Origin of the sequence: Paenibacillus sp. FSL R5-0928 (genome assembly GCF_037970385.1) — a bacterium.
Classification (GTDB): Bacteria; Bacillota; Bacilli; order Paenibacillales; family Paenibacillaceae; genus Paenibacillus_AQ; species Paenibacillus_AQ odorifer.
Window position 1 is genome coordinate 2133841 of the sequence record NZ_CP150225.1, and the last position, 230686, is coordinate 2364526.

General features: G+C 45.3%; 253 protein-coding genes, 2 pseudogenes and 1 riboswitch (1 of these 256 cut by a window edge). Of the genes and pseudogenes, 204 read left to right on the forward strand and 51 right to left on the reverse strand.

What is annotated here, in order from left to right:
• From MKZ16_RS09180 to MKZ16_RS09330, 31 genes are all read left to right on the forward strand, one after another.
• On the forward strand, positions 1 to 54 hold the 3' portion of the coding sequence (locus tag MKZ16_RS09180; RefSeq protein WP_076104527.1) for a hypothetical protein. 318 nt of this gene lie to the left of the window's left edge; 54 of the gene's 372 nt are visible here — the last part of the coding sequence; its start codon lies beyond the left edge, outside the window; it ends in the stop codon at positions 52 to 54.
• Between the two features lie 16 nt (positions 55 to 70).
• Positions 71 to 1114: a major capsid protein gene (locus MKZ16_RS09185; RefSeq protein ID WP_076104528.1), complete on the forward strand. Its 1044-nt coding sequence runs from the start codon at positions 71 to 73 to the stop codon at positions 1112 to 1114.
• Positions 1115 to 1161: 47 nt separating this feature from the next.
• On the forward strand, positions 1162 to 1527 hold the full coding sequence (locus tag MKZ16_RS09190) for a hypothetical protein (protein WP_076104529.1): 366 nt from the start codon (positions 1162 to 1164) through the stop codon (positions 1525 to 1527).
• Positions 1466 to 1837, forward strand: a complete 372-nt coding sequence (locus MKZ16_RS09195) for a phage head-tail connector protein (protein WP_076104530.1) — start codon at positions 1466 to 1468, stop codon at positions 1835 to 1837. The genes MKZ16_RS09190 and MKZ16_RS09195 overlap by 62 nt, the downstream gene beginning before the upstream one ends.
• A gap of 1 nt (position 1838) precedes the next feature.
• Positions 1839 to 2213, forward strand: a complete 375-nt coding sequence (locus MKZ16_RS09200; protein WP_076104531.1) for a hypothetical protein — start codon at positions 1839 to 1841, stop codon at positions 2211 to 2213.
• Positions 2210 to 2632, forward strand: a complete 423-nt coding sequence (locus MKZ16_RS09205; protein ID WP_076104532.1) for an HK97 gp10 family phage protein — start codon at positions 2210 to 2212, stop codon at positions 2630 to 2632. The genes MKZ16_RS09200 and MKZ16_RS09205 overlap by 4 nt, the downstream gene beginning before the upstream one ends.
• Positions 2633 to 2634: 2 nt before the next feature.
• Positions 2635 to 3057, forward strand: coding sequence for a DUF6838 family protein (locus MKZ16_RS09210; protein ID WP_076104533.1), 423 nt, complete (start codon positions 2635 to 2637; stop codon positions 3055 to 3057).
• The gene (locus tag MKZ16_RS09215) at positions 3054 to 3248 is read left to right on the forward strand and encodes a hypothetical protein (protein WP_036684228.1); all 195 of its coding nucleotides are present in this window, start codon (positions 3054 to 3056) and stop codon (positions 3246 to 3248) included. Before MKZ16_RS09210 ends, MKZ16_RS09215 begins: the two co-directional genes overlap by 4 nt.
• 3 nt (positions 3249 to 3251) lie before the next feature.
• Positions 3252 to 4568, forward strand: coding sequence for a phage tail sheath family protein (locus MKZ16_RS09220; protein WP_076104534.1), 1317 nt, complete (start codon positions 3252 to 3254; stop codon positions 4566 to 4568).
• 1 nt (position 4569) lies between these two features.
• The gene (locus MKZ16_RS09225; protein WP_076104535.1) at positions 4570 to 5031 is read left to right on the forward strand and encodes a phage tail tube protein; all 462 of its coding nucleotides are present in this window, start codon (positions 4570 to 4572) and stop codon (positions 5029 to 5031) included.
• A 26-nt stretch (positions 5032 to 5057) separates the two neighbouring features.
• On the forward strand, positions 5058 to 5480 hold the full coding sequence (locus MKZ16_RS09230; protein ID WP_076104536.1) for a phage portal protein: 423 nt from the start codon (positions 5058 to 5060) through the stop codon (positions 5478 to 5480).
• Between the two features lie 239 nt (positions 5481 to 5719).
• The gene (locus MKZ16_RS09235; protein WP_076104537.1) at positions 5720 to 6115 is read left to right on the forward strand and encodes a hypothetical protein; all 396 of its coding nucleotides are present in this window, start codon (positions 5720 to 5722) and stop codon (positions 6113 to 6115) included.
• Between the two features lie 66 nt (positions 6116 to 6181).
• Complete coding sequence (locus MKZ16_RS09240) at positions 6182 to 8647, forward strand: hypothetical protein (protein WP_076104538.1); 2466 nt, start codon at positions 6182 to 6184, stop codon at positions 8645 to 8647.
• A gap of 15 nt (positions 8648 to 8662) precedes the next feature.
• Positions 8663 to 8875, forward strand: a complete 213-nt coding sequence (locus MKZ16_RS09245; protein WP_076104539.1) for a hypothetical protein — start codon at positions 8663 to 8665, stop codon at positions 8873 to 8875.
• A 232-nt stretch (positions 8876 to 9107) separates the two neighbouring features.
• On the forward strand, positions 9108 to 9806 hold the full coding sequence (locus MKZ16_RS09250) for a LysM peptidoglycan-binding domain-containing protein (RefSeq protein ID WP_076104540.1): 699 nt from the start codon (positions 9108 to 9110) through the stop codon (positions 9804 to 9806).
• A 6-nt stretch (positions 9807 to 9812) separates the two neighbouring features.
• On the forward strand, positions 9813 to 10778 hold the full coding sequence (locus MKZ16_RS09255) for a hypothetical protein (RefSeq protein ID WP_076104541.1): 966 nt from the start codon (positions 9813 to 9815) through the stop codon (positions 10776 to 10778).
• A gap of 2 nt (positions 10779 to 10780) precedes the next feature.
• Positions 10781 to 11074, forward strand: coding sequence for a DUF2577 domain-containing protein (locus MKZ16_RS09260; RefSeq protein WP_076104542.1), 294 nt, complete (start codon positions 10781 to 10783; stop codon positions 11072 to 11074).
• Positions 11071 to 11484 carry a DUF2634 domain-containing protein gene (locus MKZ16_RS09265; RefSeq protein WP_036684205.1) on the forward strand — a complete coding sequence of 138 codons (414 nt, stop codon included), beginning with the start codon at positions 11071 to 11073 and terminating at the stop codon, positions 11482 to 11484. The genes MKZ16_RS09260 and MKZ16_RS09265 overlap by 4 nt, the downstream gene beginning before the upstream one ends.
• Positions 11471 to 12535 carry a baseplate J/gp47 family protein gene (locus tag MKZ16_RS09270; protein ID WP_305953729.1) on the forward strand — a complete coding sequence of 355 codons (1065 nt, stop codon included), beginning with the start codon at positions 11471 to 11473 and terminating at the stop codon, positions 12533 to 12535. The genes MKZ16_RS09265 and MKZ16_RS09270 overlap by 14 nt, the downstream gene beginning before the upstream one ends.
• A gap of 1 nt (position 12536) precedes the next feature.
• Positions 12537 to 12950, forward strand: a complete 414-nt coding sequence (locus MKZ16_RS09275; RefSeq protein WP_076104544.1) for a phosphoglucomutase — start codon at positions 12537 to 12539, stop codon at positions 12948 to 12950.
• A gap of 1 nt (position 12951) precedes the next feature.
• Complete coding sequence (locus MKZ16_RS09280) at positions 12952 to 13974, forward strand: DUF2793 domain-containing protein (RefSeq protein ID WP_076104545.1); 1023 nt, start codon at positions 12952 to 12954, stop codon at positions 13972 to 13974.
• 11 nt (positions 13975 to 13985) lie between these two features.
• A complete protein-coding gene (locus MKZ16_RS09285) occupies positions 13986 to 14324 on the forward strand; it encodes a hypothetical protein (RefSeq protein ID WP_076104546.1) in 339 nt (112 codons plus the stop codon).
• A gap of 3 nt (positions 14325 to 14327) precedes the next feature.
• Entirely contained in the window at positions 14328 to 14936 is a 609-nt protein-coding gene (locus MKZ16_RS09290) for a putative phage tail protein (RefSeq protein WP_076104547.1), read from the forward strand.
• Positions 14937 to 14947: 11 nt separating this feature from the next.
• Complete coding sequence (locus MKZ16_RS09295; RefSeq protein WP_076104548.1) at positions 14948 to 16552, forward strand: hypothetical protein; 1605 nt, start codon at positions 14948 to 14950, stop codon at positions 16550 to 16552.
• A 16-nt stretch (positions 16553 to 16568) separates the two neighbouring features.
• Complete coding sequence (locus MKZ16_RS09300; RefSeq protein WP_076104549.1) at positions 16569 to 17054, forward strand: XkdW family protein; 486 nt, start codon at positions 16569 to 16571, stop codon at positions 17052 to 17054.
• Positions 17055 to 17186, forward strand: coding sequence for an XkdX family protein (locus MKZ16_RS09305; RefSeq protein ID WP_076104550.1), 132 nt, complete (start codon positions 17055 to 17057; stop codon positions 17184 to 17186). It begins immediately after the preceding gene.
• Between the two features lie 78 nt (positions 17187 to 17264).
• On the forward strand, positions 17265 to 17666 hold the full coding sequence (locus MKZ16_RS09310; RefSeq protein WP_076104551.1) for a hypothetical protein: 402 nt from the start codon (positions 17265 to 17267) through the stop codon (positions 17664 to 17666).
• Positions 17666 to 18571, forward strand: a complete 906-nt coding sequence (locus MKZ16_RS09315; protein WP_076104552.1) for a M15 family metallopeptidase — start codon at positions 17666 to 17668, stop codon at positions 18569 to 18571. Before MKZ16_RS09310 ends, MKZ16_RS09315 begins: the two co-directional genes overlap by 1 nt.
• 2 nt (positions 18572 to 18573) lie before the next feature.
• Positions 18574 to 18924, forward strand: a complete 351-nt coding sequence (locus tag MKZ16_RS09320) for a phage holin, LLH family (protein ID WP_076104553.1) — start codon at positions 18574 to 18576, stop codon at positions 18922 to 18924.
• A 125-nt stretch (positions 18925 to 19049) separates the two neighbouring features.
• Complete coding sequence (locus MKZ16_RS09325; protein ID WP_076104554.1) at positions 19050 to 20942, forward strand: hypothetical protein; 1893 nt, start codon at positions 19050 to 19052, stop codon at positions 20940 to 20942.
• 63 nt (positions 20943 to 21005) lie between these two features.
• On the forward strand, positions 21006 to 21452 hold the full coding sequence (locus MKZ16_RS09330) for a type II toxin-antitoxin system antitoxin SocA domain-containing protein (RefSeq protein ID WP_076104555.1): 447 nt from the start codon (positions 21006 to 21008) through the stop codon (positions 21450 to 21452).
• 593 nt (positions 21453 to 22045) lie between these two features.
• Here the strand turns inward: MKZ16_RS09330 and MKZ16_RS09335 are convergent.
• Positions 22046 to 22930, reverse strand: a complete 885-nt coding sequence (locus MKZ16_RS09335; RefSeq protein WP_076104556.1) for an alpha/beta hydrolase — start codon at positions 22928 to 22930, stop codon at positions 22046 to 22048.
• A 129-nt stretch (positions 22931 to 23059) separates the two neighbouring features.
• On the opposite strand from MKZ16_RS09335, the gene MKZ16_RS09340 reads away from it, so the two are divergent.
• From MKZ16_RS09340 to MKZ16_RS09350, 3 genes are all read left to right on the forward strand, one after another.
• On the forward strand, positions 23060 to 23986 hold the full coding sequence (locus tag MKZ16_RS09340; RefSeq protein WP_076104557.1) for a LysR family transcriptional regulator: 927 nt from the start codon (positions 23060 to 23062) through the stop codon (positions 23984 to 23986).
• Positions 23987 to 24376: 390 nt separating this feature from the next.
• A complete protein-coding gene (locus MKZ16_RS09345; RefSeq protein ID WP_076104558.1) occupies positions 24377 to 24847 on the forward strand; it encodes a MerR family transcriptional regulator in 471 nt (156 codons plus the stop codon).
• Between the two features lie 209 nt (positions 24848 to 25056).
• Complete coding sequence (locus tag MKZ16_RS09350) at positions 25057 to 25299, forward strand: hypothetical protein (protein ID WP_076104559.1); 243 nt, start codon at positions 25057 to 25059, stop codon at positions 25297 to 25299.
• Between the two features lie 89 nt (positions 25300 to 25388).
• Here the strand turns inward: MKZ16_RS09350 and MKZ16_RS09355 are convergent, their stop codons facing one another.
• The 3 genes from MKZ16_RS09355 to MKZ16_RS09365 form a co-directional block, all read right to left on the reverse strand.
• Positions 25389 to 25868 (reverse strand): hypothetical protein, encoded by a 480-nt coding sequence (locus MKZ16_RS09355; protein ID WP_076104560.1) that lies wholly within the window; start codon positions 25866 to 25868, stop codon positions 25389 to 25391.
• 121 nt (positions 25869 to 25989) lie between these two features.
• Positions 25990 to 26205 carry a hypothetical protein gene (locus MKZ16_RS09360; RefSeq protein ID WP_339815591.1) on the reverse strand — a complete coding sequence of 72 codons (216 nt, stop codon included), beginning with the start codon at positions 26203 to 26205 and terminating at the stop codon, positions 25990 to 25992.
• A gap of 199 nt (positions 26206 to 26404) precedes the next feature.
• The gene (locus MKZ16_RS09365) at positions 26405 to 26632 is read right to left on the reverse strand and encodes a helix-turn-helix transcriptional regulator (RefSeq protein WP_076104562.1); all 228 of its coding nucleotides are present in this window, start codon (positions 26630 to 26632) and stop codon (positions 26405 to 26407) included.
• 77 nt (positions 26633 to 26709) lie between these two features.
• Here MKZ16_RS09365 and MKZ16_RS09370 point away from each other — a divergent pair, with 77 nt between their 5' ends.
• Complete coding sequence (locus MKZ16_RS09370) at positions 26710 to 26946, forward strand: hypothetical protein (RefSeq protein ID WP_076104563.1); 237 nt, start codon at positions 26710 to 26712, stop codon at positions 26944 to 26946.
• Between the two features lie 264 nt (positions 26947 to 27210).
• Here the strand turns inward: MKZ16_RS09370 and MKZ16_RS09375 are convergent, their stop codons facing one another.
• Both MKZ16_RS09375 and MKZ16_RS09380 read right to left on the reverse strand, forming a co-directional pair.
• Complete coding sequence (locus tag MKZ16_RS09375; protein WP_076104564.1) at positions 27211 to 27651, reverse strand: hypothetical protein; 441 nt, start codon at positions 27649 to 27651, stop codon at positions 27211 to 27213.
• Between the two features lie 96 nt (positions 27652 to 27747).
• Positions 27748 to 28296 carry a hypothetical protein gene (locus MKZ16_RS09380; RefSeq protein WP_249267783.1) on the reverse strand — a complete coding sequence of 183 codons (549 nt, stop codon included), beginning with the start codon at positions 28294 to 28296 and terminating at the stop codon, positions 27748 to 27750.
• A 452-nt stretch (positions 28297 to 28748) separates the two neighbouring features.
• On the opposite strand from MKZ16_RS09380, the gene MKZ16_RS09385 reads away from it, so the two are divergent.
• The 3 genes from MKZ16_RS09385 (at position 28749) to MKZ16_RS09395 (ending at position 32834) form a co-directional block, all read left to right on the forward strand.
• Complete coding sequence (locus MKZ16_RS09385; protein ID WP_339815593.1) at positions 28749 to 30509, forward strand: ABC transporter ATP-binding protein; 1761 nt, start codon at positions 28749 to 28751, stop codon at positions 30507 to 30509.
• Positions 30510 to 30535: 26 nt separating this feature from the next.
• On the forward strand, positions 30536 to 32374 hold the full coding sequence (locus tag MKZ16_RS09390; protein WP_036684176.1) for an ABC transporter ATP-binding protein: 1839 nt from the start codon (positions 30536 to 30538) through the stop codon (positions 32372 to 32374).
• A 187-nt stretch (positions 32375 to 32561) separates the two neighbouring features.
• The gene (locus MKZ16_RS09395; RefSeq protein ID WP_076104565.1) at positions 32562 to 32834 is read left to right on the forward strand and encodes a hypothetical protein; all 273 of its coding nucleotides are present in this window, start codon (positions 32562 to 32564) and stop codon (positions 32832 to 32834) included.
• A 26-nt stretch (positions 32835 to 32860) separates the two neighbouring features.
• On the opposite strand, the gene MKZ16_RS09400 is transcribed toward MKZ16_RS09395, so the two are convergent.
• From MKZ16_RS09400 to MKZ16_RS09410, 3 genes are all read right to left on the reverse strand, one after another.
• Positions 32861 to 33109 carry a hypothetical protein gene (locus MKZ16_RS09400; RefSeq protein WP_052096900.1) on the reverse strand — a complete coding sequence of 83 codons (249 nt, stop codon included), beginning with the start codon at positions 33107 to 33109 and terminating at the stop codon, positions 32861 to 32863.
• A 776-nt stretch (positions 33110 to 33885) separates the two neighbouring features.
• A complete protein-coding gene (locus MKZ16_RS09405) occupies positions 33886 to 34926 on the reverse strand; it encodes an HD-GYP domain-containing protein (protein WP_036684091.1) in 1041 nt (346 codons plus the stop codon).
• 77 nt (positions 34927 to 35003) lie between these two features.
• The gene (locus MKZ16_RS09410) at positions 35004 to 35717 is read right to left on the reverse strand and encodes a molybdenum cofactor biosynthesis protein MoaE (protein ID WP_036684088.1); all 714 of its coding nucleotides are present in this window, start codon (positions 35715 to 35717) and stop codon (positions 35004 to 35006) included.
• A gap of 137 nt (positions 35718 to 35854) precedes the next feature.
• Here MKZ16_RS09410 and MKZ16_RS09415 point away from each other — a divergent pair, with 137 nt between their 5' ends.
• From MKZ16_RS09415 to MKZ16_RS09475, 13 genes are all read left to right on the forward strand, one after another.
• The gene (locus MKZ16_RS09415; RefSeq protein WP_076104566.1) at positions 35855 to 37294 is read left to right on the forward strand and encodes a bifunctional UDP-sugar hydrolase/5'-nucleotidase; all 1440 of its coding nucleotides are present in this window, start codon (positions 35855 to 35857) and stop codon (positions 37292 to 37294) included.
• Positions 37295 to 37368: 74 nt separating this feature from the next.
• Positions 37369 to 38196 (forward strand): undecaprenyl-diphosphate phosphatase, encoded by an 828-nt coding sequence (locus MKZ16_RS09420; RefSeq protein ID WP_036684081.1) that lies wholly within the window; start codon positions 37369 to 37371, stop codon positions 38194 to 38196.
• A gap of 144 nt (positions 38197 to 38340) precedes the next feature.
• Entirely contained in the window at positions 38341 to 39450 is a 1110-nt protein-coding gene (locus MKZ16_RS09425; RefSeq protein ID WP_076100022.1) for an HD-GYP domain-containing protein, read from the forward strand.
• 224 nt (positions 39451 to 39674) lie between these two features.
• Positions 39675 to 40811, forward strand: a complete 1137-nt coding sequence (gene yfkAB / locus MKZ16_RS09430; RefSeq protein WP_076104567.1) for a radical SAM/CxCxxxxC motif protein YfkAB — start codon at positions 39675 to 39677, stop codon at positions 40809 to 40811.
• 20 nt (positions 40812 to 40831) lie between these two features.
• Positions 40832 to 42190, forward strand: coding sequence for a hemolysin family protein (locus tag MKZ16_RS09435; RefSeq protein WP_036684171.1), 1359 nt, complete (start codon positions 40832 to 40834; stop codon positions 42188 to 42190).
• A 164-nt stretch (positions 42191 to 42354) separates the two neighbouring features.
• Positions 42355 to 43035, forward strand: coding sequence for a response regulator transcription factor (locus tag MKZ16_RS09440; RefSeq protein WP_076100020.1), 681 nt, complete (start codon positions 42355 to 42357; stop codon positions 43033 to 43035).
• Positions 43032 to 44786 (forward strand): HAMP domain-containing sensor histidine kinase, encoded by a 1755-nt coding sequence (locus tag MKZ16_RS09445; RefSeq protein WP_076104568.1) that lies wholly within the window; start codon positions 43032 to 43034, stop codon positions 44784 to 44786. Before MKZ16_RS09440 ends, MKZ16_RS09445 begins: the two co-directional genes overlap by 4 nt.
• A 42-nt stretch (positions 44787 to 44828) precedes the next feature.
• On the forward strand, positions 44829 to 45353 hold the full coding sequence (pssA, locus tag MKZ16_RS09450) for a CDP-diacylglycerol--serine O-phosphatidyltransferase (RefSeq protein ID WP_036684073.1): 525 nt from the start codon (positions 44829 to 44831) through the stop codon (positions 45351 to 45353).
• A 7-nt stretch (positions 45354 to 45360) separates the two neighbouring features.
• On the forward strand, positions 45361 to 45855 hold the full coding sequence (locus MKZ16_RS09455) for a DedA family protein (protein ID WP_076100017.1): 495 nt from the start codon (positions 45361 to 45363) through the stop codon (positions 45853 to 45855).
• Positions 45856 to 45902: 47 nt separating this feature from the next.
• The gene (locus tag MKZ16_RS09460) at positions 45903 to 46928 is read left to right on the forward strand and encodes an AI-2E family transporter (protein ID WP_076104569.1); all 1026 of its coding nucleotides are present in this window, start codon (positions 45903 to 45905) and stop codon (positions 46926 to 46928) included.
• Positions 46929 to 47135: 207 nt separating this feature from the next.
• Positions 47136 to 47354 carry a spore coat associated protein CotJA gene (locus MKZ16_RS09465; RefSeq protein WP_036684070.1) on the forward strand — a complete coding sequence of 73 codons (219 nt, stop codon included), beginning with the start codon at positions 47136 to 47138 and terminating at the stop codon, positions 47352 to 47354.
• A gap of 3 nt (positions 47355 to 47357) precedes the next feature.
• Positions 47358 to 47624: a spore coat protein CotJB gene (locus MKZ16_RS09470; protein ID WP_036684069.1), complete on the forward strand. Its 267-nt coding sequence runs from the start codon at positions 47358 to 47360 to the stop codon at positions 47622 to 47624.
• A gap of 50 nt (positions 47625 to 47674) precedes the next feature.
• Entirely contained in the window at positions 47675 to 48244 is a 570-nt protein-coding gene (locus MKZ16_RS09475) for a manganese catalase family protein (RefSeq protein ID WP_036684067.1), read from the forward strand.
• 327 nt (positions 48245 to 48571) lie between these two features.
• On the opposite strand, the gene MKZ16_RS09480 is transcribed toward MKZ16_RS09475, so the two are convergent.
• On the reverse strand, positions 48572 to 48907 hold the full coding sequence (locus MKZ16_RS09480) for a potassium channel family protein (RefSeq protein ID WP_076104570.1): 336 nt from the start codon (positions 48905 to 48907) through the stop codon (positions 48572 to 48574).
• A 582-nt stretch (positions 48908 to 49489) separates the two neighbouring features.
• On the opposite strand from MKZ16_RS09480, the gene essC reads away from it, so the two are divergent.
• The 26 genes and pseudogenes from essC (at position 49490) to MKZ16_RS09610 (ending at position 77179) form a co-directional block, all read left to right on the forward strand.
• The gene (gene essC / locus MKZ16_RS09485) at positions 49490 to 53476 is read left to right on the forward strand and encodes a type VII secretion protein EssC (protein ID WP_076104571.1); all 3987 of its coding nucleotides are present in this window, start codon (positions 49490 to 49492) and stop codon (positions 53474 to 53476) included.
• A 20-nt stretch (positions 53477 to 53496) separates the two neighbouring features.
• Positions 53497 to 54204 (forward strand): hypothetical protein, encoded by a 708-nt coding sequence (locus tag MKZ16_RS09490; RefSeq protein ID WP_076104572.1) that lies wholly within the window; start codon positions 53497 to 53499, stop codon positions 54202 to 54204.
• 20 nt (positions 54205 to 54224) lie between these two features.
• A complete protein-coding gene (locus MKZ16_RS09495) occupies positions 54225 to 54476 on the forward strand; it encodes a hypothetical protein (protein WP_076104573.1) in 252 nt (83 codons plus the stop codon).
• Positions 54477 to 54503: 27 nt separating this feature from the next.
• A complete protein-coding gene (locus MKZ16_RS09500) occupies positions 54504 to 55961 on the forward strand; it encodes a hypothetical protein (RefSeq protein ID WP_076104574.1) in 1458 nt (485 codons plus the stop codon).
• 21 nt (positions 55962 to 55982) lie between these two features.
• The gene (locus tag MKZ16_RS09505) at positions 55983 to 56336 is read left to right on the forward strand and encodes a hypothetical protein (RefSeq protein ID WP_076104575.1); all 354 of its coding nucleotides are present in this window, start codon (positions 55983 to 55985) and stop codon (positions 56334 to 56336) included.
• Between the two features lie 21 nt (positions 56337 to 56357).
• On the forward strand, positions 56358 to 57407 hold the full coding sequence (locus MKZ16_RS09510) for an SAF domain-containing protein (protein ID WP_076104576.1): 1050 nt from the start codon (positions 56358 to 56360) through the stop codon (positions 57405 to 57407).
• 5 nt (positions 57408 to 57412) lie between these two features.
• Positions 57413 to 57982: a hypothetical protein gene (locus MKZ16_RS09515; RefSeq protein ID WP_076104577.1), complete on the forward strand. Its 570-nt coding sequence runs from the start codon at positions 57413 to 57415 to the stop codon at positions 57980 to 57982.
• Positions 57983 to 57988: 6 nt separating this feature from the next.
• Entirely contained in the window at positions 57989 to 58822 is an 834-nt protein-coding gene (locus tag MKZ16_RS09520; protein ID WP_076104578.1) for a hypothetical protein, read from the forward strand.
• On the forward strand, positions 58806 to 60662 hold the full coding sequence (locus MKZ16_RS09525; RefSeq protein ID WP_339204800.1) for an ATPase, T2SS/T4P/T4SS family: 1857 nt from the start codon (positions 58806 to 58808) through the stop codon (positions 60660 to 60662). The genes MKZ16_RS09520 and MKZ16_RS09525 overlap by 17 nt, the downstream gene beginning before the upstream one ends.
• Positions 60659 to 62740 carry a hypothetical protein gene (locus MKZ16_RS09530; protein WP_076104579.1) on the forward strand — a complete coding sequence of 694 codons (2082 nt, stop codon included), beginning with the start codon at positions 60659 to 60661 and terminating at the stop codon, positions 62738 to 62740. Before MKZ16_RS09525 ends, MKZ16_RS09530 begins: the two co-directional genes overlap by 4 nt.
• 13 nt (positions 62741 to 62753) lie before the next feature.
• Positions 62754 to 63257: a hypothetical protein gene (locus MKZ16_RS09535; RefSeq protein WP_076104580.1), complete on the forward strand. Its 504-nt coding sequence runs from the start codon at positions 62754 to 62756 to the stop codon at positions 63255 to 63257.
• A 57-nt stretch (positions 63258 to 63314) separates the two neighbouring features.
• A complete protein-coding gene (locus MKZ16_RS09540) occupies positions 63315 to 63833 on the forward strand; it encodes a hypothetical protein (RefSeq protein WP_076104581.1) in 519 nt (172 codons plus the stop codon).
• A gap of 27 nt (positions 63834 to 63860) precedes the next feature.
• On the forward strand, positions 63861 to 64403 hold the full coding sequence (locus tag MKZ16_RS09545; RefSeq protein ID WP_076104582.1) for a hypothetical protein: 543 nt from the start codon (positions 63861 to 63863) through the stop codon (positions 64401 to 64403).
• Positions 64400 to 64762, forward strand: a complete 363-nt coding sequence (locus MKZ16_RS09550) for a hypothetical protein (protein ID WP_076104583.1) — start codon at positions 64400 to 64402, stop codon at positions 64760 to 64762. Before MKZ16_RS09545 ends, MKZ16_RS09550 begins: the two co-directional genes overlap by 4 nt.
• Positions 64763 to 64776: 14 nt before the next feature.
• The gene (locus MKZ16_RS09555) at positions 64777 to 65328 is read left to right on the forward strand and encodes a hypothetical protein (protein WP_076104584.1); all 552 of its coding nucleotides are present in this window, start codon (positions 64777 to 64779) and stop codon (positions 65326 to 65328) included.
• Positions 65315 to 66295, forward strand: coding sequence for a hypothetical protein (locus tag MKZ16_RS09560; protein ID WP_076104585.1), 981 nt, complete (start codon positions 65315 to 65317; stop codon positions 66293 to 66295). Before MKZ16_RS09555 ends, MKZ16_RS09560 begins: the two co-directional genes overlap by 14 nt.
• Before the next feature lie 88 nt (positions 66296 to 66383).
• On the forward strand, positions 66384 to 67559 hold the full coding sequence (locus tag MKZ16_RS09565; protein ID WP_081384059.1) for a copper amine oxidase N-terminal domain-containing protein: 1176 nt from the start codon (positions 66384 to 66386) through the stop codon (positions 67557 to 67559).
• A 96-nt stretch (positions 67560 to 67655) separates the two neighbouring features.
• The gene (locus MKZ16_RS09570) at positions 67656 to 70883 is read left to right on the forward strand and encodes a DUF5704 domain-containing protein (RefSeq protein ID WP_076104586.1); all 3228 of its coding nucleotides are present in this window, start codon (positions 67656 to 67658) and stop codon (positions 70881 to 70883) included.
• 196 nt (positions 70884 to 71079) lie between these two features.
• On the forward strand, positions 71080 to 71376 hold the full coding sequence (locus tag MKZ16_RS09575; RefSeq protein WP_076104587.1) for a WXG100 family type VII secretion target: 297 nt from the start codon (positions 71080 to 71082) through the stop codon (positions 71374 to 71376).
• Positions 71377 to 71484: 108 nt separating this feature from the next.
• Entirely contained in the window at positions 71485 to 73593 is a 2109-nt protein-coding gene (locus MKZ16_RS09580) for an HNH/ENDO VII family nuclease (protein WP_256715465.1), read from the forward strand.
• A gap of 14 nt (positions 73594 to 73607) precedes the next feature.
• A complete protein-coding gene (locus tag MKZ16_RS09585) occupies positions 73608 to 74033 on the forward strand; it encodes an SMI1/KNR4 family protein (RefSeq protein ID WP_076104588.1) in 426 nt (141 codons plus the stop codon).
• Between the two features lie 609 nt (positions 74034 to 74642).
• Positions 74643 to 75005, forward strand: a pseudogene (locus MKZ16_RS09590) (transposase); the annotation flags it as partial.
• A 309-nt stretch (positions 75006 to 75314) separates the two neighbouring features.
• Positions 75315 to 75608 carry an HNH endonuclease gene (locus tag MKZ16_RS09595; protein ID WP_076104589.1) on the forward strand — a complete coding sequence of 98 codons (294 nt, stop codon included), beginning with the start codon at positions 75315 to 75317 and terminating at the stop codon, positions 75606 to 75608.
• 20 nt (positions 75609 to 75628) lie between these two features.
• Positions 75629 to 76102, forward strand: coding sequence for an SMI1/KNR4 family protein (locus tag MKZ16_RS09600; protein WP_076104590.1), 474 nt, complete (start codon positions 75629 to 75631; stop codon positions 76100 to 76102).
• Between the two features lie 298 nt (positions 76103 to 76400).
• The gene (locus MKZ16_RS09605; protein WP_038569602.1) at positions 76401 to 76739 is read left to right on the forward strand and encodes a hypothetical protein; all 339 of its coding nucleotides are present in this window, start codon (positions 76401 to 76403) and stop codon (positions 76737 to 76739) included.
• A gap of 32 nt (positions 76740 to 76771) precedes the next feature.
• Positions 76772 to 77179 (forward strand): HAD hydrolase family protein, encoded by a 408-nt coding sequence (locus MKZ16_RS09610; protein ID WP_081384075.1) that lies wholly within the window; start codon positions 76772 to 76774, stop codon positions 77177 to 77179.
• Positions 77180 to 77490: 311 nt separating this feature from the next.
• Here MKZ16_RS09610 and MKZ16_RS09615 read toward each other — a convergent pair whose 3' ends face one another.
• From MKZ16_RS09615 to MKZ16_RS09630, 4 genes are all read right to left on the reverse strand, one after another.
• Positions 77491 to 78690: an MFS transporter gene (locus MKZ16_RS09615; protein ID WP_076104606.1), complete on the reverse strand. Its 1200-nt coding sequence runs from the start codon at positions 78688 to 78690 to the stop codon at positions 77491 to 77493.
• Positions 78691 to 78756: 66 nt separating this feature from the next.
• A complete protein-coding gene (locus tag MKZ16_RS09620) occupies positions 78757 to 79374 on the reverse strand; it encodes a sugar O-acetyltransferase (RefSeq protein WP_076104592.1) in 618 nt (205 codons plus the stop codon).
• A 38-nt stretch (positions 79375 to 79412) separates the two neighbouring features.
• Positions 79413 to 80321 carry an ROK family protein gene (locus MKZ16_RS09625; RefSeq protein WP_051491321.1) on the reverse strand — a complete coding sequence of 303 codons (909 nt, stop codon included), beginning with the start codon at positions 80319 to 80321 and terminating at the stop codon, positions 79413 to 79415.
• Positions 80322 to 80985: 664 nt separating this feature from the next.
• The gene (locus MKZ16_RS09630) at positions 80986 to 81501 is read right to left on the reverse strand and encodes a hypothetical protein (protein WP_076104593.1); all 516 of its coding nucleotides are present in this window, start codon (positions 81499 to 81501) and stop codon (positions 80986 to 80988) included.
• 318 nt (positions 81502 to 81819) lie between these two features.
• Between MKZ16_RS09630 and MKZ16_RS09635 the strand changes: the two genes are divergently transcribed.
• From MKZ16_RS09635 to MKZ16_RS09670, 8 genes are all read left to right on the forward strand, one after another.
• A complete protein-coding gene (locus MKZ16_RS09635; protein ID WP_051491311.1) occupies positions 81820 to 82350 on the forward strand; it encodes an RNA polymerase sigma factor in 531 nt (176 codons plus the stop codon).
• Entirely contained in the window at positions 82347 to 83171 is an 825-nt protein-coding gene (locus MKZ16_RS09640) for a hypothetical protein (RefSeq protein WP_038569608.1), read from the forward strand. Before MKZ16_RS09635 ends, MKZ16_RS09640 begins: the two co-directional genes overlap by 4 nt.
• Positions 83161 to 84024 carry an ABC transporter ATP-binding protein gene (locus MKZ16_RS09645; RefSeq protein ID WP_076104594.1) on the forward strand — a complete coding sequence of 288 codons (864 nt, stop codon included), beginning with the start codon at positions 83161 to 83163 and terminating at the stop codon, positions 84022 to 84024. The genes MKZ16_RS09640 and MKZ16_RS09645 overlap by 11 nt, the downstream gene beginning before the upstream one ends.
• Positions 84025 to 84029: 5 nt before the next feature.
• Complete coding sequence (locus tag MKZ16_RS09650) at positions 84030 to 85166, forward strand: ABC transporter permease subunit (RefSeq protein WP_076104595.1); 1137 nt, start codon at positions 84030 to 84032, stop codon at positions 85164 to 85166.
• 200 nt (positions 85167 to 85366) lie between these two features.
• On the forward strand, positions 85367 to 86581 hold the full coding sequence (locus MKZ16_RS09655; RefSeq protein ID WP_143759026.1) for an S-layer homology domain-containing protein: 1215 nt from the start codon (positions 85367 to 85369) through the stop codon (positions 86579 to 86581).
• A gap of 142 nt (positions 86582 to 86723) precedes the next feature.
• The gene (locus MKZ16_RS09660) at positions 86724 to 87215 is read left to right on the forward strand and encodes an RNA polymerase sigma factor (RefSeq protein ID WP_076104596.1); all 492 of its coding nucleotides are present in this window, start codon (positions 86724 to 86726) and stop codon (positions 87213 to 87215) included.
• Positions 87212 to 88213: an anti sigma factor C-terminal domain-containing protein gene (locus MKZ16_RS09665; RefSeq protein ID WP_036684054.1), complete on the forward strand. Its 1002-nt coding sequence runs from the start codon at positions 87212 to 87214 to the stop codon at positions 88211 to 88213. Before MKZ16_RS09660 ends, MKZ16_RS09665 begins: the two co-directional genes overlap by 4 nt.
• A 38-nt stretch (positions 88214 to 88251) precedes the next feature.
• Complete coding sequence (locus tag MKZ16_RS09670; protein ID WP_254924624.1) at positions 88252 to 88383, forward strand: hypothetical protein; 132 nt, start codon at positions 88252 to 88254, stop codon at positions 88381 to 88383.
• Between the two features lie 409 nt (positions 88384 to 88792).
• Here the strand turns inward: MKZ16_RS09670 and MKZ16_RS09675 are convergent, their stop codons facing one another.
• A complete protein-coding gene (locus tag MKZ16_RS09675) occupies positions 88793 to 89137 on the reverse strand; it encodes a helix-turn-helix domain-containing protein (RefSeq protein WP_036684053.1) in 345 nt (114 codons plus the stop codon).
• A 174-nt stretch (positions 89138 to 89311) separates the two neighbouring features.
• Here MKZ16_RS09675 and MKZ16_RS09680 point away from each other — a divergent pair, with 174 nt between their 5' ends.
• The 7 genes from MKZ16_RS09680 to MKZ16_RS09710 all read left to right on the forward strand — a co-directional run bounded on the left by MKZ16_RS09680 (position 89312) and on the right by MKZ16_RS09710 (position 95509).
• Entirely contained in the window at positions 89312 to 90244 is a 933-nt protein-coding gene (locus MKZ16_RS09680; protein ID WP_038569620.1) for an aldo/keto reductase family protein, read from the forward strand.
• A gap of 31 nt (positions 90245 to 90275) precedes the next feature.
• The gene (locus tag MKZ16_RS09685; protein WP_076104598.1) at positions 90276 to 91124 is read left to right on the forward strand and encodes an NAD(P)-dependent oxidoreductase; all 849 of its coding nucleotides are present in this window, start codon (positions 90276 to 90278) and stop codon (positions 91122 to 91124) included.
• Between the two features lie 35 nt (positions 91125 to 91159).
• Positions 91160 to 92182, forward strand: coding sequence for an SDR family oxidoreductase (locus MKZ16_RS09690; protein ID WP_076104599.1), 1023 nt, complete (start codon positions 91160 to 91162; stop codon positions 92180 to 92182).
• A gap of 157 nt (positions 92183 to 92339) precedes the next feature.
• The gene (locus MKZ16_RS09695; RefSeq protein WP_036684047.1) at positions 92340 to 92999 is read left to right on the forward strand and encodes a class I SAM-dependent methyltransferase; all 660 of its coding nucleotides are present in this window, start codon (positions 92340 to 92342) and stop codon (positions 92997 to 92999) included.
• 85 nt (positions 93000 to 93084) lie between these two features.
• The gene (locus tag MKZ16_RS09700; protein WP_256715466.1) at positions 93085 to 94137 is read left to right on the forward strand and encodes a CapA family protein; all 1053 of its coding nucleotides are present in this window, start codon (positions 93085 to 93087) and stop codon (positions 94135 to 94137) included.
• An 84-nt stretch (positions 94138 to 94221) separates the two neighbouring features.
• Positions 94222 to 94482, forward strand: coding sequence for a hypothetical protein (locus MKZ16_RS09705; protein WP_155288109.1), 261 nt, complete (start codon positions 94222 to 94224; stop codon positions 94480 to 94482).
• An 814-nt stretch (positions 94483 to 95296) separates the two neighbouring features.
• Positions 95297 to 95509: a hypothetical protein gene (locus tag MKZ16_RS09710; protein WP_143758999.1), complete on the forward strand. Its 213-nt coding sequence runs from the start codon at positions 95297 to 95299 to the stop codon at positions 95507 to 95509.
• Here the strand turns inward: MKZ16_RS09710 and MKZ16_RS09715 are convergent, their stop codons facing one another.
• Both MKZ16_RS09715 and MKZ16_RS09720 read right to left on the reverse strand, forming a co-directional pair.
• Positions 95510 to 96343 carry a carbohydrate ABC transporter permease gene (locus MKZ16_RS09715; protein WP_036684045.1) on the reverse strand — a complete coding sequence of 278 codons (834 nt, stop codon included), beginning with the start codon at positions 96341 to 96343 and terminating at the stop codon, positions 95510 to 95512.
• On the reverse strand, positions 96343 to 97233 hold the full coding sequence (locus MKZ16_RS09720; protein ID WP_036684044.1) for a sugar ABC transporter permease: 891 nt from the start codon (positions 97231 to 97233) through the stop codon (positions 96343 to 96345). Before MKZ16_RS09720 ends, MKZ16_RS09715 begins: the two co-directional genes overlap by 1 nt.
• 197 nt (positions 97234 to 97430) lie before the next feature.
• Between MKZ16_RS09720 and MKZ16_RS09725 the strand changes: the two genes are divergently transcribed.
• From MKZ16_RS09725 to MKZ16_RS09740, 4 genes are all read left to right on the forward strand, one after another.
• Positions 97431 to 99293, forward strand: a complete 1863-nt coding sequence (locus tag MKZ16_RS09725; RefSeq protein WP_052097448.1) for a histidine kinase — start codon at positions 97431 to 97433, stop codon at positions 99291 to 99293.
• A complete protein-coding gene (locus MKZ16_RS09730; RefSeq protein WP_076104097.1) occupies positions 99286 to 100929 on the forward strand; it encodes a response regulator in 1644 nt (547 codons plus the stop codon). Before MKZ16_RS09725 ends, MKZ16_RS09730 begins: the two co-directional genes overlap by 8 nt.
• A 123-nt stretch (positions 100930 to 101052) precedes the next feature.
• Positions 101053 to 102363: an extracellular solute-binding protein gene (locus tag MKZ16_RS09735; protein ID WP_036684033.1), complete on the forward strand. Its 1311-nt coding sequence runs from the start codon at positions 101053 to 101055 to the stop codon at positions 102361 to 102363.
• Positions 102364 to 102482: 119 nt separating this feature from the next.
• Complete coding sequence (locus MKZ16_RS09740) at positions 102483 to 104576, forward strand: glycoside hydrolase family 36 protein (protein WP_076104096.1); 2094 nt, start codon at positions 102483 to 102485, stop codon at positions 104574 to 104576.
• Between the two features lie 76 nt (positions 104577 to 104652).
• Here the strand turns inward: MKZ16_RS09740 and MKZ16_RS09745 are convergent, their stop codons facing one another.
• Positions 104653 to 105426: a GHKL domain-containing protein gene (locus tag MKZ16_RS09745; RefSeq protein WP_076104095.1), complete on the reverse strand. Its 774-nt coding sequence runs from the start codon at positions 105424 to 105426 to the stop codon at positions 104653 to 104655.
• A 14-nt stretch (positions 105427 to 105440) separates the two neighbouring features.
• Positions 105441 to 106196, reverse strand: a complete 756-nt coding sequence (locus MKZ16_RS09750; protein ID WP_179089046.1) for a LytTR family DNA-binding domain-containing protein — start codon at positions 106194 to 106196, stop codon at positions 105441 to 105443.
• A gap of 176 nt (positions 106197 to 106372) precedes the next feature.
• Between MKZ16_RS09750 and MKZ16_RS09755 the strand changes: the two genes are divergently transcribed.
• The 8 genes from MKZ16_RS09755 to MKZ16_RS09790 all read left to right on the forward strand — a co-directional run bounded on the left by MKZ16_RS09755 (position 106373) and on the right by MKZ16_RS09790 (position 114387).
• Positions 106373 to 108100: an ABC transporter ATP-binding protein gene (locus MKZ16_RS09755; RefSeq protein WP_036684028.1), complete on the forward strand. Its 1728-nt coding sequence runs from the start codon at positions 106373 to 106375 to the stop codon at positions 108098 to 108100.
• Between the two features lie 77 nt (positions 108101 to 108177).
• The gene (locus MKZ16_RS09760) at positions 108178 to 108357 is read left to right on the forward strand and encodes a CLI_3235 family bacteriocin precursor (protein ID WP_036684027.1); all 180 of its coding nucleotides are present in this window, start codon (positions 108178 to 108180) and stop codon (positions 108355 to 108357) included.
• A 40-nt stretch (positions 108358 to 108397) separates the two neighbouring features.
• On the forward strand, positions 108398 to 109855 hold the full coding sequence (gene ccpM / locus MKZ16_RS09765) for a Cys-rich peptide radical SAM maturase CcpM (protein WP_217904434.1): 1458 nt from the start codon (positions 108398 to 108400) through the stop codon (positions 109853 to 109855).
• Entirely contained in the window at positions 109855 to 110976 is a 1122-nt protein-coding gene (locus tag MKZ16_RS09770; protein WP_081383809.1) for a TIGR04066 family peptide maturation system protein, read from the forward strand. Before ccpM ends, MKZ16_RS09770 begins: the two co-directional genes overlap by 1 nt.
• Before the next feature lie 16 nt (positions 110977 to 110992).
• On the forward strand, positions 110993 to 111277 hold the full coding sequence (locus MKZ16_RS09775) for a hypothetical protein (RefSeq protein ID WP_036684022.1): 285 nt from the start codon (positions 110993 to 110995) through the stop codon (positions 111275 to 111277).
• Between the two features lies 1 nt (position 111278).
• A complete protein-coding gene (locus MKZ16_RS09780; protein WP_036684019.1) occupies positions 111279 to 111914 on the forward strand; it encodes a DUF6033 family protein in 636 nt (211 codons plus the stop codon).
• A gap of 93 nt (positions 111915 to 112007) precedes the next feature.
• Entirely contained in the window at positions 112008 to 113528 is a 1521-nt protein-coding gene (locus MKZ16_RS09785) for a S8 family serine peptidase (protein WP_080742448.1), read from the forward strand.
• A 601-nt stretch (positions 113529 to 114129) separates the two neighbouring features.
• Positions 114130 to 114387 carry an AbrB/MazE/SpoVT family DNA-binding domain-containing protein gene (locus MKZ16_RS09790; protein ID WP_036684015.1) on the forward strand — a complete coding sequence of 86 codons (258 nt, stop codon included), beginning with the start codon at positions 114130 to 114132 and terminating at the stop codon, positions 114385 to 114387.
• 105 nt (positions 114388 to 114492) lie between these two features.
• Here MKZ16_RS09790 and MKZ16_RS09795 read toward each other — a convergent pair whose 3' ends face one another.
• Both MKZ16_RS09795 and MKZ16_RS09800 read right to left on the reverse strand, forming a co-directional pair.
• Positions 114493 to 115002, reverse strand: coding sequence for a PadR family transcriptional regulator (locus MKZ16_RS09795; RefSeq protein ID WP_036684013.1), 510 nt, complete (start codon positions 115000 to 115002; stop codon positions 114493 to 114495).
• Positions 115003 to 115098: 96 nt separating this feature from the next.
• Entirely contained in the window at positions 115099 to 116262 is a 1164-nt protein-coding gene (locus tag MKZ16_RS09800; protein WP_076104093.1) for an ABC transporter permease, read from the reverse strand.
• A gap of 193 nt (positions 116263 to 116455) precedes the next feature.
• On the opposite strand from MKZ16_RS09800, the gene MKZ16_RS09805 reads away from it, so the two are divergent.
• Together MKZ16_RS09805 and MKZ16_RS09810 are read left to right on the forward strand one after the other, a co-directional pair.
• Entirely contained in the window at positions 116456 to 117181 is a 726-nt protein-coding gene (locus MKZ16_RS09805; RefSeq protein ID WP_051491308.1) for an HAD hydrolase-like protein, read from the forward strand.
• Positions 117174 to 117326 (forward strand): hypothetical protein, encoded by a 153-nt coding sequence (locus tag MKZ16_RS09810; protein ID WP_339815603.1) that lies wholly within the window; start codon positions 117174 to 117176, stop codon positions 117324 to 117326. Before MKZ16_RS09805 ends, MKZ16_RS09810 begins: the two co-directional genes overlap by 8 nt.
• A gap of 133 nt (positions 117327 to 117459) precedes the next feature.
• Here the strand turns inward: MKZ16_RS09810 and MKZ16_RS09815 are convergent, their stop codons facing one another.
• The 6 genes from MKZ16_RS09815 to MKZ16_RS09840 form a co-directional block, all read right to left on the reverse strand.
• Positions 117460 to 118011, reverse strand: a complete 552-nt coding sequence (locus tag MKZ16_RS09815; protein ID WP_076099986.1) for a glutathione peroxidase — start codon at positions 118009 to 118011, stop codon at positions 117460 to 117462.
• Between the two features lie 238 nt (positions 118012 to 118249).
• Positions 118250 to 118867 carry a hypothetical protein gene (locus MKZ16_RS09820; RefSeq protein WP_076296036.1) on the reverse strand — a complete coding sequence of 206 codons (618 nt, stop codon included), beginning with the start codon at positions 118865 to 118867 and terminating at the stop codon, positions 118250 to 118252.
• A gap of 163 nt (positions 118868 to 119030) precedes the next feature.
• On the reverse strand, positions 119031 to 120563 hold the full coding sequence (locus tag MKZ16_RS09825; RefSeq protein WP_076104091.1) for a DUF3502 domain-containing protein: 1533 nt from the start codon (positions 120561 to 120563) through the stop codon (positions 119031 to 119033).
• A 141-nt stretch (positions 120564 to 120704) separates the two neighbouring features.
• Positions 120705 to 121589, reverse strand: coding sequence for a carbohydrate ABC transporter permease (locus MKZ16_RS09830; RefSeq protein WP_036684008.1), 885 nt, complete (start codon positions 121587 to 121589; stop codon positions 120705 to 120707).
• 12 nt (positions 121590 to 121601) lie between these two features.
• Positions 121602 to 122582, reverse strand: a complete 981-nt coding sequence (locus tag MKZ16_RS09835) for an ABC transporter permease subunit (RefSeq protein WP_051491306.1) — start codon at positions 122580 to 122582, stop codon at positions 121602 to 121604.
• A 321-nt stretch (positions 122583 to 122903) separates the two neighbouring features.
• Entirely contained in the window at positions 122904 to 125147 is a 2244-nt protein-coding gene (locus tag MKZ16_RS09840) for a helix-turn-helix domain-containing protein (RefSeq protein ID WP_076104090.1), read from the reverse strand.
• A 202-nt stretch (positions 125148 to 125349) separates the two neighbouring features.
• Between MKZ16_RS09840 and MKZ16_RS09845 the strand changes: the two genes are divergently transcribed.
• Together MKZ16_RS09845 and MKZ16_RS09850 are read left to right on the forward strand one after the other, a co-directional pair.
• A complete protein-coding gene (locus tag MKZ16_RS09845) occupies positions 125350 to 126915 on the forward strand; it encodes a glycoside hydrolase family 43 protein (protein WP_076104089.1) in 1566 nt (521 codons plus the stop codon).
• Positions 126916 to 126934: 19 nt separating this feature from the next.
• The gene (locus tag MKZ16_RS09850) at positions 126935 to 128389 is read left to right on the forward strand and encodes a glycoside hydrolase family 28 protein (protein WP_038569644.1); all 1455 of its coding nucleotides are present in this window, start codon (positions 126935 to 126937) and stop codon (positions 128387 to 128389) included.
• 6 nt (positions 128390 to 128395) lie between these two features.
• Here MKZ16_RS09850 and MKZ16_RS09855 read toward each other — a convergent pair whose 3' ends face one another.
• On the reverse strand, positions 128396 to 129277 hold the full coding sequence (locus MKZ16_RS09855; protein WP_076104088.1) for an AraC family transcriptional regulator: 882 nt from the start codon (positions 129275 to 129277) through the stop codon (positions 128396 to 128398).
• A 73-nt stretch (positions 129278 to 129350) separates the two neighbouring features.
• Between MKZ16_RS09855 and MKZ16_RS09860 the strand changes: the two genes are divergently transcribed.
• The 3 genes from MKZ16_RS09860 to MKZ16_RS09870 are packed head-to-tail and all read left to right on the forward strand — an operon-like array spanning position 129351 to position 132456.
• Complete coding sequence (locus MKZ16_RS09860) at positions 129351 to 130241, forward strand: pectinesterase family protein (RefSeq protein WP_076104087.1); 891 nt, start codon at positions 129351 to 129353, stop codon at positions 130239 to 130241.
• A gap of 17 nt (positions 130242 to 130258) precedes the next feature.
• Positions 130259 to 131281 (forward strand): alpha/beta hydrolase family protein, encoded by a 1023-nt coding sequence (locus tag MKZ16_RS09865; RefSeq protein ID WP_038569648.1) that lies wholly within the window; start codon positions 130259 to 130261, stop codon positions 131279 to 131281.
• 47 nt (positions 131282 to 131328) lie between these two features.
• Positions 131329 to 132456, forward strand: coding sequence for a glycoside hydrolase family 88 protein (locus tag MKZ16_RS09870; protein WP_038569650.1), 1128 nt, complete (start codon positions 131329 to 131331; stop codon positions 132454 to 132456).
• A gap of 67 nt (positions 132457 to 132523) precedes the next feature.
• On the opposite strand, the gene MKZ16_RS09875 is transcribed toward MKZ16_RS09870, so the two are convergent.
• Both MKZ16_RS09875 and MKZ16_RS09880 read right to left on the reverse strand, forming a co-directional pair.
• Positions 132524 to 132844: a cupin domain-containing protein gene (locus MKZ16_RS09875; protein ID WP_036683993.1), complete on the reverse strand. Its 321-nt coding sequence runs from the start codon at positions 132842 to 132844 to the stop codon at positions 132524 to 132526.
• Positions 132845 to 132870: 26 nt separating this feature from the next.
• Entirely contained in the window at positions 132871 to 135411 is a 2541-nt protein-coding gene (locus tag MKZ16_RS09880) for a heparinase II/III family protein (RefSeq protein WP_076104086.1), read from the reverse strand.
• Between the two features lie 236 nt (positions 135412 to 135647).
• Between MKZ16_RS09880 and MKZ16_RS09885 the strand changes: the two genes are divergently transcribed.
• From MKZ16_RS09885 to MKZ16_RS09905, 5 genes are all read left to right on the forward strand, one after another.
• Positions 135648 to 136544 carry a sugar ABC transporter permease gene (locus MKZ16_RS09885; RefSeq protein ID WP_038569654.1) on the forward strand — a complete coding sequence of 299 codons (897 nt, stop codon included), beginning with the start codon at positions 135648 to 135650 and terminating at the stop codon, positions 136542 to 136544.
• Positions 136545 to 136631: 87 nt separating this feature from the next.
• Entirely contained in the window at positions 136632 to 137453 is an 822-nt protein-coding gene (locus tag MKZ16_RS09890; RefSeq protein ID WP_232061512.1) for a carbohydrate ABC transporter permease, read from the forward strand.
• A gap of 45 nt (positions 137454 to 137498) precedes the next feature.
• Entirely contained in the window at positions 137499 to 139268 is a 1770-nt protein-coding gene (locus tag MKZ16_RS09895; RefSeq protein WP_036683988.1) for a sensor histidine kinase, read from the forward strand.
• A 7-nt stretch (positions 139269 to 139275) separates the two neighbouring features.
• Entirely contained in the window at positions 139276 to 140892 is a 1617-nt protein-coding gene (locus MKZ16_RS09900) for a response regulator (protein WP_256715441.1), read from the forward strand.
• A gap of 93 nt (positions 140893 to 140985) precedes the next feature.
• Positions 140986 to 142371 (forward strand): sugar ABC transporter substrate-binding protein, encoded by a 1386-nt coding sequence (locus MKZ16_RS09905; protein ID WP_036683984.1) that lies wholly within the window; start codon positions 140986 to 140988, stop codon positions 142369 to 142371.
• A gap of 76 nt (positions 142372 to 142447) precedes the next feature.
• Here the strand turns inward: MKZ16_RS09905 and MKZ16_RS09910 are convergent, their stop codons facing one another.
• From MKZ16_RS09910 to MKZ16_RS09935, 6 genes are read right to left on the reverse strand one after another with little or no spacing between them, the layout of a single operon-like run.
• The gene (locus MKZ16_RS09910) at positions 142448 to 143578 is read right to left on the reverse strand and encodes a YheC/YheD family protein (RefSeq protein ID WP_036683982.1); all 1131 of its coding nucleotides are present in this window, start codon (positions 143576 to 143578) and stop codon (positions 142448 to 142450) included.
• Complete coding sequence (locus MKZ16_RS09915) at positions 143560 to 144078, reverse strand: GNAT family N-acetyltransferase (protein ID WP_036683981.1); 519 nt, start codon at positions 144076 to 144078, stop codon at positions 143560 to 143562. Before MKZ16_RS09915 ends, MKZ16_RS09910 begins: the two co-directional genes overlap by 19 nt.
• A 26-nt stretch (positions 144079 to 144104) precedes the next feature.
• The gene (locus MKZ16_RS09920; RefSeq protein WP_036683979.1) at positions 144105 to 145217 is read right to left on the reverse strand and encodes a YheC/YheD family protein; all 1113 of its coding nucleotides are present in this window, start codon (positions 145215 to 145217) and stop codon (positions 144105 to 144107) included.
• Entirely contained in the window at positions 145214 to 146587 is a 1374-nt protein-coding gene (locus MKZ16_RS09925) for a YheC/YheD family protein (protein WP_036683976.1), read from the reverse strand. Before MKZ16_RS09925 ends, MKZ16_RS09920 begins: the two co-directional genes overlap by 4 nt.
• A complete protein-coding gene (locus MKZ16_RS09930; RefSeq protein ID WP_076099995.1) occupies positions 146588 to 147754 on the reverse strand; it encodes a YheC/YheD family protein in 1167 nt (388 codons plus the stop codon).
• A 10-nt stretch (positions 147755 to 147764) separates the two neighbouring features.
• A complete protein-coding gene (locus MKZ16_RS09935) occupies positions 147765 to 149132 on the reverse strand; it encodes a YheC/YheD family protein (RefSeq protein WP_036683975.1) in 1368 nt (455 codons plus the stop codon).
• Between the two features lie 371 nt (positions 149133 to 149503).
• On the opposite strand from MKZ16_RS09935, the gene MKZ16_RS09940 reads away from it, so the two are divergent.
• Positions 149504 to 149842, forward strand: a complete 339-nt coding sequence (locus MKZ16_RS09940) for a YlbF family regulator (protein WP_036683973.1) — start codon at positions 149504 to 149506, stop codon at positions 149840 to 149842.
• A 107-nt stretch (positions 149843 to 149949) separates the two neighbouring features.
• Here MKZ16_RS09940 and MKZ16_RS09945 read toward each other — a convergent pair whose 3' ends face one another.
• Positions 149950 to 150525 (reverse strand): hypothetical protein, encoded by a 576-nt coding sequence (locus MKZ16_RS09945; RefSeq protein WP_036683971.1) that lies wholly within the window; start codon positions 150523 to 150525, stop codon positions 149950 to 149952.
• A gap of 194 nt (positions 150526 to 150719) precedes the next feature.
• Between MKZ16_RS09945 and MKZ16_RS09950 the strand changes: the two genes are divergently transcribed.
• Positions 150720 to 151001, forward strand: coding sequence for a hypothetical protein (locus tag MKZ16_RS09950; protein ID WP_036683968.1), 282 nt, complete (start codon positions 150720 to 150722; stop codon positions 150999 to 151001).
• Positions 151002 to 151424: 423 nt separating this feature from the next.
• On the opposite strand, the gene MKZ16_RS09955 is transcribed toward MKZ16_RS09950, so the two are convergent.
• From MKZ16_RS09955 to MKZ16_RS09965, 3 genes are all read right to left on the reverse strand, one after another.
• Positions 151425 to 151565: a hypothetical protein gene (locus MKZ16_RS09955; RefSeq protein WP_176462548.1), complete on the reverse strand. Its 141-nt coding sequence runs from the start codon at positions 151563 to 151565 to the stop codon at positions 151425 to 151427.
• Between the two features lie 154 nt (positions 151566 to 151719).
• Complete coding sequence (locus MKZ16_RS09960; protein ID WP_076104083.1) at positions 151720 to 152004, reverse strand: hypothetical protein; 285 nt, start codon at positions 152002 to 152004, stop codon at positions 151720 to 151722.
• A gap of 114 nt (positions 152005 to 152118) precedes the next feature.
• On the reverse strand, positions 152119 to 152553 hold the full coding sequence (locus tag MKZ16_RS09965) for a hypothetical protein (protein ID WP_076104082.1): 435 nt from the start codon (positions 152551 to 152553) through the stop codon (positions 152119 to 152121).
• Between the two features lie 301 nt (positions 152554 to 152854).
• On the opposite strand from MKZ16_RS09965, the gene MKZ16_RS09970 reads away from it, so the two are divergent.
• Positions 152855 to 154189 (forward strand): DRTGG domain-containing protein, encoded by a 1335-nt coding sequence (locus MKZ16_RS09970; protein ID WP_036678878.1) that lies wholly within the window; start codon positions 152855 to 152857, stop codon positions 154187 to 154189.
• Between the two features lie 122 nt (positions 154190 to 154311).
• On the opposite strand, the gene MKZ16_RS09975 is transcribed toward MKZ16_RS09970, so the two are convergent.
• The 3 genes from MKZ16_RS09975 to MKZ16_RS09985 all read right to left on the reverse strand — a co-directional run bounded on the left by MKZ16_RS09975 (position 154312) and on the right by MKZ16_RS09985 (position 155545).
• Positions 154312 to 154632, reverse strand: a complete 321-nt coding sequence (locus MKZ16_RS09975; RefSeq protein ID WP_076104081.1) for a YtpI family protein — start codon at positions 154630 to 154632, stop codon at positions 154312 to 154314.
• Between the two features lie 83 nt (positions 154633 to 154715).
• Positions 154716 to 155216, reverse strand: coding sequence for a DUF4044 domain-containing protein (locus tag MKZ16_RS09980; protein ID WP_038569663.1), 501 nt, complete (start codon positions 155214 to 155216; stop codon positions 154716 to 154718).
• A gap of 5 nt (positions 155217 to 155221) precedes the next feature.
• The gene (locus MKZ16_RS09985; RefSeq protein WP_036678886.1) at positions 155222 to 155545 is read right to left on the reverse strand and encodes a YtrH family sporulation protein; all 324 of its coding nucleotides are present in this window, start codon (positions 155543 to 155545) and stop codon (positions 155222 to 155224) included.
• Between the two features lie 141 nt (positions 155546 to 155686).
• Here MKZ16_RS09985 and MKZ16_RS09990 point away from each other — a divergent pair, with 141 nt between their 5' ends.
• The 6 genes from MKZ16_RS09990 (at position 155687) to pyk (ending at position 163956) form a co-directional block, all read left to right on the forward strand.
• A complete protein-coding gene (locus MKZ16_RS09990; RefSeq protein WP_076104080.1) occupies positions 155687 to 159328 on the forward strand; it encodes a DNA polymerase III subunit alpha in 3642 nt (1213 codons plus the stop codon).
• Between the two features lie 74 nt (positions 159329 to 159402).
• Positions 159403 to 159903: a phosphatidylglycerophosphatase A gene (locus MKZ16_RS09995; protein ID WP_036678892.1), complete on the forward strand. Its 501-nt coding sequence runs from the start codon at positions 159403 to 159405 to the stop codon at positions 159901 to 159903.
• Positions 159904 to 160049: 146 nt separating this feature from the next.
• Entirely contained in the window at positions 160050 to 160238 is a 189-nt protein-coding gene (locus MKZ16_RS10000; protein ID WP_036678895.1) for a hypothetical protein, read from the forward strand.
• A 72-nt stretch (positions 160239 to 160310) separates the two neighbouring features.
• Positions 160311 to 161204 carry an acetyl-CoA carboxylase, carboxyltransferase subunit beta gene (accD, locus tag MKZ16_RS10005; protein WP_036678897.1) on the forward strand — a complete coding sequence of 298 codons (894 nt, stop codon included), beginning with the start codon at positions 160311 to 160313 and terminating at the stop codon, positions 161202 to 161204.
• Position 161205: 1 nt separating this feature from the next.
• Positions 161206 to 162207, forward strand: coding sequence for an acetyl-CoA carboxylase carboxyltransferase subunit alpha (locus tag MKZ16_RS10010; RefSeq protein WP_036678900.1), 1002 nt, complete (start codon positions 161206 to 161208; stop codon positions 162205 to 162207).
• Between the two features lie 330 nt (positions 162208 to 162537).
• Positions 162538 to 163956 (forward strand): pyruvate kinase, encoded by a 1419-nt coding sequence (gene pyk / locus MKZ16_RS10015; RefSeq protein ID WP_038569666.1) that lies wholly within the window; start codon positions 162538 to 162540, stop codon positions 163954 to 163956.
• A gap of 185 nt (positions 163957 to 164141) precedes the next feature.
• Here pyk and MKZ16_RS10020 read toward each other — a convergent pair whose 3' ends face one another.
• Positions 164142 to 164843, reverse strand: coding sequence for a G1 family glutamic endopeptidase (locus MKZ16_RS10020; RefSeq protein ID WP_244886450.1), 702 nt, complete (start codon positions 164841 to 164843; stop codon positions 164142 to 164144).
• A gap of 127 nt (positions 164844 to 164970) precedes the next feature.
• Between MKZ16_RS10020 and MKZ16_RS10025 the strand changes: the two genes are divergently transcribed.
• Genes MKZ16_RS10025 through MKZ16_RS10035 form a run of 3 tightly spaced genes read left to right on the forward strand, consistent with a single transcriptional unit; the run spans position 164971 to position 167117 of the window.
• Positions 164971 to 166155, forward strand: coding sequence for an MFS transporter (locus tag MKZ16_RS10025; protein ID WP_076104078.1), 1185 nt, complete (start codon positions 164971 to 164973; stop codon positions 166153 to 166155).
• A gap of 39 nt (positions 166156 to 166194) precedes the next feature.
• Positions 166195 to 166722, forward strand: coding sequence for a thioesterase family protein (locus MKZ16_RS10030; RefSeq protein ID WP_038569667.1), 528 nt, complete (start codon positions 166195 to 166197; stop codon positions 166720 to 166722).
• Positions 166719 to 167117: an FxsA family protein gene (locus tag MKZ16_RS10035; RefSeq protein ID WP_036678910.1), complete on the forward strand. Its 399-nt coding sequence runs from the start codon at positions 166719 to 166721 to the stop codon at positions 167115 to 167117. Before MKZ16_RS10030 ends, MKZ16_RS10035 begins: the two co-directional genes overlap by 4 nt.
• An 89-nt stretch (positions 167118 to 167206) precedes the next feature.
• Here the strand turns inward: MKZ16_RS10035 and ytvI are convergent, their stop codons facing one another.
• A complete protein-coding gene (gene ytvI / locus MKZ16_RS10040; RefSeq protein WP_036678913.1) occupies positions 167207 to 168322 on the reverse strand; it encodes a sporulation integral membrane protein YtvI in 1116 nt (371 codons plus the stop codon).
• Positions 168323 to 168719: 397 nt separating this feature from the next.
• On the opposite strand from ytvI, the gene citZ reads away from it, so the two are divergent.
• The 4 genes from citZ (at position 168720) to MKZ16_RS10060 (ending at position 172851) form a co-directional block, all read left to right on the forward strand.
• On the forward strand, positions 168720 to 169832 hold the full coding sequence (citZ, locus tag MKZ16_RS10045; protein WP_038569670.1) for a citrate synthase: 1113 nt from the start codon (positions 168720 to 168722) through the stop codon (positions 169830 to 169832).
• A gap of 147 nt (positions 169833 to 169979) precedes the next feature.
• Positions 169980 to 171275 carry an NADP-dependent isocitrate dehydrogenase gene (icd, locus tag MKZ16_RS10050; RefSeq protein ID WP_076104077.1) on the forward strand — a complete coding sequence of 432 codons (1296 nt, stop codon included), beginning with the start codon at positions 169980 to 169982 and terminating at the stop codon, positions 171273 to 171275.
• A 78-nt stretch (positions 171276 to 171353) separates the two neighbouring features.
• Positions 171354 to 172295 carry a malate dehydrogenase gene (gene mdh, locus MKZ16_RS10055; RefSeq protein WP_038569673.1) on the forward strand — a complete coding sequence of 314 codons (942 nt, stop codon included), beginning with the start codon at positions 171354 to 171356 and terminating at the stop codon, positions 172293 to 172295.
• A gap of 127 nt (positions 172296 to 172422) precedes the next feature.
• Entirely contained in the window at positions 172423 to 172851 is a 429-nt protein-coding gene (locus tag MKZ16_RS10060; RefSeq protein ID WP_036678923.1) for a hypothetical protein, read from the forward strand.
• A gap of 76 nt (positions 172852 to 172927) precedes the next feature.
• On the opposite strand, the gene MKZ16_RS10065 is transcribed toward MKZ16_RS10060, so the two are convergent.
• Entirely contained in the window at positions 172928 to 173866 is a 939-nt protein-coding gene (locus tag MKZ16_RS10065) for an AraC family transcriptional regulator (protein WP_080742451.1), read from the reverse strand.
• A gap of 240 nt (positions 173867 to 174106) precedes the next feature.
• Between MKZ16_RS10065 and MKZ16_RS10070 the strand changes: the two genes are divergently transcribed.
• The 6 genes from MKZ16_RS10070 to thiH all read left to right on the forward strand — a co-directional run bounded on the left by MKZ16_RS10070 (position 174107) and on the right by thiH (position 180407).
• Positions 174107 to 176173, forward strand: coding sequence for a GDSL-type esterase/lipase family protein (locus MKZ16_RS10070; protein ID WP_339815609.1), 2067 nt, complete (start codon positions 174107 to 174109; stop codon positions 176171 to 176173).
• 236 nt (positions 176174 to 176409) lie between these two features.
• Entirely contained in the window at positions 176410 to 177282 is an 873-nt protein-coding gene (locus tag MKZ16_RS10075; protein ID WP_038569678.1) for an SDR family oxidoreductase, read from the forward strand.
• An 87-nt stretch (positions 177283 to 177369) separates the two neighbouring features.
• Positions 177370 to 177471, forward strand: a riboswitch (TPP riboswitch).
• Positions 177472 to 177586: 115 nt separating this feature from the next.
• Positions 177587 to 178192, forward strand: coding sequence for a thiamine phosphate synthase (locus MKZ16_RS10080; RefSeq protein WP_076104075.1), 606 nt, complete (start codon positions 177587 to 177589; stop codon positions 178190 to 178192).
• A 38-nt stretch (positions 178193 to 178230) separates the two neighbouring features.
• Positions 178231 to 178434 (forward strand): sulfur carrier protein ThiS, encoded by a 204-nt coding sequence (thiS, locus tag MKZ16_RS10085; protein ID WP_076100105.1) that lies wholly within the window; start codon positions 178231 to 178233, stop codon positions 178432 to 178434.
• A 55-nt stretch (positions 178435 to 178489) separates the two neighbouring features.
• Positions 178490 to 179257, forward strand: coding sequence for a thiazole synthase (locus tag MKZ16_RS10090; RefSeq protein ID WP_076104074.1), 768 nt, complete (start codon positions 178490 to 178492; stop codon positions 179255 to 179257).
• 34 nt (positions 179258 to 179291) lie between these two features.
• Positions 179292 to 180407 carry a 2-iminoacetate synthase ThiH gene (gene thiH, locus MKZ16_RS10095; RefSeq protein ID WP_076100108.1) on the forward strand — a complete coding sequence of 372 codons (1116 nt, stop codon included), beginning with the start codon at positions 179292 to 179294 and terminating at the stop codon, positions 180405 to 180407.
• Between the two features lie 83 nt (positions 180408 to 180490).
• Here thiH and yfbR read toward each other — a convergent pair whose 3' ends face one another.
• The gene (gene yfbR, locus MKZ16_RS10100) at positions 180491 to 181096 is read right to left on the reverse strand and encodes a 5'-deoxynucleotidase (RefSeq protein WP_094901415.1); all 606 of its coding nucleotides are present in this window, start codon (positions 181094 to 181096) and stop codon (positions 180491 to 180493) included.
• A gap of 102 nt (positions 181097 to 181198) precedes the next feature.
• Between yfbR and MKZ16_RS10105 the strand changes: the two genes are divergently transcribed.
• The 11 genes from MKZ16_RS10105 (at position 181199) to MKZ16_RS10155 (ending at position 193597) form a co-directional block, all read left to right on the forward strand.
• Positions 181199 to 182758 carry a fumarate hydratase gene (locus MKZ16_RS10105; RefSeq protein WP_076100116.1) on the forward strand — a complete coding sequence of 520 codons (1560 nt, stop codon included), beginning with the start codon at positions 181199 to 181201 and terminating at the stop codon, positions 182756 to 182758.
• Positions 182759 to 182917: 159 nt separating this feature from the next.
• Positions 182918 to 183304, forward strand: coding sequence for a VOC family protein (locus MKZ16_RS10110; protein ID WP_076104073.1), 387 nt, complete (start codon positions 182918 to 182920; stop codon positions 183302 to 183304).
• A gap of 179 nt (positions 183305 to 183483) precedes the next feature.
• On the forward strand, positions 183484 to 185280 hold the full coding sequence (locus MKZ16_RS10115) for an ATP-binding protein (RefSeq protein ID WP_036678948.1): 1797 nt from the start codon (positions 183484 to 183486) through the stop codon (positions 185278 to 185280).
• Positions 185281 to 185389: 109 nt separating this feature from the next.
• Complete coding sequence (locus tag MKZ16_RS10120; protein WP_036678951.1) at positions 185390 to 186118, forward strand: response regulator transcription factor; 729 nt, start codon at positions 185390 to 185392, stop codon at positions 186116 to 186118.
• Positions 186119 to 186316: 198 nt separating this feature from the next.
• Positions 186317 to 187072, forward strand: a complete 756-nt coding sequence (gene pstB / locus MKZ16_RS10125) for a phosphate ABC transporter ATP-binding protein PstB (protein ID WP_036678954.1) — start codon at positions 186317 to 186319, stop codon at positions 187070 to 187072.
• A gap of 73 nt (positions 187073 to 187145) precedes the next feature.
• On the forward strand, positions 187146 to 187805 hold the full coding sequence (gene phoU / locus MKZ16_RS10130; protein WP_036678957.1) for a phosphate signaling complex protein PhoU: 660 nt from the start codon (positions 187146 to 187148) through the stop codon (positions 187803 to 187805).
• Between the two features lie 188 nt (positions 187806 to 187993).
• On the forward strand, positions 187994 to 190663 hold the full coding sequence (gene polA / locus MKZ16_RS10135; RefSeq protein ID WP_076104072.1) for a DNA polymerase I: 2670 nt from the start codon (positions 187994 to 187996) through the stop codon (positions 190661 to 190663).
• Between the two features lie 52 nt (positions 190664 to 190715).
• On the forward strand, positions 190716 to 191552 hold the full coding sequence (gene mutM, locus MKZ16_RS10140; protein WP_036678963.1) for a DNA-formamidopyrimidine glycosylase: 837 nt from the start codon (positions 190716 to 190718) through the stop codon (positions 191550 to 191552).
• A gap of 132 nt (positions 191553 to 191684) precedes the next feature.
• A complete protein-coding gene (locus MKZ16_RS10145) occupies positions 191685 to 192431 on the forward strand; it encodes a manganese efflux pump (RefSeq protein ID WP_076104071.1) in 747 nt (248 codons plus the stop codon).
• Positions 192432 to 192440: 9 nt separating this feature from the next.
• On the forward strand, positions 192441 to 193037 hold the full coding sequence (gene coaE / locus MKZ16_RS10150) for a dephospho-CoA kinase (protein WP_076104070.1): 597 nt from the start codon (positions 192441 to 192443) through the stop codon (positions 193035 to 193037).
• Positions 193034 to 193597 (forward strand): lytic transglycosylase domain-containing protein, encoded by a 564-nt coding sequence (locus MKZ16_RS10155; protein WP_036678971.1) that lies wholly within the window; start codon positions 193034 to 193036, stop codon positions 193595 to 193597. The genes coaE and MKZ16_RS10155 overlap by 4 nt, the downstream gene beginning before the upstream one ends.
• An 84-nt stretch (positions 193598 to 193681) precedes the next feature.
• On the opposite strand, the gene MKZ16_RS10160 is transcribed toward MKZ16_RS10155, so the two are convergent.
• Positions 193682 to 193900 (reverse strand): alpha/beta-type small acid-soluble spore protein, encoded by a 219-nt coding sequence (locus tag MKZ16_RS10160; RefSeq protein ID WP_036678974.1) that lies wholly within the window; start codon positions 193898 to 193900, stop codon positions 193682 to 193684.
• A gap of 164 nt (positions 193901 to 194064) precedes the next feature.
• Here MKZ16_RS10160 and nrdR point away from each other — a divergent pair, with 164 nt between their 5' ends.
• From nrdR to MKZ16_RS10245, 17 genes are all read left to right on the forward strand, one after another.
• Positions 194065 to 194541, forward strand: a complete 477-nt coding sequence (gene nrdR / locus MKZ16_RS10165; protein ID WP_036678976.1) for a transcriptional regulator NrdR — start codon at positions 194065 to 194067, stop codon at positions 194539 to 194541.
• Positions 194542 to 194986: 445 nt separating this feature from the next.
• Positions 194987 to 196030: a tyrosine-type recombinase/integrase gene (locus MKZ16_RS10170; RefSeq protein WP_076104069.1), complete on the forward strand. Its 1044-nt coding sequence runs from the start codon at positions 194987 to 194989 to the stop codon at positions 196028 to 196030.
• 742 nt (positions 196031 to 196772) lie between these two features.
• A complete protein-coding gene (locus MKZ16_RS10175) occupies positions 196773 to 197438 on the forward strand; it encodes a sigma-70 family RNA polymerase sigma factor (RefSeq protein WP_076104068.1) in 666 nt (221 codons plus the stop codon).
• Between the two features lie 54 nt (positions 197439 to 197492).
• A complete protein-coding gene (locus tag MKZ16_RS10180; protein WP_339815612.1) occupies positions 197493 to 197957 on the forward strand; it encodes a hypothetical protein in 465 nt (154 codons plus the stop codon).
• Positions 197941 to 198303: a hypothetical protein gene (locus MKZ16_RS10185; protein ID WP_076104066.1), complete on the forward strand. Its 363-nt coding sequence runs from the start codon at positions 197941 to 197943 to the stop codon at positions 198301 to 198303. The genes MKZ16_RS10180 and MKZ16_RS10185 overlap by 17 nt, the downstream gene beginning before the upstream one ends.
• A complete protein-coding gene (locus MKZ16_RS10190) occupies positions 198303 to 198725 on the forward strand; it encodes a hypothetical protein (RefSeq protein ID WP_076104065.1) in 423 nt (140 codons plus the stop codon). The genes MKZ16_RS10185 and MKZ16_RS10190 overlap by 1 nt, the downstream gene beginning before the upstream one ends.
• Entirely contained in the window at positions 198725 to 199117 is a 393-nt protein-coding gene (locus MKZ16_RS10195; protein WP_076104064.1) for a hypothetical protein, read from the forward strand. Before MKZ16_RS10190 ends, MKZ16_RS10195 begins: the two co-directional genes overlap by 1 nt.
• Positions 199118 to 199229: 112 nt before the next feature.
• Positions 199230 to 199415: a hypothetical protein gene (locus MKZ16_RS10200; RefSeq protein ID WP_076104063.1), complete on the forward strand. Its 186-nt coding sequence runs from the start codon at positions 199230 to 199232 to the stop codon at positions 199413 to 199415.
• A 6-nt stretch (positions 199416 to 199421) separates the two neighbouring features.
• On the forward strand, positions 199422 to 199625 hold the full coding sequence (locus MKZ16_RS10205) for a hypothetical protein (RefSeq protein ID WP_076104062.1): 204 nt from the start codon (positions 199422 to 199424) through the stop codon (positions 199623 to 199625).
• The gene (locus MKZ16_RS10210) at positions 199625 to 199990 is read left to right on the forward strand and encodes a hypothetical protein (RefSeq protein ID WP_076104061.1); all 366 of its coding nucleotides are present in this window, start codon (positions 199625 to 199627) and stop codon (positions 199988 to 199990) included. The genes MKZ16_RS10205 and MKZ16_RS10210 overlap by 1 nt, the downstream gene beginning before the upstream one ends.
• Before the next feature lie 15 nt (positions 199991 to 200005).
• Complete coding sequence (locus MKZ16_RS10215) at positions 200006 to 200167, forward strand: hypothetical protein (RefSeq protein ID WP_179089983.1); 162 nt, start codon at positions 200006 to 200008, stop codon at positions 200165 to 200167.
• Positions 200168 to 200250: 83 nt separating this feature from the next.
• Positions 200251 to 200418: a hypothetical protein gene (locus tag MKZ16_RS10220; protein WP_179089982.1), complete on the forward strand. Its 168-nt coding sequence runs from the start codon at positions 200251 to 200253 to the stop codon at positions 200416 to 200418.
• Positions 200373 to 200627, forward strand: a complete 255-nt coding sequence (locus MKZ16_RS10225) for a hypothetical protein (RefSeq protein ID WP_339815617.1) — start codon at positions 200373 to 200375, stop codon at positions 200625 to 200627. Before MKZ16_RS10220 ends, MKZ16_RS10225 begins: the two co-directional genes overlap by 46 nt.
• 26 nt (positions 200628 to 200653) lie before the next feature.
• A complete protein-coding gene (locus tag MKZ16_RS10230; protein WP_076104059.1) occupies positions 200654 to 200974 on the forward strand; it encodes a hypothetical protein in 321 nt (106 codons plus the stop codon).
• A 177-nt stretch (positions 200975 to 201151) separates the two neighbouring features.
• Positions 201152 to 201592 (forward strand): hypothetical protein, encoded by a 441-nt coding sequence (locus MKZ16_RS10235; protein ID WP_076104057.1) that lies wholly within the window; start codon positions 201152 to 201154, stop codon positions 201590 to 201592.
• Positions 201593 to 201989: 397 nt separating this feature from the next.
• The gene (locus MKZ16_RS10240) at positions 201990 to 202580 is read left to right on the forward strand and encodes a DNA replication protein (RefSeq protein WP_339815620.1); all 591 of its coding nucleotides are present in this window, start codon (positions 201990 to 201992) and stop codon (positions 202578 to 202580) included.
• Positions 202581 to 202734: 154 nt separating this feature from the next.
• The gene (locus MKZ16_RS10245) at positions 202735 to 204162 is read left to right on the forward strand and encodes a DnaB-like helicase C-terminal domain-containing protein (protein ID WP_339815622.1); all 1428 of its coding nucleotides are present in this window, start codon (positions 202735 to 202737) and stop codon (positions 204160 to 204162) included.
• Here the strand turns inward: MKZ16_RS10245 and MKZ16_RS10250 are convergent.
• Positions 204152 to 204328 (reverse strand): helix-turn-helix transcriptional regulator, encoded by a 177-nt coding sequence (locus MKZ16_RS10250; protein ID WP_339815624.1) that lies wholly within the window; start codon positions 204326 to 204328, stop codon positions 204152 to 204154. The two genes, MKZ16_RS10245 and MKZ16_RS10250, sit on opposite strands and share 11 nt — an antisense overlap.
• Before the next feature lie 414 nt (positions 204329 to 204742).
• On the opposite strand from MKZ16_RS10250, the gene MKZ16_RS10255 reads away from it, so the two are divergent.
• The 3 genes from MKZ16_RS10255 (at position 204743) to MKZ16_RS10265 (ending at position 208009) form a co-directional block, all read left to right on the forward strand.
• On the forward strand, positions 204743 to 205756 hold the full coding sequence (locus MKZ16_RS10255) for a ParB/RepB/Spo0J family partition protein (protein ID WP_076104053.1): 1014 nt from the start codon (positions 204743 to 204745) through the stop codon (positions 205754 to 205756).
• Positions 205749 to 206942 (forward strand): hypothetical protein, encoded by a 1194-nt coding sequence (locus tag MKZ16_RS10260; protein WP_076104052.1) that lies wholly within the window; start codon positions 205749 to 205751, stop codon positions 206940 to 206942. Before MKZ16_RS10255 ends, MKZ16_RS10260 begins: the two co-directional genes overlap by 8 nt.
• 101 nt (positions 206943 to 207043) lie before the next feature.
• A complete protein-coding gene (locus MKZ16_RS10265; protein WP_076104051.1) occupies positions 207044 to 208009 on the forward strand; it encodes a toprim domain-containing protein in 966 nt (321 codons plus the stop codon).
• A 42-nt stretch (positions 208010 to 208051) separates the two neighbouring features.
• Here MKZ16_RS10265 and MKZ16_RS10270 read toward each other — a convergent pair whose 3' ends face one another.
• Positions 208052 to 208294, reverse strand: coding sequence for a helix-turn-helix transcriptional regulator (locus MKZ16_RS10270; RefSeq protein ID WP_076104050.1), 243 nt, complete (start codon positions 208292 to 208294; stop codon positions 208052 to 208054).
• 245 nt (positions 208295 to 208539) lie between these two features.
• Between MKZ16_RS10270 and MKZ16_RS10275 the strand changes: the two genes are divergently transcribed.
• The 35 genes and pseudogenes from MKZ16_RS10275 to MKZ16_RS10445 all read left to right on the forward strand — a co-directional run bounded on the left by MKZ16_RS10275 (position 208540) and on the right by MKZ16_RS10445 (position 230350).
• Positions 208540 to 209073, forward strand: a complete 534-nt coding sequence (locus tag MKZ16_RS10275; protein ID WP_143758996.1) for a hypothetical protein — start codon at positions 208540 to 208542, stop codon at positions 209071 to 209073.
• A 216-nt stretch (positions 209074 to 209289) separates the two neighbouring features.
• Positions 209290 to 209448: a hypothetical protein gene (locus MKZ16_RS10280; protein WP_155986541.1), complete on the forward strand. Its 159-nt coding sequence runs from the start codon at positions 209290 to 209292 to the stop codon at positions 209446 to 209448.
• Complete coding sequence (locus tag MKZ16_RS10285) at positions 209445 to 210026, forward strand: hypothetical protein (RefSeq protein ID WP_076104048.1); 582 nt, start codon at positions 209445 to 209447, stop codon at positions 210024 to 210026. Before MKZ16_RS10280 ends, MKZ16_RS10285 begins: the two co-directional genes overlap by 4 nt.
• A 133-nt stretch (positions 210027 to 210159) precedes the next feature.
• Entirely contained in the window at positions 210160 to 210963 is an 804-nt protein-coding gene (locus MKZ16_RS10290; protein ID WP_076104047.1) for a hypothetical protein, read from the forward strand.
• Positions 210964 to 210973: 10 nt separating this feature from the next.
• Entirely contained in the window at positions 210974 to 211168 is a 195-nt protein-coding gene (locus MKZ16_RS10295) for a hypothetical protein (RefSeq protein WP_339815628.1), read from the forward strand.
• The gene (locus MKZ16_RS10300; RefSeq protein WP_076104046.1) at positions 211143 to 211583 is read left to right on the forward strand and encodes a hypothetical protein; all 441 of its coding nucleotides are present in this window, start codon (positions 211143 to 211145) and stop codon (positions 211581 to 211583) included. The genes MKZ16_RS10295 and MKZ16_RS10300 overlap by 26 nt, the downstream gene beginning before the upstream one ends.
• Positions 211584 to 211675: 92 nt before the next feature.
• Positions 211676 to 213619 carry a hypothetical protein gene (locus MKZ16_RS10305; protein WP_076104045.1) on the forward strand — a complete coding sequence of 648 codons (1944 nt, stop codon included), beginning with the start codon at positions 211676 to 211678 and terminating at the stop codon, positions 213617 to 213619.
• A 337-nt stretch (positions 213620 to 213956) separates the two neighbouring features.
• A pseudogene (locus tag MKZ16_RS10310) lies at positions 213957 to 214469 on the forward strand (DNA polymerase I); the annotation flags it as partial.
• 84 nt (positions 214470 to 214553) lie between these two features.
• Positions 214554 to 215909 carry a DNA polymerase A family protein gene (locus MKZ16_RS10315; protein WP_256715439.1) on the forward strand — a complete coding sequence of 452 codons (1356 nt, stop codon included), beginning with the start codon at positions 214554 to 214556 and terminating at the stop codon, positions 215907 to 215909.
• A gap of 2 nt (positions 215910 to 215911) precedes the next feature.
• Complete coding sequence (locus MKZ16_RS10320; RefSeq protein ID WP_339815631.1) at positions 215912 to 216571, forward strand: hypothetical protein; 660 nt, start codon at positions 215912 to 215914, stop codon at positions 216569 to 216571.
• Positions 216571 to 216708: a hypothetical protein gene (locus tag MKZ16_RS10325; protein WP_179089981.1), complete on the forward strand. Its 138-nt coding sequence runs from the start codon at positions 216571 to 216573 to the stop codon at positions 216706 to 216708. Before MKZ16_RS10320 ends, MKZ16_RS10325 begins: the two co-directional genes overlap by 1 nt.
• A 65-nt stretch (positions 216709 to 216773) precedes the next feature.
• On the forward strand, positions 216774 to 216971 hold the full coding sequence (locus MKZ16_RS10330) for a hypothetical protein (protein WP_076104042.1): 198 nt from the start codon (positions 216774 to 216776) through the stop codon (positions 216969 to 216971).
• Positions 216968 to 217609 carry a 3'-5' exonuclease gene (locus MKZ16_RS10335; RefSeq protein WP_076104041.1) on the forward strand — a complete coding sequence of 214 codons (642 nt, stop codon included), beginning with the start codon at positions 216968 to 216970 and terminating at the stop codon, positions 217607 to 217609. Before MKZ16_RS10330 ends, MKZ16_RS10335 begins: the two co-directional genes overlap by 4 nt.
• 2 nt (positions 217610 to 217611) lie before the next feature.
• Positions 217612 to 218088: an HNH endonuclease gene (locus tag MKZ16_RS10340; protein WP_076104040.1), complete on the forward strand. Its 477-nt coding sequence runs from the start codon at positions 217612 to 217614 to the stop codon at positions 218086 to 218088.
• 406 nt (positions 218089 to 218494) lie between these two features.
• Positions 218495 to 219133, forward strand: coding sequence for a hypothetical protein (locus MKZ16_RS10345; protein WP_256715437.1), 639 nt, complete (start codon positions 218495 to 218497; stop codon positions 219131 to 219133).
• Between the two features lies 1 nt (position 219134).
• Entirely contained in the window at positions 219135 to 219398 is a 264-nt protein-coding gene (locus MKZ16_RS10350) for a hypothetical protein (RefSeq protein WP_076104038.1), read from the forward strand.
• Complete coding sequence (locus MKZ16_RS10355) at positions 219398 to 219682, forward strand: hypothetical protein (protein ID WP_076104037.1); 285 nt, start codon at positions 219398 to 219400, stop codon at positions 219680 to 219682. Before MKZ16_RS10350 ends, MKZ16_RS10355 begins: the two co-directional genes overlap by 1 nt.
• Entirely contained in the window at positions 219645 to 220205 is a 561-nt protein-coding gene (locus MKZ16_RS10360; protein WP_076104036.1) for a crossover junction endodeoxyribonuclease RuvC, read from the forward strand. The genes MKZ16_RS10355 and MKZ16_RS10360 overlap by 38 nt, the downstream gene beginning before the upstream one ends.
• Complete coding sequence (locus tag MKZ16_RS10365) at positions 220202 to 220402, forward strand: hypothetical protein (RefSeq protein ID WP_076104035.1); 201 nt, start codon at positions 220202 to 220204, stop codon at positions 220400 to 220402. The genes MKZ16_RS10360 and MKZ16_RS10365 overlap by 4 nt, the downstream gene beginning before the upstream one ends.
• Positions 220399 to 220551: a hypothetical protein gene (locus MKZ16_RS10370; protein WP_179089980.1), complete on the forward strand. Its 153-nt coding sequence runs from the start codon at positions 220399 to 220401 to the stop codon at positions 220549 to 220551. Before MKZ16_RS10365 ends, MKZ16_RS10370 begins: the two co-directional genes overlap by 4 nt.
• A gap of 196 nt (positions 220552 to 220747) precedes the next feature.
• Positions 220748 to 221671 carry a hypothetical protein gene (locus MKZ16_RS10375; protein ID WP_076104034.1) on the forward strand — a complete coding sequence of 308 codons (924 nt, stop codon included), beginning with the start codon at positions 220748 to 220750 and terminating at the stop codon, positions 221669 to 221671.
• Entirely contained in the window at positions 221672 to 222007 is a 336-nt protein-coding gene (locus MKZ16_RS10380) for a hypothetical protein (RefSeq protein WP_076104033.1), read from the forward strand. It begins immediately after the preceding gene.
• Complete coding sequence (locus tag MKZ16_RS10385) at positions 222004 to 222429, forward strand: hypothetical protein (RefSeq protein WP_076104032.1); 426 nt, start codon at positions 222004 to 222006, stop codon at positions 222427 to 222429. The genes MKZ16_RS10380 and MKZ16_RS10385 overlap by 4 nt, the downstream gene beginning before the upstream one ends.
• The gene (gene dut, locus MKZ16_RS10390) at positions 222426 to 223094 is read left to right on the forward strand and encodes a dUTP diphosphatase (protein WP_256715435.1); all 669 of its coding nucleotides are present in this window, start codon (positions 222426 to 222428) and stop codon (positions 223092 to 223094) included. Before MKZ16_RS10385 ends, dut begins: the two co-directional genes overlap by 4 nt.
• Positions 223091 to 223312: a hypothetical protein gene (locus MKZ16_RS10395; protein WP_076104031.1), complete on the forward strand. Its 222-nt coding sequence runs from the start codon at positions 223091 to 223093 to the stop codon at positions 223310 to 223312. The genes dut and MKZ16_RS10395 overlap by 4 nt, the downstream gene beginning before the upstream one ends.
• An 82-nt stretch (positions 223313 to 223394) precedes the next feature.
• Complete coding sequence (locus tag MKZ16_RS10400) at positions 223395 to 223634, forward strand: hypothetical protein (protein ID WP_076104030.1); 240 nt, start codon at positions 223395 to 223397, stop codon at positions 223632 to 223634.
• Positions 223635 to 223736: 102 nt separating this feature from the next.
• Positions 223737 to 225221, forward strand: coding sequence for a hypothetical protein (locus tag MKZ16_RS10405; protein WP_076104029.1), 1485 nt, complete (start codon positions 223737 to 223739; stop codon positions 225219 to 225221).
• Position 225222: 1 nt separating this feature from the next.
• Positions 225223 to 225609 carry a hypothetical protein gene (locus tag MKZ16_RS10410; RefSeq protein WP_076104028.1) on the forward strand — a complete coding sequence of 129 codons (387 nt, stop codon included), beginning with the start codon at positions 225223 to 225225 and terminating at the stop codon, positions 225607 to 225609.
• The gene (locus MKZ16_RS10415; RefSeq protein WP_076104027.1) at positions 225606 to 226199 is read left to right on the forward strand and encodes a hypothetical protein; all 594 of its coding nucleotides are present in this window, start codon (positions 225606 to 225608) and stop codon (positions 226197 to 226199) included. Before MKZ16_RS10410 ends, MKZ16_RS10415 begins: the two co-directional genes overlap by 4 nt.
• Positions 226199 to 226354, forward strand: coding sequence for a hypothetical protein (locus MKZ16_RS10420; protein ID WP_179089979.1), 156 nt, complete (start codon positions 226199 to 226201; stop codon positions 226352 to 226354). Before MKZ16_RS10415 ends, MKZ16_RS10420 begins: the two co-directional genes overlap by 1 nt.
• Before the next feature lie 119 nt (positions 226355 to 226473).
• Entirely contained in the window at positions 226474 to 227613 is a 1140-nt protein-coding gene (locus MKZ16_RS10425; protein ID WP_076104026.1) for a DNA cytosine methyltransferase, read from the forward strand.
• Positions 227613 to 227810, forward strand: coding sequence for a hypothetical protein (locus tag MKZ16_RS10430; RefSeq protein WP_076104025.1), 198 nt, complete (start codon positions 227613 to 227615; stop codon positions 227808 to 227810). The genes MKZ16_RS10425 and MKZ16_RS10430 overlap by 1 nt, the downstream gene beginning before the upstream one ends.
• 170 nt (positions 227811 to 227980) lie before the next feature.
• Complete coding sequence (locus MKZ16_RS10435) at positions 227981 to 228343, forward strand: sigma factor-like helix-turn-helix DNA-binding protein (protein ID WP_143758992.1); 363 nt, start codon at positions 227981 to 227983, stop codon at positions 228341 to 228343.
• Between the two features lies 1 nt (position 228344).
• Positions 228345 to 229079 (forward strand): hypothetical protein, encoded by a 735-nt coding sequence (locus MKZ16_RS10440; protein ID WP_076104023.1) that lies wholly within the window; start codon positions 228345 to 228347, stop codon positions 229077 to 229079.
• The gene (locus tag MKZ16_RS10445; RefSeq protein WP_076104022.1) at positions 229079 to 230350 is read left to right on the forward strand and encodes an N-6 DNA methylase; all 1272 of its coding nucleotides are present in this window, start codon (positions 229079 to 229081) and stop codon (positions 230348 to 230350) included. The genes MKZ16_RS10440 and MKZ16_RS10445 overlap by 1 nt, the downstream gene beginning before the upstream one ends.
• Positions 230351 to 230356: 6 nt before the next feature.
• Here MKZ16_RS10445 and MKZ16_RS10450 read toward each other — a convergent pair whose 3' ends face one another.
• Positions 230357 to 230539 carry a hypothetical protein gene (locus MKZ16_RS10450; RefSeq protein WP_076104100.1) on the reverse strand — a complete coding sequence of 61 codons (183 nt, stop codon included), beginning with the start codon at positions 230537 to 230539 and terminating at the stop codon, positions 230357 to 230359.
• Positions 230540 to 230686: the final 147 nt, after the last annotated feature.

Here is a 230686-nt window from a genome sequence, read left to right on the forward strand (position 1 = left end):
GCCCCAACGGCTGAAGAAATTGCAGCTTTGAAGCAGATTACATTTCTGAAATAAGAAAGGGGAAATTATCATGAAAACAATTTTTGATCTTGTTGATGCGGAAAGCATCGGCACGTATTATAACACTGTCACATCAGAGGAAATTCCTTACCTTGGGGAAACACTTTTCCCATCTAAGAAGCAAAAAGGCCTAACGCTGAAATGGATTAAAGGTTCAAAGGGGCTGCCAGTTGCGCTCATGCCGTCTGCATTTGATGCAAAAGCCACATTGAGGGACCGTATTGGGTTCAAGGATGTTAAAACAAAGATGCCGTTCTTCCGCGAAGCAATGAGCATCGGAGAGGAAGAGCGTCAGGAACTTCTTGAATTGATGGCATCTACAAACGAGCAATATTATATGCCGCTGATCAATAACATATATGACGATGCGACTACGCTTGTGAAAGGCGCACTAGTCAACCCGGAACGTATGCGGATGCAACTCTTGTCTACCGGCAAAATTTTGATTACTGCCAACCGCCAAAACTATGATTACGACTATCAAATGCCTGATAATCACAAAGTTACTTTAACTGGAGATGACAAATGGTCTAATCCTGATGCTGATATCGTTGGAGATATTCAGGAAATCCAACAAACCATGGATGATGACCGTGGCGTTCAATTAACTAAAGCAATCTGCACACGCAAGACATGGGGATATATCATGAAGAACAAAGCGATTCGTTTGGATATGAATCCGCTAGGCGGCCAGAACATCATCATGACTGATGCTCTCATGAGACAGTACCTACTGAATAAACTGGGAATTTCTATTTCGGTGTACAACAAGAAGTACGAACTACAGGATGGAAGTTCTCATTTATATTACCCTGATGACTACATTACGTTTATTCCCGATGGCACTTTAGGTAACACATACTTTGGTACAACGCCTGAGGAAGCTGATCTTATGAGTGGAGCAACTGTAGCCCAAGTTAACATTGTTGAAACTGGTGTGGCTATCACTACTATTAAGGAGCCTCACCCTGTCAACGTTCAAACTATCGTTTCTGAAATTACCCTGCCATCGTTTGAGTCTATCGATAACATTTACATCGTTAAAGTAGCATAAGGAGAGGCTAATGCCTCTCTTACCCCCATTTGAAAGGAAGATATAAAATGGCTGAAGAAAAACGTATTGATATCTCCCTAGCTATAACCGCTAAATATAACCGGAAGTTTTATCAAGCTGGTGAGACTATTGCCATCCTGCCGAGTGAAGTTGAATCACTCATTAAGGATGGAGTAATCCGTCGTGAAGATGTGCCTGAATTTGATGATGATGAAGATGAGCATGATGTGCCGCTGGAAGAAATGAAACTGCCAGCACTCAAGAAATATGCTAAGGAACATGGTATTGACTTGGGCGAAGCTTCGAAGATAAAGGAAGTGCTTGCAGTTATCCTGAAAGCAGGTGAAGCAGATGCCGGAGGAGATCCAAAAGTATCTAATTCGACTGAAACAATTACTACTGATACCGTTTGAAGATAGCAGTAAGGATAGTAGGCTGCTGTTTGTTTTGGAAACTATCGTCCAGGAGATTAAAACTTATTGCAACATACCATCTATTCCAGAAGCCTTGGATAATGTGGTTCTGCATATAGCTGAGGATTACTACCGGACGAAGTACCCAACAGAATTCGAACTGAACGCGCCAGCAGTTACTAGCATCAAGCGTGGGGATGTTACAACAGCGTTCGGATCCGCTAAGGCTACAGTCACGGTTGGATCTGGAGCTACTTTCGTGCGGAACTATGCGGCTCAGCTGCAGGCGTTCCGCAGATTGAGGTGGTAACATGGTCAGTTTCGGTAATATACCAGCAGAGCGGTTAGCTATAGAGAGCACCTATGAAGGCCTATGTACTGTTTCGGAAATGAAGGATGTAAAAGATCCAGTGAGCGGTAAAACACGACAGCAGCCTATTATTATCTTGGCTAATGAGCCGTGTGGACTCTCTCAGTCATCCTTACCTGCTGCCACGCAAACAGTGACAGCCGATCAGATCAATTATGATGCCAAGTTATTTATCTCCCCTGATATAACTATCAAGCCAGGGAGTCGAATCACGGTTCAGCAGAATGGCATGGAGTTCAAAGGAGAACAGGCGGGTAAGGCATTCAGGTATGCCACTCATCAGGAGATTAAGCTAAAAGAGGTCCTGAACGCATGAGTATGGGGAAGTTCGATTTCACTGATTTGAAGAAGCTGCATAAAAGTATGGTTCAGATGCAGAAAGAGTTCCCAGCCTTTATGGAGGAATGCATCCGGGAATTGGCTGGACGGCTGTTGGCAAAGACTATAGCTCGGACTCCTGTTGGAGTATACAAAGACAGGCTCGGTGGTGACCTGCGCCGAGGTTGGCAACTTGGTGATGTTGTCCGACTTCCGGGCGGTGGTGTCCATGTGGAGATAGTCAATAATGTAGAATATGCGTTATATGTGGAGTATGGACATGTCACCCGTCTCCGTACTGGTTGGGTTAACGGTAGGTTTATGTTAACGCTATCGGAGCAGGAGTTGGAGAGGGAAATGCCAGCTATCATAGAACGGAAGTTTCAGAAATTCCTTAATAAGCATATGGGGCGGTGAGTATGCAGGATATAAAAAACGCACTCATAAAAAAACTATCGTTATTTACTCCGGAGTATCCGGTTTATGACGAAGCAGTGGAGCAGGGCATGCAGCAGCCGTGCTTTTTTGTGCTGTTATTGGAAAGTAGTCAGGTCCGAGGGGTTAACCGGCGCTATCAGCGTTTCAATCCCTTTGACGTTCATTACTTCCCGCAACAGGAATCAGCGGCTCCCCGAGAAGAATGCGAGCTGATATCTGAACAATTATATTCCGAGTTGGAATATGTAACTGGGCATGATGGGCTTTACCGGGGAACAGGTATGAGGCATGAAATAGTGGATGGAGTATTGCATTTCTTCGTTGAGTACAATGTTCACCTGATCCGGGATAAAGCACCGGATATTAAAATGCAGACTATGAAGCAAGGAGGCGGTATTAAGTGAGTGAGAAAAGCATTAAGGCAGCTGAGACACCGATTGAGGGGTCCTTTACCAAGGAGCAGTTCTTAGCCTCTGCTAAGTATTCATATCAAGACAAAGACGTCCTATCGGCGCTGCTGGAGCCAGAAAAACTGTATACAGCTTTTGAGGCGCAACAAGTGATCGATGATTTTAAGAATAAGGAGGCTGAGTAGATTATGGCCGGTGGAACATGGACCACTCAAAATAAAGTAAGACCCGGTGTATATGTTAACGTGGAAACGTCTGGCGGGGCATTGGGTACGGTTGGCAGCAGGGGAATAACCTCTTTAGCGCTAACTCTCCCATGGGGAGCGGCTAAGGTCATCACACCGATTATAGCTGGTGAGGATACATTCAAAGCGCTTGGCTATGACATTACAGCCCCAGAGCTGTTGTTGGTGCGTGAGGCGCTTAAAAGAGCTCGGACAGTGTTGCTGTACAAACTCAATGACGGAACAAAGTCAACGGTCACAGTTGGGACCTTGGTAGCTACAGCAAGATATGGTGGCATTCGAGGTAATGCGCTGAAGGTTGTCGTACAAACCAACATTGATGATAGTAGCAAGTTTGATGTAAAAACACTGCTGGATAACGCAGTAGTGGACACGCAGGTAGTCGCTAATATTGCGGGGCTTATCCCGAATGACTGGATTATATGGAGTGGGACCGGCACACTAACAGCAAATGCAGGAGCTCCTTTGATTGGCGGAGCAAATGGCACTGTGACTAATGCGGATCATACTGCATATCTATCTGCACTAGAGCTGTACGATTTCCAGACAGTGGCGCTGACATCCACGGATAATGCGCTCAAAGCGGTCTATGCTGCCTTTGTACGGCGCTTGAGAGAGTCAGAGGGTAAAAAGGTACAGGCAGCACTTGAGAACTACCCTGTAGCCGATTTCGAAGGTGTAATTAGCGTCAAGAATGGCGTGGTTCTTTCAGATGGGACCATACTTACAGCAGCCCAGGCTACTGCTTGGGTAGCTGGTGCTTCGGCAGCAGCTGAGATGAATGAGTCTCTTACTTATTCGGCATACGACGATGCTGTAGATGTAGCGCCGAGGTATACGAGCACTCAAATTGAGGCAGCGTTAAAAGCTGGGGAATTTGTTTTTACCCCTTCCGTTAATCGAGCTGTGATAGAACAGGATATTAATACTTTCCTCTCTTACACTCCAAAGAAAGGGAAACAACTTCAAAAAAACCGTGTGCTCCGTGTGCTGGATGGTATTGCGAATGATTTGAAGCGTATCTTTGAATCATTTTACATCGGTAAGGTATCAAACAATGTTGATGGCCGAGCTCTGTTTCGCAAAGAGGCTGTGATCTATCTGGATAACCTACAGGGGATTGATGCCATTCAAAATTTTGATGCTCAGACGGATATCACGGTACTTCCTGGTGTTGATTCAGATGCCATCTACGTGGAAGCCAATATTCAACCAGTAGATAGTATCGAAAAAGTATATATGAAAGTGCAGGTGAGATAAAATGGGTTTCTTAAAGGCTAGCGAAACAATCAGTGGACAAGAGGGACGAGCCTACGCCACTATCAACGGTCAGGTGGAGGAAATGTTCTACATCAAGACTCTTGAAGCCTCTGTTGAAAAAGAAAAGGCTGAGGTGAAGACGTTGGGCCGCCGCGGAACGCAACATAAAACTACTGGATGGTCCGGTACCGGTAGTATGACGATCTACTATATGACAAGTCGGTTCCGCCAGTTGATGATTGATTATATCAAAACGGGTAGAGATACCAACTTTGATATTACGGTAACTAATGAAGATCCGGGGTCTACCATTGGGTCTCAAACAATTACTCTACTAGGTGTGAACCTTGATAGTGTAGTTATGGTATCACTGGATACAGAATCTGATGCACTAGAAGAGGATATTGATTTTACCTTTGAGGATATCGATATGGGTCAAGCATTTAACCCACCAGCCAATTAAAATAAAATTCAGGAGGAATTAATAATATGAGTGATTTTTCAGCATTCTACGCACAAAATGCAGCAGTGGAGACTACAGAAGATTTCGTGGTCTCTCCTAGATTTAAAGATAAAGATGGAAAGGCGATACCTTGGAAGCTACGTAGTATCACTGAGGCGGAGAATCAAGAGATCCGCAAGGCAGCAACTAAACGTACAAAGGCTAAGTATGGACAATATACTTCTGAGACTGATCCAAATGAGTATGTCGCTAAATTGGTTACAGCAACTGTTGTCTATCCTAATCTAAAAGACGCAGCATTACAGGAGACCTACGGGGTAAAAGGTGCTGAGGCTCTGGTGCGCAAAATGTTGCTACCAGGAGAGTTTACCAAGTTAACTGATCAGGTTCAAACCTTAAATGGCTTTGATCAGGATATTAATGAACTGGTTGAAGATGTAAAAAACTAATCGAGGAGGGCGATAGTGAGGCTAACTTGGCTTACTACGCCCTCCACGAACTTCATATCATGCCACATGAGTTAATGGCAATGAGCAAGCCAGATAGATCTGCAATTTATGCTATGATCTTGGTTCGAATCGATAAAGAGAAAAAGGATGCAGCTAAGTCCAAAGTTCGTAAAAAATGATCACAACCCTCCATCTGCTGTGGTAGAATATAGAAAAAATGTTTTAGGGGAAGTGATAGAATGGGTTTTTTCAAGAAAAGTGATTCTAAAAAGAATCAGTCTATAACTGTGAATTTATATCACGTAGATGGACTGCCTTTACCGGAAAGGAATCTTTGCAAAATTGAACTGGATTCCACCCAATTAAATATTGATGGCGGAGGAACAAGTTTTTCAATTGACGTTTCACAAATAAAAGATGCTCAATTTAAAGTTGAGAATGTCCCCGCACCAAATGGTGGTATTTGGATGACATGCTATCTTTTAATTAGTTATATAAATAAGTCTGGGCAGGTTAGTTCTGCTTCGTTTAAAACAGATAACGCTACGACCAAACCCAGAGATATCAAATACGCTCGAAAAATTGCAGATGAGTTAACTTTAAGAACAAAGAACTCCAATATAGTTGAATTATAAATTTGAATCAACGGAAGGCACTCCTGAAAGGGGTGCTTTTTTATTTTCTCAGAAAGGAGAGTTTGTATGAATAGTATTGCCGCCAGTTTAGCTCTGAACGATGCTTTCAGCCAACGGTTAGCGCAGGTGAATACTGTACTTGCATCAACGCTACAACTTATGGCTCGTTTGCAATCACAAGTACAAAATCCAATTACATTAAGAATTAGTGCTTTTGATGTTATTCATAACCTAGATATTATTAAACAGCAAATAGCTGCTTTGGGAACTGGCAGTCTAATAAGAATTAGTATTAATTCTAGTGAGATTCTTCAGAGACTCACAACTATTCGGCAGCAATTAGGTGGAGAAGAATCTATTCTCAAAATTCGCCTTAATACAGCAGATATTAATTCTGAGATCGCTGCCATCAGAAGACAGATTGATTCGGAGCTCGGTAATATTCAAGCACGCATCAGGATTGAACTTCCACGATCACTTGAAGCAATGTTTGTTAACTTACAACGGCTAGTTTTGCAACTTATCAGAGTTACACGCCAACTTCGCACACGTACTTCTGATGCTGATGGACTACGGCAAGCGCTTGAACGTATAGCTAGACTAGAACAGCAAATAGCGGACTTGCAATCTCGGGTTAATGGTAGGGTACGTGAAGCTGGTAAAAGCAGCTCAGCTTGGCTTAGTAATATTAAAGGCTTAGTTGCTGCTTACCTGTCACTGGCGAGCGCTAAGGCTCTTTTCGAAAAGACAGTTGGCGGGGCGATGGAGCAACAGAAGATGGAGGATATGTTTAAGGCACGTACCGGAGATGCTGAGATAGGGAAAGCGATGTTCGATAAATTCAAGGATGAAGCGCTGGCAGCTGGTCAGGATGTAACTAAATCGCTACAAAGCACGCTGTCCTTTTTCTCAACGACTCAAAATACAGACCAGTTATCTCAGCTGAACAATCTCGCCCAGCGGCTTAATGCCTTTGATAGTGCAGGGAATGGGATAGAGGGTGCTGCTTTTGCGCTCAAGGAGGCTATGAGTGGCGATATCGTTTCTCTAGCTGAACGATTTAACATGAGTAAATCCGATATACGGGCTTTTAACATTGATGACCTCGGTAAGGCGGGTAATATGGAGGGGTTCATCAAGGCGTTCGACCAGTTATTGGAGAAGCAGCAAATGGGTCAAAAAGCATTTGACACCATGATGGCGTCCCCTGCCAAACAGGTTGAAGTATTAGGTAATAACTTACGTTCAACTTTAGCGGATGCAGGCGGTGCTGCAGTTCAGAGTCTGATGCCGCTAATATCTATGATCAATACAGCCTTTCAAGACGGGACATTCCAGCCCTTTTTTGATGGCCTGAGCACAGCACTGGATTGGGTGGTTCAAAATGCCATTCGTGTCCTTGATATAGCTACAGAGATTTATAACTTTTTTTCCTCTAACTGGACGACCATTGCACCTATAATAACAGGGCTTGCAGGGGCGTTTGCTTTATGGAAAGGTGTAGTCATTGCCTCAAACGTTGTTATGGGCATACAAAATTTGTTAATGGGTATCGCTAAAGCGAGACAAGCGTACCTCGCAGGAGCAACACTAGCACAGGCGGCTGCGACAACGACTGCCACTGGTGCTCAGGTTGGTTTGAATGCTGCGATATTAGCGAATCCTCTCACATGGGTTATCGTTATTATTATCGCTGTGGTAGCAGCTATTTATTTCCTTGTTAAGTGGTTAATAAATTTGTGGAAAACTAACGACCAATTTGCCGCCGGTATGATGAGGGCGTGGAATGCAATTCTTAATTTTTTCGACCAGGTTCCCATCTTCTTCATGAAGGTTGGATACGGAATAGCTGATGCATTCGGATATGCGAAAGTTGAATCTCTTAAGTTAATGGAAGACTTAGCAAACGGAGCAATAGATAGGTTGAATAAACTTATCGAAAAACTGAACGGATTAAAGTTCGTCAGCATAAAAGCAATTGGGCATGTTGAATTTGCAACCGGAGCTGCCGCTGAAGAAGAAGCAGCTCGTCAACAAAGAGCGGCGAAAATAACCGCTGCTGAGAATGGCGCTGCCAAAACTGCTGCTGAGAGAGAAGCCAAAGTACAGAAGATGCTGGAAGATAGAGCGGATAAACGAGCCAAAGATCAAACAGCCAAGGAAGCAGAGGAATTAGCCAAGCAAAATAAAAATAAAGAAGCTGCAGAAGGGTATGATTTCTCTAAGTGGGATTCCACACATACCGGTGCGGGAAATGGTTCAGCGACTGATAATGACAAAAAGAATAAGCTTAAAAAAGTTGATAAAGTCGGCAAAGTAGAGAAGCCAATCGACATCTCTAAAGAGGATCTGAAGGTTATGCGTGATGTTGCTGAGATGAAGAATATCCAAAACTTCGTAACATTGACACCTACTATCCAAGTGAAGACAGGACCAGTACACAATGAGACTAATGTAGATTCCATCGTTAGTAAAATCACAAAGAAGCTTAATGAGGACATCGTGAGTACAGCCAAGGGAGTATATAGCTAAGAGGAGGGAATGCCAATGTTAAGACGCCATGCGCATAAAAAGAAGGTCGCCAAAGTAACGACCTTCAATGTTTCGATAAACATTCAGAATGAACGATCGATGAACGAAATTATTAATTCCGTATCTCGCCGATTGGAGGAAGACATTATATCTTCTTCCTCACGAATTTACAGCGAAGTTTCTAAACCCTTTGTCACTCTGACTCCTTCTGTAAATGTGAAAGCCTAGAAAGAGCAATTGTTACAATCCGGGCGGATACTTCGGCTATCTGTCGTGTTAGTTCAGGATTGGAATTATCATCGACATTTAGTTCGAAAAAATTTTCTAAGATGTCCTTTTCAAGTTCCTGCAGATCAATATTAATAATATTCAACTCCTTTCATGAATAGTTGGTATGACTGAACACCTACCAATATTCGACAATAAAGGGGTTATTCCTCTATAAATCGGAGGTGAGTCTATGGCTAATGACTACAGCATCGAACTAAGTTTTAACAACCGTGCAATATGGTTTGAAATCCCCGTCCTTCCGGAAGAAATAGAGATTGGCGGGGAAGGTGACGGAGAGACTTATGATATAACGGATCTTGGTGAAATTAATGTAATCAAGGCCGCTAAGCTGAAAGAGATTAGCTTTAGTAGTTTTTTCCCGGCTATCGCAGTCGGTGGTACTGTACCGAGCTATTTATCATCAAAAAACTGGGGGCAACCCGCGGACTACATCCAATTAATTGAAACCTGGATGAACAAGCGAAAGCCGATCCGGTTTATTTTTACGTCAACGGGTCTCAAAATAAATATTGCTGCCAGTATCGAAGAATTTAATTATAAAGAGGTTGCAGGGAGCCCGGGCGATTTTGAATATGAAATCAGCCTGAAGGAGTATGTATTTTACGCTGCTAAAAAGGTGACGTTGAAGACAAATACAACACCAGCTGGTACAACCACCACCACCACTAAGAAAGAGCCAGCGAAACGCGCAGATGAACGTACCAAGTCTAAAACAGTTACCATCAAATCCGGGGACACCTTGATGAAGATAGCTAAAAGAGAACTCGGTGACGGTAGCCGGTGGAAAGAGATTCAGAAGTTAAACGGCTTAACAGACGCGCAGCTGAAGACACTCAAAATCGGCTCTGTTCTGAAGCTACCGGGGTGATGATACATGGAGTTATTGATCGATAATAAAAATGGCACCGTCTGGGATGTTTCCAGCATCGTTACTGATATATCTTGGAAGACGATCCGTATAGGTAAGGCAGCATCCTTAGAATTCACCCTTGTAGACCATGGCCCATGGCAAGATAAAAAATTCCAACTGAATAATGGCGATGTGGTTAGGTACACAGATGAGGGACATAAGGTTTTCTATGGATATATTTTCAGTATTGAAACTGGTAAGACGGAAGAAATAAGCATCCTTGCTTATGATCAGATCCGGTATCTGATGAATAGCGGAACTTATGTATTTACTAAACAGACAGCAACTCAGGTAGTTCAAAAGATCGCTCAAGACATGCAGCTCAAGACCGGAACGCTGGAAGATACAAAATACATTATTCCTTCCCAGATCCGCGACGATAAAACATTTATCGATATGATCTGCATGGCGTTAGATGAGACCCTGATTAACTACGGGACCAACTTCGCATTCTTTGATGAGTTTGGCAGCTTAACTATTCGTAATGTATCAAATATGCGATTTCCGTTTGTGATCGGTGATGATAGCTTAATGACTGATTACTCTTACAGCCGCAACATTGACGATGAGACATACAATCAAATTGTATTGTATAGAGACAACAAGGAGACTGGTAAGCGGGAAACTTACGTTACCAAAGATAGCGCCAGCATTGCTAAGTGGGGATTGCTACAACTCTACGAGTCAGTAGATGAGAATCTGAATCAGGCTCAAATTACCGAGCAACTAACTCAGCAATTGTTCATGAAGAATCGAGAGAAGCGGACGCTTAGTATAGAGGCCCTTGGAGATTACCGAATGCGTGCAGGATGCTACGTTAATTTATATATCAACGCAATGAACATAAATAAATTCTTCCTAGTCGATGAATGTACTCATAAGAAAGAAGGCGGAGTACATACCATGGACTTAGAGCTAAGGTTGGTGTGATCATGATAGATGCGATAAAACGCGCTGCCACTGAAGCGGTGAATGCTGCTGGTCCAGTTCTGGTACAGCTAGGAATTGTAGAAAAAATTAATCCTCTTGTAGTGTTGGTCGATAATCGGCTTTCACTTATGGAGGATTTTTTAATTGTTCCGGAAACCTTATCTGAACAGAAAATAACAATAGGAATCCAAGAATACGTAATTCGTAAGCCGTTAGCTACCGGAGATAAACTTTTACTTATCCGCATGCAAGGTGGTCAACGCTACGTAATCATGGATAGGGTGGTGAGCGTTTGATACCACAGAGCGATAACGTGCTGCTGAATGAGGATATGGAGGATACACCCCAACCAAGTCTTACTTATAAACTAGACCTTGTAAATGGGCGTATAGGATCCGTGGTAGTGGATGGATTGGATGCCGTAAAACAGGCAGTTATAAAAATACTCTCGACAATCCGATTTGAAAACCTGATTTACAGTGACAATTACGGTAGTGAGGCAGATGTTGGAGCGGTGCGGGGCCGGGCGGTGTTTGAAACCGAAGTGGAACGCTGGACTAGGGAAGCGTTACTTCAGGATGATCGTATCGTTTCCGTAACCAACTTTAGATTTAACTATGATGGCGATGCGGTACTCGTCTTGTTTGACGTAGAGAGTGATTACGGTAACTATACAGACCGATTGGAGGTGAATGGCGGTGTATGAAGATCAAACGTTTGAAACGATCTTAGAACGGATGCTAGACCGGGTACCAGATGGGCTGGACAAACGAGAAGGTAGCATTATTTATGATGCTATGGCTCCAGCAGCAATGGAATTAGCTCAGATGTATGTTGAGTTGGATATCAACGCAAATTTAATATTTGCTGATACAGCTAGTGGCGATTATCTGGATCGATCGATTGCGTGGTCTGGTGTTACCCGCAAGAAGGCAACAAAAGCTCAACTAAGAGGGCTTTTTTATAATGCTTCTAACACTTTAATGGATATTCCGGTTGGTAGTCGCTTCGCTATTGGTGCAATCAACTATAAAGCAATCTCTCGACTCTCATTAGGGGAGTATCGCCTTGAGGCAGAGGTTGAAGGAGTTACGGGTAATCAGCACTTCGGTGCCTTAATTCCAATCGATTTTATTAACAATCTAGCAAGAGCTGAATTGACGGAGTTACTTATCCCTGGGACTGATAGAGAGACAGATGATGCATTACGGCAGCGGTACCTCGATTCTGCCAGACGGCCAGCAACCAGCGGGAATAAATATCATTATATAGAATGGGCTCTTGAAGTTTCCGGAGTGGGCGGCGCTCGTGTATTCCCATTATGGTCAGGTCCGAAGACCGTAAAAGTTGTGATTGTAAATACAGAAGGTGCCCCAGCCTCAAGCGTTCTTGTGAATCAAGTACAAGACTATATTGATCCAGCTGCTGGGAAAGGTGAAGGACAAGCACCTATTGGGGCAATAGTCACAGTTACTTCAGCAATCGGTAAGACGATCAATATATCAGCTAAGGTAACTTTAGCGCCTGGTTATACCTTGCAGGGTGTAAAGAATTCCTTTTTGGAGCGATTGGAGACTTGGCGTAAGTCAGTGTCTTTTGTATCTACTTATGTAAGTCAGGCCGTAATTGGATCAATCCTTTTAGGGACTGACGGTGTTATTGATTATCTTGGGTTGCTACTCAATGGAGCTGTTGGGAACATCGTTCTTACAGAAGAAGAGGTGCCATTGATCGGTATTGTGGAATTGGGGGTGTAACATGGCCTACCCGAGTAAAGTTGATGTATTTCAGGAGAAGTTGAATAAAAGCCCAACGGGAAACAATTATGTCATTGAGGAACGGATAACACTTGTAGCAGGCGTTTATGAGGGGTTACTGAATCACGATAATATCAATAACGCTACTGTCCAAGTCTATAGTGGTAGTAAATTGACGGGTGATAAATTGACAAACTGGACGTTAACCATTCCGAGTGATACACCATGGCGCAGGTTAATTAAGATATTTAGTGGAGCTGCTGAAGTTTTCGTAACCTATGAAACACCAGGGGACACGGTGGAGGCTGACGATATTAATGTGCTACAAAAGTCTGTAACAGCCACACAAACAGAGGTTGAGCGGTATAAATCGAGTGGACTTATAGACGGTGGTTCATTTACGAGAGGGGTATAAGATGGCACAGACGATACAAATAAGACGTGGTACTAAAGCTCAACTTAGCACTTATGGTGCAATGCTTGTTGGCGAAATGGGCTTTTGTACAGATACTAAAGAAATATATATCGGAGACGGTACAACAAACTCAATGGTTGGGCGAGCTTTGTCAGGTGCAGAGGCTTCTCGTCCGGTGGCCGCATCTGTTGGACGTTTGTTTTACGTAACGAGTGGGGCTAATAGTGGATATCTTTATTTTGATGATGGCGCAGCTTGGAGGCGAGTGAACGCCCAAGCACTCAGTGATTTAACAGGATCGCTAGATAATATAGCGGATGGCGCTACTTATGCAAAGGTATTAAAGGCTGATGTCAGTGCAGGTCATATCAATAAGGTGTCAGATGGCACGAATACTAAAACTGCAGCTGAGATTAAAAGCCATATTGACGATGCCGCTAAACACCGAGTCATTAATGATTCTGGTACAGCCATTACCGATATCTGGTCTGCACAAAAAATCAAAAATGAAATCGAATTAGCAAAACATAATATCGAACCACAAGCATCGGTAAAAGATCAACATTTATTAGCGCCACCAGCAAGTCCAGCAGAAGCGGACCGTTATATCATTCCAGCATCAGCGACAGGGTTATGGGCAGGTAAAACAAACCAAATAGCAGAGTATCAGTCTGGAGCTTGGGCTTACTATACCCCTGCTGTAGGTTGGACTGCATATGTGGATGATGAGCAAAAGATCTACAGCTGGAATGGAACGGCATGGGTTAGGACTGGTGGTGCCCTACAGACGATCACAGCGGGCAACGGTCTTACTGGTGGTGGTCAATCAGATACCGTTACATTGACGGTAGGAGCTGGAAACGGGATTGTTGTAGATTCTACTACGGTAGCTGCTAAGCAAGGTAAAGGCATTGTTGTTAACGCGACCGGGATCGAGGCTAATATTGATGCTGCCAGTATCGTTTATGATGCGGCCAATGGAAATAAACTTACGGTCGCAACGATCGATGGGGGCACGTTCTAGGAGGCTTTGAGATGGCGAGAAAAGTATTAATCCAGATACGTAGAGGAATAGAAAGCGCAATCGGAACATTGGCAATAGGCGAGCTTGGCTATTGTACTGATACGAGCAAGTTATATATCGGTTCAACTACTGGCAATGTGTTACTGGTGGCTGCTCAAAGCTCAGGAGATATGCTTAAAAGTATTTATGATACGAACAATGATGGCAAAGTGGACTATGCTGCCAACGCTGATGCTGTCCCTTGGTCCGGTGTAGCTGGGAAACCAGCAACGTATCCACCTTCAACACATACGCACTCCGAATATATGAGTAAGGGTCCCGTAACATGGAACCAATTAAAGGGGGTGTGATGTTTGAGCTATGGAGAATCTTTATATAGCAATCTTCTTTTCACGGCTAATGAATTAGAGGATATAGACGATGTAAATACGGTTGATCTTATGAAATACCTACCGGCTTATTACAAGGGTGTTCAAGAAATAGAAGAACTGCAGAAATCATTAGGAATTGAGATATATGGCTTAACTACGAGGGGTCAAGAGGTGCTAGATCAGGCATATGTTGAAACTGCAACATGGAGCCTTGCGCGCTGGGAGACTGAGCTTGGATTAAGTTCGGATCCATCAAAATCTTACGTCAGTAGAAGAGAAATGATTAAGGCTAAACGGCGGGGCACTGGCACAACGACACCCGAAATGATTCAACGAACAGCATCGGCTTTTGCTGGTGGGGATGTATCGGTAGAAGAAGTTCCAGGGGAATATCGATTCATCGTCCGATTCATAGGCATTCTAGGCATTCCACCGAATATGGCTGGGCTAATTCAGATACTCGATGAAATCAAGCCGGCACACTTGGCCTATGAATTTGCTTATACGTACACATATTGGGATTCGCTTAAAGCTATAACTTGGAATAATGCCAACGCTGGAACGTGGAACGACTTAAGAACTTTTGGATAGGAGAGTGACACATGCAAACCACAGGGAATTTGGGCTTAAAGAAGCCCGAGGGAACAGATATCGTTGATATTGCCGATTTGAACGGAAATATGGATATCTTAGATACGACTGTTAATAACAAAGTTGATAAGGTCTCAGGTAAACAGTTATCTACCAATGATTACACAGCAGCCGAGAAAACAAAGCTAGCGGGCATCGCTACAGGAGCAACGAACTATACTCACCCGGCAACTCATCCACCATCTATAATCGCTCAAGATGCAAGTAATCGATTTGTAACTGATGCTGAAAAGGTAGCGTGGAATGGGAAAGCACCGAATACTCTTGTTTCAGCAGCACCGCAAAGTGACGGGTTGATGCGGGCAACTGACAAAATAAAGCTCGACGGAATCGCCACAGAAGCAAATAACTATGTTCATCCAGCAAATCATCCAGCAACTATGATTACTGAGGATGCTACTCATAGATTTGCGACTGACACAGAAAAATCTAACTGGAACAGTAAACCCAATTTAGCTACTACACCGCAACAAACAACAGCAGACATAACTTACTATGTCCGTACAGATGGTAGTGATAGTAATAATGGTCTTGCCAATACAGCGGCAGGGGCTTTTAAGACGATTACAAAGGCTATTAGTTTTATTCCACAAATTGTAAATCACGCTGTTACTGTTAACGTCGCGGCGGGAACATATTCGGAGATTATAACTCTTAGCGGTTATTCTGGTGGTGGATCTATATCAATACAGGGTGATACCGTGGCATCTTCATCCCGCACCGTACAAGCAATTGCAATTATTAACAACAGCACACGCACTGCGCTGAATGGTCTTAATTGTAATGCTTCAAATACAAACGGAGTATCTATATCAAAATCCGTTTATGTTGAAATTTCCTATTGTAATCTGATAGCATCGGCTCCGACCGCATCGGGGGTAGATGCTTCGGCATCAACCGTTAGAGTAAAAGGTTGTGCGATATCCAACAAAGGTCAAGCTATTTTATCTGCTGATGGATCGCGAATTCATAGTGATTCCAACTCTGGCTCTGGAAATACTTATGCGTTGTATGTCTATCAAGGTGCCGGATTAATTACACAAAGCGGTACCCAACCATCGTCAACAAATGGCAATGGTGCTGCAACTGGCTTGGTGCTGTCAAGTGGTGTGCTTAACCCATGGGGAGATAATACACTAACAAACCGCAGTGCCGGTAGGGCTTCAATGTCTGCTTCGCAAACCCTTGGAGCAGGCGTTGCTACGAAATTAGCCTTTAATACTCAGCACCAAGATTATTCAAACGAGTTTAATACCACATTAAATAGATTCACTGTTAAAAAGAGTGGTTGGTACTTAATTACTGGTGGCGTTGGTATTGTCTCTGCCCCAGTGGGAACAACTGTAAACTTGATGATTTATATTAACGGCGTTAGGGAGTTAGATGTCGGTTCTTTTACTCCAGCGGGCACAGTAGGCGGTATTAGTGTATATGGCTCCGGCTCAGTGTATGTTCCTGCGGGAACATATGTAGAATTGTATGCATTTCCGACCAATTCTGTGTCAACCCATGCTGGCAGTTACTTAACTAGCTTCACTATTACACAATTAGCTTAAAAAGGGAGGTATGACCGTGAATATATCACTAGCAATCATGTATCTATACCCGGACGCCGACCCGATGTGGGATTTCATAGTGCAGGACAATGGTCCAGAACCTGTCTTGCGGGAAGGGGGCGAAGAGAAGGGCCGTGTCCGGTATGAGATCAAACCCCCGGAGGAAGGCGAGGAACCCGTAGAGGGCATACACTACTGTTACGGCATCGACTATAACCTGCTCACTGAGGGCGAGGATTATGACCTTGTAGAGCGTGGGCCGTATATCGCCGTCTGGAATCTGGACGAGCCGCAGCCAACAGAGGAAGAGTTACAGGCCGCATGGGCGGCATATCTGGAAGCCGAGGCTAATAAACCACCGGAGCTGTCGGATATCGAGCAATTGCGCGCCGATAACGCAGCTTTATTACTGGAGCTTGTGCAGACTCAGGCAAAGCAAGATCAAGCGGAGCAGGACCAAGCGGCCTTACTTTTAAGTCTCGTGGAAGGAGGTGTGCTATAAATGAACTGGTACGCACTGGTTAAGCGATACTTTGACGCAGGGTTGTATACGGGAGAGCAGGTACAGGTATTTGTCACAGCGAAAAAAATCACTGTCGAACAAGCTACAGAGATTACAGCCAACGCCGAATAGTAGGCGTTTTTATTTTGCCCTCGGATCTGATCCGGGGGCTATTTATATTGAACAATAGATAGAGAGGGGAGTTGTTTTATGTCAGTTGGGGGAGTCAATCCAGGAGGAGGGACCGGAGGTGTAACCTTGGAGAATCGTATGGATGATGTTGAAAATCGTTTGTCCGGAATGTCCGACGAGTTGATGCGCTTCGGCGCAGAACATGCCACATTTAGCACTGAGCTGCGATTGCTTAAAGAGAAGCAGTCTAGACATGAGGAAGATGTAAAACAAATCAAAGAATCCACAATCGAAATGAAGATCCAATTCAACGAGATTATGCGGCGGTGGGATACATTGGATTCTCGTGTGTTTCAGTTATTACAACAATCGCAAACGGATAGTAAGAGCGAACGGAAAGTGTTTATCGATCTACTTAAATACGTTCTGGCCGGTACTATCTTCGCTATTATCGCTTTTTTATTTAAAGGAGGGGCGTAATGTTAAACTTAGATCAAGTGAAAAGTAAATCATCTACGAGATTGATAGGGTTGCATCCGGTTGTATTGGCTGCTGTAACAGCATTAATTGAACGCTGTTACGCTCGGGGAGTGTCTATCTTGATAACTCAGGGGTTGCGGACAATAGCTGAGCAGAATGGACTATTTGCTCAGGGACGGACCCAAGCAGAGCTTAATGCAGCTGGATTATCGAGCGTTAAGGCGCAGCCGGATAAACCAAAGGTCACCAACGCAAAGGGCGGGACCAGTTATCATAACTTTGGACTAGCGATCGACTTCGCATTGTTACTACCAGATGGGAAACAGGTATCATGGGATTTAAAACGTGACGGTGATGGTGACAAGGTAGCTGATTGGACGGAGGTAGTTCAGGAGGCTAAAGCTCTTGGTTTTGAATGGGGTGGTGATTTTGTCTCGATTAAGGATGCACCACATTTTCAAATCACTTTTGGAATGACAACCTCACAACTACGTGCGGGTGCTAAGCCGTCAGAGATCGCTATGGCAAAAGCAACGGCTATTATAGATAGACTAAAAGAGGAGGCGGACGAATTGTCAGCAGAAGAAAAAAAGGAACTGACTGCACTGCGGTCGGAGGTTAAAACTTTGTCTGAGGTGGTGGCTGGGCTTACTAATAGCAAAGATGTACTTAAACAAGCTGCAACAGAGCAAGGAAAGAGTAATGCTAATGTTTTAATTAGGTTAGATAAGCTGGAGAGTAAGGCGAGTCTAACTGAAATACCTACTTGGGCAAATGATGCTGTACAAGCTGCATTTGATGCGGGATTGGTAGACACACCAACGGGTGGAAGTTATGACTTTTACCGGATGCTTAAGGTTTTGTATACAGCTGGATTACTCATCACAAGATTGGAGGCTGAATAACCATGCAACCAATTATTGATCAAGCTCAACCCTATATTACTGCCATTGCTTTGGCTATTTTCGGTGTATTGGCAACAGTAATTCTACGGGCAGTAGCACTGCTACAACAAAAGGCGAATTCATGGTTTGATGCAAAGCTATCCGTATCTCAGCGGGAGCTACTACACAAGATAACAACTGAAGCTTTTGCGTATGCAGAAACTCTCTTTCGGGAAGCTGATGGGGAAAAGAAAATGGGAAATGCAATTCTCTATGTCGAGGAACAGTTAGATAAGAAAGGTATTAGTTTCTCTTCTGTTGAGATAACATCAGCCATAGAACATGCTTACTTAAGCTATGTGAAGAATAAGTAAAATAAAAAGAATCCCCGTCTTTCTAGTAGAGGATGGGGATTTAATAAAAAACGTTCTTGAGAATTAACTGTAAATATGGAATAATTTATTCCGTGTTTACTCCAATACGTCAGGATGTTAAGTAAATGACAAAGAATAATAAGAGATCATTCAGTGAGTCCTTTGGCACAACTAAGCTTTTAGCATTTTTGTTGTTAAATTATTTCGTGGATTTAATTACAGTTAGTGCTAAAAGACTTTTTAGCAAAACTTGGATTGCTGTCTTAATTACTCCGTTAATACATTTCCTTTTATGGTTTTCTGCCAAGGGGATCAATATTCCTTTATTTAATTTCACTTATTCGCTATACGGTGAAATTAGTTTAACTCAAGCAATTAGCACTGATTTATCAATAATTGAAAGATTGACAAAAATACTAATTATCGCCTTGCCTTTGAGTTTAACTTTTTTTTACTTCAGTTACAAAGAACAAAAGGCGCTTGCCATGAGTAGCGTTTCTTTTTGGAATAGATCGACTGTAGTTTATGGTTTGACCTCAGTTTTATCGATTGCTTTCGGAACACATTTGAGAGGAGCGTTGAATTACTACTACTCAAATACATCATCAATAACTTTGTCACAATTAAACGAAGAGTTTTCTGGAAGAGTAATATTTCTTATTGTATTGAGTTTATTGGCAATAATAAATGGGGTTGAAGCGATTAAAGTTCATCTTTCAAACTTAAATTTATCTTCTCAATTCAGATTCGCTTTAAATGAGATTCAACAAAGTTGGAATCTGCTCCCATATTCTTTAGGTGAGTTTCAGAAAGATCAGTTATATAAACGAATTAATAATAATATTAATGCTCTCTTTCAATTGTTACTTCTCGGTATAGAGAAAAATACAGTTGATTTTTATAATGAAGCATTAATAAAATGGGAAAATGCATTACAGTTAATAACTGAGGAAAATCCAGAAATACTAAAGCGACTAATTTTAAAACAAGGGAAAATGGATTCGCGATATATTTCATTACAACGATCAATACTTAAAAACCAAGTTAATTTAATTAGTAAATTGTTAAGTTCGCATCGACTTGAAGAAGCTAATTACTCCTTTAATGTATTTCTTAGACTGGAATCTGGGGAACAGGAATATTACACCGCACTTCATGAATTAGCAATCTTGTGTTATAGACAAGGTAATCTTGGTCTAGTATTAAGAAAACTTAATTCCTTAATAGAAAATCAAAAGAGCAAAGACAAGAAAATAAGCAGTGTGAATTCGATCTATGAGCAATTACTCATTTTAGCGGTTGAGAAAAATGACATTAGGGATCTTTCTGATATTGCTCATTCATTATTGAAAAATATAAAAATTATGCCAATAACTAATAGAACAACCCAAAGAAGAATACCGGTACAAAAATTAACATCAGCAAACCAAGATGAGGCCTTACGTGAATGTATTCTCTATATGATGATACAGACTCTTGTGAAGAGTGTTGAGGTGTCTCATTATTCATGTACAGGATTTTTAATAAAATTTATTGTTTCAAACTTCAATGGTGGATTTATTAAAGAAGTCTATGCTACATCAGTGGATAACTTAGTAAGGGATAAAAATCATGAAAATCCATATTTAAAAGATAATAGAAATTCAAATATATCGGCATCTTTTAATTTTAATAACAGTTCATTGAGGTATTGTTTTGAAAAAATGTCTGTGCTTCTCTACTCCCAACAACGATTTGTTCAATACTATAACATAGCTATTGATAAATCCATTCAAATTGAACCTTATATCAATATTTCTAAATTACAAAATAATATTAATTACTTGTATAAAAAAATACTAAAAGTAGGGGATAAATATGGATTACTCGTGGTAAGTGATTTAAAATTTATTAGTGTCGTAAAAGCTGAAGTGATTAATTTTACGAGTGTATATAAATCAAGCAAACAACATAATAAAGTCAGAACAACAGTAAGAAACGGAAATGTATCAGGGAAAAAAAGGAATAGGGAAGTATAATTGTATATACAAAATGGGAACGTTATGCTTTAATCTAGATATAATGGAGAAAGGAGTGATACTATGGTAACTATCCAAGACGTAGCGTCCTTTTTTATTGAAAGGTCATACAAAGATGGAATACCTATCACGCATTTAAAACTCCAAAAGTTATGTTATTACGCGCAATCATGGCATCTAGTCTTGTCTTCAAAAAAAGAGCGGCTGTTTGATGCTGAATTTCAAGCTTGGGTGCATGGACCTGTGAATACTGAGATATTCTCAAAGTATAGAAACTACGGGTGGAACCCAATCAAAAGTGAAAAAAGTAAAGCGCGGTTTAATGATGACCAAGAAAGTATATTGAATGAAGTTTGGGAAGCTTATGGTCATCATGATGCAAAATTTTTGGAATCTTTAACTCACCAAGAGGAACCTTGGATTGAGGCTAGAAAAGGTTTGGCAGAAGACGATTACTCAAACAATCCTATTAGTGAGAAAACAATGAAGAGATACTATTCAAAACTCTGAAGATTAGTTGAAGCCCTACCATTAATGGTAGGGCTTCTCTTTGCGTTCAGGAAAAGCCGCCTTTCCAGTATATAGAGTATGTATACATAATGTTCCAAATGAATTAATCTATACTTATGGATAATGAAAACTATCAGTATAGAGATACATACTTTTTTGTGGGGAAACCAGCAATTCTATGGATCTCTATATTTGGCTTGGTGCTACTGGGATGTGTATTGTTTTATTTGATTAAGAGATACTTAAAGCAGAGAAAATGAGGCCAGGTATTTATTACATAGGAGGATCTTGTTGAGTAATGTATACAAAGGCCTATAGACAAACTCTGGATTTCTAACAGCTGCCCTTAAACAATCTAAAGTGGATATACTTGAACGCCGTGGTGATCTAGCTAGCTGCATAATTGATTGTGAGGGTTCAGTACAGAAATGGAGTCCAGTGAGCATTAAAATTGCAGATGCTTATTACATGAGAAATGAGTTTGAGTTTAGGATGGTTTTGGCATAAGCATTTATATAAACAAATACCCCGTCAACCTTAAATGGTAGGTGGGGATTTGTTTGAGTTCTGAGGTTAATCCTACCTAGTAGAATTTACGTATCCTTTATTATGTTTATCATTTGTTGCATAGACTTCTTTGCTTCTGGAATAGGAAATACAGGGAACACGTGATTCATTTGGGGATACTCAAAATAGTTGATTTTTACCTTTTCTTTTTCGGCTAATCCCTTAAATTTTCGAGCATCGGGTAGGAATAATTCATGAGTACCTACAAATAAGGAAATTTTACCTAAGCCTTGTATAGGTCCATTCATCGGACTTAATAAATAATTACTAGTTTCTGCTTCCCCGGCATAAATTTTACCGACCTCGATCAAAAGTTTTGCATCAAGCATAGGTTCCTTTCTCGCCATTGTTGCTATATCCGGATGACTGAGTGTGATGTCTAGCCATGGGGAAAGGAGTATAATATTGCCTGGCTGCGAAATATCATTTTTCAATAAAAATTGTGCTAGGGCTAGTGCAAAGCCGCCACCTGCGGAGTCACCCATCAGTACAATATTTTCAGGCGGAACCTTGGTTAATAAGTCTTTATAAATAGGAAGAACCTTTTTAAAGGCTTCTTTGTAATCATGATTTGGGGCTTTAGGATACACAGGAACACATATTGTTCCATTCAAATTTTGGATTAATTTATATAAAAAACGCCAATGCCATGATAGTGGTTGTTCGATATATCCTCCACCATGCAAATATAGAATTTGTCGTGTTTCTGGTTGAGAAGCAGATTTTAAAATAAATGTGTCTCGGAAATAGCTTGTATCTTTCAGTATATTATATTTTTGCCGTAGCTTAGCTGGTATTACATAAGAGGTGTCATTAGCTATTCTTTTTTGTTCAATATAATTGGATGTGTCGGTCTTTTTTTTATTTAGTAAAAATAATCGTTCGACAAGAAAACTCTGCCAACTCCTCATTCCTCATGACCTCCATTGACGATAGCATTTGAAAATGTTCAACTGATATATGTATAATACCAATTCACTATGATAAAATATATTTAAAAATAATTAAGATTTATAAAAAAATATTTAAGGATGGGAATTATGTATATCGCACAATTACAGTATTTAATTGCAGCTGCCAGTCATGGAACTTTTACTAAGGCTGCTAGTGTGCATCATGTGACAGTACCTACGATTAGTCAATCGGTACGTCAACTGGAGGATGAATTAGATACAGTTATCTTTCATCGCACGAAGAAAGGCATCGCACCTACGAAAGAAGGATATCTTATACTTCAACATTCTGCATCCATTCTCAAAAGTGTGGAGATGATGAAACGAGAACTATCTTTTTTAAAAGAAGAAGCTTCAGAAAATATTATCATTTCCACGATACCAGGAATGGTTCCACAGGTTGTCCAAACAACTATTGAATTCGCTAAAAGATATCCTTTACTTAATGTCCAAATGTTAGAGGGAGATACGCAGACAGTACTAAATCACGTTAATCAAGGGTATGCAAGTATGGGTTTAATTTCTTACAGTTCTGAGCAACAGGAAACTTCTTTTGATTGGATGCCAATGATACAAGGCAAGGCTGTACTGATCGTGAACAAGAATTCCTCATTACGGTTTTTAAACGCAGTAACTGCTGAGGATTTAAGAAATGAAGTGTTTGTCCTATATAGAGATGAATATATTGAATCAATTGCTCATAATTTGATATCTGCACATCCTACTAATCGAATTGCGCTAACTACCAATAATATGGATGCCTTATATCAAATGGTTGTCAAAGGAGATACCATTACGATAGGACCTGATTTTATCATTCACTCTTTACCTTCAAGTTATCAAAAACAGATTGTAACTGTTCCGTTGAAACAGTACAATTCCGAGCCAGTAGTTTTAGGGCGGATTACTAGAAAACAAGAACGTGCTACGAGGATGGCTGAGGAGTTCACAGCCCGTTTAATTGAGTTATTTATAGGAACTCAAAGTAGACTTGGAGATGAGAACAAATGTTAGTTTTGGTTGGTAATTTTTTTCGAGGTATGGTAATGCCAGACATAGTGCACAGGATTTATTGAGTGAACGAGATATAAAGATACTAGCACAATCCACGGATCACCCTTACACGGTTTGACGCTTATGAGGGTGGATCGTCAGCTCGGACAGATTAAGTTTCGTTGTGATGATGATTGGGAATGGATTAAAACAGAAAAGATTGTAGATGTGAGTACATAAAAACACTGTTCGCCTTCAGAAGTGATGGCGAACAGTGTTTTTACTATATATAGTGTTTTTTAATGATTTTGTGCATTGATTACAAGGTATGTTGACATCAGCATAGCGTTCTGTTTATAATTTATACATCAGATTATATTAATCTGAAATTCTTGCAGAGGAGGGATGGAAATGGCTGTACATGGATATGCTGCGCCTATTGTATCGGAACTGGTGGGCATACCATATGCCACCTTGGATTCATGGGTAAGAACAGGGTTTTTCATTCCTGAAATTGCCCAAGCTTCTGGAAAAGGTAGTCGTAGATTATATTCCTTTTCCGATGTATGCATCCTGAAGATACTTCAACTACTCAGAGTCAGAGGACTGAACTCGGAAACACAAAGCCAATTAATTAATTTATTAAGAACCGGTGAGAAGGAGGTAGAGGCATATGGCAAGGACGACATTGCGTTATTTAAAAACGGAGAATTTATTATTGAAAAAAAAGAAAGAGTCAAGAGTATAAGTTATGAAGAATTAGAAGATATATATTTTATAATACCGATCGGAAGATTCATTAAAGAACTTAAGAGAGATATAACTGCGCGTGACATTCATGGTGTAATTGCAAAAGAAGACGGAAAAGTAAAGGTGGGATAAAACGTGGCAGAAGAAAAAAGTAGCCGTCGCTCTTGTAGGGAGCCAACGGCTGTGTAGAGGTTCGTAACTGACACAATCGGCGTCCATGTGTGTAGTGAACCGGCTACAAAAGTAATATTAATTAAAAACATCGTACAATAATATTATCACATGGATCAAGCTCCCGGCAAGAAACAATTTATTGGCAATTGCCAGGGAGGTCATTAAAAATGACTAATATTATACCATTCGACAACAGTTCCGAGAAACCAAAGAAAAAGCAGAGCAAGTACATCAAGAAGGTTATCAACGGAGAAGAACTTACTTGGAGTGTTGAATACCAAGCATGGGGAGTATTCCGTGCATCAAGGAAGAATCCTAAGACGGGTGAAATTGAGTGGGCAAAACTGAGAGGGAAGAGGGCGTTTTTCATTCCTATTTATTACGGCCCATTGATGGATGACGTCGAATAACTAAATAAACAAATTTCGTTAAATACTCCGGTTCGTATTTAACGAAAAAAAGGACAAGCCCCATCAGTGATTATACTGGTGGGGCTTGTTTAATATATCATCCCCATTTCACGGAGCCTATCTTTAATCTTCTTTAAACGAGCTTCCTTTTCATTTGCTTCTTGTATCTTCAATAAATCCGCGGGTGTATCTTTATATTTTCTAATGATTTTCTTTAAGGTCAACTCTCCGATATCCTCTTCATTGTGCATTGCAACCGTTGGGGCGATTTTGTGATTTTCTATTATCTTGGGATCTGCAGAAATCCGTTCTAGTAAACTAATTAAAAGTACGTGCTTTTTAACACCTATTCTTCGAGCCTGACATATTTCTTTCCAAGTACAGTTTAATAAACGATCAAGATCTAAATAACCTTGGACGTATAAGGCATTTATGAGCCCCGTTAAATTGTGTCCTTGTTCTTCTTCATGAGCCACGGTTTTTAAACAATCGATATCCATATAATAAAGATGTGCTGGAAGCGGGAAATAGTGTCTTAATGCTGTGTTTTCATCGATGATGTTTTCCATGATGATTTACCTCCATCAAATTATATGGACACTATATCACGTTTATCTTTGTGGTGAAAGTTATATAAATACCATGGCAAAATCCCTACCAACCTAATACAGGGGGGGAGGGATTTTTTATTTATATCTCAACTTCTTCCCATCCTGGTGGTAATGGATCCTCAGGTGCAGGTTCTAGATGTGCTGGCAGCACACTAATAAGTAAAGGCTCGCCAATATCGAGCAAGACAGTTTGTGTTCCTTTAGCTATAACAATACCGATCTTACTGATATGGATACCGTATGTGATGCAGACTCGAACACCAAGCGTTAACTCTTCGATTTTCACTTCTTTCATCCCCTAAGGCAAATTTTCCTTACTTTGTACTATTAAGTATCGTTGTTATATGAATATGGTCTTATTTGTTAAAGACTGTATTTAATTACCTATAGTCGTTTCGACATATAGCGACAGTATATTCCAATAAACGGATTTAGAATGAATTAGGAGCAATATGCTCCTAATTGAAGTAGGGAAGTGCGGATATCCGCACAGCCTACTCCTTGTCGTCTTGTACAACAATCCATTCGTGTAGATCTTCCATTCTGCAATCAAATATGAGAGATGCTGCGTACTCATCTTCTGGCTTCATCACTCTCTCATTATTGCAAAAATGGGAGATGATACGTTTGGGCCGACCGGATCGTTTGGCGTACTCTGCTTGAGTCCAGCCTTTATTGTCGATCCAATCTTGGAGTAGACACCTTCCGCGAGTTACGCGCAAGCTGCCATGACTCCTTTCAGTTTAGGTTGCTGTTCGAGCGAATTATACCACAATACATAATGAGAGGAGTAATGAAATTGGTTAAAACTGTTTGTGCAATTGATATCTATGCTTTAGGGAAGATTAAAGCGGACTCTGCTTTTGTTCTTTGGCAACTTCAAACAGACAATACTTACTCAAATGAAAGCGCGGCGAGCGATATCGAGAATATTGTCAGAGAGATTATTGAATTTGAATTCAACCTCAATGAAAAATTTCTATTTGAGTCCAAAAATAATGAACTAATTCCTGCCCCTTTTTTGCCCCCTCGATAATGAAATGATATGAAGTTGCATGACATGACGTCTGCTATTTATAATAGAAGAAACACGATTTGAATAGATGTGAAAGCCAAAAATAATTAAGTTCGAGATGGAAGGTTCAATCGGTTAATAAGAGCGCTTATGAATGGAGGCCCGTCCTCCTAACGTTTATATTTCTTCAAAGCATCCGTAGATATTTTTCTACGGATGCTTTTTTTATGGGCACAATTGAAAAAATCCCCGAATGCTCCGGGGACTTACCTTTAATATTTTCAATTATCCATTTCCGGCAACGGCAATTCCACTGAAGGATCTGGCTCCCAGAGATGCCGTTCTAATCGCTGATGCTACAATGGTGTATTGGATCTGGCCAGTAAGCACATCGGTCGAAGGCGGATAGTCGACAGCGGTGATTCCAACCATTTCATATTGGGTCGTTGTATTATTGATGTTTCCGGGGTACGTTGTACTAAAAATTAATATATTATTGCGGTAAATACTAAAAGTAACATCATTCTGAACTATAATGCTAACATCAACACTAAGTCTGGCAAAAGCATTCAATGTGACTCTCACTAAGCCTGCATTTGCAGGTGTAACATTTACTGTCTGAAGTCCAATGTCACCGAAAATTGCACCTGAACGAACTAAATTAAGATTTTGCGCATCCATAGTGCTGCCCTGTGAAATCCGCATATCAAGAAACTGTATACTCATCCTATTCACCTAACCTCTCATTGTTGATTTTATATTTTATGAGAGAAAGAATAGAATGGCACCAAATCATTGACGGGGTTTTTTATATAGTAAAGGCTACTGTTTTGCCAGATCATTCACTTCTTTATTAAAAGCCTCTGAATATTGATTAAATTTACCTGCATCAAGTGTTAAGCTGTCATCGTTTGCTTTTGGAGGTGTCTCCTGGATCTGCTTATATAAAAGATCAATTTCTGGTGAAAGCTTGGCCCAAATTTTCTTAATAGAATCATACTTAGTATCTAACTTGTTCATATATGTATCGTATTCTTTTTTCTCTTCCATGGCTTTGCCAAGCTGTTCGACCGTAAAGTCTATGTCCATGCTCGCTCCTGTACTGCTTGTACCACTTCTAGTGTATGAGATAACATCTACAAACCCTACATTCCAAATGTCGGCAATAACAAAATTGCTTATTTCTCTTAGCGTTTTTTCAGGTGAGGGTGCTGCTGTATCTGCTTTTGAGGAAATTTCCCCGAAATTAAACAAGTTTTTAGATTCGTTGATCGCTGTGTTTGCGTCCGTAGGGTTATTGTTATTTGTATTGCTACACCCTGAGAGAAGGATAATGGCGATAATACAATATAAAATAAGCTGCTTTTTCAATATAGTTCCCCTCCATAATATAAGTAAAAAGTGTTGTATTACTATATTACGGTAAATTGTGGTAAAAGTTTTACATCTGAGGCAAATTTAAGACGGCGAAAAAGTGAACTCTTCGAAACCCGGAATAAATTCCAATAATTATGCAAAAAACCGAATAAAGGTCCTCCTAATATTACACGATGATTACAATATTCATGTAGATTCTTCATTCATCAGGATTAAGGAGGAAACACGAGCATTTTAAGATAACGAGGGTCCTTTATATCATGTAGATGCTGCTTTTTTCCGAAATAACCGCAAAAACGCGCAATTCTCCCCTTTGCCGCATTAAATTATGGATGATACACTGCATAAAGTCACTAAATTGTAAGCGCTAAAAAAAGCTAGCTTACGATGTAACATTTGCTTTATACAAAAAAACGCTTACTAGGTAAGCCTTAAGGAGGAGAGATATGGATGTTCTCAGGCAACTGCGCGGTTATTATCGAGAGAAGCTGCATTTTCTGATTCTTTCGATTATATGTTTGGCCGCTGCAACTGCAGTGGGGCTGATTACCCCCAATTTGTTAAGAAAGCTGATCGATGATGTTATTGTGCCACTTAAGTTTACAGAGGTGCCAGTGCTCGCATTGAGCGTGTTAGCTGTAGTAATAGTAAAAGCATGCCTGCAGTTTGCACATGGTTTTTTTGGAGGACGGCTAGGTAACTTTCTTGCATACCGGCTGCGTAATGCTTGTTATGAGAAGCTGCAATTCCTATCTTTCCGTTATTATGATACCGCGAAAACTGGGGATTTGATGTCCCGACTAACCGGAGATTTGGAAGCGATTCGTAACTTTATCGGTTTCGGTTTTGCTCAGTTGCTTAATGTCTTTTTTATGGTCATTTTTGGTTCGATTATGATGTTCTCACTCAATTGGCAGCTTACTCTAGTAACTTTGATTACGATGCCAATCCTGGCGTTTATTGCGCTAAAATTTGAGTCTAAGATTCACCCGGCCTTTCAAGAGATGCGCCTTGCGCTCAGTTCTCTGACTACGGCTGTACAGGAGAATATCACGGGTGTGCGCACCGTCAAATCGTTTGCGAGAGAGGCTCATGAAGTAGAGAAATTCTCGCACCGTAACGAACGTTATAAGAATAACCAGATTTTTGCTGCTGAGCTCTGGAGTAAGTTTTTTCCAGCGATGGAGTTTTTAGCATCGATCAGTGCAGCTATTCTGCTTGGAGTAGGCGGAACGTTAGTTATTAAGGGGAAAATGTCACTGGGCGAACTGGTTGCTTTTTTCAGCTTAATTTGGTACATCATTGGACCGATTTGGGGTCTTGGATTCCATATTAATAACTATACACAGTCCAAAGCATCGGGAGAACGTGTATTGGAAGTACTTAATCAGAATATTGATGTGAAGCATAAAGAGAACGCCCGTGAACTGGTACCTTCTGAGGTTAAGGGAGATGTAGCGTTTAATCACGTCACATTTGCTTATGGAAACAAAATGCCTGCGGTTACAGACATTGATTTTGAGGCTAAATCTGGTGCGGTTATAGGGTTCCTTGGAGGAACGGGCTCTGGTAAATCGACCATTACACAGCTGATGATGCGTGCTTATGACGTTAATGAAGGCAGCATCACACTGGATGGGATGGACATCAGAGAATACAATGTTCGCAGCTTGCGTTCACAGATCGCGACGGTCTTTCAGGAGACCTTCCTGTTCTCCTCCTCAATTCGCAACAACATCTCCTATGGGTTGAAAAATGTAAGCATGGAAGAAATTATCCGAGCTGCACAACTTGCCAAAGCCCATGATTTCATCATGGAGATGGAAGATGGTTATGACACTGTGGTGGGTGAGCGCGGAATGGGTCTTTCCGGTGGACAAAAGCAACGGATTGCCATCGCTAGAGCCCTGCTTAAGAATCCGCGGATTCTTATCCTCGATGATGCGACCAGCGCTGTCGATATGGAGACGGAGCACGAGATTCAAGCCGGATTCCAAGAGGTCATGAAGGGGCGCACTACACTTATTATTGCCCATCGGATCTCCTCCTTGCGCCATGCGGATCAGATTATCGTCATGAACGAAGGTCATGTACAGCAGCGTGGTACCCATAAAGAGCTAATTGAAGTGCCGGGTCCTTATCAGGATGTATACCGGATACAGTATGCTGATTATCTGGCCAGAGCGACCGGAAGAGGGGAGGAGTGAGGCATATGAAACTTGAAGCCAAACCAATGACCGCTACGGGAGCAAAAAATAAAGCAGCCGAGCAGCAAGAGCTGGATGAACGTTTTGTATATAAAGATGATGATGTCATCGATAAGGCTTTTGACTGGAAGCAATTCACCAGACTGTTCGGGTACATGAAGCCTTATGCAAAGCAGATGCTTCCATTGGTGTCCATCATGATGATTCTGGGAACTATCACGAAGTTGACCGTCCCGTTCCTAACAAGTTTAGCCATTGACCGTGCGATTGCGCCAAAGGTGGGGAATCCCAGCTTATCTCTGCTATATTCGCTTACAGCAGGGGTAATCGTCTTATATCTGATTCAATGGATTGCGGGAGTATACCGGATTAAATACACGAACATCATCGGCCAAAGAGTGATTTATGATTTGCGCTCAGATTTGTTCAAGCATATTCAGAAGCTTTCCTTTAACTTCTTTGATAAACGTCCGGCAGGTTCGGTATTAGTGCGGGTAACCAATGATATCAACTCTTTGCAGGATTTGTTCACAAACGGGGTTGTCAATCTGATGATCGACTGCGTGCAGCTTATGGGGATTACCATTATTCTGCTAGTGATCAACTGGAAGCTAGGTCTTGCAGTAATGGTTACGGTTCCGATTATGTTCTTTGTTTCAACTAAGCTGCGCCAAAAGATTCGGATCGCTTGGCAGGATGTGCGGATGAAGAACTCCAGAATTAATTCTCATTTAAATGAATCGATTCAGGGAATCAGAGTCACACAAGCCTACACCCAAGAACAAGAAAATATGAATTATTTCGATGTTATGAATACCGACAGCAAAAAATCCTGGAACAAAGCCTCTGCGATGAACCAGGCGTTCGGTCCGATTATTGAGGTCACAGGTGGTTTTGGAACAATGATCCTCTTTTGGCTGGGGGCTTATCTGATCCAATCTGGAGAACTCACAGTAGGTATGCTGGTAGCATTCAGTTCTTATGTCAGCAACTTCTGGGACCCGATTAATCGCCTTGGGCAGATGTACAATCAGCTGCTTGTGGCAATGGCTTCCTCGGAACGGATCTTTGAATATTTGGATGAGCAACCTGCGGTTCAAGATAATCCTGGTGCTAAGCCAATGGGAACGATTCGTGGGGATATTAACTTTGAGAAGGTCATTTTTGAATATGAAAAAGGCCGGGCTGCATTAAAAGGTATTGATCTGGATGTAAAAGCAGGACAGTCGATCGCGCTCGTAGGTCATACAGGTTCTGGTAAAAGTACGATCATTAACCTGATTGGCCGGTTTTATGATATCAAAAGCGGCCGAATCACGATAGACGGTGAAGATATCCGCGGGGTTACGTTAGACAGCCTGCGAAGGCAGATCGGAATCGTGCTGCAAGATACCTTTATTTTCTCGGGAACGATTCGGGATAATATCCGTTTTGGCCGTCTGGAGGCTACAGATGAAGAAGTGGAAAATGCTGCAAAAGCCGTGGATGCCCACGACTTCATCATGAAGCTGCCCGGTGGGTATGAGACAGAGGTGGAAGAGCGCGGCAGCGCGTTGTCGATGGGACAACGTCAGCTTCTCTCCTTCGCCCGGGCGCTCTTGGCAAATCCGCGTATTCTAATCCTGGATGAGGCAACTGCCAGCATTGATACGGAGACAGAGCTGAAGATCCAGGAGGCACTCAAAATCCTGCTTCAAGGCCGAACCTCCTTTATCGTAGCGCACAGACTTTCTACCATCCGCCATGCGGATAAAATAGTCGTCCTCGATCACGGAGAGATTAAAGAAGAAGGAAACCATCATGAGTTGACATCCCGTGATGGGGTATACAACGGTCTGATCGAAGCGCAATTCCGCTTCCTATAGACCGACAGAACAGAACAGAACAGAACAACAGCTCATTCCCGTTGCTTAGGCAACTGCGGTGTGGGCTGTTTTTTATAGGGATATAGAATGTAGAGATTAATGGGTCCGGGGTTAGAACAGGCAGACCAGAGTAGAGTGGAGTATGGCATATAGGTATTACGGGACAAGGCAAAGGAAGAACGGCAGAATGGAAGAACAGCAGAACAGCAGAACAGCAGAACAGGGGAACGGCAGAACGGCAGAATGGAAGAACGGCAGAACGGAAGAACGGAAGAACGGCAGAATGGAAGAACGGAAGAACGGAAGAACGGAAGCACGGAAGCACGGAAGCACGGAAGCACGGAAGCACGGAAGAACGGCAGAACGGCAGAATGGAAGATTGGAAGAACGGCAGAACAGCAGAACAGCAGAACAGCAGAACATAAGAATGCAAGAACAGTGGCAGAACAGCAGAACATAATACAGCAGGGTTAGATTTCTATTCAGTTACTTAGGACGTTTGGATACCCTGCCCGTCACACGCAGCTCAAACATTTGGGCACAAATATCTTGATGCCATTGTAGATCAGCTGTCTGTTCCGCTAATTGGATTTCATTTTGCAATCGGGCCATCTCATAGCAGTAGGTAGCGTTTATTTGCAGGCACTGCTGTTGTTCCGTTTCCTCAGCAGCAGTAAGCTGCCGTCTACGGCTCAGGGTGAACAACTCGGCAAGGCGTTCATGGACAGGAAGCATGCTTTTTTCCTCCTACAGCAATTTAAAACCACATATTAGTCTCGCCATGAGAAGAGAAATTTAAACGTTACGTCAGATAATTAAATTGAGGGGCCTTACTATGTTGAGGGTAGGAGGAACTATCTTCGAAGTCAGAAGGAAACAAGTAGAGGTGAAAATCGAGGGAAGTTTAGGAGTAATCAGGAAACGAATCGTTTAGTTGCAGTTTGTACAATAGTAACCGCCATTCTCGTTATAAAAATACTGTTAATTGCACTTTGTGCAGCTATTTTCGAGAAATGTGCTTATTAAGGGCATTTTCCTTAATTCTAGTTGCACAAAGTACAACTAAATCAGAAATCGGCTCGCTAGACGTGGATTTAGTTGCACAAAGTACAACTAAATCACAATTCAGCTCGCTAGACGTGGATTTAGTTGCAAAAGTACAACTAAATCACAATTCAGCTCGCTAGACGTGGATACTGTTGCACAAAGTACAACTAAATCAGAAATCGGCTCTCTAGACGTGGATTTAGTTGCACAAAGTACAACTAAATCAGAAATCGGCTCTCTAGACGTGGATTTAGTTGCAAAAGTACAACTAAATCACAATTCAGCCCGTTAGATGTGGATTCTAGTTGCACAAAGTACAACTAAATCAGAAGTCAGCCTGGTAGACATGAATTTTGTTGCACAAAGTACAACTAAAAAATCCCCCGTAGTCAAACCGGGGGATTTAGTGTACAAACAGCAGCTCTGAACCTTTTGCTAAGCAACGCAGGACCTCAAGAAACGCCCTAGTCCATGTAGATTTCCACAATCGTAACGTTACGTTCGCGGGCTAGATCGACAAATAATCCATCGATCTTTACCAGCGGACGGAAAATATCAACTGGATTGTTCATGATAATCACACCTGTGTCCCCCGTGTTCAGTAATACTCGCTTGCCGATAAAGTTAGGCATTAAATGCTGTATAAAGGCTTGAACCGTTCTGCCGTTCAGCTTACCAAAGCTGAGGTCATTTAGTTCACGTAGGACAGAAATAAGCTCTTGCTTGGACTGATAGACGCGTTTAGAAGTCATCGCACTATAGATGTCAGCTACAGCAGCAATTTGCGCATAAGGATGAATATCGGATTTGGTTAGCTTATTAGGATAGCCAGAGCCGTCCTCACGTTCATGATGCTGCAAGGCTGCCAAGGCTGTATGTGAGTCATCCATAGAATTGCGGATAATTTCGTAGCCGTACTTAGTATGTAGTTTAACTTCTTCGAATTCTTCCGCGGTTAATTTCCCAGGCTTATTTAATAGTGCAGGTGAGATTCTACATTTTCCAATATCAATTAAATATCCAGCTCGTCCAATCTCATAGCATTCTTGTTTGGAATACCCAAGCCAGATTGCAATATAATAAGAGAGCATACCTACCTGCAAAGAGTGATTGTAGGTATAATTATCTTCGCGATCGAGCAGAAGCAGCAGGGAGACTACATCCTTTTGCTTGTCCAACGATTGAAGCGAAGGCTGAAGAATGTCGTTAACCACGGATTGGTTAAAGCTTCCTTTTAATAGTGCTTCCATATAAAGATTCTCAAAGCCGTCAATCATGGTATCAAAACTAGTGGTCACCGTCTGAATAATTGAAGGTCTGCTTAATGGGGCAGGTTCTTCCACTAACGTCTGGATATCAACATAATCAACTCCATGCTGCATCAGCTTGGCGATATCATCTATCTGGAGCAGCGATCCCTTTGGTAATACATGCAGACCTCTTGAACTATAAGCGTCTGAGTTGAGGTGATTACCAGGTTTTAGATCCGAGACGTGTACTCTCAATGCCTATGCCACCTTTTATCCGATTTTATCCAGAATATCAACAAAGTGCAGATTTTTCAATGAAAAAGGAGTGAAGATTAATTGTGGAGGGAATCGGCAGCCTTTTGTTCAGAGCCTACCCAGTGCTGGCCTGATTCATTGATGTCTTTTTTCCAGATAGGGACGGTCTGTTTCAGCAGTTCAATGGCCAGACGGCTAGCCTCGTAACAGGTATCGCGATGAGGGGTAGAGACGGCAATGATAACGCTTGCTTCCTTCAGGCCTACAAGCCCAATGCGGTGGGAAATCGCGCAGCGTGCATTCCAGCGATTCTGCACCTCGTCACCAATTTCTTTCAGCTTGCTTAAGGCCATAGGAATATAGGCTTCATAGTCTAATGCTGTTGTACGTAGTTCTCCGGTCATTTCGCGTGTAGTTCCTACAAATAATAAGGATGCTCCATGATTGGCGTCGAGGACGGCATCCAGAAGCTTCTCAGCATTTAAAGGCAGATCCGTTATGCTATAGAGGCCGTCAGAAGTGCTCTCATATAAAGAACCATTCTCTCCACCGGAAACGGGAGGGATTAATGCAACTTCGGCAGACTCGGTGATGAGGGCTTCATCAGGTGCATATTCCCGGTCAATGGCGACCAAAGAAGTTCCAATTAGGGATGCTGCATCCGGATAAGAGGTTGAAAGGAGTTCTTTTAACTTCCCAGCGGTTAAGGGATTCTCTGTCGCATGAAAGGTCAGAGAAGATGAGCCGATAATCTCAGCCAAACCCGCGAACAGACGGATTGTGATATGCATACTTATTCACCTCTGAAATATGTTGTAATGTCTACAATATACCATAATGAGCCTGAAAATGTTATGCTAGGCTCTATAAGATCATGCATCGGCTGCTTCATTAAAGAGCGGCTCAACAGGTAGGAGGAATGTTGCTAATGGGGCATGTGCCGCAAAGACTGACCATACTTCATACCAATGATATACATAGCCATTTCGAAATGGTGAGTCCATTGGCAGCAGAAATCGGGAGACAAAGAGCTGCAGCGGGGGAAGAGCCTGTGCTGTTGCTGGATATTGGCGATCATATGGATCGTGCAGCCGTCGAGACAGAAGGAACTATGGGTCAGGCTAACATCGATGTACTTAACTTAACAGGATATGATACTGTAACCATCGGTAATAATGAGGGGTTAACATTCTCACAGGAGATGTTATCCTCTATTTTCTCCGGGTTACAGTGCCCAGTGGTATGCTGTAATTTTGTGGAGACTGCAACAGGGGAACCTCCCCACTGGATGAAGCGTCATGCCATCTTGGAGAAGGATGGAATCAGAATAGGAATAACTGGAGCGACAGCGGCATTTAGTTCGTTCTATTCCTTGCTGGGCTGGGATGCCCTGGATCCCGAGACAACCCTTCGGGAACAATGCCTTCTTTTAGCTCCCCAGGTGGATATTCTAATCATCCTTTCTCATTTGGGGCTTCCCGCAGATCGAATTCTGGCAGAGCGGCTGGAAGGTGTGCATGCTATTCTTGGTGGACATACGCATCATATGCTGGAAGAGCCGCTCATGATTAACGGAACAGCTGTATGTGGAGCGGGGAAATTCGGGCGTTACCTCGGGCGGCTTCAATTTGAGCGGAGAGAGGGACAAACTGGATTCAGTCTGGTGGCAGGTGAATGTATTCCGATTGACCCAGAACTGAAGGAAGAGGTTGTAGGTCCTGCCGCTACTATTCATTTGGAGCGTGGTCGTGAGGCTCTTCAGCAGACCGTTGCGATCACAGATCGTGAGCTTCCTTTGAATTTGCAGGGAGAATCCCCTTTTGGCAATCTTTTAGCCCAAGCTGTACGTAGATTTACAGGCGCCAGTTTGTCGATAGTTAACACAGGTCAGCTTCTAGGACCTTTGCCTGAAGGGGAGGTTACAACGGGAATGCTGCACGCCCTATGTCCTTCTCCCATTAATACATGCGTAATCAAGCTGAAAGGCCTAGATATTCGCATAGCTTTGGAGCAGAGTCTTACGGAAGAATTTTATAATAAGGTGATTTTTGGGTATGGCTTTCGCGGGAATTATCTGGGCAGCTTAGCAGTAGATGGGATAAAAATCTTGTACGATCCGCAGCAGATACCGTATGATAACAATATTGCAGTTTTTGTCGAAGGAAATCCGCTGGAGGATGATAAAGAGTATAATGTTGGTACGCTGGACATGTTTACTTTCCGTGCAGGCTATGAGACGATCGCCAATGGGAAGGATCCTTTATTTTTGCTGCCTCATTTTTTACGCGACCTGCTTGGGATGGAATTGCAGCGCCCGGACAGTCTTGATGAATGCATGCTCACTCGCTGGCAGATCAAGTCTGAGTAAACCTGCAGCTTACAAGATTTACTTTTTGATTCCATTTAGACAGTGCTAGATTCCCAAAAAAATAGGAGGAAATTATGGACACGATCACAGCTATTATTTTAGCAATTGTCGAAGGGATCACTGAATTTATTCCTGTTTCTTCTACAGGACACATGATCTTGACCTCGAAGCTTCTGGGCTTTGATGAGCAGGATTCGATTATGAAGACTTATGAAATCGTTATTCAGCTAGGGGCAATATTGGCGATTGCGCTTGTTTACCGCGAGCGTGTGCTTAATTTGCTGGGCATTGGGCGTAAGAACTCAGGAAGAGGCGGTGTGATGCCGGCGTCTCGTTTGAACTTAATCCATGTAATACTTGGGATTGCCCCAGCACTAGCTGTGGCATTTTTTGCCCGCGATTTTATAAAAAGTCTCTTTGGGGCCACGACTGTTCTTTGGGCGCTTGTCGCCGGAGGGATTCTAATGATTATCGCAGAATGGGTAAATAGACGCAAAATTAGAGTTACAGCGCATGAGCTAGACGATCTTTCTTACGGACAGGCGCTGGCTATCGGGATGTATCAGATTATTTCAGTGCTTTGGCCAGGATTTTCCCGTTCGGGATCTACGATCTCCGGAGGGATGTTAAGTGGAGTTAGTTATAAAGCTTCTGCGGATTTCTCCTTCCTTATAGCCATTCCTATTATGTGTGCGGCTTCCGGATATGAACTGTTGGATTCTTATAAGAACTTCACTAGTGAGACGATTGGCTATTTTGTAATTGGATTTCTGATTTCTTTTGTAGTGGCTTATGTAGTGGTCATTTTGTTTATGAAATTGATTCAAAAGATTAGATTGACGCATTTCGCGATCTACAGATTTATTCTTGCTGCTATATTCTGGTTGTTTATTATGCGTTAATGCCCATAGGCAAAGACCTAGACACACCCGATGTTCTTCATGGTGCACCTGTCTGATCTCTACATAAACGGTATAGACAAAGCGTGTGACCCAAGGATTTCAAAACAGAATAGCATTTTACCGTTAAAGGCAGGAGTGAGCTAAGTGCGTTTAGTATCCGTGAATCAGCTTCAAGCAGGCATGAAATTAGGTAAAAAAATATATAATGATGAAGGTCTAACTCTCCTCGCGGATGGGGTGGAGCTTACTGATGCGTTGATCAAGAGGCTTGCAAGAATTGACATCGGTTATATTTACATAGAGGACTCTGTCACGGACGATGTTGAGATTATAGGTATGCTTCAAGATGAGACGCGCAATCAGGCACTGAAGGTGATTCGTAATCAGTTTCAGCAAATGACAGGCGCTTCAGGAATAAGTAAGGGATTCTACCATCTGGATAAAAAATTCTCAAAAATCATGGATAGCATCCTGGATGATTTGTCTTTACAAGAAGATCCGATGATCATGCTGCTTGATATGCACACTGCTGATAACTACTTGTACGTCCATTCCCTGAACGTCTGCTTGTACACTTTGGTGCTTGGCATTGCGCATGGGTACAGCAAAGAGGAGCTTCGAGTGATTGGTCTGGGTGCGCTGCTGCATGATATTGGCAAGACCCAAGTCCCGATAAAAATCATTCAAAAACCCGGCAAGCTCAGTGAAGATGAATTTCGGCATATGCAGGCACACACCGAGATCGGGTATCAGATTCTCAAGGAAGAACCGAATATCCCGCTGCTCGCGGCTCATTGTGCGCTTCAGCATCATGAACGCATTGACGGATCCGGATATCCGCGGGGATTAAAAGGACCTCAAATTCATGAATATGCCAAATGGTTGGGCGTGGCTGATTCCTACGATGCTATGACCTCCAACCGGGTCTACAAAAAGGCTATGCTGCCACATCAAGCCGTTGAGGCGCTTTATGTAGGTTCCGGTACATTGTATGAGCAGAAGCAGCTAGAGTTATTTAGAGATCGTGTGGCTATCTATCCACTTGGTCTTACGGTGAAGCTCAGTACGGGTGAAAGTGGAGTTGTTGTCAAAATAGATCCAAGTACGCCTCACAGACCGATCGTACGTGTGCTTACAGGGCCTGAAGGAGAGAAAGTCGTACCGTTCGAAAGGGATCTAGGAAAAGCCCTCTCCGTTGTTATCGTTGACGTCGCAGATCAAGGCGATTCTGTGGGAACGCCAAAATATTTATAATAGCAGCGAAGAGAGAAGAATAGGCTTGTCCGCATAACTCGCGGAAGCCTATTCTTCGTCTCGCTGCTATTATTTTTTACAGTGAGAAAGCTTGTGAGGACAGTCCGAAAGACATCCGAAGTGCAGTTTTTCTGACTAACGTGGTATGATATAGGATAAGACACCGTTCAATCTTCATGATTATGGGTTAATAATAGGAATAAGATTTAAAGGAGCTAGTACAAATGAATGTTTTAAGACCATTAACATCTTCACCGAAGGAGCTGTCGCCAAGCTACGATCCATGGGATCCCATTACTTCTGTACGCAAGCATGGACGCCATGTGCTAACGAGTGTGGAATTTACAGTAACCAATTTATGTAATATGCGGTGTGAACACTGTGCGGTAGGTGATAGTTTAACCTCTAGAGAAGGGGATATGCTGCCGCTTAAAAATATGTTGGACCGTTTAGATGAAGTAGAGCATCTGGAGACTATTAGTATTACCGGCGGAGAGCCTATGTTTTTGGCCGGAACGGTGGATAATATCATAGTGCCGCTCTTAAAGTATGCCAAAGAGCGAGGGATTAGATCGCAAATTAATTCTAATCTGACGATGCCGTATGCTCGATATGAAAAGCTGCTTCCGTATTTGGACGTTATGCATATTTCTTTTAATTATGTGAACGGAGACGATTTTCATGAAGTTGGTTTTGCCAACAGCGGGCATGCTGTTTCAAAGGAAAGTGCATATCGGTTATATAATGCAATGATTGAGAATTCTCGACGGCTAAGTGAGGATGGTATGCTAATTTCTGCGGAAACTATGATTAATTACCGTACACATACTAAGCTGCCTGAAATTCATAAGTTGATTCTCGACATGGGCGCCAAACGGCATGAGGTACATCCTATGTACAACTCCAGCTTTGCTTCGGCGTTGCCAGTGTTGTCCTTGAATGAAATGCGGACGGCAATCCATAAACTACTGGATACCCGTGATCCGGAGATTTGGATGCTGTTTGGGACCCTTCCGTTTTTTGCTTGCAGCTTCCTGGAAGAAGACCAGAAGCTGATAAGCAGAATGCGCGCCGAGAAGAATGTTACCCTTCGCAATGATCCGGATGGCCGGAATCGAGTGAACGTAAACATGTTTACGGGCGATGTTTTTGTTACAGATTTCGCTGATATCGCAGCCTTTGGCAACATCGAGAACCAAAAGCTGGATGATATATTTATCGATTGGCAGACTAAACACCCGCTGAACCAAAAGGTGAACTGCCACTGCGATGCAGCAGGCTGCTGCGGACCTAATCTGTTAGTGGCGGATATGTATTATCCGGAAGTTGACTTCAAAACTAGAAAAGCGATCAATCTGTAGAAATGAGGCGTTGTTAAGTGGTGCATACGGAATTTGAAGTAGGGAGATTATTGCTTAATCTTTTGCTGGTTCTGGTGCTCGTATTATTGAACGGTATTTTTGTAGCAGCGGAATTTTCATTAGTTAAGGTCAGGCAGTCCCGCCTGACCCAACTTGTCAGTGAAGGTAATAAAATGGCTGGATATGCTCTGAAAGTAAATAAGAGACTGGACTCCTATTTATCCGCCACTCAGTTTGGGATAACACTTGCATCGCTGGGCTTAGGTTGGGTTGGAGAGCCCGCGATTTCTGAGCTGTTGGTCGAACCTTTAATGTACCAGATGGGGATCACCGATCATACCCTGATTTCTACTGTATCTGTGATTATTGGATTTTCGATCATTACATTTTTACATATTGTACTTGGGGAGCTTGCTCCTAAATCGCTCGCGATTCAAAGAACAGAAGGTTCGGCACTGTTGTTATCTGCACCCCTGATGTTCTTCTATAATGTGTTCATGCCTTTTATCTGGGTGCTGAATGCTTCAGCCAATGCGTTACTTCGGTTAGTCGGTGTGGAGCCTGCAAATGAAAGTGAAGCAGCACACTCGGAAGAGGAAATACGTATTCTGATGAATCAGAGCGCCAAGAGTGGCGTCATTGACAAAGATGAAATGAAACTAATGGATAATATCTTTGAATTCTCAGATCTGCTTGCACGTGAAGTCATGCTGCCGCGTACAGATATGGATGTGCTTTACAGCAATCTTTCGTTAGAAGAAAATATGAAGATTATTACCGAAACGAGACATTCACGTTATCCGGTTGCTCTGGAAGATAAGGACCGTATTATCGGTTTTATTCATATTACCGACCTGTTGTTTGCTCCACCGGAGCAGCAGAATGATCTTACAACTCTGGTTCGGCCTATCCTTAACGTTCCGGAATCGATGGAGATCAGTCATACTCTTCGTTTTATGCAGAAGAATAAGGCGCAGCTAACGTTGGTTGTCGATGAATATGGCGGCACAGCAGGTTTGCTGACAGCAGAAGAGATTCTGGAAGAAATCGTAGGAGATCTGCATGACGAGTTCGAAGATGAGCGTCCAAGTGTGGAACATAACGGGGAGTATATCTCTGTTGAGGGCCGGATGCTGATTGAGGATGTCAACGATCTTACGGGTGTTGTGATTGAAGATGATGAGGTGGATTCCATCGGCGGCTGGTTGTTTAAGGAGCTGGAGGGTAATCCAACCAAAGGAAAACGTGTCAAAGTTGAAGATGTTATTTTTGAAGTCGAGGAATCGACAAGATTGCGTATCACTAGAATTAATATCCACCGGGAACCCCGTGTTGAGGATGAAGAAACCTCATCAAAATTGGACGAGGATAAAGAATAATCTATTAAAGATTGTAACGTATTGTTCCGGTTGATCAGGGATATAATGAACTCCTCCTGTAAGAGCTTTATGGCTCACGACAGGGGGAGTTTTTTGTGGACACATAAAGGACATAACGCTCGTCTATGCTAATGTTTATAAATTGTTTGAAAGCGGGGTCTAGATTGAAAAAGAAACTTCTTCTCGTTGAGGATGAAATTCGTATTCGTGAACTGGTATCTGATTATTTCTTACAGAATGATTGGGAAGTACTTGAAGCGGATAATGGAAGAGATGCATTGGTTTGGTTTGATTCACTGTTGCCGGATCTGCTGATTCTGGATATCATGATGCCTGCTATGAATGGCTTTGAAGTGTGCCGTGAAGTTCGTGAGAAATCAGCGGTACCCATCATTTTGTTAACCGCCAAGTCTACAGATGACGACAAAATCTATGGATTTGAATTAGGAGCCGATGATTATGTTACAAAACCATTTAGTCCAAAGGTGCTGGTAGCCCGGGCAAATGCACTCATGAAGCGGGTTGAAGGCACCCATCAGCCTGAATCTGGCATAATAAAATTTGGTTCCGCGATGTTTAATACCTTAGCTCATCGGTTGGAGGTAGAAGATGCGGAAGTGGAGCTTACCCCTAAGGAATATGATCTTTTATGGCTTTTAATACGAAATAAAGGGATTGTCATTTCAAGGGATACGATCCTCAGTCGGATCTGGGGAATTGAATTTGAAGGAGATTCCAGAGTTGTGGACAGTCATATTAAAAAGCTGCGAAGTAAATTGGGTTATGAATCACGTTTTATTCGTACGGTAATTGGCACAGGATACATGTTCGAGGAAGAGGCATGAGAAGACGGGGAATTACTTTTAAACTGTTTGTGATGACCGTTATCTTTTTCCTTTGCTTCTATGGCATGGTGATTCTAAGCCAATTGCTGTTGTTTGACAATTTCTATCAGAAGCAAAAAGAGCACCGCGTGGAGAAACACCTTAAGAGCTTTGCGGCAAGATATATAAGTGAGCCATGGGGAAGCACTCGAACCTCTCAGGAGCTTGTCCGGTTTATGCTGCGGAATAAAACACAAATGGTTATTTTGAAGCTGGATGGAAAGATGAATTCAGAAGATCCATTTCATATAAAGCTAATCGATGATGACGGGAAGAGTATGGTTGTTTCTTTATCCCTATTCATGAATCAGTACGGAGATTCACTGAGAGCAGCAAACATTAAAGTAGATGATCAGTTGAGCGTGGAAGGCGAACTTTTGGACGAAGACAGTGCTTCACCCGTTATACTCTACCCCATAAGCATTACAAAAAAAGGGGGCGGAACAATAGGGGAGACGGGAGAGACTGGGACGATTCATGCATCTGGTACTGTTGCAGAAGTTGTACTGCCTGATTTGAAAATATGGAATCCACGCCAGGGAATACTGTTTGAGGCTCTAGAGGAATGGTTTCCTTTGACACCGGCGCAGGCAGAAGACTTCAAAAATTTGAAAATACAGAAACAAGACTGGATTGCTCCCTGGAGTGGGAGTCGCAATTCTGTGGTTATTCTGCCCCTGAAGCAAAGTAACGGAGAAATTGAATTACTATTCACAGTCACTTCATTACAGGAAGTTAAGGATTCGAACGATGCGTTGCGTTGGTTCTTTTTATATCTGGGAATGGGTGGTTTTGTCCTGATTCTGGTGCTTTCTCTCTTTTTCTCGAAAATGGTAACGCGTCCGCTAATTAAATTAAATAAAATAGCCAAACGTATGGTTTCTCTGGATTTTACAGGGGACACATCGATTCGGCAGAAGGATGAGTTAGGCAGCCTTTCTAACAGCATGTTCACCTTATCACTAAGTCTGGATTCTGCTTTACGAGAGTTAAGAGAGGCCAATCAGCAGCTAGTTGAGGATATGGAGCAGAAACAAAGAATGGAGATCATGCAGCAGGACTTTTTTGCCAACGCCTCCCATGAATTGAAGACACCACTCAGTATTATCAAAGGTTTTGCTGAAGGCTTGGAAGATGGCGTTAGCGCCGGCAAGCAGGATCACTACATTAAGGTAATTATTGAGGAAGCCGATAAAATGGAGTTTCTTGTTAAAAATATGCTAGATCTAGCGCGGTTGGAGTCGGGCACGATTAAACTTCGGAAAACTTCCTTTATGTTAAGTGAACTGACGGAAAAGGTGACGGACAAGCTGGTCCACTTGCTGAGTGAAAAACATTTGGAAGTCATCATTATTCCTGCAAATGAATTACCGGTCTATGCGGATGTGAACTGGATCGAACAAGTTATGCTAAATTTTATGACCAATGCTATCAGGCATGCGGAAGAAAGAAGTTCTATCACCGTCAATATTGAGAGTCATGCCCAGACTATTGTATTCACTATTCAAAATATAGGAGAATCAATCCCTGAAGATCAGCTGGAGCAGATCTGGGAGCGGTTCTATCGGTTGGAGCCATCCCGCAGTCGAATGACAGGCGGTACGGGTCTGGGGCTTTCCATTGCGAAGCGAATACTAGATATGCACGCTTGTCTTTATACAGTGAAAAATACGGAGAACGGTGTCAGCTTTACTGTGACCTTTGTAGGTTAAATCGGATCAACAGAAATACTGCTATGAAAGGGGTGAGATTGTATGAAATTGAACTGGTTGCCTTCAACGTGCACACTAGGAAACTTGGGACTAGGATCACTGTCCTTATATTTTACGATTCAAGAACGATATAGCCTAGCTTTATTAATGATTTTGCTCGCGGCAATATGCGATGTACTGGATGGATTACTGGCAAGAATATTGCAATGTACTAGTGAATTCGGTAAACAATTGGACTCATTGGCGGATATTATATCATTTGGTTTAGCGCCTACCTTCCTTATCTTGTTGTATAGGTTAGAAGATGCCCACTGGATTGGACCTGCAGCTGCAGTTTTCTTTTTGATCTGTGGCGCACTTCGTTTGGCCAGATTTAATCTGTCGGCGCCTTCCAAAGGGTTCGTGGGGATGCCGATTACTGCTGCTGGAGTCATTCTGTCGATGATTTCTTTACTAGATGAACGTATGAAACCAGGACTGGTCATCGGATTAATGGCATTGCTGTCCGTAATGATGATTAGCCGTATCCCATTTCCGTCCCTTAAAAAATCCTTCAACAGGAAGTGATACACCCATGCCTTGGATTATAGAGTTTATTTCACAGTACGGATATTTAGCCATATTTGGCCTTATGGCACTTGGGATTATCGGACTTCCTGTGCCTGATGAGGTGTTAATGCTGTTTGTAGGCTATTTATCCTCCGTTATGGTTTTGGATTTTTCACTTTCCGTATTGGTTTGTTTTATGGGATCTATCACAGGAATGCTTATCAGCTATACCATTGGTTTAAGACTAGGGCAACCTGTGGTAGCAAAATTCGGCAAGTGGGTTGGCCTTACACCCAAGCGTTTTGCGAGTATGAAAAGATGGTTTTTGCGGTTCGGAAACTGGGCGATTTTCATTGCTTATTTTATTCCAGGTCTGAGGCATGTATCGAGCTATATCTCTGGAATCAGTGCTATGTCTTTCAAAAAATATATACTTATAACGACTGCAGGAGCGCTAACCTGGTCACTCCTTTTTGTTTCTATCGGCTTTTTTGTGGGGGCTAAGTTTTCCTTTTTATAGCCATTGAAGTTTAACATTATTAATCGCAATTGAATGGAGCAAGATCAATGAATGTATTCAAGCGATTCTACGCGAATAGGACTACCAGACGCTTTTTTATTCTCGCACTTATCGGGTTGCTGCTGTACATGGTTCGTGGGATGCTTAATCTGGTGTTGCTGACGTTTCTGATTGCTTTTGTCATGAACAGCTTTCAGATTGTGCTCAGTAAACGAATTGGTAAATTCATGAAGGTTAACAGTAAGGTGATTATTGTCATTCTATACCTTGCTTTAATCGCATTGATTGTACTGGCCCTTGTAAAATATCTTCCTAAAGTATTGGAGCAGATTAAGCAATTAGCCATCTTCCTCACCAATCTCAAATCAGAGGATCTTCCGCAGAACAAGATTACATTATATTTGTATGATATGCTCAGGGACCTTAACTATCAGTCCTATATCAAAAGAGGCATCGATTATGTGCTGCAGGTTAGCAACTGGGGTGCAACTTTCGTTCTATCAACCATTTTAAGCTTTGTGTTTATTCTGGAGAAGAACTGGGTCGTCAGTTTCACTTCTAGGATGAGAGAGAGCAGGATTGCCTGGTTTTATATAGATCTGGAGTATTTCAGCCGAAAATTCATCGTTTCCTTTGGGAAAGTAATAGAAGCGCAAATTCTCATTGCCATGTTCAATACCTGTCTTACTGTTATTGGCTTGTGGCTGCTTAACTTCCCGTATTTATTTGCCCTGGCGATTTTGATTTTTCTGCTCAGTCTCATTCCGGTGGTTGGTTTTTTGATTTCGCTCATTCCGCTTTTAATAATTGGTTACAACATCGGCGGTCTTATAACAGTTACTTATGTGCTGGCGATTATTGCGGTGTTGCATTTTATCGAAGGCTATTTCTTGAATCCTAAGCTGATGTCCACAAAAATGAATTTGCCGATGTTCCTCACCTTTAGCGTGTTGTTGTTCTCTGAGCATTATATAGGTGTCTGGGGACTTATTCTTGGTATTCCTATCTTTGTATTTATGTTGGATATCCTTGAGATTACCCACGAAGATTCGTTCAAAAGAGCGAACCCCTAAGCTGAATACTAAAAGACTCAAGTTATAAGCTGTTTCCGGTACTTTTCCGGAGACAGCTTATTTGTCGTGCACATTGCTCAAAAAAATTGCTAATGGGCTTTTTTTGTAAATAACGTTTTATATTGTGTCCTGCTGTCATAAGTTAGCTAAGGGAGTAATGTTCAGAGTCTTTAAAGAAGGAACAGGAACAAAGGAGGTACAAAAAAGATGGAATCACAGCTGCGGAGGTATACCCCCTTTAGGGGCCCGTTTGATCCTTGCCCACCGGTGCCGTTCAAGACGTATGTAGTTCCACCCAATCAATTTATCACCTTTCAGCCACCCGATTTGCCACAGTTTAGTTTGCAGGAGGCTCTGAAGTATGGAACGCTCTGGCCAGCACTATTTAGTCCGTATGAATCCAAGTGCAAAGGAGGAGGAAAATAGACTATGGAGGCAAATCCTTGCGACCAACGTTATTATGAATTGCTTGAACAGTTGCAGACCCTTGATTTTGCCTTAGTGGAGTTGAACTTATATCTAAATACGCATCCTGACGATCTGAGAAGTATTGAACAATTTAATCAGCTTACGCTGGAACGAACCAAGCTAGCGAATCATTTTCAGGAGTTATATGGTCCGCTGCAGAATTTTGGCCGCGCTTATTCTAAATGTCCATGGGAATGGAATCAACCCCCTTGGCCTTGGCAGGTGTAAGAGGAGTATAACCGTAAGGAACTATTTTTCTAGAGGAGGGAAGTTCCCGAATGTGGATATACGAAAAAAAACTGCAATATCCGGTACGGGTGGGTAAATGTGATGTCCGGATGGCGCGTTATTTGAGTGAGCAATACGGAGGAGCAGATGGCGAGCTCGCCGCTGCACTACGCTATATGAATCAAAGATACACGATTCCAGATAAAGTTATTGGCGTGTTGAACGATATTTCTACTGAGGAATTCGCTCACCTTGAGATGATTGCCACGATGATCTACAAGCTGACGAAGGATGCTTCGGTATGTGAATTAGAGGAAGCGGGATTAGGGCCACATTTTGTAGCGCATGATCATGCCCTGTTCTACACGGATGCTAGCGGTGTTCCATTCACTGCAGCCTATATTCAAGCTAAGGGAGACCCTTTGGCAGACCTTTATGAAGACATTGCGGCTGAGGAAAAAGCCCGGGCTACATACCAGTGGCTGATTGACATGACGGATGACGTGGACCTGCAGGATAGCCTCAAGTTCCTGCGGGAGCGGGAGATAGTGCATGCTCTACGGTTTAAGGAAGCGGTGCAGATTATTATTGATGATCGGAATCAGAAGCGGGTGTTCTAAGGATTTTTGTGAAAAAAAACATTAAAAGCCGTTCTCTTCTATAAGAGAACGGCTTTTAATGTTAGAAAATATGGAGCGGCCAACAATCCAGCCATGCATAAAGCCATTTTTCAAGCCTTGTTTGGTCATTTCAATGGTAATGGTGAAAGCAGTAAAGCTCTTGCAGCCATTGGAGATGAGACACGTTAATCCATCAACATTGCTTTGATTGAAGGTGAAAGTGATTGCGAAAAAGAAACAGATATAATCGAATATTTGAAAAAAATAGCCATGTCAGCTTCGGCTAACAAGGCTATTAATAATGTCACGAGTTCTGGATTCCATTATTTAATTGTTATCTTTATCGGTTTGTTTGATCAGTTCATAAGCGATATACCCCATCATTCCCAAGAACAACCCTGTGCCTGCAATAATGTAAACGATCGTAAATATTTTTCCGAGTGCTGTCTGGGGAACAAATGTTGGATGACCTAATGTACTAAGCGTTGCAACACAGAAATAAATAGCATCCAGGACAGACAAACCTTCCTGTTTGACATAAAAAATGGTTCCAGACAACAGCGTCATCAAAACTAATAAGAATAATGCTTGGAAATTTTTACGTTTGAGCGCTTTCCATAAGCCCGAGAATAAACGTTTTAAAGTTAGTAAAAATGATAACATGCAGCTCCACCCTTCATTTATATTAGAGCATACATAACAAATCGTAGTCAAACTATTGAAACCAAGCAGCCTCTTATGAGGTTGCTTATTTGTTTTGAGAAATAGTTAGAGTCAGCAGCACCTTCCTGGTTCTCTCCCAAGTTAAATTCCTTCTAAGAGCATAAGTTTCCTTCAATTTGATAGAAAAATTCTGATTCATAGGATCTATTATGGAATGTTGATTTCAAAGTAAAGCTTTGAAATCTTCTATTTAGCAATGGAAGCGGATAGGAGTGATGAATAACCTTGGAAAAGTAAATGTGCCAAATGTCTTAAATTAAACTAAAAGAAAAGTACGATGAGGTGACCTTAGAACTGGATCTATATACACTAGTAATTTTACTATTATGAAAATAATGGTTATTTATTGGGGATCTTTGAACCATTTTAGCAAAAAATGTTATGGAAAATATAAACTATTAAGTATACAAACCGATAATGCAGTATGTATATCCTAAATTGGAAAATAATTTATAATTTATTTAAAATTTACACTATTATTTCTTGTTAATCCAAAATTCCTATCCAGTGGTGATGAAAAAGATGAGTGCTCAAGAAATGCTAACCAATCAGGTACAAAGAACCCCTCGAATTAAACCGAATTACCCGGAAGGTGAAATGGTTTTGGAGGATCCTGCCCGGCCATCGGGAAAACCAACCTTCTCATGGTTGACGATTATAGTCCCCCCTATCGGGATGTTAGTCATTTCTATATTTATGTCAACATTGACCAGGTCATTTACCATGCTGATATCAACCATGGGTATGACTCTTCTGACGGTCATGGTTTCAATTTTAAATTATAAATCCAGTGTGAAAAAACATCATGAACAGAACAAAAAACTTGAAAAGAAATATCTCAACTACTTATTTCAGGTTCGTAATGATTTACAAAGTGCCGCGAGTACGCAGCGAGAAGCCTATACATATATCCATCCAAGTATTCAATCTTGTGTTGAAATCGTACGGGGGAGAAGCAAGCAGCTGTGGGAAAAAACAGGAATTGAAGATGATTTTCTGAATCTCCGGGTTGGTGCTGGAATCCAGCCGATTGCTCTGGTGCCAACATATAGCTCAAAAGCGAAAGCAATTGATGACGACAACCCACTTGAAGAAATCGCCAGTAAAATATGCGAAGAGATGTATTTTGTACGAGACATTCCAGTCTACATACCGTTAAGGAGTATTAATACACTCGGAATATACGGCAAACAGCAGGAGGTTCGTGATTTCCTCAATGCTGTCCTGGTTCATTTAACAACACACCAAGGCTACGATGATGTAAGGGTAATATGCGTGATGCAGCCTGATGATCTGGAACACTGGGAATGGTTAAAATGGCTGCCCCATACATGGAATAAAAATCGAAGCCAGAGAAGTTTGGCTACAACATCCTTTGATGCCTCCAATATTGCGGATGAATTACTTCCAGAGCTTAGAAAAAGAGAAGAAAATAGCAAGAATGGTTATGGACTACAGCCAATGCAGGCCCCACATTATGTTTTTCTGGTTTTTGCTCCTGAACTGTGGGACAGCACGGATATGATGAAGTATTTGCTCTCGGGCAATGCTTCACTTGGAGTGACCAGCATTTTTACATCAGAGAAGATTGATGTTGCGCTGCCGCTGAATTGCCAAGCTATTCTGGAAATTAAGGACGGTAAGGGAATGGTTCGCAAAGATACTAATCAGCTGTTAAGTCATTTAGCTGATTATTTTACTGCCGATTCCCTGGATAAAAAAAATTCGGAGTTTTTTGCCCGTTCTTTGTCTCCGCTCAGAATTAAAGAAGGTCAAAATAACAGCTATATCCCTCCAATGGTTACTTTTCTGGATAGCTTTGAGGTTGAGCAGGTAGAGTCTCTAAACGTAATGGAGCGCTGGTCAAAAAACCAGGCTAACCGTACCATGTCCATTCCTCTGGGGCTCGGGGCAGGTGGTAAATTTCTTTTGTTTGATATGCACGAAAAAAGCTATGGTCCACATGGTCTAGTAGCCGGCACCACCGGATCGGGGAAAAGTGAGCTGCTTCAGTCATTACTTTTGGGTCTGGCGGTAAATTATCATCCGCATGAGATTGCTTTTGTACTGATTGACTATAAGGGTGGAGGGATGGCTAATGCTTTTCTTGGGCTTCCGCATCTGGTGGGAACAATCACCAATCTTGGTGGTAATCAGATCAATCGGGCTCTTGCCTCCATCAAAAGTGAGCTTTTACGGAGACAGCGACTGTTCAGTGAAGCTGGAGTGACCAGCATTGATAATTACATCGTTCTTTACCGCAATAAGGAAGTTAACCTTCCCTTGCCGCATTTGATCATAGTGGTGGATGAGTTCGCGGAACTTAAATCAGATCAACCGGAATTTATGAAAGAACTGGTCAGTGCGGCACGGGTCGGAAGAAGCTTGGGGATTCACTTAATATTGGCAACACAAAAACCTTCTGGCGTAGTCGATGACCAGATCTGGAGTAACTCCAGATTCAAATTATGTCTGAAGGTCCAGACACCTTCGGATAGTCAGGAGATGCTAAAACGCACGGAGGCAGCAGAGATCAAAGAAAAAGGCCGTGGGTATTTGCAAGTTGGTAATAATGAAGTATACACTTTGTTCCAATCCTCCTGGAGCGGAGCACCTTATCAAGCAGGGGAGGCAGATCAGGATGGAAGTCCCAAGATGGATATCGTTTCACTAAGTGGTGAACGCAGAGCCCTGATTACGAAGGGGAAAAACAGTGATGATGCCTCGCAACTGAGTGAGCTGCAGGCTGTGGTTAATCATATTGCTGCCATTTCTGCTGAACAATCGATCGGAGAGGCCTTTCAGCTGTGGCTGCCTCCACTTCCAGAGACCATGATTTTAGCAGATGTTATGGATCAGAATCAGATCTGGAATGGGCAATCATGGAAGCAGCCAGATCAGAATCTTATTGCCACCGTTGGACGAATTGATAATCCGTCAGATCAGGAGCAATACAATCTGGATATTAATTTTAATCAGGACGGACATTTACTGGTTTATGGAGCGCCGAGCAGCGGTAAGACAACGCTGTTAAAGACAATTATCATGTCCCTCGCCTTGAAATATGAACCTGATTACGTTCATTTCTATATATTGGATTTTGGTACACGTACCTTGGGAGTATTCCACGAGCTTCCACATGTAGGGGATATTGTTTTTCCAGAGGACGAACAAAAGCTTGGAAAACTGATCAGTTGGTTGTTGTCCCAACTGGATGAACGCAAACGTAAGTTTTCTCAGCTTGGAATCAGCAATTTGGTCTCTTACAGTGCGGCCACTGGAGAGAAGGTTCCTTACATTGTTATTCTGCTCGATAATTACACAGGATTCTCAGAAGCATATGATGACTTTATCTTAGAGCTTTCCAAGTTGGTGCGTGAAGGTGGTAATTACGGGATATACTTCGTGTTCGCTGCCAATGCTGTAACCTCTTATCCTTACCGAATCAGCCAGAATATTAAGCAGGCTCTAGTATATCAAATGTCTGATAGATTGGATTATTCCAGTATTCTGGGCAGAACAGAAGGGATGGAGCCAACGAATACCGTAGGCCGCGGACTGCTCAAAGATAACCGGATTTTGGAATTTCATACCGCGCTTCCTGTGGATGGCAGCTCGGATGATCAGATTGCTGCCTCTCTCCGCCGGATTAGTTCGGAGATGAAAGCAGTGGCAGGTGTGAATAATCCTGTAGGAATTTCAGTGATCCCGGACAAGCTTTCACTGGCAGAGCTTTTGGAACGTGTGCCTAAGGAACAACCGCAAGGGAATTATCTGGTACCGCTTGGGCTGGATTGGGATACTACGCTTCCGGTAGAGATTAATGTAAAGCAGGTTAGCAATTTTGTAGTGTCTTACACCACTCAAAAGTATGTGGACTTTAGATTTAACGCCTTAATACAAGTTCTTGATAAATCGGCAGGCGAAATAAACATGGAATTCCATCTGTTTGACAGTGGTGTTGTCAGTATACCAAGCCTGAAAGTTAGTTCAACGATTACCCGCTATATGAGTACAGCTGAAGAGTTTTTACAGCTCACACAATCCTTAGTGGATCAGCTGCAACTAAGGAAAAATGATGCCCGGCAAGCTTTTTCAGATGTCCAAAATCGTGAAGAATTTGACGAGGCTGAGTATATTCTGTCTAAGTACCCGCTTCTTGTCATTGTAATGCCTCATCTTAAGTCTGCTTTTGATCTGATGGAGAATGATTCACTGGATCATTTGGAGCGGATAGCGAGGTTTGGCGGTGGACTTGGTGTAATGCTGCTGGTCGGCAGCGATTCGTTTGAACTGAGTCAAATGCAATTGGTCACTGATTTTGCCGGTGAACTGATTAACAGTGGACATGCATTGTTGTCCGATGGAAGACCCAACGATCATTTGTCTTATGCTCCACTACTCGAGGGATTGGAATACCATGAGCTGAACGAGGTGTTGGACAATACTGAAGCGATGCTGTTAACAGAGGGATCCATTTCACGCCTCAAAATGATTACAGAACTATAGATAAGCAGGTGAAGAAAGCGATGAAGCCGGCTCGTGAAATATTTGAATTGCATCCTTTAGAAATTATCTATTTAACTGCTTTAATAGGAGGAACCAGTTTTCCAGGTCTGGAAATCGATCTTAAAGGCGAATCGGAGCGCAATTTACGCTCCCTAATGGATACACAGATGAGGTCGCTGGAAGTAAAGGGATATTTAGAGGTTGATTTTGTGGGGCTCGCCAAAGTGAATGAAGTGCTTCATAGAGGTATCGCTGTTGCATCCAGTTGCAAATCTTATTGTTGTCAGCTTATGCATACAAATCAGCAGACTTGCAAGGTATTCTATTTTGTTCAGGATGAAGTTTGGTTTGAACTTGAGCATCAGCCGGAAAGTAACACCTATAAGCTTCAGGAGATTTATGCACTACATGAGCTGATGTATCAGGTCATTGAGAGAATCCCTTTAGTGTGGGAATTGAGCGATAAAGAAAAATTACAAAAAGCGATAAATAAAGAAGTAGATCTTGAAACGTGGGTGGGGAAGTCTCTTCAAGCAGGTGCATTCATAACTTCCTTGGCAGAAATCCAATGCATTACTGAGGAGGCACAGGTGATTCGCGAACTGAACCTGTTGATTCATGAAGAACAAATGTGGCTGCTGCGTGGTGTGGAAGATGACGTCAGTCAAACCACGCATTCCTTGCCTGCAGTAGTAAATGAGTTATGTAATTGGCTGCAAGAAGCTTAACAAATCTGGGGGATCAGACTATGTCAACTGCACTGACTACTTTTGTATTTAAAGGTGAAAGAGAGAAGTATTTGGATTTGGAAGTCTCTCTTTCTATTTCTACAGGGCAATGTATCGAGCTACTTAAGCAAGCCAACTGGCTTCCGGATAACTGGGAATTTAAATGTGAAGCCAGCCGTACGGGCGAAGAATGGATGGAGTTGGGGCCGCATGCTGTTCTCGCAGAGATTATACAAGGGGACGGAGCCATAGTTCGTATTTTACCCTATTGAGCTGGGAGATCGTAAAGGAGGATTCCTATGAAAAGCGTACACTTAGTCTGCTCGCCTGAACTTATAATGCTGCTATCCAGGTCGCTGGAGCATGAGGGTTATGTAATTTCCGGTAAACATTCTACATTACATAGTTTTATAAGTGGTTTCAGTAGCAAGGAAGTCGATCCTTCATCCATTGTAATTATGGAGGGCGGCGCGGGTCTGGGCACACCGGTCAAGGCTGAGGATATTATCAGTTTCATGACACTGATCCGCAAATATCTTAAACATACACGGCTGATTGTTCAGTTAGATCCGGTGCTGCAAACGGATATTGAATTTATACGGACCCTTGTAAATATGAACATACATGATCTTCAGTTCACTACGGAATTCCAGGGCGATGATCTTCTGAATTGGATCAAAGAGAAAAAAACTACAAGGGATTATTATCATATCCTGGGTAAAAAGAAAGGCCTTTTTGCATCGTTTAAAGGCTCATCATCAAGAGCAGCTTCTGACGCGGCAGTGGAAGAGGCGCCGTCTGCTCCTCCGAGACCGGTGGAGTCGCTTACCCGTCCACAGCCAGCAGTCGGTTCTAGAACTGTAGCAGATGCCGCCAACAGGAGACCTTCCGTTGCTCCTCGCTCTTCAGCAGGATCAACCCCGCCTAGACTGGGGCCTCCGGCCAGAAAGGAGACCCCGTCATTAGCCGAAGCGGAAACGCTGGAGAGTCTGGAACAATCTATTCCGGTAGAAGAAGAGTCGATGCCAGCAGCAAATACGAGAATTCTGGGCAGCAATGTACCACTTGTCATCGGAGTTTGTGGTGTTGGAGGGGAAGAAGATGTAGGTGCGGCGGCATTTCTGCTGGCTGCGGGTCTGGCAGAACTGGGTTGGAAGCCTCTGGTATGCGGAGATGACAGGCCCGAAATCAGTTCGCTTGAACAGATTGTTTTTAAGGGTGAGAAAGAAGATTCGGTTTCTACCATGTTCGAATATGAAGGAGTCACTTTCTACCGCAGAGGGTATTCGTGGGATATTTCGGAGCTTTTGGCCAGTGAGTTCACGCATATCATTCTATGGGTGGATATCCATCGGGAGCGGAAGGGCACCAGCGGACTCGAGCTGTGGTGGAACTCGCAAATTCCTATTTTGGTAGGCAACGGGGCTATGTGGAAGTATGAACTGCTGAAAGAGAAGCTGAACACCCTTAACCCTTATGAGCGCAAGCGGTGCAGGTTACTGCTGGAAAATGGACATCAGGAAGTATTACAAATGTTGAAAAAGGATTTTGCAGAAATTCAAACGACTCTGATGCCTGCACATCAAGATCCTTTGTATCCAGATAAAGCGGCTGTTGAATGGGTAATGAAGCTGCTGACCGTTCAGAAAAAGCTCTTTCGCAAGCAAACGTTGCTCTGGGGAATTGTTGGGATGGTCTTATTTGTGACCTTGTTGTTAATAGGCATAGGATTTTCATTCGTTCCGGAGAGCCGGTAATTATAAATCAGGAGGCTGGGTATGAATTCAGGTATGGTTAGAGGCATTGCTTTTGATTGCCATCGACTTCTCTCCCCTGCCCAGGAGTGCAGCGATAAGATGAGAGCGGCAATCACAGGAGTGTCTGGTTATTGGGTAGATTTGGGTGGGGAAGAGTTTAAGCAGCATTGTGAGGAATGGATTAAGAAAATGAACGAATTTAAAGCTGCCGTAGCCCAAATTGAATCAAATATGATGAACTATGCAGATAAATTGCAGGTGGAGGAAGAGAGAGCAGAGGCAGCCAGAATTAAGGAAGCTGAAAGACAAGCCTCCGAACGGGCAGCAGCGGCAGCGGCGGCCGCAGCCGCAAAATCGACAGGGAAAATTAAATAGGGATGGAAATGAGGTCTTGAAGTGGCAATACGTAAGCGGAAAAAAATACTGAGATATACGATCCTATCAGGTTGTCTTGTTGCCGTTGCCACATCCGGGGTATGGTTTGCAACTTATCGCCATTATAACGCTAAGCTGATCGACGAGCGGGCAGCTTACGAAGAACAGCTGAATGATAAAGATGAAGTCTTGCAGCGCTATATGGACCAATCCCAGACAGCCTATGTATTGATATCTCCAAAGCTAGCTGGAGAGGTGATTACTGCTGAGGATGTAACGGAAGAGAAGCTACCCAAATTCTCCTCACCGGATAATCTGATCAGCGAGTCTAAAGCAATTGTTGGTAAGTACTTGAAGATTGATGCATTATCAGGCACAGCGGTAACTACTGAAATGGTACGTGATGAAGCGAGATTGGAGCCTTCAGAACGAAAAGAAGAGACTGAATATATTAAACTGCCGCTTCGGTTAACGAAAAAAGATGTCGTAGATATTCGGATAGTTTTCCCAAATGGCGAGGATTACATAGTAGTAGGAAAGAAGTCGCTGAAGGACGTAGATTTAGCGAATCAATATACATTTTTTAATGACAATGAAGAAGAAGCACAGCTCCTGCAAGCTGCCCTGGTGGATGCATACATAAATAACGCAGAGCTGTATATGAAACAGTACGTAGAACCGGAGCTTCAGCCTGAACCTGTAGTCAATTATGTCCCTAATCTGGATGTACTTGGAGTAATTAAGGATAATCCGTTCATTATAGATCAGGCCAAGTGGAGTCTTGCTGCCAATCTTCGTAAGGAACTGGAGAAACGGCTCGAAGTTATGGAGGATGAAGATAGAATTCGTGTGGGAGCACAGGCACCAAGCGGCAGTGGTGTGATCCAGAGAAAGGCTGTGCAGGGAGCGGCGGCAGCAGAGGAGGCTGCAAAAGTTGATGACAGCCAATCCGTGAACGGAGTGATAGATCGGACCAATCAAGCGCCGATCGATTCAAGTGCAGACCAGAGTTCAACGGGTGTGACGAATAAAGAAGCACCCACAGATGACAGTCTTCTGGAAGGAGAGTGACCGATTTGCACATTGTTGTTGCAGGGGATTGCGAGAAGCATGATTTCATACTGGCAGCGGCTATTCTGTTGAAAAGTTATTTCAACAACGAGGTCATGATTATTTCGGATAACAGCAGGAATTATCAGTATTTTGAAGGCGAAGTGTCTGGTATAAAGATTGCAGATTCAACCGTAGCTGACAAACCGGATATCGTTCTGTATGACTGGCATCATGGGTATCCTGAGGGTCTTGAGGAGGAGATTATTGTCTTCGCGACCACTTATGACCGTCAGGCTATGGAGAACGTAAATAAGTTGCTGGATCAGAAACGGATGCCTACTGTACTGCTTGTCATAGAAGAAGAATGCGGACTTGGGCTGAAGTATGTGGATAAATATTATCCAGTGATTACTTCGAAAATCAGTTACATCAGTAGTCCGGAGCGAAGAATTAATTGGGTCCATGATGGAAGGGTGGATCTTAAGGTAGATAAGGATTTTGCCGAAGCTGTAAATGACTTTTTGATTGAAATTTGCGATGTTCCAAAGCAAGACATCAAGAAGCTGTGGCAGTATGCAAGGAAACGGGGGTAGGTAATTGTGCTAGTGGCTTTCTGGGGACCTGCTCAAGGGCAGGGGAGAACAACTTCGAATATGGCAGCTGTTGCGGCTACCGTAGCGCTAGATCATCATATCCGCGTGTTAATGACACATACGCATTTGGAGCAAGGTGTGCTTGAGCATTTGTTCTCACAGACAAGAACAACGCTTCAATCTGCGAAGACCACAGGTGGAATGGATGCGATTGAGAGATTAGTGCAGTGTGGAATGCTTACACCTGAAGGAATTAGAGATCATGCGGAGTCCATTCTTAAAGATCGGTTGGAACTGCTTAGTGGATCTATGAGTGCTGAGAAACATGAGACAAAGCTCTTGCTTCCGCATATCTTCAAGGATTATCGCAGGTTTTATGATTTGTTATTTGTGGACCTCTCCTCCGAAGATGATCCGGAGGTTGTGTCTCTGGTTATGGAGCAGGCAGATTTGATTGTGGTTAACCTAAATCAGAATCAGGTAAGTCTGGATTCCTATTTTTTGAACAAAAACAAAGCTCCTGTGCCGAGTCATAAGCCCGTCCTCTATTGTATTGGGGCTTATGAGCGCAGCTCCAGGTTCAATAAAGAGAGAATAATTAAGCTGTATGAATTGAAGAAAAAAGCAGTAGGTGTTATCCCACATCATATTGGTTATATGGATGCTCAAAATGAACGGCGTTTTGTTCAGTTTTTATTGAAGGCAAGAGAAGCTAAATCCCGTTTTCTGGAGTTTAGTGAGGATGGAAGCTTCACTGAGGCGGTACGACATATGGGACAGCTTATTCTCTGGATGCTGGAGATTTCTCCAGTATCGGAAGTGGATGCTGCAAATGATTAATCTGATTCTGATCTTTGTAGTCCTGATAGCTATTGGAGTGTTCCTGTACTTATGGCTGGGCAGACGTAAGGATGCTGCTCCACCTTCCGTCCAACTGAAATATGATATGAATGAAATCGTTCAGTTTCTGAGAAGGGCCTTTGAGGAGATTATAGCTGCGTCTCTTTATGAAGGAAGCCCAAGTGAGGAGGAATACAACCGTCGGAAGGCGCGGCGAAGGGAATTGCAGAAAGCGCTCCGAAGTTGCATGCATGGCGATCTATCCGCTAAGAAATACGTGAAGCTTTATATGAAAGATCTATTAGTTCAGACCTACGGTCTGGATGAAGGAAATGTAGATAAGATTATCAGCTTCGGTCATACGAATCGATTGACTTCACAGGATTGCTTCGATATCTTGCTTTATGTTTTCAAAAAAGATCATGGTCAGAATGCATTTAATGTAATAGTAAGCAAATATAGCCTAGATACACTGCAAAAACTGCCTGATGGATCTAAGGGGTATAAGATCACTGAAGAGCAGATTCGCCATATCTATCAGTCCGAGCAGCCGAGATTGTCCATTCAGGACAAGATTGAAATTATTGTTCAGAGAGCTTATCAAATTTATAAGGGGCTCGGCATTATTGATGAGCTTCGAGATCAGAATATCGACGGAGTCAATGGAGGAACAAGTGGCATGCCTCCTGATGTCGTGCAGACTACAGATTTTCTGGAATATACGAAGCAGCAGCATTTCATACCACAATCCTATGATGCGGTGTGGACGTTCTACCGCGGAAAGTCGCTTCACCTGGAATTCTTAAGTTTTGGTTCTGAGAAGGAGCTTAAGCGGGTTTGCCAAAATATCTATGGGTTTGGTAACCCTGGGCAATTAAATGAATCCAAGGGTTATATCATCAACGATATGGCTGATGGCAGCCGGGTCGTGGTTGTGCGGCCCAAAATGGCTGAAAGCTGGGCTTTTTTTGTCCGCAAATTTAACGATTCTCTCGTGGAATTGGATCAGCAGATCCAAGATCAAGGGGCACAGCTTGCGATTGATATGCTTGTTTTTCTCATCCTGGGCCATCAGGTCACTGCCATCACTGGCAGACAGGGCTCGGGGAAAACAACGCTGCTTAAGGCACTGATCAAATATATTGATGCGAAGAATATCCGGATCCAGGAGACCTCCTTCGAGATCTGGGCGAGAAAAATGTATCCGGGTAAAAATATTTTATCCTTTAGAGAAACACCCTCTGTTAGTGGGCAGGATGGGCTGGATGTGCAGAAAAAAACGGATGGCGCTGTGAATATCGTCGGAGAGGCGGCTACTCATAGTGTGGTCAGTTATGTGATTCAGGCAGCCCAGGTAGCTTCTGAATATACATTGTTTACACACCACGGCAAAACACTGCCCAATTTGGTCAGCGCTTTGCGCAACAGTCTTATCGCATCGGGAGCTTTCAGTAATGAGAAAATTGCTGAGGTTCAGGTTGTTGAGGCGCTTGGTTTCAACGTTCATCTGTTACTACGTGCTGGGAAAAGATATATCGAACGGATTACAGAGATTATCCCGGCAGATCCCCAGTTCGAATATCCTCAGAACTACAAGGGTCCTGAGAATATTACGGACAAGCTGGATGCTTTTATGGATACCGTGACCGAATATTTTGGCCGGATGACAGATCGGCGTTCCTATGATTATAAGGATGTCATTGTGTGGGAAGCCGGAGAATACGTGGCCAAACATCCGATCAGCAGCCGTAAAATCGATGAGATGCGCAAAAATATGGATGAAGAGGATGCACTAGAATTCAGTGCATTTCTTGAGAAGTATTGGGGGCAATCCGCATGAATCTGCAAAACCTATTGTTGATTATTTTGGGAATCTCAGGAGTGCTACTGGTTGTCCTGCTTGTACTGCTTAATGTAGTGCAGCGTAAATTGAAGGGAACACAATATCAAGAGCAAAGGCGGCTAAAGGCTCTGCTGCCAACGAGAACTAAGGAAAAAAGATGGTTGGAGCAGGCCCATAAAACTTATCCGGTACTTGATGAACTGCCATTAGTGAAGAAACTTCTTCACCGGATGCGCTCGCGTCTGACCTTGGTTCATGCAGGCAATGAAATTATGATCAGAAGTCGTGCGGCTGCGCTAACGCTAATGATTGTTGCTTGTATTCTGATCATTTCGTTGAGTTCATTCCTCTGGACTTCATCGTGGGTAAGCCGTGCGACTATTATGCTAGTCTCAGTTTATCTTGGAGGTGTCCTTAGCGATCTCTTCATTGGGCGTTTAGTGAAGCAGATGTTATATGACCAATCGTCCATGATTCTGGATATTCGCCATGAATATCATCAGACACATATGGTGCAAGTCAGCTTGGAGAATTCTGCGGAACGTTCGAAACCAATGGTAGCCGTGCATGCTCGGCAGATTGCTGGAATTCTGGCAGCGGTGGACCCGGAAGATGAACTGCAGAAATATTATGAGATTGCCCCTAACCGTTATATGAAGCAACTAGCTGGAGTGAGTTACAAAATAGGTGAATATGGCGATGCGGATATCCATAAAGGGGAGCGTTCGATTTATCTATCGATGCTTGGCAATATCAGAGAAGAGATTCATATGGATATTAATCGCCGTGAGCGAATCGATCGTTTGTTATACGGTATTGTTTTTGTAGCCATTTCGCCGGTATTCATGCTGGATCCAATCCGCAATTGGGCGGAGGGAATGTTTCCTATTGTATCTAATTACTACAATTCGGCCTGGGGGTTATATTCTTTAATCTTACTTTATATCACGTTCATAATATCGTTTATTGCCCTGCGGATTCTCAAAGGTGTGGATGAAGACACTCAATCTATCAAAGATGAGGGTAAGTGGTTAAATCGGATCCTGAAGAAAAAATGGATTTTCAAACTGGTGGATCGGATCACTCCGGCAGAACATGAGCCTCTTCATTTCAAGGTAGCCGGCAAATTGAAGGATGCTAACTCTGGGCTGTCGCAACATGCCTTCTTTTTGCAGAAAACACTAGCGGCAGTAGTTATCTTTATGCTGATCGTATCGCTTCAATTTTCCATCCATGCCAATATCAAGCACAACATTTTGCACCCCAATAAGCAGATTACAACAGGGGGCAATCAGACAGAATCTCAGAAGCTGCTGAGCGAGGAACGGTACGCTTTTGAGCAGACTTTAATTGGAGAACTGGTAGCGAAGGATATTACACCGGATCAGATGTTGCCCTACATTCAGGAGAAAGCGGAGAATAAGTCTTTCCTTCAGAACAATCTGAACCAGAATGCCTATGCTGCACAGTTAATGAACAGGGTAGAGCAATATCATGAGGAGTACTACAAATGGTATGAACTTTTGCTGGCTTTTGGGCTGGCGGTGGCAGGGTTTTATCTTCCGGATGCTTACTTAATCATTCGTACTCAGCTGCGAAAGTGGGAAATGCAGAATGAGGTTGATGGCTTCAATACACTTTCCATGATGCTGTCTCAATTTCCGAATATCAGCGTGTACGAAATGATAGAGTGGCTGCATCGTTACAGCTATATTTTTGAGCGGCAGCTGTTGCGCTGCATGCTGGATTATGAGGCTGGAGGCTGGAGTGCCATTGAGAATCTGAAGGAGGACGCACGTTTCGTTCCCCTCGAACGGCTCGCAGACCGCTTGCAGGTTGCAGCCGATCTGATCCCGGTGAAGAAGGCGTTTGATGATATGGATGCGGAGAGGGCATTCGCGATGGATCAACGCAAGGAGCACTATGAGAAGGTCATCAGCAGGAAAAGTACACTGGGTAAAATGTTTGGGTTCTTGCCGATGCAGGCAACGTTCACCTTATATTTACTGCTTCCCTTCGTCTATATGGCCTTCCAGCAGCTGGGTGATCTGACTGTTGTAACTGGCAAAATGTGAAGGAGATACAGGCATGGAGAATATAGCAAGCTTTTTGAAAACAACGATATCGATTCTGATCACTCTGGCCATTATATCATCCGGTCTGTTCTTGTGGGGGAAGACACAGCCAGTTGTCGAATTGGCGAATAGCCAGGCGGCGGCACAGGCTAGGGAGCTTTCGGAGCAGCAATATTCTGCATTTGACAATCAGATTGTCAGCGGCTCCCAGATTCTCACAGCTTATCGGAGGTACGAATCGCAGCAAGGCTTCTGCCTATACGTTGAGAAACCATATGCCAATGGTCAGAATGAGGCAGAAAGAAGATTTAGCATGAATCCAAGTGGAGAAGGTTATTGCCGTGCGTTTGATTATTCCGGAGCGAAGTTCAAGGAGGGAATCGAAAGTGGTGTAGATGAAGAAGAAATTTCGAATGCTTCAGGAAAATATTATATTAGTCCGCAAGCTAGATATAGAGCGAAGCTGATAAAAGATAAAAATGAGCGGATTACAGCTATTTTTTTCGTTGCGGAGTAGATGCGTTAAGAGCAATAAAATAAAAATTAGCTTCAAATAAGGTGAGGAGGAAACATCATGGAGAATATCTCGACCGGACTTAAATGGGTGATTGGCATTATTGTTACCATTCTGATTATTGCCGCAGGTGTCAGTATTTATCTGGTTATCAACAACTACTTCATCCGCGCACAAGAACAGACTCTGGCCCAGACCCAGATGATTAATCAAGCGGAATTCAATAGTTATGATAACAAGGATGTATCCGGCCAAGATGTGATTAATGCGGCAATGCGGTATAAGGGACGTCCGCAGTTCGCGATTTTGATTAAAACAGGGGAAAATAAGACTGGGTTCTATGCGGAGAATACTTATAAATCTAGTTACGAAGAACCTAAAGATACGTCTAATCCGGTAGTTGATTTATCTAAGGATAATAAAACAGATGGTATTAGTGTTTCTAAGATGCTTGATCAGACAAATTCAGATTCATATAACAGTGATAATTATTTAGTAAATACACTCTCCGTCTTTAAAGCTGTTGTTTATAAGGACAGCAATGAGGAGGTTCGCTTAATAGTTTTTACCCAGAAATAAAAACGATATCGAAAAGGGTGGGTACAGATGGAGAATATTTCTACGGGACTTAAATGGGTGATTGGCATTATTGTCACAATTCTGATTATTGCCGCAGGTGTCAGTATATATCTTGTCATTAATAATTATTTCATCCGTGCCCAGGAGCAGACCTTGGCCCAGACTCAGATGATCAATCAAGCGGAGTTCAATTCTTATGATAACAAGGATGTATCTGGTCAGGATGTTATTAACGCGGCAATGAGATATAAGGGACGTCCACAATTTTCTATTCTGATAAAGACTGGAGTAAATAAAACTGGTTTTTATGCGAAAAACACATATAAAACTTATTATGAGCCTGCGAAAGCGGCCAGTGGCGGAAACCCGGCATCAGAGCTTGATCTTGGAGACAAGAACAGTGGTGCTGATAATTTTAGTGTATCAGCAATGCTCGACCAGAGCTCTGACCAAGATAACAGTAAAAACTGTAATGTCAATACGCTTTCTATTTTTAGAGCTACCTTACATAAGGACAAAAATGATGAGGTTCGAATTATTGAATTTAATCAGAATCCGGATCATAAATGAAAACTAGTACTCAATTTCTACTAACCCTCTTTGCTTGGATCTTGTTTGCTGTCGGCGGATTTACGTTTTTGCGGCTGGAGATGGAGAGTTCTGTTCCAAACAGGCACTATGAGCTGCCGACAGTTGCATCGGCACCTTACAAAGGGATAGGTGATTTGAACAAAATTAGCGGTGAGCAGGTCATTGGTATGATCTCTCCAGCACTGGAGGGGGAATATATTTTATATATCGATGGCATTGCAATTAATGAGGAAACGGACCTTACAGCAGTGGATTTACGTGGAGTGCCTGATGCTGCTTATCAGTTAAGAGTCACGCGAACCGAAGAGATGATTACGGAAATCTCCGCCACCCGCTAGAAAGGAGGAGCCGCATGGCAGACGCGCTGAAAGGTGTAATTATAATTATTTTGCTGGCATTTGTGTTCGGAGTCTATCCGGCATTCCGTCAATCCGAAGTTGTAGAAAGGAATACTAAGCTCGCGGCCAATGCGGCTGTGGTGGAATTCGTGGATACCGTTCGTGCTAAAGGATATGTGGATACTTCCGATTATGAGCTGTTTCTTCATTCGTTGGATGCTTCATATGGTGTTTTCAAAGTGCAAATGGAGTATTACAAAAAGAATTTACAGCCCTTATATACGAATCCTGATGATTATTCTACATTCCAGAACAGCTTTAGTGTCCGATATGACGGATATTTCAGCAAGGATATTTTGGAAATCTTATATCCGCATTCAGGAACTTTACTGGCTTCAGATGATCCAGGTAGAAGGTTTACCATGCATGTAGGCGATCTGTTCAATGTCCGGTTAGAATCTGAAGGGACGACACTTGCCTCACGGATGCGAGCGTTGCTTTTTCATAGTGAAATGATTCCGGTCAATTTGAAGTATGGGGGGATGGTTCGAAGTGAAGCCCCTTAGTGTTGTGCTTGTTTTTCTAATTCTGGTCATTCCTATTGTTCTTATGGGCGACACTCGAGAAGATCTTCAGGTCTTCAATCAGGACATGTATAAACGCTATTCGGATGATTTTCAAGCCGCAGTGGATGATGCTGGTGATTATCTGTCACGACTGGAACAGCAGCCTACTACCACAGCAGTGCACTATGGGCGGGAACGCCAACTGCAACTGGATCAGGATGTGCTAAGTGTTTTTTACAGTGATTTAGCTTTGAAATTTGGGCTGGAGAACAACCAGACTGAAATGAACAATTTAAAAATGCATATACCCGCACTGGTGATGTTTGGATATAACGGCTATACGTTGGTTACTTTGGACGACACGGCTAGTAATAGCGGGAAGGATGAACTTAAGCCTGTGAGTTGGCCTGAGCGTCCCTATTATTACAAGCTTCAGAATGGCAATTTGCTTTATTTCACTTTGGATGACAATGCGCGGGTGTATGATACTACCTCTAATGAATTCTATGAGGGGGAGTATACAACCCTAGCGGCTGAGACCAATCTTAATCCTCTGACCTCTATAGAACTATTTCACGAAATCCGGCAGAGTACGATCACATCACTCGTTGAAAAAGACTTGGCAACAACCATTAACAGACATTTGGAGCTGGTGAAACGAATGGGCTTGTCGATTCAGTTCACCCTTCCCCGTGGCTTGCAGGAGCAATCCATACAGGATGTAGGGATCATGGCTTTTATTCAAGGCTATCCACTTCCTGGGGGAGAACTGCTGGATGCATATTCCTTAGGTAGTGGGGCAGTAATGCGACGAAAGGTTCTGATAGGTACCCGGAATTCAGCAGGGAGACATATTGCTTACGGAGAAAGCTGTGTACCCCCGGGGGTTACTGTTATAGAAAGTCTGTTCGATCCAGAGGAGGCTGCTCGAAAAGGGTATTTTATTGAGGATTGTGCGGTTAGGTGATAGATGTTGGAGTAAAAGATTTGATATGGAGAAATATGGAGAATAGGGTCATCGGATTAAAAAAGTTTCATTGTGGAGGAGTGAGAACATGAGGAATTTTAAGTTTAATAGTCTATCAGCAATTATTAGATCAAAGAAGGCAAGAAGAGGCATGACTATAGTCATTTGTGTGTTCGCAAGCTTAGGGTTGTTAATTACTACAGCGGGAGCGGCAGGAACAGCTGCCAAAGCAGTGAACGTCATCATAGACGGCATTAAATATCCACTGACAAAGGGACATCCTTATTCAGAAAATGGGACGACAATGATCCCATTCCGCATGATTTCAGGAAAACTCGGCACACAAGCTAACTGGAATGCAGCAAACCAAACGTTAACTCTGCAGCAAAAAGAAAACAAAATTGTACTGACAGTAGGTTCTTCTTTTGCGAAAGTGAACGGGCAACCAGTAGCGCTTGGTGCTATGGTTGTACAAAAAGATGGAATGACGATGATTCCATTAACCGTTGTCTCTAATCTGTTATCCGCAGAAGTGGAGGTGGACGAATTTTCTCAAAGTGTGCACATTCACACGCCGGGTAAAGATTTAGGGGAACTTGATTATTTTGGAAGGAAAATACGTACGACAAACCTACCTAAGAACTATAAAGATTATCCATACATTCTGGAAGACATCCCGAATGAAATGTACGAAATGAGGCATACCATAAACTACTCTGCTGGGGATGCTGAGACTGGAGCGCAGGTGTTTAGCAAAAAAGAGTTAACGAGTGAAGATATGGCCAAAATCATTAAACGTATGAAAATTGGGTTTGATCTACGGTTGAACGTGGATTATAAAACGATTAATCCGGCAAGTTATGCGAAAGAATCCTTTAAGTACGAGAATCAATCGTCTTCTATCCGGGAAAAGGAAATTGAAGAATATGCCGAATGGGTGAAGAAAAATAAGATTCAAATTGAAGGGGCAATTGACCCTGAATCGTCCGTGTTGTATTACCCAGGAACCGGGGATTACCGTGTTCGATCCATGTTCCGATTCAGAATTAATAGTTTTACAGAGTATAAGGATTTATTTAATGACGTATACTTCAAACTTGCTGAATTCAGACTTCACGAGAAATTAAAAAAAGGGGTCTGGTATGAGGGTTATGCTGATTTAAGTATCTCTACGAATTACTATAATCCTATAGTAGGTGAGCATTTTAATATAGATGCACTCTCAAGCTTGTTTGAAAACACCACCCTTCATGAAGTGAAGTGATGAAAGATGCGGCGTAAATGCCTCGGTTGTCTATTGTTAATTCTAATAAATTCTTTATTGTTTTCACCTTTTATAAGTCTTGTAGAGGCTGCCTTTATGGCCAAGTTTAAAGATGGGGCATTTCTTTATACAACAACTTCCAATGAAGCCTCTTCGAGTATAAGATTCCAGACGGTAGGTTGGTATATTCATACCCAACCAACGTGTGCATCCTCTGGAGCCTATGGAGGTGAAGTGCAATGCGACCCTACCTCATTGCCTTCTAATCAACGTATTAAATTACAAGATAATGGCGGGGGGCATGTGAAATCAGAAACTATTGTAGATGGGATAGTGACTACAAACTTCGAATGGACTAAAGCAGAAGTGCTCGCCGCTATTGGACAAGCTAAGGCGGAACAAGTCATCTCTGAAGGCACTCCATTATACGCTAGCGCCATAATGCGAGTAGTGACGGGGTCCAGAACGAACCCAATCCAAGTTTCCGGACCCTATCATACGTTGTATGATATTAAACACTCAGAGAGTTGGGCTCATCCAGAAGATTTGAGACAATATTTCGATGTCACAGTTCCCTTTCAGGGAGAAAATTATCCGGTTAATATGATTCTTAAACTTTCGAACGGAATCGTGGTGAGCGATCAATTAATTGGTAATTATAAGGCTGGTTATAACATTGTAAAGTCTTTTCCCCTGACCGTTCAATACGAGGGAGAGGAATATCAAATTAACCAATCTTGGCTTTCTCCGATTCTGAGGCCAAGCGATCAATTATATATTCAAAGTAAAGCTTCGAATGATCCCAGCTTAGTTCAGCGTAATTTTAAGGTTTATGTAGGTGGAGTCAAAATGGTGGCCAGTTACAAAAAAGTTGGTGGCCCTCCCACCGAGGGAGAAGGCTCAGGCGAATGTAAGTATACTATTGATCCGCCAAACAAGATCGCTGCTCCGCAAACGTCATTTATGGAACCGGATGCGAACGGGGCAATTCTAGGTGATGATACAGCAAATGGACGCCATTTTGATGCACCGGTGGGAATCCCCACCTCTGAGAATTTATTTTCCAATGTGTGGGGAAAGAACTATTTGTTTGAACATACCTTCGCCAATATGGCAGGTCAGATTCGTTATTCCTGCAGTGTTAAAGTTACATATCCGACGAAGTGGGAGGAAGCGCAGCCGAATCTTCCAGGACCAAATGGAACATCGATTCCTCAAGCTCCGCTTCCTAAAACAGGGAAATTTGATAAGACCTATACCTTTGACTTGACTCCAAAAGAATATACTTACTGGCAGGTAGATCAGTTAGCTGTTTATCAAATCGATCGTGCCCAGATGGAGAACTATGCGCTGCCTGGAGGAGAAGTCACTCTATATCCTAATAATTATGGTTCGCCGACGCTTGAGCTTACCAATAGTACAGAAGTAGAAGACCATGTTGTTCCCCAAGATACGGGAGGGATTGAATTCAAGCCAGAAGTGGTAGATGGTGGAGACCACGAACCGGGTCCTGACGATGTTGATGATACAGACGTGCTCACAGACCTTGCGGAAATGCAGACCAAAGATCCTGAGGTGCAGAATGACCGACTAGTATTTAACGGGGAAACGATTATGGATGATACCGTTGCTAACAAGACCGGGCCCACCCCAGGGAGGATTCCTGATCCGCAAATCATCGGAGACGAGGTGCTTTACGAGGGCCAGTTGATGATCAATAGTGGTTTACTCAATCGGCAGAATACAACCAGCACGGGTACCATTTATTATACGATGCTGTCGGAGAACGTAGAGGGAAACGGAGATCAGGAATTTTTGATCTCTCCGATAAACTCCGTCACCGTGCACACACCGGTCGTCAACTACTCGCTTCTTCCTGACGATAACCGCCCATTCGATCAACGTATGACACCGGATATGACTAGGGCAGTGCTGATCTTGGATCGGCCGTTCACCATACATTTTACGGAGAGTGGCCAGCATCTCAATATCCCTGGGTACGGCAACCGGGATTATGCCAAATACACGAAAAACAAGCGGATTCAATTTCCGTTTGGTGTGTTTCAAGGCAGCCAGTATTACCCAGAGAATACCTGGATCTACATCCCTGTTGGAACACAGTCCATGACCTTTACTATGCCAACCTGGGTGAATGAAGGCGACTATACCATTTATACGCAGTCTTGGGCTATAAACGCCCCGTCAGATGGATCGGATCTTTGCGAGGAGAACTTGAACGGTAATTTGACGAATTACTGCGCTTCGGAGAGTTTTAATATTGGGGTCGTCGGTCGACTGTTCGATTTTCGGATTTGGGACATCGGTGATTTTCGGTTTGAGAAGGTGTTTCGAACTGGTGTGGGGACACTTGAGCATAGCAACACGATGTACTATACGGGAGGGAATGATGAGAATGGCATACCGACCGCTTTAAGCGGACAACCACAGTGGCAGCTGCCGATCCGCAAGGGTTCTCATCCTACGGAGCAACGGACGGTACCGCATAACGGCTATTCCTTCTTGTTTGACTTCCGGACCATCGGGAACCTTTGGCAGCCGGGCGAGGGTATCCGGATCGAGCCAAGCTTCTATTTTATTCCGAAAAACGTAGGTACAGCGACACCTGTCGATCTGTACTATGATATCTCCGGTTCGAATAATAAAATGATCGGAGTCGGCTCTTCCAAGGATAAGCTGAGTTATTCTCGGACCTACCGTTTGGCGGATGGCTTGCGAAATATATCGAGTGGTGAATTATCGACGGCAGCAAGCTATGAGTACAATTACATACTGTCCGAGGCGGAGCGGGAGAACACCTCTTGGCTGAAGTTCTATCAGCAATATACAAAGCGCAAAACTAAAATCGCTACAGGCTATAACCTAGAGCTTCTACCTTATAAATCGAGAACCTTAGTAGGGCCGACTGATATCCCTAATGGAGTGAATCCGATAGCGGCGGTTCGGAGCGTTCAACACTGGTACGGAGAATACAACCTGCCGATAGCCCCTTACATCCTGCATAAAGGAACAGACATTGTCACCCTGGCGAATCATTATGGAGGGGCACTAGATGGGCATGAGCAGGAGTTTATCACTGGCGGCTTTATCCTGATAAATTTCGAAATTTATACGGTTAAAAATGGGGATGCCGACACTCGTATTTTAGGCTACAAGGCTCCTATTGCTAACATGTGGGCGATTGAAGGCCAGATGACTGGGAGCACAGATGAAATGGGGCAAACGTTCTCTTTTTCCTCTGGGGATATCATTCTGTTTGAATCAGATTACTCTGTACGAAATGATTATCAGGGTCAGGCAAAATAAACTTTGAAAAAAATAACTTAAATGTTTTATTTATCTTTAAATGGATTTAAATATAAAATTCATATCATTGAAGACCGATAATTATATAAAGGAAACCGGAGCTATAATAATGAACTTGAAAGATCTTTTGGGGTGTTAAAAAGTATTTTTAAAGTTCATTTTTATATAAAAAAATCACTTAAAGGAGAGGTTAATAATGGCAGAAAAAGTTACATTGAGTTACGAAGGATTAGCAGGGCAGGCAAGTACAGTTTTGAAACAAAAACTAGAGTACGATGCATTAATGAAGAAGATTATGACGACTGCAACGAATCTGAATAGTATTTGGGAGGATGCAGCAGCTAGAGACTTTGCTGAAAAGGTAAAAAGTATGCAGAAAACTTTCGATGCATTTGGTAAAGCGCTTGAGGATATTGGAACTCATATGAATAATGTATCTAAGAGTTATTCGCAATTATCTAGAGATATTAAGACTTCTCAAAAAGGTTTCTAGGAATCTTTAATATGATTTAGACAGCAAGAGCTCTAATACATAAGAATTCAATTAGCTATGCAGAGTGCTGCATAGCTAATTTTATTAGAAGCAAGCAGGGGGAATCATATGGCGTCAACGAAGCTTACATTTAACGTAGATGAAGTCGAGCGCCTGCAGACAAAAATCAGACTGGTAAGCCAAGATACCAACCGGCTGTACTTGCAGCTGAGAGGTCAGACCAATAACTGGGGTGGGATTCCGCTGGGTTCAGATTTGATACGAGCTCAGACGCTCATCAACGAACTGACGGTGGAAGCGGAAAAATTGGAAGACATCATTCGAGGCGCGATAAAAGGTGTTCAAGGCGCACAGGATGAGAATAAGCGGCAGGCAAATCAACTTTTTCAGCAGCTCGGTGTTCTTGGGGGTATGTTCGAAAGGTTTGGGGGCGGAAGTGCAATTGGGCAGTCTTCTATTCCGACGACGGCTCAGAAAGCGGTCACGAATCTGATCACCTCAATTGCTACTCTGTTGGGTTGGGATGAGTTGAATAGTGATCCTATGGTGCAGAAGCTCCAGGCAACTGTTAAAAAGTCAGGATTGGGAACGATCGACTCCATAGCCGCGCAAAGTAAACTGAAGGATATCTACCTGGCGCGGGATCAGATCGCGAAGGCGCAGACAGCCTATGAGGTATATCAGGCGTTTGGAAATCAGACTCAAATGGACGCAATGCATGAGCTAGCGGAAGACGCACGCAAGAAGCTGAAATCTTTGGGTATAGACGAGGTCCGGTACCAGGCGGGTAAGGATCTAAGCACTTATTTTAAGAAACCAGCGGTTAAGGCATGTGATTATGATCCGTCGATTACCAGTAGAAGCATACCACTAGTGCAGAATGAAACGTATCAGTTGTTACTACGGACGGCAATGGAAAAAGGGGAGAAGGGAGCCTGGGCAAAAGGGCAACTGGAAGGCGTTCAAACCACCATGGAACAGATGATTGCTACTGGAGTAAGTTTGGGTGTACACGTGATGACAAACCAAGGTGGAAAGGCTTGGGGAGATGTTATAAAATTGACTTCATCAGTCGCCCAACTGGATTCCTATAATCTGTTTAGAAAGAATAAAACGGAGGAACAAGCAAAACCCGAGGATTCTAAAAATGCCTTTTATAAATCAATAGACAGTTTTAAAGAGATTGGAACGGGTTTTGTAGGTACATTAAGAACTCGTGCGGATAAGGCCACAGACTCCCCCTATGACTTTTTCAACTGGTTAACATTAGGCATAACAGGAGATATTCCGGTCGGGATATATGAAGCAGCCAAAGATCGATCAGAGCATATGTTTGATTCAAAGGAGAAGTTTGCGGATTGGTTAACACTGGGAACAGTGGAGATGGCGAAAGGAGCATTTAATCCAGACGAAGCATGGTCAGCGGATCATTGGCTCAATAGTTTGGGAATGGTAACGTTGTTGTATGGTCCGGTAGAAAAATCTTTGCTTCCTACAGGAGGCGGAGGTCTAAAGCCTCCAAAAGGGTTAGATTCTGTAAAAGGTATTGAGGTACAAAAACCGTTGCCGGCATTTAGCACAAATGAAGGTTTTCAATTCAAGATAAATAATCTAGATATAGATACGCCGGCACTTCCACAGACCCCGATGCAAATCAATTTTAAGAATGAAATGGACCGAATTTTAAAAGAGAAGATGGAAGGGAAAAGTGACAGTAATCATTCAATAAAGGATGTAGAAGTGAAGGCGGTTGAGGGGACGGGTGAAGGTAGACTAAAACCCACAAAACTATCTTCTGAAAAAATCCAACTGGATTGGTTACCAGATAAATATACTGCTGTAGAAGTAAAAGGATCTGTTAAAGTGGCAGGAAAAGATGTAGATGTATCAAGAAGAGTGTACCAAATCGAGATTGATAAAAACTATGTGCCGAAAGATCCGGCCGCAGGCGGACTAACTAATAAGGAACTAATGTCGAAAGGGAAATCTCCCTATGCTGTAAAAGACGGTGTGGAGAGTAAAGTTGAACTGCACCATTTGATTCAAAAAGAGCCAGGAGGTATGGTTGAAATTGCTGAATCTACCCACGATAAGTACAGCAGTCAATTACATGGTTTGGTAGAGGATGGAAATAGCTTCAGGAATGATCCATTGCTTGAAAAACAGTATAATAATTTTAGAAGCAATTACTGGAAGATGCGTGCAAATGAAGACTAGAAAAGAGGGATACCATGAATGAGAAAATAATAAAAATGATCGAAGAATATGGTGAAGAAAGGGATTTTTTTGGAGGGGCTTCAGAGGAAGATATTCGTAATGCTGAAGAAATGCTTGGCTTAAAGTTTCCTCAAAGTTACCGAGAATTTCTAAAAGAATATGGCTCAGGAGGAATATGTGGTGTTGAAATCTTAGGCGTTCAGGGAAATCTTGGGGCGTCTGTAGTAAAGGCGACTGAAAGATGGAGAAACATAGGGTTAGATATTGGGCTAATTGTGATTGAAGATTCAGGAGAATTTGTTCGATGTATGTACTCCGCTGATGTTAATGACAATAGAGTATTTAGTTGGATTAGGGGGGGGGGAGAACTTTCAGTCCGTTATGATACCTTTGATGATTATACAATAGATATGTTTCAAGAAGGTATTGATAACTTATAAATATAATGGTCTTGCCAGTCCTCTAGTATATCATTTGGGGGCTACCCAGTGCCGAATGAATTCATCATTTATCCAGTAACACACTTAACCTATGTAAGACCCGTATAGAGATTTAGTCATTTCGTTTGTACGCACAGTAATGCTCGAAAAGTATAACCTAAATAACGCTAAAGCGTTACTTAATACAGGTCGATTATGGTCAGATACTACCATGATTGCCCTGTTTTTTGTTTTGTTCGCTTTCTTGCGGTTTTTTCAAATTTACTCGCAACTGTAGATTACCCTGTAGCGATAGTGAGGGAGAGGAAGACAGAATCGCACCTTTCAAGATGGATAGCACGACAACTATAGTAAGGTGTTATTCAAAGAATAGGACTTTGTCCGCAACTTAACTGACCCTTGTAACGATGTTTAGGGTGTACGAAAGCATTCTGGTGACAACCAGTCAACATATAAAGGTAAGGCAACGTTGTAAGGCTAGCCACCTTGCCCTCTAATATAGTCCGAAATTCGTTAAAAAATTTCGTTTTGGGGGCTGAACATGGAAGGGGTACAAGTTTGAATTGACCGTATTGTAGTAGAGTTTACGGATGTATATTGGGATTTCTAATAGGAGACATTCACCGCTTCTCCAATGCGGATAAACTAGCTCGATTTACCGGAATCGCTCCAATACGCTTTAGATCGGGCGGCAAGGGTAAGGACCAAGCAAGCGGTCAAGGAAATAGGGTACTGAACAGTATCTTCCACAACTTTGCTGTACAACAAATCTAAGTAGCTAAAGGAAAGAACAAGAGACAGCGTAATCCCTTGTTCTACGAGTTCTATCAACGGAAACTAGCAGAAGGTAAGACGAAGAAGCAAGCCCTTATATGCGTCATGAGAAGGCTTGTGAACGTCATATACAGCATGATGAAGAACAAAACAGAATACAGGGCGGCGAGTCCTCTAACGGAACTCAAAGCCGGATGATACAATGGTGGTAATTGGTAAACAGTTATCACCTTTCCTTTAGTAGAGTTTAAGATTACTACTTAGGGGACGGGTAAAGGAAAGGGTGGTAGTAGAGCACCTCACCTAAACAACATTGATGAATTTTTATCGGGGAGTAAAACTTTTGATGAAGTTGTTAATGACTATGCTAAGCATTATGTTGAGGTAATAGACACTAAAGGGTGGTCTTGGGAAAAAAGTATTTCTGGAGGAGATAGTTTAACTGGTGGGCAAAAAAAGTTAATAAAAAGTATAGCCGAGGAATTAAATTTCATACCTAAAATAGAAATGAGAAAAGTAGATGGTATGCGTTATGGGTTTGCTGATTTTGAGGGTGCAGGCGTGGTAGTGAATAGTGATGAGCTCCCAAAAGATTTGTGGAAAAAAGGTGATACAGAACAGTTTGACTGGTTAAATGATAATCTTTCAGAAGACATAAGAAAACTGGTTGAGAACGGATCGTATACATGGCACCACACTGAAGTCCCTGGGAAAATGCAATTGGTTCCTTATGGAATTCATAACATTACAACTCACAATGGCGGAAGGTCTACTCGAATGTGGGCAGATGCCGCAAGATAAATAAGAGGGAGGAAATTATTATGAAAATAAAAAAAGAGACTATAGTTTATCCTTTACCGTCTGATCAACTGTTATCGAAAGAAGAAGGTTTTTGGAGAGTAGAATTGCCATTAGAATATAAAGAATTTATAAAAATAAATAATGGAGGTGCGCCAGAAATTCGTTCGTTTATTTGTAATGATCATAACTATTCAATTAGTAGATTTTTATGCATTCTTGAGAATCCAACAGAAAATGAATTTGGAATATTTGATATTGACGCTACTAAATCTCAGCTTGATGAGAGACTAATTGATGATGAAGATTTGTTAGGAGTTGCATTATTACCAATTGCTGTTTTATTTGCTGGTGATTTTCTATGCTTAGATTTTCGTGAATCTAGAAATAATCCTAAAGTTTGTGTGTGGGATCATGAAAATTCTGGCGAATTTGCCCCAGTGAGCTATCTTGTTGCAAATAGTTTTGAAGAATTCCTAACAATGCTAACTGAATAAAAAGCATTAAGGGCTAACTAGTACCGAATACACCTATCATCCAACCAATTACACACTTAACTTATGTATTGCCTGAATAGAAATTTAGTCATTTCGTTTGTACGTACAGTAATGATTGAAAAGTTAACGCAATAGCTTTACAAAAAACAGGTCGATTATGGTCAGATACCATCATGACTGACCTGTTTTTTATTCATTCTCCGGTGTTGTAGCTTGCGGTGCCAATCCAATATCCCTATGTTATTATTACCTTATATTTTCCTATAAATAACAATATATAGAGTTTGGAGGTTTATGAATGAGAAGTAAGCGTAGCTTGATAATGCTGTTATTGTTTGCTTTGACGATTATACTTTCAGCCTGTAATGATAAAAAAACTGCAATATTATCCATGGATGAAATACAGGATCTAGCTCATCAAGGCGAGGCGTTGTCGTGGAAGGATTTTGAAGGTTATCCCTTTGAAGATGTCGGTTCAGGCTTGTACATCCGTAAATATGAAATCAATGAAAACTACCATGTGCTGGTGGGTGGCGGAAGTGTTGATGCAGCTCCTCTGTATATAAATCTTGTCAAAAGAAACGGAGAAAAGATCGATATCCGTTATGATGACATCGATCATTTTATCCTCAATTAAATGAGGGGCATTTAGGTCTATGGTTGGCGGGAATGGTGCGGAGAAATGTAGATCCAGAACAACGCGCCAAAAATGTAACTCCATCGGAGCTGGATGAGATTGTGAAGGTAGTTATTTTGAGCAGTCTGAACGGGGAACAACTTATTCATAAGCTGCAAAATCTGCCGATTGTGATCTACCAGCATGGACAAGAAGATATTATGGATATAAGTCCCCAAGGCGTAAACAAATGGACAGGACTAAAAAATTTAGGCATAGAACCGCAGCAATTTATTGCTTTTGGTAACGATGCTAATGATATAGAAATGTTCAGACATTCCGCACACTCGGTTTGTGTTGGCGATCATATAACCTTGGGAGAAGTTGCAACGGAAAAGGTTAGTAGCGGTGAAGAGCAGATTGTTAGAACAATAATGGAGCTGGCGGGAGGGCTGCGATAATTGTTGGGATGGTGATCACCAGCTCAGAGGTCATTGTTGCGGACTGTATAGTCGCTATTTCAGGATTTAGCTTCATTAGGCGGAGTGTTCGGACTCAGGAGGCGTTATCAAGTCAGAAGACAGCGGTTTTTGCACAAAAACAACTCAATAACGACTCTGGGGTCCGAAAAACCTCGTTTCTGCCTATTTCGAAGCCAATAAGGTCATTTGAGTCCGATGGTGGGAGGTTGGTCGCTATTTGCAACAAAACAACCTGCCATGAAATCAGCAGGTTGTTGCAGGGATGAGCAGAAGTAAGTGCGATAACTATTCTATATAAGTTCTTGGCGGCGATTTAAATAACGATATAAAACACAACCGGATATCGCGCATATAGCTGCACATAAACCGATAAAACCATACCCAGCTTGAAGTCCACGTAGCAAGCCAGTTTGTGTTTCTGCTCCGTAAAGCCGCTTCACACCTTCGATCACTGCACCTATGGCATAGTTGCCAATCACGCTACCGACTCCCATTAGTGTAACTGTAAAGGTGATGGCAGTGTCACTGCCATGCGGATACCTTTTTGCGATAAACGCCATGACGGTCGGATAAATCATAGCGATACCTATGCCTGCTGCCGCGAATAGAAACGCGAGCTGTTCTCCACCCAAAATAGCAGCAAACGTACATAAGGCAGAAAAGGCTGAAAAGATGATAAGCGATAGATTGAAGCCAATCTTATCTGTAACCGGCCCCAGCAGGAGCCTTGCTAGCGAGAAGCAGAGAAAAAAGGTGGACAACATACCAGAAGCTGTAACTGTATCCCACAAGTATGCTTTTTCTAGGAAATTCACTAGCCATCCACCTACTGCAAGTTCTGACACTACACCGAAAGAAAGAATAAGCACCATCAGCCATAAAGCGGGATCGCGGACCAGCGTTTTTAATGGGATCCGGTCCTCTTGTGGAAGATCGTCACCCGGAAATGTACTGCGCAAGGCAGATAGAATAGGCAGTAAAGATAAGCTTAGCATAATCAAATACATTCCGCGCCAGTCGAGTGGATGGCCAAATATACTTACCGACATGAGTCCTGTTGCCAGCAGTGGAGCTAAGGTTGAACTAAATCCGTAGAAAAAATGGGATAAGTTCATCATCGTCCCGGTATTTTTTACGAAGATGCGTGCTCCCAAAATGGCAAGACCAATCTCCAGCATTCCGTTTCCGATGTACATCAGGAAATAAGAAGCTGAGAAAAAGGGGTAGCTGTGGGAGATATAGATTAACACTCCTGAAAATATCATGGATGCAAAAGCAATGATACTGACAGCCTTGATCCCCCACTTCCGAACCAATACAGCTGTAAAGGAGCAGGCGATCAAATAACCTAATGCATTTAGGGATAAAAGGGTGCCAAGCTGTTTCTCGTCCAGATTAAAGTCGAATTGGATTCGCGGAATGGCGGGTCCTTTAATATTTTCCGATATGCCAAACACTATAAATCCTAAAAAGATGGTCGCCAATTGCATGGCATAAATCTTGTTAAATCCCCCGAAGCGCTTTTTCAAATTAAGATCCTCCCAGAACGGGTTACTTTATTGCTCAATGTCTCTGTAATACTCTTCTTTAAGTTTTTCCCAGTGTTGCTTATCGTCTTCGGTGATTGCTCTTAATACCTTGCATGGGTTACCCACCGCAATTACATTGTTAGGGATATCCTTAGTTACGACTGAACCTGCACCGATGATTACATTGTTGCCGATTTTTACCCCAGGATTAATTACCGCGTTTCCACCAACCCACACATTGTTTCCAATGGTAATCGGTGTACCGAATTCAAGCATACTAATACGCACGTCCGCATCTATGGGGTGACCAGCAGTATATACGCCTACTCTAGGTCCAAAGAGAACATTGTTACCAATCGTTACTTTAGCTACATCAAGGATAATGCAGTCAAAATTAGCGTAGAAGTTATTGCCAACGGTAATATTACTGCCGTAATCACAACGGAAGGGAGGTTCAACATATAATGATTCTCCTGTAGACTCAAATAATTGCTTGAGTAGTTCTACTCTATATTCACCTTGTTCTTCCGTCGTATTGTTAAATAAACGAGTGAGCATTCTGGATCTTTTGTTATCCTTTGCTAATTCTTCACCGCCTGCCATATATAGCTTTCCTGCGATCATGTTTTCTTTGTTTGTTGCCATTCGTAGTTCCTCCTGAAGTGTATGTTAGTTTTATGTTTTTAACGGCGCTTCTCAACCAACTGCAATGAGTAGGTTAAGCTTTCCAGTGTGATCGCAATTAATCCGTTCATGTAATGATCATCAGGTTGATCCAGCACAATTAAGTGAGGCATATGCTCCTCTGGAATCACTTCCAGACAACGTTGATAAATCGGCCGCACATTCTCTTGTTTGACTTGTTCTCCTGTGAGAGCTATGGTCTCTGGATTAATAATTGCAATCAGGGACGATATAGTGTGAGCCGCCAAAGGGATGAAGGTATCCGTGTGGTCCAAGCTACTCAATTGCTGTTCACGCGAGATTCCAAACGGTAAAAAAGAGACTTCACCAGCAAATCTAGTATTACCTTTGTGGATATGCCCGTCGATCATCATCCCGGCGCCTGGAAAAGCTCCTTTGATAAAGGTCACCACGACAATGGTTTTATCCTCTTCATAATCCTGCTGTTTATAGAACCCGTAAACGGTCAGATTCATATCATTTTCAATCGTGACTTCAAGCTCGTATTTTTCTCTGAGCAGTGATTCTAAGGGAGCATTAATTAACTCTTTAATGTCACAGATATTAATGACACCTTGGTGAGCAAGGCCGGGAATTCCAATCCCGACTGCCTTGATGTTGTTATATTGTTGGATAAGCGTATCCAGCAGATGGTCGATGGCTGCAGCATCTATGTACTCTAATTCCATCCATCCATGATCCACACGATCACCAACTGAATTGGTCACCGCATAGGTTATGGATTTCTGGCCATCCTCAATTTTGGCATAGATACATGCAATATAGGAAAAATCAGCGTTATAGATAAATCGTCTGGCCGGTCGACCTCCATTTGATGCCTCCAGTTCAGTCTCAATGACTTCACCAGTCTCCAGAAGTTCATTCAGGATATTTCCGCAGGTAGCAATACTTAATCCGGTGGCACTTGCAATCGTGGATTTGGTTCCTTCTTTCATCGATTTCAAGGCCTGCTTGATAAGCTCCTGATTTATCTTTTTAACACGAATAGAATTGTTTGCGATTTGGTTTATTTTATTCACCTCTAGACTTTTAAAAATGGTTATTAAAAGTATTATCAATACTATAACTTGGCTCTATATAATTGTCTAGCAATCGACAGTTTTTTATTATGGATTTTTTTGAAATGACATGAGGCTTTTAATCAACCAGCGGTGTCTAATTAAATGTAAGGTCAAGAGGAGGTTCTTACAATGTCTGGAGCTCATGACAAATCCACTGTTTATCCGGATGCACAGGGAGACAAGCAAAGCTTTGAAATCACTTATAATCAATATCGCGAAAGAATCCATAAATATCTTTTGTTGAAAGTAAACTCGGGTCAGAGCAAATTCATAATCTTGTTATTCCTACTTTTCAATAATTAAATTCCGAGGGCTGGGATCTTTAAACGATCCGAACTAGAGTTGCATGAACAATTTGTTGTATATTTAAAAAATAGATAGTTAGATTTCTATTCAAGGGAACCCAGTAGCCATCTGGATGACTACTGGGCCCTGAATATTTCGATGGAATGCCTAATATGATTATCGGGTTTAAATCAGAATGTTAGCTTTAATTGGCATCCGCTTGTATAACAAAAGCATATCTATATTCTTTTTCTCCCCAGCTTGCCGTTATGCTAAAGCCTCTATAGTCTTTTTTGTTCTCTTCGTAAAACGAACTCAATGAAGAAGCCATATGCTTTTCGATCGTAAAGGAATATTTACCGTCTTCTTTTGTAATTGGAACTTCTAGTGTTTCTCTGGATGAAAATTGATAAGCTCCACTCTTATTTAGTACGCTATCTTCGAGCGATACATTATCTGGCTCAGAATCTCCAAAGTCTAGAGTAATGATTTCTCCATTTTTTAAATATTGAATATTCTTTACTGCATCCTGCTCAAAGGCGAATTCAAATCCACTTGCTTCAGCGTTTGAGGATGAGTCACTCTTAGTGTTAGATAATGTTGTACTTTTAATTTCTTGATCTCCTGCGCTTATCTTAAGATCTCCTATATTACTCTCTGCACATCCGCTTATACCTATTAAAGAAACCAACAAAAGAATAGACAGCATTATTTGTTTCATCGAACAATAATCCACCTTTTCCGAAGAGTTTCACAAAAAGACCACTTGTAATGAGTGTACACTATGGAAATTAATAGAATCAATGTTATATAATTCACTAAGATACAAGCTGAGAATGTTCACTCATAATTTGAACCGGGGACATAATCTAGGGAAAATTTATATTCGGCCAGCCAGAACCTTCTGGTTGGTCTTTTTAATGTGATGCGTCTACTTTGTAGGCGATTTCGTTATATTTAGTAGATTGGTAGATTGGAGGGGAATTAAATCGGAGAGGACAAATGGGTCACAGAAGCGCAGCAGGGCAATGAGGCAGCGGTGGAATTATTAATTCGGTATACCTATAGCGATATTTATCGATTCATCAGATGGAAAATACATAATGACGAATTAGCCTGGGATCTTGCACAGACGGTGTATGAAAAAGCATGGGCCAAGCTTGGCAGCTATCAAAATAAACAGGGGAGTTTTCGAGCTTGGTTGATGGCGATCGCGCAAAATGTCTGCATTGACTATTTTCGCAGCAAAAGTGCTCGGCAAGCAGAGTTGAATCAAAGCTTATCTGATGAAATCACAGTCGAAGGAGACTTTCTTGAAGGAATATTACTTCGTGAAGAGGTTAAGCAGGTATACGCCGCGATTTGCTCACTGCCAGAGGAACAGAGGGATGCGCTCTTGTTAAGGTATAAATATGAATTTACGTTTACAGAAATAGCTGCCGTAACTCATGAACCTGAATCAACTGTGAAGTCAAGGGTAAGTCGATCACTGATAAAATTACGCGATTTACTAAGGTATTCCAAGCAAGAGGATATATCCCAACCCCTAAAGAAAGGAGCAGGGAAATGAGGGTTAAACGTAACCATCAAGATTACCTCAATCTAAATTTACAGGATGAGATGACAGCAGAGTCTGTAGAGGAGATCGTGAATTCCATCAAGTGCATTCCTGAACCGCCACTCCTTGACGGTTTTGCAGAAGAAGCCATGAGCAGGTGGAGAAGATCCAAGCGGGCTTTACCTGCGCCAGTCCCACCAGTTCCTCTATTTGTACGGGAACAGATGAGGATTCTTTTTTCACAGGGATGGTGGAGAGAAGTTGTGCTTGGTGTGATCTTGTTTGTAGTAGGATATTTGGTTCTGAGTGTTACGGAGATTGTTAGCCCTATGTTTATTCTGTCCATCGTGGGTTGTATTCCTTTACTGGTGGTCGTCTCTCATACGGCTCGGAATACGCTCTGTGGAATGGGAGAACTCGCACGTAGTTTTAGAATCCCGTTGCATCGGTATGTGCAAGCTCGGTTCCTTATGGCAGGGCTGATCTCACTAATGATTAACTTTAGTGTTACTGCTATGGTAACCCCTTTAGGGGGAAAGGAGTTTATGCTGCGTATGACCTTGCTATGGTGCATCCCAATCCTAATGAATGCGGCGGTAGCGTCAGTATTATCTACGCTGATACGTAATTTTAGACAATTAACGACCGTACTCTTCAGTTTGCCTCTCTTTTGGATGATTTTATTTTCCGGAGAATTTGCAGTGAGCTGGACGACGTCGGTTGAGTTATTTTGGTTAATGGGATTGGGTGTTCTGTCGGCAGTGTTATTTGTCTTAGCCATGAGGTTTCAATCCAGAGTATTGAGCAAGGGAGGGTTTCTGATTGGAGCTTAAACTATGTAATATCGTACATGATTTCGGCAAAAAGCGAATTTTGAATACTATTAACCTTTCTATGTCACCTGGTGTGTATGGTCTTCTAGGACCTAACGGAACAGGAAAAACGACATTGATGCGTATTGTCGCAGATGTTCTGTATCCGACTCGTGGAAATGTACTTTTAGATGGACAAAACAAGGATGACATGGGGGATCAGTACCGGGCTCAGATTGGTTATTTACCACAGGAACTGGGGATGTACAATCATTTTTCAGCTCGTGATTTCTTGTATTATGTTGCTGCCCTAAAGGGGTTGACCAGGAAGGAGGCGAGTGATCGTATAGAGGTTCTGGCTCAAACGGTTAATCTATCCGGTGAAATGGATAAAAAATGCGGAAAGTACTCCGGCGGGATGAAGCGTAGACTCGGTATCGCACAAGCATTGCTTAATAATCCGAGCATCCTCATATTGGATGAGCCCACAGTAGGACTTGACCCCTCGGAACGCGTAAGATTTCGTAATTTAATTTCTGAAATCTCAAATGAGCGCATCGTTATTTTGTCTACTCATATCGTTTCTGATGTTGATCATATAGCTAAACAGGTGCTACTGATGGGGCGAGGAGAGTTACTTCGTCAAGGAACAATTAAGGAGTTGACCAATGAATTGCAAGGAGAGGTTTGGGAGGCACATGTCCCCGGGCGGTTGCTGGCTCAAATCGAAGAGAATGGAACTGTAGTGAATGTGCAGCAGACAGATACTGGACTAGTGGTTCGGGTAGTCAGCAAGACTTTGCCAGTTGAGAATGCACGGATGGTGAATCCTTCATTAGAAGATGTATATATGCATTATTTTCGGAGGGGATGACACACATGAACCGTCTGGTGATGTTTGAATTACGCAAAATTATGATTCCCAGAGTCTGGATTTCTATAGCTGGAAGTATTGCATTAGCAATTTTTTGTTTTGTTAGTTTCTACCCATCCGGTACGGATAGTCTATTGGTTGTAAACAAGGAAAAGCCTGAAGCTATTGCCACTCATCTAGGATCGATTCAACCAGATTTAGCTTTGAAATACGCACCTAGACTCAAAGAAGAATATGCTGAAGACAGCGCTTGGCCCAAAGAGGAGAAGATGAAACGAATTCTGGAGCAACACTATGCTGGTACAGCTTATATGGCAGATCAATTCAACAGAAATTTAACAGAGCTGAGAGAGCGGAAGGTTTTATTGGAGAAGCAAGAACCAGGATCATATGCACTAAGAGATGTTACTAAAAAACTCTCCATGCTGGAGGAGGGAAAACCACGGGGGTTTTATGTAACGGAGGACTGGGACTTATTACATATATTTTTTTCAAGCTCGCCTGGCGTCGGCGATCTTCTGATCGGTCTTATTCTAGTATTTGCGCTGGCACCCTTGTTCTCTGGTGAGGAAAACTATAGAATGGATGCACTTATTCTATCTAGTAGATACGGAAGATTGAAGATTGTTGCGGCAAAACTATTAGCTGGATTTATAGTTACGTTTAGCTGGGTTACTCTTTTTTACGGAATTTGCACATTGCTGGCCTGTTTACCGTTCGGCTTCGTGGGCTGGAATGCCCCGCTGAATAGTTACTTTTATTTTGATGAGACTCCATATGCCTTAACCCAGCTGCAGGGATTTGCCCTGAAATATGCTGTAACCTTGCTGGCTGCATGTGGTCTATTGTTATTGACGGCGCTGATATCCGCTTTGTGTCGGAGTAGCTTAAGCAGTCTTGGACTGGCAGCATTCGTAGTTATTCTTCCCCTTTTCTCTTTGCCTGGAATGTTGGGCAAAATAATCTCTTTTTTACCGTCAGGTGTAATGGTTAGCAGATCCTTAATCGAAAAATATGTATCCTATAACATTTTTGGCATCCCTATATTACATCTACCCTTGTCAATCCTTTCGGTGATAATCATAGGTATACTTGCTATAATGCTTATCCCCAAAGCTTTCGAACGTCGATTAAAGGTCTAAGTAGTAGGTAGGTTAAGATCGTTCCCGCTATGAAGGGGAGCGATCTTTTTTGGCTTTTCTTGTGAAAAAGGAGAGCAGTATATTTACGAATCAGACTTTTTACCCGATAGTTAAGATAAAGGGTTAATCTCGATAAACCTGACAAAGAGAGCAGGAACCCCTTACCGATAAGAACGAAAGGGATTATTAAATTGAAGATAATGAAGCTATTGGTACTAGGTCTTATCTCAGGGACAATTGTAACATGCGGCAACGTGAGTTATAGAGTTCATGCTGACACGACAACGTACGAGAATACAGGGACATATGAAGAAGTGGAAGAGGACGGTGAGGAGGATCCGGCATCTTCACTGTTCACTGACATTCAAGGTCACTGGTCCGAGCCTTGGGTGCGCTGGGCGTTGGGCAACCAATTGATGGTTGGTTATGATGATGGGAGCTTTCGACCGGATCAGTCGATTACGGAAGCAGAATTTTTGAAATTATTTTATCTTTCTTTCGGCTATCCAAAGGCTACTAGCATAGGCGAAGAATGGACAGCAGCACCGTATAGAATGGCTAAGTGGTGGAATCATCCAGTTACTGGACTACAATATCCAGTGGCAAGATCGACTCCAATCACCAGAATGGCCGCCGCAAGGTTAGTTGCATCTGGTCTAGGGATGAATTACAACGACACGGATTCCGTGGTTTATTTGCTGGGTAACTCTCTACTTCCACTTCCCGGAGAGCCAACGCTAGTAGGTTTCAAAGGAAATCTCCCGCTTACAAGAGCAGAGGCTATACAATGGATGAGAATGCTCAAGCTTAAGGGAATATATACTGTAATTTCTCGTCCAGAAGAACGATCGGATCGGAGTCTATTACCGTCATTACCGGAACAGGGTACAGGCTTGAAGGATTTTATAGCGGTTCCGGTAACTGATCGTGATTTCGGAATAGCGGATAGTGGACGTAATCTTTTTATTGATTTTGGGAGTTCAAGAATGTTAGTAGAGGAACATTACGGGGATTCAACAGGTCAAGATGTATTCAATAATGAAATGTATAAAGAAGTATCTGTACATTATGATACCGAAGGTCGGCTGAACGCTTGGAAAATAGACAAAGATAATGAGCGCATTGATCCAATCCACATAGGTACATTGAACAATATTCGACCTGGGGTAAGTACATTGGAAGATGTGCTAAAGGCATATGGTACATACGTTGCAGTGGATAACGAATACGGGATTATAGTAAGTTACTGGTTTGAGAACAAGGGTGGAGTGTATGAGCCCCGATTGTCACCTTTTGAAATGGATAATATGGAGGGTGGGTTCTATATAGGCTTCATTATTGACAAACAATCTCTGAAAGTTCAAACCATACTCATATCTACAGCTCAGCAGGCAATGAATCCTACGGATATATAGGAATTGTACTGGAACCTTATTCATTCTTTAAAATGTGACGGCATGTCTTTCTGAGGCAGCCGTCTTTTCTTTTATAATTTTTTTACCTCATAAGCTAACATTCTGAGAACTTTATCGTTATACATACGAAGGGAGGTGCAGGATGAAGCCCGGGCAGCTACATCAGATACTTCAACCTAAAATGTTAGAAATTCAAAAATACCTGATTCGTCTCGGGGCACCTGCAGCCGACGCTGAAGATATCGTACAGGATACGGTGTATAAGGCTCTTTTGTATATTGATTCCATTGATGAGAACAAATTCAGTGCATGGTTATATAAAGTAGCGATCAATCGCTACTATGATCTGTGCCGCCGCCGCAAGCGGATAGTCATTCCTATTGACTATGTAGATGTGCCGGATATGGAATTGCCAGAGGATCATGTGCTGTTAAAAGAGAAACGGGAAGACATCGAAAGAGTGTTGGATGAGCTTCTACCGCTCCATAAACAACTCATTATTATGAAATATGAGCTGGAGCTGTCCTATCAGGAGATAGCTGAGCTTCTGGGAATTACGACAGATACAGTCAAATCGGCATTGTTTCGCGCCCGCAAGCAATTTCAAAAAAAGTATAGAGGTGAAGTGGAATGACAGCTCCATGGGAACAAAAGGATGATCAGAACCTTTCAAAAGTAATTAAGAAGGCAAAACGAAAAACAATGATTCGAAATACGATCATTTCTCTAGTGGTGACGGTTATAGTATTATTCGGCGGGATGCTGGGCAACGCCCATCTGACAAGCTGGTTGGCAATGCGTGGTCTGGATGAAGAGAGGATCATGATGAAAATAAGCAGTCCTAACCTTCAGGAGTTGAGAACTGAGCTTGATTTAGGGTTTCTATCGGGTAAAGTCGAACTGAGTACTTACAAAGTTGTTGAGGGTGTACCCATCGTATGGGATACAAAAAAACTGTATTTCGATATGGGCAGCCGGTTTTCTCTGCTTAATAGGGGATACTCTAGTATAAATGTTCCTGACCCGGTAATGACACAGCAAAATTATGAATACTACCGAGGATATAACAGTCAAAATGGTCAGCGGGAAATGATGTTTTATGTGCCTGGAGTGAATTATAACGAAAAAGTGCTAAATGACCTGCCTGCACTCGAACAAATGGAACCTGGCAAGCTCGTAGAAATGGCTGTTTCTTTTGATAAAAGCTACACTCAGGCAGAGGTAGAGAAGATGCTGCCGGCGGGTTTGACACAGACTTGGTATTGGGTAGATACGTATGACAATAAAAAGAACCTTGAGTTTATTAGGAATGACAGCAGCCCGAATAAATATGCCTTACCGGAATCTGCTAGACAAGTATATGGCTACGGTGGAGAATGGGAAGGGTTATTTAAGCCGAAACCAGAGGATTTTTTACAATCCTTAACCTATGGGCTTCAGATGAAGGGCAAGCATTACGGAGAGTTTGAGCGAATCTCGAATTACTTGAAAAAGGATAAAGCGGCGCCGGACGCCAGTGATGTACAGCTATTGGGAGTTGTCGTTACTGGAACTGCGAAAGAGCTGCAAAGCCTCAAAGGAAAACCCTATGTAAATACGGCAGTTCTCGGCGCGATTGTGGATAAATATTAGATCAATATAGTAAAAATGTTGGAGGGGTTGTTCTACAGGTGGATTTTCTACGAAAGAAGACAGCCTCTGCTGACCTCAAGCGGCAATTTGTCTATGACGTGATCACAGAAATCGCTGGTATCTCCGGTTGTTTTCAGTTAACTAAATACGCATTCCGACTCTATAATTAGGGAATTTTTCCCTATAATTCTTAGATATTTGGTCATCTAACTTATAATTAGGGAAAACCTCCCTGTAATTTACCTGATTTGGTGAAAAAGAAAGGAATCAACCCGATTTTTAGGGAGAAATTCCCTCATTATGCTCTTTTTTAGCGAATATCAGCTATTTTTAGGGAGTTTTTCCCCAATTACACTAAAGCGCACATCACACATCGCACACCGCGGCGCATCACACACAGCACACCGCACACCGCACACCGCACACCGCACACCGCACACCGCACATCGCACATATCCCCTGGGTGAAAGTAAGAATCCATCCATTGTATAGCCAATTTATAAAAAAGAAGCTACCCTATAAGTAGAATTCTCTACTTTTTGGACAGCTTCTTTTTTCATCAGTCACAATCTGCTCAAGCTAAGTCCATTTCGCGGACCACAGCTTCATTTCCTTCAAAATTTGATGTAAATCCTCACCTTTGGGAGTAAGCGAATATTCTACCGTAACAGGAACAGTTGGAAATACGTGACGTTCAAGCACACCATGCTCCTCCAGATGGCGCAACGTAGTGGTCAGTGCGCGGGGAGACACATTAGTGATTTTTCGTTGCAGTGCCCCAAAACGCTGCGTGCCGTCGAATAGCTCTCTGAGGACAAGAAAGGCCCATTTTCCACCTAATACTTCAAGTGTTTTTTCAACATTACATTCAATAGTAACAGGGGTTTTGGGGATATAATTATTAGTAGATTTAGCTGTCTTCAAGGTATCTCCTCCTGTTTGTGAAGCTACTATACTCTAGTATAGTAACTACACTAGAGATCATATAATAAACTAATTTTCACTTCTTTCTATTATATACAAACTATTCTAGAATGAATATGAGTGCTAAGCAACCTGCCAAAATCAAACACGGAACTATGGAGAGGAGCAGTTATTATGAAATATCGCAGATTAGGTGGAACCGGTTTAAAAGTCAGTGAGATTAGTTTGGGAAGCTGGCTGACATACGGAGGCTATGTGGAAAGAGATAATGCTGTTAATGCCATTGAAACCGCTTACGACTTAGGCGTGAATTTTTTTGATACTGCAAATGTTTATGAAAAAGGTGCTGCCGAGAAAGTACTAGGTGAGACTTTACGTAATTACTCTCGTGAGTCCTATGTATTAGCTACTAAAGTATACGGGGAAATGGGCTCGGGACCTAACGACCGTGGACTATCCCGCAAACATATCACGGAACAGTGTCATGCTAGCTTGAAACGTCTCGGAGTAGAATACGTGGATATTATGTATTGCCACCGTTTTGATCCGGAAACTCCAATTGAAGAAACCTTACGTGCGCTAGATGATCTGGTTCGGCAAGGCAAGGTATATTATGTCGGTGTTAGTGAGTGGACGGCGGCGCAAATGACCGATGCGTTAGCTGTAGCAGACCGCTATTTGCTAGATCATATTGTTGTTAATCAGCCGATTTATAATATGTTTAACCGTTATATTGAAAAAGAAATTATTCCGCTCGGTGAGCGCCGTGGGATTGGACAGGTGGTATTTTCTCCACTGGCTCAAGGGCTGTTAACTGGAAAGTATAACACGGACATCCCTGAGGATAGCCGTGCTGCTAAGCTGGATCGATTAAAAGATTCGATTACAGAAGAAAAGATTGAAAAAGTCCGCCAATTGAGTGGGATCGCCACGGAACTGAATATTTCTGTTGGGAATTTGGCTTTGGCTTGGATTTTGCGTCAACCTAATGTAGCTAGTGCACTGGTGGGTGCCAGCCGTCCGCAGCAGGTCGAAGAGAATGTTAAGGCTTCGGGTATTGAGCTTTCGGAAGAGATTTTAAAGCAGATTGAGGAGATTCTGGAGTAGTTGTTAGCTTCATAAAAAAGGAGACACACTCATGGCGAAAGTAGTTGTTACAGGCGGCAGTGGGATGTTGGGCAGATGGGTGGTCCGGCATTTTGTAGAGCAAGGATATGAGGTTGTGAATGTAGATACGCAAAAATCCGCAGATTCTTTGTGCCAAACGATGATTGCTGATTTGAATAATTTGGGTGAAGTATATGGTGTACTTGCTGGCGCTGATGCAGTTGTACATTTGGCTGCGATCCCAGCTGCAAATATAAAGACGAGTGAGGTCACCTTTCAAAATAATGTAGTATCTACCTATAACATTTTGGAGGCTGCAGCGGGTCTCGGGATTCGAAAAGCAGTGATTGCTTCCAGTGAATCCTCTTACGGAATCTGTTTTGCGGTTAATCCTTTGGGGCCGAAGTATGTGCCTATGGATGAGGAGCATCCACAGTTGCCTGAAGACAGCTACGGTCTGTCTAAGGTTGTGAATGAGCAAACCGCTGAGATGTTCTATCGCAGAAAGGGTATACAGGTCGTTTCCCTAAGAATCGGAAATGTTATTGATCCATCGGCGTATGAACGTTTCCCTTCCTTCATTCATGATCCAGCGCAGCGCGATCGGATTCTATGGAGTTATATTGATACACGGGATGTAGCAACAGCTTGCCAATTGGCAATCGAAACGGATGGATTGGGCGCGGTTGCTCTTAATATATGTGCAGATGAGACCAGCATGGCTGTTCCTAGCAGAGAGCTAATGGCCGCACGTTATCCAGAGGTGACGGATTTCCGCCAGCCGCTGGAGGGTCACGAGTCGCTACTCAGTAATGAGAAGGCCAAAAAGCTGCTGAATTGGCAGCCGAAGCACGTATGGCGAGATTATGTTAACCAGTAAATAACGAGCCGGATTCACTATAAGGAGCGTGCAAAATGAAGGTCTTATTTATCGGAGGTACGGGATTAATTAGTCAGGCTGTATCCCCGTTGGCTGTAGCTCAAGGAATCGAGCTGTATTTGTTCAACAGAGGACAGCGGGATGAATTCGTTCCAGAAGGTGCAAAAGTAATTAAAGGAGACATTCGTAATCCGGCAGAAGCTGCATTAGTATTACGAGATTACGAATTTGACGTAGTGGTAGACTGGATTGCTTTTACACCGGAACATGTGCAGGTAGACATTGACCTGTTCACTGGTAAAACGAAGCAGTACATTTTCATCAGCTCAGCCTCTGCTTATCAGAAGCCGCAGCGTAATTATGTAATTACAGAAAAGACACCGCTGGAGAATCCTTATTGGGAGTATTCGAGGAATAAAATTGCGTGTGAGCAGCTGTTGATGGAAGCTTACAAGGCGAACGGATTCCCGGTTACGATTGTTCGTCCTTCCCATACCTATGGAAATACAGCCATCCCTGCGGCACTTACGAGTGGCCAGCATCCTTGGTCACTGATCGATCGTATCCGCCGCGGCTTACCTTTAGTCATACATGGAGATGGAACCTCTTTGTGGACACTGACGCATAATTCGGATTTTGCCAAAGGTTTCGTTGGATTGCTTGGACATCCGGAAGCGATAGGTGAGGCCATTCATATAACTTCCGACGAGGTATTAAATTGGAATCAGATTTACGCGGCCATCGGACAAGCGGCAGGTGTGGAACCTAAAGTGGTGCATATCTCCACAGACTTTATCGCAGCCTTTTCCCCTCCAGGGACAGCGGATGGCTTGATCGGTGATCAAGCGGTAAGCAGTGTTTTTGATAATAGCAAAATCAAACGTTTCGTGCCTGACTTCCAGGCTACTGTGCCTTTCTCCGAAGGGATCAAGCAGTCGGTTGCTTGGTTCGAGGCTCATCCTGAGCAATGTACGGTCGATGCGGAATGGTCTGCGTTACTTGATAAGATGATCGAGAGACATGGAATTGAGTCCAAACCTCTTTCATTCTACGCATAAGGTTTATACTATACAGTTATATTTAAAGACGGTCTGTTCCTAAGGGAGCAGCCGTTTTTTTGGGTTTGTCTCGTTCAATGTAAGGTTATGGAATGAATCAGCAAATCATGAATATACTCTCACTACCTAAAATTCCGTTGAAAAAGGAGTCCTGGCCATGCCAACCCATCCCTTTGTCTCGCGTTTTTTCGTAAATTCAGATGCACGTCGTGAGAAGTTGATTTATGATCTGCCGGAATCATGGTGGAGCCGTCCCTTTGAATATGAGTGGTGTATTAACTTTATTTCTCCGCATGGTGTTGTGCTGGATGCCGCCTGTGGGATTCCTCATCCCTTGAAGTTTTATTTGGCAGGGGTTTGTGCAGAGGTCTATGCCTGCGATAAGGACAGTAGGGTTATTTACCCGAAAGCTATCCAAGAATGTATTGAGAATGAGATTGGGGAAAAAGCGGCGAAGCAGGTTATCGCTAGAAGAACAAACAACCTGCATTTCGCTCAAGCTAATCTGACGGATCTGCCTTATGAGGATGAGAGCTTTGACACTGTCTTTTGCATATCAGTATTAGAGCATTTGAGCTTTGAGGATACAGTGGGTACTTTACGGGAATTTCACCGGACGTTGAACGAAGAAGGATTATTGGTATTGACATTTGATTACCCGACGGTAAATCTGAGTCTTATGAATGACCTGCTGCTGCAAACTGGATTTCAGTATTGGGGGGAGACGGATTTTGAGTTGCCTGCGGATGCTGTGCATACGGATGCGTGGGGCGGATTAAATTGCTTCAGAGCCGTTCTGAAAAAAGCAAAGGAATAACAGGTCTTTCTACTCTTAATTTAGTAACCTCTTTCCAGTATGCTAGGATCATAGCTAATAAAAAGATGAGAGGAGGCTGTGTTTTTTGAGATTAGGATCGAAGGTTTTGCGTAGAATAGCACTTATTACACTTATGTTATCACTAATAGTTCCTGTGACATCTGCTTCCAGTGCAGCTTCACTATCTTCAGATCCTATAAAGCTTGCCTTTGCGGGTGATATCCTTTTGGATGGTTTTGTTGGCGATCAGATTGCTAAATATGGGGTGAACTTTCCGTTTGTAAAGGTCGCACCTACGCTGCAAAAGGCTGACATCGCCTTCGCCAATCTGGAGACGCCTGTGTCTATCCGAGGGAAAGCGGCAGAGAAAACCTTTGCCTTCAGATCCAAACCAGCAACGTTAGGTGGCTTAACCTATGCCGGGATTGATGGAGTGTCCTTGGCGAATAATCATATTTTGGATTATGGAAAAGACGCTATGCTCGACACGCTGATCCATTTGGATCGAAACAAGATTGGCCATACAGGAGCTGGCAAAGATGAAGATGAAGCGTTCAAGCCTTATACTAAGACAGTAAAAGGGAAAAAGATCGCCATCCTTGGCGTTAGCCGTGTGCTTTCAGATCCTGCGTGGTATGCCGGCAAAAACAAACCGGGAGCCGCTTCAGCTTACACCTCGCAACCTATGCTTAGCGCCATTCAGAAGATGTCCAAGGAGAATGATTACACGATCGTATATATTCACTGGAATGAAGAGTTTAAGGATTTCCCTGAAAAGTACGCTCGCACACTAGCTAAACAGATGATTGATAGCGGGGCGGATTTAATTCTTGGCGCACACAGTCACTGCCTTATGGGCATCGAATACTATAAGCACAAGCCCATTTATTATTCACTTGGGAATTTTGTGTTTAATCGCTCCACACGTGGTGGGGAAAAAACACTTAATTCTATGCTGTTGAATGTTGAGATTAAGGACTCCAAGATCACCAGCAAGATTATACCTGTCAAAATCATTGGCGGACAGCCTAATTTTATGGATGATTCCTACAATAGGAAAACGATTAAGCTGTTGAACACCCTATCTTTTAATGCCAACATAGACGCTAACGGCAGGGTCACGGAGAAGGCGCTTTAATTAATACAAACTCTGATTAACTATTCACGGATCGCGCCCGATCTCGTTGGAATGCGAAATGTGTGGAGTACTTATGGAGTACCTATGGAGTGGCATGAAGTACGTATGGAGTGGCATGAAGTACGTATGGAGTACGTATGGAGTATGTATGGAGTCCGTATGGAGTACGAATGGAGTACGTATGGTGTACGTATGGTGTACGTAGGATGTGGCGTATGGAATACCTATGGAGTGCCTATAAAGTATCACCGTTGTGTTTGTGAAATAACTGCATTCTATACACCTATTTTATATGTAAAACGGACCATTCTGCTTTTAAGTGTATTCTATGCAACTAAAAACTAGAGAATCGACCTAGAGGGCAATATATCAAGAGAATAGTTGTACGAAATACAGCTATATCCATCGGCCGAGCGAGTTGCAGAGTTATAGTTGTACAAAATACAGTTAAACTACTAATTAGTATTGGAACGTCTGCATAAAAAGCTGACCGCAGCAGTATGCAGAGAGTATTGGAACGTCTGTATAAAAAGCTGACTGAAGCAGTATGAAGAGAGTATTTATGGAGTCCGTATGGAGTGCCCATGAAGTATCATCGTTGTAATTGTGAAATAACTGCATTCTATACACCTATTTTATATGTAAAACGGACCATTTTGCTTTTAAGTGTATTCTATACAACTAAAAACTAGAAAATCGACCTAGAGGGCAATATATCAAGAGAATAGTTGTACGAAATACAGCTATATCCATCGGCCGAGCGAGTTGCAGAGTTATAGTTGTACAAAATACAGTTAAACTACTAGTTAGTATTGGAACGTCTGCATCAAAAGCTGACCGTAGCAGTATGCAGAGAGTATTGGAACGTCTGTATAAAAAGCTGACTGAAGCAGTATGAAGAGAGTATTTATGGAGTCCGTATGGAGTGCCCATGAAGTATCATCGTTGTAATTGTGAAATAACTGCATTCTATACACCTATCTTATATGTAAAACGGACCATTCTGCTTTTAAGTGTATTCTATACAACTAAAAACTAGAAAATCGGCCTAGAGGGCATTAAATCAAGAGAATAGTTGTACGAAATACAGCTATATCCATCGGCCGAGCGAGTTGCAGAGTTATAGTTGTACAAAATACAGTTAAACTACTAATTAGTATTGGAACGTCTGCATCAAAAGCTGACCGCAGCAGTATGCAGAGTATTGGAACGTCTGCATCAAAAGCTGACCGTAGCAGTATGCAAAGTATTGGAACATCTGCATCAAAAGCTGACCGTAGCAGTATGCAGAGTATTGGAACGTCTGCATAAAGGGGGAGATCCATATGGATCTCCCCCTTTTTATGCAGAAGCTAGGTTTGGAATTAGATAATCAGCCCTTCACCGCCCCCGCAACAACACCCTTAACGATGTACTTTTGCAAGAAGATGAATACCACGATCGATGGCAGCACCGCCATGACCATAGCAGTCATCGCATATTGCCAATCTGAGGTATATTGGCCCACAAAGGTGTAGGCAGCCAGTGTCAGCGTTTTGGTATCTGGGGAGCCGTTGACCATAAGCAGCGGGAGCAGGAAGTCATTCCAAATCCACATTACGTCGATAATGACAATGGTTGTTGTGACCGATTTCAGCAGTGGGAAGATGACACTGAAGAACAGGCGGAAGCCGGAAGCTCCATCAATCGTGGCACTCTCATCAATTTCAACCGGAATACCCTTGACGAATCCATGGTAGATAAACACGGCGAGTGGAGCACCGAAACCCCAATATAACAATCCAAGTCCCCAAGTACTCTCAGAGAGATTTAAGGTCTTAGCGGTTTGCAGAACGGTCAGCATGATCGATTGGAACGGAATCAGCATCGGCATAATGCAGAGGAAATAAATCACCCCGCTCAGTCTGGATTTCGTCCGTGCCAGCTTGTAGGCTGCTATGGATGAAATGAACACAATACCCAGAAGACCTACACCGGTAATGACAAAGTTGTTCAGAAACAGCTTCGGATAGTTGATAAACTTCCACACGTAGGAATAGTTGCCGAATACCAGATGTTTTGGCAGGGCGATGACATCCGTCATGACTTCGCTAAAGCTTTTTAACGAGTTGATAATCGTCAGAAATAGCGGATATAGAAACAGAAGAGAGAGGATGACCATAACAACCTCTAGAATGATTCGGCCTGCTTTGCGGTTTGTATTCATTATGCCTCAACCTCTCTTCGTTTGAAGAATGCTAACTGGAGAATGGTTACCACCAAGACGGCCAGGAACAGGATAAGCGCTTTCGCTGTACCGTATCCATACAGATTGTTCTGGAAGGTATCCCGGTAGATATCGTAAGCGATACTGTAGGTAGTTCCGCCAGGTCCGCCCCCGGTTAATGACAGGATGACATCGAACACCTTGATCGAATTGGTCAGTGCCATGAACACAGAAATCGTAATGGATGGAGCGAGCAGCGGCAGTGTAATACTGAAGAATTTTCTCATGGGACCAGCGCCATCAACTGTCGCTGCTTCTTTGAGATCCTCAGGTACAGATTGCAGACCGGCAATATAAATGACCAGATAAAAACCAATCGACTGCCAGATGGAGACGGCCAGTATGGAGACGAAAGCAAGTCCCGGCGTCCCTAGCCAGCTTAGACCAAATATGGACCAGCCTGTACTTTCTCCGAGTGAGTTGAAACCTTGCATAAAGATAAATTTCCAGATAAAACCGACAATGACAAGACTGAGGATATAAGGAATAAAGAAAGCGGCTCTCAGCCAAGGGGTGCTCTTCAGCTTCATGTCCAGAACCAGTGCGAGCAGAATGGCCAGCACGTTAACGAGAACAATGTACAGAATCGCATACTTTATGGTGAACCAGGCTGAATTGGCGAAGTTGGTGTCGCCCATAAAGATTTGTTTGAAATTATCAAGTCCGACAAACTTAGGGTGTTTCGAAATTCCGTTCCATTTGGTCATCGAATAGCGGATAGTCATGGCAAACGGAATGTAGAATGCTACAGCGATACAGATTAGGACTGGGAGAGTGAATAATCCGAATTCTGTTTTCTCGCGCCATCTTTTGCCGAGTGATTTTAACATGGATGCACCTCTTCTTGATTTGTTGGGTGGTAATATCGACTAGGCTTGCCACACATAACCATTCCGGTTAGTCTATATTGTGTATTATAGAGCAGTGCCCTATACTCAAAAATGGATTTAAGAGTACAGTTAGGGGTAAAAAGGTGAACTGAAATATTTATAATTAAGCCTGTAAATCGTGGGGGAGGTTGCCGGTCATTATTAAAAAGTGGATCATAAAGCGGTTTGAACCCGTGCTGGAGCTTGTCTCACGCAGGTTGGCGAACAAGCTTATTTTGCTGTTTACAATCATCATTGTTTTGGTGGTGACCTCACTGACGTTCATTTCATACGGCATGCTGCGAAAAGAATCGGTGGATAACAGCATCGCCAGTACGAGCAACAATCTGTTGCTTGTCGGCCGGAATCTGGAGAGTTATTTGGACGGCATCGAGCAATTATCCCTGCCGCAAATATCGTATGACGAGATCACCTATGCGATTTTGCATGAATCGGAGGATTATGCCTCGAAGATGTATGTGGAGGACTACTTGAAGAACCTGTACTTCTCCCGCAATGATCTGGAAGCTATCTACCTGTATGTGATCAAGGAGCACAAGTATTATTATGTCACCAAAGAGAACTACAATATTACCGTGCGGGTCGCCGAGCATCCGTCGATTGAGAATCTTTCCTGGTATAAAAAAGCGCTGGCCAGCCCGTTTAACCGTTCTTACCAGTCTTTTGTAAAAAACCAATCCTCGATGATCAATAGCTCCGACTACCCTATAAATAAGGATAAAAGCTTCATGGGCTACCATCGATTGCTGCGCTCTATAGTTTCCAGGGAGCCGCAGGCGGTGCTCTCCCTTTATTTCAACTCCTCGGTTACGGACGAGATTATGAAGGATATTCCCTTCAGTAAAGGGCAGCACCTAATGTACGTCAGTCCCGATAATGAACCTTTTGTGGTGGATGACCCCGGGTTTTATCAACAGAGCGAACAAGAGGGACTGCTTAAGGAGCTGACACCAGCCTCAGGAGGACGCGTGACGTGGTCGGATAAAGAAGAGAAGTATCTAGTGATTTATGACATCAGCAAAAAAGAAGGCTGGAAGCTGATTAAGCCGATTCCCTACAAAGAAATTTATGAAGCGGCCACGACAACACGCAAATTGAACTATTTCATAGGACTGTTATTTTTAATCGTTTCGGTCATCTTGGTCAGCTTTATTTCGAACAAAATAACGAACCCGCTAAAGAATCTGTCGCTGCAGATGAAGCGGTTCAGTACAGGCAGCTTTGACGCTGAAGCACAGGTTGAAGGAAAGGATGAAATTGCCTATCTGTCTCGCCACTTCAATAAGATGGTGGAAAAGACGAATGAGCTGATCAATGAACGGTATAAAATGAAAATTGTCGAGAAAAATGCTGTACTCAAAGCACTGGAAGCTGAGATCAATCCGCATTTCTTATATAATGCCCTGCAAGCCATTTCCACCAAGGCGCTGAAAAACAACAATGATGATATTGTCGATATGGTCGATAATCTTGCTATGACGTTGAGATACTGCATTAGCGGTAAAGATGTGGTCCATGCCAGAGAGGAATTAAAGCATATTGAACGTTATTTGGCACTGCAGAAGGCTCGTTTTGGAAACAGAATGCAGGTGGCCTACCAGTGGGAAGACCCTTTGCTGGAGCTGGAGATTCCGAAGCTGTCCATTCAGACCTTGGTAGAAAATTGCATCAAGCATGCGCTGGAAAAAGTATCCACAACGATCACAATTACCATTGAAGCGCATGTGACGCCTAGCCATACTGTTATTTCAGTGACGGATGATGGACCGGGGTTTAGCGGGGAGCGGCTGGAGCAAGTGAGAAATTCTCTTCAAATCCAGTGGGAGGATCAGGGCGGAGAAAACGCTGCCGAAAGTGACACGGAAAGCATTGGACTGAAAAATTTGAACACGCGGCTGAAGCTTTTGTATGGTGAGGCTGCGGGTTTGGCCATTACCAGTGATGCTGGCGGAACAAAGATGGACATGCGGTTACCGCGGGGAGGGATTAACCATGTATAAAGTACTGATTATAGATGATGAGGAACCGTTGCGTGAGGCGATCAACATCCTGGGAGACTGGAAAGGACTAGGTGTCGATCAGGTACTGGAGGCTACGGATGGAAATATGGGCCTAGCCATGCTGCGTGAGCAAAAGATCGACCTTGTATTGGTTGACATGAAGATGCCGGAGCTGAACGGAAGTGAGCTGCTGCAGATCGTGGAGAAGGAGTTCCCGGAACTGCTGACGATTGTAATCAGCGGCTACAATGATTTTGAATATACCCGCCAGGCTATCCGTTCTAAGGTAGTTGATTATTTGCTGAAGCCGGTCAACCGGGCGGATTTGAATGCGGCCTTGCGTAAAGCTATAGATGTGCTGGAGGCCAAACGTAAGAAAGAAAGTGAGTTCATCAACAGGAACATTACGCTCAACATGTCTCTGCCGAAGCTAAAGGAGAAAATTTATCTGTCGATCATTGAACGTAGCTTCAAAAATCAGTCCAACGAGGCTTTTCTGCCGTTGATCGGCGCTGATACGACCGGAAACTATTTTGCTGCGGGTGTACTGCGGGTGCTCAATTTGGAACAAGTGCGTCGTAATCGCTTCCATGAGGACCGGGATTTGCTGCATTTTGCCGTCACAAATGTGATTAATGAGAATAGCGATGAGCATTTTCAGGCCTTCAGCTTCGCCAGCCATAAGGGAGAACGCGAGTTTATCGCCATCTTCACGATGAAAGGCGGCTATGAGGAGGACGCAACTTTCCGCTCTTTACATCATATGAAGAAGTTAGTCTCGACGCTGAAAGAGCTATTCGGAATTGTTGTTGCCGGAGGAATTGGACAGCCCTATGGTGACATCATGGCGCTTGCTCAATCCTATGAGACTGCCAAAGCCTCTCTCGACGGGATTGACCTCCTGACGCTGAAGGGAGCGATTGTCACAAATAGCAGCAACGATACTTCACAGGGGAAAGATAATCCTTCCTTGACGGGACGTATGCCCTTGATTCGCAACGCACTGGAGAGCGGGAACATCAATCATGCCAAAAGTATTTTAAGCGAATTCACAAAGAAATGGGAGGCTTCCGGACGTTTTAATCTGGGCGAGGCTGACCGGCAGATAGAGGAATTTATTATTTTACTGAACGATATTGCGACGGAGCTGGATGCGGTCCCCGAACGTATTCGCGGCGGTAAAGATAAAGGATTGCGTGGGCTAGGCATCGGGAGCGATTTTGCTTCCTTTGGCGAATTTGAGCGGGTACTGAGCGGAATTCTAGATTGCTATGGCAATGAAATCAGCAAAAGCCTTGCTGGCAATCGCCCCAGCATACTGGAAAATATTAAAGCATACATTGATAATCACTATTTTGAGAATATTAAAGTATCGATGTTCACGGATAAATATTTCCTGAGCAGAGAATACTTGATGAAACTTTTTAAAGGGCAATATGGTTATGGCATACATGAGTATGTACAAAAGGTAAGAATGGATAAGGCAAAGGAGCTGCTATCCACCCCCGATTTGAAAATCCAAGACATTTCCGAGATGTTGGGGTACAAGGACAAAAATTATTTCAGCAAGGCGTTCCGGAATTATTATGACTGTTCACCTTCTGAATATCGGGTTCTGCTATTGAACGGGGAGTAGTGAAGCGGTTACATGAACACTTTTTTACCCTAATAAGTTCACTTATGTACATTCTTATCCTTTTTCTTTTTCTTTAGAATTGTCTCAAGACCACTAGATGCATGAGGAAAAGGGGGCAACATCATGTTAAAAAGATTTATGGCTTTATCTGCGAGTCTGCTGCTCGTCGGCGGATTACTGGCGGGTTGCGGCGGAAACAACAATGCCGCTGACAATAGCGGAACAGGGAATACTCCTGCCACAGATTCTGGCAAGCCGGTCACGATTAATATGTTCACCGCATCACCCGAGTACACTGATGCTTTTAACGCTTATATTGCCGAGTACAAGAAAGTTAAACCGAATGTGACGATTAATCTGGAGATTATGCAGGCTGACTACAATACGGTGCTCAAATCGAAGATTGCTGCGGGAAGTACACCTGACGTATTCCAGACCACAGCGGGTGGAGATATTGATACCTTTGCGGAGTATAGTGCTGACCTAACTAATGAGCCACTGGCTGCGGCGATGACCGATGCAGTGCGTTCTAACATGAGTTCTACGGACGGTAAAGTGCTCGGTCTTCCGGTAAAAGGGAATCTATTTGTCCTGATGTACAATAAGAAACTGTTGGCTGATGCTGGGATTACGGAAGTTCCTAAGACAACAGCCCAAATGGACGATGCGATTACTAAGCTTGAAGCTAAAGGCATTACTCCTTTTGCCAACGCCTATAAAGAGTGGTGGGTATGGAAACACATCTTCCAACACTTCGTAGATGCGGCAGCCCAAGATGCAGGTACGGATGCTAAGACACTAGTAAATGATTTTATTGCCGGAAAAACCACGATCAAGGATCACCCGGTGCTGTACAATAACTTCTTCAGCTTCGTTGATACCACTGTTAAACATGGCACAGACAAACCGCTTGAACGGGACAGCAATGCTGAAGTCAGCGACTTTGCATCCGGCAAAACAGCGTTCATGACTGGTAAAGGCGCATGGGATGAAGAAGCCATTAAGAAAATCACACCTGACTTCGACCTGGGCATTATGGGTTACCCAGTCAGCGACAAGGCTGAACAGTCCCAGATCATTACTGGTGCGGATCAGGCCCTGCGTATCAATAAGGATTCTGCTGTAGCTGGTGAGACTATTGAATTCTTCAACTGGCTGTATACTTCTGAATACGGTAAGAACTGGTTCTCTACAGTAGCAAAGGTTATTCCTCCAATTAAGGATGCTCCAATGCCTGACCTGCAAATGCCAAAAGAAATGGAAGAAATCCTCAAAACAGAGAAATCCGGCGACCTGTCCGTGAACTACTCTCTGGATACCTTCCACCAAAAATTTGGTGAGCTCATGCAGGCTTACATCGGCGGCAGCAAAACTAAGGATCAAGCCATCGATGAAATTCAAAAAGCTTGGATTCAATTCGGATCGGCAGAATAACTAGGTTCAGATCAGGGGGCGGGCTCCAAGGTAAGATTCACTTACTGGAGAACCGTCCCTTTTTTATATGTTATATAATCATAAGAAGATACTGAGATAAAGTCAGGAGGTACATTATTATGAATAGCAAAATGATTGAAATCATTGAAAATGGACTATTTCTTACGATTGAAGTTACGGAAGATCAGGATGTTCGGCTATTGCATTTTGGCGCGGCACCTTTGGAAGCAGCCATAGCGGATAAGAACAAGCAAGGCTTCCGGCTGCTGGAGCTGCAATTATCGGGCGAAGACCGCGCCGAATATCACGGGCGCACACACCGAGCATCCTATCCGGGTCTTCGGATGGTATATGCGGGACACAGCGATACAGTGAATGCGCTCGGGCGTAAATTGGAGCTTAGCTTGGCTGATCCGATTACAGGAATCCAGGCAGTGCAGCATTTTCAGTTCTACAAGGGCGTGCAAATCGTTCGAAGCTGGACAGTGCTAAAGAATGCTGGAGAAGCTGAGGTGGCAGTGGAATACATCTCCTCCTTTGCTCTTACAGGTGTAGACAAAGAGGGGAGCGGGGAGCGCAATGATAAGATTGAAGTAACCCTTGCCCACAGCGGATGGCAGAGTGAACTTCAGTGGCGGACCTACCGCCTGCCTGAGCTTGGGATGTATCATTTGGCAGACCGTGGCTCCAAACGAATTGCCGCAAGCAATACAGGCTCTTGGTCAGCAGCGGAACTTCTACCGATGGCGGTTTTGCATAATAAGGAGAGCGGGACAAGCTTGTTCTGGCAGATTGAGCATAACGGCTCTTGGCATTGGGAGCTGACGGATCAATACGATCAGCTTACACTGCTGGTCAGCGGACCTACAGAACATGACAACCATTGGTGGCTGAACCTAGCTCCCGGTGAAGAGTTTACTTCGGTGCCAGCAGCTGTGGGTGCTGTGCAGGGAGGATTTCAGAGCGCGGCAGAACAGCTTACGGTATATCGCCGGATGATCCGCAGACCTAATGAGGATAATGAGCTGCTGCGGATTATTTTTAATGACTATATGAATTGCCTATGGGGGAGCCCAACGACTGAGAAGCTACTGCCTTTAATTGATGCTGCCGCGGAAGTAGGTTGTGAATATTTCTGCATTGATGCTGGCTGGTATGCACCCGGAGAGTGGTGGGATGGTGTAGGCCAGTGGGAGCCTTCCAGCGATCGGTTTCCGGGAGGGATTAAATATGTGCTCGACTATATCCGCAGCAAAGGGATGATTCCCGGACTATGGCTTGAGCTGGAGGTTATGGGCATCAACAGCCCGAAGCTTGCGGAGACTGATGACAGCTGGTTTTTCATGCGGCATGGTAAAAGGGTTAAGGACCGTAGCCGCTATCAGCTAGATTACCGCAACCCGAAAGTCATTGATCATGCAAACGGTGTTATTGCGCGTCTGGTTAAGCAGTACGGTGTAGGATACATTAAAATGGATTACAACATCAATGCAGGCATTGGGACAGAAACGGATGCGGACAGCTTCGGAGATGGGTTGCTACAGCATAACCGCGCTTATCTGGCTTGGTTGGACAGCATCTTTGTTCGTTATCCGAACCTTGTCATCGAGAACTGTTCCAGCGGGGGAATGCGCATGGATTATGCGATGCTCAGCCGACACAGCATCCAGTCTACTAGCGACCAGGAGGATTATGTACAGTATGCGGCCATTGCCGCAGGTTCTCCGGCAGCACTGACACCGGAGCAGTCCGCAGTTTGGTCTTATCCGCTGCGCGAGGGTGACGATGAGGAAGTCATCTTCAATATGGTTAATGCGCTGTTGCTTCGTGTACACCAGAGCGGTCATTTGGCGGAGCTTGAACCTCACCGCAGAAGTCTAGTTAAAGAAGCGCTGGATTATTACAAAACCATTCGCAGTGATATCCCACACGCCACACCTTTCTGGCCGCTCGGCCTGCCGGACAGTGAGGGCGAATGGGTCAGCCTTGGCCTGCGGCGCGGCGAACGACGGTATGTCGCGGTATGGCGGATTGACGGAGAAGCTGCAAATGTCCAATTGCCGATAGAAGAGCTGAAGGGATTTGAACCAGTGATCGCCTGTGCCTATCCTCAGCAGCATAGTTCAACTTGGAATTGGGATCAATCGGCAGGGGTTTTGACGGTGGCACTCCCACCAGGAAAAACAGCGAGATTGTTTGAGATTACTTCGTAAAGCTTGCGGCGGGCCTGCTCCCCTTCAGTCTGCTGTTGGGGAGCGGCCGCTGTACTTGCTAGGGAAATAGTTTTTTTCACTGCCTTTCTAATTCGGTCAGGTTTGGCTTAGCTGCTGAAAGTATGTTTAGAAAAGGTAGTACAATGATTGTTTCGAATTCATTATTTTGAGCGTTAGTAACTAGATGACCTCCGTATTTTTCGGTGACACTTTGAATATTTGTTAAGCCGAATCCGTGAAAAGCGGGATTCTCTTTAAAATTATGCTGCACTATAGTGCTAGAATTGTTCCGTGAGTTGGTGACTTGGATAAACAATGAAGTATCGGTAGTGAAAATTAGCAGCTGAATAAATCTATCTTCTTTTTTTGGAACTCTTGCAGCGGCGTTTAGAGCATTATCCAGCACATTCCCGATCACGGTACATAAGTCAAACCGATCAATATCAATAGCTTCGGCGTGTATATGAATATCATACTTAATAGCAATTTTGTGTTCACAAGCAATATTTAGCGCGTTGCCAATTAAAGAATCAATTACCAAATTACCTGTTGATAGTCTGAGAGAAGGCTGATGAATTTGACCGAGCATTGAATTGATATGATGGATAGATTCCTGAATCTCATTGTTCTGAATACAATTCCGGACATATACCAAATGCTTGTTCGTATCATGGATAACTTGTTTGATGCTTGTAAGGGAATGTGTGGTTTTTTCATAGCTGATGTGTTGATAATCCATCTGTTTACGTAATTGCAGATTTTCTTTAGTCAGTTTGGTGTTTTCATTAATTTTACCGAATAAAAGGATGGTTTCTCTGATTAGCAGAATAAGCAACATCATGATGACCATTGATAGATAAAGAGTCATCCTCGTTCTTTGAATTGTGCAATCATATAATAGGCGTAGGCTTCTTTAACCTCTTTTGCCTGAGTACGGCCAATAGGAAACTGCTCTTGATTGTGCATGACTACGGAAGTAGCTGTAAACTTATGGACATGTTCCAGATTAACAATAACGGAACGATGAATAAGCATAAATGGACGGTTTAGTTTACTTATATATTCTGAAATTGTACCTGGAATTATGTAATGCTGCGTAGAGGTAATGATCTTTAGTCGGTTTTTAGCCAAGGAATGTTTGATTTTAACAATCGCAATAATGTCAGAATTTTTGATCACCATATGTCCATCTTCAGTTTTAATCATTAGAAACCTATTTACAGAAGAAATGATATAGTTACATAGCTTTATTATCTTTGCCTCAAAACACTCATAGTTTACTGGTTTAATCAAATAATGGTAGGGTTGCACATCAAAGCTGCTCATTACGTACTGCGGATAGTTTGTCAAGAATATAATTTGAACCTCCCGATCCGGAAGTGCACGGATTTTTTTTGCAACCTCGATTCCATTTAATCCTCTCAGTTCAATATCCATTAGAAGTATATGAAAAGGATAACTACTCTGTTGATTATAATAGTGAAGCAATTCCTCACCGGAGGTAAAATATTGAGTCTCGAAAGAGTAAGCCGTGCTTTTCATAAGTCTTGGGAGATATTCCTTTAGCAAATCGTGTTCCTTTTTCTCGTCATCGCATACGGCTATGCGTAACAAAGCCATCCCCCCCATAATTAAATTTGTTAATCTTCAGAGATACCAAAACCTGACACGAAACGTCATTCAGCCTCCTATTCCAACCATTAGCTACCAAATTACCCCAAATATTCTTTTATATGATATATTGATAGCGTTATCAATGTCAAACCGAAGCTTGAAAGTAGAAGAGGATATATTCTATGAATGATAAGGATACCCTTGAAAAACTTATCGGATTATTTAAAGCGCATAAAAAGAATTTATGTATTATTTTTCTGCTCTTAATATTTTCTACTTTGATTAGTTCCATTTTGCCGATGTTCAACAAAATTATTATTGATGAAGGATTTATGAAATCAGATGTTAGAACCATTATTTTAACGGCAATCTACATCTTTCTTTTGTCTATGTTCAGTAGCTTTTTAGATTTGCTCAAAGAAAAACGAAGAATAAAAATAGCTTCAAATATTATCTACTCCTTGCATAAAGCTGCATTTGATCGACTTATGAAAGTGAAAGTGAAATATTTCACTGATAAAAACTGCAGTGAAATTTTAAATCGCGTTAGCACCGATATATCGAATATTTCGCAAATAACGGATGGTAGCATGCTTTTTATTGTTAGTCAGTGTTTTAGTTTGGTAGGAGGAGTTATTGGACTTTTTATCATAAGTTGGGAACTTACACTTATTGTGCTTATTTTAATCCCTATAGAATATTTAATTTTGAAATCGTTTGCTAAAAAAAGAAAGTCTCTTGCGGAAAAATACATCACGAAGGATGGAGAATATTCGCATTGGTTTGAGGATAGTTTGAATGGTGTGAAGGAAACAAGGCTTTTTAATTTATTCATTTTCAAAGAAAAAGAATTTGCAGACAAGCAGAATCAAGTAATAACCTCCCATATGGGAATCAGTTTATTGGATAATTGGCGGATTACTGTGGAGAGATTTCTAATTGGAGGACTAGTTCTTCTAATATATGCTTCTGGATCGACGATGATATTAGATTCAAAGCTTTCGGTAGGAAGTATATTTGCATTTATTACCTATAGCGCTTATGTGACCACTCCTATCTCATCGATGTTGAATATTGGATACTTATTGTCGGGAATAATGCCTTCTGCCCGAAGGTATTATTCATTGCTCGAGGAAGAAATCGAAGCTTGTGATGTAGAATCCGCCAACATTGGTATGAAGCGACTCAACCCTTTTGGGAGCATTCAGTTTGAAAATGTAAGCTTTGCTTATGATACTGAACTGATCTTGTCAAATGTGAATTTCACGATTGGCAGCCATGAGAAAGTGGCCATTGTAGGAATGAATGGTTCGGGGAAGTCTACAATCCTAAATTTAATCCAGAGGTTTTACGAACCACTTGCAGGAAAAATTTTATTTGACGGAGTGGATATTAAGGCTATTAATTTGAATGAATATCGGGAATTAATTTCGACTGTTAGTCAAGAGATATATCTTTTTGACACAACCATCGAAAATAACATAAAACTTTACAGTGAAAACCATGAGGAGCAGTATAGACAGGCTATTGAGGCTACCCAATTATTAGAGAAGGATACAAGCCGGTTTGAGGATTATGTCGTAGGTTCTAATGGGAACAAGTTGTCCGGTGGACAAAAACAAAAAATCGCGATAGCCAGAGCATTAGTAAAAAGCAGGCCTATGGTGATTTTTGATGAAGCGACCTCCAACCTTGATCTTCACTCTGAACAAGCCATCAACCATCTATTAGATACAGCACTCAGTAACAATACAGTGATTATAGTCAGTCATAGGCCGGAAATTCTGAAGCATGTGGATAGAGTAATCTTTTTAGAAAAAGGCCAGGTCTCCGCTATTGGACTTCATGAGAAGTTGTCTTATACAAATGAAAGGTATCGGCTCATCACACAACAGCATCAATTCGTTTAATGGGTTTACCCTTCGAGTGATTTAAATATCAAATATTGATATTTAGATAAATACGATTTGAAAGGAGGAATAGGCATATGAAACAACTTGTAAAAAGAACAAATGCAAATTATGAAACGTTGGAGGCATATGCAGCTTGCAGTGCATGTCCTTGTTATGCATGTACATGCAATGCCAGCGGATCAAACAAAGCAGCCATGAAACAAGTAACCTATACTGGTAACTCCATGAAGATGACTGCTATTGGAATCGGGTAGTAAGTGCAATCTTAAGTATAGCTAAGAGCAGGATGGCTAAATGGCTTTATTAAAAAAGCTGTCCTGCTTCACTTTTAGAGTGGGGGGAGTTCAGGTGCCAGTATTTCATTTATTTGAAACGGTAACGGGAAAATATATGTTCGATGCGAATGCAAATACATTTCTTAAATTAAATGAAAGATCTTATCAGGCTTTGTTGAACTATAGAAATTCAAACTTTGAACAAGTGGAACCGGAGATTCAAAACTTATTTGATTCCGGTTTTTTGGCGGAGAAACAGGATTTTGAGATGATTCATCCCATGAGCGACTCTTTGCAGCACAATTTAAGCAGAAGCGTTGGCTCGATAACTTTGCAGGTCACGCAAAACTGTAATTTAAGATGCAGCTATTGCGCGTATTCAGGGAGCTACTTACACAGAGTACATACCAATAAGAGAATGAAAAAAGAGGTTGCTTTGAAAGCAATTAAGTTTTTGATTGAGCACTCCGTAGATTCTCCAATTATTAATATTGGATTTTATGGAGGAGAGCCCTTACTGGAAATGGACTTAATAAAAGCTTGTGTTGCTTATGCCAGAGAACAAAGTGCGGGCAAAGAACTAACGTTTAACCTTACTACAAACGCAACTTTAATTACCGACGAAACCTTAGAGTTCTTATCTTCTAATGATTTTAATTTAACGATCAGCCTGGACGGCGATGAAGTCGCGCATGATAGAAACCGAGTTTTTGCGGTAAATAATAAAGGCAGTTTTCAGACTATTATGGATAATATTGAAAATATCAAAAACAAAACACCAGACTATGTTGATAAAGTGATGTTCAATGCAGTAATTGATCCAAATTCAGATTTTAGCTGTTCCACAAACTTTTTTTCAAACTATGAGACCGTAAAAGACTTTGCTGTTATGGCAAGTGATATAGCAAGTAGCTACAAAAAAAGTGAGTCCTTAATCAATGACAGTTTTATCAAGATGTATAATTACGAAGTTTTCAAATTATTTCTTTATAAATTTGATAGGCTTAAGAAAAATGATGTATCCAAGCTGGTGATGGAAAGCTTTGATCAAATCCAGGAGAATGTCCATAACAGGCTTAGAATCTCTTTCTATGATGTAAAAAAAGACCATCATTCCGGACCGTGTGTTCCAGGAGTACAACGATTGTTTGTGAATGCTGACGGTGCTCTGTATCCCTGTGAAAGAGTTAGTGAAGCATCTAGTGTAATGAGGATTGGGCATATAGATACAGGCTTTGAATTGGATAATATCCGGAACATACTAAACATTGGAACAATAACGGAGAAAGAATGCAAAGAGTGCTGGGCCTTTAGATATTGCACTTCTTGTGCAATGGCCGCCGATGATATCAGTGAGTTTTCTGCTGCCAAAAAATTAAGTATCTGCAATAAAGTTAAAGAAAACACTGAGAGTTTGTTTAAAGATTATTGCGTACTAAGAGAGTTAGGCTACGACTTTGATAAAGAAAAAGTGTAATGGGGGAGACAATGGTGAAAAAAAGAGCAATTGTTTATCCATATCATGCAGATTTCGGTCCGGTCGTCAGATTCTCCAATTTACTGGGCAACTTTGAGCTTGTTTCATTAATGGCACCTTTAGGTTTTGGACTGAATGAAAAAGATGCAGCGTACAGCTATTATGGTGAGGATGTGGGTATAAAAGTTAAAGATTCTTTTTCAGATGATGAATTTGATGTGTTAATGATTTGTGAATTTGAATGCAGTTTTGAAAAAGTGGTGTTCCCGACAATTATCAAAGCCGCAGAGATGGGGAAAGATATTGTTCTGCTTAACAGATGTGCTGATCATGAAGTTGAAATGGTAAAGAAGGTATGCCTGAAAAATAATGTGGAACTCACAAGTTTTTTTGGAATTGACATTGACAGAACGAAAGTAGAACTCGTTGAGAAAATACTGCTGGATATTAATGTTCCGATAATCTGCGTGGCGAGTCTTATGGAAAAATCCAATAAATTTGATGTTCAGCTTAGCCTAAGGGATTATTTCTTGAAAGAAGGGTACAAAGTAAGTCAAATTGGGACAAAATCTTATTGTGAGATTATGGGATTTCATTCTTTTCCTGATTTTATGTTTAATCATAAAGAAGCGGAGATAGATAAAATATTTCTTTTTAATCACTTCTGTAAATATATTGAATTGAACGAACGACCTGATGTAATGATTATCGGAATTCCAGGCGGGACAATGGTATATAATAATCTGTTTACCAATAGATTTGGTATTACTGCATTCGAGGCGGCTAGTGCAATCCATCCGGATGTCGGTATTATGAACTTGACCTATGATGATTTTAATGGAGAGTTTCTCGATAAGATATGTGTGTCAACAAAGCATAAATTAGGTTTTGATATTGATTGTTTTAATATGTCAAATCATAAATTTGATACGGGCAGAAGCAAACAGGATAAAGAATTGAAGTTTTTTACGGTTGATTCTAAGTTGGTTGATGAAAAAATTGCACAAATATCGCTAGAGTCAAAGGTTCCTCTGTTTAATTCGTTAAATGGGACAGACACTTTGAAATTAGCAGAATGCTGTGAAGCTCTATTGTTACAGGAAAATATGCAAATCGTATAAAAGAAGGGTGATATTTATGGATCTGGATCAAGTGCGTGAACAGATAAACGAAATATTATTCGACGTAATGGGAATGGACAAGATCAAGCTTAATGAAAACTACTTCTATGAAGATTTATTGGGCGAGGCGATGCAGTTCTCACCACGGGATTTGTTGGTTCTATTTGTACATATTGAGGAAAAACTAAAAATACAAATTCCGGAAACCGATATATTAAATGGATGCTTCAACAGCCTAGATCGAATTAATAATACAGTTTGCCGCATTCTACAGGAAAAAAGAATAAGGGAGTTGGTTTAAGTTGTTGAATGTAGCTTCACTCAGTAGCCTGAATCGTGCGGGGGCTGCAATGGTAATCCAGAAAAATAAGAGTTCAGAGATTTCATTTCAAGACGCGCTATCGACATCGAGTTCGGAAGCGGTTTTGACGGAATTGGAAAAAAAATTCGACATTAAAATCAACGTTCAAGCCATACCAAAGAACAATGAAGCAGTGAAAAGTGTATACTCTGGTAGTGTTGGCAAAGGGAATGTAACCATTGCTCCAAATATACTGAATCAGTCGGCAACAGATCCACAAATGCAAAAAAGGGTAGAAGCAATTATTCAGGATCATTTTGCTTCCAGCGCTAATGATAAACCCGGTGATGCCAGTGGCGTCATTATACATCCGGATGGAACAGCTACTTTTTGGGTGATTGGTGATTATTTAACACCTGCCGAGCGGGAGAAGATTAATAAAGAAGTAGAGGCAGAAAAAAAAAGAAAGGCGGAGCAGTTAGACTCGTTGAGTAAATTAAGTAGCAGCTCTAGCCTATCACAATTCGGGTTATTTATTGACAACTCCAATAATGGTGAAGAAGATAGCATGTATTTAAATAGTGTGCTACAAGCTAGTCTGGATTCGATGCTGCGGAAAAAGAACCTGTTTAATTAAATGATTAATCACTTTTTTAATCATGACTACCGCCTGGGTCAATGGATTTGTGACCAATGAGGCGGTTTTATTTTTGTCGATCTGTAAAAGGAGATGATGAACATCGAAGCTAAAGTGAAAATTGCCGTGATTGATGATGGTATCAACGAATATTTGCTAGGTGAACCGGTTGTTCAACAGTTGATCTTCAATGAAGATTTCACAATAGACGCTTATACAATAGACAGTCCCGAAAGAATAACTCACGGCACCATCTGCGCAGGCATAATTAAGCACTATTATCCGGAAATCTATATGTATAGCTTGAAGATATTGTCTGATACCTTAAGGGGAAATATCCAGAAGTTGTATAGTGCACTAGAATGGTGCGTTCAAAATGATATCCAAGTTGTAAATATCAGCTTGGGAAGCCATTGCTCAGCGGATTTATTAGAAACGCAGAGAGTTATAAACAAGGTTGCTGGTCAAGGCTTAGTTATTGTAAGTGCCGCAAGTAATCATGATTATATTACATATCCAGCTTCTTTTTCAAACGTTATAGGCGTTAAGAGAGAGGTAAGCAACACGCTGCACGAAGGGGAGTTTTATCTCAATGATAATATCATCGACGGTATAGAATTTACGGCTTTTGCTAGACATCATTTGAATGGTAAAGAGTGCAGCAACTCGAACAGCTTTGCCGCGCCCATGATTACAGCCAAAGTATGTGAACTCATTGGTAAATCTCACCTAACTAACTTGCAGCAAATAAAACTCATGTTGTCGAAAATGGCAAATAACTATAGGGACGATAAACACTTGTTTATTTGCTATGCTGACCCTGATTGGATAAGTGATATATTAGTATGCTATGTGAACGGAAAATGCAAATTGGACAATCGGAATCTTTGCGTTAACATACACGGTGAAATTGTCGTTCCCGCTGAGTCGGCTTATGATGCTGTTGATGCAGCCCTATTGGCTTACAATGAAAATATTGAGACTCTCGTTGTGATCAGCAGAGATCTTTACCCTGATGCTTATGTTGAATTACAGTGGATTGCTTCGAAATACAATAAAAATGTAGTGTTTATTGACAATTACCAAGGAAAAGATATGAACAAGATAGTTAACAATCAGTGTACTAACATTAAGTTATGGCATAGCTTATTCAAAATACACAACATTTACACACTTAACAGCACCCCGTTGCTGATCGAAGAGCCAATGGTTTCTATTTACATCCCTGCTGACACTGACTTTGAAGTTATTCTCTGGTTAAAAGGGCAATTTAAAAATAATAACTATAACAGTTATTTTGCATCGAATCACCCTATCGGAGTTTTATACGGAATAGACTATGTTCCTGAGACAAACTCAGCGCAGACATCTTCCTATTTTTCCTTAATTCTGAATAAGAAATCTTACGATATCGCGATATATGTCTTATATGGCTATGATATTTCGGATAAAATAGAAACGGATATTGAAATAGACATTGAACCATTAAACGGTTACTTTCAAGCAACTTTTGCTGTAAATGGCTTATGCCAGGAACGTATTATCAATATTAAACAGATTGATGAAACCTTTATCGGAGAACTTTATAATTCTATAGTTTATTTACTCTCTTAATGGGGGACAAAAATCATCAAACACTTAGAATACCCTCCATTAATAACTTCTTTGCTAGCCCCTCGTTAGTCGACTTCCGGATTCATCGTATTTACACTACAGTGATATCATCAGCCTTGTATTTACATGAGGATTCGATACACACACTACTCATAGCGAAATTATTATTCCAATGATAGATCCTATTTAAGTTTGACTTACTAAACATCTGGGTAAATGACGGAGTAGCGTTCTTGCTAGTTTTCGACAATTTCCTACTTGTGATTGCGGATAAGCGGAGTGACAAGATTTACAAATAGATTAACGAAGGTATTTTAGGGTAGAATTGTCATCAAGTAGGGTTACATTCTGGGTGGATTTCGACATTCCAGAGAAGCCCCTATTTTTTTGTGTTCTGACACGGCTTCATCTCTTGGTGCTCAACAGATATCATACATTGTCGAAATTTTGTCGAATAATATCATATAATGTAGAAAAATAATTGACAGGAAATGAATAGAACTTTAGAATTAGGTAGTAGCGTAATCATTACTATCATATAGAAGCGTACATAGCTTTTAGCAAGAATGATTATAAATGTGACTTCAAGGGAGGATGTACGATGATGAAAGCAACAGGCATAGTAAGAAAAGTGGATGAATTGGGACGTATCGTAATTCCTATTGAACTGCGTAGAACAATGGGAATCGACATAAAAGACCCGCTCGAAATTTTTGTAGACGCTGAAAAGATTATCCTTAGAAAATATGAGCCAACTTGTATCTTCTCCGGAAGCTCAGAAAACCTGATCAATTTCAAAGGTAAAATGGTAAGCAAAGATGTTCTTGATGAACTTATTGCAAGCTTTGATAGAGCATAATCCATATACCACATATGATTTCAAAAAAAAGAACCGGTATTACAAGCACAAGATGTGCCTGTAATACCGGTTCTTTTTTTTATGGTGTACTTTCGAAAGCGGGTTTTATTTAGACTCTAGCACACTTTGGATTTTTTTGATAAAAGCATCATATTGTACGAGGCCTAGCTCCATGCACAACTTCTGGTAGGAAGATAACTTGTAATCTAGCTGGTTCAACTTCTGTTCCAGATCGTCGTACATTGCCTGCTTTTCTATCAATGCTTGCCGAAGCAGATTATCTATGTTCTCTTTGTCCGTCTTTTCCCCAAAATACAGGTGCATAAAAAAGTCAGAACGCAGAACATCTTTTTCGGCTGGTGATTGTAGATAAGCGTGGAACTGATCCAAGCCGGCAGAGGTAATGGTGAATACATTTTTGTCGGGTTTGCCTTCCTGTCGCACAGATTCTTTAGTGATCAGATTCAGCTTTTCCATCTTGCTTAGGGTAGGATAGATCGTGCCATAGCTGGCATCGAAGAAAAATGAGAAGTATTCCTCGAAATGTCGTTTTATCTCGTAACCAGAATGAGGTTTTTCGCTTAAAATCCCCAGAATAACATCTTGTATGTTCATAAATCATTGCCGCTCCTTTCTTTCACTTCCTACCATATCACAACTGCATATCGCTCTCAATTTGAAATGGCATAGCCGGAGTGGCAAACTGTATAATTACGCATTTACTGGCACGGGCTCTTGTTCTCGTGAGATCCGAGTTTCTTTACGGAGGAAAGTGACAAGTACGCTTAATACAGCAATTGTTGCCCCAATACAGAGTAAATAGAACATATCTTTCCATACCCCGTTACCCCCGATAACCAGGTCGAGCATACCATTAACTGCATAGTAAGCGGGTGAGAAGGGACCGATCCAGTTATAAAAAGGTGAAAGCACATCGCGTGGAATAGTTGCTCCGGACGCTAACATTTGCATGGAGAGAAGGGCAATATTTAGCCAGCCGCCAGCATCCCCGAGGAGCAGCAGACTAAACTGAGCAAGGATCATGCAGGAGAGAATTACCGTGAACTCGAACAGCCACATAAGCAGAAAGCCACGATTAGAGTGGATACCGAGTGAGTTAACCATGATAGTTCCCACTAGTGAGATAAGCACAGCCGTTCCACCCATAATGACAAATCGGGCTGCAAAGCGATTCCATTTACTAAATTGTCCAGACAAGTTGGAGGAAGCTTTATGGAGATTCATCGCGAGTAACATTGCACCGGTAAATGAGGCGGTAACGATCATTAAGGGAACCATAGTTTGTGCAAAATTAGTTGTAGGGTTAATGATTTCGACGTTGGCGGAAATGCGGCTGCTTGCAGCACTTTTGATGATCTCCGCTTGTGCCTGCGGCAGATTCATAGCATCCAAGGTGTGGCTTAGTGCTGAATTACTGCTTTGAGTGTTCATTGCAGCCGTGACTTTAAGTGCTACCGTCTGCATGACATTGCTGACCATCTGCGGATTAGATTCATTTAAGAAGTAGTGGAGTTCAGTCTTTGCAGATGGATTACTGATCTGTCCAGTGAACCCTTGGGGAATATTGATAATCATGCGGATTTCTCTATGCTCAAGTGCTTCTTTTGCATTTTCTAGTTGGAGATCCTGTCTGGTTACGAACTGAAGTGATCCTGCAATCCCATCGACTATAGGCTGGGCATTTGTACCATCCTCATTAACAATAGCAATGGGCAACTGATCTACCCGATCCGTTACATGATCGTACCCTGTAATCCAAATTAAGCTGAAAAAAACTTGGAACAACAGTGCAGTTATAATTCCAATGATGGTAGCAGGCTGCTTGAGGAAGCGTATGATTAATGGATTTGACATGGTTATTTCTCCTTTATATTTCAAGTTGTAATATTACAGATTGAAATATAGCACAACGAAATATAAACTGCAACAGAAAAAGTTAAGAGCATGGACATTACAAAGCGATTTCATATATCATAGGGCTTGTACTGGAAATATCGCACAGATGAATGTCTTACCTGAAGTAGAACAGAATGGGGAGGAACAACAGATGAGTAACGAAGTACAAGGAACGGAACAAAACGTGGTTCATGCGAAACTGAACAAGCCAGAAGCGATTGTATTTGATATGGATGGAACATTGTTCCAGACTGAAAGTCTTTTATTGCCTGCATATCATAAAATGTTCGATATTTTGCGGGAAGAGGGACTATACGTAGGACCTACACCACCAGAAGAACGTATTCTAGGCTGCTTAGGAATGTTGCTGGCAGACATTTGGAAGAATGTTATGCCTGAAGCAGATGAAGCCGTGCACCGCCGGGCGGATGAATTGCTCCTGCAGCTGGAGATTGAAGGGCTTGAAGCCGGAGGCACACTACTGTATCCACAGGTGGTTGAGACACTGACAGCGCTTAAAGAGCGCGGAGTGAAGCTGTTTGTGGCTAGCAACGGGCTGGAGGATTATATTCACAGCATCGTTGTGGTGCATGAGCTTAAGGCGTTGTTCGAAGGCTTGTATAGTGCGGGAGGTCAAGGCACTGCGACTAAGACCGAGCTGCTACGTATTCTTTTGGATAATCATGGTATCAGCAGTGCCTGGATGGTTGGGGATCGTTCTTCTGATGTTCAGGCAGGTAAAGGAAATGGCCAGACCGTAATCGGCTGCGCCTATGCAGGCTTCGGACGTCAGGATGAGCTGAAGGGCTCTGATGTCATTATTACCTCCTTCGACGAATTGGTTGACTTATACGATAACGCAACGATTAGTGAATAAGAACTTACGATGGGGAGTTTGCTTAGCTTACAAGCAAGCGCTTGATCACATAAAAGACAACCTTCTTGAAGAAGGTTGTCTTTTTATTGAAGTCAAAAAGATGGTGCTTCAGTTGAAAGAAATCGGTATCGTCGTCAGGCAGTAAAGATATATACATAAATAAAGGAAGTAATCCGATAAAAAATGGAGAGGGTCTATATATGTTTTGCATGCCTAATATGTAAACCCTTTATGTTAAACTATCGTTCTCTGTGGGTTAAATTACCAATCGGATTCATTTACTTTAAAAGAAGTGACTCAATAAATGGCTCTATGTCAAAAGGTTTAGTCGTTGTTTCGTATCTACCGTATACATGACCGTTTCTATCGATTAAAAACTTCGAAAAATTCCACTTAACCCCATCGCCGGCATATATGTCCGGATACTTTTCCTGCAGAAAATCCTGCATCCATTTACCGCCTGATGTCTCAGTATCGAATCCTTGAAATGGTGCTTGCTGTGTTAGATATTGAAATAAAGGATGGGCAGACGGTCCCCTAACCTCAACTTTCTCAAATAAAGGAAACTTAACTCCAAAGTTGCTCTCACAATATTCATGTACTTCCGAGTTGCTTTCTGGCTCCTTCTCGTTGAATTGGTTACAAGGAAAACCAAGTATTTCAAACCCTTGCTCATGGTGAATTTCGTAAATTTTTTGGAGATCAGGTAATTGGCGAGAATAGCTGCACCTACTGGCAGTGTTCAGAATAAGCAGAACTTTTCCTCGATAAATGGACAATTCAACAGGCTCACCATGAATTGACTTTGCTTGAAAATCATAAATAGACATCAGACTATCCCTCCACGTTATTATTATAAATAACATAATAGCGCTATAGGCGTTTATTGGTCTAATATATAATAGAAATAATATTTATAGTATTAACCTATAACGGGCAACACTCGATCATTAATTACAATAAAAGTATTCCTCCAATATTCCCTTAGTTGTTACCGGTTAGTTTAATAGAAAAGAAGAGCTACCTTATAGGAAGCTCCCCCACTATCGTTTTCCGTTAGTGTAGTCTCTAAAATACAAATTCTTTCTCGTTGTTTTCCCCATCAAGATATCTAACCCTACAGTAATCTTTCCAATTATCCCAATTTGTTATACTGTCAACTTCCACGCGAAATAATTCATTATATGGCATATTCATCGGATTAGAAAAATCATAAAAAACAAGTTCATAAGGACATGCCCAATAGCATCCATCAATCACTATTAATTTTTTTTGTTGAAAATATATTATTTCCCCCCAGCAAAATCCATGACCTTTATATGCCTCTTCAGGAACATAATGTTTGGTTTGTTTATTTGATAAATTAACAATTGAATACCCTTGATAATCTAACCCACCTAAAAGATATTCTATGCCATTTATCTCTAACCAACTGAATAGAAATGTGCCGAAGTTTCTATATATTATGTCGATGGTTTTATGCTCACTATCCGTAATAATTCCTTTTGTATAATTATATCTAATAATACCTACTACATGGTTATAGTGATGGATTTCAAGTTTAAACTTCCCTGATGGTGAATAAAAAATTTCAGTTTTCTCAGGATTGTAAAATTCATCTTGAAAATAGTACATCATCGTAGCTCTTTCACTGAGAAACTGAGTATCATTAACAATATTCCTCAAAGTTTTTCACCCCGCCTTAGTATTACAAATTGTACCATAATATCGGACATGCTATTACGCTTTTCTGCCTGTTAGCTACGTCGTTCGGTGACGCCAAAGAAGCGTGTCTCCATTAAGGAGCACGCTTCTTTGTTGACCGGTATGATAATTGCCGCGGCGGTGCTTACTGCTGCTTAGCGTACCATTCGGAAAATTGTTTTTGGTATTCAGCGATATATTTGTCTATTCCCGCTGCTTTTAGTCTGTCCAGCGCTTTGGGGAAGGCGGTGTCATAATCGCTGAAGCCACTGCCAATCGGAGCGAGGTATTCAGTGAATACGCCGTTCAGCTTCGTTTCTTCATTCTTGACGGGTGTATTGTCAAAGTTGAAGCCGGCACCTTTGGAAATGATAGCTCCATCGTCCCAAGCTTTATATTCTGCAATAAACTCATCCGGTACCGTGTTATCGAAACGCATGAAGTTTTTGTTCATCAGCAGCCAGTCAGGGATCAGCGAATCAGTGGTTATTTTAGTCAAACGCCCGTTTTCATCCAGCGTATAGTCTGTTCCTTCTATCCCGTAGGCGAACAAGTCGTACAGCTCCTGGTTTTTTTGCAGCAGATTGAAGAACATAATATAACGTTCAGGGTCTTTAGCTGCGGTGGAGACAAAAAAGGCGGTGCTGTAAGTGCCGCGGCTGATTTTTGGACGGCCGCTGCCGAGGAAATAGTTGACCAGTTTGGCATCAGGCACTGCTTGTGAGATGGTTGCCGCACCTTCGAATGGGCGTGCCGCTGTGCCGGCCCAGAACATCGCTTTACCGGAGTTCCAGTCAGATTGCAGCTGCGGAACATTGGTGGCGGCATATTTCGGAATGATTCCTTTTTCATACCAGCCGTGCATAAGGTTCGCATAACTCTTGAACTCTTCGGTTTCAAACCAGCTAATAATTTGATCATCCTTCACAGACTCATCCAGGGCAATAAAATCATTTTGCCAATAGAGGTTTTTGTCCGTGTAATCATATTGTAGGAGTCTGCGCGCATCGGTGTTGGCGTACCCGATCAGTTCGGGATGAATGGCATGGACCTTATCATAGAACTGCTCTAGTTCCCCCAGCGAAGTAACCTGCGTCATGCCGGCTTCTTCAAGCAAATCCTGTCTGACTAGTGCACTGTAGAATTCCGCAGAATTCGGTTTGTTGCCGACGGGGATCGCATACTGCTTGCCTTCCAGCTGAAAGGCTTTGAAGGAGGCCTCGTCCACATTTTTACTCAAATCAGCTGCTGCATCGGCATACGGAGTGAGGTCGGCATAAAGCCCCTTTGCCACAGATTTTACCATGTAATTGGCATCTGTATAAGTTGCGAAGTCTTCTCCTGTAGACAGCATTAAGTCAGTTTTGCCGCCGCCATATTCGGTCCAAGGAAGAAACTGAAATTCAACCTCAGCATTGATTTCTTTCTTAATAGTGTCGTAGAACGATGTCTTCGCTAGTTCCTTCATCCGGTTGGACTCATCCCCGTACAGCACAATTTTCAATTTGGCAGGAGTCAAGGCGCTGCCGTCATTACTACCGCTATCCGTAGAGGAAGAGGTACCTTCATTTCCAGTCCCGGAACTAGGGGGAGCGCTTTCATTGTTGCCCTGAGCACAGCCACTTACCAAGAACACCGCAGCTAGGAGCAAACTTAACCAACCTTTTTTCTTTTTCATGATGAACCCTCCTGAAATAGAATCATAATGTTTGAGGCATCTATTGCAAAGGTCGAGCTCCCTTAAGTCCCATTGTACATCAAGAAGTAGGGGAGCATAAACCCGGTGCAACCGAACATAATTTGGTATCTTTGCTGGAAATTAGCCTTTGACTGAACCTACGATAATGCCTTTGACAAAAAAGCGCTGGAGAAAAGGATATAATATGGCGATTGGCAAAACGGTCAGACAGGTCATTGCCATTTTGGCTGTCTCCAGTGGCGGTGCGATGATAGCTCCACCAATTTGAGCAGCGTTGCCGGAAGCCAGGAACTGAATGTTCGCCATCATGTTGTACATCAAATATTGAATCGTATAGAGATCCTGATCGGATACCAGCATTAGTGGCAAATAGAAGTCATTCCAGAATTGCAGTGCGTAAAAGAGCGAGATGGTGACCAGTCCGACGCGGCCCAGCGGAATCATAATGCTGAAGAAGATACGCAGATGTCCGGCACCATCGATTTGCGCAGATTCCACAATTTCATGCGGGATGCTGCGGAAATAGTTAGCCATGAGAAACATCAGAAAGACGCTTAGCACATAAGGGATGAACAGGCCGATGAGCGTATCGCCCAAATGATAATATTTGGTGCTAAGCAGATACCATGGCAGCGTTCCTCCGCTGAACAGCATTGTAAAATAGGCGAAAAAGGCGAAGAAATTTTTGAGCCGGAAGCCTTTAACGGATATGACATAAGCATAAGCGGTGGTCACCAATACGGCCGACACGGTACCCAGCACCGTAACGATCACCGACATGGAATACGCCCGCAGAATCTGCTGCGCCTTGGAGCCAAACAGGAATTCATAGGTTTCAAAGGTGAAGCCTCTGGGCCAGAACGAATATCCTTCCGCGGCGATTCTGGATTCGGTAGATAATGAGCCGGATACTGCCAGAATAAACGGCGCTAGACAGATTACTGAAAATACGGCAATACAGATGTAAAAGAAAATGAGCAGGCCTTTGTTTTCGGTAGTTTGCATCTTATCAGTCTCCTAAAATAGTTTGCTGTCTTTGTCATACCAGCCGGCTAATTTGTTGGCCACCAGCACCAGAATGAAACCAAAGACGGATTGATAGAGCGTAATGGCTGAAGCAAAGCCGAATTCACCGGAACGGATGGCTGTGCGGTATACATACACATCGATAATGTCGGTAGTCGGCAGAAGCAACGGATTCAGGAACGTTACCCCCATAATCATACTGAGATCGCCTTTCAGCATGCCCCCGATGCCCAGCAGCGTCATCAGAATGATCGACGGAATCAGCATTGGCACCGTAATTTTGGTGATAATCTGCCATCTGGAGGCACCATCGATTCTTGCAGCTTCATAATAGGAAGTGTCGATGCCTTGCAGCACCGCATAATAGATGATGGCGCCGTAACCAGCGCTTTTCCAGATATTCGCTAGCACGAGAATGATTACGAACAGCCAAGGGCTGGAATACCAGTCAACCTGAGAGAAGCCGAATGTCTGGAGCAACTGGTTCATAATGCCTTTGTCGTAATCCAGCAGGGAGAACAGAATGGCTCCGATAATAATCCAGGAAATAAAATACGGGAAAAACATGACGCTCTGCGTGATTTTGATAAACCATTTGCTGCGCAGCTCATTTAGAATAATGGCGATGGCCACTGAAAAAAACGTGCCGGTTAGCATATACAGCGCATTTAACATCACCGTGTTGCGTGTAGCCCTAAGAGAATCTTCCATACTAGAGAAGAAAAACTCGAAATTAGAGAAGCCGGCCCACGGGCTGCCGAAGATTCCGTCGTTGAAGTTGTAATTTTTAAAGACGAGAATCAGACCACTCATCGGCAGATAAGCAAAAAGAATTAGAATGACGATTCCCGGAAGAGCGAGCAAATAAAGCGAGCTGTCCTTCCTTAGGGATTTACGGAAGCTCTTGGCTTTGGCCGTCCTGATTCCCGGACTTGGCATTCCTTGTGTCTCCGATGTAGCCTCTTGCATCATTAACAGTCCACTCCTTTATACTAGCGTTGTCATTTCCGTCCCTTGTTTTAGGAGAACGCTTTACATGAAAATCATAAATCCACCCGGAATGTAAACGCTATCATAATAAACGGAAAAAAGTTAAAAAAAGCGGAAAAGGACGGCTTAAAAAAACGAAAAAAACAGAACTTTTTTGTTTTTTAGGTGCTAAAAAGCCTGATTTAAAGGGAAATCTCATAGTATATGCGACGCGAGGGATTATTCATAGAAAGTCAAAAAGGGAATGTCTCCGGCTATGAAAATGCTGCCGGGACATCCCCTTTGTTCCTTACTTTTAGCGGGTCAATCAGGAAGATTCTGTTTTTGCAGAATATGATTCATTCTCCATTTGGAAGGTGTAACCCCATAACGCTTTTTGAACTGGGTTGTAAAATAGGTGCTGCTGTTGTAGCCCACTTTCTCGGCAATTTCCCGGATATCCAAGCCAAGCTCTGTGACTAATAACATCTGCGCCTGCTCCAGACGCAGCAGGTTAACGAAATCGGGAAAGCTGCAGTTTACTTCGTCGGCAATAAGTCTACTGAGATAAGCGGGACTTAGCGATAGCTTGTCGGCAAGGGCATTAAGGGAGAGCCTGGAGTCATCATAATGATCTCTGATATAACAAATGGCTTCACCAGCAATGCTCTTGGTCTGTACAGCACTCATGCTGGCAATGCGCTCGTGGGCGGTATAACAGCTGTCTACAATCCAATTCCATAGCTTGTCATAGCTTTGGATCTGCCAGATATGCTGGTAATTATCTAGAAAGCCGGAATGCTGGACGTCTGCATTAAGCTCAGCCGTGCGACTGAGCTCAAAGACCAGTCTCGATAAAGCGATGGTGGCAGGCTCGACGCGGTAACTGCAGGCTACTGCCAGCAATCTCTCCACTGCCTGCGGAATATGGTTCGAGAGTTCCGTCTGCTTAACGGCTTGCAGTACCGGTTCAAGGGCACTGTCGGGCATTGGGCTGCTGTTCAGATGGATCGTATCATCGGCAAAGATGATGTTCTGCTGCACATGAAATTTAATATATTGCAGACAGTCTGCAGCCTCATTGTATTTAGTCCTTAGTAGGTTTAAATCATCCGTCAGCCCGCTGATTCCGAAGACGCAGCAGGCTCCGGAAAGCTGTAGCTGAGCGGCGATTACTTCCCATTTGCCGCGGTACAAAGTGTAATCGCCGAAGCTGCCGCTGTGAAGCTCGCTCAGAATCAGTACAGCAGTGCCCTGATGCGGGCGGAAGGATTGAATGGCTGCAAGTTCACAGAAGGCATGTTCAATCTGCTGTATGTTTTCCTCAAAGGTATGCCGGAAGTCGGAGTCTTGAGGTTGTTCGGGCTCCAGAGCGGCCAGCACGCATACACAATATGCTCCCCCAGCAGCGGCTATACTCATCAGGGGTGTCCTGCTGTTCTCCGGTGTTCTCTGCGGGGAAAGCAGCCACCGCATCAAGGCGCTATCATCGCTTTCTTTTTTTAGCTGCTCCAGCTTAACGCCAATCTGTTCGAGCTCCTGGCTTACGGTATCGAAATCGCCACCGGTTTTCAGCGCTTCTTCATTGCCAGATAGATGAGCGATATTGCCGAACAGCCGGCCGATTGGCTTATACATCCGCCGCGAGATCAGGTTGGCGGTTATAGATGCGGCGGCAATCAAGGCCAAGCATAGGCCAGTCATCAGATTGCGGGCATTGGAGATATCACGGATGCTATCCTTGTAGGAAGTCTCCGACACAAACCACAGCTTGTCCGCTGCAGAATATACATAAGTAATCAGCAGCGGCTCTTCACCTCCCCTATAGACAAAAGAGCCTCTCTCAGAGGTGGAGGACACCACCTGCTTTAACATGCCCTCTTCCAGAGGGATGTCAGATAATGCACTATGCATAAGCACAGATGCTTTTCCGTCAAGCACAGCGTAACGGGTGGCTTCGCCTTCTTTTTGCGTAAACAGATTATTCTGCAGCTTTCCCAAATTGACGGTCAGTGCTACCGCACCATTATATTCGCTATCCGCAAAAGCCCGGTCATTATAGAACACGGTGAGCAGGGTAATGGGGGTACCGTTATTCAAGGTTGCCTCCCACAGAAAAGGTGACTCAACAATGATGTTATCCCGCATTCGCGAGAACAGCTCCAGCTTCGATTCAGGGCTTAGCGGAAGGTTTTCGAACATGGCAACAGGCTCATCCACTCCCATGATGTAGGCATTCTCCATATATTGGTTCACAACCAATGCTCCGCGGATTTGGCTTAGGGCACTGTACAACTGGTCGCTCCAGCTGGTATCGCCATTCATCATGAGCGCGTTGATGTTTGGATTCCTATAGAAGTCCATAGCGTAGTTCTGGACGATCTCTTCATAGTTTGTAAAAACGGTTTCAGTATTCACCAGTACATTTTGGTTCGCCTTGTTGACATTATCTATCGTAATATTCCGGTACCAATAAAAGATCACTACAGCCAGTACTAGAATACAGCAAACTGAAATCGCGGTTAGGCTCATAAAAAAGCGGGAGTACAATTTCTTTCTTTTTCCCAAGCTGCTCACCCCTTCAGGTAAATCCTATTACACCCATTCTAGAGGGAAAGGCTATTCGCTGACAAGGAGTGAAATATGGGCAATATAGCATGAAAGTATAAAAATGAAGAAATAGAACATAGAAAATACAAGAAAGTTAAACTTATACGAACTATAATTGGTGGTGCTTACATTTGAATTGTTTTGAGGAGGATTACTTTTAATGAGAACATTCCGCAATCCAGTGCTGCCGGGATTTTATCCTGACCCTTCCGCTATCCGTGTTGGTGAAGATTATTATCTTGTGACTTCAAGCTTTGAATTTTTCCCAGGCGTTCCTATCTTCCACAGCAAGGATCTGGTCAATTGGCGCCAGCTTGGCCATGTACTGGACCGCCCGTCCCAGCTCAATCTGGATCACTCGATTCCCTCCATGGGCATTTGGGCACCGACGCTCCGCTATCATGAGGGAGTTTTCTATATGATTACTACTTTTATTGACAATGACAAGAACCAGCATAATTTCTATGTAACAACAACCGATCCGACCGGAGACTGGTCTGACCCTGTATGGCTGGAGGATGCACCCGGTATTGACTCCTCTTTGTTCTTCGATGAAGACGGCAAGGTGTATTATACCGGCAACCGTGTTCCGCCGGAAGGGCAGGATTATCCGAAGCATATGGATATCTGGCTGCAGGAGATTGATCTCAGCCAAGGGAAGCTAATCGGTCCGAAGCATAGTATTTGGCAAGGCGCACTCAAGGTAGCTCATGCGCAAGAGGGACCGCATATTTATAAGATCGGCGCTTGGTATTACGTGCTGATTGCCGAGGGCGGAACCGGGCATACTCATGCGATTACGATTGCCAGAAGCAAGAGTGTGACAGGTCCTTATGAGGGCCATAAAGCCAATCCGATTCTGACGCATCGCCATCTTGGCAGAGCGTATCCTATTGTTAATGTGGGTCATGGAGAGCTAGTGGAGACTCAGCATGGTGACTGGTGGATGTTCTGCTTGGCTTCACGAACCAGCGGTGGTTATTACCGCAATCTGGGACGTGAAACCTTCCTGACACCGGTAATCTGGGAGAACGAATGGCCTGTGGTCAATCCCGGCAAAGGGGTGCTGGAATTTGAGACGGAGGCTCCGGATTTGCCGGAGACAAAATGGCCGGAATTGCCTGCGCGCGATGAGTTTATAGGTTATGAGCTGGCACCGATCTGGAATTTCCTGCGGACACCGCGGGGTGAATTCTGGAGTCTCACCGACAAGCCTGGAGTTCTGCGGCTTCGCCTGAAGCCAGAACGGCTCTCGGAGATTGCCAATCCATCTTATATCGGTAGACGCCAGCAGCATTTGAGCTTCAGGGCGGCGACTGATATGACGTTTAGTCCCGCTGCAGAAGGGGAAGTGGCTGGTCTTGTTCTCCTCCAAAATGCGGATCACCACTTCCGTTATGAACTGGGGCTGGAGGCAGGCGAACGTGTATTACAGCTGATTCATCGGATGGGGGGCAGCGAGCAGCTGCTGGCGTCAGTGCCATATCCACAGGATCAGGTACAGCTTAAGGTGGAAGCCAGAGGACAAGAGTACAGCTTCTATTACAGACCTTCTGAAGCCGCCAAGTGGACAGCCTTCTGCGAACGGACGGATGGCAGAGTGCTCAGCACCGATCTGGCCGGAGGGTTCACAGGAGCATACATCGGGATGTACACAAGCTCTCAAGGTGCAAAGAGCGAAAGCTATGCTGATTTTGACTGGTTTAGCTATGAAGGACTTGAGTAATAGGAGGAGGTGAAATTCAATGAGCAGCAATCTTGTAACCAATACGTATCCGATTCCCGAGCTTCCCCAGATTCCCGAGCGGACTTTTACAATCACGGATTATGGGGCGGAAGAGGGTGGATTAACGCTATGTACCTCTGCTATTCAGGCTGCACTGGACGCCTGCGCTGCAGCGGGAGGCGGAAAGGTTGTTATTCCCGCTGGTATCTGGCGCACAGGACCTCTTACTTTGCATAGTCGAATTAATCTGTATGTAGACAAGGGAGCATTGGTGCAGTTTGATCCTGATCATACCTTGTATCCGCTACTTTCTTCCCATTATGAGGGGAATGCCGGCTGGCGCTGTCAGGCTCCGCTCGATGGAGAAGGCTTAAGCGATGTGGCAATAACCGGTGAGGGAATATTCGACGGCAGCGGTGAAGGCTGGCGTCCAGTGAAGCGGTTTAAGATGACCGAGAAGCAATGGGAGCGTTTGATCGAATCTGGAGGAGTACTTGATCCCCAGGGCGAAGTATGGTGGCCTTCCCGGGAAGCCATGGAAGGTGAGGACTTCTGCCGGAAGCTGTGGGACAAGGGAGAAACTAGTATGGAGGCTTATCTGCCTGCTCGTACGTATCTGCGTCCGACGTTACTTAGCCTGCGCAACTGCCGGCGGGTGCTGCTGGAAGGGCCGACCTTCCAGAATTCACCTGCTTGGTGTCTTCATCCCATTGGTTGCGAACAGATTACCGTACGAAATGTTCAGGTACGTAATCCTTGGTATTCGCAGAACGGGGATGGCCTTGATTTGGAATCCTGCACGCATGCTCTAGTTGAGCACAGCAGCTTTGATGTGGGTGATGACGCCATCTGTCTCAAGTCAGGCAAGGATGAGGAAGGCCGTAAGTGGGGAATGCCCTGCCAGTATATTACCATCCGGAATTGCACGGTATATCACGGACATGGAGGCGTTGTGATCGGCAGCGAGATGTCCGGAGGTGTACATGCAGTTCGAGTTAGTGACTGCCTGTTCATCGGCACGGACATCGGCCTGCGGTTCAAAAGCACCCGGGGAAGAGGCGGTGTGGTGGAGGATATTGTAATGGAGAATATCAACATGACCGGCATCATCCACGAGGCTGTATCCTTTCATATGTTCTATGCAGGGGTTGAAGGATCGGAAGGGTATGACGAGCAGTTATTTTCGGTTACAGAGGAAACTCCGCAATTTCGGAAGATTACCCTGAAGAACATTGTGTGCCATGGTGCGGCAACCGCTCTACTGGTTAACGGGCTGCCGGAGATGCCGCTTGCTGATCTAACCATTGAAAAATTCCACGCAGTGAGTGACCGGGGAATTGTGCTGCGGCATGCTACGGGGCTTAAGCTGGATCGTATCCGGTTGCAGACTTCGGAAATGCCGAAGATAACAGCGCATAGATGCAGCCACGTCACGCTCACTAATTCCGAAGATTTGACGATCACAGAGAGATAAAAAATTCTATGGATGATGGAAATCCGTCTTGAACTTCCGTGGGTGTGACCTTGCTTCTTTTCGGTATTGGAGCGGGGTCAGACCGGTTGATTTTTTGAATGTTTTATTGAAATGGGAAAGATGTTCAAATCCGACAGCGGAGGCGATCTCCTGGATTTTGCCTGTAGATCCGACAAGCAGGCGTTCGGCTTCCCTTACGCGGACATGAACGATGTATTCCCGAAAGTGAAAACCCGTCAATCGGTGAAATACCCGGCTCAAGTATGAAGGACTAATGTAAAAATTACTTGCAGTCTCTTCCAGAGTAAGGGCCTCACGGTAGTGATCGCGGATATAGGTGGCTACATCAGTTACTAGATGATGGAGCGGATGTTTCGTCCCTCCAGCTTGTGAGATACTCTCTGAACGCTGAAGGAGAATCATCAGCTCGGAGAATAAAGCGATTACGCTGGTTTCGTAATACGGCCGCTGCAACCGGCATTCTTCCAGCATCCGGTTCATTAGGATTTCCGCTTCGTCCTGCTCGCGCAGGGTCAGCTTGAACAAGCGGTACCCGCGGTCATGAAACCAGATGGCTTCACTCTGCAGGGAAGGCGGTAGAAGAGCAGGATCATAGTTGATCAGAATCCGCTCGAATTCGGCTACTTCCGAGCTTGCTGTGGAATGAAGCTCCCGGCCGGAGATAAGAATAAGCTCACCCTTATGAACCGTAATGACTCGGTCGTCCACAAAGTATACCCGCTCCCCTTGTATCAGATAGTACAGCTCGGCTAAGTCATGGCTGTGGGGACGTGGCATAGCAGTGATGCCTTTACGTTTCATATGTTGGATGCTGTAGCGGTCTTCTTCAATATGATATTTGTGATTGGGGCTAGTCAGGCTAGTCATAATTCTCCTCTTCTCTTACGAAGCGTTACGGTTATTATAGAATAAACTCAGGTTGATAGGAAAGGAGCCGCAGATGTTAATTACAGTCTCTAAGAGTGTCGACGAAGGATTCAGTAGTCTACAGGCAGCGTTGGATTCAATTCCACAGGAACACAAGGAAGAAGTGACGATTCGTATCAAACCCGGCATTTACGAGGAAAAAATTACAGTGAAACAGGGAACGCCTCCGGTTCTGCTATTGGGGGAAGACACGAATTCCACCATCATTACCTGGTCAGACAACGCCCATACTTTAGGTCCGGACGGAGAGCCGCTTGGCACGTTCAAATCCGGCACCTTGAATGTATTCGCTGAGCATTTCACGGCTGAAAATCTGACCATTCGAAATGCATCAGGTCCCGGCACTGGCCAGGCGGTGGCTGCTTTTGTTGATGCTGGTCATGCTGTATTCCGGCGTGTACGCCTGCTGGGTGATCAGGATACTTTGTATACAGGGCAAGGGAAGCAATATTATAACGAATGTTACATTGAAGGCGATGTGGATTATATTTTTGGCGCGGCTACGGCTTTGTTTGAACGTTGCTGGCTGCATAACAAGCGTTCCAGAGGATATATTACAGCCGCATCAACGCCTGAAGACGCATCGTTTGGTTATGTATTCCTCGATTGTGAAATTACTGGCGGTCAAGGTGTAAGTGAAGTGTATCTTGGCAGACCTTGGCGCCCTTATGCACATGTTGCTTTTATCCGCACGGTCATGGACAGTTCGATTATCGGCGAAGGCTGGCATAATTGGGGGCAGCCGGACAGGGAGGAAACTAGCCGCTATGAAGAATATGGCAGCAGTGGACCGGGAGCTAATCCCGAAGCCAGAGCTGCATGGTCGCGGCAGCTGATTCCACAGGAAGCTGCGGAGTATAGGGTGCTGTCCGTGCTTGATGGCTGGCATCCTGAAGGATATTAAGGGAAGGAGCACTTCGGATGGAGCCTCTGGAACAATACATGAAAGAACTATCTGGTTCAGCTCAACGCAACTCGGCTTTCAGCAAAGATATACCCTTTCAGCAATGGCGCGATGAGCTTACCGCAGCATTTACGGAGCGATTAGGTGGCTTTCCAGAAATAGCTGAGGAGCTGCAACCGGTTCTGCTGGAACGTACAGTCTGCTCCGGGTATACCCGTGAACGTATAGAGATAACTACCTATGAAGGGTTGCGCATGCCGCTGTATCTTTTGATCCCGGATCAGCCGTTCTCTACCCCTGCCCCTGCCGTTCTTGCCATTCATGGACATGGCTATGGAAGCCGGGAGATCGTAGGCTTGAATCCGGACGGATCGGATCGGCAGGGAGATCCCGGGCTGCACAAGGACTTCGCTGTTTCACTGGTAAAACAGGGTTTTGTAGTGGCAGCTCCGGAGCTGTTCGGCTTTGGCGACAGACGACTGGAAGAAGACCTAACAAGCGGGGAGCCTGGACGTAATTCCTGCTTCCGCCTGTCATCAGCATTGTTGATGGTTGGGAAGACGATGGCCGGCTACCGTATCTACGAAACCATGCGGGCACTGGATTATTTGCAGACAAGAAAAGAGGTTGAGAGCGAACGGATTGGAATTATGGGTATTTCCGGTGGAGGACTGGTAGCTGGCTTCACAGCTGCACTTGACGAACGAATCGCTTGTGCGGTCGTAAGCGGGTATGCCAATACTTTCGTGGACAGTATTCTGACACGCAATCATTGCCTTGACAATTATATTCCAGGGATTTTGCTGGAAGCGGAGATGCCTGATCTACTGGGCCTCATTGCCCCACGTGGCCTGTTCCTCGAATCGGGAGATGCCGATCATCTGTTTGGCCCGCGCGGAACAAAATTTGCTTTAACCCAGTTGCAGACGATTTACAGGTCGGCGAATCATATCGGACAGGTAGAGGCGGACTTCTTCACCGGAGGTCATGAGATTCATGGTGAACCAGCCTTTGCCTGGCTGCGCAAGCAGCTCACCTGAGCATAAGATTAGACTTCATATGGATGACAAACGAAGGAGGAATAAGGATGTCTATAACTGAAGCAACAACCGTTCGCTTGTCCAGTAAAATTGCGAATACGATTCTTAGAGGGTGCAACAAGCAGGGAGAGCATGAATATGTGCTGGAAAGATGGGCGTATGTTCCGGGCATGTTGCTGATGGCAATGGCCCGGGCGGGTGTTCAGCTCCACCAGTCTGAGTATGTCTCCTTTATGGAGCGGCATATGGACACATTTATTGGAGATGATGGTTCCATCCGTACCTACAGGCTGGAAGAATATAATCTGGACCAGATTAACGAGGGGAAAAACCTGTTCCTGCTATACCAGAAAACCGGAGAAAAACGGTATGCTGAAGCAGCCCATTTGCTGGCCGCACAGCTTATTGGACATCCCCGCACCTCCGAAGGGGGATTCTGGCATAAGAAGGTATACCCTTTCCAGATGTGGCTGGACGGGCTGTACATGGCATCGCCATTCCTAGCGGAATACGGCAAGGTCTTTCAACGACCTGAACTGATTGACGAAGCGGCGCATCAGCTGCTGCTGGTTGAGCGACGGACCCGCGATCCACGGACCGGCCTGCTCTATCATGGCTGGGATGAGTCCAAAGAGCAAGAATGGGCTGACTCGTCTACCGGATTGTCCTCTCATTTCTGGAGCCGGGCGATGGGTTGGTATGCGATGGCTGTGGTTGATTGCCTGGAGCATTTTCCGCTCACTCATCCGCAGCGGGGGACGATCATTGGCATTTTCCAGCGGATGTGCGGCGCGCTTCTGGAGGTTCAAGACAAGGAGACTGGCCTCTGGTACCAGGTGTTAGATCAAGCGGGGAGAAAAGGCAATTATCTTGAAGCTTCCGGCTCGTGCATGTTTGTTTATGCGATGGCTAAGGGACTAAGATTAGGTTATCTGGAACCCTCTTTTATAGAGGCGATGTTGCAAGGGTATGAAGGCATTCTGACGCATTTGACTGAAGAGGATGAACAAGGTGTTCACTTGCACCAGATTTGTCATGGAGCGGGTCTGAGCAAAGACCGTAATGGCTCATACGATTACTATATCTCTGAGGACGTACTGTCGGATGTGCCTATGGGCGTCGCTCCATTGTTATTAGCATCACTTGAAGTGGAACGGTACCAAGCTGAAAAATAACAGAAGCCCAATCATTCCCTAAGTAATGGAATGATTGGGCCTTTTTTTGCTGCCAGATATATATTTATTAGCGTTTCAGCAGATCCTCGCGGATTGGTGTAAAGACATCGAGCAGCGCGGAGTCTGCTTCCAATGCGGTTACACCGTGCTTTGCATCTGGCGGTATGGCAATACTTTGCCCCGCGGTTACCTTATGCTTCTCGCCGTCAATACGAAATTCAAAGCTTCCACGCAGACAGTAGCTCATCTGCTCGTGAGGATGGCTATGCTCATAGCCCTCGGCTCCCTTTTCGAAATGAACCTCCATCATCATCAGACTGGCTGCAGCATTCAAGATACAGCGTTTAACTCCCGGTTCTGCTGGTTCCCATACTCCAAGATTGCTCATGTTCTAATCTTCCTCCTTCTATATAGTTATCGGGGCATGGCGATGTGAATTTTGCCTGCCTCAATTCTTAATTGGGTTGGTTCAGGTTGCCCGGACGTTGACTCAGGTTCTCCGAGAAGCCTAAGCGGTCCGAGACCCGGAACAGTAACAAGGCGTTCCTCCTTGGTGCCGTTGATGGCGGCGATAAACCATTTTCCATCCGTACGGGATATCCTGTACAAGCGTACTCCTTCGACAGCCTCTTCATAATCAAGCTGTTCAAGCTGTAGTGAAGGAGCATCTTCTGTCCGGGGATGAAGCAGAATGACGTAGTCGCTTGTACCACCATAAACACGGAAATGTTGCTGCTCTACCAGCGGATAATTCCCGGCTACAGCGCCTTCTCCCATTGTAATCACTGGAAGTTCTGGCTCGGCGATATAAGCGCTTAGGTGCTTGCCGTTCAGGCAAGCTGCATCAATGGATTGCTCCATTATACTTGCATCAGTACTGAGTGTATGCAGATTCCAGACGCTGTTAGATGCTCCCTCGATTCGATCCCATATCAAGTAGACGTTAAAGCCTGCTTTAATGAATAAGAAATTCCGCTCATATCCCCTGGCGTTAGCATCTGGAATAAGACTGCTGGCATGATCTAACTCTTCTGAGAAGCGTACTTCCTTGCATGTGCTTTGCAGTGGCCCATTGGCAAAATTTCCGAATGAATCGGTAAATTGAACAACATTATGAGCTGCGCTGGACACATACCAATGCCGGTCTCCGTTATAGTAACCTCCCGTTCCAGAATCAAGGGTTACTGGAACACCATCTGCCCAGATGGAGAAGTGCCCTTCATCGTGATGAGCGTGATAAGTCAGCGGTGAAGCCTCGTAGATTGCATAATGCTGAAGGTTCTGTTCTCCGTTGCGGAAGATGACATAACCGATATCGGGATAATGTACGGAGTCGAGTGCAGGCCTTTGTTCTGCTAAATCGGGCTGTGGATATAACAGCGCGACCAGAGGCAGAGGAAATGCGCCACTATCCTCAATCGGTTCTCCGCCGTGCTTCCACGTCCAGAGCATTTCCCCGGCAAGCTGGGGGTCTTCGTCCATATAGAATGGGGCAGCGTATCCAAGCAGGCGAAACCATTGTTCCTGCACATTGGCATCGCCGACCGCTGGTGTAAGCAGGATGGGGGAGCCAGAAGAGCCTCCTTGAATAATATCGGGTACAGTCACTGTGCCGATTAGGAAACGGTACATGCCCTTAACCTTTTCATGCTTGAAATAATCAATGCCCTTCAAACGCTTTAATAGGACGAAGAAGAGAAAATAGCGATGCAATACTGCGCCATGGTAGCGAATATTTTCTGGCCATGCGCCGTCTGAATCCACCACTTCTGCCAGCTGCCAGTTGATGACAGAGAGGGCATGATCAAGATATGCCTCACTTTGTTTTTCATTGGGAAAGAGGAGGGCATATACACCCAGTCCGGTTGCCCGGTCGGCATTCCAATTACTGCGTTTTCCTCCCTTTTCATCTGGGAAGGTCTCCAGATCAAACCGGTAGTAGTGGGTATCCATCATCATGTCTGCGATATACCGGAAATGAGCGAGAAGTTCGGTTTCTTCTCCAGTGAGGAATACACTGCTGCCAGCAATCTGATCGTAGATTACCGAAGCAGCAGCGAGCCCCCTCCCGATATGCACCGCGCCGTAAGTATCATCGTCATGCCAGCCGTCTCTACGGAAAATATCCATGCCTACCCGCATATCGGCAAGCATGTACTGGAGCTTTTGCTTGGCTCGAACCGCAAATTCACTTTCACCCGTGATCATATACATATTGGCGTCCGCTCCCGTAGCCTCCAGCAGGTAGGCCCAATTGGTAAGCGTCGGCCGATTAAAAAGCGGGGAGAGCTGCTCGGTTCCCAACGGCTGCCCCGCAGCATTTAGAAAATGGACCCCGATGCAGATTCCTTCGTCTAGAGGAGCTTCCAGACTGAGTGCTGTCTGCACGCTGTAATGATCACCTTCGTATACAGGTATGGTCTCTCCATAATGAAGGATTGTCAATCCCTTCACTTCCTCATTACTGATGCAGATACATTGCAAATCGTCTGCCAGACTAGCGCCAGATGGAGTCACACCAGATGGCTGAAGACCCTGCTGCCAGCTGGCCAATTTCTCTAGATATACTTTGCTTCCGTTTTCTCGGTCCTGACTCCACCCCAGCATCCCAGATTCTAGACCGCCATTCGCTAGTTCAACCGGCAAGCCAAGCTGCGAATGAGTCAGACGCAAGCCCCCGATGCGTGCCGTGCCCTTTCCCCGAATCTGTACAGAAAGCTTCAGGAAGGCCGTACTGGGAGGGGTTTTAAAAACAAAGGGTTCTACCCGGAACACGCCGAGTTTATGGAGTGGCGCAGCAGCTTCTCGGCTGGCAAATTGTTCAGATAGCTGCCGTTGTCTTTCGTACTCTTGCCGGACCTTGGGAAGCTGTTCGATTCTAAGGCGTATGCCCTCCAGCTCTCCTTCCGTATAACACCCGAAGGGGCGTGTACCGCCACCATATGCTGAAATCATCGGTAGTTCTAACCTCCTTGTAAAGTTGTCATATTTCGTGGGTGAGCTTTCTCTTAATTAGTATAAACGTGGCTTTACGAAGGGCGGGATAGATAAACAAATGAAGGAAAGGGGACAAAGCAACTGAAAAAGTGAAATTCTCCCCCAAGCGCAGTCGCTTTCTCCCTAACCGTTACGAACGGATAGAATTATCATTAAGGACATAAGCTTAGTCCAATGGACAGGAGGAACAATAAATGAATTTATCAAAACGTCAAATTAACGCCTGGACCTTCGTTGCTCCCAGTTTGATTCTGACGCTGGTTTTTGGAGTATATCCGATCTTTTGGGCTCTGAAGTACATGTTCTATGATTACCAGGGCTTCGGCGAACCCCTGTTTATCGGACTGGAGAATTTCGAGCGCTTATTAAGGGATCAGGAATTCTGGAAGTCAGTGGTCAACACCTTTATCTACGCTGGAGGCAAGCTGCTCATCACCTTGCCATTATCATTTTTACTGGCGGTTGTCCTTAACCGTGCACTAAAAGGGCGGCAGCTGCTAAGAGCGATTTACTTTATGCCGACCGTAATCAGTGCTTCGGTTATGGCCATCGTATTCTACGTTATCTTTAATTCATACAATGGGATGGTTAACCAGCTATTGGTCGGCTCTGGAATTATTTCCGCTCCGATAGATTGGCTAGGGCCGAAATATGCCTTACTAACAGCTATTATGATTGCGATATGGGGGGCTATCGGTAACTATATGCTGCTCTTTATCGCTGGTTTACAGAACATTCCTGAGGATCTCTATGAGGCGGCATCTATAGATGGAGCTGGACCCTTCAGAAAAATGTGGAACATCACCGTTCCCATGCTCGGACCTGTATTGCAAATGATCATTATGCTCGCTATTACCGCCTCCCTAAAAGGCTATGAGAGTATTATGGTGCTTACCGAAGGCGGTCCTTATGGCAAGACAGAAGTTATGTACCTGTACCTGTATAAGCTGTTCTTCCCTGTATCCAGTGGAGGTACAAGCATTCAGCAATTTGGCTACGGTAGTGCGGTTGGTTTTGCCACAGCAGTTATTGTAGGTCTGATTACCTTAGTCTACTTTTATGTATCTAAAAAGCTAAATGATATCTATTAAAAGAGAGGAGAATGAACAGTGAGTACATTACATGCGGAGACGAAGAATACTTCGGTCCAGCCTGTCCGATCCTTCAAGACCCGAGCGGTGCTGTCCCGGACCTTGCTGTGGATTTTTCTACTTATAGTGGCGGCTTTTGCATTGTTTCCGATTATTCTGGCTTTTTTCGGATCCCTTAAGACCAATCTGGAGTTGACGACAGGAACCACCTTGCTGCCTAAATCTTGGCAGATTGGAAACTACGCGCAGGCTTGGAATTCGGCTAACTTTGCCCGCTTTACATGGAACAGTGTGTTTATCAGTATCTTTACCACCTTAGGCACTCTATTAATTGGAACGATGGCCGCATATGCGGTAGCGAGAGTCGATTTTTATGGGAAACGCATATATGTTGTAATTCAGTCCTGTACGCTGTTCATCTCGATCGGTGCTGTGGTGCTGCGGCCGCAATTTGACCTTATGGTAGCGCTTAATCTACAGAAATCGTTATGGGGTGTCATTATTATTCTGATTAGTGCACATGCTACGGCATTTTTTATGTTGATTGGTTTTGTACGAGCGATTCCGAAGGATCTGGATGAGGCTGCTTTTATTGACGGCTGTAATTTCTATAGCGTATACTTTCGAGTTATCTTACCGCTTCTGACGCCCGCCCTTGGAGTCACGGCGCTCTGGACCTTCCGCGGAGCATGGAACGAATATATTCTGCCGCTGGTTTTTACCATGACTCAGCCAAAATTACAGACACTCACCGTAGGATTGGCGGGGCTAAAATATGGTATCGGCGATGCGGCGCAACCTCAATTGATGCTCGCGGGTGCATGTCTGTCCATGTTGCCAATGATTGTTGTCTATATTTTCGCTAATAAATCGTTCATGCAGATGACAGCTGGCTCTGTAAAGGGCTAAATTCGGGGCGGGCTTCGGACAGCTATTCAAGAAGGATGTGAATACATGCTGAAGGCCTGGGTTTATCGTACCTCTTTGAAGAAAAGAATATGGCTATCTTTTACCGCACTGACGGTATTCTGTATTTCAGTCACCGGTTTATTGGCTTACTCCATTGCTTCTCGGGCGATGGAGCGTAACTCTGTCGAGTTAAATCAAAATGTGCTGAATCAGTCAATCAATGTCCTAGACCAGAAGTTAAAGCAAATCATTGTGGCTTCCTCCACGATGATGTTGAGCGAAGCTTATCAGCAGACCATCCGGGATATTAAAGCTCATAATATGGAACGTTTTTTTGCCAATTTTTCTATGCTGCAAGCGCCCTTCACGCAGGTAGAGTTGACGGAAAACTCTATTGAATCTATCTTGATCAGTACGCCAGACGGGGATTTCTACTCTACCAGCAATCAGCGCAGAACCTTGACCCCATTTCTAGAATCTTCGCTGTACCAACGGGTTAAGGAGAAACCTGAATCCAATTGGGTGGAGAGCCATCGGGACGAGCTATTTGCCGGGAAACATCATGTTATTTCCCTAGTCTTGCAGCCGCTTACAGACAATTATGTCCCTGATCTATTTTTGATCGTTAATGTAAAAGAGGACATTCTTGAAGATACTGTAAGTGGAGGCGGGAGTCTTGGCTCCGCGCGTTTTTTACTGATCAATAAAGAGGGAACAAGCGTCTTCGGAGACGGGGAACGCCCGGAATGGTCTCGGGACTCTGTGTTTTTAGACAAACTGAGGGAGGCGGACCGGGGTAATTTTGAATATTCCGCTGGTGACGGGACAATGCTGCTCAGCTATGCCAGTTCAGGGTATGCAAAAGACTGGGTGTTGGTCAGCTACCTGTCCAAAAAGGAACTGCTGCAACCTGTTCGGAGTATTCAATGGCTGGTGTTGATGATCATGGCGGCATGTATCGTCATCGCGCTTTTTCTTGCAAGGTATCTGTCCGCTTTGCTACTGGGACCGCTGCTGAAACTGCAACGGACGATGTCTCGTGTAGAGCAGGAGGATCTCAGTGCTCGCTTCCAGAGTCCTTTCCAGGATGAGATTGGGGAGGCAGGACGCAAATTTAACCAGATGTTAGACCGGATCGGCGAGTTGATTGTTGAAGTCAAGGATACAGAAAAAGAAAAGAGAAAAGCGGAGATCAAGGCGCTTCAGGCGCAGATCGAGCCTCATTTTTTATATAACACATTAAACACGATTTTCTGGAAATGTGAGATGGATGAATATGAGGACGTGAAACAGATGGTCATTTCGCTGTCTGCGCTGTTTCAGCTGGGACTGAACAACGGGCAGGAAATTACGACCTTAGGCAAGGAACTGGAACATGTCCGCCAGTATCTAAACCTTCAGCAGCAATGTTATGAAGGGTTGTTTGACTATACAATTGATGCCGGAGTGGAACTGCTGGAGCTTCCTGTGTTGAAAATTATTATTCAGCCCTTGGTAGAGAACTCTATCCTGCACGGTCTTAAGGAATTAAGGGGAGGGGGAGTGATCCGGATCTCCGTAGAAGTAGCCAAAAATACACTGCTCATCCGGGTTACCGATAACGGAACCGGCATGAATGCGGAGAAACTCAATGCCTGGCTGAAGGAGCCGAACGGCAGTGGAGGGTACGCTCTGTCTAATATATGTAGCCGACTGCAGCTGTACTACGGCAAAGAAGCCGGATTGGTCTTTCGAAGCAGTCCGCGTGTTGAAACCGAAGCTGTTCTATCCATTCCTGTGGAAGGGGGAATAAATCCTGAGCGCCCATTCAATTAAAATATGTATTGTTGATGATATTCCTGCAGTGGTCCGCGGATTGTCGCAGCGGATTCCTTGGGAGGAACATGGGATTGTGATCGCGGCCACCGCGGCAGACGGGGAAGAAGGTCTGGAGCAGATCCGCAAGCATCGTCCTGACATCGTATTGACGGATATCCGAATGCCTTTTAAGGATGGTTTAGAGATGATGCGGAGCCTTCAAGCGGAGCAGCCAGGCATCAAACTGATTTTTTTGACGGGTTATTCTGATTTCACTTATGCCCAGGAAGCTGTTAAGCTGGGTGCCTTTGATCTGATTGTAAAACCGTACACCAAGGTTCAAGTGCTTGAATCCGTGTTGAAGGCCAAGGAAGTGTTGGAACGGGAACGCAGTCAAGCTGAGCAGATGATGGACATGGAACAAAAGCTGCGCGAGAGCTTACCCTATTTGCGTCAGGAATATATGCGTCTGCTCATCCGTTACGGAACTAGACAGCAGCATTTGAGCCAGCAGTGGGATTTTTACAATATCGAGATGAATAACCATAACTTTTGCGTGATGGTAGCGGAAGTGGATTTTTTTGTGGAACGTACATCAGAACTTACGGTTTCCGAGGTGGAGTTAATCCGCTTTGCCGTACAGAATATTTTGGAAAATACAATATCTGAATACACTCGGGGCATTGTGTTCCGGGAAAATGTGAATCAATTCGTTATTGTGATGAACCCTCTGGCGGAGCCGAATATGGAGCAACTTGCAGAGAAATGCCGGGAAAATGTACATCGGTATACGTACCAGACGGTGTCCATTGGACTGGGTGGAGAGGTAGAAGAGGTAGGGCAGCTTTCTGCTTCTTATGCGCAGGCACTGTCTGCACTTGCGAACACCTTTCTAAATGGTGGGAACAGCGTGTACACCTATGTTGAAGATGCAGTCGTGAATGCCGCGCTACCCAGATACTCATATGACAAGGAGAGAGAATTGCTTTATTGTCTGCGTTCGGCAAATTTGTCCAAAGCAGAGGAGCAGCTGGATAACATTTGGCATGATTGGATTACTGCACCGGCAACGCCTAACCCGTCCATCGTTAAGACACTCTGTCTTGAACTGGCTCATTCTATCCATCGGATTTTTTCGGAAAAAGCAACAGATTCGGAAGTTAAAACTCTGGAAAACAAACTTGCAGACATGAGCAGTGCAGTCTCTTTTGAAGATCTTAGCCGCCAGATTCGGGAATTTTGCCGTTTGGGCTGTACGTATTTGCAACAACGCCAATGCAGTGACGCGCGTATGCTTGTGGATCGGGCCATCACTCATATCAATGGAAATCTGCATCGAAATCTATCCGTCGCCGACTGTGCACGGGAGGTGCATCTTAGTCCTAGCTACTTCTCCAATCTTTTTAAAAAGGAGACAGGGATGACACTCGCCCAATATATTATCGGGAGACGAATGGACAAAGCCAAGGAGCTAGTGCTGGAAGGCATACAGGTTCAGGATATTGCCATCTCTTTGGGCTATGAGGATCGACCCTATTTTACAGAGCAGTTCAAAAAATATACCGGAATGACGCCGACTGACTTTCGTGCAAAATATACCTTACCCAAAGTGGAGGGAAACAGTGATTTCGTCTCCCATTGACAGTTGTTTTCTCCTTCACTGATAAAAGGGCAGCGGAATTATAATTTTCTTAAGAAATGAATGCGATTTCAAAAGAAAAGGGAGGCATTTTAGATGAAAAGAAACAAATGGATATTAGCTGGAGTTTCGCTGATGCTGGCTGGCTCGTTGGCCGCCTGTTCATCATCCGAATCTAATACGGAGGTAAGCAGCAGCAATACAAACTCCGAAAAAACAAAATTGGTCTACTGGACCATTGATCGTCACGATTCTGATTTTATTGAACAAAAAATCAGCGAGTATGAAGGTCTTAATCCCAATATTGAGATTGAAATGAAGGTTATGGCAGAGAACTATACCCAGTCGGTGGATATTGCCTTCTCCAGCATGCAGGCGCCTGATATTCTCCGGGTGGATACTTATAACGTGCCAACGTGGGTCAAAAGAGGGTATCTGGAATCTTTTGATAGCTACATTTCACCAGAGATGAAGAGCCGGTTCGAGAACGTACTTATCAACGAGAAAAATACCGTTGACGGCAAAATATATAGCCTTCCCAATATCGGTCAGTTCTGGCGCCTCATCTATAACGTAGATTTGTTCGAGAAGGCTGGCATTACAGAGCCGCCTACCACACTCGCAGAGATGGTCGAGGATGCCAAGAAAATTACGGAAGCGGGAAAAGATATAGGCGCTTACGGCTTCGCGGGTAATTTCAAAAGTACCAGCGGATTTGAGCGTATCGCTTATCCAATAACAACACTTAGCAAGACTAAGGGCACAGAGGGCTTCGACTTCCAGACCGGGCAATTTGATTTTAGCGTATATAAAGAGGTTGCTGAGGCGCTGCGGCAGATTAAGGTGGATGGAAGCATGATGCCAGGATCGGAATCGCTTGATATCGACCCGCTGCGTGCGCAATTTGCTCAAGGCAAGATCGGTATGTATTTCAACCATTCCGTTGAGCCGACGGTCTACAAAACCCAATTCCCAACTGAAATTCGCTGGGCAGCTGCGATTCCTCCAACTATTGACGGGGAGCAGAAGGGTGTCAGCCAAGTTATTGCAGGAAGTTATTTGGCTATGAGCAAGGATTCTAAGCATAAGGAAGAAGCTTGGAAGTTTATTGAATGGATGTACAGTGATGATGTGCAGATTGCTTATCAGGAAGCAGGGTACGGGGTTTCGGTTATTCCATCGGTTGCTACTGTTGCCAAGGCACCAGACATTGCAGGGATTGAAGATTTTCTGCCTACAAAGTTAGACGGGATTTATCCAGCGACTCCGATGGTCATTAGTGAGGGACGTCTGGAAGGACTAAAGAAGGTTGATGTCTTCAATAGATACATTTTTGGTGGTGGAGATTTAGATAAAGAGCTTCAGGACTTGAATACTCGCTATAATGCGGCACTTGAAAAAGCCAAAGCCGCAGGTGACACCGATATCGAAGCACAGCCGGACTTCGATGCAGGTTCCCTGCAGGGATCATTGGCCAAATAAATCGAAAAGACGCCCCTTCGGCTTCGTATTAATACGAGCTAGGGGCGTCTTTTTTTGATGACTATTAAGATAATTTTTATTCCTCAGTCGTTTTAGCTGTGCTGGGGGTTCCTTTGTTATTGTAGAGCCACAGCGCGTATTCCAGAGGGCGAATAAGGGCTTTGCGGTATGTGGTTCCGTCACCTGATCTTGCGAACACTTCACGGGCGGGCTTTGGATTAACCTCCAGCACGTAAATTTTCCCTTCGCGATCAATGGCGAGGTCCAATGCAAGCTCACATAAGGCTCCGTAACTTTCTTCCAGGAAGGCTGCGGCATCAAGGCCTAACCTCTCGGCAGTCTTCATGACCTTATCGGTTTTATCCTGACTACCCAGCCATTCCTTCAGCAGTGTTTCCGCTCGAACGGCATGACCACCGCCATGAAGATTGGAGGTTACACTCCGCGCTGCACCGACCCGTGCTGCCATACCTGTGAGTTCCCAGACACCTTGCCCATTCTTTTGAACGAGCATCCGGTAATCATGGAAACGTCCGCCCGGCAGACGTAATGGAATCCCTTGTTGGATAAGGAAACGTCCGCCGATGCACCATTGCCGTACGATGGAATCCAGCCGAGTAGAAGAGACTTTACGTGTGGGAATGATTCGGCGATCCTGGCGACGGCCTTGAATATCATATACCCCACGCCCATTCTTCATTCTCTCAATTCTGAGGATGCCACGTCCACCTGTGCCGTTTGCCGGCTTGATATAGACTACTGAATTGGTTTTCAGCATCCGGCGCAGGTCGGCAGAGGACTGATAGAGTAAAGTTTCTGGCATATGTTGCCGGAAACGGCTTTTTTGTGAGAAGGTTTGGTGAATGGTCCATTTGTTGCGCAGTGGACGATTCAGAAATAACAGATGATTGTAGCGTTCTCGGAAACGAAGCAGTTGCTGAAAGCGTGAGCTGCGCTGAATACGGCAACGGTCATAAATCATGTTCGGAAAAGAACGCCATTTGCGTGACCATTTTCCGCTCTTGGGATCAAAGACAAGGGCATGGATCTGCTCTTTACTGGGATGAACATCCATGGGAGTGAATACAAAGACATCCAAGCCAATTCGTTTGCCCTCGACGATCATTCTCCGGTACACGGCCTTTTCTTCAAGCTGCTTGGCTTCGTTAATATATAAAGTAAGAATGCCTAAGACGGGCTCTGGCACAGGAGTTCACCTTCTTGTGGAGAATTAGTAGTGCTGCCGGTATGATGGGGTGACCGGAGCAGTAATGTTGGCTTGCCGGTAGGACCAGTGGTAAGTGTGTCGGCAGCAAGGCCGATATTGAAGCACATCTTTAGGCTAGCTGTATTGTCACAGGCAACACTGCATTGCAGATGCCCGAGGCGTTTCAGCTGGGCAGCCATTAAGGCAGTGCCGGTGTGTCTATTCCGGTAGAAGGGGTGCACAGCGACAAGACAGGCTTCTGCACCGAAACCGGATACGAAGCTGACTCCTGCGAGCTGGCGCCCATTCTGACCGCGTACGGTGGCAACAAGCAGCGAGATACCCGGCTCTGACAACTGATCCGGTGTTAAACGGGCCAGTACTTTGCAAGCTTGGTTTGTGATTCGCTTCTCCCCATGCGCTCTTATAAACTCAAGCAGTCCAGCCAGCCGTGATTTCCACTGTTTGGCATTTGTGTCATAGATGGAGGATATCTGCATGCTGTGTCACATCCTTTTAATGATTTCTATTTAAACTGGCGCGCTAAGTGCTGGCCGTAGTGAAAGATTCGCTCTAGGGACAGCTTGCGGATCGCGGGTTCATCAAATTTCATCGGCCGGGAGTTGGCCTCAAAGAACCAGAGTCCCCCGTTCTCATCTACACCCAGATCCATCGACATCTCTCCGAGCATAGAGTCAGAAGCTCTTTCGATTTGTCTAGCGATAAGAAGGGCGGTTGTAGGCACGCTCTTCAGGATCATGGCTGCTCTTTCGGTTCCAAATGTACTTTCCAGCATGCTGGCAGGCTCTTCAATACTACCGCCGCGTGGTACATGTGTCGTTATACTTCGGGCACCGGCGAGGCGTGCGCCTATGCCGGTCACTCCCCAGCCGCCTCTGCTGTTTTTTTGCAGCAGCACCCGCAGATCAAACGGTCTTCCCCGATGAGTCGCCAGTTCAATAGCCTGCTGCACAATATAACGAGAGATTCCTTTTTCTTTTCCGATTCTTGCCCAGAGCCGGTCCATGGAAGCTGCTTTGTACGTCACATTTTTTTTGCCGCTTTGAATTTGAAGCCGGTAAGGCAAAGCGGTATCTGCACGATATTTCAGGCGCATAATTCCTTTTCCTGCTTTGCCGTTCTCTGGTTTAAGGTAGAGGCTGGTATGCTGGTTCAGCATGGCAGTAAGGGTGTTTGCACTGCGTAATCGTCTCGTTTTTGGAACATGCTTTGAGGTGGAGTGCGAACCCCTTAACCATTCGAATAGACTCCATTTATTGAAAAAATATGGATTATATAGCTTAATGCCTGGATGTTCCAGGCATTGAGCTATTTTACGTACCACAGCAGGTTTTTCCTCATCCTCACGGGTGGGAATCCGGTTATAAATGATTTGTGGAAGAGGTACAGGAATGCTGTACCAGATTTTACCGCTGGACGATGGGACATATCCGTTCACCATCCGTTCCTCAAGCTTGAGGTCACGGACAGTGACGACGTAGACAAGAAATCCCATTTCTTTGCCTGTGCGAATAATGTCCCGGAAGTTGCTGCGGTTGCCATTAAATTGCCGTACTTTATCGCTGGTTGTCAGTATGGCAATAACAGGTTTTGTATCTTCCGGATTATGGGTGCTCACATCTCATCCCTCCTGCGGAATTTGCTGAGGTATAGACAATGCTCCAGAATGTGCTCGATGGAAGCTTTGCCCTCAGCGCGCAGGGAAGGGTGACGGAAGATGGAACGACCTGGTTTGGCGTTGGCCTCGAACATCCAGATGTCTTCATCCTGATCAATTCCGAGATCAAAGCCAATTTCACCGAGCAAATGACGATGCTGGACTTCTAGTGATTCTGCCAGCTTGATGGCTGTAGTCTTTGCACGCTGCAGTACTTCGTCAGCTCTTGCGCCGAATACACGTCCGAGTGCTTGCTGAGGTGTAAGCAATGCTCCTCCATTTTTAAGGTGAGTGGTGACACTGCCACGGCCGGCTTTTTTAGCGCCTATGCCGACTACAATCCACTGATTACTGCCGTTTTTATGCATATGGAACCGGAAATCAATCGGGCAGCCATCTATTTCAATGAGGCGTATTCCCTGCTGAACTATATAATTTTGCAGATTTTGACCGTGACGCGAACGAAGCATACGCATAAGGGCTTCAAAGGTGGTAAAGCGTAAAAGAACGTTTTTTCCACCGCGGCGGTAGCGGGCAAAATACCCCTTTTTCGGGAGATAGGTAAGCCGATAAATGCCGTGACCCAGACTTCCCGCAGAAGGTTTATAGTATACAAAATGATGGTGATCCAGCATTTCTCTCATTTTTTCCGTGGACGGATTGCTGTGGGTTTCAGGTACGTAACGATTTGCCGCCCCATCATTTTCTAAAAGCTTATAGATATCGGATTTATTGAAAAAGCTCCAGTTAAAGTATGGAATTCTTTTCCGCATAAATCGTTCGCGAAGTTGGTTGATATAGGGTGAGGTCTCAGCTCTCCGACTGGGCAAGCGATTATAGACAACATCAGGCAGAGGGACCATTTTTCGTTCAAACTTACCGCTTGAAGTCAAAAAATATCCATAGACCTGTTCCTGTTGCCAGTTGATGTCACGCGGCATAAAGGCAAATATATAACATTTGTTGCTGCCTTCCCGCAGTAATTGCTTGATGAACCCTGTGCGAGAACCGAAAGGCTGAGACGAGGAAGCAGGACCATCGGACAATATGCCAACTAAAGGTCCTAGCTGCACCTCGTCATTCTGTAGATTGCGTAAATAGACACCGCCTGATTTCGGAACCTTGATAGCGCTTTTTACGCCTGAGGCGAGATATAGGTGATTTCCGGCGCGCTTGATGGGCTTGATCATGGTCGGGGTGGCATCTTTACCGAGCCTTAAGCGTATATTTTTTTTCCCGGTTAACTTCAAGCTTTTCATCAGTGCACCTGATACATATACAACTCTTTGGGGCTGCTTAGTGAAATGCACATTGCAAAAAGTGAGACTCATTTATGAATCCTCCTTAGGAACCATTGTTATCATTCTCCCGTTTGTAACGGAGCTGTCCGTAGATAGGGATGGTATCCGTCGTTGTGTGAGCAGTAGATGGCGCGCATAAGACAGTGGATTCTCGGCGGCGAGCTTAGCAGCCCGGCGGTCGCCCGTCAGCCGGAATACCGTGCGCCCTGGCTTGGAATTTGCTTCTAGTAAATGAATCCGACCGCTCGAATCAATACCGAAATCAAGGCCGAGTTCTCCAAGCCTGCCGCATGCAGCCTCCAGTAGTGGAGGCAAGTATGCAGCTTCTGCAGCAAGCTCACGCATGATGTCTTTTCCACCCTGACCATATTCTGCAAGCAAAAAAGGCAGGGGAGAAACAGCTGTTCCGCCGCCATGCAGGTTCGAAGTCAGCGAACCTTGGTTACCCAGCCGTACGGCCATGCCGGTAAGAGTCCAGCGGCCAAGGCCATTCTTTTGCATCAATACACGCACATCGAACGGTTGCCCCTTACTATTAGTTAGGTGCAGGAAAGGCTGTATAATATAGCGGCGTGAGCCGATAAATTCATGAATCCAGTTCAGTCCTTCAGCCTGTGAGTCGAAAACATATTGAAATGGTGTATTTGTTCCGTCACGCCCTCGTACTCTCATGCCTCTGTTCTGCAGTATGGCATGTAATGTACGTTTGCCATGGGTGCCGGCCTTGGGCTTTAGAAAAACTCCATATTCTCTTTCAGCAAGCATTGTACTTAACCTGCGGGTACCGGTATAGAGTACAGTTTCCGGCAGTATTGCCGCTGCTCTCCGGTCGCGCTTCAATATCTCATGTACACCCCATTTATCTGGCAAACCTCGAGACCAAGGTAGAGAACGATGAAGAGAAGAAAGTGCAGCGGAAGCTTCTTTTCTTTCTTTCGGACCTTCGTGAAAACAGCGATTATAGACAATATCTGGCGGTGAAGAAGTGGTATTCTGCCAGCTTCCATCTTTCCAGGTATAGCCGGTAATGGAGGAACCGTCTGCCGCTACTCCGTCTGGATGAAATACGAGGACTTTTAGGCTGTATAGAGGAGCTGCCCGGCATAAATGACTGCAAAACTCTGGCTCGGCGATCGGTGGATTCCCGTTGCGGCGGCCTGTCATAATGCCGAGGAACCCCACTTCTTTTTCAGTCATCGTGTCCTCCTTATAAACCGGCCAAGTAGCGGCAATATAAAATCATTTGCTTGACGGACGGTCTTATTTTTTGATCGTTTAACGGTGTATTATCGTTCTTGGAGGGCTTGGAGTTAACCTCTAAGAGCCATATTCGTCCTGATTGATCCAGTGCCAGATCGATTCCGAGCTCTCCGAAATGAGCGGGGATAAAGGTTTCGACCCCTCTTGCAATGGCAAGTGCTGCTCTGGGCAGCTGAAGCTGAACGTTTTCTTTTGCGCCCGGAGGAAGACTGCTCTTGCTAACCGCTTCTTTCACTGTGCTGAGACTGCCACCTCTAGCTAAATTAGACACGAAGTGATTGCTTCCGGCGGTGCGGGCGACAATGGAGGTAACTCCCCATTTTCCGCTGCCATTCTTCTGAACAAGTGCCCGGAAATCTACAGGTCGCCTTCCTAGCTCCATCAAAGGCAATCCCTGCTGAATCTGGTATCGAGTGGTCTTCATTTTGGGAGCGATGGACTGGTACAATTTAGCGAGAGTGGTGTAGCTTTGCTTGCGTGTACCTATGGAGGTAGTAGACAATAGACGGTAACCTCCGCCTTCTTCTTTAGAGATACGAAGTATGCCTTTGCCGAGACTGCCTCGTACAGGTTTCAAAAATACACTTGGGTAATGGCTGCACATCTTCTTCATTACGGCAAAGCCGTTCAACGCATGCGATTCAGGTAAATACCGCTGCAGGGAAGGGTCTTGCGCTAAAGCTTCAAATACCTCTGTCTTGTCAAGAAATTTTTCGTTGAAGAAATGCGTTCCATATCGCGATTTTACATCCGCCAAAAAATGCTGTACGCTAGGTTTATTCTCCACCTTTCGCGTCGTTAACCGATTGTTGATTACATCGGCAATGGGCAGACTCATTTTTCTCCAACCCTCGTTGTATACCCAGCCCTGAATGGAAGAACTGCGTGTTTCCAGCGCTTCCGGGGTAAAGAAATATACATAGGCGCCTTGTGTGTGGCAGGCATTTGTCAATTCCCGGCAGAACATGGTAATGGGTCCAAACAACCTGTCGAGATTATCTGGATGGTCACGACTGACGAGCACGCCGATCAACGGTCCAAGCCGCAAGGTACGGCTTACAGAGCTGTAAGAAACGTTGAGGGTTTGTCGGTGTTTCCATCCGGTCCGCCGCGCCAGTCCTTCGCTTACACGCAGGATGTCGGATTTGGGAGCCGAGATAATGGTAACCTCCTGCCGGAAAGAGCCGAATGCCAGCTGGAGTGTTCCGTGAGACGGGATTTTGAGTCTTTTCATGGATTTTTCGCCAAGCATTATAGCGTTTTCCTGCAGGATGCCCGAGTTGACCGTATGGACCGGGATCTTGAATTGGGACATCGTGGATCTCCTTCCGGTAGGCAGCATGATGCCGGCAATTTGGTAGCTAAGGGTTACATATCATTCATCATATGGAGACAGATGACCCTTGGTGATTGACCTAACCGCTAAAAACCTTGCCCAGTCATTTCATAAGCTCGGCCCAAGAAGCGAAACAAGTATGGAATGAGCGAATATTGGAAACTAAAGCAGCGTGGATTCAGGAAGCAGCTGCTAACAAAACTTAAGCGTATGTTTTCGGAGTGAGTTTTTAGAGCAGAGTAGATTCAGGAAGCAGCTGTTACAAAACCTAAGCGTAAGCTTCCGAAGTGAGTTTTGCACGAAGACGATCTGAGGAGTGTACGCTAACAAAACTTTTAGGAGGAATCATAATGAGCATTCACGACAAAGCACATGAACTGGCGAAAGCCATTAAAGAGAGCAGCGAGGTATCGGACATCAGAAATGCCATGAAGGTCGTAGAAACGGATCCTGAAGCGAAAGCGATGCTGGACAATTTCCGCCAAGGTCAGATGGAGCTGCAACAACGGATGATGAGCGGAGAAATGCCTCCACAAGAAGAAATGGAAAAGATGGAGAAGCTGTTCGAGGTGCTTAATTTGAATCTTGGCATTCGTCGTCTGTTCGATGCGGAACGCCGTCTGAGCGTTGTAATCGAGGATGTAAATAAAATTATCACCGAGAGTTTGTCCCAATTGTACGGTGAATAAATTTCAGCAATGAAAATCAAAAGAGGGTGTTCCCGAAGCCGATGGCTCTGGAAGCACCCTCTTTCTTGTGGCTGTGACTATATGGCTAGCCTAAGCTCAAGCTATACCTAATCTTGTTTACCTTCGACTGCGCAGAGAAGAATACCAGCTGCCAAACCTAAGCGGCGATCAAGCTTGCCTTTTCGATCCTCCGAGAAGTCAGCCATAATTTTGGTGACAAATGGATTGAAATTTTGCTTGAAGGCAGGGATCGTAGTATCATCCATCTCGATATTATATTTCTGCGGAATAATAGCGATGAAGCGGCGCAGTAGAGCCATCGCGGTGCTGTCTTCCTTGATTTTTCCGATTTCCTGATCATGACGGTCAAGAATAATCCATTCATCTTTCAAAATAGATTTGAGACCCTTACGGCGAAAAGCACCAATATGCTCACCGGACTCTGTATCGTGTACATCATAAGTAGCGCTAAAATCGACGACGCTACGGGCTTTTATGCGCAGAAGCTCCTTCTGCATAGATTCATCCGTATAAAGTGCAATGTCTTCTTTAAGCTTGAACGCTTTCATTTGTGAATAGAGCACAAGCTGCTCAGAGCTGTCAAAAATATGAAGTTTCGCACCCATGATCGAAAATACCTTTTTGCGAATTATGTATTCGGTATGATTATAAGCTGCATTCAATTCAAAAACGCCTCCCCTAAATGAAATCATCATCTCATATATAAGCGTCTCTTGCTATATAAATGCTAACCTTTTATACATAATTTTGAAAAGGTTATATTTTTAATGGACTTGTCTCATATTACGGGCCTCATGTTCATAGAGTAGAGATATAGATTCAATCGAATATCCTGTCTACGAAGGAGCTGTTATTAATGAGAAAAAGAAACAAGTTCAAACACGGTGTCTATCTCTTGCTGGCGTTGGCCATGCTTTTGTATGCACTGCCGAAGCTTTCGCTTGCGAATGGACCGAGTTGGGTGTTTGGTTTTGGAGTCGTCTGGTCACTTTTTGCGTTTATGGTCATTGCGGCACATCTGCATTTTATTATCGGGGTTGATGAGGAAAAGACCAAACGTTTGGAAGCTGTGCGGAAAGCAAAGCTGGAGCAATGGCAGACAAAGTGGAATGAAGAAACTAGAGTTTCGCAAAGATAATAGAGTTGGGGTCGATTACTAAAAAAGCTAGATTAGCTTCAGGTCTCTCGAAAAGCACGGCAGTCGTGCAAAGAGAGGCAAAAATGCCTTAGAATGCCGCGCAAATCGTAAAAGTAGCCAAAAGAGAAGTATAAATACCGTAGAATGCCGCGCAAATCGTAAAAGTAGCCAAAAGAGAGGTATAAATACCGTAGAATGCCGGGCAAAACACCAAAGTAGCCAAAAGAAAGGTATAAATACCGTAGAATGCCGCGGAAATCGCACAAGTAGCCAAAAGAGAAGTATAAATACCTCAGAATGCCGAGCCAAGCGCAAAAGTCACACAAAGAGGCATACAAAAAAGACACACTCATACGAAAAAGCCCACTAGCCTAAGCCAGTGGGCTTTAATATGCACCTGCATTGCTTGCAGGGGGCTAAATGTTATTTGCCACCCGTAAAAGGATTGATCTCATTGGTGAGATCTCTTCCAGCCTTCTTTTCTTCTGCTGATATCCGTTTACCAAGAGCCGCGTAATACCACACTGCAGGAACGAGGACCGCGAGTATAAAAAGAAATTGCATAAGCTCAGCTCCTTTCACGTCGATAGTATAAACTTTTTTCCTGATCGTAGAGAGGATGGACATAATCCTACCATCCTACCATCCGACTATCATCCGACCATCATCCTACCATCATCCGACCATCCCATCCACGTGTTAAGCAAAAACAATCCGATTACTTTTTACTGACCGAGCATTGAACTTCAAATACATAACTGGCGCTTCCCTGAGGCCATCTTGCATGGATGATATATAGGTGTCTGCCGCTACCTGCTGCGAGTTGAAAACTGTTTTTGTCCACGGAAAGGGCTTCGTCCGGTCGTTCCTCACCAGGAAATGAAGCCATAACCTCCATCTCCTTGGGTGCATATGAGAATTCGAGTTCTACCTGATCACCGCTGATGGCTTTGGGATGTACCTTCTGTATGGAAACCAGCTCAACGTTAGAAGCTATATCCACACATACGCCTTTGCCATTATCGTTCCAGCAATAAGAGCCTTGAATAGCCTCGAACTGCTCACCGCCAACAGTAACTTGAACGCTTGGGGGCTGTGGGTTAGCAGTGTCTTCTGATTAATTCTTATCTTCATTAAAAGTTGATTGAAACAAGTCCAATAGATCCTTTTTGCTGGTATCTGACAGGCGATAGTGGCCCATTTGTCCTGATTTAATGAGTAACCCATTGTTACTTCCGACGATCCAAAAAGAGAATTCATAACTTATGCCATCCTTCATGTTCACAGTGGTTCTGTAATCGCTGGAAGCAATATCTAGTTGTCCTCTATCATATTCAGCAGTAGTTATGGCTTGAACGAAACGTTCAAAGGAGGATGTATCCGAAATAGTGGCCATTGGCTGTTTTTTCTCAATTAAGTTGATAGAAACTATATTATTTGCATCCAGCTCTATCTGGTCTGCTTGTTTTATTTCGTTTCCCGTATTTCCACAGCCGACCAGTCCTATGAAAAGCAAAGTAAGGGCAAGTAGTAATAAAGCGGTCTTGTTCATATCTTCAATGCTCCCTTTACACATTCTTTAATTCTCAGACTATAAAAAAGAGGAAAAGGTTGCTAAATAAAGGCAGCGAATTTTTAAGGTCAGCTTAAAACGCATCAGAGATATTCAGTTTCAAAAAATTCGATTTTAAGGTGGTTTTCAAACCTGCTATGTGGCAATACCTACCTTAATCGTAGATTGTGTAAGGAGAGTGAAATTCGAATCCGAAGCTTATGAATCGGTTGTACTGAGCCATTCTATCGTTGTATAATAGGTACAGTATAGTACAGATCGGAGCATGGGGGTGTAACAGTTGGAAGGTCAAGGCGATGCGATTACTAAACACGAGCAACTGCTGCAGCATATTGAAAGTCTTAAGGTAGGCACCAAAATATCTGTTCGCAAGCTCGCCAAAGAAATGTTAGTCAGCGAAGGGACTGCTTACCGTGCAGTGAAGGAAGCTGAGAATCTCGGGATAGTCATCACGAAGGAACGGATTGGTACAGTTCGTGTAGAAAAGAAACCTCGGAACATTTCAGAGCAGCTGACGTTTGGCGATGTAGTTGATATTGTTGAAGGGCATGTGCTTGGCGGGGCAAGTGGACTAAATAAACATCTGCATAAATACGTGATCGGGGCGATGAAGGTCGATGCGATGATCCGTTATATAGACGCTGACAGTCTGTTGATTGTGGGTAACCGTGATGATGTTCACTCTCTGGCGCTGGAGCAGGGTGCAGGGGTTCTGGTGACAGGGGGCTTCGGGACGAGCCGTGAAGTGAAGGCATTGGCAGACGAGCTGGATCTTCCCATTATTTCTTCGAGACATGACACGTTTACCGTCGCTTCAATGATTAACCGTGCTATTTTTGATAGATTGATAAAGAAAAAAATTATGCTGGTAGAGGATATTATCGACAGCAAACCGCGCCTGAATACGTTAAAAATCTCTAGCACCGTCGGCGAGCTACGACAGGTTTCTGAGGAAACTGGAGAGCAGCGCTTTCCCGTTACGGATGAATGGAACCGAGTCATTGGCATTATCGGTCGCCGTGATGTAGAGGAATTGACGGAAGGGCAGATCATTGAAAAAGCGATGATTCGCAGTCCGGTTACGGCTGCACTGCAAACCTCACTAGCCTCCGCGGCCCAGATCATGATGTGGGAAGGCGTGGATTTTCTGCCCATAGTGGACCGTAACCGCAAACTGGTAGGCTCCCTAACCCGTAAAGAAGTGCTGCAAAGCTTACGCGATGTTCGGAACCAACCTCAGCTGGGAGAGACTTTTGATCATCTCATTTGGAATGGTTTTGCGGATGAGCGGGACGAAGAGGGACGATTGTTCTTCCATGGCTTTATTACGCCGCAGATGGCCACGGATCTTGGGACGATTTCTGAAGGAATATTGTCTACGCTTATGACGCTTTCGGCATTTAAAGCAGCTAAGGATATCACAGGAAATGATTATGTACTAGATAATATGTCCACTTATTTTATCCGACCGGTACAGATCGAACACGCGATCATTGTAATGCCGAGACTGCTCGAAATCAGCCGTCGTACCTGTAAGCTTGAAATTGAGATCAGCCACTCGGATACTCTGGTAGCCAAAGCTGTTCTGATGCTGCAATCCATTGATCATGGCTAAAAAATGGTTTGCTAGCTGGATAGCATCCGGTAAATAGGATCGTATACATGCTAAATAGACTGCCCTCATCATTGAAAGAGAGGGGAGTCTATTTTATTCTTTCTATTCCGCCAGAGCAGCAGCTAGGCTTTTGACTGGTGTTGTTCCTGGCTACGGCTACGGCTGTAAAAACTATAGCTGCGTAGACCCGAGAAGATGTTGAACGCACCAATCAGCAGAAAGGCAGCTTCAACAATGATATTAACGGTAGAGCCGCGAAACAAAAACATGGATATCAAGGATAGCGTTACGAGCATAGCACCGAGCATCACATTCATGACGGAGCGTTTCAGCCCTTTATCTTGGGGATTTAAGGTACGGCGGGAGGATATGCTGAACACAGCGGCACCGATTACAAAGATCACCAGCAGGATAAACAATAAATACTTGATAAATAAAACCATGGACAGCCAGCTCCTTTATCGTGTCTTGCAGTAGCCAAGAAGTAATTTCCACGTCTGTCCATTATTGTATCACACGATGGCTGTCAGCTGCGCTTAAAAGGACTGATTTCTACCCAGATTTGCAGGACGCCTTCCATGACGAGCATGGTTCGGATTTTGACAGAGTATTCCTTGTCACGCACAATGTATAGCTTGCCATCCAACAGCAGTCTAACCAGTTTGCTGTCTGTATCAATATCGAACATGCTGCGGCCGCGCATCGGTTCCAGATCTGAGCCCATTTGGCTTATGATTAATTTTACAGTTACGGGGTCAAGTGGGGTATCTTCTTTGGATTTGCTTTCCTCCGATCGAATTTTGATTTCTCTGATCACGGTTGAGGTATTATTGTATTTTTTGAGTGTCTGAATATCTTTTTGATATTGCTCGATCTGTACACGCAGATCTTGATTATGAAGCCATAATACGTTATATCCTACATGGTAAATAGCATTGTATATCACAGCTCCTACGACGATCCCTAGCATGAATATAGCGGAGATCTGGGTGAATCTGCGAAAACGACTGAATGGTGGAACTCTCATTGGCGTTACCCCCTGCCGCACACCCATTTTACTAGCTCACTGCCCATATGTGCTCCTAGAAAAGCGAAGGCAAGATACATGATTTGTTTGATGGCGGGGGAGAGGTTGCCTCCAATCATGTTACTTTCAATGACCCGTAAGGGATCCATAGTACCTCCTACAGCGGCTGCTAGTGCCCATATTTTAATCCGATCTGCCACATCCAGCATCGTTTGCGTCGGCGGTTGCAGGGATACAACGGCGCCGATTCCGCCGAGCATAGCTCCGCCAAGCACGATGCCGAAGGCGATAAAGAAGTCGAGGATAGCTTTGCTCATAAAAATGCTCATACAGGCCCCTTCCCGGACGAGGCATTTACAAGCTTTGCCTGTCCTTATGCTCTTAATCCATTGTATGGGCGGGTCCCCCTTTAATATGATAAAATAGTTTCATCTTATGTTTGATTTTTGCAGTAGAGAGGAAGTGGGGTTATGAGCCCTTTCGTGCATTTGCATGTGCACAGCGAATACAGTTTACTGGACGGGGCGGCGCGCATTACCGATCTCGTGCGCCGGGCCGGCGAATACGGCATGAAGTCGCTGGCGCTTACGGATCATGGAGTGATGTACGGGGCCATCCCCTTTTATAAAGCGTGTAAAGAGAATGGAATCAAGCCGATTATTGGCTGTGAAGCTTATTTAACCGCGGGTTCACGCCGTGAGCGGGGCAGTCGAAAAGATCAACCGATCTACCACTTGATTCTGCTCGTCAAGAATGAAACCGGCTACAAGAACCTGATGAAGCTGATCTCTATCGGCCATCTGGAAGGCCATCATTATAAACCCCGGATCGATATGGAAGTGTTGGCAGCTCATTCAGAGGGGATTATCTGCCTTAGTGCTTGTCTGGGCGGAGAAGTGCCGCAGCATCTGCTGCATGGTCGTGATGAGGAGGCGCGAAAGGCTGCGCTGCGATATAAGGCGATTTTTGGCGAAGATTTCTATCTGGAGCTGCAAGACCACGGGATCTCCGAGCAAAAGAGAGTGAATCCCAAGCTGATCGCCCTTGCCGGGGAATGTGAAATTCCACTTGTGGTGACGAATGATGTCCATTATTTGGCGAAGGAAGATGCTGAAGTTCAGGATGTACTGATCTGTATCGGAACAGGCAAAACGGTAGATGATGAGGAACGTCTCAAAATCGGAACAGATCAGCTGTTTCTAAAAAGCAGCGAGCAAATGGCGGCATTGTTTCCGCATGTGCCGCAGGCTATCGCCAATACCTTATTGATCGCAGAAAAATGTAATTTGGAGCTTACCTTCGGCAATCATATTCTGCCTGCCTATTCTCCGCTCCCTGAAGGCATGGATTCCGCTGCTTATTTGCGTGAGCTGTGCTGGAAGGGGATGGAGAAACGATATATAGATACACCGCAATGGGCTACACCTGAGCAAAGAGAGACGGCTGAGAAGCGTCTCACCTATGAGCTGGGCGTTATCGAGAGTATGGGCTTCAGCGATTATTTTCTAATTGTGTGGGATTTTATTGCTTATTGTCATCGTCAGGGAATTGCTACGGGACCCGGACGGGGATCTTCCGCGGGTAGTCTCACCGCATACGCTTTGCGAATAACTGACGTGGACCCCTTGAAATATAACTTGCTCTTTGAACGTTTTCTAAATCCAGAACGGATCACCATGCCGGATATTGATATCGATTTTAGCGATGAACGGCGTGATGAGGTTATTGGTTATGTAGTGGAGAAATACGGCAAAGAACATGTGGCGCAAATTATTACTTTCGGAACTATGGCTGCACGGGCTGCCGTTCGTGATGTAGGCAGGGTGCTGAACTTGCCTTATAACGAGGTAGACAAAGCTGCCAAGCTTATACCTGGTCAACTAGGGATCAGCCTTGCCAGGGCGCTGGAGAGTACACCAGATCTTAAAGCACTGTATGATAGCAATCCAAAGATTAAAGGGTTGCTGGATATGGCAATGAAGGTGGAGGGCATGCCCCGCCATGCTTCGACACATGCTGCTGGGGTTGTTATCTCGAAGGGTCCGTTGACCGATGCAGTCCCACTTCAGGAAGGTAATGAAAGTACGGCGTTAACCCAATACTCTATGGAGCATTTGGAGAGCGTCGGGCTGTTGAAAATGGATTTTCTGGGTTTGCGCACGTTGTCGATTATCGAACGCTGTATGAATTCGATTAAAGAAATGAGCGGAAGTGTTCCGGATTTCCGTGTCATCCCAGATCATGATCCAGCTACGTATGAAATGCTTGGGGCTGGTGAGACAACAGGGGTCTTCCAGCTGGAGTCGGCGGGCGTTAGACGAGTACTTAAAGATCTGAAGCCTAACGGCTTTGAAGATATTGTATCGGTTCTAGCGCTGTATCGTCCGGGTCCGATGGAATTTATCCCGAAATATATAGCAGGCAAACACGGTGAGATTGAAGTAGAGTATCCACATTCTGATTTGAAGGCTATTTTAGCGGACACCTATGGGATCATTGTGTATCAGGAACAGATCATGCAGATTGCTTCTCTGATGGCGGGCTTCTCGTTAGGAGAAGCGGATCTGCTCCGTCGAGCGGTCTCTAAGAAAAAACGTGAGACTCTGGATAAGGAACGGAGCCATTTTGTTCAAGGCAGCTTGCAGCAGGGGTATAATGAAACGGATGCGAATGCTGTTTATGATATGATCGTGCGCTTTGCCGATTACGGCTTCCCGCGTGCTCATGCCGCGGCTTACGGAGTGTTGGCTTTCCAGACAGCTTATCTCAAGGCACATTATCCGGTGCAGTTTATGGCGTCTATGTTGACCGCTGTAATGGGCACTCACCGCAAGGTAGCGGAGTATGTGCTGGACTGCCGCCGCACGGGCATCGGCGTGTTGCCGCCGGATGTGAACGAGAGCGGCGTATTGTTTACTCCGGTTCCAGGCGAAGGAACCGGAACCGGGCATATCCGCTTTGGACTCGCAGCCATTAAGAACGTCGGCACGCTGGCAGTGGAGAACATTATGGCGGTCCGCAAGGAGCGTCCGTTCGACAGTCTGCTAGATTTCTGTCGACGTGTGGACCTGCGGGTCTGCAATAAGCGGGTAGTGGAATCATTGCTGCAGGCGGGAGCTTTTGACTGTCTGCCGGGTCACCGCGCCCAGCTGCTGGCTATGCTGGACGAGACGGTTGACGCTGCGCTGAAATGGCGCAAGGAGCGGGATGAGCTGCAAATCCAGCTGTTCGACGATTTGGTGGAGACACCGAACTGGGAAATCCGCTATCCGGATATCCCTAAGTTCACCATTGGCCAGCAGCTGGAGATGGAACGTGAGCTGCTGGGGTTATATCTTTCGGGCCATCCGCTTGATGATAGCGCGGAGCTGCTTGAGGAGCCCGGTATGCAGCGGCTGATGGATCTTGGTGAAGCCGCGGATGAGAGCCAGACGGTTACGGCCGGAATGGTAGTATCCGTTAAGGAAATTACGACGAAGCAAGGAAAATCGATGGCCTTCGTCGAATGGGAAGATCAGATCGAGCGCTGCGAGGTCGTGCTCTTCCCTGAGGTGTGGAAGCGAAGCCGCAGCTTGATTGCCAAGGGCGCGCTGCTGGCCTTGCGCGCTAAGGTGCAGCAGGAAGACGAAGGCTTCAAGCTGCTGGCCGAGGAAGTGGCGCTGCTGTCTGCGGAGGCTCTCCGCGGGCTATTGCAGCGCCGTAGTGCCGCCACGTCCCGCTCGTACAGCGCGGGACGCTCGGCCTCGGCAGGAGCGCCGCCACGCGGCGCAGCTCCTGCTTCCCGGACCAGCGGTGCCGCCACTGGTCCGGCTGCCAGGCCAGCAGGCGGCACAACGCCGCCTGCAACACCTGCACAGGCCGCGCCAACAACAGCGGCGACCTCAGGCCAGCGTGTCTTTATCAAGATCACGCCGGCCTCAGAGAATGCAGCGTTGCTGTCGCGCCTGAAAGAGCTGCTGCAGAATCATCCCGGTCCAGCTGCGACGCTTCTGTTCTATGAACAGGATCAGAAGCTCCTAGCTCTTAGCGATAATTATCGAATTAAGCCGTCCGAGGAACTTTTCGCGGCGATCGAGGTTATGCTGGGTGCAGGTACGGTAAGAATAAAATAAGAACAATTCTCCCCTTTTCCGCATACATTAGGAAACCACAGGGCACATCCCTGTACGGAAAGGGGAGTCGCAGCATGTCCTATCAAATGGCAGTAGATCTGTTGGAACGCAGAGGTGTATCACTTTCCTCCATTGCTGAAATCGTATATATTTTACAATCGGTTTATTATCCTGGTTTAACCAAGGATGAATGTCTGTCCAGCGTCAAGTCTGTTTTGGGCAAAAGAGAAGTGCAGTATACTTTAATGACAGGTGTTGCTCTTGATGAATTAGCCGAGAAAAAACTGCTTCCACAGCCGCTGCAGGCGGTAATGGAGGCTGATGAATCCCTCTACGGAGCGGACGAGACTCTGGCGCTTGGTATTACAGGGGTATATGGGATGATCGGACTGACAGGTTTTGGGTATTTGGACAAAATAAAGCTTGGAATCATTGGTGAACTGAACGATGATAAAGGTAGGATTCATGTATTCTTGGATGACCTTGTTGCCGGCATTGCTGCCGCCGCTTCCGCCAGAATTGCTCATCGGCATGAAGGGGCAAAAGTATATCCTTTAGGCACGGACAAGGAATAATTGAGCCCCTTTATTTCGTTTGAACAAGTTCCTCAGTCTTGCTTCCTATGCCCTACTCCTGTTGCGGGAAAAAAGAAAACTGTGTTATCATAATTCCATTATACGGGATACGGCTGGGAATTAAGATTGGGGAGGCCTTGCAGGGCATGTGGACGGTAATATATATCGCGCCGACCGCCAGAGTGGCGGATATGATTAAGAGTAAGCTAACAGAAGAAGGTTTTTTGGTAGAATGCCGTCCAATCAATATGTCCAAGCAGCAGTTTGAGATATTGGTTCCTTCAGGTGAACTGGAGGAAGTACAGGAAGTCCTTAATCTTATTCTGCATCCCTGAGTTTCTTACAAGACAAAAGTCATGACAGCGGCAAGCTGCATAACGCAAATAAACGGCTGAAGAGGTGCGGGTGTGTTCAAAGATTTATTTCAGAAGAAACGGAAGTACGCGACTATTCCTTCAGAACGTCTGGAGCGGAGCGGCGGGCCTGCGGAAGGCGAACGCCCCAAACGTGAAATCCCTGAAGGATTAATGAGCAAATGTAATAAATGCGGAACGATCCAGTATAGTAAGGAATTAGAGAAGAACCTAAAGGTATGTCCTACTTGTGGTCACCACATGCGCCTAAATGCTGTGGAGCGCATTGCGATGACATTAGACCCTGAGGGCTTTATTGAGTTTGACAGTGAAATGTATTCTATCGACCCGCTGAAATTTCCGGGTTACGCTTCCAAAGTGGAGCAACAGCAGCTGAAATCTGGACAAACTGAAGCCGTAATTACGGGTCAGGGTTCCATTGGTGGCCATCCAGTCATCGTAGCTGTGATGAATTTTGAATTTTTCTCAGGCAGTATGGGCTCTGTAGTAGGGGAGAAGATCACCCGTGCGATAGAAGAGGCCACGGAGCAACAGCTTCCACTCCTTATTTTCTCTACTTCAGGTGGAGCGAGAATGCAGGAGAGTATTCTTAGTCTAATGCAAATGGCGAAGACCAGCGCTGCGCTGGCTCGTTTTAACGAGGTTGGAGGTCTTTACATCTCGATAATTACGGATCCTACTACCGGTGGAGTATCTGCGAGTTTTGCCAGCCTTGGTGATATAATTATTGCAGAGCCTGGAGCGGTATTTGGTTTCGCAGGACGTATAGTCATTGAGCAGACCATTCGCCAGAAGCTTCCGGATGATTTCCAGACCGCTGAATTTAATCTTCAGCATGGGTTGCTTGATATGGTCGTGCACCGCAAAGAAATGCGCGCTACATTGACTAAAATTTTGGAGCTGCATGACGTGAAAGGGGGATTTTAGGTTGGCAGGAGAGTTGCCTTTTGAAATGCCTCTGGTAGAAATGCGCAAGAAAATTGCTGAACTGAAGCAGTTTGGCGAAGAGAAGGGTATTGATTTTACGGACGAGGTAGCTAGGCTGGAAGAACGATACCGTGTGCTGGAGGAAGAGATATATTCTAATATTTCTCCTTCGCAAAAAATGCATTTGGCTAGACATCAAGGACGTCCGACTTCCCTTGATCTTATGGGGCAGATCTTCACAGATTTTATTGAGCTCCACGGTGATCGGATGTTTGGGGATGATCTTGCTATTGTAGGCGGCATCGGTAAACTAAATGGGTTGCCGGTTACAGTTATTGGCCAGCAGCGCGGTAAAGACACCAAAGAGAATATTTTACGATTCTTCGGCAGTGCACACCCTGAGGGCTTCCGTAAAGCGCTGCGTCTGATGCAGCAAGCGGACAAGTTCAAACGTCCCATTATTACCTTCGTGGATACGAAAGGTGCATACCCAGGCAACACAGCCGAGGAAAGAGGTCAATCCGAAGCGATTGCCCGTAATTTACGCGAGATGTCTCAGTTTGGTGTCCCTGTAATCTGTGTGGTCATCGGTGAAGGCGGAAGCGGTGGCGCCCTGGCATTGGCGGTTGGAAATAGAGTGCTCATGCTGGAACATGCCATTTATTCGGCGATATCTCCAAACGGAGCGGCCTCTATTCTGTGGAAGGATGCTTCGAAGGCTGATCAAGCGGCAGAAGCCATGAAGATAACGGCTGCTGATCTGCTTGAGATGGAAGTTATAGAAGAGATCGTACCAGAGCCTAAAGGCGGCGCTCATCGGGATTACGAAGCAACGGCAGCGGCGATTAAGGATGCATTATGGCGGCATCTGCAGGAGCTAACCCAGATGAACTCAGTGGAATTGAAGGATGATCGATACCGTAAATTCCGTAAAATTGGTGAGTTTGCAGAGGCTCAGCAGGAACAAATTTTCATTGAAGAAGAAGTGAAGTCAGAAGTGTAAAAGTGCAAAATCATTTGCACTTTAAGACATATAGCTATACTTAGTGGGTCTTTTGGATATAGTGTAAAATATACAGTTTATTGGAATTAAAATAATCTCGATCCACTAACGGGATTATTTTAATTTTTTTTATGTTTACAGAAAATTCGACTTAAAGTTACACCCAAAAGTGCCTACAACATTGATTTTGTGTCTGGTTTGCAGTAATATTCATAAGGGCGTACTTAAAGGCACATGTGACAAAGTTCCTATTTTATTAGTTAGCCTTGTAGTAGATTTTGTAGTTGGAAAAAGTGAGACAGAGAGAACGAAAAAACGGAGGAAAACCTAATGCGGAAAAGTAAAATTGTATGTACGATCGGACCTGCGAGTGAATCGTTGGAGAATATCAAAAAATTGATTTTGGCTGGTATGAATGTGGCCCGTCTGAATTTCTCCCACGGCGATTTCGAAGAGCACGGTGCTCGGATCAATACGATCCGTCAAGCATCTAAGGAACTGAACAAAACAGTTGCTATCCTGCTCGATACTAAAGGACCGGAGATTCGCACAGGCAAGCTGGAAGTAGAACCGATTGAACTTGTTCAGGACGAGTACCTGACACTGACTACGGAAGAGATCCTTGGTAATCAAGATCGTATTTCCATCACGTACAGCGAACTTCCTAACGATGTTCAAGTAGGATCCACAATCCTTATTGATGACGGTCTGATTGGTTTGACAGTTGTCGACATTCAAGGTACAGAAATCAAGACCCGTATTGTAAACGGTGGTACGATTAAGAGCAAGAAGGGCGTTAACGTACCAGGAGTAAACATCTCCTTGCCGGGTATTACGGAAAAAGACACCAACGATATTCTTTTTGGTATCGAACAGGACATCGATTTTATCGCCGCTTCCTTCGTTCGCAAAGCTAGCGACGTTCAGGAAATTCGTGAGCTGCTTGAGAAAAACAACGCTTCTCACATCCAAATCATTTCCAAAATCGAAAACCAACAAGGTGTTGACAACCTTGATGAAATTTTAGAAGCTTCTGACGGCCTGATGGTTGCTCGTGGTGACCTTGGTGTTGAAATCCCAGCTGAAGATGTACCTTTGGCTCAAAAATTGATGATTCAAAAATGTAACGTTGCTGGTAAACCAGTTATCACAGCTACACAAATGTTGGATTCCATGCAACGCAACCCACGTCCTACTCGCGCTGAAGCAAGTGACGTAGCAAACGCTATTTTAGATGGAACAGATGCAATCATGCTTTCCGGAGAAACTGCTGCTGGTAAATATCCAGTAGAATCCGTACTTACAATGTCCCGCATTGCTGAGAAAGCGGAATCCGCTCTGAACCACCATGAAATCTTCATGAAACAACAAACTGCACAAGAAACTACAGTTACAGAAGCAATCAGCCAATCCGTTGCAATTTCTGCTTTGGATCTGAACGCTAAGGCTATCATTTCTTCGACTGTAACAGGTCATACTGCACGCGTTGTTTCCAAATACCGTCCTAAAGCACCAATCATTGCCGTTACAACACAAGAAAGAACTATGCGTCAATTGTCCCTCGTTTGGGGCGTAACGCCAGTGTTCGGACAAGTTGCATCTTCCACAGATGAGCTGCTGGAAACAGCAATCAAAGGTGGTAAGGATTCCGGTCTGGTTCAAACTGGTGACCTAGTTGTGATTACTGCAGGAATTCCACTTGGACGTTCTGGTTCCACTAACTTGGTAAAAGTAAGCACAATCGAGTAGTTTTCGATTGGCTTCACCTGTTTAGCAGGTTTCATAAAGCTTAATTAAAGGGTTGTCTCAACTGTAGTGTAAATCTACAAGCGAGGCAGCCCTTTTTTCGTGTTTATCAACATATTCGATTGAAGATTATGTTAAATCCATTTATGCTGTTAGTAACAAATCTTGAATGACAGGTTCGAGAATTTTTATTTGGGGTATGTTCGTTTGACAGTAAAAGAATCCCCACGATGGTTTGGACAAGAAGGAACGGCGATAGTAGCGTTATTTTGCACCATGATTCCTCCCATATTTAGGGTAAGCCTCGGACTTTTGCCATTAATTCGACAGCAATAGAAGCAAGTAGGGGAGACGCGCGCCAGCTTTGCGATCGAGCCGTCTACCTCGGGAGCCTCCATAATCCATTCACCAGAGGTTTGTGGTCCGTTGTATCGCTGCAATGTTCGAAAAATCCAATTTCGGCTCAAATTGCGGAGCGTAATCGTCCATTTGTTGCGGCCTACCTTCGTGATGTTAGCTTTTATATGGTCTCCAGGGCTCACTGGAAGGGGAATTACCGTTTCAACATCAGGTAGGATTTCCCACCAAGCGTAATACCGGGCACGACCATTTACGAATTCATGGCCTGTTCCCGTTTGGATCAGGCTGCTGTTCTTGAAACCGTCGATTCCAATCCAAGCAGAGGAATAGGAAGGTTTAGAGGTTGGTTTTACGGAGGGAACGATCCATTCGCCGGCAATGCGGTTAAAGGTCCCCTTTTTTCCAGTGATTGTATACCCGCTCCAGTTTGTTGAAGACCAGCCGAAGCCGGAGCTTTGAAATTTGTTCGCATTAGATTTGTCTTTTAGACATGGATGATTGACCCGAATAGAATTTTGTTTATCATTCAACTTGTCCACCGCCTTTATAGTACTGCTATATTAAATGCGGTGATTACATAGGAAGTACGGGTGTTCTGCTAAAATATAAGAGAGTGCAATGCTTGATTAAGAAGCTGGAGAGGATTTGTAGCTTAAAATGGAAAAATTATCGAAGCTGCGTGGCTTTTATCTGTTTTTAGGATTGGCCGGTGGTTCATTTGGCTCATATCTAACGCTGCTGCTTGTACACAATGGACTTGATAGCGGGCAAATAGGTATACTAATGGCAACAGGCACGCTAATTGCGATCACGATTCAGCCAATATGGGGAATTGTCTCGGATCGGTATAATCAGACACGTTTGGTACTAATCCTAAGTGTGGCGATACCGGCTTTATTAGCGGTCTTTTACCGTTCGGAATATTTTATAGTGTTACTGCTGGTGTATACCCTCTCAACAATCTTTTCCTCAACACAGGCGCCTATAGCCGATTCTTACGCGATTTCAGCGGCGAAGAGGGCCGGGGCTACTTATGGTAGTATAAGGCTTATGATGAGCATTGGAGCGGCTGTGGGAGCCTATTTAGGCGGAGTGTATGTATCGTCCTTCTCTGTATCCACGATATGGCTGCCCTTTCTTATGTTTAATCTAATTGCGGTTCTTATTGCATTGACGCTGCCGAAGCAGGCAGAAGAGAATCATATGATGCGGCAATCGTTTTCTCAGGGGGTTAAAAAGCTGCTGGGGAATCGGGTGTTCCTAGCGTTTTTGGGTGGCAGTTTTCTTGTGAACCAGACGATGACTGCTTTTGGAACCTACTTCGTTATCGCGTTTCAGTCGGTTGGAGGTTCAACTCGTTATGCAGGAATTGCGCTTTTTCTCGCATCTGTAACGAACGTGCCCTCCATGCTGTTTGCTTCCAAGGTAATCAAAAAGCTGGGTCGCGAGCGGACGCTGCTCCTTGGTGCACTTATTTATGTCTTGCGGTGGGGCATTCAGGTGGCATTCCCTTATCCATCCGTAATGATTGGAGTGCAGGTACTGCATGGTCTGTCATTCGGGTTCTTTTATATTGCTGCCGTTGAATATGTATCTCAGATCACCTCTAACGAGATGCAGGCGACTGGGCAAAGTGTTTTTAATATGGTGTTCTCGGGTTTTGCCGGTGTTGTTGGCAATTTATTAAATGGATTCTTGCTCAATCAAGGCGGTGTAGAAGTGATGAACCTGTCTTGTATGTTGAGTTCAATCGCAGGAGCGATGCTGCTATTTTATGTCGCCAGAAGCTCCCGAAGCAAACTATCAACGACAAAGCTATCTTCAGACGGGGCCAGGGCATAAAGCTCTCCCTGCTGCCTATGCCGAAAGGAGTATTTATAAATGGAATTACAGCAAGACGGCTTGCGAAGCCGGTGGTATGAATCGACCCTGCGTGTTCGATACCAGGAAAGTGATCAGATGGGCGTTGTGTATCATGCGAATTATTTGAACTGGTTTGAGTCTGGCCGTACGGAGTTGTTACGTCAGCTTGGCTTTACTTATCGTGAGCTTGAGAATCAGGGAGTGCTGCTTCCTGTTACCTCAGCCGATTTGCAATTTAAAAGTCCGGCGCGATATGATGATCTTATCTCCGTGTATGCGCGAATGACTACCTTTTCGGCGTTAAGAGTCGCATTTGAGTATCAGGTGCGGAGGCTCTCGGAAGCAGAAGGTAGGAATTTAGAGGGTTCAGCGGCTACTTTGGGACAATTGCGGTCGATGGACCTCCCCGGGGAACTGCTGGTTACCGGCTCGACAAATCATGTTTGGGTGAATCGAGAATGGAAGCCTGCCAGGCTGGATAGAGCCCTTCCGGAGCTGTTTCACGCGATTAAAGGAGCGCTGCGGGAAGAAAGGGGTTCTGTATGATTAGAAGCAAATGGTTGTGGGCTGCATTATTTATCATTCCTGCCGTGGAATTATTCGGCTTTATCTTTGTAGCAGATCAGCTTGGAGCATTCAAAACGCTGCTGCTTATGTTGACCACCTCGGTTATCGGTTTATTGATGATGCGTTTCGAAGGGAATAAGGTGCTGCAAGACAGCAGAACACATATGCAGGAGGGACGCGTTCCTGGCCGGACGATGCTGGATGGCCTATGCATTTTTTTCGGGGGCTTACTGCTGATCTTACCTGGTTTCGTAACGGATATTGTAGGTTTCTCCTTGGTGTTTCCGTTGACTCGGCCTTTGTATCGTATATTTTTGCTGAAGTGGATTGAGAAAAAGATGAAAAACGGCACCTTCACTTTTTACCGCCGCTAGTTATAATCAAAACAAAAACAGAGCGGATCCCGGTCATTGATAGGGATCCGCTCTGTTTTGCTATTCTAGGAATTGTAGGGTATTGTTTATTATCTTAGTCTTCCGCTGACAATATAGCTGTGTAACGCGTGAAATACACCTGCTCGGTTAAAGGCTACAAGGATAACTAGAATAACGGGACCGATGATCAGCCCAAGCATGCCGAACAGCTGCAAACCTGCAAACATACCGACCAGCATAGCAAGGGGATCAAGCCCAATGCTGCTGGCGAGCACTTTCGGCTCAAGCACTTGGCGGGTTATAAGGATAACGGCATATAGGATAGTAAGTCCGATCCCCAGTGCCAGATTGTCTGTCATGTAAGAGTATAAAGCCCAGGGAATCATTACGATTCCAACCCCTAAATAAGGCAGCAGATCCACAAAACCAATCATTAAGCCAATAGCGAAAGCAGATTTTACACCCAAGAGCAGCAACCCGATCACGACAATGACCGCTGTAATCGAGATGAGGATTAGCTGAGCCCGGAGATAGCCGAAGAGAGCTTTTCGCAGATCCCGCCAGATATCCGATACAGGCTTTAAGAACGGTGCTGGCAGCCAGCTTGTGAGTTTGGCATTATGTCTTTCCCAGCTAGTACTAATAAAAAAGGCAGCGAGAACGACCACGATAAGAATTGTACCCATACTGGGTAGAGCAGAGATCAGCTTTAAGATCACATTAAAAAATCCGGTCACCACTTGCGTAACTGCGTAACCAACTGTTTCCGTTGTTCTGCTGATATTGCTGTCAATGGTGGCGTGATAGTCAGGATTGTCGCGGTAGAACTGATTTATCTGGTTAATGATATTCTGTATGCTTGCATTCTGGCTCAAAGACAGCAGAAGCTCTCTCCATTGGTCCGTATGAAGATTAAAGGTCTGCAGCAGCACGATCAATTCTTTCACTAGCCTTGTAATCATCGCGGTCAGTACTAGTGCGGTTCCGCCTATGTAAAATAGCAGCGAGAGCGACACTGCGAGCCACGCTGGGAGCTTAAGACCTTTAAGAATCAACACTAGTGGATGCATGATATAAGCGAGCAACCAAGCGAGCAGGAGGGGGTATAACAGCGGAAGCAATAAATAGATTGCCAGCAGGAGGATAGAGGTAGCCAGAACGACCCACAGGCCGCGCAGCAGTCTTTTTAATGCTAATCGGTCCATACGAAGATCTACACCTCCTTCATTCCTGCTGATGCAGGGGAATAAAAGCTCGTCTTCATATATATTCATAGAACGTATTTAAAGACTAGGAAACGGGATAAATATTGGGCTGAACCGGATGCTATAAACTAAAATCTCAACTGTGAATCAAGGGTTTAGAAGTTTTTTTCTATCTCTGTGATAAAATCATTTGATGCGCTGCAAAGCTTCCACATTGTTCACATAACCGACAAAATCCAGTATGATGAATAAAGATTCGATTACGAAAGTCAGACAACATCCTCGCCGGATATGCCCTTGAACTGCACTTATTAGATTTTTCAATGCTTTAAATTGGAAATGTTTTCATGAAACCGAGAATGCTTTTTATACCTTGTTGGCAAAGGAGAGATATGCTATGACAGCTACCAAAGGCTTGGAAGGTATCGTTGCAACAACTTCATCCATTAGCTCTATTGTGGATGGGGTACTCACTTACCGTGGTTATGATATTGATGATCTCGCAGAAAATGCTACCTTCGAAGAAACCGCTTATTTATTGTGGTTTGGCAGTCTACCAACAACACCAGAGCTGGAAGCGCTCAAACGGGATTTCAGTGCTTTCGCACGGATTCCTGAGCCAGTTATCGAGCAAATGAAGCTCTATCCAAAAGACACCAACACCATGGCAGCATTGCGGACTGCTGTATCAAGCCTTGCTCTCTATGATGAAGCGGCTGACGATATGAGTAGAGAAGCTAACGAGATTAAAGCAGTAAAACTACAGGCACAGCTCCCGACGGTTGTGGCAGCCCTATCGCGTATTCGCAAAGGTCTGGAACCTGTGGCTCCTAAAGAAGGCGTCTCGATTGCCGAGAACTTCCTGTATATGCTATGGGGAAAAGAGCCTGACAGTGTATCTGTTAAAGCGCTTGATACCGCACTTGTGCTTCATGCGGACCATGAGCTGAATGCTTCAACTTTTGCAGGCCGGGTTACGGTTGCAACCTTGTCCGATATTTATTCAGGCGTAACCTCTGCTATCGGTGCACTCAAGGGTCCACTTCACGGTGGGGCGAATGAAGCCGTTATGAAGATGCTTGAAGAGATCGGAAGTTTGGAAGCGGTTGAACCTTATATTCATAAGAAGCTGGATAACCGCGAGAAGATCATGGGCTTCGGCCATAGAGTATACAAGAATGGTGATCCACGTGCTAAACATCTGATGAAAATGTCACTTGAACTTGGCACAATGAAGAATGATACTACGCTGTATGATATGTCCGTAAATATCGAGGAATTGATTACCGGACAAAAGGGACTTAAACCAAATGTTGATTTCTATTCGGCATCAGTTTATACACAGCTGGGTATTGAACGTGAGCTGTTCACTCCTATCTTTGCAATTAGCCGGACTTCAGGCTGGACTGCGCATATTCTGGAGCAATATACAGATAACCGTATTATCCGGCCACGTGCAGAATACACAGGTATGATTGAACAGAAATACGTTCCAGTAGACGAAAGATAGAAGGGCAGCCTTGCAGGCTGCTCCTAAAGTTTAGTAGAATGAACCCTAGAATATATGCAATAATGCATATTCATACGTAGAGAGTTTTGTTCGAGGCTTGTCCATGAGAAATTAAATCCCACAAAACTTTAGGAGGAATACACTCAAATGTTGAAACTAGAAAAATTCGATCTGCCAACAGAAGGCGAACAAATCACAATTAAAGATGGTAAACTGCAGGTTCCTAATCATCCAATCATTCCTTTTATCGAGGGTGACGGCACAGGCCGTGATATTTGGAAGGCTTCCAAACGCGTACTTGATGCAGCAGTAACTAAAGCTTATGGCGGCACAAAGCAAATCGCTTGGTACGAAGTTTTTGCTGGCGAAAAAGCCTTCAATACATATGGCGAATGGCTGCCAAATGATACATTGGAGGCAATCCGTGAATATTTTGTAGCTATTAAAGGTCCGCTTACGACTCCAATCGGAGGCGGTATTCGTTCATTGAACGTAGCTTTGCGTCAAGAGTTGGATTTGTACGTATGTCTGCGTCCAGTTCGTTATTTCGAAGGGGTTCCTTCTCCTGTTAAACGTCCTGAGCTGGTGGATATGGTTATTTTCCGTGAGAATACGGAGGATATTTATGCAGGGATTGAATATCAAGAAGGTTCTGCTGAAGTGAAGAAAGTCATCGAATTCCTGCAAAAAGAGATGGGAGTTAACAAAATCCGTTTCCCTGAAACTTCTGGTATTGGTATCAAACCAGTATCCTCCGAAGGTTCGAAACGTTTGGTGCGCGCTGCGATTGAATATGCGATCAAACACGGACGCAAGAGCGTAACGCTTGTGCACAAAGGAAACATCATGAAGTTCACTGAAGGTGCCTTCAAAAACTGGGGTTATGAAGTTGCTGAGCAAGAGTTCGGAGATAAGGTCTTCACTTGGAATCAATATGATGTGATTAAAGAACGTGAAGGTGAAGCTGCTGCCAATGCTGCTCAGAAGGATGCTGAAGTTGCAGGCAAAATCATCATCAAGGATGCCATTGCGGATATCGCATTGCAACAAGTTCTGACTCGTCCGACTGATTTTGATGTTATTGCTACCTTGAACCTGAACGGGGACTACCTGTCTGACGCGCTTGCTGCGCAAATCGGCGGTATCGGTATCGCTCCTGGAGCGAACATTAACTATATTTCTGGACATGCGATTTTTGAAGCCACTCATGGCACCGCACCTAAATATGCGGACAAAGATGTTGTGAACCCTGGTTCCGTGATTCTGTCCGGTGTAATGTTGCTGGAGCATCTGGGCTGGCAGGAAGCAGCAGATCTGATTTATAAAGGTATGGAAACAGCTATTAATAACAAGACCGTGACTTATGACTTTGCCCGCCTGATGGAAGGCGCAACTGAACTGAAATGCTCTGCATTTGCCGACGAGATTATTAATCACCTCTAAGAGACTGGCTCAACCAACTGGATATATTGAAGTTTAGCTAATACAAGCTATACCGACACCGTTCTAGGAGGAGAATCCTTGGCAATCAAACGTTATAAAATTACAGTTGTAGGTGCCGGTTTTACTGGTGCTACTACAGCTCTTATGCTTGCTCAAAAGGAGCTTGGTGACGTTGTGCTGCTTGATATCCCACAAATGGAGAACACTACCAAGGGGAAGGCACTAGATATGCTGGAAGCAGGTCCTGTACAGAAATTTGACAGTCAAATTACAGGAACCTCAAGCTATGAAGATGCTGCGGATTCAGATATTGTAATCATCACTGCAGGGATTGCCCGTAAACCTGGAATGAGTCGCGATGATCTCGTGAACACCAATGCAGGTATTGTGAAGTCGGTATGCGAGAACATAAAACGTGTAGCACCAGATTCCATTGTAATCATTCTGAGCAATCCAGTTGACGCTATGACCTATGCAGCATTTAATGCGCTGGGTTTTCCGAAGAGTCGCGTAATTGGACAATCCGGAGTGCTGGATACAGCCCGCTATAACACGTTTATTGCACAAGAGCTGAAGGTATCCGTTGAAGATGTACGTGGTTTCGTATTAGGCGGACATGGCGACGATATGGTACCCCTTGTAAGGTATTCCAGTGTCGGTGGCATTCCAATTGATACATTGATATCTGCGGAGCGTATTGATGAGATTGTGCAACGTACACGTGTGGGTGGCGGAGAGATTGTTAACCTCTTAGGAAATGGTAGTGCTTATTATGCACCAGCGGCTTCTTTAGTTCAGATGGCGGAAGCTATCTTGAAGGACAAAAAACGGATCATTCCGGTTATCGCCTTGCTCGAAGGAGAATATGGCTATGATAACCTGTTCATGGGTGTTCCGGCGTTACTTGGTGCCAATGGTATCGAGAAGATTTTTGAACTGGAGCTTACAGCTGAGGAAAAAGCGGCTTTGGATAAGTCTGCTGAGTCCGTGCGTAGCGTAACAGCTGTAATAACTGTATAGATTGTGACAGAGGTATGAAGAAACCCCCATTTTGTTTACTTAAAATGGGGGTTTCCTTTTCTTCTTAAGCAATAATGGGTATAATTAAATGTAACTATTATCACAGTTAAATCGGAGGAGATATGTTATGGATTGGAACGTTTTGTTTTTCTTACATATGATCGGAACCTTGGCACTTGGCTTCTACCTTGTGCTACCCTTCATTCTAGGACGTGCAGAGAAACTGTCGTCTGGGGCGAAAGAAGGAACTTTAAGTGCCGTAACCGGATTTAATCGTTTTGCGCAGTATGGATTGGTGATCCAACTCCTTACAGGCGGTTATATGATGACCAAAGGTGATTATTCAGTAGCGTGGATGATTATTGTTGTTGTGTTACTGCTAGCGATGTTTGCGCTTGGCGGTATTATGAGCAAGCCTTTGCGTCTTGCAGCAGCTGGAATTCGTGAGAACCGCGACGTTAGCGCAGAGACTGGCAAATTGCGCACACTTAGTGCACTGCTTACGGTGTCATTGCTATTGATGGTATTCTTCATGGTGTTTAACGACATAGTTTAACTTACAGCGAATTATACCCGCCTCCGTAATGGAGAGCGGGTTTTTCGTATGTTCCGGTGATTTATCTTCATAAACGTTAATCCCTGATAGGATTAGTATAAGATTTCGGCCGGTAGTTTAAGGGAGAAACACCCGTCCATCGCTTGAATTGTCGGCTGAAGTGGCTCTGGGAAGCAAACCCGAGTTGTTCAGAAATCATCTGTATTTTTAAATCGGTATGAAGCAGTAAATGTTTTGACTTCTTTAATCTTAGGTTAGTTATGTACTGCCTAGGAGATATCTTATACACCTTTGTAAACAACTTATGGCACTGCACCCGACTTAAGCAAAGCTGCTCAGCAATCAAATTAACCGTGAGCTCCGGTAAATGAATATTGGCTGCAATATATTTTTCGATCTGATGAGCAGTTTCCACCTCGTACAAAGAGTTTGCTTGTCTCGCTGTGTTGGAATTCTCTGAATTCGAGAGCTGTACATCAATGAGTTCAGTCAAAATCATCAGAATGATCGCTTGCAAACGAAGCCTTTCTTTTACAAGGATCATTTCTTCAATTTCCTCGGGAAATCCAGTGGATGCCGTCCTGGCGAGAATATTGTTCTTAATAAATTCATCCAAATGTTCCAACTGGTGATTTAATCCCGAACGCTGCATTTGTTGGTTATTCCATTTCTGTACAGCCTGAGATTGAAACCATTCACGAAACTTTAAATCGTCAATATCGAAATGAAAGGAGAGGTAGATATAGTTGCTCAGGCCTGAATTAACTACATAATGACGTAAGCCAGGCGGAATGATTAACCAATCCCCTTTACCAAAGGCGATGGAGCTTCCTTCTACATATTGATGGGAGTTGCCATCGTAGCAATACAATAGTTCGAAGATTTTGTGATGATGATCAGGGTATGCCCACCCAGATTCTGCTACACGATAATGAACACCGATCAACTGCAGTGTACTTATAATGTTCGGAAAGCTGACTTTGTAAGCGATAGGAGTTCTCCTCCTTAGGATCAATAGGGATGTTCTTAATTATATCAAGGATACCTATACATATGACCGTTTTGCAGTGTGAGCCGTTGATCAATTCCAAGTTTTACGTTACAAAAGGTCAAAAAAAAGAATGAAATCATCATTTGAATCACTTTAGAGAAAAGGGATAATGGAGGAACCTAGGTAAGTACTTCGAGAAACGGAAGGAAGTGTAATGAAGTGAGAAAGCTGTGTAGGGATATACTAATCTTATCTTCTTTACTTATGGCTTCATTGACTCTTACTCACGGTATAACAGAGGCAGCCCTTATTAAAGATGGGGTAGAGGGGCAACCTCCAATCCAAATTGCAAACGCATACAAGCTTAATTTTACAAACCAAGTTAAAGCAGGGTATCAATCCGTTAGGTATGATCCTAATCGCGGTGCGCAATTGTATGACTCATCATTAGGTTATGGTTTTGTCCAAGAGACCAACGCTTTACCCGCTAGAGAAGTGCATACCGATTCAATTACATCCGATGGAACAGGTTTTTTCATCACAGAATCTTATTTTTTTGCTGAACCTAAATCTGAAAAGGATAATTATAATAACTACGGCATGGCGTTTCGAATGGATGCTTCCCCTGGAACCTACAACGTATATGTAAAAACGACTTCTGACGCAGAGGATGGGATCGTGTCAGTATCAGGAATGCAGACCAGCCGCTTGTTGAAAAGTGGACATTGGGACGCGGCAAAGCTTGTACCCGTCAAGCATACGGCTGTAGCCAAAGGGAAAGAGTGGACTTATACGTATGTAAACGGCCGTGACCATATAGATATTGAGATTGAACCGAACAAAGTGAACACAGCTGTAGGGATTGAGGAGATCATGCTGGAACCGATTTTGCCACAGCATAGAGCAGCTGGAGCTCTTCCGAATTTATTTATACTTGGAGATTCCACGGTCAAGTCCTACACCTTCGACGAAGCGCCAATGAGTGGTTGGGGCCAGATTATTGGCAGTATGTTTAATCAACATAAAGTGAGTGTAACTAACTATTCCATGGGAGGACGCTCGTTTAAAAATGCCTATACAGAAGGTCGACTTAACGACATTTTACTGAGTGGCAGCATTGGGGATTATGTGTTTATTCAATTCGGACACAATGATGAGAGTGCAGATGAGTTCAGACGTTACGGCAGAGGTTCGACTGAGGCAATGTATGAAAACTACCTTAAAGAAGTTTATCTCCCTGCGATCCAAGCCCGGGGCATGATACCGGTACTGGTAACGCCAATGTCCAGAATTAAAGGGAATGCAAGTCCGGGATATATCTATGAGAATTCTTTTAAATCAAGAAAGTTTGTAGATATTCTTAAACGGGTTGCAGATGAATCTGGAGTTACACTTATTGACCTTAACTCGGAAAGTCTGAAATATTATAACGAGATCGGAGGAGAAGCGATAACAGCCCTCTTCATGTCAATTGAAGCCGGAGAAACGCCAGGCAAAACAAATGACGGAAGTTACGCTAACGGGCATCCTTCAAAGAAAATCGATGGGACTCATTTTAAAGAAGCGCTCGCCAAACAATTTTCGCGGATGATTGTTACGGAGCTTGTAGAGAAAGGTGCTACTGGCGATTCTACTGCTGCCTCCATTACTGCTTATCTTAAAGGGAACGTTAAGCATGCGGCACTAACAGGCAACTGGGATAAGGTTTTTCCGGAAATAACTAATGATACGACGACCGGGGAAGCTGCTTATTACCGCAATCAAATTGAAAAATTAATCCAGCTGGGAGTAATGGGCAAAGACCGTCAAGGGAATTTTAAGCCAGATACGGAGATGACAGTTGCTGAATTCACACGCAGTATTTCTAAGTTAATGAAAGTGGAAAGATCAGATCTTGCCTATTATCCGAAAGGTAAGCTGTCACGTGAAACGATGGGTGCTATTCTCTATGATGTTTACCAAGTAAAGTTTGCTAATAAACCTAAGTACATGACTGATTATAACGGCACAGCAGTAGTGCCAGGAGATCCTGGTTATGATTTCAATCTGGATCCAGGAGCTAGAGGAGCGATGTACTATCCACTTGTATCCTGGCAGCAGCTGGTTGATACGGCGGACATTTCTCCTTTTTTAATTTCAAAAGTGAAAAGTGCTTATGAATTAGGGCTTATTAGATCTGAAGTGGGGATTGCTAGAGGCCAAATGGTCAATGGGACAGAACTAGAACCTAAAGCCATAGTGACCCGGGAGAAAGCAGCTAAAGCTCTTTATTTTATGTGGGTACTGGAACATGGAGTGAATGCAGAAAATCATGTTTCTTCTTTGAAATAGTTAGGGTGAACAATTCAAGGCACAGCAGCGATGCTGTGCCTTTTTGTATGCAGTGAAGTCCTCTCCACTTACAGCAGTTTACATCCACGGTTGTTTATTTCTACTTGCATTGTGGTAAGTAAGATTCGTAAAGCGATTTAAGAAAATGACAAACCCAGCGTATAAACGTGCATTGTTGTGCCATCCTAAGATGATCAGTTAACTATCAATTTGCTTAACGAGAGGAGATAGGGAAGATGTCAGGCAATAATAAACAAGCTACAAAAACCTTACCCCCACAGGAGCAGCATCATCAGCCAGGGATTGAGAGTGAAATGACGCCGCTGCCCAAATACGAGCCGGCAAATTATAAAGCAGCAGGTAAACTGCAAGACAAGGCGGCGTTGATTACCGGTGGAGACAGCGGAATTGGGCGTGCAGTTGCTGTGCTTTTTGCTAAAGAAGGTGCTGATGTGGTCATTTCATATCTTAATGAACACTCAGATGCAGAGGAAACTAAACGTCAGGTCGAGCAGGAAGGCCGCAAATGTATCCTAATTCCAGGTGATATCGGTGACGAGAAATTCTGTAAGGATCTTATTAAACAGACGGTAGAGGGCTTAGGAAAGCTTGATATTCTCATCAATAACGCGGCGGAGCAACATCCGCAAGCTAAGATCGAGGATATTACTTCCGAGCAGCTAGAGCGTACTTTCCGTACGAATATATTTGCGATGTTCTATTTAACAAAAGCAGCTATGCCTCATTTAAAAGCAGGATCTACAATTATAAATACAACTTCAATTACCGCTTATCGCGGAAGCCCGCAGCTGCTGGACTATTCATCAACTAAAGGAGCTATCCTGAGTTTCACACGATCTTTGTCCACGAATCTGGCGGAGAAGGGCATACGGGTAAACGGTGTAGCACCAGGTCCAATCTGGACACCGCTAATTCCCTCTACCTTTGATGCGAAGCAGGTTAGCGAGTTTGGAGGCACGCAGCCTATGAAACGGCCTGGACAACCAGAGGAGCTGGCGCCAGCCTATGTATATCTTGCCTCTGACGATTCCAGTTATGTGACTGGACAGGTTATTCATGTAAATGGTGGCGAGGTAGTAAACGGTTAGATTAGTACAGCTAATGTGAATAAATGGGTGTATTTCAATAAAAAAATATGTTACTATAAACCACGTTAGCATTTTAAAATTGTATATTTATGTCACTAGGGGTGCCGATTGGCTGAGACGGAATGGATTTCCGGACCCTTTGAACCTGATCTGGTTAAGACCAGCGTAGGGAAGTGGAGAACGAATTTCTGTTGTCGGGCTATTTGTAGTACCGTCTATTTACAGATTCTGACTGCCTTCCTTACGGGGGCAGTTTTTTTGTTTTTTACTGACCTACAGGGAAGTGAGAGAGAGGAGATCGCGAGTGGTACAAGCTGAGATCCATCTAATATCAGACGGCAAGCAGCAGTTGAGACAATTTGTTGAACTGGCTGTCACGGTGCAGACATGGGTCGATTATATTCACTTAAGAGATAAGCAATGTCCAGCACGCGAACTGCTCTCTGCGGCACAGGAGCTGTTGGCTGCCGGTATACCCGCTACCAAACTGATAATCAATGACCGGATCGATGTAGCATTGGCAGCTGGTGCCGCGGGTGTTCAGTTGGCTGGGCACAGTCTGAGCCCGGTTACAGCCCGGCGAATTGCACCTCAGCTTTGGCTGGGGAGATCGGTTCATTCTCCGGAAGAAGCGGCGAATGCTTCAGAGCAGGGAGCTGATTATTGCTTGTTTGGCCATGTATTTCCCTCGGCGAGCAAGCTAGGGCTGCCCGCACGTGGGTTAGAGCTGCTTGCAGAAACGGTGAAGACTAGCTCTATTCCTGTAATTGCGATTGGCGGAATTGGTCCCGCTAATGCGGCGCAGATCATTAGGCAAGGCGCGGCAGGGATTGCTGTGATGTCCGGTATTTGCGGAGCGGATGATCCTTATGAGGCCGCCAAAGCTATTCATAAGGCGGTTCATTCATAGCCGGGAGGTAAAAGCATAGGCGAAGGGGGTGATTCAGAATGAGACTGTTGATTAACGGGAAATCCGCAGAGTGTTCTGGTGGTATTCAAACTATAGCTGATTTGATCAGTCTTCCTGAGTGGTCGGGTCGTCTGATGATCATTGAGCTGAATGGAGAAATTGTCAGTAAGGAGAATTATGAAAGTACTGCTCTGAGCGAGGATGATCGTTTGGAACTGGTGCACTTTGTTGGTGGGGGTTGAGATGGAGCGGTATAGAATTTTGAGAAATTTCTAAGAACCAAAGGGAGGTAATTTCATGCATGACCCGTTACATATTGGAGGCATCGGATTAACTAGTAGATTATTTATCGGAACCGGAAAATATAGCCGGAATGCTCTGATCCCCGAAGTGATCGCAAGCTCTGGTTCTCAGGTGATTACTGTAGCGCTTCGCCGAGTGGACCCGGAAGGTGGAGCAGAAAATATCATGAACCACATTCCCGGCCACATGACTCTTCTGCCTAATACCTCAGGAGCGCGTACAGCGGAAGAGGCAGTCCGTATTGCGAGATTAGCAAGAGCTGCGGGACTGGGGAACTGGGTGAAGATCGAAGTGATCAATGATCAGAAATACCTGCTTCCAGATAATCTGGAGACCATACGAGCTACAGAGATTCTAGCGGCGGAGGGTTTTGTAGTACTGCCATATATGAGTCCGGACCTTTCGGCTGCTTTACGTCTGAGAGATGCCGGTGCTGCTGCTGTGATGCCGCTTGGTGCGCCGATCGGGACGAATCGCGGCCTGCGCACCAAGGAGCTCGTGCGTATTCTTATTGAAGAAGTGAATTTGCCGATTATTGTAGATGCCGGAATTGGCAAGCCCTCGGAAGCGGCGGAAGCAATGGAGATGGGGGCCGCTGCTGTTCTGCTTAATACGGCTATCGCAACGGCACGTAATCCGCTCGTCATGGCGGAAGCGTTCCGCGAGGCGATATCCGCTGGCCGCAAAGCTTATTTGGCAGGACTCGGTCCTGTAGAAGAAGTTGCTTTTGCTTCGTCACCGTTGACTGGATTTCTGAACTGAATTTGATAGGTTCACCAAAGGAGGGAGGATTAGCATGAGCTTTTTTGACACACTGGCCCGCTTGGAGCAGTATCCTTATGAGCAGCTGTGGAAGGAGTTCCGGGAGGATGACGTTAAGCGGGCGCTTGGAAAAGACAAGCTGAACGAAAATGATTTGCTGGCATTGCTCTCTCCGGCAGCAACGCCGCTGCTAGAGGAGATGGCGCAAGCTGCTCAGCGACTGACCCGTGCACATTTTGGTTATTCGATGCAGCTGTTCACACCGATGTATCTTGCCGATTTTTGTGTGAATCATTGTACCTACTGCAGCTTCAGCTCCATTTATGATTTTCCGCGTAAAAAGCTGTCCTTGGAGGAGGTTCGCAGGGAGGCTGAGAAGATTGCAGCTACAGGTCTGCGGCATATCCTCATTTTGACTGGTGAATCGCGCCGGGAGAATCCTGTCTCATATATTAAGGATTGTGTAGTTGTACTTAGAGAATTTTTTTCCTCCGTCAGTATTGAGATAAATCCTCTATCGACTGCCGAATATAAAGAGCTTCTTCAAGCAGGCGTGGATGGATTAACACTATACCAAGAGGTTTACCACCAGGAGACTTACAAAAAGCTGCATGTTAAAGGGCCTAAAAGAAACTACCGGAATCGCCTGGATGCACCTGAACGCGGCTGTCAGGCAGGTTTTCGTTCTGTGAATATTGGTACGTTGCTCGGGATGTACGATTGGCGGCAAGAGGCATTCCAAAGTGCCATGCATGCCCGCTATCTACAGGATCGGTATCCAGATTGCGAGATCAGCCTGTCACCCCCACGGTTTCGGCCTTATTTAGGGGAATTTAACCCAGAGTGCGATGTTACCGATCGATCACTAGTGCAGATTATTTTGGCATACCGGTTATTTTTACCCCGTTCGGGCATTACTTTATCTACAAGAGAGCCTGCCTCTCTACGCGATCATTTAATTCATCTAGGAATAACTAAGATGTCAGCCGGGGTCACTACTGAGGTGGGCGGTCACACTAATGCAGGGGGAACTCCGCAATTCGAAATATCCGATAGCCGCAGTGTGCAGGAGATTACGGAAATGCTATATACGAAGGGTTTGCAGCCGATTTTTAAAGACTGGGATATCCTGACTGAATCAGTAACGTAACGCTTGTATTTTTATTATTAATCACTAAAGGGACCCCTGCGAGATTCATGCGGAGGTCCTTTTTTCTATTGTGTAGATGGTGTTTAGTTTCCGGCAGAGAGCTCATCGAGAGACATTTCGAAGCTCGGTGCCATATGAGTCAGAAAATAATCCACTTCCTGCAGGCCAAGCCCACGAAGTTTTGCTGCTGTCTGCTCCTTCGCGGCGGCAAATTCTCGGTTGCCTGCAGCAACCTCCCATACGCATTTCAAATAAGCATCCAGCCGATCAGCGGCTTTCACATAGCTGTGCAGCAGAATGTCCTCCGAATCGGGAGGGCTGTCTTCCGGTCGTATGAGCTGAGTGTAGATGCTTTTTAGCTCTGATGGAATCATTCCAGTTAAGCGATCAGCCGCAACTTTTTCCATTTCGCGGAAGCTGGTGAGCAAGCGAGGATTGTTGTATTTTACCGGCGTGGCAATGTCGCCTGTGAATACTTCGCTGGCATCATGGAAAAGAGCTATGGTTGCTGCTCGTTCCGCGTTTAGTGAACGTCCAAAATGTACATTACCGATGGAACAGAGCATATGTGTGAGCAATGCAACATGAAAAGAATGCTCAGCGACGTTCTCCGGTGCGGTGCTGCGCATCAAGCTCCAGCGCTGAATATACTGAAGACGATATAGATAGGCAGAAAAATGGTAGCTCAATTTTAAAGTAACCCCTTTCATGCGGTGCTAGGTATGATATTATTATACTAATTGTATCAAACTTTAGATAACCTGGAACTGCCGAGAGGAGCTTGAATGAAGATGCAGCATTTTGAAGACAGTATTTATAACCTTATCGTAGAAACTTCCACGAATTTGCCGGGAGATGTACGCCGGGCAGTTGCAAAAGGTCGCGCGCTGGAAGACAGGGCTACCCGGTCCGGTCTTGCTTTAACCACGATTGCGCAAAATATCGGAATGGCTGAGCAGCAAGTGTCTCCGATCTGTCAAGATACGGGAATGCCTACATTTATCATTCACACCCCTGTGGGAATCAATCAGATTGAGATGAAAAAAGATATTCATAATGCCATTGTACGAGCGACCAAGAATGGTAAACTTCGTCCCAATTCTGTAGATTCATTAACAGGTGAGAATAGCGGAGATAACTTGGGTGCAGGAACACCAGTCATTCATTTCGAACAATGGGAAGAGGATAAAATAGACGTTAGACTTATTCTGAAGGGTGGAGGCTGCGAGAATAAAAATATTCAATACAGTCTCCCGGCAGAATTAGAAGGACTCGGCAAAGCGGGTCGGGATCTGGACGGAATCCGTAAATGTATTTTACACGCGGTATATCAGGCGCAGGGACAAGGCTGTAGTGCCGGTTTTATTGGCGTGGGTATCGGCGGTGACCGTACGACTGGCTACGAGCTGGCTAAGAAGCAGTTGTTCCGCAAAGTGGAGGATGTTAATCCGATAGAAGACCTTAGCAAGCTGGAAGACTATATTATGGAGAATGCTAACAAGCTTGGAATTGGCACGATGGGTTTTGGTGGTGAGGTATCGCTGCTGGGCTGTAAGGTTGGCGTTATGAATCGTCTGCCAGCTAGCTTTTTCGTATCCGTTGCTTATAACTGTTGGGCCTTCCGCCGCCAAGGGGTGCTGGTTGATCCATCAACTGGCAATATAGAGGATTGGTTATATGAGAGCGGCACAGGGATATCTGTAGATGATGAAGGAGCACATGAATCTGAAGCGGTAATTGCTGAGGGAGCTAACAGCCCAGCCTCTGAGTCGCGGGAAGTACGTCTTACAACGCCGGTAAGTGAAGAGGATATCCGTAGTCTGCGTGTTGGAGACGTGGTTATTTTATCCGGTGAAATGCATACAGGCCGTGATGCTCTGCACAAATATTTAATGGATCATGAGTCTCCGGTAGATCTGGAAGGGGCTGTGATTTATCATTGTGGTCCTGTGATGATGAAAGATGAGGAAGGCTGGCATGTAAAAGCTGCGGGCCCAACTACGAGCATTCGTGAAGAGCCTTATCAAGGCGATATCATCAAAAAATTTGGAATCCGTGCAGTCATCGGAAAAGGTGGTATGGGTCCAAAAACGTTAAAAGCGTTACAGGAGCACGGCGGGGTATACCTCAATGCGATTGGTGGAGCCGCACAGTATTATGCAGAGTGCATCAAGAAGGTCAACGCTGTTGATTTTATGGAATTTGGTATTCCTGAGGCGATGTGGCATCTCGATGTGGAGGGTTTTGCAGCGATTGTGACGATGGATGCTCACGGCAACAGTCTGCATGCGGATGTGGAAAAAGATTCTGCAGCTAAATTGACTCAATTCAAGGAGCCAGTGTTTAAATAAATGGGGTTACAACCGGTGGATAAGTCATGAGGAGGGCAGATTCTCTGAATGGCTTTTCCATGGGTTTTAATCAAATTATAAGGATTTATATGTTCCAGACTATAAATTATCCTTAAGGAACGCCGAAGGCGTTTTTGCCTGTCCAAAGGAGGACAACGAATGGCACCACATTATATTAGAAATGGGTTTCTTAACGTTACGCCGTATTTTATTGCGGAAGATGCAGACCAATTGATAGATTTTGTTGTGCACTGCTTTGATGCCAAAATTATTGATATGCTGCGAAACGATGAGGGTAGGATTAGGCATGCCGAGGTCAGAATCGGTGATTCCATCATTGAGATTTCCGAAGCGAATGAAAAGTATTCACCGGTACAGCTTGCCATTCATCTTTATGTAAGAAATGTTGATGAGACCTACCGCAAGTGCCTGAATGCCGGGGCCTCTATTATTGAAGAACCACTGGATAAGTCCTATGGAGAAAGAGGAGCAGGGGTTAGAGACCGTCAGGGTAATCAGTGGTTTCTTGCCACCCGTACAGAATAAACACATGTGTTTTTACAAAAGTAATACAAAGTAACAGTCCAGAGTTAATCAACTCGGGCTGTTACTTTTATATAATCTACTCTGGGGGGGCTTATGTCACGGTCATAGTCGTACTGGTATTTTGGAGAAAATGAAGTTAGGATAAAAGATACAATGATAAAGGGAGAGGCACATTTCAGATGAAACCGTTTCGCGCTCGTCTTACGTTTATACTTATGGCCTTAATCGGTATTTCCATGATTGGTACTGGATTTACGATGGCTCATCTGTTTAAGAGCTCCCATATAACTGCTCTGGAAGAGAATATGTCCCGGGAAATAAGTTTGCTCTCAGGCACACTGGAATTTGTAGATATGAATTCTTCAAATGCGATCCCGTATTACACTGAACAGGCGGAGCATATTTCTAAACTTTTAGATTCTCGGATAACGTTTATTACAAAGTCGGGTAAAGTAATTGGCGATTCTGAGAAAAACCCCTTGGAAATGGACAACCACTCCAATCGTGAAGAAGAGATAGGGGCTGCGAAAGAGGGAACTGGACGGGCAATCCGTTACAGCGAAACTCTAAAGCATGAGATGTTATATGTGGCTGGAAAGGTAACTTCTGATCAAGGATTTGACGGCTATATTCGGGTCTCAATGGGACTTGATGCTGTTACTCAAGGTCTTAAGCATGCTTGGATGATCATGGCTGCAGGTCTTATTATCTTGTTCTTGTCAGCAACTATTGTGAGCTATAAAGTAGCTTCAAGCATGACTTCCCCGTTGGAGCAAATCACAAGAGTCGCCCGGCGGATTACCGATCTGGATTATGATGCCAGAGTTCATTTGAAGCGTAAAGATGAAGTTGGACAGCTGGCTACAGCGATTAATGCGATGGCAGACAGTCTTCAAGACCAGCTCAAGACGATTCGTGATAATGAGGATCTGCTGCAAAGCGTGCTGGATAATATGACTGGCGGCATCATAATGATCAATGCGGAAGAAGAGATTGCGCTGCTCAATCGGGCTTCAGAGCGAATGCTTGATGTCAGCAACAGTGAAATGGCGGGTCATTCGTACAAAGAGTTAAAACGGCATTATGAGCTAACCCGTCTGCTTGAAGAAGGGGTATTAAGCCGGGAGCCGATTCATGAAGAGCGAAGTATTTATAACCCAAGAGAGCGAATTGTACGGATGGACGCGGTTCCGATGATCCAGGATGGTACGTACAGAGGTATGCTTTTCCTATTGCAAGAGGTTACGGAAATTCGCCGTTTGGAGCGGATGCGCAGTGAATTTGTCGCTAACGTATCGCATGAACTAAAGACTCCGGTTGCAGCGGTCAAAGGGTTTGCCGAGACCTTACTGGGAGGCGGAGTTAAAGATGAGAAGACGGCGAGATCCTTCCTGCAAATTATATATGATGAGAATGAGCGTTTAAATCGCTTGATTGGAGATATTCTGGAATTATCTAAAATCGAATCTAAACGGGTGCAGCTCGATTGCTCACCGGTTCATATCATTGAATTCTTTGATTCCGTGCTGGGAACCATCAGTAAAGTCGCTGAGAAGAAAAACATTAGTCTTAATGTAGAGGTTCCTGAGGAGCTGTTCATTGAGGCGGATGAGGATAAGCTGCGTCAAATCTTTATGAATCTTTTCTCTAATGCGATTAATTACACACATGAAGGCGGAAACGTAAAGGTCTACGTTAAGAGTCTACTGAAACCAGACGGCTCCGAAAATGTTCAATTTACTGTTAGCGATACGGGTATGGGGATTCCTAAAAAAGATCTGCCGCGTATTTTTGAACGTTTTTACCGTGTGGATAAGGCAAGATCCAGAAGCTCCGGTGGAACGGGATTGGGGCTGTCTATTGTGAAGCATTTGGTAGATATGCACCATGGAGTGATTTCAGTTGAAAGTGATCTGGGAATCGGCAGTTCCTTTGTGATTGAATTGCCTTTGCTGCAGGAAGAAAAGACCGATTAGATTTTTGTAAATTCACTTTTTCAATTTTACACTAAGTTAACATTACGGTGATATGATGGTTTTGTTGCTGTTTTGTAAAAATCAAACTATATGGAAGACGGGGGAACCTATGGCTCAACGATTGCTTGTCATTGAAGACGAACCGACACTAGCCCGGCTGCTGTCCTATAACTTAACGCAGGAAGGTTACGAGGTGACGGTAGAGGATCATGGAACGGCAGGATATGATCGTGCGACGAGGGAACCTTTTGACTTGATCGTATTGGATCTGATGCTGCCAGGAATGAATGGCATTGACATCCTTGATAAATTGCGTGGACAAGGTATCCGCACACCTATTATCGTATTGACTGCTAAAAATGCTGAAGAAGATGTGGTTAGAGGGCTGAAATCCGGTGCTGATGATTATATAACCAAACCTTTTGGAGTATCCGAATTGCTTGCAAGAGTGAGCGCTGTATTACGGCGGATTTCCGGCCTTGCTGAGGAGGCTCCACAAGAGACACCTATATCTGCTTCAACGATCATTCTGGGACAACTAGAAATCTATCCTGAGCGGTATGAAGTTTCCTTAGGAGGACATAGCATCAACCTTCGACCTAAAGAGTTCGAGGTATTGTTATATTTGGCCCGTAAACCCGGGGTAGTGCTGACAAGAGATGATCTTATGAACGCTGTTTGGGGCTTTGATTATATTGGTGGACAGCGTACAGTTGATGTGCATGTAAGTTCACTCCGTAAAAAGCTTGAGCTAGATCCAGAATCCGTTCATATCGATTCCATTCGAGGTGTAGGTTATAAATTAGTTGTTAACAAAAAGAGAGCTCCGGTCATTTAGCATGACGGGAGTTTTCTTCTTTATCCCGTTCATAAACAAGATTCAGGTGAGATTACACGCCGAATTGTAGGGAATACTATCACGTGGACTAATTCATCTTCACCAATTTTACATTGCGTTAACATTTCTCTCCAACTGTATTTACATTAAAAGCTTATTATGGAGAACGAAGATGATGAGAAGGAGACGTAAATACTAATGAAATCCATCATTGACATAGAGAAACTTGATCTCTACTATGAGTCATTTCACGCACTGAAGAATGTGAATCTGCAAATTCCGGAGAAACAGGTTACTGCTTTTATCGGACCTTCCGGTTGCGGAAAATCCACTCTGTTGCGCACGCTGAATCGTATGAATGATATGATTCCTGGTACACGTATTGAAGGAACTGTAAACATCGGTGGCAAAAATATTTATAGTGACGAGGTAGAGGTAGAAAGCCTGCGTAAACAGGTCGGCATGGTATTCCAACAGCCAAATCCTTTTCCAAAGTCGATTTACGACAATGTAGCTTACGGTCCTCGCCTGCATGGCATTCGTTCAAAGAGCGAACTGGATGAGATTGTAGAGCAAAGTCTGCGTCATTCCGCGCTGTGGGAGGAAGTTAAAGATTTTCTGAAAAAATCTGCCCTTAGCTTGTCCGGCGGACAGCAGCAACGGCTGTGTATTGCCCGAGCTTTGGCAGTTCAGCCGGATATCCTGCTCATGGATGAAGCAACGTCTGCACTGGATCCTGTGTCTACGCTCAAGATAGAGGAGCTTGTACAGGAATTAAGAAGTAAGTATACAATCGTTATGGTTACTCATAACATGCATCAGGCGGCACGTGTATCTGGTCGAACCGTGTTTTTCTTGAATGGTGTAATTGTAGAGGCGGCGGATACAGAGGTGTTGTTCTCGACTCCTAAGGATTCCCGCACCGAAGATTATATTTCTGGACGTTTCGGCTGATACGGGCTACAAGGGCGCTCGTCCTTGGAAATGGCAAGCTGACCATACATTAATGAGGAGGATCGCTCTTACTATGATTCGCAGAAAAGAATTTGATAAAGATTTGGAAGAGCTACGCAGTCTGCTGCAGCAGATGGGTGAACATGTAATAGATGCTCTTGGTGGAGCAATTGTTGCTTTACAGAATCTTGATACTGTACGCGCTCAGGAAATCATTAAAGCAGATTTGCAGCTGAATGCCATGGAAGATAAAATCATGGAAATTGGCTCACGGCTAATTATTACGCAGCAGCCTGTAGCAAAAGATTTGCGCCGCATTATCGTTGCTTTCAAAATATCTAGCGATTTGGAACGTATGGGTGACTTGGCTATTGATGTTGCGAAAGCAACTATGCGCATCCATGGACAGCAGCTGATCAAGCCGCTTGTAGACATTCCGCGTATGGCGGAAATTGTGACGACCATGATTGATGAGGCTATCCAGTCTTATCTGGATGAGAACACTGATCTGGCTTATAGAATGGCACAAGATGATGATCAGGTCGATCAATTATATGGTTCGATGATCAATGAGCTATATAGTTATATGGTGGCAAAACCGGATTCTGTGTCCCAAGCTATGTTATTAACGCTGGTAGGCCGTTATATTGAACGGATTGCCGATCATGCGACTAACATTGGTGAGAGTGTTGTTTATCTGGTCACAGGCAGCCGTCCGGACTTGAATCAGTAATTTGTACTTACACATCTTTTGTTATATCTTTAGTTAAACTAAGTAGCCGCCCTTTTAAAAGGGCGGCTACTTGTTGTATATCCTTAACATATCAGCTTATCCCACTGTTTAGGTTGGTAAAGCCGTTTCTACTTGTAGAGGGCATATGGTAAGATGTAAGGAGTAAGCATGAAAAGGCGAGGTGCACTATGGACAAGTTGATACTTATAGATGGAAACAATATTATTTACCGTGCTTTTTTTGCGATGCCCCCGCTGACGAATACAGCAGGGCAACAGACAAATGCGGTGTACGGATTTACAACGATGCTGCTTCGATTAATTGAAGAACATAAACCGACACATATGATTGTCGCTTTCGATGCAGGGAAAGTTACTTTTCGGCATGAAGGTTATCAGGATTATAAGGGCGGCCGGCAAAAAACACCGCCCGAGCTCTCCGAGCAGTTCCCATTGCTGAAGGAATTGCTGACTAATTTAGGTGTACCGCAGTTTGAAATTGGCAATTATGAGGCTGATGATATTATTGGCACCATTTCGCGCCAGGCGGATGAAGCGGGACGGCAGGTTATGATCGTGTCGGGAGACAAGGATATGTTGCAGCTGGCCTCTGAGCATACGACCGTTGCTTTAATCCGCAAAGGGGTCACTGAAGTTGAGCTTTATGGGCCGGAACAAATCCGGGAGAAATATGACCTAACCCCAGAGCAGATCATTGATCTTAAAGGGCTGATGGGCGATGCGAGTGACAACATCCCGGGAGTACCCGGCGTAGGTGAGAAGACAGCTTTGAAGCTGCTGCATCAATTTGGATCGGTGGAAGGTGTCTTAGCTGGAACCGGTGAGCTAAAGGGTAAAATGAAAGAAAAACTGGAAACCCATGCGGAAGATGCGGTAATGAGTAAAAAATTAGCGACCATCTATCGCGAAGTGCCGCTTGAGCATTCGTGGGAAGACATGGTCTTTAATGGAATTTCAGCGGATACAGCCGGCCCAGCGCTTGCCAAGCTGGAATTTAAATCACTGTTGGAACGTTTGTCTCTTAGTGCTTATGCTCCTGTTGCCGAGGGAGAGGAAAGTGCTGCTGAAGTAGAAGCAGCTGCACTTGATATTACGATCGTAAGTGAAGAAGAACTTAAGGGGCTAAGTGAAGCCCTGGCTGGCATTTCGGCGCTGCATGTGGAATCGAATGGAGATAATCCGCATCGTGCCGAGGTAATCGGAATAGGATTGTCCTCTCTGGAGCGGCATTACTATGTGCCGTTTGAATTACTGCATAAGCCAGCTGCTGCGAAGCTGCGTGATTGGCTAGGAGATGAAAAGGCTCCGAAAAGTGGATATGATCTTCACCGCGCTGATTTGGCTCTACACTGGCAGGGAATTGCTTTTGCAGGTGCAGCCCATGATGTGCAGCTGGCGGCTTATTTGCTTGATCCTACGGAGGCTAATCAGAATCTAAACGATCTCACTGCTAAATACGGCTTGCCGCGGCTCTCTCCTGATGAAGAGGTATTTGGTAAAGGTGCCAAATACAAAATCCCTGAGCTTGAAGTCTTAGGAAATCACGTTGCACGAAAGAGTGCAACGGTTCTTGGAATCGCACAGAAGCAACAGCAGGAGCTGGTGAAGACCGCGATGACAGGGCTATTCGAGGATCTGGAAATGCCTTTGTCACGGATTTTGGCGGATATGGAGAAACAGGGGATTGCAGTCAATGCTGGTGATCTTAAAGAGCTTGGAAAAGAATTTGAGGCGCAAATTTCCAAATTGGTCAGTGAAATATACGAGATTTGTGGCACTGAGTTTAATTTGAACTCACCAAAGCAGCTGGGTGAAATCTTGTTTGTAAAGCTAGGTCTGCCTGTCGTCAAGAAGACGAAGACGGGTTATTCCACGGATGCCGAAGTGCTTGAAAAACTGGCGCCATACCACGATGTGGTGCGTTTGATTTTGCAATATCGCACAATTGCGAAGCTTCAATCTACCTACGTAGAGGGGCTGCTTAAAGAAATTTCCCCGAACACAGGGAAGGTGCATACATTCTACCGGCAGACGATTGCCGCTACAGGACGGCTTAGCAGCCAATTCCCGAACTTGCAGAATATCCCGATTCGTCTAGAGGAAGGACGCAAAATCCGCAAGGTATTCGTTCCGTCCGAACCGGGCTGGTCCATCCTGGCAGCCGACTATTCGCAGATCGAACTGCGTGTGCTTGCGCATATTTCAGGTGATGAGCGGATGAAGGAAGCTTTTCTGCATGATATGGATATTCACACGAAGACAGCGATGGATGTGTTCGGTGTGACCGCGGAACAGGTGGACAGCAATATGCGCCGTGCCGCAAAAGCCGTAAACTTCGGGATCGTCTACGGGATCAGTGATTACGGCCTCTCGCAGAATTTGAATATTCCGCGTAAGGAAGCCGCTCAATTTATTGAGCAGTATTTCGAGGTATATCAGGGTGTGCGCCGCTATATGGACGATATCGTAGTAGAGGCGCGGAAGTATGGTTATGTGACCACGTTGCTCGAACGTCGCCGTTATCTGCCGGAGATTAATGCGAAAAACTTTAATCTGCGCTCTTTTGCGGAGCGGACAGCAATGAATACACCTATACAGGGAACAGCAGCGGATATTATCAAGCTGGCGATGGTGCATATGGACAAGGCATTATTTGATCGTGGGCTTAAGAGCCGTATGCTGCTTCAAGTACACGATGAGCTTGTATTCGAGGTGCCAGAGGATGAAATGGAGCTTATGAAGACGCTTTTGCCGGAAGTAATGGGTGGAGCCCTGAAGTTATCTGTGCCACTTAAGGCAGAGGTCAGCTTTGGAAGTAACTGGTACGAGGCGAAATAGACTCCCTTTAAGGTGTGCATATCAGCTATAATGTAGTTGAGGTGAAGACATCATGCCGGAATTACCGGAAGTAGAGACAGTCAAGAGAACACTTAATGAGTTAGTTAATGGAAAGCAGATAGAGAATGTAACCGTCCGGTTGGCGCGGATTATTCAGCGTCCGGATGATATTCAGGCTTTTGCCCACCTGCTGGCAGGTCATAGCATTGTTAAAGTTGAACGAAGAGGAAAGTTTTTGCGTATTGTGCTGGATGGTCTGGTGCTTGTGTCACATTTGCGGATGGAAGGCCGTTACGGACTTTTTTCAAATGATGACCCACTGGACAAGCATACACATGTGATTTTTCATTTTACGGATGGAACTGAGCTGCGTTACACGGATGTTCGCCAGTTCGGTACGATGCATCTTTTTCAGATGGGAGAAGATCTTCAGCTGCCGCCTTTAAACAAGCTGGGGCAGGAGCCGCTGGAGCCTTCTTTTACACCGGAGAGGTTTAAGCAGATCGTGTCAGGTAAAAGCACCAAAATTAAATCGCTGCTGCTTAATCAGGAATATATCGTCGGCATCGGCAATATTTATGTAGATGAGTCGTTGCACCGTGCGGGCATCCATCCTGAAGACAGCGCCAAATCGCTCACGGACAATCAATTGGACAAGCTGCATCATGCCATTGTAAGCACGCTGGCCGAAGCGGTTAACGCCGGAGGTTCATCTGTTAAGTCATATGTTAATGGCCAAGGTGAGAGCGGTACGTATCAGCAGCAGCTATTGATTTACGGTCGTAAGGATCAGCCGTGCAGTAACTGTGGAACGATGATTGAGAAGACGGTTGTAGGCGGTCGTGGCACGCATTATTGTCCAAATTGCCAGCGTCCGACGGTTAACTGAATTTGTTGAAATAATAAGGTTGGCACCCACTACTTGTCCCGCCCATATACTGTGTGAAGAATGCTTAATAGAGAACGGAAGCTGAAACGATAAACTTTTCAGTTTGCCGGTTCTTCACAGGAGGGATTGCGGGTGCTCAGCCCATTATTTTCACTGCTATTGCTAGCGTTTGCCTTGAGTTTGGACGGTTTTGGTGTAGGAATTACATATGGGCTGCGTAAAATGAAAATACCACTGCTCTCCGTTCTGATTATCTCGCTCTGTTCGGGGGTAGTTATCTGTGTATCGATGCAGGTTGGGGTTTTGCTTGCTAAGGTAGTGTCTCCGAATGCAGCTTCTATGGTTGGTGCGGTTATACTTGTGCTAATGGGGTGCTGGTCGCTTGTTCAGATGCTGATGCAAAAAGAGAAAGATGCAGATGGCGGACGTAAAGCTGAAACGGTAGATGAGGGCTCATTTTCCGGGCAGGCTTGGGCAGAGGTAGCTGCTGATTCTGAAGCGGGTACAGAACCTGTTATGAATGATGAACCGTTGAAATCAGCTGTTTTTTCGCTTGAGCTTCGCCGTTTGGGGATTGTAGTGCAGATCTTGCGTACCCCGTCTTCTGCGGATATGGATGCCTCAGGAAGCATCTCTTCGATGGAAGCGATGATACTTGGGATTGCGCTCTCTCTGGATGCTTTTGGGGCTGGACTTGGCGCAGCGCTGCTTGGCTTCAATCCGATATGGACATCACTTACAATAGCTTTGTTTAGTGGTACATTTCTATTGCTGGGTATGAAGACTGGACTTAGATTTGCCGGGAACTACTGGATGAAGCATGCTGCCGCATTACCAGCGTTATTATTAATTGCAATGGGAATACTGAAGCTATTATGAGGTGAGTACATGATTATAGGCTTAACCGGAGGAATCGCATCCGGAAAAAGCACAGTGTCTGCACTGCTTGTGAACAAGGGAGCGAGGCTGGTTGATGCCGATGTGATCGCCAGAGAAGTTATGCTTCCCGGGCATGAAGTGTTGGCTGCTGCTGCTAAGCAATTTGGAAAAGAGATCCTTTTTCCGGATGGAACACTGAATAGGGCCAAATTAGGTGAAATCGTCTTTCAAGATCCGGTGGCCCTGCAAACCTTGAACAATTTGACGCATCCTGCCATCCGGCAGGAAATCAAAAATCGTATGTACAGCATGGAGCAGGAAGAGCCGAAGCGGCTTATTATTGTGGATATTCCGCTTCTTTTTGAATCAGGGCTTGAGACCCTGTTCCATGAGATTGTAGTAGTCTACGTTCCCCGTGAAGTGCAAATTACTCGATTAATGGAACGTAACAGGCTCTCTTTAGAAGAAGCAGAAGCGCGATTGAATGCACAGATGGATATTGAACAGAAACGTAATAAAGCGGACTACATCATCGACAACAGTGGCGATCTTGCGTACACTGAGCAACAGGTTGCTGTTTTTTGGGACAGGCTGGGTTTATCATGAAATGGTTACGTAAAAAAAGAGTACTGCTTCTGCTATTTGTTGGTTTTACGGCAATATTGTTTCTGAGTACAAACTGGATGTCGTGGTTTTATCCCATCCATTTTAAAGATGAGATTCGCAAGCACAGCATCACTTATGAGATAGACCCGTTTCTTGTAACCGCGATTATTCGTGTAGAAACGAACTTTAAAACTGGACGAGAATCCAAAAAAGGCGCACTAGGGCTGATGCAGCTTATGCCGGATACCGCGAAGTGGGCGCTGGAAAAGGCCAAGCTTCCAAACGTATCTATGGAAGAACTCAAGCATGAGCCTTCGGCTAATATTGAACTGGGTACATGGTATCTTTCAACTTTATCCCGTCAGTTCGAAGGTAAACGTACAGCAATTATCGCAGCCTATAATGCTGGACCCGGAAAAGTTCAACGCTGGTTGGACGAAGGGATCTGGGATGGGACAGATGCAACCATTAAAGATATTCCCATTGGTGAAACCAGGCATTATGTACAGCGCGTTAATTATTACTATGATCAGTACACGGACATTTACAAAGAATTTTAATTTCTACCGTGTTATGTATAAAAAGAAGTATTAAACGACCTGTAGGTCGTTTAATACTTCTTCAAAAAGCTTATGTTGGTCAGGTTATTTGTATTGACCTGCCAGTTGTTGTTCTGCCAGGGTTACAAGACGTTTAGTGATGTAACCACCGATCGAACCATTTTCATAAGAAGTTTTATTGCCTTGGTAACCATCTGGGGAAAGCGTGATTCCTAGTTCTTGGGCAACTTCGTATTTAAGTTGTTCCAAGGCACCGCGGGAATTTGGAGCTACAAGGTTATTGGAGTTGTTGCTTTGGCTCATTGCTGTTCACCTCCTCTGTTGGTAACTGTATTATGTGCCGGACTTGCCATTATCATTACAAGAAAAAAACGGTGATTTCTGGAAATAATAAAAAAGCCGTTCAAAAGCCGGATTTATAACATTCCGGGACCAATACCATTATGTAATAGGAAGTGATGAAGCTTATGAAATGCCCTTACTGCGATCACACAAATACTAAAGTGCTGGACTCGCGACCAGCGAATGAAAATAAGTCAATCCGTCGTAGGCGTGAATGTGAGCGTTGCAGCAAACGTTTCACTACTTTTGAAATGATTGAAGAGACGCCACTGATTGTAATTAAAAAAGACGGCAGCCGTGAGGAATTCAGTCGTGATAAAATACTCCGCGGTCTTATCCGTGCTTGTGAGAAACGGCCGGTTTCTGTGGAACGTCTAGAAAAGATCGTGTCCGAGGTTGAGAAATCTTTGCGCGGCATCGCCGTGGCTGAAGTGGAAAGCCAACAGATTGGTGAATTCGTAATGGAGCAGCTCTACCCAGTAGATGAAGTGGCTTACGTTCGTTTTGCGTCCGTATATCGCCAGTTCAAGGATATTAACATGTTCATGAAGGAACTCAAGGGGCTGCTGTCCAAGAGTACGGGAGAATTAGAGGGATTATAGGGTTTTGCCCAGTTAGGGCGTTACAGCCAGTCCTAGGGTCTGCTAGGAGTGCTTCTACTGGTTTGTTTCCTCTAAGTTCTCAGCGGGGAATTTGAGTGGAAAAATGAATTTTAAAAAAAGTGTTGACATAGAGGGCGATTTTTTATATTATATAGAAGTCGCCTACGACGCTTGAGTTTATCGGAACAACTCAATTACGACCAAACTAAAATTTAAAAATGTGTGATTACATACATCTGAAATTTCAGTTTGGGGCCATAGCTCAGCTGGGAGAGCGCATCGCTGGCAGCGCTATCGGCAAAATCCCGCAAATTACTCCGTTCTTTGTACGGTGACTGTAACGTTGACTATGCGGTGACATACGCAGATATGCGCTCCAAGAAAACGATGATATGCGTTATACAATCGGCTCTTTTCCGTAATAATACGGGAGGGGTTTTTTAGTTTGAGCGGAGATAAAAGTAAAGGTCGCGCGAGGAAAAGCGATAGGACATCCGATCGCCTGCGCTATTCACTCGACTACTTATTTGATTACTATTACCAGGCGAAGAAGTCGGAGGGGCGCGCAGTTAATACGCTCAAGACTTACGAGCAAAACTACGCGAGCTTTTGCGAATTCTTGGACATGCGTAAGATCGTTCGCGATATTCGTAATGTTACGGTAGAGACAGGGCGCGAGTATATTATATGGTTGCGCGATGAAAAGACGCGATTTAGCGATAATTGTAACGTACCGGATTCCGTTAGGACGGTCGGATTATTGCCGAAAGCTATAAACACGCGCGTTAAGAATTTGAAAACTATGTTTAAGTTTCTCCACGAAGAGGACGTTATCGACTCCGATCCTTTTACGTATTTAAAGAACGTGCAGGATATCGGACGTGAAATTGACGTTCTTGCAGCGGATGAATTGCGCGCACTATTGAATGCGCCGAACCAACGCAAGTATAGTGACTTCCGCGATTATGTTGTGCTTAACCTGTTAATCGACGGAATGCTGCGCATAGATGAAGCGTTGAGTTTACGTAAAGAAGACGTTGATTTAACAGCATGTTACGCGTCATTACGTAGAGAGGTAACGAAGACACGCAAGCCGCGCATCGTTCCTATTACGAAGCGGACGGCGAAGTTGATCGCGGAGTTGATACGTGAGACAACGGAGTTTGATAGCGAGCATATCTTTCTTACGAACTATGGTGAGCGGATGCAGCCGAACCATTTCCGCCATCAATTGAAGAAATACGCCGATCGTGCGGGCATAGAAAAACGGGTATATCCGCATTTACTTCGGCACTCTGGCGCTACGCTATTCCTTGAGGAAGGCGGATCAGAGCGTCATCTGCAGGTTATACTTGGACATGCTGACGGACGAATGACGAATCACTATACGCATTTATCGGATAAGAACGTTAAAAAGAATCACGATGAATTTTCGCCAATTAACGCCGTTATCGGTAAGTCCGAGCGGCCTCGTAAAATAATACGCTAGACATAACGTCGATCTCTTCGGAGGTCGGCGTTTTTTTTATTTTCCGTAGATGGTGCGGGAGCCTTAAGTCATTGCGGATATCTACGTATAAGGCACGCGGGAATTATTTTACGCAAAAGTGTGCGGCATTAAATCGGGCGTCGGCTTTATTAGTGTAAGCGGAGGGAGGCGCACAAATGGCGCAGGGTAAACGGATATTTTTTGTACTATTTCACACAAACGTTAACCCAAGCGCGCTACACATCCGTATCCATCACGCTCAAATAGCGCTGCAAATCGCCACCTTACGTATCACCGTTAAATCACCGTGAAATTAGCGGTTGAGATATGCGGGAGTGATAAGTCTACCCTCGCGCTATAAAAACGCCTAAATCAACGGTGATTTAACGGAAGAATGACGGAGGGCGAGCGGAGGGTATGGATAGGATCGCGGCGGCGGGGCGCATCGGACGTGTTTTCTCTTTTATGTTTTAAGATCGGCGCAGTTAACTATGTGTAATACAAGTCTAATCCGCGCTTCACCTGTTGTATCGGGACGGATTGTACTTTATCCGGTCCGAATTACTTATGAACGTAAGTGAATAAGTAATTTAAAAGCTTTTAAGATCTTAAAGTCTTTAAAAGATTTAATAAAATAACACAAGCTACCCGCGATGTCAATAACTTATTTATTCGCCGCACGCTTAACACTCAATCCGCGCATAAAATTTGCACTATTTCACACACGGAGGTATCGACGCTCATGAACGCTAAATTCCCGGATAACCCGTTACTCGGTCCGCAATCACGCGCCGACTTCATTACCGCTAACTTACCGCTAGTCGAAACGGTCATCAATCGCCATTTCCGCGCACAGCTCGCCACTACACGCACGCCGCGCACCGACGCGGTTAACGAAGGCGTGATCGGACTCCTTAACGCATATGACCGCTATAATGACGCCGCCGTTCCGTTTGGTTCGTTTGCATTTCCGCACATATACGGCGAGATCGCTAATGCGCTATCCCGGCGTCCGACTACCGGCATTAAGATCCCAGAGTGGTTATATCCGCTGATTAAGCGCATCAACTCCGCAGGCCTATCGGACGAGCAGCCGGAAGTTGTAGCGCAGGAACTCGGCATAAGCGCGGATAAAGCGCGCCAGGCTCTCCGCTGTATTCGGATTAAGTCTACGGAGGCGCTACCGGATATTGATACGCGGGGCCATGCGGACGATTATACGCACCTTGATACCAACGCATTCCTCGCTCGCTTAAAGCCGCAGCCTAAACGCATCATCCGCATGTTAATGGCGGACTATACGCAGTCCGAAGTGGGCCGTGCGCTAGGCATGTCGCGCCAATCCGTTCGCGCTACGGTCTTACGTGTCCGCGAGAATTACGAACGCTACGAAAAGATTAGCGCGTAGAGTGTACGTTTTCCCGAGTACCACGTTATATCAATAAACGGAGGTGTTAACGCTATGAAATTCCGCAAGAAACCCGTACTCGTCGATGCGGTCCAGTACACGCCGGGCCTCGAAGACGGTTACGCATGTTACGCAATTGATAGCGGTAGATTCGCCGGCTATCACGATAAGACAGCACTAATCCCGCCAGCTTTCCGTAAGGAGCCCGCAATTAAGACGCTCAGCGGATTCGAAGAGATACGCGCGGACGATTGGATTATAACGGGCGCGTCCGGTAATCGTTACGTATGTAGTCCGGAGGAATTTACGCAGACATACGAAGCCGCCGACGAACCGCCGCACGAGGACGAAGCGCACGCGGTAATAGAACGCGAATACAGAAACGCGATCATGTGTATCGCCGATCCTGCTGGCGGAGAATCGCAATGGGATAGCGGATGTGCTTACGGCATCGAGTTCGTGCTTAATACGCTAGGAATAAAAATCGAAGGAGTGAACGCTAATGTCAACGGAAATTAAGAAGGCGTTACTTCCGCAAGATGTCGCGGATACGCTTGTTGAGCTGCGCGGCCGCTACGAAATGTCTAACGAAGCTGTAGCGGGTATCTGGATGCAGACGGGTGGAGGTGTGTCTATTGCGACGCGAACTCTACGTAAGATATCGTTCGATACGTTAATGGTGGCGCTGTTCATCGGATACGACCGCGAAATGACGGAGGAAGAACGCAGGCATGACGCTATCCGGCGCGAATGGAAGAGACGGAATGCGTACCGTTATGACTCATATTATAACGACGGATACGCGGATGGGATCGAATTTGTACTCGGTGAGATGGGCGTAGAAATAACGGAGGTGAACGCGTAATGAAAACAAGCGAAGCAAAGGTAACAATTCCGCGCGAGGCTGCGGACAGAATCGAAGGTTTGCGGAGCTCAGCGCTGAGTAATGAGCGTATCGTAGACGTGTATGTTAGCGAAGGTCGCGGAACTCCGCCATCTACGAGGGGAATACGCTCAATCTCGTTTGACACGCTACTATCCGCACTCGTCAACGGATACGAACGCGAGCTGACGGAGGAAGAGGCGCGCGAGCAGGCGTTTGATAGTATCCGCAGCTACTACGCATGGCTTGGCGAACGAGAAAGGTGTGAAGGTATACGAGTAAACGGGAATCCTTTCGAATTTAAACGAGCTCAAACCGCTATACGTCTCACACTGAATGTGTTAGGTACGGAAATTTCCGGCATCAACGACGCAAAACTCTACGAAAAAGGAGGCGCTGCCTAATGTTAAACGCACAGCTCACGCCAGATTACGTAATCCAATCGGACGCCAACGCCCAGAACTTCGTTATCAAACGTCGCCGCATCGTAGACCCTACGCAGGCTCCCGTATATAAAGCGGTTCAGGGAGCGCCAGCTCCCGTTAAACGTGAGGTGTGGGACGACGCCGCTTATTATCCGGTGTCTACGGGCGGCTTACGCGCAGCCCTCGATTACGTACGCTTCAAGGCGGCGGTCAGCGCCGACACAGCGAGCCTTGCGGAGTTTATTACGCTACTGCAGGCGGAGACATTGCGGATGACAAGCGCGTTAGAAGGGGCGGTCGATACATGGCCGGAGATACACGTTGTCCTAGCGTCTAAACAGCGCGTAATTAGCCCCGAAGACGCTGCGTAAGTGTTAGCGGAAGGGGCGCTATAAAACCACCTATTTACCGCCGAAAATCAGGCGTTTACACACCTTCGCCATATTTGCGCGGAGTTATTATACGAATAAGGGAGCGGATGAAATGACAGTACGCATAGGAAAGCCGATGGCTCCGGGAACATACGCAATCTATATCGGCAATAAAATCGTCGAGGTCGTATACGCAAGAAATCGCAAGCAGGCGGACGAGTGGGCGTTTAAACAATACGGAGCGAGCGCGCAGATATTCGAGAACGCGCATGCTGCGGATATTACGTGGGAGGTGTAGCGGAGAATGGACTTATGGGCGAAGGCAATAGCGGAGGCCCGCGAGATGCTGCAGGCGGACTACCGCGATAAGTACGTAGCGGTCGACGGCTCCGGCGTTTACAAGTGTGTCGGCCAGAACTTTTACACGCGGGAAGTCACGTTGGAGACTCCGTTCGGCCGCGTTGAGGTGTCGGTAGGACGCGTAAAGATTGCGGGAGGTGTGGCGTAATGACACGCGAAGAGATAGTCGCAAAGTGGGCGGAGTTATGCGCAAGGGAACGGGACGTGTGGATTGCGGAGGTTGTGTTCGGATTAAACGTAGAATACGAGAATGGTGAACCCTACGTATCCGACTTCGGATTTGGCCGTGTTATGGACGAGTACACAACGGACATTTCCGCAGCGTGGGCAGTGCTTGAGGCGTTCGAGTATCATACGGTAGGAACGCATGTAGACGGAAGTTATCGAGCGCAGGTCGGACGTTGGGACGGAAAGCCCGGCAGTCGTATCGTAGACGCATACGCGGAGACAGAGCCGGAAGCGGTATGTCTCGCGGCCATTATCGCCAAGTTAACGGAGGTGACTAGCTCTTGATACAGGAGCGGCACATTGAGGTCACACTGGCGGCTGTATACGGTGGGCAGTCCGTTCCGCGATGATGATGCGGAGTTTGTAGCGGAGTGCTTACGCGTTGGGGCTCCGTTCTCGCAGACACAAGCGGCACAGCGCGCTTATCAAGCGTACTTACAAACGGAGAAGGAGGCAGCGTAAGTGAAATTCGAAAGTGTAGCGGACATAATAGCGCATTATCGCGGGGAGAAGCCCGCAGATACTAAAGACGAGGAGGATGCGGAATGTTCGACTTAGGCGACCGGATTGTACGGTATCTCGCGGGGAAGGCGCTAATTGCGCTAGGACTCATTGCGGCAATCGTATCGATATTGCTGAGCGCAGATGTGGCGATAATTGTATCGCTGTGTGTAATCGTAATCGGAAATATTCTAACGTTAGGGGCGGCGTAATTATGGCGAAGGTTAAGCGTATCTTGACGGTACTCTGGCGCGTAGTCAATACGGACGTGTTCGTTTACACTGCGATAGGACTCGCGGCCGCTGCGTGGCTGTCACACGAAGGCATGCCGCTGAATTTCGTAGGCACGGCGATAGTGGTCGTATCGTGGCCGCTGCTCGCGTTTGTAGCGTTCATGTCGTGGTCCGGGATTCTAGCGTAGATTGATATCGAAAGGGGAACGTAATTATGACGGAGATTAAACGGGATTTAAGCGCGGACTTAGCGATCTGCAGCGCGGCGCAACCAGGACCGTGGCTGCGTTTTACGGAGTGGGGACGTGAGGTTGTGCGGGACGACACGTTTGCGGACGTAATTTCTATCGGAGGACCACATGACGGTGAGTACGTAGATATGTCTCCGGAAGACGCAACGTTCATCGTCGAAGCGCGCACCGGTTGGCCTCACGCAATTGAACGGGCGATTAGAGCGGAGGCGGAAGTTGAGTCCCTGCGTATGCAGCGCGATTCGCTCGAAGCTACACTACAACACTATCGGGGGTATGCGTAATGAGTAGCGCCTGTCAGTGCCACGTAGAGGGCGCGTTCTGCTTCTATTGCGAAGTGTACTCGCCGGTTGTTGCGGAGAATGAGCGGTTACGCGCCGCCCTCGAACGGATGGACGACCGCAAACACGGAATGATTCCGCGCTCAGTTATGGCGCGAATCGCGAAGGAGGCGTTAGATTATGGCACCACGCAAGAAAGCGCCGCCTAAACCGAAAATCACCGCCGACCAACGTAAAGACTGGCGTAATCTACCTCTCGCGGATTGGAATACGCTGACCGTCCAGGTGATGATTACGGAGCTCAATCGCGAGCGTTACGGAGTGGAAACGTACATTCCGGCTGCAGGCGGTTATCGCTTCGAACAAGGCGTAATCAAACGTGCACTAACGCTATATGGTGCGGAAGCTTTACGCGAGACGATCGAACGTGCTTTCGCGGAACATCGCGTAACAACGGAATATCCGCAGTTAACAGCGGGCTTTTTGATAACGTGGTTACTGCCCCGCCTTATGCCGCAAGTCCTTGCGAACGGGCAACGTAAGGAACGGGTAAAGGCAGCGCAGGAACAAGCGGTGGTAAATGGCGGGATGACTGCGGAGGAATTGGCGGAGTTTTTATAATAGACACACTTTAGGATTACACTTATTTTGGAAATAACAGATAAAATAGGTCGCATTCGACAACATTCTTGTGTTTTTATTATCACAATTACCTGCGTAATTCAAGTACCTAAAACACAACATTTTTCAAGCGTTTTTGTAAGAGGACAGATCGATTGCTAGGTGATATGTTGTTTATACGAAGGGAGGAACGCAATTGACGCACGCTAAAAAATGCATATTATCCGGATATTGCACGCTAGCCGACACCGCCAAGTGTAACTCGCGCTGTCCGTCGTTCATCGCTTGCCACGGCGCAAATGGACTCGGAGGACGCGTAGGTGCGGCGAATATACCTGCGGACTACAAAGGTATTACGCTCGCCAATTCGCCAGCACGCGAAGCACTTGCGCGAGGTATGACGGGGGAGTACCGCGCTTATAGCGTGATCGAGCCATACGCCAGGACTTTTGCGCGGCAATTCGGTGATATGGAAGTGGGACGTATTAAATCGCTGTACTTATATAGCGAAGGGCCGGGAACAGGAAAGACGACGACGGCTTCCGCATTAGGCAACGAATGGATTATCCGACACTATATTGGCAGTATCCAGCGTGGAAAGCAGCCGTTAGAATGTCCGGTTTATTTTCTTGATGTCAACGAGTGGCAGACATTATATACGGAGTTTACGCGTCCTAAAGTTCCGGAAGATGTAGCCGGACCCGCATCGCGCGAATACTACCGCCGGATGCAAGCCGTTAAGCGCGCACCATTCGCGATCCTTGATGATATAGGCGTACGTGATGCCTCCGATGGTTTCCGCGGTGATTTACACAGCGTTATAAATCATCGGGCCGCGAACAGTCTACCGTCTGTTTATACGAGTAACGTACTCATGTCGGATTTGATCGCGGTATTCGATAAGCGGCTACAGGACCGTATTCGCGAGCAGTGCGCAGAGATACAATTTGTGGGCGAGAGTAAGCGAGGTCTGCGTAAAACGGCGTAAATAGACGTTAAGATGCGATTTCGGGAGAACGCATGGTATCACGCGATAATCGCGGCTATATTCGACAAATTGCGCTATGATAACGCACTGAGAATACATTAACGTACTTAATTATTTCCTAATGCCGTCCAATAATTTATAAATAATCCCAACTATGTCGAATGAATATCGTCTTATATGGGAGTTGGGTGTTAGGTTAAGCGAGAGTAAAATAGGAGGTGTACCTATGGCGGCGCACGGTCAGCAATTACTATCTAAGATCGTAGACACCGGCGATGTCCAAACGTTAACACGGCTCGGCATTAAGCGAACAGACTACGCCACGGAAGGCGAACAGCGCGCGCATGACTTCGTTGTTAAGTACGCGGCAGATAACGGCGGAGTAGCGCCATCGCTATCGACTTTCGTAGCGGAATTTCCGGACGAGGTGTGCGCATATATACCCGGCGTTACGGACTCATTCGACTACTTAGCGCGGGAGTTAAAGGATGCGGCGGGCAAACGTGCGACAGCGAAGCTTCTAAGTGATCCGAATATGCAGCGCGATTTCGACACAAAGACAACGGAAGAGTTTGTCGCATCATTGACGAAACAGCTCGAACGGATTAAACTGGAAACACGAACGAACATTCGTATATTAACAGACGTTTCCAGCGAGACGGATAAGTTTCTAGCAGAGTATCGAGCACGGAAAGCCGGAACGTCATTTCGTATCTGGCGCAGTAAATTCGCATCTATTAACGATCAAATTGGCGGTTATTTCTCCGGCAACACTTATGCGTGGTATGCGCGATCCGGTCGCGGTAAATCCGTTCTAGTAATGGAGGACGGCGCGATCGAAGCTGCGTTTCAGGGCGCAACTGTTCTCGTATGGGCGTTAGAGATGTCGGAGTTCGAATGGATGGCGCGAGCTTACTCGTCAATCAGCTCACGTAACGGACTATTTAATGCGAACATCGACGGAGTGGATTACGCGGCAGGCTTCGAAAATAAGGCGCTATTAATGGGGCGCTTAACGGACGAGTTCGAAACGCAGTTTGAGACGTTCCTCCGTACGCTGAACGAATTGATCCCAGGGCGCATTATACTCCGCGCTGCAGATAGCGAAGGCTTTACGGAGCGAGGAATCACGCAATTAGAGGCGGACATTCGCGAAACAGAGGCGGACGTAGTTGTAGTCGATCCGATATATCTCATGGATTACGAAGCGAACACGTCACGGGTAGCCGGCGGTGATGTGGCGGCGACCTCCGTTAAGCTTAAGCGCTTGGCGGGGCAGACGAAGACCGTAATTCATCTCGTAACACAAGCGGAGGAAGATGCGTCAGAAAAGGGCGAAGATGGAGTACGCGAGCTGCGGCCGCCAAAACGTGCGGAGCTTAAGAAGTCGAAAGCGATACTTGAGGATGCCGCGAACATTTTCGGTATAGATACGCTGGCACACGAAGGGCGCGGAGTAATCGAGCTCGGAAAAGGGCGCAACGGTGGTGAGGATACGCGCGTGGAAATCGTGTATCTGCCGAATTGGGGCATCGTACAGGAAACGGACTTAGCGAATGAGGCTGCGAAATTTAATCCGTAGCCGGCACGAACTCAACTACGTCCTCAATACGGCACCCTAAATAATCGCAGATGACCGCTAGGGTTTCAATCGAAACGGCTTTATCGTTATACAGTCGACTCATAGTGTTTCGGTTGATTCCCGTAGCCTCTTCTACTTCCTTGCGTGACAGATTGCGTTCTGCCATGCGGATTCTAAACGGTTTATAACTTTGGACTAACGACATGGTCTCACCTTTTCATCTTTCGGGATACCTTTAGTATATCTTTTTTCTGACGAAAGTATACATTATGCATAACAAGTTAAGAAAAATGATTGACGAATTAAGAAAATGCGAGTATGCTTGTCATATTAAGTTAAACAACCGCATACACACGCTGAAAGATATAACCCGCACTACCACCTCCGCAATACAATTTCCGCAATAACCGCCGGAATAGACGCCTGTCGACGCCGAACCCAAACCCACGCAAGACAACCTCCGCTTAAAATGTTACGGAGCCGGACGTACCCCATACGCCGCCCCGACGACAGCTACGCCGACCCCTTCGGCAAGCAGCGCGAGGTTATCTTGCGTTATTACTATATAGGAGGCCGAAAGATGAATGCAGAAGCCAAACAAAAGCCCGCCGAAACGCACATAGCGTCGTTATCGCAAATAACCGTCGGACGCTATCAAGTATGGAAGAGTATGGACAAGGAGCGCTACGAACAATTTCGTGAGAACATCCGCGTTAACGGAATACAAAACGCGATCCACGTCGACGAAGACTACGTTATCCTCGACGGACACCACCGTTACCGCGCCGCGATTGATTGCGGACTTGAATATGTAGTTGTTACGAGGCACCTCGCGCTAACGGACGAAGAAAAAGAAGGCGCGGCTTACCAATTGAACACGTTAGGCCGCAGTATATCGAAGAAGGAACGCCAAGAAGCCGCGATAAACTTGCGTCGGGCAGGCAAGAGTTACCGGTTGATCGGCGAATGGCTAGGCATTGACCCTAAGACAGCGTTCAATTGGACGAAGGATAGGGCGGAGGGTGCAACTGTAGAAAATTCCACGGTTGCACTCGTAGAATCAGCGGATGGCAAACAGCGTCCAGCAACCGCAACGGCGGAACCCGCGATTATCGAACGCGCCGAACGCATCCAAGCGCACATCGACGAAGGCAGCACCGTTGAACAGGCGGCGTTGGCGGAGGGCGTATCACGAAGAACCGCGTTTAACGATTTGAAGCGTCTGGAAACGTTAGAAGAAGAGCCGGACGAGCCTGACGAAGATGAGGCGTACATTCCCGCTAAGCCAGCGATCGACCCGCGCATCTTTGAGTTAATCGAGTATTCGGCGCGGACGGCTGCGGAGGTTAAAGATTACGGAGAGTTACCGCTCGGGCCGGACCGCTCGTTACTGCGATTCTTTCACGAGAGTCTGCGCCCATTCGTCGGCAACTTGTCGATGTCAGCCGGAGACTATACGCGGGCAACGGATGAGATGGCGAAAGAGCTTTATATGGAACAGTTGGGTTTTATGGCGGAGATATCTTTGCGGATGTTAATCGAGCACGATTATAGTAGGGCAGAAAAAATAATGGAGGCGATAGCAAATGAGTAGAGTTAAAAAGGGAGTAGCATTGTTGGAGAAGTTTCAATCAGCACAGGAAAAAGTAGGGACTATAGACACCGCGCAGACTGCGTATTTCCGTAAAAAGGGCGTAAGTATCTTAGAGGAGTCAGAGATGCCCGCGTTTGGTTTTAAGAAGATAGGACTAGACACGACGGATAACGCGTTTAAAAGTATTCCTGCGAATTGCGCAATACCAAGTGTGCGTATGCAGGGAGTAGCCATCGAGGAGTCTGTTATTGCTTCAATCAATATTAGTTCATTCCGCAACTTTTCCGAGGTTGTTACAGACGACGTACTAACTTGGAAGAGAATACCCGGAAAAATAAAAACACATATAGGCGCAGGCTGGGACGATAAATTGTCGGACGCCATAAACGAGCAACTACTCAAAAATATGTTATACCAAATGCTTATTGGCGGGGTTGAGTTCGATGTACGCGAAGAGATAATAACTGTGCAGTCACTTGTACGCTACATCCTACAAAAGCCAGGTGCGTCCGCACTCAGAACCTTTTTCAAGCAAGCGGGAATAGACACAAGTGACAGCCTAGCAGTATATCAAGCATGGTCTCGGGAGGGTGTGCGCGGACTAATCACGGACATATACGCGCGTAATCCGTATTTTAACGCGACAAGCAGAGAAGTTGTGTCCGAGTATAATAAATACGTAGCAACTAACGGCGTTGTCGATTTATCGCAATTCGGTGTGCGCAAGGATATCGTAGAAGATTCACAGGAGTTTTCCGCATTTGACGGACAAGGGCGTATATTGACAGTAATGGAGGCGTTCATTAGTAGGAAGCGTGGGACGGCAATTGGTAAGGCCGCGCAAAGGTCCATAGGCAATCGTGGAGGTTTACCAAAAGTTTCAGACGGGGAGAATCTCAAGTTGGAGCGTGCGCTGTCCCGTAAGCAGTATGTATACTGTCAGGATAACAACATTTCTGAACGTGATTATTGGACTCTTTTTGACGCGGAGTTCATAAAGCGGTATAACGTGTCCGTGGATCAGAAGTTTCGCGAAAGCGGCACAGTAGGAAAGCCGGGCTGGACAATGCCTAAGTATCTACGTGCCACCGCACTATTGCCTCAAGCTGTCCAAATTGCGGAACACCTCTCTCAAAGGGCCGCAATCGGACGTCGCCTGAATATTGTCATTACTCCATCATTCTAATCCATAGACAAGTATACAACAATTATCAACTAAATGGAAGATGGCCGCGTTAATTGCTACAGCCATAGCGCGGCCTTATTTGAGTCTGCGGAGGTGAATATATGAACGCTACTATTACGATTAATCACGAACTCTTTCTCGCGGCCGTCGAACGTTATCCCTGGCGCAATGTCCAGCCGAATAGCCGCGGACGCCTAATCGCATCCTCGCCGTTCGGCTTACGCGCGGATAACACTCCGTCATTCTCCGTAGTTATCGATACTGACGCGGAGAGCTTCGGATGTTGGAACGATGCCGGCGCGGTAGATCCGGAGTGGGCACGTGGAAGCCTGTTGAAGCTTTACAGCTTCCTGCGCAACATTACGCTGCGGGAAGCGTTTGAAGAGTTAACGGTTGCTGACGTGGACGAGCGTCCTACGCTACGTATCCGATTGAACGCGCCCGAAACGCAAGCTGCTATACGTAAGCCAATCGATATGTCCCCGTACATACAACGAGAGATTCCGTACTTAACTAATCGAGGAATAGCGCCAGTTATACAGCGGCTTTACAGCTGCGGCTACGACGTTGCGAAGAATGCGGTAGTTATGCCGTGGACAAGCCCGATCGGAACGTTCCTTAACGCAAAGTGGCGGTCAACTTACGGTAAACAATTCTGGTATGCGCGCGGAGGGGCTCCGGTCAAGTCGATGATATACGGAATAGATATCGCTTATCGGCGGAATATCAAGCGCGCGGTTATCGTAGAGGCTGAGATCGACAGCATGTCCGCTAGTACGGCGGGTACGTTCGGCTTAGCGGTCGGCGGATCGGAGTTTACCGAGGAAAAGGCGAATCTACTGCGGCGTAGTCCGATCGAGGAACTATTGATTGCGGGCGATAACGATGCCGCCGGCGAAAAGCTGCGGTGGGAGATCGAAAGAAAGATGCGCGGGTACGTGCGATTATACAACGTAGAGATTCCGAACAGCGCGAAGGATTTTAACGCGGCGGGTATTGCGGCAACTAGAGAAGCATGCGAGGCAGCAAAACGGATAGATGCGATTCGCGTGCGTTTGTGTACGTGAAATGTCGTAAAATTTGACGACTTTTTGTCGGTACGAACGAAATTAATCGTCCGTTGCCTTAACGGGAGCTTCTTCCCATTCGTACAAGTCGTACGGGGAGTCAAGACCGAGAACTTCCGCAATCGTCCGCGCTTTGTCGAGGCCCATAACGCCCACACGTTTCCGGTCGTTTATCCAGTGACCGATTTGCGAACGGGAGTATCCGGTCCTGCGGCTAAGCTCAGCCTGCGATAGTTTACGATCTTTGAGTAGCGCCCGAAGTCGGCATTCACCGACAACGTACATTTATGAGCGCCTCCGATACTTTGCGAAATGATAACTTAATTATTCTAACATATTTTTCTTGTAAAAGTGTGCGGGGCATTTGAGCATGTCGGCTTTATATATGTAAGGCAGACAAGCATTGAAATTATAAATATCTCTTGAGGAGTTGTTGAGTATTGAACTTTGAAAAATTGAATAAGCTCGCCGCTGCATATTTAGCGGATGGCACGGACGGCACCTTTTCCGAAATGTACAAAGAGGCGGGCGTGCTGTTCCGCCAGATTAACCGTAGCCGGATCGTGTTTTCCCGAATGGGCGACGCCAACGATGCGGACGAGCTACTGGATTCCGTTATCCTTAAGGTGATCACCAAATCATCGGATAATTTTGGATCGCTACTGCTGAAAGCACTTCGTGAAGCGCAGTTAGATTATTTCAAGACAGAGCAGCGCCGACGGAAACGTTTCGAACTTTCCATTGATAACGAGTCGCCAAACTCGGAGGTTATGGAAAGAGACGGTGATGAGCGTCCCGTAGAAACGGCAGTTGAACTCCGTCAACGTAAAAAAAGAACCGACCAGTTGAGGCTGATCGATTCCCTTACTCGGTCCGCCAAGACCGATACCGCGACGACTACAATCGTCGAAGCATATTTGTTCGCGCCGCTAGACGCAAAGCCCACGGAGATCGCAAGATCACTTGGGATACACCATGAGACAGTTAAACGTAAGCTTCGCAGACTTGCTCGCCGTTACGACGCCAATCGCTTCGGTGATGTCCGCGAATACTTAGCCGTTTAAATGATTTTCGGAACGGGCTATCGGGCATGATGTCCGTTCCAGTATTAATTATATCACAAAGATTTAAAGATATTCCGGTGGTATTAGTTACCTTATGTATATGATTTCCTAAATATATCCATTCAATACTTCACGTTTTCAATATTACGCAAAAAATTTGCGGTTGTCAACGCTTATTTAACTGCGCCTACTATTTATTAACCGGAGGTTAACGCCATGAATCGTATAAAAAACGTTACTCATATAAATACACGCAATCCCCACGTTTCAAACAGATTGGTCGATCGCATATATAACGGAGGCTTCGAAAACTACGAAGACACAGCGGATTATATCGATATCCGTAGCGTTATGAAGGGGCGTGTCATCGCATGAGAAGTGATGCGAAAGCGGTCGCGATTGATCCGCAAGCTGGCACGCATTTTATCGGCAAAATCTTCGTTAGTCCACACGCTTGCGACCGCGCCGTCGAGCACTTCGGCATTGACCGCTCAAAAGCGCCTATGTACGTAATGGACATGCTGCGTAAGGCTACGTTAGTTTCACCGCTAGTTGTCGACGAGGACGGTAAGCCTGCGCGCATGTTCGCTTATCGACGGATTGCGTTTCTTATACATCCGACGGAATCTACGGTCTTTACATTATATCCGCAACACAAAGCGTCCGAATCGCTACGTAGTCCAATTGAGCGTATTATTCTACGGGCGGTTAGCGCAGCGGAGCGCAAGGAAAAACGCGAGTTAAAACGGATTAGCGTCCGTAAAGCGGAGTTATCCGTAGAACGTGCGCAACTTGATCTCCGCCGAGCTAAGTCGGAATCCGCGCGTGTAGCTGCGGAAATGACTGCGAAAATATCCGGAATTGATGCGGAAGCGACGCGCCTGGAACGTGAGTTACTGGAAATTCAGCGCGAGAAAACGACGCTAATGAAAAGTGTTGTAGCGTATGTATAACGATGAGCTGCGCGTATATCCTACGCCAGCAACGCGGTATTAACGGCGGATAACAACGATATAAGCACGTTAGTGCCGCGTTGCGGACGTAGGAAGCTATAGTCCGAAATAAACCGAAAAGGAACGTGATCGAATGTCGATGTTTACGAAGGTAGGCGCAGAGGCAGCGGCGGCAGGTAACAACGAAGGAGGCGCGAAGGAGAGTCCGATTACTTCGTTTAAATCCGGAACAGCGCTAAAGGTTGGCGTTAAGTCGATTAACGACGTGGCGGAGTATTACGGTTACAGCATCTTCAAGAAAGTGAACACGTTCGTTCCTAAGAATCCCGCAACACGTAATGCTCGCGGTTATATTGACGCTAATCCGACCGTATGGGATCAAGCGGCTGCGCTCCTTTATAAAGAGGCGGACACAGCGAAGAATGCCGGCGCCAGTGAAGACGCAGTTAAGAAGATTACGGATGAGGCGTATTTGTATCGCGGAAAGAAACGTTTCCTTCGCGCATTCTTCGACTTAGCGACTGGTAAGGACGTAGTAGTCGATCTGAGTCCGAAGCAAGAGGAAACGCTCAAAGCCGTTATCAAGAAGTACGAGAAGAAGCTCGGAACAATCGCGTTCGAACTCGCTAAGACCGGATCGAGCACAAACGCAGTCGTCGCGCTGTCTCCGATCATTGACATGGACGAAGACCTCACGCCGGAAGAACGCGCTAACTTCGCTAAGCTCGTGGCGGCACCGTTCGACTTAGCGGATTTCGAAACGTGCTTATACGTAGCCGATGACGCTGAGCAAACGAAGAATCTCGTAGTCGCGGGTTTTGATATCGGACGACTTGGACTGTCTATCGGAGCGAGCGCGGGAACTAGTACACAGACTCCGCCGCCAGCCGACGACGGGGCTCCTATCGATATCTCCGAAGAGGATCTTCCGTTTTGATGCGGAGGTTATGGCGCCAACTCAAACGAATATTCCGGAGGTGTCCGCTAGCATGTGCGTAGCAACTTTAGAACGGACGCAACTCTTAGCGTCAGGTAACAACGGTAATAAACCGCCGGTCCGCGTGTTGGTTGCGCTGGCTGGCGGTGACGGCCGCGATAATTATAACGAGAGAGGACGTGGTTCAGACGGCACATATTACTGAAATAACCGGTAAGTATTCGGAGTTAGCGGCGCGTCTTGCGTTATTAGCTAACGGGTGGCTCGTTCACCAAGCGGAGACAGACGAGGCGTACGATATCTTAGCGCGCGATCCATTAACGGGCTATTACGCGAAGATTCAGGTGAAAACGATTCACCAACGAACCGACCGCGCTGGCGACTTGGTAGTGTATGCGCGTAAAGGTAACGGGACTACGTATGACCATTCCGAGGCCGACTACTTTGTGGGCGTATGGGCGGTCGAGGGCGAAGTTCCCCGCATCTTTATGTTTGAGAATCGGCTTATTAGCGAGTATTGGGCGTCAGAAGCGAAGGCGGCTACGCGTTGGGTCGAATTGTCATTAGCGCTAAATAGAGGGGCGTGCGGTGGAACAGTCCCGTTGCCGTCCGTAGCCTAGTCCGGATCAATCGTAAGGTTAACGCATTATCGGGGCGGAGGAGCTAACGGTAAGCGCCGAAGGCTCAGTCCCAACGAAGGAGACCCGTATAAATGACGAAATTAAACGTAGTAATTCCGGCTGTAAACGTAATGGTAGAGATCGGCGGCAGTAACGTAGAGTTCCGCAAAGTTGACCGGAAGGCGCAGGCGGGCGATATCGTGAAAATTACGGAGGATGATATGCCTCGCTACGTAATAGAGGGCGCATTTTACGAGGTTGACAGCGTAGATTCGCACGGAGATCCGCAGATTATCGACGAGGACGGAGACGAATACGACCTTTGCGAACATAGCTTCGAAGTCTACGAAGCGCACACGCCAGTAATTACCGAATCTTCCGCTGAAATCACGTTCGACAATGCACATTATCGCAAGGTCGACCGTTCGGCCCGCGAAGGTGACGTTATCGTGTTCGAGAGAGCACCGCGGGAATACCTTACGTCAGGCAAGGAGTACGTCGTAACGGAGATTGACTGGTCGGGCGATGCACTGATTACGGATGACGACGGAGACGAATACGATACTTGCGGTAAGACATTCGACGTGTACGAAAAAGTCAGCGCAGAGACAACGGTACGCGGCGTGCAATATCGCGAGGTTAAACGTAAGGCCGCCGTAGGTGAGCGTATTAAGATCGTTAATCCGGTAGCTGCGATTGACTACGTTATGGGCGATGAGTTTACGGTAATTGAAATAGACGAAGAGGGCAACGTTTATTTCAGGGATACCGTTAATGAACGCAATAGCGCCTATCTCCGCGAATACGTCGTACTCGAACCGGTCAACACGCAAGTTAAAGCGAAGCCTAAACGTTTCAGCGCGGGTGACTACGTTAAGGTTACGGGCAATTCCGTATGTCACGATTATACGGAGGGCAGCGTAGTTATGATCACAGAAACTAAAGATAACGCGAGGTACGGCGGCCAACAGTTCCGCGCTGAGACAGCGGAAGGAGAGCGCGGCAATTGGCTCGTAACGAACGACGTCGAACCTGCGACCGAAGCGGAGTTCTTAGCACAACGTAAGCCGGCGGAACCTGCGCGCTTGAGAGTCGGCGACTATGCGAAAGTAATCGACGCTTCCGGAAACGGCCGTGCGGTCCTCGGTGATATCGTAGAAGTGACGGAGGTACGCCGCGCGGTCGATCCTCGTGATGGCGACATGGTTTCCGTTAAAACTTCGGCAGGGGACGAGTATAATATGTTCTCGCGCAGATTTGCGCCGGTTACTTCGGAAGAGATAAGCGCGGCCCGGGCGGAAGTTCAGCGTAAAATCGCGGTCGGTCCGTTCGCTGACGGAGGATTTGCGCAGATCGTCGACGTAAGTAAATCGCAGGCACTCGGCGGATTCTCTACCGGGGATTACGTACACGTAGTATCCGACGGATTCGCCGGCAGTTATAAGCTTGTCGTAACGAAAACTAGCGGTAACCGGGGATACTGCAACGCGGACGCCCTGCGCCAGATTACGGAGGCAGAGTATAAAGCGGCGGTTGCGCCTGAACCGAAGTTTAGCGTAGGCGATAAAATTCAAATCACGCGTAATCAGTGCAACTGGGCGGTAGGGACTATCGCAACAATAACCGAGGTTTTGGCGCACCCTAATCACGACAGCGGCACGGTAAGAGCGTTAGCAGACAGGGAGACGTACCTTGCCGACGGATGTGCATTCGAAGTGCTGACCGCAGAGGAAGCGGCCGCCATCGAGAAGAAAGCGCAGGAAGCCGCGAAATGGGCGAAGCTCGGGCGTAAGGTCGGCGAGTTTAAGCGCGGGGATATCGTAGAAGTGACGAACAGCCACGGAGGAAAAGCGCCGGTCGGACACATTGGCGAAGCGGTTAGCGAGATGAATAGAAGCGGAGACGTGCGGGTTGCGACGCTTGAACGTCCGGACGGCATATCGTGTTGGTCCAGCGTTAGATTAATAACTCCGGTCGAACAGCGCTTCGATACGGTAGAAAGCGAAGCGCAATCAGCCGCTAAAAGCGCAGCTTAAAAAACGAAAGGAGTGAGCGGACATATTAGACGTTAAATTAACGCTTAATCTACGCAGTCCGACCGCTGAGGAACCGGAAGACGTAGCCGACCGCATAGCCAGCGCGACCAAACGTAAGAAAGCGGCGGAGGAAACGATAGAGGACGCATGGGCGCGCATATTAGCGCTAAAGAATACGGATGCCGACCGCGAAAAGTTAATCGCGGTAAAAGACGCAATGGATACGGGTGTGACGGGCAGACACCCGTCCAGCGTTGGCAAACGGTTTAGCAAGGCGGAAGCTATGCGGATTTACGAGGACTTGCGCAAGTCAATCCGCGAGGAAAGATTACGTAGCATGGTCGCGCATACTCCGAAAAACTACTTCTTGATTAATAACGCGAAGCTACTGGCGCGCCTCAACGAAAGGCTACGCAAGGAAACGGAAGTAGCGGTCGATACGGAAACTACGGGAGTTGACGTTTACACAGACGTGATTGTCGGCCTGTCATTAACGTTGCCTTCCGTTAGCATTCCGCCATTACGGGAACGCGGTATGCACGTTTATATTCCGGTTAGTCACGATGATGGCGAACAATTATCGCGAGATTACGTTCTGCAGGAATTGCGTTGGTTCCTTTATAGCACGGATATCGGCAAGGTTCTCCATAACGCTATATTCGATATCGCGATGTTCAGGCGCCACGGTTCCGATTTGCGCGGAGTAACGTGGGACACGATGGTCGCGATGCATCTGCTTAACGAGAATGAGCCGTCGTTCCGCCTGAAAGACTTAGCGCCAAAATATCTCGGAGTAGAGTCGGACACATTCGCGGAGCTATTCGGTAAGACTCCGTTTAATGAAATGCCGCTAGACATTGCGTTGGCATATGCGGCCAAGGATACCGACCTCACCTGGCGCCTTTACCAATTCCAGCGCGGTCACTTCGATACCTTGCCGACGGTACTCGAATATTACCGAACGGTAGAGGTACCGCTGCTTTACGTAATCGTCGACTTAGAGGCTAACGGATATATCCTCGACTTAGACTTCGCTAAGGAATACGGTGAGCAACTGAGCACTCGCGCCAAAGAGCTGCACGCTAAGCTTATCGGAGTCCTATCGAAACACTACGAGGGTGACGCCGAACTCAACCTTAACTCTACGCCGCAGATGAAGGCGGTTCTATCGAAAGAAATCGGTCGCGACATTCCGAATATGGACGCTAAGAAAACGCTAAAGCCGATGGCGCGTGAATTCGAAGTTATCGCGGACTTGTTGGAATACCGCAAGATAACGAAGCTAAGCGGAACTTACATTGATACGCTGCCGACGAAGCAGAATCCGACAACTAAGCGCTGGCATTCGCGGTTTAATCCGATGGGCACCGTAACGGGCCGATTTAGCTCCGGCAAGGATGAAGATGCCGCGGATTCCAATCAATTTAATGTTCAGAATCAGCCGGAAGCCGCCCGTAAAATGTTCGTAGCACCGCCCGGTAAGGTACTTATCTCCGCGGACTTTAAAGCGCAGGAGATACGTTGTACCGCGTATTTATCCGGCGAGCCCGTCTTAATCGAAGCGTTCGAAAAGGGAATCGATCCGTACGCGAATATGGCGAGCAGGTATTACAAGCGCCCATATCACGAAGTTTATAAGCTGCCGAACGGCGAGGATACTCCCGAACGTAAAGCGATGAAAGTCGTATGGCTCGCGACACTATACGGGATGAGCGACTTCTCGCTTGCGGACATGCTCGGACTTAAAAAACCGGAGGCGACCGCGTTTAAAGAAGAGCTGTTCGGAAGTATGCCGAAGTTATCCGCGTGGCTTAAGGCGAACGAGGAGCACGTAGCTAAGTACGGATTCGTGTGGGCGGATAAACAGCAACGTAAACGGCGCTTGCCTGACGGAAAACTTAAGCGCAAAGAAATCCCGTACGGAAAGTGGAACGATCCGAAGTACGAAGAGTGGCGCAAGCATAACGGAAAGATTAATCGTGCTATGCGCCAAGGTACGAATGCTCGCGTTCAGGGGAGTTCTGCCGTCCAAACGAAAGTAACGATGATCGAAGCGGATAAGGAATGCAAGAAGCACGAAGGGTGGGCGCTATGGGGAACGATTCACGACGAGCTAGTATTCGAGGTTCCCGAAGACTTTACGCGTGAGGACATCGCAATTATTGAGCGCATCATGACGCAATCGTACGCTTGGGGGAACGTCGCCAACGGTACGGACATCGCGATTATGACGCGTTGGGGTAAGGGAACCGCGCCGGAAGACTGGTTTAAAAATAAGGAGGCTGCGTAACTATGGCGATATCACAAGCGAAGAAACTCGAACTTATCACGAAGCACGCGAAGAAATTTACGGTTAAGCCTGGCGGAAGCTCGCCGGTATTAGAGGGCGTTCACTATTCCGCAGACGGTTCCGTAGTTGCAACGGATCGCCATACGTTACTGCGGATTGGCGGCGCGCATAACTTTGCGGAGGCATTTACGTCTCACGTTAAAACTGGCGCGCCCATCGACGGGACATATCCGGACACATCCCGCATTATTCCGATGGAGCTTCCTTCGCAAATTACACTAATTGAATCGGTTAAGCGGGCGGATTTAAAGGACGCGATTGCGCGCACGAAGGTTGCGCTTGAGGCCTCGAAGTTATCCGGAGGTAAGACGTATACCGCGCGGTTAACTATCGTAGGCGATGACGTAAGGCTGTCCGCAAATAACGACGCGCTACCTTACCGATTCTCCGCCGGCATTAACGCAGACATTTTCGGACCAGATGCGGAGGTTTCATTTAACGCGGAGTACTTGCTTAACGCGTTGAACGTATTCAAGGACGCGGGATCTCAGCGTGTAAATATCGGTATTATCAGCGCAACGTCTCCGATCGTACTCCGCGATGATGATAGCGAAATTGACATCGTTGTGCTTCCGTATCGGATTCCGAAGGAGGCCGCGTAATGGAACGCGAGACTGCCACGTTCACATGTCCGCAATGCCGCCGTAGAAACACGGTACTTGCGGACGAATACGGAGATCACGGATGCTCTTGCGGATGGGAGCCGGATAACAATAACGAAGGAGATGCCGCGGAATGAAACTCGTATAAACACGCAATATCGGAATGGATTACGACGAGTATTACGGTAAAGGGACGCTATCCGTGGACTTGTACGGAGAGTGCGGAAAGTTAGTTGCGGGCGCAGAGATTTGCGCAGGTGAACCGGAGGATGCCGTATTCTTCCGCGATTTAAACGGCGCGTACTCAATCATGGCGCTCGCCAAGGCAGCGTATGAAGCAGGCAAGCGCGGAGAAACGCTAGAGTACGAATTTATCGACGAAAGTGAGGCGGACGAATGAGCGCAGCTAACGAAATCATCACGGTAATCGACGTTGAAACGACGGGCCTCGATCACACTACGGATCACATTACGGAGATCGCCGCTATCCGAGCGGAAATAACAGCGGACGGTAAAATCCGCGAGATCGGGCGGTTTAAAACGTTCGTAGCGCTGCCGCCTGGCGTTGAGATATCGCAGGAGATAACGGAGTTGACCGGGATTAGCGCGGACGACTTGCGCGGAGCTCCCCGGCACTGGTGGGCGGTTGATTCCGTCCTAGACTTCGCAAGAGACTCGCGTTTAATTGCGCACAATGCTCCGTTTGATCTTGCGTTCCTCGACCGAATTTATGACGGGCTCCCTTCGGACGGGTTCGTCTGCACTCACGCCATGTCCCGCCTAGTCGATCCGGACGAAAGCGCTAAGCTCACGGACGTTTGCGCCAGATATGGCGTCGACCTCAACGGGCACCACCGCGCGATGAATGACGTAGAGGCTACGCTGCAGGTTTACGCGATCCTGCGTGAGAAGGCGGAGGTCAACGGGATTACGTACCGGAACGTCGTGATTGACAGCGATGAGCGACCGCTAAAGTATACGCCGCCGGGCGCGATCGTACTACGTGTGGATCGGACGATAACGAAAGGGGTTGCGTAGAGATGCGAGAGATACCGCTAACGCAAGGGAAGGTCGCGCTAGTTGACGACGAGGATTACGAATGGCTTTCCACGTATAGTTGGCGGTATAACAGCAACGGGTACGCGCGAACAGTCGTCTATGGGAACAGTACACGTAAGGACATATACATGCATCGAATGCTCCTACAGGCGGACCGAGGTGTGATCGTGGATCACATAAATGGCGTTAAGCTAGACAACCGACGTGATAACTTACGCAAGGTTAGTGCTTATGAAAATTCAGCTAACTCGGCGAAGAAAAGTAAGAAGAATCAATATAAGGGAGTTACGTGGAGCCGCGCTTCAAAAAAGTGGGTAGCTCAGGTAAGCCACAATTACACGTACCACTACCTAGGTATGTTTGAGACGGAAGAAGAGGCCGCCAATGCTTACAACGAAAAGGCAGCAGAACTGTTCGGCGATTACGCAAGGTTAAACGATATTAAGGAGGCGGCTTAACATTTCACAAACACTCGCTAATAAAATCGCGCAGGACTTTACGGATTTCTTAAACTCCTGGCACTCCGCACCGGAAGTGTACGACGACGCACTCGACGCGCAGATTCACAAGTGGTATAGCGACGTCCTAACGGATAAATCGCGCAAGGTATGGCCGCCGCGTAATATTCCGTACTTCTCGCCATCATCCGCTAACTCGGACCCGCGTGGACTTTACGAAAAGCTACGAGGAGCTAAAAAGGAGCGCGCCGGTCAGCCTCCGCACCAAGGGCGCTGGACAAGACTCGGCACAGCGATCGGCGATACGATTCAGCGCGATATCCTATTCGCGGAGAAACACGCCCGAGTCAGCGGAATTGGAAACCGTCCGCAATTTACGTTTGAATACAACGAGCGGCGCGAGCCGATGTTCGAAGACTTCGCGAAAGTTGGCGCGGTTATTGAGCATAACGGTAAGAAATTTGCGCTATACGGAACGTGTGACGGCGTTATGAAATACGTTTCTGATGACGGAACGGTTCTACGCGTAGGTTTGGAGATAAAATCCAAACAGGGAACGTATGCGCAAACGTCCGGCTACTCAACGCGTAATGGCCCGAAAGAAGACCACGTTAAGCAATGCGTATGTTACTCAATTATGTACGGAACCGCCGCTGAGTCTATCGACTATTACGTTCTCCTTTACGTAAACGGATCGAAGAAAGGCTGGACCATGACGCCGGAAGAGTTCGCGAAGAATCCGGATATCTGCGCGTTCGGCTTGCACATTACGGACGAAATGCGCACGGATATACTCGACCATTTCGCAGGAATCGTTGACGCTGCGGATAAAGGCGAAGCGCCTACGTTGGATCTCGATAAGTGGCTTTTTAATGACTTCAAGCGTGCGATTGCGCTATCTCTCTCCGTAGAAGAACTTGCGGCCATACAGCGTAAAGTATCCGCGACATTACGGTCATCTTTACCGGATAAACAGAAACGCGATTATGCGGAGGCGCTGGCATTCATCGAAAATGTACGCGCTGAAACGAAGGAGGCCGCGTAATTTGCAGACACCGCTATCTTACGTAATCGAATCTATACGCAATCTCGACGGTAGCGCCCATGAACGCGGAGCTCGGCGTAAAGGCCAGCGCGTAGAAATCTTACGCTGTGATATCGGCGCCCCCATGCTCGTATGTTACCGCGATGACGGAAACAAAATCCTGCGGACGTCAGCGGTGAAGAGCGTTCTTTATGCGGATGGTGTTGAGGAAGTCGTAGTCTATACGCAGAATACGGAATACACATTCGTAAAGGAGGCGGCGTAATGAGCGAAGCAGTCGTGCGTGAGTTTATCGTTTTCGGGGCGCTAGGTCTTCTAACGGAACATCTTAAGCGAGTGTCGGGCGGTGAGGTAATCGCAGATATTCCCCGAGAAGCAAATGAGGTGTTCGACGGATTGCGCGACATTGGCTTCGCTGTGAAATGGTCGGAGTTTGCGCCGATTTTATCCGATATGCTGGCGGATTCTTGCGTCAATGTGCGCGAACTGATAGAAGCGGAGGGAGGCGGTAATGATCGCAAAGAAACCGACGCAGAGCAAGCCGCCTAACTTCCGTGTACTCGGACTCGACTTATCGCTAAGTCCCGGAATCGCTGCCGTAGAGGTACGGAATAGGATTCCGTTTTTAATCGCATGTGATTCCGTAGCGACTTCGACCGCCGACACGGATGCCGTCCGCAACTATACAGTCGAAACGTTTGTCGCCGCCTTCCTGCGGGAACACCGTCCGTTCGATATCGTAGTTCGCGAAGACTTTACGTCCGGACGGAATAAGCGCGCGACTCAGACGATATTTAGCGCATGGGCAGCCGCAGACAAAGCGCTTGCGGCGTACGGTTACTACGCGGAGGACTTGAAGCCTGCGCTCGCCCCGACGTCGGTTAAGAAATACGTAACCGGTAACGGGAAGGCGGAGAAAGACGCTGTTGCGGAGGGAGTGCGGAGATATTTGCGGTTAGACCCCGCGTATAAATTCCGCACGGGCTACGATGATAGCGATGCGTTAGCGGTTTGCCTGGCGTATCTCCTGCGCGAGAATCTAATAGATGAAATCGGAGGGATTGCGGCATGAGGACGTTTGATAACGCGGAGTTAGCGGATATTATCGAAGACGAAGGCATCGGTTACGCGGTCGAGGAGTACGTTGATATCGTGCAGATTACCGATCCGGTGACGCGCGATTTGTGGGCGCAGGCGGAAACGCTATTAAGCGCGATATCCCAACGCTGTTTCCACGCCAGAGCAGCGCTTGAGGATTCGCAGACATGACGCGCGAACCTGACCGCCTCACCGCGCAATTCGAACGCGCCCAGCTCGCCGAGATCGCGGAGCTCGAACGTGCGGTCGAAGTGTTTAGCGGACTGGTGGCGAATTATGAACGGAAACTAGCGGAGGCACAACGGAGAGTTAGCGATTAATTTCGCCGACTCTCCGTTTTTTTTCGTTTAATTTTAACGTTTTGGTGCGGGAGCTCTTACTCATTACGGATATTAACATATAAGGCGCGGACGACGAAAAAAGTTTCCGTAAAAGTGTGCGGGACTTCCGAGCACGTCGGCTTTATCTATGTAAGGCGCAGATGACGCGCAATATAAACGAGGAGGCGGTTTATTAATGGCAACGCAACAATATCGCGAAGTTAAACGCAAGGCAGCGGTGGGGGAACGGATTAAGATCGTAGCGGCGAGTTACACGATGGGACGCTACGACAACGGGGATGAATTCACGGTGAATCACGTAGACAGAGACGACGACGTTTACGTGAGAATCGACGGAAAAGATCGTCTCATCTGCTTGTCGGAGTTCGTAGTCCTTGAACCAATCGCGCAGCCTATTACACCGTCACCGCTTGGAACTTCGTTCCTTTCATCCGATCCCCTCTACGTAGCCTTCCGCCAGTTCGTCGCGGACAATGCGGATGGGATTCGCGCAATCTTGCCGCAAATCGAGCCGCAATTAAGCGCTGAGCCTCCGGTAAGAGTAGCGCCAATTAAGCCGGATGTTCTACGTAAGTTAACCCGCGCGGAAGTTATCGCGAAGGCGACCGCTGACGTTGCGGAGTTACTGGCGCAGAACTATCCGACAATCAACGGCGGTGAGGGCGCATGGTTTTCGAAGGAGAACGATCCGTTCATTACCGTAACCGACCGCGTTGACTTCGTAGTCAATCGCGACAAACGCACAGTTACGGCACTCATCCGCTATGTTGACGGTAACAAAGTATGGCGCAAGGCAACCGCAAAGTGCGCGCCGGACGACGTATTCCACGCAGAAATCGGCAAGGCAATCGCGCTGAGACGTGCGTTAGGACTCGCGTTACCGACCGAGTATACGGACGCGCCGAAACCGGAGAAAGCGGAGGCTGGCGCGGTTATCCGCAAGGTTGACGGTGTGTATATCGGCGAGACTCGTGTTATTGACGCTAAAGCGCCTAACTACTCGTGGGCCTGCCGATTCACTAACGGGAAGCATTCCGAGCTTAAGAACTGCGCAATCATCGACGACACCGACGTTGACTATACGGAGGTGGCTGCGTAAATGGACGTACTGAATACGTATGGTGGCGAAATAGTAACGGCGCTCGCGTGGTATGGCTACGTTGGAATTGCGTTGATCTTCCTCGGGATGATTATCACGTATGCTAGCGCAGACAATGAGTCGTTAGGCGGCCTTCTGTTCGGCCTAGCGCTTATCGTCACGTTGCTAATCGTTGCTTATAACGGAGGTTTTACGCACGAAACCGGAGAACTCACGCCGATCAACCACGAAGTCACACTCCGTCCGGGCGGCGTTATCGACGCGGTTAAATACGATATCATCGAACAGCGCGGCGCGATTTACGTAATTGAGGAACGGGAGGCGATCGCGGAATGATGAACGCTAAATTAACGGCAATGATCGTAGCACTTGGCGCCTACGCAATAACGCTGTCCGACGCTGGATTCGAGATTCCGGAGGAAATGGACGCGGAGATTGACGAGTTGATTGCGGCGGGAGACGAATTTGCAACGGGTATATCAGACGCTGAATCGGACGCTGTTCTCTTCGCGCAGTTAACGGGGATGCTCGACGCGATTAAGGCGGAACTGTCCCCGCCGGAACCTAAGATCGCGAAGGAGCTATACGTACTGGCTCACGTTGATTCTAACGGAAATGTTACGGGATATCCGAAGGGCGGCGGTTCCAGCGCGAAGCCGTCGATTAAGGCGCACGATTCGTTATCATCCGCTAAGAGAAGTCGCGGTCATTGTGGCGGAACAATCATGCGGATAACGGCGGTGGAACCTGCGGAATGAGAGCGCAACGTATCATCGACCGCCCGCAAGCCGAGATCATGGCGGACAGAAAGCGTAAGCGTACGGAGTTACTCGATAAATTACGGAGGGGTGAGCGCGTGAGCAACGAAGTTAACGTTAAGATAACGCTATTACCTGGCGCAGAGTTGCCGCAATACGCTAAGCCGAACGATAGCGGATTCGATTTAGTGGCGCAAGAGGATTACGTAGTCGAGCCGGGTCAAACGGTCCTTGTACGGACAGGAATCGCGTTGGAAATACCGGAAGGCTACGAAGTCCAAGTGCGGCCGCGTTCGGGAATATCGCTTAATACGAAGCTACGCGTAGCTAATTCGCCGGGGAGCGTAGACAATTCATATCGCGGCGAGATTAAGGTAATCTTCGATAATATTGCGCAGAAAGAGTACAGCGTAGAGGACGAACAAATTTACGCGGACTCGACCTTTTGTTTCACGCTAATTAACGGAGATTATACGCTAGACGAACCGGAGGGCGTAGATTACGATAGCGCGATATTGAAAAACACGTATTGGATTCGCAGGGGCGATCGCATAGCGCAGGCTATAATCGCGCCAGTCTCACGCGCTAACTTTACGGTGGTCGCGGAGTTATCGGAGACTGAGCGCGGTGAATCCGGCTTCGGATCGTCAGGAGTCCGCATATGAGCCGTCCGAAGGAACATTACGCAATCTTACGTGATGGTTATCCGCTAGGAATTTCCGCTAACAACCGTTTTCTGCGCACATATAAAACACGGGAATCAGCGGAACGGTCAGCGCGAGATAAGGCATCTGATGATGCGCGCTATGGACGCGGCGAGCATACGTACGAAGTTGCGCGGATATTATTCGCAATTAAATCGGAAGGAGCTGACGCTGAATGAGACGTATAACGTGGATCTCCGTTCTCGTCCTGTGCGCTGCGTTCTGGTTCACGGTCGGCTATTACATAAAGGAGGCGTTGTTTTGAGCGCAGAAATCATCCCGTTCCCTAACGCAGTCGCCGAGACGTTCGAGTCATTCGCAAGACTGGCGCGAGCTGGCGAAGTCACTGGCGTTGTCCTCGCGGCACTTGGACCGGGACGACTCGCGGAAGATACGTATAGCGCGGTTTCAGGCGTCAACTATACGGAGCGCCGAGCGCTTATCTCAACGTTAGAAGATGCGGCTACAATGGCGTTATTGTACGCGCAAGACGATTATTAACCGCAGTTTGTGCGAAACGGGCAATCGCATAAGTTGCGGAGTAGGGACCGCCGCGCCAACGGTGGGAGCACGTAAATTAAACGATAAGGGAGACGGTTATTAATGGAGAAAACTACGAAGTATTTGCGGTGTCATACGAGCGGTAGGTTCGTAACCGCTGGACTAAGTTACGAGGTTATTTCCGCCGATGCGCATGAGTTTTTAATTCTCGATGACGAGGGAAGCCGACATTCATTCACACGGGAGAAGTATCGCAATTGGTTCACGCTAGAAACGGACGCAGACAGCGCCGCCATCACGCTCCTCCCCGACGAATCGCTCGGCGGCGTCCTACGTGAATATCGCGAGGTTAAGCGGAAGGCGAACGTAGGTGAGCTCGTTAAGGTTACGGATGATACGTGCTATCAATATACAGCGGGCAAGGTATATATCGCGCAAGAAGAGACGCTCGGCTATGGTGATATCCGTATTGATTCGTATAACGGTGGAACCGTACACCTAAACGCAGGCGAGTACGTTGTCCTCGAAGCATCCGATATCCTGCGCATCGAAGACGAACGCTTCCGCATGGTCGAATGTAAGGCTGCGGTTGGTGATTCAGTATTATTCACGAAGGGAAACGGTTGCTTTCGTGCAGGACAGGTTCTCGTTCTACATGCGGATGCCGACGTTATGGATTGCGGACAAATTAATTTTGCAGACGGTATGAACGGCACTTACGACGCGGAGTATCGCGTACTCGAACCGCTAACTTCCGCGGAACTAGCGCCGACTCCAACGCCCCTATCCGAATTACCACTCACCGACCAATACGCGGAGAACATTACGGTGCTCACACGTAAGATTGCGCAATTGGAAGACGAGCTGCGCGTGGCGCGCGAGGATATCGTTCTCATCGAGGAAGGCGTACGCGACGATATTAAAGCGCTTGAGGAGCGCACTTTAACGTTTGAAAAGCGCATCCTAGCGCTAGAAACGGACAGTGCGCCGGCTTGCGTTAGTGTCGCGTCCGGCCCCGTTGATAACGCGCTGCCGACGTTCGCAAAATCCGCTCAGCAAGTCCGCGACGAAATCGTTGAGTGTGCGAAGGCTGACGTAAGTGACTTGTTGAGCCAACGTGCGTATCCGGTCGTCACTGTAGAAGGGCTGAACCGCTCGATGAACAGTTACGCACATTATGTTGACTACGTAGTAAACAAAGAAAAGCGAACGGTCGTCGCCATTGTTAAGCATAAGGACGGCGGAAGGGTGCGCGTAGTAGGTAAATCGAAATGTGCGCCAGGCGAGACGTTCAACGTGCATATCGGACGAGCTATCGCGTTATATAGAGCGCTGGGCTGCGAAGTGCCGGCGGAGTATCTAACGTGTCCGCAGCCGGAGACGGTGCGCGTAGGTGACGTTGTTCTTTGGACGAATAGTTATGACGCGGAAGATACGCAAGTCTTCACGATTGCTTCCGTTCTGTCCGAAGGCTACCGGTTTGTTGGCGGAGAGTGGGACGGATTCGAGACAGTACGCGTTATCGACGATAGCAGGGAGGACGGCGGCATCTCCGCTAGTCCCTCCGCGCTGAAAGGAGCTGCGTAATATGATCGAATTGCACAGCGTTGTTTATGCAGTCGCGGAGATCAAGCGTAAGACACGCGCCGAGACTTTCGCAGATTGGCGCGTTGGTGATCGCGTCCGGTTCAGCACCGTTATGAAGGCGATGGCTGGCGCTTCAGGTGGCGGAGTATCCGCGTCCATGTATTACGCAGAAAACTTAACGCAAGGAACGCGCGCATGCCGTTCGCAGTCGAATATGAACGCGGTAGTTGGGTCGTTTGAGCTGCGTCCAGAAACGGAGATGTGCGCGCCTACGGTATCCGTTACGGATTCACTATCCGGAAATAAACGCTATCTTAACGCCGGTGACACATGCGTAATAACCGTCAGCCCAGCGCAGACATTTACCGTGGAGGTGAGCGCGGAATGACGTTTCCTAACATCGGATTAATCGGCAAGCTCCGTTCGGGCAAGTCCGCGGCTGGCGATTACCTCGCGTCCAAATACGGATATACGCAGTTTGCGTTCGGCGACGAATTGAAACGCTATGCTCACGAATTGTTCGGAGAGCCTGCGCCTGGTACGAAGCCGCGCGAACTGTATCAATGGTTTGGGCAGGCGATGCGGGATCGTGATCCGGACGTATGGGTGCGAAAATGTTTCGATCATATCGAGCGCGTCAACTTGGCGCGCTGGCTCGCTACTCAAGAGGCTGGCGGTCCCATCGTTTGTAACCCACCTCACGCTGTCGTCACCGACGTACGTCAGTTAAACGAGGCAGAAGCGCTCGCCGCCCGTTCCTACGTCCTCATTCGCGTCACTGCACCGGACGGCCTTCGCATCGAACGCGCTGTTAATTCCGGCGATACGTTCAATTACAGGGATGTCGTACATCTCACGGAAACGGCGCTCGACGGGTACGCGGCGGACTTTACCGTTGTGAATGACGCGGGGCTCGACGCTCTCTATGCGCAGATTGACAAGATTATCGCGGGGCTGACGCTAAAGGAGGCGGCGTGATGTCGACGGATGAAGTGGGCGGAGCTTACCGCGCAGGTTACGAAGCCGGTTATATGTACGGACGCATTGACGCGATTAGTGCGGTCCCTTATGACGATCGGACTCCGCTGGCGAAACGTGAGGAGGCGCATGATGACGATAAGAAATCACGTTAAGAATCCGCAAGACGGTCGTTACTCGTCGCGCTATTTATCTCGTAAGCGCGTTGTTAATTGGGACGAAGCCGCCTATACGGTACTGACGAGCGCACGGGACGTCGCTTCATCCCGGAAAATTGAGCGAAGAGGAGACGATATCCATACGCAACTATAACGTAACACCGAAATTACCTGCGAATGGCTTAACGGTAGCTGAGTTATTCTGCGGCGGCGGACTAATGGCGGTCGGATTACAAGCGGCAGGCTACGATATCACCTTCGCGAACGACTTCGATAAGCGTGCGGCAGAAGCGTACGCATATAACATCGGCGACCACGTTATCTGCGGAGACATTACGTCCGACTTAATACAAGCGCGGATTCCTGACGCAGACATTATCGCAGGCGGACCGCCATGTCAGGACTATAGCGTAGCCGGCGCAGGTGCTGGCGTTGAGGGTGACCGCGGCAAGCTCGTATGGACTTACTTGCGGATAATCGCGGACAAGCAACCGAAAGCCTTCGTATTCGAGAACGTAAAGGGTCTCCTTACGAAGAAGCACCGTCCGACGTTCGACGCCCTCCTCGCGCTGTTTGACGAGATCGGCTACGCAGTTACATGGCGCCTAGTCAACGCATGGGATTACGGAGTTGCGCAAAAGAGGGAGCGCGTGTTCATCGTCGGCGTACGGAAGGATCTCGGATTTAGCTTCGAATTTCCGGAGCCGACCGTAGAGGATTACCGGACGCAAGTGCTGCGTGATGTGATCGGGGATCTACCGGAGCCTAATACCGGAGTTAACGCGCATATTCAGACGAAGGCAACGACAGTTAAGCGTACGGAAGGCGTCTATAATCAGCGCGCATATAAGGCGGATTGGGATACGCCAGCTAAGACGGTATGTACGAATAGGTTGGATCACGCGGAGATTCATCCGGGCGTAGATAATCACGATCCCGATGCGGTCAACCCTCCGTATATACAGAACGTACTTGACGGAAGTACTCCGGCTAAAACGTTGATAGCGGAATACCGTGCGAAATGTCCGAACGAAGTAACGGCGGTATCCGGGAAGCCACGCCGTTTCACCGTCCGCGAATGCCTTCGCATCCAGTCCGTACCCGATACGTACGTGCTTCCGGACACGATCTCGCTATCTGCACAATACCGCATCGTCGGTAACGGAGTCGCATCGCGCGTCTCCTACCTAATCGGAGTCGCGCTGGCGGAGCAACTTAACGCAGCTTTGACGGAAGACGTACGGGAGGCCGCGTAATGTGGACGCCATTAGAGGAACGCTTTCAACCTCCGACTGAACCGCGTGTCTCCGCATTATGCACGTACTGCGGCGGTGAGATTTACGTAGGCGATGAGCTTATACGGTATATGAACGGAGACGCTACGCACGAAGGCGATTGTGAGAACGGATATGTGGCGGCGGAACTCGGGATAATGCGGACGGTTGCGGATTAGTATTCGCAAGTTTCAACGTTAGAAAAATTCACAATAGCGGCGGTTACTACGTGTGGCGACGTTCATATAAGACGCGTATGCGTCTCTAGCGTAGGGCCGACGCTCAAATACGGATAAAGGGGCGGATTATCATCGGAGCTATAAAAATTGATACGGAAAAGGGCGCACGCATGTACGAAGTTAAATACGTTTTAAACGACGCGGCTGGCGTTAAGAAACTACTCCGCGATCGCCACCATATCGGCAGCGCGCAGTTTCTCGGTGATTATTCCGCAGTCGATACGCTAGTTGACCTAAATAGCGCAATCAGCTCGGCCGGCTTAACGGAGCGCCAGGCGGAATCCATCGCGTGGGTTTATGGCGTTGACCTTACGCAAGCAGAGGCGGCGAAAACGATGGGCATTTCGCAGCCGACCGTTAAGCAGTCCGTAGACGAGGCGGCGGAGAAGATCGCGGTTGTATATCGGAAATGGGAATACGGGGAGATTACGGTTGGCTACGTACTAGACGAAGACGAAACGGAGGCGGCGTAATTTGACGAGTAAACCAGATGTAACGTATCGCGAGGCACTTTCGGAAGCAGTGCTGGAGATGGAGACGCAAATGAAGGCGCTATTCAAGGCGGACTACTCCGCACATATTCCATATAAAACGTACAATTTACGCGACCGCACGCAGCGCCAGGCGGCTGTGGCCGAAGTCGCAGACACGTACACCATCGCGCATAACGAGTTTAATGCAGAGATACAGCGGCGCTATTTCGAACGGGGCGGTTCTGGTGAAGGCCCCGCGTTAGTTCCCGCTGACGCTACGCTACTCGTCCGTTTGGCTAACATCGTACTTTATGACGAGCTAACGGATGATCATCCAGATAAAGTGACGCGCACCGAGTACCCATTCTTCTCCGAATCGCAACTTGAGCGCCGCCATGATAAGGAGGTTTCATTGTGGGTAGCGGAGGCTATTGGCACTGACGGACGCGACTACCGACCGAAAAAGAAACGTATGCGGTCAAAATGGGAGCATGAGTATGTTGACCGAAACGCAAAAATACGCAATAAAGCGAGAGCTACGCAGTATGTGCGGGATATAACAACGGTCACGACTGCTAAGTACAATCTCGCGGACACAAATGGGGAGCTTACGGAGTCGTTCGTAGATTGCATCGGTATTGGAGCGCGGTGGCTGGAGGATATGAGTGTGGTTAATGAGCTCGTAATAGAACCCGCGGAGGAATCTGCGGAGATTTACGTAAGGGAGGTGGCTTAATGGGCAAAGCATCACGCGCTAGATGGGACGGCAATGTACGCTCAATGGCGATAGTTGCTAAGCCCCGCGCCGACATTACGGAGGAGGACGTTCAGTTTCTCCGCGATAACTACACGTCAACCGGCGGGTTATTACCTAACGCATACGCTGGCGGGGCGTTCTATACTCCGCCTCACGTAGCGCGGTTTATAACGGAAGCATTGCGGGGCTTGTGCGGAGGTTCATTTATGCCTGGCTCCCGTTTCCTTGAACCGAGCGCGGGCAGCGGCGTGTTTATCGAACATTTACCGCAAGACGCGGAAATTACTGCGCTAGAACTCGATGAGACGTCAGCTAAAGTAACGTCGCTTATCTATCCGCAGGCTAACGTTATCCGGGGAGACGCGTTCCTACACAGTCGCCGCGAGTACTACGATTATGTTATCGGGAATCCTCCGTATGGCGTTAGTATCGACGTAGCTGCAGTGGATTTACCTGACGCGTTTGAGACGTTGAAAGTGGAGAAAGGACGCGCGAAGGGTAAGTCGGAATCGGCGTTTATTGAGCTCGCGATTAAAGCGGTCAAGCCCGGCGGTTACATTGCGTTTGTGCTGCCGCTGGGACTCGCGTTTGCTAACTATGCGGAGACGATCCGCAAGTTACTGTATCAAACGTGCTGGCATATAGCTACGATCGGACTCCCTGGCAAAACATTTGCGCTAACAGGTACGACAATTGAGACGCAGATACTCATCGTACGTAAAGCGCCGCCAGGAACGCCGCTGATTCCTTCCGCAGAAACACGCTGGGGATCGAACTTTAGGCGTGGCGGTTACGAGGACATAACGGAGTTTGGCGCTAAGTTCATCGCGGGCCAGCAGCCGGCCTACTTCGCGAAGATAACGGACATTGGCTACGATAAAGACGGTCGCTCAACGGATAGATGGGGCGGCGGATTAACGCAGCTAGACGAGTTGCTATCGGACTTTACTGACGATTACTTGATGCGCTCGAACCTATACCCGCACATTCCATCGTGGCATAGCGTTAAAGACGTCAGCGCGTTTATGTTCACGCACGCTAACGATACTTGCGACGGTTATCGAGACGCTAAGGGCACGTATGCCGACGGACCATACCGCTGGAACGAGTTGACACTCGGCGCCGGCAAGGAAATAGCATGGGAGGGTGAGGAGGTTAGTTCGTTCGACTTCGGCTGGCAGGACCGGATTGTTGACGCTTATTATGCGTATGTAACCGCCGATCCTGCGCCTCTTCCGTTAGCAGCTTAATCGCACCTAGCTCGCATATTTAAACGTACAGGCTGCGCGCATATAATACTCGCCGCGCACCTTAACGGAGAGGTCCGTAATTTCCTCGATAACTCCGCTGCCCGTTAATTCGTTATCTACGAATATGACGATCGGTGCGCGTTCGAGTTGCGCGGTATAAAAGTGAACGTTCGAGGTTAGCGTCTTCATAAAGCGATTCATGTGCGTAGTCCTTTCGTGAGTTAATACGGATAATATTCGACAAAATAGCGCCGTTTCCTTCCGGGGAGGTGGCGTTTTTATGCGCGGGAAAGTTACAAAAGTAACGTGCAGATACCTATAATACGTGCGGTTAGC

Excerpts from the sequence above, each read along its gene's own strand:
- MKZ16_RS09905 (WP_036683984.1), top strand. The coding sequence starts at position 140,986 with ATGAAAAGAAACAAATGGATATTAGCTGGAGTTTCGCTGATGCTGGCT.
- MKZ16_RS09255 (WP_076104541.1), top strand. The coding sequence starts at position 9,813 with ATGGAGTTATTGATCGATAATAAAAATGGCACCGTCTGGGATGTTTCC.
- MKZ16_RS09715 (WP_036684045.1), bottom strand. The coding sequence starts at position 96,343 with ATGAATACAAACCGCAAAGCAGGCCGAATCATTCTAGAGGTTGTTATG.
- ccpM (WP_217904434.1), top strand. The coding sequence starts at position 108,398 with ATGGCTTTATTAAAAAAGCTGTCCTGCTTCACTTTTAGAGTGGGGGGA.
- MKZ16_RS09475 (WP_036684067.1), top strand. The coding sequence starts at position 47,675 with ATGTGGATATACGAAAAAAAACTGCAATATCCGGTACGGGTGGGTAAA.
- MKZ16_RS09420 (WP_036684081.1), top strand. The coding sequence starts at position 37,369 with ATGGACACGATCACAGCTATTATTTTAGCAATTGTCGAAGGGATCACT.
- MKZ16_RS09990 (WP_076104080.1), top strand. The coding sequence starts at position 155,687 with ATGAGCCCTTTCGTGCATTTGCATGTGCACAGCGAATACAGTTTACTG.
- MKZ16_RS09285 (WP_076104546.1), top strand. The coding sequence starts at position 13,986 with ATGGCGAGAAAAGTATTAATCCAGATACGTAGAGGAATAGAAAGCGCA.
- MKZ16_RS09595 (WP_076104589.1), top strand. The coding sequence starts at position 75,315 with ATGAGAAAAGTAGATGGTATGCGTTATGGGTTTGCTGATTTTGAGGGT.
- MKZ16_RS09795 (WP_036684013.1), bottom strand. The coding sequence starts at position 115,002 with ATGAACATACAAGATGTTATTCTGGGGATTTTAAGCGAAAAACCTCAT.
- MKZ16_RS09850 (WP_038569644.1), top strand. The coding sequence starts at position 126,935 with ATGAGCAGCAATCTTGTAACCAATACGTATCCGATTCCCGAGCTTCCC.
- MKZ16_RS09490 (WP_076104572.1), top strand. The coding sequence starts at position 53,497 with ATGAAGCCGGCTCGTGAAATATTTGAATTGCATCCTTTAGAAATTATC.
- MKZ16_RS09495 (WP_076104573.1), top strand. The coding sequence starts at position 54,225 with ATGTCAACTGCACTGACTACTTTTGTATTTAAAGGTGAAAGAGAGAAG.
- MKZ16_RS09530 (WP_076104579.1), top strand. The coding sequence starts at position 60,659 with ATGAATCTGCAAAACCTATTGTTGATTATTTTGGGAATCTCAGGAGTG.
- thiH (WP_076100108.1), top strand. The coding sequence starts at position 179,292 with ATGAGCTTTTTTGACACACTGGCCCGCTTGGAGCAGTATCCTTATGAG.
- MKZ16_RS09785 (WP_080742448.1), top strand. The coding sequence starts at position 112,008 with ATGATGAACATCGAAGCTAAAGTGAAAATTGCCGTGATTGATGATGGT.
- MKZ16_RS09470 (WP_036684069.1), top strand. The coding sequence starts at position 47,358 with ATGGAGGCAAATCCTTGCGACCAACGTTATTATGAATTGCTTGAACAG.
- MKZ16_RS10260 (WP_076104052.1), top strand. The coding sequence starts at position 205,749 with ATGAGTAGAGTTAAAAAGGGAGTAGCATTGTTGGAGAAGTTTCAATCA.
- MKZ16_RS10265 (WP_076104051.1), top strand. The coding sequence starts at position 207,044 with ATGAACGCTACTATTACGATTAATCACGAACTCTTTCTCGCGGCCGTC.
- MKZ16_RS09525 (WP_339204800.1), top strand. The coding sequence starts at position 58,806 with ATGCTGCAAATGATTAATCTGATTCTGATCTTTGTAGTCCTGATAGCT.
- MKZ16_RS10320 (WP_339815631.1), top strand. The coding sequence starts at position 215,912 with ATGGCGATATCACAAGCGAAGAAACTCGAACTTATCACGAAGCACGCG.
- MKZ16_RS09705 (WP_155288109.1), top strand. The coding sequence starts at position 94,222 with ATGGAGTGGCATGAAGTACGTATGGAGTGGCATGAAGTACGTATGGAG.
- MKZ16_RS09415 (WP_076104566.1), top strand. The coding sequence starts at position 35,855 with ATGGGGCATGTGCCGCAAAGACTGACCATACTTCATACCAATGATATA.
- MKZ16_RS09535 (WP_076104580.1), top strand. The coding sequence starts at position 62,754 with ATGGAGAATATAGCAAGCTTTTTGAAAACAACGATATCGATTCTGATC.
- MKZ16_RS10445 (WP_076104022.1), top strand. The coding sequence starts at position 229,079 with ATGGGCAAAGCATCACGCGCTAGATGGGACGGCAATGTACGCTCAATG.
- MKZ16_RS10305 (WP_076104045.1), top strand. The coding sequence starts at position 211,676 with ATGACGAAATTAAACGTAGTAATTCCGGCTGTAAACGTAATGGTAGAG.
- MKZ16_RS09825 (WP_076104091.1), bottom strand. The coding sequence starts at position 120,563 with ATGAAAAAGAAAAAAGGTTGGTTAAGTTTGCTCCTAGCTGCGGTGTTC.
- MKZ16_RS09190 (WP_076104529.1), top strand. The coding sequence starts at position 1,162 with ATGGCTGAAGAAAAACGTATTGATATCTCCCTAGCTATAACCGCTAAA.
- MKZ16_RS09310 (WP_076104551.1), top strand. The coding sequence starts at position 17,265 with ATGTCAGTTGGGGGAGTCAATCCAGGAGGAGGGACCGGAGGTGTAACC.
- MKZ16_RS10175 (WP_076104068.1), top strand. The coding sequence starts at position 196,773 with ATGAACGCTAAATTCCCGGATAACCCGTTACTCGGTCCGCAATCACGC.
- essC (WP_076104571.1), top strand. The coding sequence starts at position 49,490 with ATGAGTGCTCAAGAAATGCTAACCAATCAGGTACAAAGAACCCCTCGA.
- MKZ16_RS09445 (WP_076104568.1), top strand. The coding sequence starts at position 43,032 with ATGAGAAGACGGGGAATTACTTTTAAACTGTTTGTGATGACCGTTATC.
- MKZ16_RS09345 (WP_076104558.1), top strand. The coding sequence starts at position 24,377 with ATGGCTGTACATGGATATGCTGCGCCTATTGTATCGGAACTGGTGGGC.
- MKZ16_RS10245 (WP_339815622.1), top strand. The coding sequence starts at position 202,735 with ATGTCGAATGAATATCGTCTTATATGGGAGTTGGGTGTTAGGTTAAGC.
- MKZ16_RS09665 (WP_036684054.1), top strand. The coding sequence starts at position 87,212 with ATGACAGCTCCATGGGAACAAAAGGATGATCAGAACCTTTCAAAAGTA.
- MKZ16_RS10035 (WP_036678910.1), top strand. The coding sequence starts at position 166,719 with ATGATTAGAAGCAAATGGTTGTGGGCTGCATTATTTATCATTCCTGCC.
- MKZ16_RS09880 (WP_076104086.1), bottom strand. The coding sequence starts at position 135,411 with ATGATTTCAGCATATGGTGGCGGTACACGCCCCTTCGGGTGTTATACG.
- MKZ16_RS09845 (WP_076104089.1), top strand. The coding sequence starts at position 125,350 with ATGAGAACATTCCGCAATCCAGTGCTGCCGGGATTTTATCCTGACCCT.
- MKZ16_RS10195 (WP_076104064.1), top strand. The coding sequence starts at position 198,725 with ATGTTAAACGCACAGCTCACGCCAGATTACGTAATCCAATCGGACGCC.
- MKZ16_RS10340 (WP_076104040.1), top strand. The coding sequence starts at position 217,612 with ATGCGAGAGATACCGCTAACGCAAGGGAAGGTCGCGCTAGTTGACGAC.
- MKZ16_RS09350 (WP_076104559.1), top strand. The coding sequence starts at position 25,057 with ATGACTAATATTATACCATTCGACAACAGTTCCGAGAAACCAAAGAAA.
- phoU (WP_036678957.1), top strand. The coding sequence starts at position 187,146 with ATGATTCGCAGAAAAGAATTTGATAAAGATTTGGAAGAGCTACGCAGT.
- MKZ16_RS09865 (WP_038569648.1), top strand. The coding sequence starts at position 130,259 with ATGGAGCCTCTGGAACAATACATGAAAGAACTATCTGGTTCAGCTCAA.
- MKZ16_RS09375 (WP_076104564.1), bottom strand. The coding sequence starts at position 27,651 with ATGAGTATACAGTTTCTTGATATGCGGATTTCACAGGGCAGCACTATG.
- citZ (WP_038569670.1), top strand. The coding sequence starts at position 168,720 with ATGACAGCTACCAAAGGCTTGGAAGGTATCGTTGCAACAACTTCATCC.
- MKZ16_RS09630 (WP_076104593.1), bottom strand. The coding sequence starts at position 81,501 with ATGAAACAAATAATGCTGTCTATTCTTTTGTTGGTTTCTTTAATAGGT.
- MKZ16_RS09360 (WP_339815591.1), bottom strand. The coding sequence starts at position 26,205 with ATGAAAGAAGTGAAAATCGAAGAGTTAACGCTTGGTGTTCGAGTCTGC.
- MKZ16_RS10280 (WP_155986541.1), top strand. The coding sequence starts at position 209,290 with ATGAATCGTATAAAAAACGTTACTCATATAAATACACGCAATCCCCAC.
- MKZ16_RS10345 (WP_256715437.1), top strand. The coding sequence starts at position 218,495 with ATGTTCGAAGACTTCGCGAAAGTTGGCGCGGTTATTGAGCATAACGGT.
- yfkAB (WP_076104567.1), top strand. The coding sequence starts at position 39,675 with ATGAATGTTTTAAGACCATTAACATCTTCACCGAAGGAGCTGTCGCCA.
- MKZ16_RS10365 (WP_076104035.1), top strand. The coding sequence starts at position 220,202 with ATGAGGACGTTTGATAACGCGGAGTTAGCGGATATTATCGAAGACGAA.
- MKZ16_RS09240 (WP_076104538.1), top strand. The coding sequence starts at position 6,182 with ATGAATAGTATTGCCGCCAGTTTAGCTCTGAACGATGCTTTCAGCCAA.
- MKZ16_RS09555 (WP_076104584.1), top strand. The coding sequence starts at position 64,777 with ATGGCAGACGCGCTGAAAGGTGTAATTATAATTATTTTGCTGGCATTT.
- MKZ16_RS09200 (WP_076104531.1), top strand. The coding sequence starts at position 1,839 with ATGGTCAGTTTCGGTAATATACCAGCAGAGCGGTTAGCTATAGAGAGC.
- MKZ16_RS09280 (WP_076104545.1), top strand. The coding sequence starts at position 12,952 with ATGGCACAGACGATACAAATAAGACGTGGTACTAAAGCTCAACTTAGC.
- MKZ16_RS09915 (WP_036683981.1), bottom strand. The coding sequence starts at position 144,078 with ATGCAGATATCCTCCATCTATGACACAAATGCCAAACAGTGGAAATCA.
- pssA (WP_036684073.1), top strand. The coding sequence starts at position 44,829 with ATGAAATTGAACTGGTTGCCTTCAACGTGCACACTAGGAAACTTGGGA.
- icd (WP_076104077.1), top strand. The coding sequence starts at position 169,980 with ATGTTGAAACTAGAAAAATTCGATCTGCCAACAGAAGGCGAACAAATC.
- MKZ16_RS10295 (WP_339815628.1), top strand. The coding sequence starts at position 210,974 with ATGGCGCCAACTCAAACGAATATTCCGGAGGTGTCCGCTAGCATGTGC.
- MKZ16_RS10285 (WP_076104048.1), top strand. The coding sequence starts at position 209,445 with ATGAGAAGTGATGCGAAAGCGGTCGCGATTGATCCGCAAGCTGGCACG.
- MKZ16_RS09545 (WP_076104582.1), top strand. The coding sequence starts at position 63,861 with ATGGAGAATATTTCTACGGGACTTAAATGGGTGATTGGCATTATTGTC.
- MKZ16_RS09205 (WP_076104532.1), top strand. The coding sequence starts at position 2,210 with ATGAGTATGGGGAAGTTCGATTTCACTGATTTGAAGAAGCTGCATAAA.
- MKZ16_RS10370 (WP_179089980.1), top strand. The coding sequence starts at position 220,399 with ATGACGCGCGAACCTGACCGCCTCACCGCGCAATTCGAACGCGCCCAG.
- MKZ16_RS10380 (WP_076104033.1), top strand. The coding sequence starts at position 221,672 with ATGGACGTACTGAATACGTATGGTGGCGAAATAGTAACGGCGCTCGCG.
- MKZ16_RS09940 (WP_036683973.1), top strand. The coding sequence starts at position 149,504 with ATGAGCATTCACGACAAAGCACATGAACTGGCGAAAGCCATTAAAGAG.
- MKZ16_RS10240 (WP_339815620.1), top strand. The coding sequence starts at position 201,990 with ATGACGGGGGAGTACCGCGCTTATAGCGTGATCGAGCCATACGCCAGG.
- MKZ16_RS09480 (WP_076104570.1), bottom strand. The coding sequence starts at position 48,907 with ATGTTATCATTTTTACTAACTTTAAAACGTTTATTCTCGGGCTTATGG.
- MKZ16_RS09410 (WP_036684088.1), bottom strand. The coding sequence starts at position 35,717 with ATGCATATCACAATCCGTCTGTTCGCGGGTTTGGCTGAGATTATCGGC.
- MKZ16_RS09980 (WP_038569663.1), bottom strand. The coding sequence starts at position 155,216 with ATGAGAGTTCCACCATTCAGTCGTTTTCGCAGATTCACCCAGATCTCC.
- MKZ16_RS10110 (WP_076104073.1), top strand. The coding sequence starts at position 182,918 with ATGGCACCACATTATATTAGAAATGGGTTTCTTAACGTTACGCCGTAT.
- MKZ16_RS09460 (WP_076104569.1), top strand. The coding sequence starts at position 45,903 with ATGAATGTATTCAAGCGATTCTACGCGAATAGGACTACCAGACGCTTT.
- MKZ16_RS09875 (WP_036683993.1), bottom strand. The coding sequence starts at position 132,844 with ATGAGCAATCTTGGAGTATGGGAACCAGCAGAACCGGGAGTTAAACGC.
- MKZ16_RS10395 (WP_076104031.1), top strand. The coding sequence starts at position 223,091 with ATGAGCCGTCCGAAGGAACATTACGCAATCTTACGTGATGGTTATCCG.
- MKZ16_RS09805 (WP_051491308.1), top strand. The coding sequence starts at position 116,456 with ATGAGTAACGAAGTACAAGGAACGGAACAAAACGTGGTTCATGCGAAA.
- dut (WP_256715435.1), top strand. The coding sequence starts at position 222,426 with ATGAGAGCGCAACGTATCATCGACCGCCCGCAAGCCGAGATCATGGCG.
- MKZ16_RS09465 (WP_036684070.1), top strand. The coding sequence starts at position 47,136 with ATGGAATCACAGCTGCGGAGGTATACCCCCTTTAGGGGCCCGTTTGAT.
- MKZ16_RS10420 (WP_179089979.1), top strand. The coding sequence starts at position 226,199 with ATGTCGACGGATGAAGTGGGCGGAGCTTACCGCGCAGGTTACGAAGCC.
- MKZ16_RS10255 (WP_076104053.1), top strand. The coding sequence starts at position 204,743 with ATGAATGCAGAAGCCAAACAAAAGCCCGCCGAAACGCACATAGCGTCG.
- MKZ16_RS09885 (WP_038569654.1), top strand. The coding sequence starts at position 135,648 with ATGAATTTATCAAAACGTCAAATTAACGCCTGGACCTTCGTTGCTCCC.
- MKZ16_RS09330 (WP_076104555.1), top strand. The coding sequence starts at position 21,006 with ATGGTAACTATCCAAGACGTAGCGTCCTTTTTTATTGAAAGGTCATAC.
- MKZ16_RS09315 (WP_076104552.1), top strand. The coding sequence starts at position 17,666 with ATGTTAAACTTAGATCAAGTGAAAAGTAAATCATCTACGAGATTGATA.
- MKZ16_RS09540 (WP_076104581.1), top strand. The coding sequence starts at position 63,315 with ATGGAGAATATCTCGACCGGACTTAAATGGGTGATTGGCATTATTGTT.
- MKZ16_RS09230 (WP_076104536.1), top strand. The coding sequence starts at position 5,058 with ATGAGTGATTTTTCAGCATTCTACGCACAAAATGCAGCAGTGGAGACT.
- MKZ16_RS10070 (WP_339815609.1), top strand. The coding sequence starts at position 174,107 with ATGGCTTCATTGACTCTTACTCACGGTATAACAGAGGCAGCCCTTATT.
- pyk (WP_038569666.1), top strand. The coding sequence starts at position 162,538 with ATGCGGAAAAGTAAAATTGTATGTACGATCGGACCTGCGAGTGAATCG.
- coaE (WP_076104070.1), top strand. The coding sequence starts at position 192,441 with ATGATTATAGGCTTAACCGGAGGAATCGCATCCGGAAAAAGCACAGTG.
- MKZ16_RS09755 (WP_036684028.1), top strand. The coding sequence starts at position 106,373 with ATGAATGATAAGGATACCCTTGAAAAACTTATCGGATTATTTAAAGCG.
- MKZ16_RS09505 (WP_076104575.1), top strand. The coding sequence starts at position 55,983 with ATGAATTCAGGTATGGTTAGAGGCATTGCTTTTGATTGCCATCGACTT.
- MKZ16_RS09325 (WP_076104554.1), top strand. The coding sequence starts at position 19,050 with ATGACAAAGAATAATAAGAGATCATTCAGTGAGTCCTTTGGCACAACT.
- MKZ16_RS10415 (WP_076104027.1), top strand. The coding sequence starts at position 225,606 with ATGACGTTTCCTAACATCGGATTAATCGGCAAGCTCCGTTCGGGCAAG.
- MKZ16_RS09685 (WP_076104598.1), top strand. The coding sequence starts at position 90,276 with ATGGCGAAAGTAGTTGTTACAGGCGGCAGTGGGATGTTGGGCAGATGG.
- MKZ16_RS09260 (WP_076104542.1), top strand. The coding sequence starts at position 10,781 with ATGATAGATGCGATAAAACGCGCTGCCACTGAAGCGGTGAATGCTGCT.
- MKZ16_RS09400 (WP_052096900.1), bottom strand. The coding sequence starts at position 33,109 with ATGCTTCCTGTCCATGAACGCCTTGCCGAGTTGTTCACCCTGAGCCGT.
- MKZ16_RS09295 (WP_076104548.1), top strand. The coding sequence starts at position 14,948 with ATGCAAACCACAGGGAATTTGGGCTTAAAGAAGCCCGAGGGAACAGAT.
- MKZ16_RS09320 (WP_076104553.1), top strand. The coding sequence starts at position 18,574 with ATGCAACCAATTATTGATCAAGCTCAACCCTATATTACTGCCATTGCT.
- MKZ16_RS09395 (WP_076104565.1), top strand. The coding sequence starts at position 32,562 with ATGGAAGAACAGCAGAACAGCAGAACAGCAGAACAGGGGAACGGCAGA.
- pstB (WP_036678954.1), top strand. The coding sequence starts at position 186,317 with ATGAAATCCATCATTGACATAGAGAAACTTGATCTCTACTATGAGTCA.
- MKZ16_RS10410 (WP_076104028.1), top strand. The coding sequence starts at position 225,223 with ATGATCGAATTGCACAGCGTTGTTTATGCAGTCGCGGAGATCAAGCGT.
- MKZ16_RS09600 (WP_076104590.1), top strand. The coding sequence starts at position 75,629 with ATGAAAATAAAAAAAGAGACTATAGTTTATCCTTTACCGTCTGATCAA.
- MKZ16_RS09575 (WP_076104587.1), top strand. The coding sequence starts at position 71,080 with ATGGCAGAAAAAGTTACATTGAGTTACGAAGGATTAGCAGGGCAGGCA.
- MKZ16_RS09610 (WP_081384075.1), top strand. The coding sequence starts at position 76,772 with ATGGTGCGGAGAAATGTAGATCCAGAACAACGCGCCAAAAATGTAACT.
- MKZ16_RS09860 (WP_076104087.1), top strand. The coding sequence starts at position 129,351 with ATGTTAATTACAGTCTCTAAGAGTGTCGACGAAGGATTCAGTAGTCTA.
- MKZ16_RS09935 (WP_036683975.1), bottom strand. The coding sequence starts at position 149,132 with ATGTCCCAATTCAAGATCCCGGTCCATACGGTCAACTCGGGCATCCTG.
- MKZ16_RS09750 (WP_179089046.1), bottom strand. The coding sequence starts at position 106,196 with ATGGCTTTGTTACGCATAGCCGTATGCGATGACGAGAAAAAGGAACAC.
- MKZ16_RS09650 (WP_076104595.1), top strand. The coding sequence starts at position 84,030 with ATGAACCGTCTGGTGATGTTTGAATTACGCAAAATTATGATTCCCAGA.
- MKZ16_RS09930 (WP_076099995.1), bottom strand. The coding sequence starts at position 147,754 with ATGACTGAAAAAGAAGTGGGGTTCCTCGGCATTATGACAGGCCGCCGC.
- MKZ16_RS09745 (WP_076104095.1), bottom strand. The coding sequence starts at position 105,426 with ATGGTCATCATGATGTTGCTTATTCTGCTAATCAGAGAAACCATCCTT.
- MKZ16_RS10030 (WP_038569667.1), top strand. The coding sequence starts at position 166,195 with ATGGAATTACAGCAAGACGGCTTGCGAAGCCGGTGGTATGAATCGACC.
- MKZ16_RS10250 (WP_339815624.1), bottom strand. The coding sequence starts at position 204,328 with ATGGCAGAACGCAATCTGTCACGCAAGGAAGTAGAAGAGGCTACGGGA.
- MKZ16_RS09775 (WP_036684022.1), top strand. The coding sequence starts at position 110,993 with ATGGATCTGGATCAAGTGCGTGAACAGATAAACGAAATATTATTCGAC.
- MKZ16_RS10105 (WP_076100116.1), top strand. The coding sequence starts at position 181,199 with ATGCAGCATTTTGAAGACAGTATTTATAACCTTATCGTAGAAACTTCC.
- MKZ16_RS09225 (WP_076104535.1), top strand. The coding sequence starts at position 4,570 with ATGGGTTTCTTAAAGGCTAGCGAAACAATCAGTGGACAAGAGGGACGA.
- MKZ16_RS09975 (WP_076104081.1), bottom strand. The coding sequence starts at position 154,632 with ATGGTTTTATTTATCAAGTATTTATTGTTTATCCTGCTGGTGATCTTT.
- MKZ16_RS10385 (WP_076104032.1), top strand. The coding sequence starts at position 222,004 with ATGATGAACGCTAAATTAACGGCAATGATCGTAGCACTTGGCGCCTAC.
- MKZ16_RS10220 (WP_179089982.1), top strand. The coding sequence starts at position 200,251 with ATGTTCGACTTAGGCGACCGGATTGTACGGTATCTCGCGGGGAAGGCG.
- MKZ16_RS10185 (WP_076104066.1), top strand. The coding sequence starts at position 197,941 with ATGTCAACGGAAATTAAGAAGGCGTTACTTCCGCAAGATGTCGCGGAT.
- MKZ16_RS09195 (WP_076104530.1), top strand. The coding sequence starts at position 1,466 with ATGCCGGAGGAGATCCAAAAGTATCTAATTCGACTGAAACAATTACTA.
- MKZ16_RS09355 (WP_076104560.1), bottom strand. The coding sequence starts at position 25,868 with ATGGAAAACATCATCGATGAAAACACAGCATTAAGACACTATTTCCCG.
- MKZ16_RS09770 (WP_081383809.1), top strand. The coding sequence starts at position 109,855 with ATGGGGGAGACAATGGTGAAAAAAAGAGCAATTGTTTATCCATATCAT.
- nrdR (WP_036678976.1), top strand. The coding sequence starts at position 194,065 with ATGAAATGCCCTTACTGCGATCACACAAATACTAAAGTGCTGGACTCG.
- MKZ16_RS09235 (WP_076104537.1), top strand. The coding sequence starts at position 5,720 with ATGGGTTTTTTCAAGAAAAGTGATTCTAAAAAGAATCAGTCTATAACT.
- MKZ16_RS09580 (WP_256715465.1), top strand. The coding sequence starts at position 71,485 with ATGGCGTCAACGAAGCTTACATTTAACGTAGATGAAGTCGAGCGCCTG.
- MKZ16_RS10090 (WP_076104074.1), top strand. The coding sequence starts at position 178,490 with ATGCATGACCCGTTACATATTGGAGGCATCGGATTAACTAGTAGATTA.
- MKZ16_RS09270 (WP_305953729.1), top strand. The coding sequence starts at position 11,471 with ATGGCGGTGTATGAAGATCAAACGTTTGAAACGATCTTAGAACGGATG.
- MKZ16_RS09385 (WP_339815593.1), top strand. The coding sequence starts at position 28,749 with ATGGATGTTCTCAGGCAACTGCGCGGTTATTATCGAGAGAAGCTGCAT.
- MKZ16_RS10075 (WP_038569678.1), top strand. The coding sequence starts at position 176,410 with ATGTCAGGCAATAATAAACAAGCTACAAAAACCTTACCCCCACAGGAG.
- polA (WP_076104072.1), top strand. The coding sequence starts at position 187,994 with ATGGACAAGTTGATACTTATAGATGGAAACAATATTATTTACCGTGCT.
- MKZ16_RS10025 (WP_076104078.1), top strand. The coding sequence starts at position 164,971 with ATGGAAAAATTATCGAAGCTGCGTGGCTTTTATCTGTTTTTAGGATTG.
- MKZ16_RS09305 (WP_076104550.1), top strand. The coding sequence starts at position 17,055 with ATGAACTGGTACGCACTGGTTAAGCGATACTTTGACGCAGGGTTGTAT.
- ytvI (WP_036678913.1), bottom strand. The coding sequence starts at position 168,322 with ATGGACCGATTAGCATTAAAAAGACTGCTGCGCGGCCTGTGGGTCGTT.
- MKZ16_RS09660 (WP_076104596.1), top strand. The coding sequence starts at position 86,724 with ATGAAGCCCGGGCAGCTACATCAGATACTTCAACCTAAAATGTTAGAA.
- MKZ16_RS09335 (WP_076104556.1), bottom strand. The coding sequence starts at position 22,930 with ATGAGGAGTTGGCAGAGTTTTCTTGTCGAACGATTATTTTTACTAAAT.
- MKZ16_RS09995 (WP_036678892.1), top strand. The coding sequence starts at position 159,403 with ATGTCCTATCAAATGGCAGTAGATCTGTTGGAACGCAGAGGTGTATCA.
- MKZ16_RS09830 (WP_036684008.1), bottom strand. The coding sequence starts at position 121,589 with ATGCAAACTACCGAAAACAAAGGCCTGCTCATTTTCTTTTACATCTGT.
- MKZ16_RS09570 (WP_076104586.1), top strand. The coding sequence starts at position 67,656 with ATGGCCAAGTTTAAAGATGGGGCATTTCTTTATACAACAACTTCCAAT.
- MKZ16_RS09740 (WP_076104096.1), top strand. The coding sequence starts at position 102,483 with ATGAATAGCAAAATGATTGAAATCATTGAAAATGGACTATTTCTTACG.
- MKZ16_RS10355 (WP_076104037.1), top strand. The coding sequence starts at position 219,398 with ATGAGCGAAGCAGTCGTGCGTGAGTTTATCGTTTTCGGGGCGCTAGGT.
- MKZ16_RS10230 (WP_076104059.1), top strand. The coding sequence starts at position 200,654 with ATGACGGAGATTAAACGGGATTTAAGCGCGGACTTAGCGATCTGCAGC.
- MKZ16_RS09565 (WP_081384059.1), top strand. The coding sequence starts at position 66,384 with ATGAGGAATTTTAAGTTTAATAGTCTATCAGCAATTATTAGATCAAAG.
- MKZ16_RS10435 (WP_143758992.1), top strand. The coding sequence starts at position 227,981 with ATGTACGAAGTTAAATACGTTTTAAACGACGCGGCTGGCGTTAAGAAA.
- MKZ16_RS10120 (WP_036678951.1), top strand. The coding sequence starts at position 185,390 with ATGGCTCAACGATTGCTTGTCATTGAAGACGAACCGACACTAGCCCGG.
- MKZ16_RS09855 (WP_076104088.1), bottom strand. The coding sequence starts at position 129,277 with ATGACTAGCCTGACTAGCCCCAATCACAAATATCATATTGAAGAAGAC.
- MKZ16_RS10335 (WP_076104041.1), top strand. The coding sequence starts at position 216,968 with ATGAGCGCAGCTAACGAAATCATCACGGTAATCGACGTTGAAACGACG.
- MKZ16_RS09720 (WP_036684044.1), bottom strand. The coding sequence starts at position 97,233 with ATGTTAAAATCACTCGGCAAAAGATGGCGCGAGAAAACAGAATTCGGA.
- MKZ16_RS09835 (WP_051491306.1), bottom strand. The coding sequence starts at position 122,582 with ATGATGCAAGAGGCTACATCGGAGACACAAGGAATGCCAAGTCCGGGA.
- MKZ16_RS09620 (WP_076104592.1), bottom strand. The coding sequence starts at position 79,374 with ATGGCAACAAACAAAGAAAACATGATCGCAGGAAAGCTATATATGGCA.
- MKZ16_RS10190 (WP_076104065.1), top strand. The coding sequence starts at position 198,303 with ATGAAAACAAGCGAAGCAAAGGTAACAATTCCGCGCGAGGCTGCGGAC.
- MKZ16_RS09245 (WP_076104539.1), top strand. The coding sequence starts at position 8,663 with ATGTTAAGACGCCATGCGCATAAAAAGAAGGTCGCCAAAGTAACGACC.
- MKZ16_RS09275 (WP_076104544.1), top strand. The coding sequence starts at position 12,537 with ATGGCCTACCCGAGTAAAGTTGATGTATTTCAGGAGAAGTTGAATAAA.
- MKZ16_RS10155 (WP_036678971.1), top strand. The coding sequence starts at position 193,034 with ATGAAATGGTTACGTAAAAAAAGAGTACTGCTTCTGCTATTTGTTGGT.
- MKZ16_RS09870 (WP_038569650.1), top strand. The coding sequence starts at position 131,329 with ATGTCTATAACTGAAGCAACAACCGTTCGCTTGTCCAGTAAAATTGCG.
- MKZ16_RS09800 (WP_076104093.1), bottom strand. The coding sequence starts at position 116,262 with ATGTCAAATCCATTAATCATACGCTTCCTCAAGCAGCCTGCTACCATC.
- MKZ16_RS09340 (WP_076104557.1), top strand. The coding sequence starts at position 23,060 with ATGTATATCGCACAATTACAGTATTTAATTGCAGCTGCCAGTCATGGA.
- MKZ16_RS09950 (WP_036683968.1), top strand. The coding sequence starts at position 150,720 with ATGAGAAAAAGAAACAAGTTCAAACACGGTGTCTATCTCTTGCTGGCG.
- MKZ16_RS09965 (WP_076104082.1), bottom strand. The coding sequence starts at position 152,553 with ATGAACAAGACCGCTTTATTACTACTTGCCCTTACTTTGCTTTTCATA.
- MKZ16_RS09790 (WP_036684015.1), top strand. The coding sequence starts at position 114,130 with ATGATGAAAGCAACAGGCATAGTAAGAAAAGTGGATGAATTGGGACGT.
- MKZ16_RS10360 (WP_076104036.1), top strand. The coding sequence starts at position 219,645 with ATGATCGCAAAGAAACCGACGCAGAGCAAGCCGCCTAACTTCCGTGTA.
- MKZ16_RS09455 (WP_076100017.1), top strand. The coding sequence starts at position 45,361 with ATGCCTTGGATTATAGAGTTTATTTCACAGTACGGATATTTAGCCATA.
- MKZ16_RS09815 (WP_076099986.1), bottom strand. The coding sequence starts at position 118,011 with ATGTCTATTTATGATTTTCAAGCAAAGTCAATTCATGGTGAGCCTGTT.
- MKZ16_RS10180 (WP_339815612.1), top strand. The coding sequence starts at position 197,493 with ATGAAATTCCGCAAGAAACCCGTACTCGTCGATGCGGTCCAGTACACG.
- MKZ16_RS09640 (WP_038569608.1), top strand. The coding sequence starts at position 82,347 with ATGAGGGTTAAACGTAACCATCAAGATTACCTCAATCTAAATTTACAG.
- MKZ16_RS10115 (WP_036678948.1), top strand. The coding sequence starts at position 183,484 with ATGAAACCGTTTCGCGCTCGTCTTACGTTTATACTTATGGCCTTAATC.
- MKZ16_RS10000 (WP_036678895.1), top strand. The coding sequence starts at position 160,050 with ATGTGGACGGTAATATATATCGCGCCGACCGCCAGAGTGGCGGATATG.
- MKZ16_RS10450 (WP_076104100.1), bottom strand. The coding sequence starts at position 230,539 with ATGAAGACGCTAACCTCGAACGTTCACTTTTATACCGCGCAACTCGAA.
- MKZ16_RS09390 (WP_036684176.1), top strand. The coding sequence starts at position 30,536 with ATGACCGCTACGGGAGCAAAAAATAAAGCAGCCGAGCAGCAAGAGCTG.
- thiS (WP_076100105.1), top strand. The coding sequence starts at position 178,231 with ATGAGACTGTTGATTAACGGGAAATCCGCAGAGTGTTCTGGTGGTATT.
- MKZ16_RS10270 (WP_076104050.1), bottom strand. The coding sequence starts at position 208,294 with ATGTACGTTGTCGGTGAATGCCGACTTCGGGCGCTACTCAAAGATCGT.
- MKZ16_RS09500 (WP_076104574.1), top strand. The coding sequence starts at position 54,504 with ATGAAAAGCGTACACTTAGTCTGCTCGCCTGAACTTATAATGCTGCTA.
- MKZ16_RS09250 (WP_076104540.1), top strand. The coding sequence starts at position 9,108 with ATGGCTAATGACTACAGCATCGAACTAAGTTTTAACAACCGTGCAATA.
- MKZ16_RS10375 (WP_076104034.1), top strand. The coding sequence starts at position 220,748 with ATGGCAACGCAACAATATCGCGAAGTTAAACGCAAGGCAGCGGTGGGG.
- MKZ16_RS09220 (WP_076104534.1), top strand. The coding sequence starts at position 3,252 with ATGGCCGGTGGAACATGGACCACTCAAAATAAAGTAAGACCCGGTGTA.
- MKZ16_RS09985 (WP_036678886.1), bottom strand. The coding sequence starts at position 155,545 with ATGAGCATTTTTATGAGCAAAGCTATCCTCGACTTCTTTATCGCCTTC.
- MKZ16_RS09185 (WP_076104528.1), top strand. The coding sequence starts at position 71 with ATGAAAACAATTTTTGATCTTGTTGATGCGGAAAGCATCGGCACGTAT.
- mutM (WP_036678963.1), top strand. The coding sequence starts at position 190,716 with ATGCCGGAATTACCGGAAGTAGAGACAGTCAAGAGAACACTTAATGAG.
- MKZ16_RS09690 (WP_076104599.1), top strand. The coding sequence starts at position 91,160 with ATGAAGGTCTTATTTATCGGAGGTACGGGATTAATTAGTCAGGCTGTA.
- MKZ16_RS09680 (WP_038569620.1), top strand. The coding sequence starts at position 89,312 with ATGAAATATCGCAGATTAGGTGGAACCGGTTTAAAAGTCAGTGAGATT.
- MKZ16_RS10210 (WP_076104061.1), top strand. The coding sequence starts at position 199,625 with ATGACACGCGAAGAGATAGTCGCAAAGTGGGCGGAGTTATGCGCAAGG.
- MKZ16_RS09730 (WP_076104097.1), top strand. The coding sequence starts at position 99,286 with ATGTATAAAGTACTGATTATAGATGATGAGGAACCGTTGCGTGAGGCG.
- MKZ16_RS10290 (WP_076104047.1), top strand. The coding sequence starts at position 210,160 with ATGTCGATGTTTACGAAGGTAGGCGCAGAGGCAGCGGCGGCAGGTAAC.
- MKZ16_RS10060 (WP_036678923.1), top strand. The coding sequence starts at position 172,423 with ATGGATTGGAACGTTTTGTTTTTCTTACATATGATCGGAACCTTGGCA.
- MKZ16_RS10235 (WP_076104057.1), top strand. The coding sequence starts at position 201,152 with ATGGCACCACGCAAGAAAGCGCCGCCTAAACCGAAAATCACCGCCGAC.
- MKZ16_RS10430 (WP_076104025.1), top strand. The coding sequence starts at position 227,613 with ATGTGGACGCCATTAGAGGAACGCTTTCAACCTCCGACTGAACCGCGT.
- MKZ16_RS09655 (WP_143759026.1), top strand. The coding sequence starts at position 85,367 with ATGAAGCTATTGGTACTAGGTCTTATCTCAGGGACAATTGTAACATGC.
- MKZ16_RS09925 (WP_036683976.1), bottom strand. The coding sequence starts at position 146,587 with ATGAGTCTCACTTTTTGCAATGTGCATTTCACTAAGCAGCCCCAAAGA.
- MKZ16_RS09955 (WP_176462548.1), bottom strand. The coding sequence starts at position 151,565 with ATGCAATTTCTTTTTATACTCGCGGTCCTCGTTCCTGCAGTGTGGTAT.
- MKZ16_RS09695 (WP_036684047.1), top strand. The coding sequence starts at position 92,340 with ATGCCAACCCATCCCTTTGTCTCGCGTTTTTTCGTAAATTCAGATGCA.
- MKZ16_RS09735 (WP_036684033.1), top strand. The coding sequence starts at position 101,053 with ATGTTAAAAAGATTTATGGCTTTATCTGCGAGTCTGCTGCTCGTCGGC.
- MKZ16_RS10160 (WP_036678974.1), bottom strand. The coding sequence starts at position 193,900 with ATGAGCCAAAGCAACAACTCCAATAACCTTGTAGCTCCAAATTCCCGC.
- MKZ16_RS09895 (WP_036683988.1), top strand. The coding sequence starts at position 137,499 with ATGCTGAAGGCCTGGGTTTATCGTACCTCTTTGAAGAAAAGAATATGG.
- MKZ16_RS10405 (WP_076104029.1), top strand. The coding sequence starts at position 223,737 with ATGGAGAAAACTACGAAGTATTTGCGGTGTCATACGAGCGGTAGGTTC.
- MKZ16_RS09615 (WP_076104606.1), bottom strand. The coding sequence starts at position 78,690 with ATGCAATTGGCGACCATCTTTTTAGGATTTATAGTGTTTGGCATATCG.
- MKZ16_RS10205 (WP_076104062.1), top strand. The coding sequence starts at position 199,422 with ATGGACTTATGGGCGAAGGCAATAGCGGAGGCCCGCGAGATGCTGCAG.
- MKZ16_RS09585 (WP_076104588.1), top strand. The coding sequence starts at position 73,608 with ATGAATGAGAAAATAATAAAAATGATCGAAGAATATGGTGAAGAAAGG.
- MKZ16_RS10200 (WP_076104063.1), top strand. The coding sequence starts at position 199,230 with ATGACAGTACGCATAGGAAAGCCGATGGCTCCGGGAACATACGCAATC.
- MKZ16_RS09760 (WP_036684027.1), top strand. The coding sequence starts at position 108,178 with ATGAAACAACTTGTAAAAAGAACAAATGCAAATTATGAAACGTTGGAG.
- MKZ16_RS09605 (WP_038569602.1), top strand. The coding sequence starts at position 76,401 with ATGAGAAGTAAGCGTAGCTTGATAATGCTGTTATTGTTTGCTTTGACG.
- MKZ16_RS09210 (WP_076104533.1), top strand. The coding sequence starts at position 2,635 with ATGCAGGATATAAAAAACGCACTCATAAAAAAACTATCGTTATTTACT.
- MKZ16_RS10325 (WP_179089981.1), top strand. The coding sequence starts at position 216,571 with ATGGAACGCGAGACTGCCACGTTCACATGTCCGCAATGCCGCCGTAGA.
- MKZ16_RS09550 (WP_076104583.1), top strand. The coding sequence starts at position 64,400 with ATGAAAACTAGTACTCAATTTCTACTAACCCTCTTTGCTTGGATCTTG.